Genomic DNA, 230,686 nt, shown 5'->3' with positions numbered 1-230,686 from the left:
TATTGCCGGATAACGATATAAGAAGCTGTTTTAAATTTATTGAAAAATAATATTATCATTGCAAGCAGGTATGTTCCGGCCATATTGAGCCCCTGTCTCTCATCTAGAATCCCTTGATTTTTGTCAAGAGCCTGCTATTGACTGCATATCTCGGACTCCAATCTGCTTCAACATAGGTCTCAATCTGTCTCGGAATAAATTTAAAACAGCTTCAAAAAAACGGAGCAGTAGTGCTGCTCCGTGGAATAAAATGGGATAGGGTTATGCTAAAAGTCGTCTTTGCTTGTGCCGAGTAACATATCTTTTAATCGGGACCGGTCTAAAATGATGATTTCTTTTGCATTGTAATCGATGATACCGTCTTCTTTCAATTCATCGAGGGTAGACAGGAATACCGACCGTTGCACACCGAAGAAAGCATATAAATCTTTTTGTTTGCAGATGATGCGTATGTCGACCGATTTTTGTTGCGTGAGACTCAACACCCAAAATGCCAGTCGTTCTTTGAGGTCGTTGGACGAAAGAGCCGTAAAACTTTCGAGTGCCTTTTGCGATCTGCGAGAGAGTATGTTCAACAAATTGATGAGGAAGATAGGCTCTTCTTGTAACATTTGTATGACCGAGGCTTTTTCTATTTGCATGATTCCTACGGTTCCTACGGCATAAAGATTAGCCGGGAAATAGGTGTCGCGGCCGAATAGATGGTCGGGAGCTATTACATTAGGAGCTTGTATCAGCTCTGTAATTCTCATTTTCTCGTTTTGTGTAATCAGTTCGGAGCGAATTTCTCCCGAGATGAGAAATTTCAAATGATTGCATTCTTCCCCGCTCGTGACGATTTTTTCTCCGTCGGGATATTTGAGAAAATGAAATTTCATTTTCTCGATTAATTCCGAAATTTTATTTCGGCTGACTCCTTGAAAAATAGGGAGCTGTAATAAAACATCATACATGCTGTCCATACGCTATACGATTAGATTCTTCAAAACTAACAAAATTTTTTTACTATGTTTCGTTATAAAAGCTAAAACATCTTCTTTGTTTAGAAACTATTCATTTCTTTTTTTTTCATTAACTTTGTACCGGATAAGATAGAAATCGTGTAAATGTGAGTGTATATAGACTCTTGTATTTACCTTGTCGTCGTACACCTTAAACTATGTAGAATATGGAAATAATATCGTTTCGTTTTCAGGATTTCCTGAGTGCTTTTATTATTTTGTTTGCTGTAATCGATATAACGGGGCTTACTCCTATTATTATCGATATGAAGCAGAAGGGACAAAATATTATCGCTTGGAAAGCGGCAGTCTATTCGTTGGTTACATTCCTCGCCTTTCTGTTTATGGGGAATATGATACTCAATCTGTTTCAAGTCGATATTTCTTCGTTTGCCATTGCCGGCGCGCTAGTTATCTTCGTGATGGCCATAGAGATGTTGCTCGGGGTGGAGATTTTCAGGAATGACGGGCCCGAGGGTGCGGCATCGATCGTACCGATCGTTTTCCCTTTGATTGCCGGCGCCGGCTCTTTTACGACTCTGCTGTCGTTGAGGGCTCTGTATGGGTTGGGTAGTATTCTGGCCGCTTTGTTCTTGAATATTCTTGTTATCTATGTTGTTATTCGCAATGTCCATATTTTGGAGCGTGCTTTGGGGAAAACGGGGGTTTATGTATTGCGCAAGTTCTTCGGTATTATTTTATTGGCACTTTCGGTTCGCATGTTTTTGCAGAATCTTTCCATTGCTCTCGAATCATTCTGATGCATACCGATTATATATTTGAAAAGAGGGGTGGCGATTTCGTCACCCCTCTTTTTGTGACATTTGTTTATATAATATATAGAATATTATGAAAACCAATACTTTGTTATGTTGTAATATGTTATTTTTTATTTAATTTGCAATTCAGAAAAAAGGGAAATCTGTAAAAGAGGGACTTATCGCAGGTCGGGAATGTTTTTCCTATTTTTTTCAGTTTTATAGGTTGTGAATGAGAAAGGCTTACAGGACTCAATTCGTGCATAATTTTAATATATACGATATGAAAAAATGGTTTACATTAATCGGGTTGTGTTGTCTAATGACCGGTATGATTTCGGCGACTAACCAACCTTTGAAAAGAATCTCTCCTGTGCAGGCGGCACAGATGCGATTGGGGGTATTGAACGAGGGGACTACCCGAATGGAAGGGACTGTTCGGCCGGTCGATACGAAAAACATCGGCCGGATATTATCGCGGTCAGCCGTTTCTTCGGTTACCGCGAATTCGTCGGCGTTTCGGAATGCCGTTTCTGCCAACTCTTGGCTCGCTGATGGAAATTACGATATTTCTTGGTATGACGAGACGAAAGACGAATTTTCTCTTTCCTCTCCGGCGCAGTTAGCCGGGTTGTCCTATTTGGTCCGTGCAGGTAAGAATTTCCAATATTGTACGGTACGTTTGTCCGCAGATATCGATTTGTCGAATTACAAATGGATTCCGATAGGTACAAGAGGAGTTGAGTTTAAAGGTCTGTTCGATGGTGGCGGCCATACGATCTCCGGTTTGCATACGGATATGGAGAAGTTTTCGGGATTGTTCGGGGCGGTTGCTTCTACCGATATTCGTAATGTCATGCTCTCCTCGTCTTGCGTGGTGGTCGGCTCTGTGGCCGGTTCCATAGCCGGGAGTATGAATGAAAGCGCGATTATGAACTGTCGTTCCGATGCTGCGGTGCAGGGATATACCGCAGGCGGTTTGGTCGGGAATTCCGATAACTCTTCGGTATTGGCATCTATCTTTAACGGTCGTGTGTCGAAACTCGAAGCTGCGAATGCTTGGGTGGGAAGCTATACGGTGACCGCCGGTTCTCCTTTTGAGGGAGAGGAAACTCAAAGTTTCGAGATGACCATCGAAGCCGATGATTCGTCTCCCGAAAGATTGACTATCGGTTGGAGGTCTTCGAGGTATGGTATTGTTTATACATTAACAGGTTTTATAGAAGATGATGGTTGTTTGCATATTTCCATAGGGGAACAACAACTGGGATCGTATGGAGCCTATGCCACGATGTTGGTCAGATATACCAATGATGGGATTTCGGTTGGTTGGAAGGCTATGTACCGCCGTTCACGGCTGTTAAGAACGAAGAGCAGGTAACGACGGGCGGTATTGTCGGGACGTCCTACAATACCTTTTTGGAGAAATGTTTTTATGGGGACGGTTGCGTCGGAGACGGTTACAATGATATAGGAACTGCGTTACCTTCGGACGAATTGCTTTCCGATGCGCAGGTGCGTACGATGAATTCAGCTGCGTCGGGTATCGTTTTGAGCGATCCTTTCGTATCTTCCTTGAAGATGTGGAGGCCGGGAGAAAACGGACCTGCATTGATAGAGGAGGATTATGTGCAGTCCAATTGGTGGACTTCGGACGGAAACTACGATGTCTCGTGGTATGACGGCTCTCGTACCGAGTTCACTATTTCTACTCCGGCACAGTTGGCGGGATTGGCTTATTTGGTGAATACATGCCATACGTTTAGCGGTAAAACAATTTTGTTGACAAACGATATTGATTTGGCGGAACATTTATGGGTTCCCATTGGACGTAATTCCCGAAATGCACAGTCTGTGGCAATTTTTGGCGGAACGTTCGACGGTGGGGGGCACGTGATACGTAATCTGAATATAAGTATGAAGGCGTATTCGTATGCGCAAGGGAGTACTACGTGTCTTGTCGGTTTCTTCGGCTATTCTTCCGGAGTGATCGAAAATGTGACTTTGGCGGAAGATTGCGCGGTGCGGGTTACCGCTACCGGTTCGCAATACCTTAATGTGGGAAGTATATGTGGTGTGTTGGGTGGTAATTATATTGCGAATTGTCATAATCGGGCCTATATAGAGGCTCGAAGCCTTTTCGATGATATATTCGCCGCCGGTATTTTGGGATTTGACAACCAATATAATCCGGTTTATAATTGCTCCAATGCGAATGATGTTGTCGGATTTTCGACTTGGGGCATTGTGTGTGTCTCGGGGCTGGTGGCAGCTAATGCGAAGGTAGTGAACGGGTATAATACCGGGAATATATCGGGTACGGGACCGAGTGTGGAGGTCGGGGGAATAACCCCCTCGTTTGCGCAGTTGAATAATGTGTATAATACCGGTCGACTTACGGCGACGGGACGATCGATTATTCCTGAGCCGGAGCCGGTTGCAACGGCTTCCCCAATTGTCGCTTCTTACGGTGCGAGTGTTGAAAATGGTTACTACGATATCGCTTGTGTGGAAGATACGACCGGAATGAATGTCAAGGGTACGGCGATGACGGCCGATGAAATGAAATCCTTTGCGTTTGCCGAATTGCTGACCTCCCATGCAGCCTCTCTTGTCAAGAGTGATCCCGACCTGCCCGAAATGCTTTCTTGGACGGTTCGACCGGAAGAGAACGATGGTTTCCCCGTATTCGGTGAGGCCGTAGAGGCCGGCGGTTGGTGGACTTCGGCCGGAAATTACGATATTTCGTGGTATGACGAGGCCGAGGATTCGTTCTCCATTTCCTCCCCGGCACAACTGGCGGGTGTGGCTTACTTGGTGAAGAACGGCCGGACTTTCGAGGGTAAAACAGTCACTTTGACCGGGAATATCGATTTGGACGGGCTTAAATGGGAACCGATAGGAAAAGCGAATTTACAGCAAATTTTTAAGGGTGTCTTTGACGGGGGTGGCTACGAAATACATAACCTTCGTTCGGAAGTGATATCGACCGGTGAGGCTTATTCCGGACTTTTCGGAGCTATTTATCAGGCACAGGTCACCCGTGTGGTTTTAGCGGAAGATTGTGAAATACGGACTTCCTATTATGGCGGCGGTGTTGTGGCTTATGCTCAGGAGTCGGAAATTGTTTCATGCGAAAATCGGGCTTCTGTTTCGTTTGAAGGCCCCGCCGGATATGTAGGTGGGATAGCCGGGTATGTTGTTTCGACTTCTTCGATCGATCGTTGTGAGAATCTCGGTATTGTAACCGGTACGGTTCAACCTTCCGATAATTATGCCTCTTGCCTTGTTTATGCCGGCGGTATTGCGGGAGTTAATCAAGAGTCCACGATTATAAACAGCAGCAATCATGCAGTTGTCGCGGTAGAGGCTTTGCCGGAATATGATTCTTGTGCAGGGGGGATTGTCGGGTATAACTCCGGGAGTTCGACGTTTATTGCGAACTGTTATAATGCGGCAGGAGTGCGGCTGTCGGGATCCGGTTTTGCCGGAGGAATATTATCTTATACCGATAATGCCGATATTCGTGTGGCAAATTGTTATAATATAGGAACCGTATCGGGTGTCCCCGGAAAATCGTACCCGGTCGTGCCGATTTTATCGGCCGATTCGGAGGATTGTTATTATCTGACGAATTGTGTGGAAGGGGAGGGCTCTTATGCCGGAACGGCGTTGACGGTCGACTATATGAAATCGACAGCTTTTGCCGCAAGATTGAACGATTGGTCCAAGACGAACAATTCCTCGGAAACAGGCCGGCAGACTCTATATTGGAAAGTCGAGGATGCCGAGAATGACGGGTATCCGGTATTTACCGATCAGGATCCCGGTTATACCGGTGTAGAATCTGTGGTGTCGGGCGTGCGGATATATCCGACGACTGTATCGGGAGAGCTTTTCGTGTGTGGAACCGAGAGTCCGATTTATGTCTATAACCTTGCCGGGCATATCGTTTCGATTATCGATCCGACAGAAGAAATTACAGTCGTGGATATGTCGAGATTGGTAGCCGGTGTTTATTTGGTGAGGACGGGAGATAAAGTCGTACGTTTGGTGAAACTATAAATAATTAGTCGTTATGAAAAAGGTTCCGATGAAAATCGGAACCTTTTTTGTTTTAGAACGGTTATAAGGTGTTGATATATTGTCGATTGTAACTATATGTTTAAGAACATACCATTTTCGCTGTCAAAATGTTTGCATTTTATTTTCTGTTATGTTAAATTCGTAACAATATTAATAGCTTATTTCAAATTCTTTGAAAACTTGTAGTTTGTGAATATTTACGATTATAAGTTCGTTCGGGAATTTTTAGAAAGGAATAAGAGAAATTTGATTGTAGAGATATGAGTTATCTGAAATTTGACAAGAATCTGATGATAAATCTCGAATGGTCTTTGCCGAAAGAGATGTTGCGGACCAATAAGTCGGGGGCCTATCATTGTACGACAATCGTTGATTGCAATACTCGAAAACAGCATGGGTTGTTGGTTATCCCGATACCCGAGTTGGACAAGGATAATCACGTGATGCTGTCGTCTTTGGACGAAACCGTGATACAGCATGGAGCGGCCTTTAACTTGGGGTTGCATAAATATCGAGGCGATTGTTTCAGTCCTAACGGACACAAATACATTCGGGAGTTTAATTGCGAATCTGTCCCGCAAACGATGTATCGCGTGGGCGGGGTAATTATGACCAAAGAGAAAGTGTTTATTTCACATGAAAACCGTATATTGATCAAATATACTCTTGTCGATGCTCATTCCCCTACGGTGTTACAGTTTCGTCCGTTTCTGGCGTTTCGTAATGCCAACGAGCTGTGTGTCGAGAATTACGTACTCGACCAACGTTACGAGGAGGTGGCGAACGGAATAAGTTGTTGTCTGTATCAGGGGTATCCCCGGTTGTATATGCAATTTAATAAGGCTCCTCAGTTTATATTCGATCCCCATTGGTATAAAGGTATAGAATATATCAAAGATCAAGAACGCGGCTATCCTTATCAGGAAGATTTATATGTGCCGGGGTATTTCGAGCTCCCGATAAAAAAGGGCGAGAGTATTATTTTCTCGGCCGGTACGATAGAAGCGAAACCGCGTTCGTTCGCCCGTACTTACAATGAAGAACTCGCCAACCGTCACATGTGTCGGTCCAGTTTCTTCAATTGCTTGAAAAATTCGGCTCAGCAGTTTTATTTCAAAACAAAAAGAGGTCACTATTTATTAGCCGGTTATCCGTGGTTTGGGGTAAGGGCTCGCGACCAGTTCATCGCTTTGCCGGGATGTACGTTGGCTGTCGGAGACGACAAGACTTTTGAAGATGTGATGCATTCGTCGGAAAAAGCGTTACGTCACTTTATGTCGAGCGGAGAGCTCGATGAAAATATCGGAGAAATAGATTTGCCGGATATTCCTTTGTGGGCGTTATGGACTGTGTATCATTATGCCAAAGAGAAAGGTATGGAGATTTGCCGACAGAAATATGGGAAGTTTGTTTGCGATATTTTGGATTATATCGTGAAAGGTGGGCATCCCAACCTGTTCTTGCACGATAACGGATTGCTTTATTCCAATGGAAAGGAACGGGTAATTTCATGGATGAACGCGGTTGTCGACGGACGTCCTGTGAATCCGAGAAGCGGCTATTTGGTCGAATTTAACGGACTATGGTATAACGGATTGAGGTTTGCCGCCGCACTCTTTGCCGAAGACAAAGAGATGGCATCGAAAGTCGAGCAGTGGAACGCTATCGCCGATAAGACGGCAGAGTCGTTCGTACATACCTTCTTGAACGATTATGGTTATCTGGTAGACTATGTGGACGGTGCGATGTCCGATTGGAGTGTACGTCCCAATATGTTGATAGCTCTGTCGCTCGATTATTCTCCGTTGGACAAACGGCAGAGGAAACGTGCATTGGAAGTGGTTACACGGGAATTGCTGACCCCCAAAGGTATCCGCACTCTGAGTCCTAAGAGCTATGGCTACAATCCTACTTATGTAGGGTCGCAGACCGAACGCGAATATGCTTATCATCAAGGACCTGCTCGCCCGTGGTTGATGGGAGCGTATGCCGATGCCTATTTGAAGATATTCGGTATTAGCGGGGTATCGTTTTTGGAACGTATGCTGATAGGGTTTGAAGATGAAATGTCTCAGACTTGCATTGGCTCTATCTCCGAGCTGTTCGACGGGAATCCACCTTTCGCAGGCCGGGGAGCTATCAGCTATGCCGCCAATGTCGGTGAAATATTGAGAGTATTGAATTTATTGAAAAAGTATAACATGTAAAGCCTGATTCCTATCTATGAAAGCGCTTATGTTCGGTTGGGAGTTTCCTCCTCATATCTTGGGAGGTTTGGGTACGGCCAGTTATGGGCTGACCAAAGGCATGGCAGAGTGTGGCGATATAGACATCACGTTTGTCATACCTAAACCATACGGAGACGAGGATAAAACTTTTGCCCATATTATCGGAGCTGCGAATACACCTGTCGCATGGAGAGACGTAAGTTGGGATTATGTACAGCAGCGTTATGGCTATTGTATGGATCCCCAAGAATATTTCGATCTTCGCAGCCATATTTATGCGGATTTTAATTATCTGAAAACCAATGATCTGGGGTGTATCGAATTTTCGGGACGTTACCCCGATAATCTGATGGAGGAGATAAATAATTACTCGATTGTAGCCGGGGTGATTGCCCGTACGGTTCAGTTCGATGTCATTCATTCCCATGATTGGCTCACCTATCCGGCCGGTATTCACGCCAAGCAGGTGAGCGGTAAACCGCTGGTTATTCACGTGCATGCGACCGATTTCGACCGAAGCCGGGGTAATGTAAATCCTACGGTGTATAATATCGAACGGGACGGTATGTTGCATGCCGACCATATTATTACGGTAAGTAATCTGACTCGTCAGACGGTTATCGAAAAGTATCATATCGATCCGGCGAAGGTGACGACCGTGCACAATGCCGTAGAGCCTTTGAGCGACGAGATTAAATCGATAGAAGTTCCTCACAGTCCGAAAGAAAAGGTGGTTACTTTCTTGGGACGCATTACCATGCAAAAAGGCCCTGAGTATTTTGTGGAGGCTGCGGCGCGGGTGTTGAAGAAGACCAATGGAGTGAGGTTCGTCATGGCCGGGAGCGGAGATATGATGAATAAGATGATTCTCTTGTCGGCTCAGCGTAATATATCCGACCGTTTCCATTTTACCGGATTTTTGAGAGGAAAGCAGGTTTATGAAATGTTGAAGGCCAGCGATGTGTATGTGATGCCTTCGGTTTCGGAACCATTCGGTATTTCTCCGCTCGAAGCCATGCAAGTGGGTGTGCCTTCGATTATTTCGAAGCAGTCGGGGTGTGCCGAGATTTTGACCAATGTCATTAAGACCGACTATTGGGATATCGATGCTATGGCCGATGCCATTTATTCTATAATCACTTATCCTGCTATCTATAAGCAACTGCGCGAAGAAGGAGAGCGGGAGGTGAACGAAATCAAATGGAAATATGCCGGACAGAAAGTAATCGATATTTACCACAAGGTAATGCACAATTAATAACTAATGAAAAAACTTGACCTTATATGAAAACTATTTGTTTCTATTTTCAAATTCATCAACCGTTTCGATTGAAACGATATCGTTTCTTCGATATAGGTAACGATCACTATTACTATGATGATTTTGCCAATGACGATATTATCACTCGCATAGCTCAGCGTTCTTACCTCCCGGCGAATGCGACATTACTTGAAATGATTAAAAATGCCAATGGTAAGTTCAAGGTGGCTTTTTCCATATCGGGGGTAGCCTTAGAGCAACTCGAAGTTTGTGTGCCTGAATTTATCGACAGCATGAAAGAATTGGTCAAGACCGATTGTGTGGAGTTCTTATCCGAAACTTATGCGCACTCGTTGGCATCGTTGTGCGATCCGGAGGAGTTCAAGATGCAGGTGAGACAACACGACGAGAAGATAGAGCAGCTTTTCGGCGTGAAGCCCAAAGTGTTCAGAAATACCGAGTTGATATTTTCCGACGACATAGCCTCTATGATAGCTTCGATGGGATTCAAAGGCGTTATTACAGAGGGAGCGAAGCATATTTTGGGTTGGAAGAGCCCGAATTATTTGTATAGTTCGGCAGCTGCTCCCAAGCTGAAAATGTTGTTGAAAAATTACAAAATGAGCGATGATATTTCATTCCGTTTCTCTAATTACGAATGGAGCGATTATCCTTTGACGGCAGAGAAGTTTATTTCGTGGGTGAAGAATTATCCCGAAGAAGAACCTATCGTCAATCTTTTCATGAATTACGAGACATTGGGCGAACTGCAACCTCGCGAATCGGGTATTTTCGAGTTTATGAAAGCCCTTCCTCGTTTTGCCGAACAAGAGGGTGTCGGGTTCTGCACGCCGACCGAGGCGATCAGTAAATTGAAACCGGTCGATATGCTGTCGGTTCCTTATCCGATGTCGTGGGCCGACGAAGCACGGGACACCAGTGCATGGTTGGGAAACACGTTGCAGAACGAAGCATTCCGCAAGCTCTATTCAGTTGCCGAGCGCGTCCGCTTGTGTGACGACCGTCGTTTGAAACAAGACTGGTATTATTTGCAAGCCAGCGACCACTTCTATTATATGTGTACGAAGTATTTGTCCGACGGAGCTGTACATAGCCATTACAGTCCTTACGATAGTCCGTATGAGGCTTTTACCAATTACATGAATGTGCTCAGCGATTTTATCGTACGGGTGGAAGCGCAATATCCCGAATCGATAGAAAACGAAGAGTTGAATGCTTTATTGACGACGATTCGGAATCAGTCGGCCGAAATAGAGATGTTGCAAAAGGAGCTGAAATCGGCTCGGATTGAGCGACACTCTAAACGAGCGGAAGCAAAAAAAGCGAAGGAGGCAAAGGCTGCTGAAAGTTCAAAGAAAGTCGTTTCTAAGAAAGATTGAGTGGAAATTTGTATATATCGAACTTTTTTTTGATAGAGAGTACGGGTGTTATATCTTAAAGAGATGTTTTTTATATATAATTAGAATAAACCATTTCGAATATACAGATTTATATCTGTATATTCGTTTGCTATCACGCAATGATGTGTTAGTATAAAAGAAAAAATATATGAAACATTTTCCAGAATCGGAGTTTATTATCAATGCAGACGGTAGTGTATTTCACTTGCATTTGCAGCCCGAGCAGTTGCGGGATAAAATAATATTGGTGGGAGACCCGGGACGGGTCGATTTGGTCGCATCGTTTTTCGATACACGTGAATTTGAAGTTTCGAGCAGAGAGTTTCACACGATTGGCGGTACTTACAAGGGTAAATTGGTGATGTGTTTGTCGCATGGTATCGGAACCGATAATATCGATATCGTAGTGAATGAACTCGATGCTTTGGCAAATATCGATTTTTCCACTCGATATGAGAAACCTCAATTTCGACAGTTGACTCTGGTGAGGGTAGGTACTTCGGGTGGATTACAGCCTCATGTACCAATCGGGACCCCTGTAATAGCCGAGAAATCTATCGGTTTCGATGGTGTGCTTAATTTTTATGCCGGTCGGGATAGGGTCTGTGACCTTGATTTTGAAAGAGCTTTTTGTGAGTTTGTGAAGTGGAATCCTTTATGGGCTGCTCCTTATGTAGTAGATGCCGATTCGGAATTGGTCGCTCGTATCGGCGGTGACGATATGGTGCGAGGTGTCACGATCTCTGCCAATGGTTTCTATGGGCCACAAGGCAGGGAATTGAGAATTCCTTTGGCCGACCCTGAACTGAACAAGAAAATAGAGGCTTTTAAATACGGTTCGCAGGTCGTGACTAATTATGAAATGGAAAGCTCGGCATTGGCAGGTTTGGCTAAACTTATGGGGCACAAGGCGATGACTGTGTGCAGTATCATTGCCAATAGGGTAGCACATCATGCTAATCCTAATTATAAAACAGCCGTATCGGATCTTATTCAAACGGTTTTGGAAAGAATATAGGCGGAGGGGATTTATAGCTGCGGTTTTAAAGAATATTATTCTTTAAAACCGCAGCTTTGTTATGTTTATTAGTAACTCGTTTGCGATTCGGGGAGGGGCGGTGTGTATAATTTTTTTGCATCTTCGCTCGACTGTTGTTTAACCCCCTCGCCCTACGGGCACTCCCCCTATCTCATCTGCGATGAGCAGAGGGAGAGGATTAAAATGGTGTTTCTCATTTCTGCATGAGGACAGATTTTACCCTTCTCCCCTGTGTTGTTAGCGGGATAGGAGAGAGACCGAAGAAACGATGGTTTCTGAGGAGAGGAGTTAGAGATATAAAAAGATAATCCCCTCTGATTTTCTATTGAGCCGATATCCCCACGAATGATCGGCTGAGCCGCGAATAGGGTTTACCGTCGATGTGAGGTAACAAAAAAAGCGATTCGGAAAATACGAATCGCTTTTTTGTTGCTGTGTAGCGAAAAATTACTTTCTGATACCCAACTCTTTTTGTGCAATGATGGCACGGTAGCGGTTGATGTCGACTTTGATGAGGTAGTCGAGCAAACGACGACGTTTACCAACCAACATTTTAAGAGCTCGTTCAGTGCTATGATCTTTATGATTTGACTTCAAATGTTCAGTCAAATGAGCAATACGGTAGGAAAATAATGCAATCTGAGCTTCGGGTGAGCCAGTATCAGTATTGGACTTTCCGTATTTCTCAAAGATCTCTTTCTTTTTCTCAGAATCTAAATACATTTCTTTGAGTTTTGTTGTTAATAAATTATTGAGCGCACAAAGGTAAGCATTTGTTTCGGATTTTCAAAAATAGTTTCATTCTCTTTTTTTCTTTTTTGCGGTGTTTGTAGGCCATGTTTATAAACAGGTTGTCTCTTATGTGGCAATTCGCTATCTTTGCAGGGGATAAGATGGGGTTGGGCGTAATCAAGTTGGGAATGAGACTTCCGTTTGCTTCTGCACATACTTTCCCCTGTATTTGTAAATATCGTTTTTTTTGTATCCGATCGAAGCATGCGGTGGAAACAGAAATATCGGTATTATTGTTTTATAATAATCTTAATTCTTGTATGTTGGGAAATGCGACACAGCCTGTCGGCCAGCGTTTGGCTTCATTGGATATTCTGCGAGGATTCGACTTGTTTTTACTGGTGTTTTTACAGCCTGTATTGGTCTCGTTGGGAGCATGTGTGGATAGCTCTGTGATGAATGCCGTTTTGTATCAATTCGACCATGAGGTGTGGGAGGGATTTCGTTTTTGGGATTTGGTGATGCCGCTGTTCCTTTTTATGACGGGTGTTTCGATGCCGTTTTCTTTTTCGAAGTATGAGAGGGTGGAAAGCCGGCGGTTCATTTATAAAAAGGTATTGAGACGTTTTGTCATACTTTTCTTGTTGGGCATGGTTGTTCAGGGTAATTTGCTGGGTCTCGATCTTAAATATATTCGCTTGTATTCAAACACGTTGCAGGCTATCGCTGCCGGATATTTGATCGCTGCGCTCATTCAATTGAACTTTTCTTTAAAAGGGCAGATGGGTATGACGTTTCTGTTGTTGTTGGCCTATTGGTTCCCTATGACATTTTTTGGAGATTTCACACCGGAAGGGAATTTTGCCGAGAGGGTGGATCGTTTTGTCTTGGGCCGATTCCGTGACGGTGTTTATTGGAATGCAGACGGGACATGGAGCTTCTCATCGGACTATCATTACACTTGGATATTGAGCAGTCTCACTTTTGGGGTTACCGTTATGTTGGGCGTGTTTGCGGGTCGAATGATGAAAGAGGGTACTTTTCATCGGCAGAAGGTGGCTCGCCGGTTGTTTTTGGTAGGGGTGGCCCTTATCGTTGCGGCTTGGGCATGGAGTTTTCAAATGCCGGTTATCAAACGTATATGGACTTGTAGCATGACATTGCTGTCTGGCGGATATTGTTTTTTATTGATGGCTTTGTTTTATTATTGGATAGATTGTAAAGGCCATGATTGGGGATTGAACTGGCTGAAAATATATGGTATGAATTCTATAACGGCTTATCTGTTGGGGGAGGTTGTTAATTTCCGGTGCATAGTGGCATCGGTCAGTTATGGCTTGGAGCGGTATTTGGGTGATTATTATTCGGTATGGCTGTGTTTCGCCAACTATCTCATAGTCTTTTTTATACTCCGACAGTTGTATAAGCGAAATGTCTTTCTTAGAATATAGACAGTTTCAACTGCTCGTTTTGAGCGGAAGTATATGATTTGTCAGGTAAAGATGAAGTCTGCTTTTTTAGCAGATATTCGTCTTTTTATTTTCATTAAATAGTTGCGGGAAAACGATTGTTTTCTCATTTCTAACTTATGGAATACGCTTTGAAATGAAAAATGAATTTGTTCATTTTGTCTTTCTTTTACCTTTCGCTATATTTGCAAAACTTCACGCTGAATACCCCGGTTTCGGGATAGGTCTTGTTTGTTTTCAAACCAGATGGAGGGGTGGAGTTTTTTATTAGGAAAGGCGTTTACAAGCGTTTGTCTTTGGAGTGTCGAATCTCGCAAATTTGAACTTCTATACAAAGATGAAGGCAACCGAACGTCTACGGGATATGTTATATAGTAGGGCGTGCCGATTTATCGCATGCCGTATATGCATATCGGCGTGGGCTTTCAGCGTTGCTTATCTCTATAGAAGGGCGATGCGAGAGCCTGACACCGAGATAGGCAGGAGTGTGATTCTCACGCCTTTTTTGTGTTTGTTTAGCTCGTGTAGGGGAGTCGCACGATGTCGATACGATGATACACATCGGTTCTCTCATAGAAAAAAAGTTGCGCGAACAAGGTCGTACAGTTACTTGGTTTGCCACCGCCTTACATTGCGATAGAACCAATGTGTATAAAATTTTTCAAAAATCGAGTATCGATTCATCGATGTTATATCGTATCTCTTGTATTTTAGGTTACGATTTTTTTTCGGAATATACCCAGTCTTTCGATAAGGGTGTAGCTAAAAAGTCTACAAATTCGTAGCGATCGCAGCGATATATTATTTTAAAAATATTTAATCCTGTTTTGTTCTTTTGCCCATACTAAAAATGCTTTGTTATGGGTGTGTTCTTTTCTATTATTATTCCGGTCTATAATGGGGAACAGTATATAAAAAATTGTTTGGACAGCATTTATCGGCAGGGACTGGGGGACGATGATTTTGAAGTGATTTGTGTCAATGACTGTTCAACGGATAATACGGCACAGGTTATTTCGGAATATGGGAAATTTCATCAAAATATACGATTGATTAATCATGAAACAAACCGACGACAGGGAAGCGCTCGCAATACAGGTGTAAAAGTTGCTAAGGGTGATTATATTTTGTATATTGATGCAGATGATACTTTTGAGTCGAACGCATTGCCTTTGCTGAAAAAGGAATTAGAAAAATATGAGGGGATAGATATACTGAAATTTGATTATTTTCTTGTTAAGGATAGTGCAATAAAAACGTGTATTGCGGTGTCCGATAACCAAGATGTGATGAGCGGCCGTGAATTTCTAAAAAGGAATTCTATACCGTGGGTTCCCTGGCTTTGCGTTTATCGTCGGAGGTTTCTGGTAGACAATAATTTGTTTTTTGAAGAGAATGTATTGTTTGAAGATGCCGATTATGTCATAGATTGTATAAGACGTGCAGTATCGATAAAATATGTTCCAATTATAGTATATCGATATAGGGTGTATGATACTCAAACTTCGCAAATAGGTGCAGACATAAATAAGGTGGTCGGGTTGTTTGAGTTGAATGAGCGGATAAAATCCCTTTGTTTAGACGAAAAAGAGAGAGATTATGGTGTAGCGATGGTGATAAATGCACATTATGAATTTCGGTTTAAAAGTATTATTCGCCGTTATTGGTGGCGTTTGTCATATAAAGATAGAAAAGAATTATTAGTAACCTATAAACCGATGTTACCTTGTAAAGACAAGTTGGTTTCATTTATCGGGAGATATCCCCGGCTGTTTTTTATGGTGAGTACTATTGTAAAGCCGTTGTTGCCGGGTTTGAGATATGTTTATTTAAAAATCAAAGATAGAAAGTCATCGTTGTTATAGCATGTTCCGTACGCTCGCAAAGTCTCCTAAGTACTAAATGAAGGAAAGTGATATACCATTTAAAAAAATGTAGTAACTTTGCGCGGTTAAAATAGGTTATATGCAAAAAATCAGAAACATTGCGATTATCGCTCACGTCGACCACGGTAAAACTACGTTGGTGGATAAAATGTTATTGGCCGGGCATCTCTTTCGCGAGAACCAGAATTCCGGGGAGTTGATATTGGATAATAACGATTTGGAAAGGGAGCGAGGAATTACGATTCTTTCGAAGAATGTTTCTATCCGTTATAAGGATTACAAGATCAATGTTATCGATACTCCAGGGCACGCCGATTTCGGTGGGGAGGTAGAGCGTGTACTCAACATGGCCGACGGCTGTTTGCTGTTAGTCGATGCTTTCGAGGGCCCTATGCCTCAGACTCGTTTCGTTTTGCAGAAGGCTATTGAAATGGGATTGAAACCGGTTGTGGTCATCAATAAAGTGGATAAACCCAATTGCCGCCCGGACGAAGTCCAAGAGATGGTTCTCGACCTTATGTTTAGTCTCGATGCAACCGAAGAACAACTTGATTTCCCTACGATATACGGTTCGGCCAAACAGGGTTGGTTTTCGACAGATTGGAGGAAACCGACCGACAATATAACCGCTTTGCTCGATGCGATTATCGAGTATATTCCCGAACCGCAGTATATCGAAGGTACACCCCAGATGTTGATTACTTCGCTCGATTATTCTCCTTATGTGGGACGTATTGCTGTCGGCCGTGTTCATCGCGGTGAGCTGAAAGAGGGTATGGACGTGGCCTTGTGTAAGAAAGACGGCTCGGTCGTTAAACAGCGGATTAAAGAGCTCGATGTTTTCGAGGGTATGGGACGTGCCAAAGTTCAGTCGGTAGGTTCGGGGGATATTTGTGCTCTCATCGGTATCGAGAATTTCGAAATTGGCGATACCATAGCCGATGTCGTCGAACCGGAGGCCTTACCGAGAATCGCTATCGATGAGCCTACCATGTCTATGTTGTTTACAATTAACGATTCTCCTTTTTTCGGTAAAGATGGAAAATATGTGACTTCGAGGCACATAGCCGATCGTTTGACAAGAGAGTTGGATAAAAATCTGGCTTTACGTGTGGAGCGGGGCGATACCGATGATGCGTGGACTGTTTATGGACGTGGAGTGTTACATTTGTCGGTCTTGATAGAAACTATGAGACGTGAAGGATATGAGTTGCAAGTAGGACAGCCTCAGGTAATTATTAAGGAAATTGACGGGCAGAAATGTGAGCCGGTGGAGTTGTTGACAATCAATCTTCCAGAGGAATATGCCAGCAAGATTATCGATATGGTTACACGCCGGAAAGGAGAGATGGTATCGATGACTACGCAGAACGATCGCATACACATCGAGTTCCATATTCCTTCGCGTGGTATTATCGGATTGCGAACCAACGTGCTGACCGCTTCGGCGGGAGAAGCTATTATGGCTCACCGCTTTTTGGAATATCAGCCCTGGAAAGGCGATATAGACCGCCGTACAAACGGCTCGTTAATTGCGATGGAAGCGGGTACGGCCTATGCCTATGCTATCGATAAGTTGCAAGATAGAGGTCGGTTCTTTATTTTCCCTCAGGAAGAAGTTTATGCCGGACAGGTTGTTGGGGAAAATGCTAAGGATAACGATATCGTGGTGAATGTTACCAAGTCGAAGAAACTGACGAATATGCGAGCTTCTGGTGCAGACGATAAGGCTCGTATCGTTCCTCCGGTTATATTCAGTCTGGAAGAAGCTCTCGAATATATAAAAGAAGACGAATATGTGGAGGTGACTCCTCATCATTTGCGTTTACGTAAAATTATCTTAGATGAGACGGAGCGTAAGCGAGCTAATCGATAAAATAGTTACAATATAAATAGGGTATTGAGGCGTAGAAAATACTCTACGCCTCAACTGTTTTAAATAAATTCAAGAAATGTTTTTGTTTAGTCGATATATAATGGGGAAGTAGAAAGTAGGGACAGCTCTATTTTCTGCCACATTAATTTAGCGAATTGAATGGGATTGTATTCACCCCTTCTCCCCTGTGTTGCGTTAGCGATATAGGAGAGGGGTTAGGATATACAAGGAAAATCACCATCAATTATCGACTGAATCTATATAATATATATAAAATTGTGTATTACAAATAGGATTCATATCTGTTATAACAGATTTTATTATATTTGCAGATACGAATATAGGATATGGTTCGGCATAGTCGAGTCGGAAATAAGATTTTCGTTTGTCTCTGCACTCGCCATTTCCAATATTTGTGACGCTATACAAAAATTACTTCGAAGTATAGCGATCGTGTTGTGTTGAAGTATTTAGTTTTATTTATAAAGAGGGAATAAAGTTTTTTTGACGGAGTCGAATTTACGTTTGGGTTGCGTATGATGTTGTTGTCATACTGAGTTTGTATTTCTAGTGGGTGGACAAACGATTTCTTATATTTTTAATTGTTGGGGGAATTGTTCTTTTATAGAGTTTATTGCATTTATGAAAAATTTGAAATGTGTTATGTGGTCGTTAAGGGCGTTGATCGGAAGATTAAGGCCCAGTAACAAGAGTATGGTTATTCGTGTGAATGAAGCTGGTACACTACCGTCGTTGATAGCGTCTCATTTGAAATACAGAATCGTAGAGCTTACACTGATAGGGGAATTAAATGGCACGGACCTAAGATACATTCGCGAGATGAGCGGGTGTGATGCAAACGGAAAGGAGACAGGCGGTTGTTTGTCCGTTTTGGATTTGTCGGGGGTAAATATTGTAAATGGGGGAAATACCTATTATGGAAATTATAGTGCCTCGGATAATAAGATAGGAGATTATACTTTTTATAAATGTGCCCGATTGACAAGAGTGATAATCCCCGATAATCTATTGTCTATCGGAGAAGGAGCATTCGGGTGTTGTTATAATTTGTCGTCGGTTGTTATACCGGATAAAGTTCGGGATATAGGTGAATTGGCTTTTTATAGATGTGAGTCTTTGGGGGTGGTGTCGATAGGGTGTGATGTGAACACGATAGGAGTGTACGCATTCAGGAGTTGTATTTCTTTGAAAGAGGCGATATTTGTCGATGGGAATAAACCTTTGCAGGTGGGAGATAATTTGTTTTATAATTGTCCTTTGGAAAAACTTTATGTGGGGAGGAATTTGAAATTTGAAAATTTTTCTTTCGGTAAAATCAAGACTCTTATGACTGTGGTTTTCGGTAAGGAGGTGACGTGTATCGGCGATCATCTTTTTACAGGCTGTCTCCGGTTGAAAGATATTTATATCGAGGCTCCGATACCTCCTGCGGTGGCCGATGGTTTTAATCCGTCCATTCTGTCGGAAGTGATTCTTCATGTCCCGAGCTGTTCTCGCGTGATTTATGCTGAACGATTTCCGTGGAGCGATTTTGTTTCGATTCAGATGTTTTGAGTCAATCAATAGATTCTTGTGCCAGCATACGTTCGAGGTCCTTCCCTGAGATTTTGGTCGTTATTTTTCCATTGTGAGCCAAAGAGATATTTCCCGTTTCTTCCGATACGACGACGGCAAGGGCATCGGTTACTTCGGTTATACCTAATGCCGACCGATGTCTTAGCCCCATCGATTTGGGTATTCTCGTATTGTGCGAGACCGGTAATATGCAAGCTGCCGAGGCTATTCGATCATCGGCGATAATCATGGCTCCGTCGTGTAAAGGACTATTTTTGAAAAATATATTCTCGATGAGCCTTGCATTTACATTTGCGTTGATCGTGTCGCCGGTATTTTTGTAATTATCGAGTGAAACTCCTTGCTCGATGACTATCAGGGCTCCGGTTTTTGTCTTGGACATATTCATACAGGCATGTACGATGGGCATGATATAGGGCTTTTCTCCGGTATCTTTGTGTTTAAGGAAGAAATTGAAAAAGAATCTCCATCGTTTGTGCGACCCGAGTTGTACGAGAAAGCGCTTGATTTCATCTTGAAACAAAATAACGAGTATAAGGAGACCTACACTCATAAATTTGTCCATGATAGACCCGATGAGACGCATGTCGAGAATTTGCGTTACAACGATCCATACTCCCACGAATGCTAATACGCCGGTGAATATGCTTATTGTTCCCGACTCTTTCATCATTTTGTAAAGAGTGTACAGAAGCAGGGCTACGATGAGTATGTCGATAATATCTTTTATGCCGAATGAAAACATTTTATTTTACGGATTGTATGGTTTTTGAAACTATTTTTACCGCTTCCACAGCTTCTTTTACGTCATGTACTCTCAAAATGTCGACTCCTCCTAATAAAGCCAGCGTGTTTAAGATTGTAGTTCCGTTTAGACTTTCTTCGGGAGTGTATCCAAAGTATTTATATATCATTGATTTACGAGATATTCCCACCAATAAGGGGTAGCCTATACGGGTAAATTCGTCGAGTCGGTTCATGAGCAAGTAGTTGTCGTCGACCGATTTGCTGAATCCGAATCCCGGATCGATAATGATATCGTTGACACCGAGGCTTTCGAGTCGGGCGATACGTTCTGAGAAATAGTAAAGCATTTCGGGAATGATATGCTCGTATCGGATTTGTTGCATCATGGTTTGGGGCGTCCCTTTCATGTGCATCAAAATATAGGCGACTTTCAATTCGGCTATGGTTTCGAACATTTGAGAATCGAGTTCTCCCCCCGATATGTCGTTGATCATCTGTACTCCGTATTCCCGGACACAGCGAGCGGCTATATCGGCACGAAATGTATCGACCGAAACTCGTGCATCGGGATATAGTTTGCGGATAATATCGAGTCCCTTCGAAAGTCGTTTCATCTCTTCGTCGGGTGAGATGTCATCGGCATTAGGTCGCGAGGAGTAGGCTCCTATGTCTATGATGTCGGCGCCTTCATTCACCATTTTATGCAGTCGCTCGGCGATTTGTTCTTCTTCCGTAGTACGGCTTCCGGGGTAAAAAGAGTCGGGGGTGATATTGAGTATTCCCATGATTAATGGTCTCGATAGGGAAACCAATTCTCCACCAAGATTCAAAGACAACGGTTCTTTTTGTATCCACTGGAACATAGTGCTGTACGTTTTGAAATCATATAACAAGACCTGCCGATAGAGGCATTGCATACCGGCCTGCTGTTATGTTAAGCGAAGATAATTCTTTTTGTTGAATAGTAAGGTATGGATTTAAAAAAACTTCTTTGGCACTATTCTTCCCGGGGAACTGGTTTTAAACTTTTAGGAGGACGGGAACTTTTAGATGATTGCCGTTCGGCATTTTTTGCTTTTTCGTTTTGATGGTTCAAAGAACGATTGAATTCTTCCAGTTCGGATTGAAATGATTCGTATTCCATTGTAACTTCAACCTTTTCTCGTGAATGATAGTAGTATTGCGCAATGCGAGCTCCTGTGAGGATTAACAGAATGATAATCAATAACAGAGTCGCTCTGCGTTCGCTTTTCGATAATGAGAAAAAAGAATCGTTTTTAAGTGCCATCAGATAATACCAAATCCTGATAAAAAGATTAAAATGATGATGATTGGAGCTATGTATTTGATACAGAAAAAGATTGCGTTGAATAGTGGCTCGTGCAATTTATTTCGGTTAGTCAATTCCTCCCGGGAGATATTTCGTTTCAGTATCCACCCGATGAAAATACTTATCAACAGTCCGCCTATCGGCAACAAGATGATAGCTGAGAAGTAATCGCAGGCATCGAATATGGTTTTCCCAAAAATGCGTATATGGCTCCATGAACCGATAGAAAGAGAGCAGATAGTGCTTAATATGGCAACAATGATCATCATTGTCCGGGTTGCCTTTTTCCTTGACAGATGCATGTGGTTGATAAAAAATGCAACTGCAACTTCGAAAAGAGAAACGGTGGAAGTAAGAGCTGCCACAGTGAGGAGTAAGAAAAACAATGCAGACCATAACGCAGATACCGGCATTTGATTGAATACATTGGGGAGGGTGACAAATACAAGATCGGGACCGGCGACAGGATCCACACCATAAGAGAAAACAGCCGGGAATATAATTACTCCGGCCAAAATAGCAACGGTTGTGTCGAGTATCGCTACCGTGCCGGCTGTTTTTATCAGATGAGTTTTATTATTGAAGTAGGAGGAATAGGTGATGAGGATACCCATACCTAAACTTAAAGAGAAGAATGCTTGCCCCATTGCCCGTACGATGACTTGGGGTGTGATTTTCGAAAAATCGGGGTGTAGGAAAAATTTCAGCCCTTCGTTGGCTTCGGGTAGTGTTAACGATCGTATGCAAAAAACGATGAGAATAATGAACAGTATAGGCATCAATATGTTGGACATTTTTTCGATTCCTTTCTGTACACCCTTGGATATGATGATATAGTTGATAAAGAGAAAAATGTATATCCATAGTAACGGCCGAAAATCGTTCTGGATAAATGCGTTTTGTTCAGCTTTGAATTCTGCTGCCGTTTTTCCGGTCAGATTGTTACAGGCTGCTTGAAAAAGATATTCGAGCGTCCAACCCGATATGACCATATAATATCCTAAAATAAGAATCGAGGCCAATATTCCGATATATCCGATGTAGTACCATCGACTGCCGGGGATTAATTTTTTGAATGCGTCTACCGTGTCGGATTTGGATTTCCTTCCGATAATGAATTCGGCACACATAACCGGAACACCTAATATAAGAACACATAGAATGTAAATCATTAAGAATGCTCCCCCTCCGTTCATTCCGGCTTCATAAGGGAATCTCCAAATATTTCCTAATCCTACCGCCGATCCTACCGTGGTGGCTATTACTCCTAACTTGGTCGCGAATTTTGTCCGTTCTCCCATTTTTAGTTCAAGATATAATTACAAAAGTATAAAATTTTAATTTATTTGTCCATATAATAGCGTAATAAAAAGGGAATAGAACCCTTTTTCTATGAAAGTGTAATCCTTTTTGTGAAAAATGAATGATAGATTATATAACCAAATGCAAATGGATTTGGTTTTGTCGTAAATGAAAATGAGGCCTTTGTGACAGGAGATACAGGTAGATTGATCCTTGGCAGAAATCGGGTGATTTGTTTTTATTCTTAGCTTACTTTATCTTTGTCAAAGGATTGCAAAAGCAAGTATTTCTGTAAAAAGGAGATAATTGTACCTTTTTGTTTGTTGTAAAGATTACGTGAATAGATATGAGGCCTTTTAGATTTTTGGCGTTTGTCCCTACGATTATAGTATTGGTTGTAATTACATATTTGTCTCTGGCTAAGAATCCGGTACATAGTCAGGAGTTTTATTTATTCGAAGGAGCCGATAAGCTGGTACACGGTTGTATGTATTTGGGGCTTGTTTGGATAGGCTGTTTCGATATATATCGGGTATCGAAGTTTACCGCTCCCAAGTTGATTTTGCTCGTGTGCGGGGCTATTGTGTGGGGTGGCTTGATGGAGTTGTTGCAGGGTGCTATGTCTATGGGTCGAAGTGCGGACTGGTATGATTTTCTCGCCAATAGTTGCGGGGCGATTCTGGGGCTTATTCTCGGTGTGAATAGTGTACCTTATTTGTTTAGGAAGTGTAAGAAACTTTCTTGAAATCGTCAATATCTTCCTTCTTAACAGCCAAGCTATTCCAGTTCTTCCATAATGGCAATTAGTTCGGAACGCAGTGATTTCAGTCGTTCCACTACTTGTTGGGACCGAACGGTACTTTCTCTTTTGTGTTTCAACACTTGTTTCGCTCCTTCTATTTTCAACTTTCTTTCTTTCAGCAAATAGTGAATGAGCTTTATTTCTTCGATATCTTTTTGGGAATAATAACGAGTCCCTTTGGGGGATCGTTTAGGATTGATTGTTTTAAACTCTGTTTCCCAATATCGGAGTAAGGATTGGTTTACATTGAACATGTCCGATACCTCACCGATCGTGTAATATAGTTTTTGTTTATTTGTTACAGGTTCTTTCATGCGATTTGTTTTTAATCCATTACACGCCCTTGATTTTCGGCAAGTTGAGTCATGCGGTCGTAATCTTCGGGTGAAAGGTCGAAGAAATAGTAATTGATAGGATTCTGTGCTTTCCCTTTGTATAGAACTTCGTAATGTAAATGCGGCCCTGTGGATTTCCCCGTATTGCCTACTTCGGCTATTTCTTCACCTCGTATGACTTCTTGTCCTTTACGGACTAGTATTTTACTGAGGTGAGCATATCGGGTTTTATAATCATATCCGTGATCGATGACTACCGTGTTTCCAAATCCTTGTTGCCAGCCGGTTTCAACGACACGGCCGTTTCCGGTTACGTAAACAGGGGTTCCCACATTGGCAGAAAAGTCCATTCCCTGATGGAATTTTGTGGTCTTGTAGATCGGATCTATTCGATAACCATACCCCGATGCTGTTCGTTTCAAATCTTTGTTAGAAACGGGTTGTATGGCCGGAATGTGTTTTATGCGCTCCTCTTGGCCTTGTGCCAGTTTGACGAGTTCGTTCATGGAATTACATTGTACATATACTTGCCTTGCGAGGTTGTCTACTTTTTGACTGGTGGAAACAACCAGTTCCGCATCGCTCATTTGCAACAGATTCTCGTACCGGCTGGGGTTGTATATTCCGTTATTTCTGATTTCGTCGTTTACAGGCTCGGCTTGCAGAATGACCCGATACATGTTGTCGTCTCGTTGTTGTAAATCATTCAGAACTTCCAGCGCAGCGTCGACTCGTTTGGAAAGCACTTTATATTGTGTCTGCATTTGCTCGTTTTCCATTTTCAGAAGCTCTTCTTTGGGCGAACCGAACCAAAAATAAAATGCGACGATGACCCCTATACTTAGTATGCTACCGACGAACAAATGGCGTAAAACAACGATGATGCGCTGGCGAAGTGAAGGATATACCCGTTCGTATGTCAGTGTTTTAGGATTGTATATGTAGAATATTTTTTTACTCATTGATTATTTGTCGGCTCATTCTTATTGGCAAAAGCTTTTATAGACCGTAAAAAAATATGTTTCTAAGCATTTTTTTATCTGCACATGGGTACAAAAATAATAATTTGGGCTATTTTTGCAAATTGTTTTTGGTAATATTAATATACCGTATTGGCGATTTCTATTTCGATAACGAAAAAGAAAGCCGTGGAACTTAATATAATTAAATTGTTATGCTGACAGCAAAAGAGATTCGTGAATCTTTTAAGGATTTTTTCAGAGAACGAGGCCATCAGATCGTGCCTTCGGCTCCGATGGTGATTAAAGATGACCCTACGTTGATGTTTACCAATGCGGGAATGAACCAGTTTAAAGATATTATCTTGGGAAATGTTCCGGCAAAATATAAGCGGGTCGCGGATTCACAAAAATGTTTGAGAGTGAGCGGTAAGCACAACGATTTGGAAGAGGTGGGACTGGATACCTATCATCACACCATGTTCGAGATGCTCGGTAACTGGTCGTTCGGGGACTATTTTAAGAAAGAAGCGATCGATTGGTCTTGGGAATATTTGGTCGACGTATTGAAAATAGATCCGGCCCGATTATACGCTACCGTATTCGAAGGATATGCGTCCGAAGGTTTGGAGAGAGATAACGAGGCAGCCTCGTATTGGGAAGCGCATTTGCCCAAAGATCATATAATTAACGGAAATCGACATGATAATTTTTGGGAAATGGGAGATACGGGACCTTGTGGACCCTGTTCTGAGATTCACATCGATTTGCGGAGTGATGCCGAGAGAGCCGAAGTCGACGGATTGAAATTGGTTAACCAGAGTCACCCGCAAGTGATAGAGATATGGAACCTTGTGTTTATGCAATATAACCGTAAAGCCGATGGTTCGCTCGAACCTCTTCCTGCTCGGGTAATCGATACCGGTATGGGATTCGAACGGCTTTGTATGGCGTTGCAAGGAAAGACGTCTAATTATGACACCGATGTATTCCAACCAATTATCGGGGAAATCGGGCGTCTTTGCGGTAAGAAATATGGCGACGATCCTAAGGTCGATATTGCTATGCGTGTCATTGCAGACCACATACGTACGATTGCATTTTCTATTACCGACGGGCAGTTGCCATCGAATGCGAAAGCCGGTTATGTAATTCGTCGTATTTTACGTCGGGCTGTACGTTACGGGTATACATTCTTGGGTCAGAAGCAGGCTTTCCTTTATAAATTATTGGACATTCTTATTGAAACGATGGGAGATGCCTATCCTGAATTGAAGGCTCAAAAGGTCCTTATCGGAAAAGTAATTAAAGAGGAGGAAGATGCTTTCTTGCGTACTCTCGAAACCGGTATTAAGTTGCTCGATAAAGTAACTGCCGATACAAAGGCTGCCGGTAAGAGCGAGATTAGCGGGCGGGATGCTTTCGTGTTGTACGACACTTATGGTTTCCCTCTTGATTTGACCGAGTTGATATTGAAAGAAAAAGGGTTAGGAGTGGATATCGACGAGTTCAACGCCCAAATGCAACAACAAAAGGAACGGGCTCGTAATGCGGCTGCCGTAGAAACGGGCGACTGGGTTGTATTGAAAGAGGGTGAGCCCGAATTCGTGGGATACGATATGACTGAGTGCGACGCCGAAATATTACGCTATCGTAAGGTAAAACAAAAAGCTCGCGAGTTTTATCAGATTGTTTTGGACAGAACCCCTTTCTATGCCGAAATGGGTGGTCAGGTAGGCGATACAGGAAAGTTGATTTCTGGAAATGATATCGTGGAGATATTACAGACCAAGCGGGAAAATAATTTGAGTATTCATATAGCCGAGCGATTACCCGAAGATGTGACCGCTACATTCCATGCCGTTATCGATAAAGAGGCACGTCGGGCGACTGCATGTAATCACACGGCGACTCATCTTTTGCACGAAGCTCTGCGTGAAGTTTTAGGAACTCATGTAGAACAAAAAGGTTCTTATGTCTCTCCGCAGTCGTTGCGTTTTGATTTTTCTCATTTTCAAAAAGTCACAGACGAAGAGTTGAGAAAAGTCGAGATGATAGCCAATCGAAAAGTGCGTGAAGCTATCCCGTTAGATGAACATCGTAATGTTCCCATTGCCGAGGCTAAGGCTATGGGAGCGATGGCTCTGTTTGGTGAAAAGTATGGAGAAGAAGTCCGGGTGATTCGTTTTGGATCTTCTGTCGAGTTGTGCGGTGGTACTCATGTATCCAATACCGGAAATATCGGTATGATAAAAATTATAACTGAGAGTTCGATTGCTGCGGGAATCCGTCGTATCGAGGCTATAACAGGAGCTCGGGTGGAGGAAACGATGAACGCCTTGCAAGATTCGTTGAAAGAGATAGGAATCTTGTTTAATAATGCTCCCAATTTGTTACAAGCGATTCATAAAGCCATCGATGAAAATGCCGAATTGAGGAAACAGGCCGAGGAATATGTTAAGGAGAAAATGATTGTCTTGAAAGATCGTATGGTTAAATCGGCCGAGAGTATAGACGGCGTGAAACTTATTCGTTTCATCGGTCCGATGCCGTCCGATATGGTTAAGGGAATCGCCTTTTTACTTCGAGGCGAAGTCTCCAAAGGATTGGCTTTTGTCACCGCGACCCGGGATAAAGATAAACCTCTATTGACTGTTATGCTGAGCGATGACTTGGTTGCTGATGGGAAGAATGCTTCTGCGATTGTTCGGGATGCTGCTAAGTTGATACAAGGTGGCGGAGGCGGGCAACCCTATTTCGCACAAGCCGGCGGAAAGAATGCCGACAAATTGACCGAAGCGTTGGATAAGATGGTTTCGTCTATTGTGGGATAATTCGATAGTTGAATTTGTAATATGACAAAAATAGCCCCGGCATTGCCGGGGCTATTTTTTATCTGTATGGTTTTGAAGATTTACAATAACATGCCGCTCGTGACCTCACGGGCTTTTTCTTCCCCGGCAATTTGGGTGATGATGGCTGTGGCGAACGATATGGCAGCTCCCGGACCTTTTCCTGTGGTAATGTTTCGGTCGACAGTCACGTTGTCGCCTGTTACAGTTGCGCCAGTGAGGAATTGCTCAAATCCGGGATAACAGGTAGCTTTATATCCGTTAAGCAATCCTGCCTGGCCCAGAACCGACGGAGCGGCACAAATGGCAGCGATGTTCTTGTTGGCAGCGGCTTGGCGTTGCAATAAAGAAACCAACGGTTTGCATTCTCCCAAGTGTTTTGTTCCCGGCATTCCTCCGGGTAAAATTAACCAGTCTGCATCTTCGGTCGATAGTTCCACCCATGTACAATCGGCTGTAACAGTTATTCCATGAGCTCCTTCAACTTGAAGATTTCGCGATATGGAAACAGTTGTAATATCGATTTCGGCTCGGCGTAACATATCTACGATCGTGAGAGCTTCTATTTCTTCAAATCCTGTTGCGAGAAATAAATAAACGGTTTTCATTATTCGGATCTTTTTTAGTGTCAAATTAATGTTTGGAGAAACTCATTCTGATTTTATATCGTATATACAATCGAATGACATAAATAGTTGTTGGACCCATATTTTATAAATCCACTGACAGAATATACCTGTCAGTGGATTTATGATGGCGTTATTCCTTAAAGGGTTCCGGCTTCGGCTTGTTGAATCATTTGTTGGCTTGCATACAAATAGATTTCTACACGACGATTTTCTTGTCGGCCTGCTGCCGTGGAGTTGTCGGCTATGGGATTGGCTTCGCCCATACCTTGCACAGATTTGATCTGGTTCGTGGAAACTCCGCATGCCAGCAGATAGCTTGCTACACTTTGAGCTCGCTCCTGAGATAAGTTCAGATTTTTCTGGTAACTTTGTTCTGCTGTCGAGTTTTTCCAGCCCTGATTATCTGTATATCCGTAGATAGTGACGTCCATATCACGATTTTGGTTCAGTACGTCGTTAGCGAATTTACTTAAAGACGATTTAGCCGATGAACTGAGGTTTGAACTGCTTGTCGAGAAAAGGATTCCCGAGTCGAATGTCACTTTTACAGCTTGTAATCCATTGTTGTCGGTAACTTGCTCGACTTGTGCACCTTCTACCTGTTTGGCTTGTTCGGCCGCTTTGTCCATTTTCTTTCCGATAAGGGCTCCTGCCGTTGTTCCTACGGCAGCACCCACGGCAGCACCGATAGCAGCTCCTTTGCCTTTTCCGAAAATCGCACCTAATCCGGCGCCGACAGCGGCCCCGCTACCTCCCCCGATAAGGGCTCCTTTTCCGGTATTTGACATGTTACAGCTTGTAAATAGCATGCCGGCAGCCAATATACAAGACATAATTTTAATGCTCTTCATTTTTTTAGTTTTAGAAATTGATTTACAAAAATAAAGAAAAAATCGATATGATATTTGTTTATATTATTTTTTTGAGGAAAGGAGTATATGGCTCCTTTGAAAATAAATAACAGTATTTGAGATTATTATGTTCGATGTTATGGAAAATGTACCATCGTCGAAAAATGGAGTCGTTCGCTTTTTAGTTCTCTTATCTATATTTGTAACAATAGGATTAAGGTTCTATATGGAAGATAAATATTTGTATTATAAGTTATAGAATGACCGGTATAATTCATGCGAGTATTGTTTTTGCTTTTAGTTTGTACTATCTTTGTTTAATTAACTAATACAATAATCGAGATGAACACGTTCGGAAATCTCTTTACACTTACTTCATTCGGAGAGTCTCATGGTAGGGCGATCGGTGGGGTGGTAGACGGTATGCCTGCCGGTATTCCTGTGGATATGGAGTATATACAGCGAGAGTTAAACAGGCGTCGTCCCGGGCAATCGTCGATTGTCACCTCTCGTAAAGAAAACGATCGGGTAGAATTCCTCTCCGGGATTTTCGAAGGGAAGACAACCGGTACGCCTATCGGTTTTCTTGTGTATAATGAGAATCAACACTCATCGGATTATGATAATTTGCGGGAGGTGTTCCGCCCTTCGCATGCCGATTATACATACACCCAGAAATACGGGGTACGGGATCATCGGGGAGGTGGTCGTTCTTCGGCTCGCGAGACGATAGCTCGCTGTGTCGCCGGAGCTCTTGCAAAACTTGTTTTAACTCGGCTGGGCATAGAAGTCTGGGCGTATACTTCGCAGGTGGGGGAATTGTCTTTGTCCGGCGATTATAATCGATATGACTTCGACGAGATAGAAAAAAATCCGGTACGTTGTCCCGATGCGGATATGGCAAAACGAATGGAGGAATATATCGGAAAAGTAAAGTCAGAAGGCGATACAGTGGGAGGTGTTGTTACCTGTGTCGTTCGACATGTTCCGGCAGGGTTGGGCGAGCCTGTGTTCGACAAGCTGCATGCCGCATTGGGTAGTGCGATGTTGAGCATAAACGCTGTAAAAGGCTTTGAATATGGTATGGGTTTTGGAGGGGTGAGATACAGAGGTTCTCAAATGAATGATGTATTCGAAACTCAACAGGGCAAAATCGTAGCGAGAACCAATCATTCGGGTGGGATTCAAGGTGGAATTTCCAATGGAGAAGATATTTATTTCAGAGTCGCGTTCAAGCCGGTCGCTACTTTATTGAAAGATATAGAGACAGTCGATTCGCAAGGAAACCCGACCGTGTTGAGGGCAAAAGGACGTCATGACCCTTGCGTATTGCCCCGTGCCGTACCTGTGGTGGAAGCTATGGCAGCAATGGTTATTCTCGATTATTATTTGTTGGCACAAAGTCATAAATTATAAATTAAAAAATATGGATACAAAAAAGTATATAGACAGTCATAGAGAGCGTTTTTTCAACGAGTTATTTTCGTTGCTTCGTATTCCTTCTATCAGTGCGTTGCCTGAACATAGAAAGGATATGCAGCTTTGTGCCGAACGATGGAGGGATTTGCTTTTGGAAGCCGGAGCCGATAGAGCCGAAGTGATGCCTACCTCGGCCTCGCCTGTGGTTTTCGCCGAAAAGATAGTTGATAGGAGTTTCCCTACGGTACTGGTATATGCTCATTATGATGTGATGCCTGTCGAACCGCTTGAACTGTGGCATACCGAGCCTTTCGAGCCGGTAGTAAAAGACGGGAAATTGTGGGCTCGGGGGGCCGACGATGACAAAGGGCAAGGGTTTATCCAGTTGAAAGCCTTTGAAATTGCGGTCAAAGAGGGTTTGTTACGCTGTAATGTGAAATTTTTGATAGAGGGTGGCGAGGAAATCGGTTCCCCCGGAGTAGAGGCTTTTTGTAAGGAACACCTCGATTTGTTGAAATGCGATGTGATACTGGTCTCAGACACGAGTATGGTCGGTTTGGATACTCCGTCTATCACGACCGGATTGCGAGGATTGGCCTATTGGGAGATAGAGGTCACTGGTCCTAATCGGGATTTGCATTCGGGAATTTTCGGGGGAACGGTAGCTAATCCCATTAACGAACTTTGCAAAATGCTGGCCGGTGTCGTAGATGAAAATGGTCATATAACCTTACCGCATTTTTACGACAAAGTAGAAACTGTTTCGGCGCAAGAACGAGCCATGTTGGGAGCCGTGCCTTATGATGAAGAAAAATATAAAGCGGCGATCGATGTGGAAGCTCTTTCGGGAGAGGTTGGTTATTCACCTTTGGAGCGTACCGCCATTCGTCCTACGTTCGATATTTGCGGTATTTGGGGCGGGTACACGGGCGAAGGTGCAAAAACTGTATTGCCGTCAAAAGCCTATGCCAAAGTTTCTTGCCGGTTGGTTCCCCATCAGAATCATGAGGAGATATCCAAGATGTTTATCGATTACATATACTCTGTCGCTCCTCGTAGCGTAAAGGTGAAAGTGAGCCCGATGCATGGGGGTGAAAGCTATGTATGTCCTATCGATTTGCCGGCTTATCGGGCTGCGGAAAAGGGGTATGAGCTGGCGTTCGGAAAACGTCCATTGGCAGTACGTCGTGGAGGAAGTATCCCTATTATAGCAACTTTTGAAAAAGTTTTGGGTGTGAAATCGGTCTTAATGGGATTCGGATTAGAATCGGATGCCACGCATTCGCCGAATGAAAATTTCCTGATCGAAATGTACGAAAAAGGAATTATTGCGGTAGTCGAATTTTATAATCAATTTGGGCATTGATGGTGACGGGAGAAAAACGGTATCGGGATTTTTCCGATTTTTTGAATCTCCATTTCGATTGCAAAGTCCAAAAAATATCGTTACATGCAGGGTTTACTTGCCCTAATCGGGACGGGAGTATTGGGGTCGGTGGTTGTACTTATTGCAACAATCAGACGTTCAGTCCTGATTATTGCCACACGGGGAAGAGTATCACCTCCCAGTTGGAAGAGGGGATAGCTTTTTTTGCCCGTAAATATCCTGAAATGCACTATTTGGCCTATTTTCAGGCTTATACGAATACGTATGGAGAGCTTGCTGTTTTGAAGCAGAAGTATGAGGAGGCGTTGTCTCACCCCGGTGTCGTGGGGATTATTGTCGGTACTCGCCCCGATTGTATGCCCGACGGACTGTTGGAGTATTTTGCGGATTTGTCCCGACATACATTCGTATTGGTGGAGTATGGCGTGGAGAGTACTTGCGACGAAACTTTGCGTAGGGTTAACCGGGGACATGATTTTGCCGCTTCGGTCGATGCTATTTGTCGTACGGCTGAAATGGGTATTGCAGTGGGGGCTCACATGATATTGGGATTGCCGGGAGAGAATCGGGAGATGATTTTATCTCATGCCGATAAGATGTCCCGGTTGCCGCTCGACACGATTAAGTTGCATCAGTTACAGCTTATTCTCCATACCCGTATGGCTGCCGAATATAAAAGCAATCCGAATGATTTTCATTTGTACGATGTCGATGAGTATATCGATCTGGCAATCGATTTTGCCGAGCGATTGTCTCCGCACATCGCTATCGAACGTTTTGTCTCTCAGTCCCCGGCCGAACTGCTTATCGCTCCGAATTGGGGGATAAAGAACTATGAGTTTACGGCTCGTTTGTTGAAGCGAATGAAAGAACGCGATACTTGGCAAGGAAAGTTGTTCACCGAAGTCTGAGCCGGTTTAACGGTGGTTTTGTAATCTCTGTTTCGCCATTTGCTCGTATTCTGTACCCGGTTGTCCGTAATTACAATACGGATATATGCTGATACCGCCGCGGGGCGTGAAGAAACCTGTTACTTCGATGTATTTGGGATTCATGAGCTTAACGAGGTCTTTCATGATGATGTTCACGCAATCTTCATGAAAAGCTCCGTGGTTACGGAAACTGAATAAATAAAGTTTCAGACTCTTGCTTTCTACCATATGTTCTCCGGGAATATAGTCGATTTGTATGGTAGCGAAATCGGGTTGTCCGGTAATCGGGCACAGACTGGTAAACTCCGGGCAGTTGAATCGTACCCAGTAATCGTTTTCCGGGTGTTTGTTTATAAATGTTTCCAAGACCTCGGGTGCATAATCCTGTTTATACACGGTCTTATGTCCCAGCAGGGTCAGTTGTGATGTCTCTGATTTCATAATAAGTCGTGTTGATTATTGTAGTTCTTTTATCTTGAATATGTTGTATGAAACTTTCTGGTCGTAGACATCGCTGCCGTCTATCTTTTTTACGAATCGTACGACTCTTATCGTTACCGGCAATATGACGATTTCATAGGCCGTTTTAAGGCAGGCTTGTGTTACAATGAGAATCAATAGTTCGTTTACAGGGACTACTCCACCGAATGCGATAGGAAAAAACAAGAGCGAATCGGCACTTTCGCCCACTACGGTCGATGTAATGGCTCGTAATGAAAAGTGTTTACCCTTGCTCGATATTTTCATTTTACTCATGACATAGGCGTTCAAAAAGGAGCCTACGAGGAAAGCTATGAAACTTGCTAATAAGATGCGGGGTGTTGATGAAAATACGGTTTCGAACGATTTCTGTCCGTCCCAAAATAGAGCCGATGGTAATATAATCGCTATCTGTATAAAGATGATAGCCATTAAGTTCATCAGGAATCCGAGCCAAATAATGAGTCGGGCTTTTCGATACCCCCAAACCTCTGCGATACAATCGTTGATAATGTAAGAGATGGGGAAAACGATGAGACCTGCGGTCGCAGTAATACCTCCTAACGAAATCATCTTTACTTCGAGTAAATTCGAGCAGATGAGGCAGACACAAAAGACGACGCCCATGATTAAAAAGGGCAGGGAAAAAGAACGATTCATAATTCTTGTTTTTTACGTGGTGTTCAAGCACACGGAGGATATTTATCCTCTCCTGTTTTATACTAAATCTTTTAGGGGTGCAAAGATAATACAAACGAAGGTAAAAACAAATTCATCGGGGATATACCTCGTTTCGTTTGTCTCTACCATTGGTACAGATAGTATATCTATGTCATAACAAGACAGGATTGGAAGACTTATGGGGAGCAGAAATTTTTTATGGTTCGGATAATTTATTTAAGAATTGGGCTACATGTTTCCCGTCCATGAGTCCGTGATGGGCACAGATCGATATGGGAAGAAGCATTTTCCCATTTGTGTCGATGAGTTTTCCTGTCGATATGCGAGGAACCGAGTCTCCGTTCTTGAAAGAAACAGCGTGTTTCATTTCGGAGAAGGAGAACCACGGAATAGAAGAGTATCTGATAACGTCTTCTCTTCCTGTATTTTTCGAAAAGGATAACCCTGTACTGTTTTTTACTCTTGTTATCTCTTGAATTGCTTGTTGAATGAAATCGTTGCGATCGGGGATATATTCGAAAAAAGCGAAACCGAATGTTCCGTCTTCTCTTCCTATTGTCGGAGATACGTGTATGGTATCGTATTTAACGACAGAATTCCCTTCCTCGATTCTTAATTTGAATTCGTCTGTTTCGTTGGCTTTTGTCAATATATGATGGAGCGAGTAAAGGAAAAAAGATTGAGAATCATGTTTGGCTTCGAGATATATAGTAGTAAAATCTACGTTTGTAGTTATTCCGAAAAAGGGATCGTCAAAAGCAGAAAAGAACCGGAAGTGTTCCTTCCGGTTCCAAGATTCGATATTCAGTTTGGTCTTTGTCATTGAGATCGATGTTACAAGGTTATGTTATCCGTTTCATTTTTTTGAACCAGAACTTTATCGATGCGGGCTCCGTCCATGTCGACGATTTCGAAAGTGAAGCATAGCCATTCTATCTTTTCTCCTTCGGTTGGAATGTGTTGTAATAATTCGAGAATAAGCCCGCTTAGAGTATTGTAATTGTATTCTTGATAACGATCCGTCATGTCGTAGTGGTCTAGAAAATCATAGAAAGAGCATTGTCCGTCGATGAGACAAGAGCCATCTTCCCGGATAATAATATCTGCCGAAGGCCCCGATGATACAGAACCGACCAAAGCTCCCAAAATATCGCTTATCGTCACAATTCCTTCAATACTCCCAAATTCGTCGGTTACTAATCCATAGCGTTGGTTTTCATTGCGGAGCCTTTCCATCGCAGTATATACACTCATATTTTCCGGCAGGAAATAAGGGGTTGAGGCGACGGCTCTGATATCGAAATTTTTATCATCGATCTTTCCGAATAAATCTTTTAAAGAAACTATTCCGATAATGTTATCGAGGCTGTCTTCGCATAGCGGATATACGGCATGAAGATCACTGGTAATCTTTGATTTCAGTGTAGTGTTGTTATCTTGCACATCGAGACAAATTAAGTCGCTCCGGTGGGTCATGATAGAGGATATATTGCGATCTCCCAAGTTAAAAACTCGTTCTACAATCTCTTGTTCTACCTCCTGTACACACCCACCCTCTGTACCTTCTCGAACGATAGCTTTTATTTCGTCTTCGGTGATTCCTTCTTTTTGAGATGAAAGCCCTAAGAAACGGCATACCCCGGCTGTACTTTTGGTGAGTATCCACACGAAAGGCGATGCAATATACGATAACCACGACATAGGTCTCGATACGATCTTTGCTACTCGTTCCGAGGCTATCATACCGATACGTTTGGGAACCAATTCGCCGATGATAAGGGTTAAATATGTAACTATAATAACAATGATGGCTTGTGCCAAACCTACTGCATAAGGAGCTAATAAAGAACTTTTAGCTAATAGTTTTGCAAGGCTTTGGGCTAAGGCTTCGCCAGAGTAAAGACCCGTTAAAATTCCAATGAGGGTAATACCTATCTGTACGGTTGAAAGAAATCGGTCGGGGTCTTGTGATAGTTTTAAGGCTGATAATGCCGCTTTGCTACCTTTTTTCGCACTATTTTCTAATTTGACTTTTCGTGCTGAAACCAGTGCAATTTCAGACATAGAAAGTACTCCGTTACATAAAATAAGAAGTACTATAATTATAATTTCCATGTGAGAATAGAGATTTACAAGGGCGAATATACGAAAATAAATCGGAATGTTACAAATTTGTTTATATAAGAGTCTTTTTTTAATTTTATTTGGGTAGTTTATTTTCAGATTCGTTAAGATGTAACGATCGAGTAAATGGTTTTACCGGTTGTCTTAAACCGGTGAATGGAACACTCCTATAAGAATAAAATAATATAAGTTGCTGAAAAGTAAAAAATAAGTACGATATTTGCACTCGCAAAACAGTATGGATTGAGGCTTTTAATTTGAGAAAAAAAAGTGTTTTTGCTTTTTTAGATGGGTAAAAAGCTATATATTTGCAGTCCAAAAAATTAAAAACAATATTATTCATAAATATTATAATTTATAGCAAAATGACTAAGGCTGACATTGTAAACGAAATTTCTAAAAACACAGGAATAGAAAAAGCTGTTGTTCTTGAAACCGTTGAAAAATTTATGGAGAGTGTAAAGGGCTCTTTGGCAAAAGGTGAAAATGTGTACCTGAGAGGTTTTGGTAGTTTCATCGTAAAGAAAAGAGCACAGAAAACGGCTCGCAATATTTCCAAAAATACTACGATAATAATTCCGGCCCACAACATTCCGGCATTTAAGCCTGCAAAAACTTTTATGGGTGAAGTAAAATAAGAAAATCAATAAATATAAGTATTAATCTTTAAAAGCATACCGTTATGCCGAGTGGAAAAAAAAGAAAAGGCCATAAGATGGCTACTCACAAACGCAAAAAAAGATTGAGAAAAAACAGACATAAGAAGAAATAATGTCTGTCGGCTCAATGAATGACAGAACACGAAGAACAAATTTAATGCGATTTAGTCATTAGATTTGTTCTTTCTGCTTTATCGAAACCATTTTGTATAACAAATGGTTAGTATTAAAAACTCTTTTGGCAGGATGCCTGTTCTTTTTAAGAAGGCCGACATGCTGCGTGAATATCAGTAATCTAAATAACAATTTATGTCCAGCGAACTTGTAGTAGACGTACAACCCAAAGAGATTTCTATTGCATTGCTCGAGAATAATCGATTGGTGGAGCTTCAGAAAGAGGCTCGGAACATATCGTTTTCTGTGGGCGATATCTATTTGGGACGGGTCAAAAAGCTGATGCCGGGACTTAATGCTGCATTTGTTGATGTAGGTTACGAAAAGGATGCTTTCCTGCACTATCTCGATTTAGGTACACAATATAATTCGAGTGCAAAGTTTCTTAAACAGTCGCTTGCCGATCGCAAACGAGTGTTGTCTCTTTCTAAATTTGATTTATTGCCCGATATTGAAAAAGACGGTACGATTAACGATGCTTTGAAGGTGGGTCAAGAAGTGTTGGTTCAAATTGCTAAGGAACCTATTTCGTCTAAGGGACCTCGCCTTACGGCAGAGATTTCTTTTGCCGGTCGTTTTTTAGTGTTAATCCCTTTTTCAGATAAAGTATCTGTATCGCAAAAGATTAAATCGAACGAGGAAAAATTGCGCCTTAGGCAGCTCATACAAAGTATTAAACCCCGCAATTTCGGTGTGATTGTCAGAACTGTTGCCGAAGGGAAACGGGTCGCAGAGTTGAATAACGAACTTAAAACGTTGGTAAGGTGTTGGGAAGATATGTTAGTGAAGTTGCAAAAGGCTCAGCTTCCGTCGCTCGTTTATGAGGAAACGGGTAGAACCGTAGGGATACTGCGTGATATATTTAGCCCTTCTTTCGAAAATATTTATGTAAACGATAAGGAAACATATAACCAAATATACAACTATGTGAGTCTTATTTCTCCCGATCGAAAAGATATAGTTAAACTTTACGATGGGGAGTTGCCTATTTTTGATAATTTCGCTATTACCAAGCAAATAAAATCTTCATTAGGAAAAACCGTTTCTTTTAAAAGTGGAGCGTATGTCATTATCGAACATACAGAGGCTCTGCATGTTATCGATGTAAATAGCGGAAATCGTTCGAAGGCTTCTTCCGATCAGGAGAGCAATGCCCTTGATGTAAATATGAATGCCGCCGAAGAAATAGCACGGCAACTGAGGTTGCGCGATATGGGCGGTATTATCGTGATCGATTTCATCGATATGGACGAAGCCGAGAACCGTCAGAAACTATATGACCGCATGCGTGAGCTGATGGCTAATGATAGGGCAAGGCACAATATTTTGCCGTTGAGTAAATTCGGATTGATGCAGATTACCCGCCAGCGGGTGCGGCCGGCACTCGATATTATTACCAGTGAAGATTGCCCGACTTGTCATGGTAAAGGTACTATTCCTCCTTCCTTACTTTTTACCGATCTGTTGGAGTCGAAGATTCATTATCTGGTGTATAAGTTGAAAATAAAGAAATTCACATTACACGTACATCCTTTTGTAGCTGCATATGTCAATCAAGGTGTATTTTCTTTGAAGATGAAGTGGCGCTGTAAATACACTTTTCAGCTGAAAGTAATTCCTAATCAGTCTCTCGCTTATCTCGAATATAAATTTTATGATGCCGAGAGAAATGAAATTGACCTGAAAGAAGAAATTGAAATTAAAAAATGAGAGAGTATTATCTCAGTTTATAGAGGCCCCGAAGGGCCTCTATTTTTTTGAATCGGCAAAAGAAAAATTGTTTTTTTGAACGATTGGAATTTTGTAAAAAAGGAATGTATAATAATTTCCTAAGACGCCTGTATTTATTCTCTGTAATAGATTCGCTTCACCCGGGTAGAAACCGAAGTGAGAATTTCATAAGGGATTGTATCGAGTTTTTCTGCGATTTCGGTGACGGGCAGTTGTTCTCCGAATATTTCAACTCGGTCACCCGGTTTACAATCTATATCGGTTACATCGATCATGCATACGTCCATACAAATATTACCTACGATGGCAGCTCGTTTTCCGTTTACAACGACACCCCCTTTTCCATTTCCCAGATGGCGGTCGAGTCCGTCGGCATATCCTATGGGAATTGCCGCTATGCGGGAATCGCGAGATAATACACCTTTTCTTCCGTACCCTATGGTTTCTCCGGCAGACAGTGTCTTGATTTGAAGGATAGTTGTTTTCAATGTGCTGACTGTTTCCAGCCCGCAAGGTGTGTCGATAGGGGAGACTCCGTATAATCCTATACCCAGCCTTACCATATCCATTTGGTATTCGGGGAAGCGTAATATTCCCGCCGTATTTAGTATGTGTCGCAGTATTTTATGCTTGGAGTGTTGTTGTAGGTAGTCGGCACAACGGGAGAATGTTTCGATTTGACGATGAGAATAATCGTCGAATCTTTTTTCGTCGCTTCCTGCGAAATGAGAAAAGACCGAACGGGCGATGACGACGGTTTGGTCGTTGAGAATTTCCACGACTTGTTCCATATCCTTTTCTTCGAATCCGAGCCGATGCATGCCTGAATCTATTTTTATGTGCACAGGATAGCCCGCTAAACCTAATTTTTCCCCTTCTGCGATAATCGCTCTCAGCAGTTCGAAACTATATATTTCGGGTTCGAGATAATAGCTGAACAGTGTTCTGAAACTGCTCATTTCGGGATTCATCACCAAGATGGGCATGGTTATTCCCGCTTTCCGCAATTCGGCTCCTTCGTCGGCAACGGCTACTGCAAGGAAATCGGCTCCTCTGTCCTGTAAGGTCTTTGCTAATTCATAAGAACCGGCTCCGTAGCCGAAAGCCTTTACCATACAGATGATTTTTGTTTCGGGACGTAATTTCGATTTGAATAGGTTGTAATTGTGGACGATGGCGTCGAGATTTATTTCCAGTATGGTTTCATGCTGTTTCAGTTCTAAGGTTTCGGAGATGAGCTCGAAATGAAATTCTCGCGCACCTTTGATTAGAATCAGTTCATTATGAAAGTCGGCCGGGTCAAGTTGTGCAAGGAAACTTTCGGTCGTCGGATAAAATTCTTTTTCGAGATTGAAAAGGTAAGCGTTATCCGAGATTACCGGGCCTATCCCGATGAGGCGTTCTATTCCTTTGTGCAATATGATATCGGCGACTTTCCGGTATAGGCTGGCCGGGGGTAGCCCCGTCTGGTAAATGTCCGACAGTATAAGCGTGCGGCGCATACCTTTGGCTGCCGCCCTTCGATTTTGAAAGTCGAGGGCTATGGTGAGTGAATTGATATCCGAGTTATAGCTGTCGTTTATAATTAGGCAGTTGTTTATCCCTTCTTTGACTTCCATACGCATGGCTACCGGAGTCAAACGCTTCATGCGGTCGGTTATCGCTTCGGGCGGTCGGTTGTAGTAAAGCATGACTGCCAGACAATGAATCGCATTTTCGATGGAAGCATCTTCTACGAATGGGATAGTAATATAACTGTGGTATTGCAAGTAAGTATATTCTATTTTTGTAGAATCGTTGCCTTTGATTATTTTGGAGATGTACAGCGGTTTGTCCCGGTCTTTTCTGGACCAAGCAATTTCTCGACACCCGAAGCAGAGTTTCTCCACGCATTCGCAGATAAGTTCGTTGTCTCCATCGTAAATAATGCAATCACAGGCTTTCAATAAAGTGAGTTTTTCGATGCATTTCTGCTGTATGGTTTGGAATCCCTCTTGGTGGGCTTCTCCGATATTGGTTATCAAACCGAGCGTCGGTTTGATGATTTCTTCCAAATGAATCATTTCATCGGGTTGAGAAATTCCGGCTTCAAAAATAGCCATCTCGGTTTTCGACCCTATTTGCCATACCGATAACGGGACTCCTATTTGAGAGTTGTAACTGCGGGGAGAGCGCACCGTATTGTAGTCTGGTTGGAGAAGTTGATAAAGCCACTCTTTGACTGTGGTCTTTCCGTTGCTTCCCGTAACACCGATTACCGGTATATCGAATTTTTTTCGATGTGTCGCAGCTAATTGTTGCAAGGCATCTAATGTGTTTTTTACGATGATGAAATTTGCTTCGGGCATAAGCTCTTCATCGGCTATCCGATGTTCTACCACGAAGTTTCGTACTCCTTTTCGGTAGAGATCTTTGATGTAACGGTGACCGTCGTTTCGTTCGGTAACCAAGGCGAAAAACAAAGTCTCCTCGGGAAACGTGAGAGAACGGCTGTCGGTTAATAGAGCCGTGATAGTATAGTCTTTGTAGGCTCTTTTCTGTGCCTTGACGATAGTTGCTATTTCGGTAATCGTGTAATTCATATTTGACTGATTCTTGTGTTTAATTCTGTAATTTCGTTCGATACATTTATGTAAGGATACATTTGTTGAAATCTCATGACCTTGTCGAGCGTATGTTGTAAAAAAATAGTGTACTCGTCTTTATCGGGCATCAGGGGGCGATGCTCCAAAGCTCTTTGTATCTTGTACCATTGAGAGGCTATTTCTTTGCTTTCGGGAGAAAGGTATGCTTCCTCCAATATTTCGGTTATATAAGCGATCGCCGATTTCGAGGGGTGCGTCATGTCGGTATCGTAGAAACGATAATCCCTCAGATCGTCCATCATGATTTCATAAGAAGGAAAGTAATCGCAAATCCCGAACTCTTGTTGTAATCGGTTTATCGCCAGTAGCAGCGTCGATTTGCTTATTTGGTTGCCGTGTGCTCCGTCGCTAAGGTGACGTATGGGGCTCACGGTGAACAATATACGACATTGAGGTAGATTGTCTTCGATATATTTTATGATGTCTCTCCATCGGGAAACTATTTCATCGACCGATAACAGCATTCGGTCGAATATCGAGGCCGGTTGTTTGTGGCAGTTGGCGACAACTTTACCCGTCTCTTTTAATCGGAATACATAAGCGGTTCCCCATGTGATGATTATTCGGTCGATATTCGGTACTTGGCGGTGGCTTTTTTCGATTCGGCGGTTCATGAGCGATAACGTGGCCTTCTTGTCGCACCCCGAGAATCGGGAATGGTGATCGTAACTGTGCCATAGATTATTGAAAGCGAAAAGTTCGTTTTCAATAATCGCTTTTCCCTCGACGATTCGTTCCCAGCTTTGGGCAATGGAAAGGGGATTGTATAATGTGCCGAATGGATTTATATCGACATTGAATTTACGCTGTTGCAGCCATAAGCCTATGTTTTCGGCAAAGCACGACCCCAGCAACAAAATTTGTTGCCGATGGTCGATATATCCGGGATTACCGGGAAAATTTATGGCCGTTCTGAAATTCATTTTATTATTTGGTTTATCACCTCAAAAATACATATTTTCTACTCCATCTCGTCTCTAAATTAACATCTGAAAAAATAAAAAAATATAATATTGTGGTAAAATAACCATAAATATTTGTATTTATACCAATTTGGATATATATTTGTGTTACCCGTTTCGTAAAGGCTTTTGAGAAAGCTATGTTTTTGTATCTCTTCTTGTAATAAGAATTATATGGAACTATATTACAAGGAAGAAAGAGACCGAGATTTGTTTAGGGCATACAACGAAGCCCTCAAATCATTGGGAAAAATGGCCGTGAATGTTCCCCGGGAGCAGATTGTCAGGCATGTGGTTTATTCCATAGCTCCTCGTTTCTATATCAGTTATGAGGAAGCGAGGCGGAATGTGAAACGAATTTTTAAAGGCTATTCACCTCGATGTGTGTCGTCGACAAGAACAGAGATGTACAACGATTTGGCCAATATGTTGGCGAGCTATTTGAGGCGACGTCCCCAAGTCCCGTTTAACGATGCGCTTTGTACGATATTGGCAGAAAAACGAGCTCCTCGTTTTTATTTGTCCGAGCGGTCGGCTCTGTTGACAATTTATCGTATGCAAAAAGGAGGTGTATCGTGAAAAGGTTTCCTTATATTTTGTGTATTGTTTTTCCAGTTTTTGTTTGGGCATGTCATACGTCTCGGCAGACAGTCGGTGAGGCTCGGGAAAATCGTGTGCATTCTATTGATCGCGATTTACATGTCGTCATTGATTCGCTGTGTCGGAATGAATGGTCGGGGCTTACCGAATGGGAATGGACACATGTCGATGTGTTCGATTCCGTACGGGACGAAACTGTCAATCCTTCCATTTCGATTACTCGTTTGAAACAATCGAAAAAAGTTGTCGCTCGGAACGAGACTGCCGTTTCTGATTCATTAAACGAGGCCGCTGCCTTACAATCTCGTTCGGAGAAGGAACAAAACCATCGTAGTTCAAAGGAAATGGACACTCATAGAGTGTCGGGGTGTGTCCTAATGATTTTTATTGTCATATTGTTTTTTTATATCATAAGAAGGAAATGAAAAAGATAAGAAATGTAGAAAATCCGTTTGAGTTTGAGACAGTCGTATTTTCATTCTCAGAAGAACAGATATTGCGTGAGTTGATTGCCGAAAGTTCCTATGTGGCAAAAAGTTTAGTGGGACAGTCTGATTTGAAGTTGGGGTGGAGCCGTTCTATAATTTTTTCCGAAGACGATAAACCATTTCTTTCCCGTTGGCTTGCCGATGCCCGGGACGAAATGATGCGGGCTTTGTCTGCCTATTTATCCGATGAGTCTGTTTCCTCCGAAACAGCACTTGTTTTTGCCGTTTTTTTGTCTCGGCAACGCCCGTTGGCGCTCGATGAATCAATTTGTCATCAGCTTGAACGGGCGATAGTACATCATGTTTTGAATCAATGGTTCGCTACGAAACAACCCGAGGAGAGCGTTCGCCGTCAGTTGCAATACAAGGGGGCGATGTCGGCCGTGAAGAGCGATATCCGGTTGGCCTGTAACCGCCGGCCACACCGCCCGACGAACTATTTTTGAAAATTCGGGCTGTTGTTTGTTGGCGAGAAGTGTGTGACGATGTATCTTTGTCTCCCGATTTTTAATGACGAGAAGGAGATGATTTGCAAAAATTGCGGAACCGAATTTGAAGGTAACTTTTGTAACCATTGCGGTCAAAAATCCACGGTGGAGCGATTGACTTGGAAGAGTGTGTGGGACAATATTCTGCATGGTATTTTTCATGTCGACAATACCTTTGTTAAGACAACGCGTACGTTGGTCGTCCACCCCGACCGGCTAATAAGTGATTACTTCGCCGGACGTCGCAAAGGTTATATGGCTCCTATCCCGTTACTGGCGGTATGGTGTGTAATCCTTCTTTTCTTCGGACATATCGAGGGTGGGGCCGGGACTATTTCGACTATCGAGGGATCGGCTACTCACAATTGGATTGTCGAGCACTATACTTTACTCACTATCGTCACGGTTCCGTTCATGGTGTTGGCTGTCAAGATTGCCTTCCGCAAGGCCGGTGCTGCGCGGTACAATTGGGTAGAGTATCTGCTGGGTTGTTGTTACCTGTCGGTGTTGTATATTTTGCTTTCGTTGGTGTTAATGCCTATCGGGTGGGTGTTGGACGCCTCGTATTATACGGTGTATGAGTGGACTTCGATGGTTCTTTGCTTGCTCCCCACTTATTGGGCGGCGTATTCGTTTTTCCCCGATAAGTTTTGGAAAACGTTGGGGCGCACACTGTGGGCTTCGGTTCTTTATCTCCTGTTTTCTGTGATAATCGCTGTCGGGGTTATGTTGATAATCGGATATTAGCTTATTAGTAGGAAACGATGAGGGCGGGTCGCAGCCATGCACCCGCCCTCGCTCTTATGTGTCTGTTAATGACAACCGTCGCAGCAATCTCCACAGCCGTCACCGCAACTGCCATGATCGTGACCGCAACCACAACCGCAACTATGGCGGGGGTGAAGTTCCTCTTCCGTGGCATCGCGTACGAGCTTGACCATACCTACGTAATGCAGATTTTCACCGGCTAACGGGTGATTGAAATCCATCAAAACTTTGTCGTCTGTAACTTTTAGTACGGAGCCGTTTATACGGTAGCCCTCCGATGTCATCATCGGCACGGTATTTCCTTCGAATACGGTTTGGTCGTCAAATTTTCCGTCTACCATGAAAATCTCCTTGTCTAACTCCATGACGTGTTCTTCGTTGCGTTCTCCGAAGGCCTCTTCACAAGAAAGTACAAAATCGAATTTGTCGCCTTGTTTTAATCCTTCGAGCCGTTTTAACATGGAAGGAAGAATATTTTGGTCCACTCCGAACACGAATTGGTCGGGCATTTCGTCGGTAGCGCGCATCATTAATGTTTCTTCCGGTTCGCCTGCGCCTGCGTACAGGTCGTAGGTCAGAACTACAAATTTACCGGGTTTTATTTCCATAATGGTTTTATATGATTAAATGATTAGTATAATTCGAATAGGGTTAGATTAACGCTCGTAGAATTTACGGTTGTATTCTTTGAGCAGTTTTTTTACATTGAAATAGAACCCTTCGATTTTAAGAGGGTTCTTCTCTATCGATATGTAATCGAAATAAGGCTCGACGAATGTAAATTCCGTAGCGGTAAATCCTTGTCGATTTACGATATTATATTCGTCGGCAGGATAAATGACAAACCAAGCTGTTTCGGGCGCTTTTCCGTCGCCGGTCGAAAGTATGGCTTGTATGATACCTTTCAGCCGGTATTCCCATAGGTTGGCTTCTTCTGTCTCTCCTTTTTGTCGAAGTCCGTAAATCAAGAAATTTATTTGTCGTAAATCGAAAGGTATATCGGATAAGGCGATTCGCGCGTATTTGATAAGCGAATCACATTCCGATTCGGTATGAACGGTCTGAGCATAAAGTTTTTCTATCCTTTCGGGAATCTCGACTGTGCGATAGGGATTGTAATCTTCTTGGCTGGCATATCCCAAGTATAAATGTCTGAAATCCTGCAACGTCATTGTCGTGTCGTTGCCGAGGTATTTTTTCATCAGGTCGGGATAATAATAGGGCGAGCGGCTATCTCGGACGGCATTTTCTATTTTCTCCATATCGGGAATTTCTACTGTGGCTGTCTCAGCAGAATAGATATGCATGGAGGAGATACCGAAGAAAAGTATGATAGCTATGATAAAATGTTTCATCTTTTTAATTATGTACTCGAAGTTTCTTGTGGCTTCTGGTAAAAGAAACGGCTGTCATTACCTTGTCGGCTAACAAAAAAAAATTACGTCTCTGTTTTTACCTAAACAAAGATATTATTTTCTTCTGACAGTAACCCGCTTTTTTACTGTAAAAGATGATAAAAACATTTTATTTTGTCAGACCTTTCTCCTTCCCGTAATGTGATTAAGAACGTTTTCCGGCGTGCTTCAATATTTTTGCGTCCAAGTAAAATACGATTTCTTCGGCTATATTGTTGCAGTGGTCGCCAATGCGTTCGAGTCGTCGGATAATGCTGATGAGATTAAGGCACTCTATGGCTCTTTCGGGGAACTGTTGTAAATATTCGGCGATGATGGGGACTGCGGCGTGATTCAGTTCGTCCACCCGGTTGTCTTTGTTGAAGACGGCTATCGCTTCGGACGATTTTTCTTCGATAAGAGCATTTTCGGCTTGCAACATCATGGCTTTGACAATGTCGAGCATTTCTTTAATACCCGTTTTTTCGAACAATTCCGATTCAATGTTTACTTCGGGATAGTCGATAACGAATCGGGCTATTCCATCGCAAAAGTCGGCTATGCGTTCGAGGTTATTGCTTGTCTTCATCATGGACAATGTAAAGCGCAAATCCAAAGCTACGGGGTTGTATAATCCGATGATGTCTTCGCAATCGCTGTCTATTTTCAGCTCGAATGCGTTCACTCTTTTTTCCCGGTAGGTTACCTCGTGCGCCAGCTCTTTGTCCATAGACAAAAGGGCTTCTCCTGCACGGTTCAGCTGAGAATTAACCAAGTCCCACATTTCGAGGACTTCTTTTTTCAGATCGTCGAGTTCTTTTTCGATGTATATCATTTTCGTAGATTTTTAAAAGTATGAAGATTCCTATTTATTGAAACAAAGAAACGTCATTCATGTTTCCTTTGTGTTACATTTGCTTTACAAAAATAGTGCAATTCGAGAAAAGAAATTCTGGCGATGTGCAGCTTATTTTCATATTTACATACAAATATAGCGAAAGGTGAGTGCAAAGGCAAGCGAAATTTACATTTCCGGCTTGGCTCTACCGAACTGCTCCTATGTTCTACAAATATACGAATAAGCGAGAGCGGAGCAAAACAAAGCTCGCTTTAATTTTATTCAGCCGAGCGAAAGTATCTTCGAGCTTCAACTCAAATATAGTGAAAGGTGAGTGCAATGGCAAGCGGAATTTACATTTCCGACTTGACTCTGCCGAACCGTATCCTATATTCTACAAAGATAGTGAAAAGAGAGCAGAGGAAAAGTGGCCTCGATTTTTTATCTTGAACCATATTGTAAAATGAGACGGCTGTTTTTTTAACAGCCGTCTCATTTATAATAATAGGAAAGAGAATGCTTTTATTCGGTCACCGGTTTATCTAACCCGGGAATATCGACTAATTTCATGTCGAATACCAAAGTCGTGTAGGGAAGGATCAGAGACGACATATATTGAGCTCCGTATCCTAATGTTTGAGGAATAATCACACGGCAACTGTCTCCCACCTTCATTTGTTCGAGAGCTATGATCCAACCTTTGATGTTTTGTTTTACCTGTGTACGATAAATACTGTCGGTTCTCAGATAAGAAGAATCGAAAGGAGTTCCGTCATATAACATACCCTTGTATATCACATCTACCGTACTGGTTTGGTAAGGCGATTGGGCATCTCGGTTGAGACTCGTATCGTTGTAGTATTTCATCAATACATAAATACTGTGGTCCCAGCTTGGAACTACTTTGGTGTAAATGGGATTTCCTTTTTCATCTTTGGCTCCAAGTTGTTCGATGAACCATGATTCGTTGGTCTCTCGCCATTGCTCGTACTGCGTCCAATAGTCTTCTGTCTCCTTACAGGCGACAATGCCTATCAAAAGGCAGATAAGTAAGAAAATAGGTAACTTTTTCATTGTATATTGCTATTCATTAAAATTCCACGGTGGGAGCTTGCGCAGCACTCGCTTCGGCTTTGAATTGAGGTTTTGCGTCGAATCCGAAAATCTTTGCCGTAATCAAAGCGGGGAATTTACGGATTTTTTTGTTATAGGCATTCACTGCGTCCGTGTAGCGAGAGCGTTCTGTCGCAATGCGGTTTTCAGTTCCTTCGAGCTGAGCTTGTAATTCCAAGAAATTTTGGTTGGCCTTCAAATCGGGATAGTTCTCGGTGATTGCCAACAATTTTCCCAAAGCACTCGACAATTCACCCTGTGCTTCTTGGTATTTTTGTAAATTTTCTTCTGTCAAGTTCGCCGGATCTACGGTAATTTGGGTCGCTTTCGATCGGGCTGCGATTACAGCTTCGAGCGTTTCGCTTTCGTGCGCTGCATATCCTTTAACCGTATTGACCAAATTGGGAACCAAATCGGCGCGACGTTGATATTGATTCTCTACTTTTGCCCATTGGGCGTTTATGTTCTCATCGGCTTCGACCATGCTGTTGTAACTGCACGAAGAAAGTAGTGCCGCTATGATCGTTGCTAAAATGGCTCGAACGAAGTATTTCATATTTGGATAGGAATAATTTATTCTACAATTTTCTTTAATAATGTTTTCAGGCTAACCTGTTCTCCAATTATATTTTGGAGCTGGTCTATGGCCACCCGTTGCTGTTCCATCGAGTCTCGGAAACGTATGGTGACCGTATTGTCTTCGAGAGTCTGATGGTCTACCGTTACACAGAACGGTGTGCCGATGGCATCTTGACGGCGATAACGTTTCCCGATAGAATCCTTTTCGTCGTATTGACATTTGAAATCGAAACGCAAATTGTCGATAATTTCACGTGCCTTTTCGGGTAGGCCGTCTTTGCGAACCAAAGGCATTACTGCAACTTTTACAGGGGCGAGCGCTGCCGGTAATCGCAACACTACGCGACTATCTCCTCCTTCCAGTGTCTCTTCACAATAAGCGGCAGCCATAATACTCAGGAACATGCGATCTACACCGATAGAGGTTTCTATAACGTACGGTGTATAGGATTCTCCTAACTCCGGATCGAAGTATTGTATTTTTTTTCCGGAGAATTTTTCGTGATTGCCTAAGTCGAAATTTGTTCTTGAATGGATACCTTCCACTTCCTTGAACCCGAAAGGCATTTCAAATTCTATATCGGTAGCGGCATTGGCATAGTGCGCTAATTTTTCATGATCGTGGAATCTGTATTTTTGGTCTCCCAATCCCAAAGCCTTATGCCATTTCAGACGGGTTTCTTTCCATTTGGCGAACCATTTTAATTCCTCTCCCGGACGTACGAAAAATTGCATTTCCATTTGTTCGAATTCCCGCATGCGGAAAATAAACTGACGAGCTACGATTTCGTTACGGAACGCTTTCCCGATTTGGGCGATTCCGAACGGAATACGCATGCGACCGGTCTTTTGAACATTCAGGAAGTTCACGAAGATTCCTTGTGCTGTTTCGGGACGTAAATAGACTTTCATCGAACCATCTGCGGTAGAGCCCATTTCGGTCGAGAACATCAGATTGAATTGACGTACATCGGTCCAGTTTTTGGTCCCGCTAATGGGGCAAACTATTTCGTAATCGAGTATGATTTGACGCAATTCGTTCAAATCTACATCGTTCATTGCTTGGGCATAACGAGCGTGCAGCTCATCTCGTTTGGCTTTGTGTTCCAAAACTCTTGGATTGGTCTCTCTGAAAAGTTTTTCATCGAAAGAATCTCCGAATCGTTTTGCGGCTTTCTCGACCTCCTTCTCGATTTTTTCGTCCATTTTGGCGATACAATCTTCGATAAGCACGTCTGCTCGGTAACGTTTTTTAGAATCTTTGTTGTCGATTAACGGATCGTTGAATGCATCTACGTGCCCGGATGCTTTCCAAATAGTCGGATGCATAAAGATGGCGGAGTCGATACCCACGATGTTTTCGTGCAGTAGGACCATACTGTCCCACCAATATTTTTTTATGTTGTTTTTCAATTCGACACCCATTTGTCCATAGTCATATACGGCAGCCAATCCATCGTATATTTCACTTGAAGGGAATACAAATCCATATTCTTTGCAATGGGATACCAATTTCTTAAAAACGTCTTCCTGTGCCATTTCTTTTGTATGTTATGTTGCTATCTTGTTTTTACCTTTATTATTTTCGAGCCGATTACTTTCTTAAATCAGACGATTTTAGAGCACAAAGTAAATGATTTTTTTCGATTAAATTTGTATTTTTGCAGGGGAATGTAGTTACACGAGTATTTAAAAATTAAAAAGAGTCACACTTTTGTGTGTGCTTTTCCCGTTTATAAATCCAAATACACTCTATGAGCGACGAAATAACGACACCGCAAGAAGATATGCCCCAAGATCGTTCCGCTGAATCCGGAGTTTCAGCGGAGTCTCATTCGGCTTACAAAGTACCCGTATCGGATAAGCCGGATATTAAATTCCAACTTTCGGGAATGTTTCAGAACTGGTTTCTCGATTATGCTTCTTATGTGATACTTGAACGGGCGGTTCCTCATTTGGCCGATGGTCTGAAACCGGTACAAAGGCGTATTCTTCATGCGATGAAATTGCTCGATGACGGGCGTTTCAACAAGGTCGCCAATGTCGTGGGACATACTATGCAGTTCCACCCTCATGGCGATGCTTCCATAGGTGATGCATTGGTGCAGTTAGGCCAAAAGGATTTGTTGATAGAGTGTCAGGGAAATTGGGGAAATATACTTACGGGCGATTCTGCCGCTGCTCCTCGTTATATAGAAGCTCGCTTATCCAAGTTTGCCTTAGATGTCGTATTTAATCCGAAGACTACCGAATGGAAGTTGTCTTATGACGGTCGTAAGAAAGAGCCGGTGACTCTTCCTGTCAAATTCCCTTTGTTGTTGGCACAGGGCGTCGAGGGTATCGCTGTGGGGTTGGCTTCGAAGATATTACCTCATAATTTTAATGAGATATTACAAGCGGCTGTGGCTTATCTGCGGGGCGAGGAGTTTCATTTGTACCCCGATTTTCAGACAGGTGGATTTATAGATGTTTCTAAATATAACGATGGGGAACGAGGCGGCAGCGTGAAAGTACGTGCTAAAATCGAGAAGATCGATAATCGTACGCTTTCTATCGTAGAAATTCCTTATGGCAAGACAACATCGACACTGATAGAATCTATTCTTAAAGCCCAGGACAAGGGAAAGATAAAAATACGAAAGGTCGATGATAATACAGCCCAGCATGCCGAGATATTGGTTCATCTCATACCGGGCACTTCTTCCGATAAGGCTATTGATGCTTTGTATGCCTTTACCGATTGTGAAGTGAGCATTTCACCCAACTGTTGTGTCATCAATGAGGACAAACCTCACTTCATGACTGTGAGCGATTTGTTGCGTATCAGTGTCGAAAACACGAAAGAATTGCTGCATAAGGAACTACTTATACAGAAGGGTGAAGCGCAAGAGATTTTGCATTTTGCATCATTAGAAAAAATATTTATAGAGAAACGCATTTATAAGGATAAGGAATTTGAGGAAAGCCGTTCTATGGACGAGGCTATCGCGCATGTAGACAAGCGTTTGGAACCGTTCAAGCCTTCTTTTATCCGGGAGGTGACTTCCGACGATATATTGAAGTTGATGGAAATAAAGATGGCTCGTATCCTTAAATTTAATTCAGAGAAGGCCGATGAGTTGATCGCTGCTAAAAAAGAGCAAATCGCTCAAATCGATTATGATATAGACCATTTGGTCGATTATACAATCAAGTGGTACGACTCTTTGAAAGAAAAATACGGCAGTCGTTATCCCCGATTGACAGAAGTTCGTAGTTTCGATACCATCGAGGCTACCAAAGTGGTCGAGGCGAATGAAAGACTCTATATCAATAAAGAAGAGGGGTTCATCGGTACATCGTTGAAGAAAGACGAGTTCGTTTGTAACTGCTCCGATATAGACGACATTATTCTTTTCTACCGAGATGGAAAATATAAGGTAGTGAAGGTGAGTGAGAAAATGTTCGTAGGGAAAAATCTTTTACATATTGCCGTATTTAAGAAGAATGATAAACGTACGATATACAATGCGGTTTATCGGGACGGAAAGGCAGGATTGCATTATATGAAACGTTTTGCTGTGACCGGTGTGACTCGGGATAAGGAATATGATCTTACGCAGGGTAAACCGGGGTCGAGGGTCGTTTGGTTTACAGCGAATCCCAATGGAGAAGCCGAGGTTTTGCGGGTGACTTTTGTCCCGAAGCCTCGCATGAAAACTCTGTTTGTCGACCGCGATTTCAGTGAAATAGCCATTAAGGGCCGTCAATCTATGGGAAATATTCTTACTAAAAATGAGATTCATCGTATTTCTTTGAAGGAACGGGGCGGATCTACATTGGGTGGACGCAAGGTTTGGTTCGATCGAGATGTTCTCCGCTTGAATTATGATGGACGAGGAGAATATTTGGGCGAATTTCATGGAGACGATCAAGTGCTTGTCGTTTTGGAGAATGGCGAGTTTTGCACGACGACATCGGATGCCACGAATCATTATGACCCCAATATTTTACGGATAGAGAAATTTGATCCCGATAAAGTTTGGACAGTAGCTTTGTATGATGCGGCGCAAGGTTATCCCTATTTGAAACGATTTGTTTTTGAAGCGGGTAGCCGTAAACAAAGTTTCTTGGGAGATAATCCGGATTCCCGTTTGTTGTTGATTACCGATACGTCTTATCCTCGTATTGAAGTCGCATTCGGAGAGGGGGACTCTTTCCGGGAACCTATGGTTGTGAATGCAGCCGAATTTATCGCAGTGAAAGGCTTTAAAGCGAAGGGGAAACGGCTTACGACTTATTCTGTCGCGACCATTAACGAATTGGAACCGTTGAGGCAAGAAGACGATTCTGTCGTCGAAGATGACAGTAGTGTCGAAACGGATACTTTTATGGATAGTAATGTCGATAAACCGGAAGATAGTGCTTCGGGACAAATGACTTTGTTTTAATTATGACGAAATGTAAGGCGATTTTACGTGCCATTTTAATGGGTATTACTTTTTCGATATTTTCTCCTTTATGCGTATCGGCACAGGAAAAAGAATCGGAGAAACCGTTACGCCCGGTCACGTCTGTATTTACGGTCGAACTCGGAAGGCAAAGTGCTTTGGATACCTATTTGACACCTATCCGTTATTGGGGATTAGATGTGGCTTTGGGGTACGAACGTCTTCGGGCGGTTAGTTTTGCCCCGGAAAAGTGGTTTACCCGCCACAATGTTTCCGGTTCATTCGCCTCGAAGACTAATCAATCGGGGAGCGGCTCTATGTTATCGTTTTATTTGGACTATTCGTTTGCGATGTTAAGGAGATGGCAGTTGCTCGATGGACTGTATGTGTCTGGGGGAGGAGAGGCCGCACTTACGTTGGGGGGATTGTATAATTTGCGTAATTCCAATAATCCGGCAACGGCGAAAGCTGCCATCGACTTGGGTGCTACCGCTATGGCTTCATATCATTTTTATATATCACGATTGCCGGTAACTCTTCGCTATCAGGTTTCATTACCGGTAATCGGTACTTTTTTCTCTCCTGAATTCGGGCAGTCCTATTATGAGATGTTCGGTATAGGGAATTGTAGCGGGATTGTCCATTTCGGAGCATGGCATAACCGGGTCGATGTGCGGAATTATATTTCGGTCGATCTTCATGTAGGAAAGCGGGCATTACGTCTGGGGTATCGTCAAGTAATGCGTACGACGCATATCAATAGTATAGATACACAAGTATTGACTCATACATTTGTGTTGGGAATTTCCGGTGAGATATTTCGTGCGGCTCCTTCGGATCGTCGGATAGTTTCGGTTTATTATTAATGGGAGATAGGATATGATGCATAGGTTTTCAAAAATAGGACTGTTGGTTTCGATTTTATCGGTTTTCATGTTTCCGTCTTGCCATAAAGTGGAAGTGTTCGAAGATGATCCTTATGGTAATTTCGATGCTTTGTGGACTATTCTCGATGAACGATACTGTTTTTTTGAGTATAAGAATATAGATTGGACGCAAATACGAACCAAATATCGGAAGAAGCTGACATCGAGAATGACATCGGAGGAGTTATTCAGTGTCTGTAACGATATGCTCATGGAGTTGAAAGACGGCCATGTGAATCTTATCGCCGCACATGATACCTCGCGGTATTGGGATTGGTTGTATGGTTCTCCCACGAATTACGACGAACGTATTATAGATGAGTATTATCTTAATTTCGACTATCGGTATACCAGTGGTATAAAATATAAGATATTGCCTCAAAATGTAGGATATATGTACTACGGCAGTTTTTCTAGTACCATAGGCGATGGCAACCTCGACCAGATATTGGCCTATTTATCGACTTCTACGGGATTGATTATCGATGTGCGCAGCAATGGCGGCGGGTCTTTGTCGAATGTCGAGACTTTGGTGTCTCGGTTTATTAACCGAAAGACGGTCGTCGGTTATATTTCCCATAAAACGGGATTCGGGCATCAGGACTTCTCTGAGCTTTATCCAATAGAATATTCTCCGTCGAGCCGGATTCGTTATCAAAAGCCGGTCGTTGTATTGGCCAATCGAGGTACATTTAGTGCGGGGAATAATTTTGTATCGGTGATGAAAGCTCTGCCAAATGTTATTGTCATAGGCGATTGTACGGGGGGCGGTAGTGGATTGCCTTTTTCGTCGGAACTTCCTAATGGTTGGAGCATTCGGTTTTCGGCTTCCCCGATATATGATATAGAACGGCAACATACAGAGTTCGGTGTTGAGCCGACCGAGGGGTTTAAGATGGATATGGATTCCGAACAGGCTTCGAAAGGTCACGATACCATACTCGATCGGGCAATCTCTTACATAACAGGTTCTTGATGAAAGATTTGTTTTTCACCCGATAAACTTTGTGTCTTAATAATTGTATAGTTTGTAAACTTCTCGTATATTTGCACCGTCGTTTGCGGACGTGGCGTAATTGGTAGCCGCGCTAGACTTAGGATCTAGTGTCTTGCGACGTGTGGGTTCGAGTCCCGTCGTCCGCACAAAGCCTGTAAGAATTCTTACAGGCTTTTTTTGTTTTGTCGGGGATAAATTTAAAGACTCTGTATCTTTCCGGTATGATGGCGGTAGGCTATCTATGAATAAAAAATAGAGAACGTTTCTAAATATTTTGGTTTGAGGTGGGTAAAGATTTTTTCTTTTATCGTCTTTATGTATATAGTAATATCATGAAAATTGGTTTAGTTATGAATGTGAAACTCTTGAAGAATTTAGCTTTTTTAGGCTTGTTATCGTTTTCGGTTTTCCCTTCTTTTGCTTTGTCGAAAATTATTCCCGATGGAACAATTCCTTATAATATGGGAGTTCAGTTAAAAGGCGATACCGATGGTCCGGAGGATTTAGATCGTGTACAGGAATTAGGTATGAAGTGGGTAAGACGAGGGTTTATTTGGGAATCTATCGAACGAGAAAAAGGTGTTTATGATTTTAGTCAGTATGATCGTTTTGTAAACGATTGTGAGAAGAGAGGTTTGAAAATTATTGGCTGTATGGCTTTTAGTAATAAACTGTACGGGCATGTGAAAGACGAACCGGCTCGTTCGGCTTATGCCGATTTTGCAGCTGAGTTGGTAAAACACTATAAAGGGCGAAATATTATATGGGAGATATGGAACGAACCGAATACGATGACATTTTGGGGACGTCATGGGAAAGTCGGCAACTCCCCTCAGTATGCCCGGGAATATACAGATTTGGTACGGGCTGCCGTGCCGGCCATGAAAAAGGCCAATCCCGATTGTGTGATTTTGGCGGGTTCGGTTTCGAACATGTGGTCTGAGTCTTATAAATGGATGTCCTATTGTTTTGCAGATGGTATGTTGGATATCCATTGGGATATATGGTCGGTGCATCCTTATGGCGTGAAAGCCCCGGAGGATTACATGGAGGCGTATTCTCATACTCGCAATTTAATGAAGAAAGCCGGTGGAGATACCGGACGTCTTTGGATAAATTCGGAGCGGGGTTTCCCTTTGGGAAAGGCCGAGGGATATGCAGGGGGCGATCCTTCTCTTGCGTATGAATATCAAGCGTGGCACGTGATTCGGCAATACCTTGTTGATTTATTAGAGGGGTTGCTTGTAACCATTTGGTATGAATGGGGTGGAAAAGAGGGATTTGCTTTATACCGTGCAGGAAATATGACTCCCGCCTATAATGCTTGTAAAACCTTTGTGAAAGAGTTAAGCGGATACAAGTTGGATTGCCGAATGAAGACAGAGAACAAGAGGGATTTCGTACTCCGTTTTATCGACAAGAACGGCAATGAAAAGTTGGTCGCTTGGACGGCTCCGGGAGTAATGGAAAGTCCTGATAAGATAGTGCCTCATTCAATAAAGATAGCGGTGGGAGATGTTTCTCCCCGATTGGTCACAACCGATTTATATGGTCGGACCGATATTGTAGAGGTGTCGAATGGAGTTATAGAGCCGTGCCTGACAGGGGCTCCGGTATATATTACTCTTCGATAAATAAGATGGAAATGATTTCTTGTTACGGTCGTCGGGGCATCTTTTGATTATATCGATGATTTTACTATGAGAGTAAAAATAAAAAAAATTGATTGTCTCCCGACAACCAATCTTCTTAACCTTAAATCTAATACCATGAAAAACACAGTGCAAATATACTGCTTTTATATGTTTTACAACATGTTTTCTGAAAAATCATTCTTATTTTATGCTATTTTAATATTTGAGCTGCTGTTTTAAAGAAAAGAAATAAAAATACCCCTGTAATTACAGGGGCATTTTTATTTCTTTTGCGTTTTATTTTTATTGAATGTCGATGCTATTCAATAAGTCTACTTTCCCTTCATTTACCAGTTTCAGAATTAATTCGCCGAAAAGTGTATTTTGCCAAGCGAACCAAGCCCGAGTGAAATTTTTAGGATCGTTTTTATGGAACGATTCGTGCATAAATCCTGTTCCGGCATCTGTTTTCATCAACATTTCTATGCACTCTTTTATTTCTTGATCGTTTTGACTGGTAAATGCCTTCATCATAATACTCATAGGCCATACCATATCATAACCGATGTGGGGGCCTCCTATGCCTTCGCCGGCGCTACCTTTGAAGAAATAGGGGTTGTCTTCGCTCCATACGAATTTGCGGGTGTTTTGATAAATAGGATCGTTTATGTCCACATCTCCCAAATAGGGCATTGCCAGCAGGCTGGGAACATTGGCATCGTCCATCAGCAGTTGGTTCCCGAATCCATCGACTTCGAAGGCATATATTTTACCGTATTTCGGGTGATTATAAACCGCATACTTTTGCAGGGCGGTTTCTACCTCTTGGGCCAGATCGGAACATTCTTTCGCTAGTTTCTCGTTGTGATTTACCTTCCGCAGGATTTCAGCAGATTTTCTCAATGAAGTTACGGCAAAGAAATTTGAAGGAACGAGAAATTGGAATGTCGTGGCATCGTCGGAGGGACGGAACGCAGAGATTATCAGTCCGACGGGTTTTACCGGATTTCCTAATCCGTTGTTGGTCATTGTATCAAGAGCTCTCTCTGTTTTACGTTGGAATTTGTAGGGGCCATTTCCTTCTTTCCGTTGTTGTTCTTTGAAAGTCCGCAGTACATTCGTAATGGCTTGTATCCATTCTTCGCCAAATACACTGGTATCACCGGTAACTTTCCAATATTGATAGGCTAACCTAATGGGATAACACAGCGAGTCTATTTCCCATTTGCGCTCGTGCAGTTCGGGTTTCATATCTGTCATGTCGGACATCCATTCCCCTCCGGTAGGACCCATGTTAAATGCGTTTGCGTATGGATCGATATTGATACATTTGAATTGGCGGTTGATGACCCCTGCCAACATTTTCTTTAATCGAGGGTCTTGGTTAGCCAATTGCACGTAGGGCCATACTTGAGCTCCTGAGTCGCGCAACCACATGGCGTGTATATCACCGGTATATACGAAAGTATCGTCGTCCCCATCGAAATGTACGGTCGTATCGAGTGTGTTCGGGAAACAGTTCTCAAACATCCAAGCCAGCCGAGCATTTGTCAATAAAGATTTTACTCGTTTGATTTGTTTTTCTACGGCGTTGGATACGAACAAGCGTTCTTGCGGACGGTTGCTTGTGTATTGTACCCGGGTGTTGTCTTGCTGTGCTGTCGCTACACGAGCTGTGGCTGCATGGGTATAGGAGAATCCATATCCGAGAGCCAGACATAAGCAACTTACTTTTGCAATAGATTTCATAAAAATATACTGTATGTATGGTTAATAAATAAAAAATGTGTATCAGTTATAATTGGGGAATCGACGTATATCGTTTTAGTTTTTATCGCATACTTCCAACTTGACCATTACAGGGAAATGGTCGGACGGTATGCGAGATTCGTAACTTCTGATTGAGATTTCTTCGGGACAATCTTTTACCGAGGCTTTTTGATTGCCTTCTTTCATACGACGATAGCTGTCGGTGAGAACGCCGTATTTCAGAATATGGAATGTAGGCGTTACAAACACATGGTCGATTCGGCTTTCGGTGTAGTTGTCAGAGTCGAAACCGTTGAATGTGCCGTTGGTCGCATAACGCAAGTCGGCCACTTCGAATGCGTCTCGGAGTATTCCACTTTCTGTTAAAGCGAGGTAGGAGCGATGAGTCTGGTCTACATTGAAATCTCCGGTGAGTATAGCTGGTAGATTTTCGCCGATTTCTTTCATTTTTTGTTGTACGAGCAAAGCGCTTTCTACCCGGGCTTGTTTCCCTATATGGTCCATGTGGAGATTGAAAAAGAGAAATTCAAATCCGGTATCTTTGTATTTGAAATGTCCCCAAGTGCAGATTCTCGGTAAAACCGCATCCCAGCCGACGCTCGGTTTTTCAGGCGTCTCCGATAGCCAAAAGTCTCCGTGTTCCAATAATTCGAATTTATCGATTCGGTAAAAAATGGCTGCATGTTCGCCTTCCTTTTTTCCATCATTACGCCCCACGCCTATGTAATCATATTTCGGGAGGCTCGTTTTCAGGGAGTCTAATTGATGTCTGAGCCCTTCTTGTGTCCCAAAAATATCGAATTCATGAAACTGTACTAGCCTGGCTATGATAGGGCATCTATTTCCCCAACCGTCTCCTTGCAACGAATCGGCGCTGTTTGCGTTCCTCAGGTTATAGGAGGCTGCGGTAAATATGGTTTTTTTATCGGGTTGACAACCACATAACAGTATGATTATTACGGATAGGATACCTATGCTATTCTTATAGTTCATATATGATATTGATTTGTCTTTCCAAAAGTACTACATTTTATTCATTCGCCAAAGAGAAAGAATAAGGCACAGTTTCTTTGGTTGAGCCTCGTTTCAAATTGGGTTCGTTGTCCATGAGGAATTGTATTTCCCCGCCTTCTACCAAGACGTTGTGCTTGAAATAATTGAGTGTGTGGTTCTTTCCGTTGAGTTTTATCGAACGAATATATTTGTTTGTTGCGCTATTGTTTTTGGCCTCGATGGTCAGGCACTTCCCGTTTTCCAGATGCAGCTTTGCCTCCTTGAATAATGGTGTCCCGATAATATATTGGTCGGTTCCGGGACAGACAGGATAGAATCCGAGAGCCGAGAATATGTACCAAGCCGAGGTTTGTCCGTTGTCTTCGTCACCGCAATATCCGTCGGGAGTGGCGGAATAGAGCTTTTCCATGATATCCCTCACCCGATATTGCGCTTTCCACGGTTCTCCCGAGTAGTTATACAGATATACCATGTGTTGTATGGGCTGATTGCCGTGGGCATATTGTCCCATATTCATCACTTGCATTTCCCTCATTTCATGTATGACTCCCCGGCTTTTGATTCCTAAGTAGCTGGGTATGACGAAAACCGAGTCCATCATCTGGTTGAATGCTTCGTTGCCCCCCATCAAGTCTATGAGCCCTTGCGGGTCGTGGAACACGCAGAAACTCCAATGCCAACTGTTCCCTTCGCAAAAATCGCCGCTCCAATCCGTGGCGCTGAAACGAGGATTGAATTTTCCCCGATCGTCTTTCCCGACCATGAGTTTTTCCGACGGGTTGTACACATTTTTATAGTTTAGGCTTCGCTGTTTATAAATCTCTATTTCGCTATCGGGTTTTCCCAATTTCTTACCGAGGGTATAAATGCACCAGTCATTATAGGCATATTCCAATGTGCGAGCGACATTTTGTCCCACACCGATATTATTGGGTACATATCCCAACCGGTTGTACGCTTCGAAAGCGACTCTTCCCGATGCCGTACCTTTCAGGTGGTTGTTCGCTCCGTGTTTCAAAGCCTCCCATAACAGTTCTATGTCATAGCCTTGCAAGCCTTTGATATAGGCATCGGCGACAACCGAGGCCGAGTTGTTTCCAACCATACAATCCCGATGTCCTGGACTGGCCCATTCGGGTAAAAATCCACTTTCTTTGTAAGCGTTGACCAATCCCTCTTGCATTTTTTCGTTCATCGAGGGATATATTAGATTTAACAGCGGGAATAGAGAGCGGAAGGTATCCCAGAATCCGGTGTCGGTAAATAGGTAACCGGGTAATACTTGTCCATTGTAAGGGCTGTAATGAATGGTTTCACCCTCGGCATTTATTTCGTAAAATGCCCGTGGGAAAAGAACCGACCGGTATAAACAGGAATAAAACGTACGCAAATTGTCGATGTCGTTGTCTTCAATTTCAATTTTGGATAATATTTCGTTCCAACGGTTCTTTCCTTCTTCTGTTAAACGGTCGAAATCTCCATCGCCGAGTTCCTGCAAATTCAATTCCGCCTGCTCGAAACTGATGAAAGACGAGGCTACTCGTGCGTGTATTTGTTCTCCTTTGTGTGTGGAGAAACCGATAATACTGCCTGCATGGTTCCCTTCGATTTCGGTTTGATTGGTCTTGATGGCATTATCGAGGGCCACGGCAGTGAATTGAAACGGTTTGTCGAAAACAATGATAAAATAGTTCTTGAAATTTTCGGGAACACCCCCCGAATTCCGGGTGGAATATCCGATGATTTTATTCTCTTCGGGTATGATTTTTATATAAGAGCCCTTGTCGAAAGCGTCGACGATAACATACGAATTTTGCTCCTCGGGAAATGTGAAACGGAATAAAGAGGCTCGTTCCGTTACCGTCATTTCTGTGGTGACATCATGGTCGGCCAAATATACTTTATAATAGTAAGGTTTAGCTATCTCGGCTTTATGGGAGAACCAACTGGCTCGTTGGTTCTGTTCGAACACGACTCCTCCGGTTACCGGCATAAGGGCGAATTGCCCGTAATCGTTCATCCAGGGACTGGGTTGGTGGGTCTGTTTGAACCCTTTTATTTTGTCGGCATTGTATGTATATGTCCAACCGTCGCCCATATCTCCGGTTTGCGGAGTCCAGAAGTTCATACCCCACGGCATTGCAATAGCTGGATAGGTATTTCCGGTGGATAGTTCGAATTTCGATTGGGTCCCTACGAGAGTGTTTACGTAATCTACGGGAGAATTGTTTGCGAGAACGGGTAGATAAAAAAAGATAGTGTTGATGAAGGATAATTTGAAAATGACAGAAAATTTGTTCATCTTATCAGGTGTTATGTTAATATGATCGGTTCGACGCACATTCATTCGTAAGGAATCGTAACGAATCCTTATTTTTTTTGTTATTGGTGGTGTGGAATAAAATATGGTTCAAATATACGCATAAGTGAGTGCATAGCCAAATTTATTTGACCTCTGCACTCACCTTTTGCTATCTTTGAGTTGAAACTCGAAGATACTTCCGCTCGGCCGAATAAAATTAAAACGAGCTTTGTTTTGCTCTGCTCCCGCTTATACGTATCTTTGTACTCTAATATGGCAAGGATTCTTTCAATAGATTACGGAAGAAAGCGTACGGGCATAGCGGTGACTGATCCGTTGCAAATTATAGCAAACGGATTGACAACCGTGGCATCGTCGCAGTTGATCGATTTTCTCACGCAGTATATGCAGCGAGAGTCGGTCGAACGGGTCGTCGTGGGGCTGCCACGGCAGATGAATAACCAGCCGTCCGAGAGTATGCGCTATATAACCCCTTTTGTCAACCGGTTCAAAAAACTTTTTCCCAATGTGCCGATAGAGTTTTTTGACGAGCGGTTCACTTCGGTTTTGGCTCATCGGGCGATGATCGACGGTGGCTTGTCCAAAATGGCTCGGCGAAATAAGGAGCTGGTCGATGAGATAAGCGCGACGATAATTCTGAGGGATTATTTGGAAAGTAAAAAACAATAAGATATGGTACTACCTGTTTATCTTTACGGGCATCCCGTAATTCGTAAGGAGACCGAAGAGATCGATGCTTCTTACCCTCAGCTGAAAGAGCTGATTGAAAATATGTATGAGACGATGTATGCTACCGAAGGTATCGGGCTGGCAGCTCCGCAGATAGGACTTTCTATCCGGTTGATCGTTATCGACGTAAATCCTATGGCCGAGTATTTCCCCGAATGTGCCGATGTGAAGCTGACCTTGATAAATCCGGTTCTCGAAGCATTGGAGGACGGGTCGAAGGAGACCCGGGAGGAGGGCTGTCTCAGTCTGCCCGGTATTCACGAACCGGTTCCCCGTATCGAGAAGATTCGGTTGAAATGGCTCGATGAGAATTTTCAACCTCATGATGAGGTTATTGAGGGATATCTCGCACGAGTGGTTCAACACGAATACGACCATTTGGAAGGGAAGGTCTTTATCGACCGAATCTCGCCCATTCGCAAGCAATTGATAAAATCGAAGTTGACCAATATCATTAAAGGGAAAGTACGCTGCGATTATCGCGTGAAAGCGACTCCCTTGAAAAAATAAGTTTTACTCTTTAATTCTATCTTTTTTTATATGGCAGACGATAAAAAAATCATATTCTCGATGGTGGGGGTGAGCAAGATGTTCCCTCCGCATAAACAAGTGCTCAAAGATATTTATCTTTCGTTTTTTTACGGGGCGAAAATTGGTATTATCGGTCTCAACGGTTCGGGTAAGTCTACGTTGTTGAAGATTATTGCCGGAGTGGAGAAATCGTATCAGGGCGAAGTGGTATTCTCGCCGGGGTATTCGGTGGGGTATCTCGAACAAGAGCCCAAACTCGACCCTGAAAAAACAGTAAAAGAGATCGTACAAGAAGGGGTGCAACCTATTCTCGACTTACTGGCAGAATATGAAAAGGTAAACGAGTCGTTCGGTGATCCCGACGTACTCGAAGACCCGGACAAGATGGAGGCTTTAATCGCTCGTCAAGCCGAATTGCAAGACCACATTGATGCCTCCGATGCGTGGAACATAGACAACAAATTGGAACGGGCGATGGATGCGCTTCGCTGTCCGCCTGAGGATCAACTCGTAAAATTCCTTTCGGGAGGAGAGCGTCGTCGGGTGGCATTGTGCCGTCTGCTGTTGCAACAGCCTGATATTTTGTTACTCGACGAACCTACCAACCACCTCGATGCCGAGTCGATCGATTGGTTGGAACAGCATTTGCAGCAATATCCCGGTACGGTTATTGCCATTACCCATGACCGTTATTTCCTCGACCACGTGGCCGGGTGGATTCTCGAACTCGATCGGGGCGAAGGTATTCCCTGGCAGGGAAATTATACCTCGTGGCTGGAACAGAAGACCAAACGTATGGAGATGGAGGAGAAACAGGCGAGCAAGCGGCGTAAGACTCTCGAACGGGAGTTGGAATGGGTTCGTATGGCTCCCAAAGCCCGACAGTCGAAAGGTAAAGCTCGCTTGAACTCGTACGATAAGCTATTGAATGAAGACCAAAAGGAACGAGAGGAAAAACTCGAAATCTTTATTCCCAACGGGCCTCGTCTAGGTAACAAGGTTATCGAGGCTCACGGAGTCGCTAAGGCTTTCGGTGACAAATTGCTTTTCGATAATCTCGATTTCGTATTGCCTCCCAATGGCATCGTGGGTGTGATAGGACCGAATGGAGCCGGAAAAACCACGCTGTTCAAACTGATTATGGGACAGGAGGCTTGCGACAAAGGAACTTTCGAAGTGGGCGAGACCGTGAAGATCGCTTATGTGGACCAGACCCACAAAGATATAGACCCTGCCAAGACAGTCTATCAAGTCGTTTCGGGTGGACTCGAAACGTTCCGCATGGGTGGTCGGGATATGAACGCTCGTGCCTACCTCTCCCGCTTCAATTTTACGGGAGCCGATCAGGAGAAACTCATCGGGGTGCTTTCCGGTGGAGAACGTAATCGTCTGCATTTGGCTATGGCTTTGAAAGAGGAGGGTAATGTACTCTTGCTCGACGAACCTACCAACGACATCGATGTAAACACTTTGCGGGCATTGGAAGAAGGTCTTGAAAATTTTGCCGGTTGTGCCGTAGTCATCTCGCACGACCGCTGGTTTCTCGACCGTATCTGTACCCATATACTTGCTTTCGAAGGCGATTCGAAAGTGTTCTATTTCGAAGGTTCTTATTCGGAATACGAGGAAAATAAGAAAAAGCGTATGGGCGATGTGGAACCACACCGGGTGCGTTATCGCAAACTTATGGAATGATCAATTTGTTTTTTATAGAAGAAGTGGCGGGTCGGGAGGTTCGCCGCTTTTGTTTTATGGGGGTAGTGGCTTTTGTCTCTTTTCGAGGTTGTAAATGGATTATTTACCCCCCTCTCTATATATCGCTAACACAGCTCCCCGCAATGCTACGGGGTGTTTCCGAAGAAATATAGGGAGGAAGTGCCCATAGGGCGAGGAGGTAAACTCTTCAAGTAAACATATTATCTTTTTCAGCTTTTCTATTTCTTCGCTGTTTTTCTCTATACCGCTTACACAGAACCTCGTAATACTACGGGACATGGCAAGAGAGAATAATCAATTACTTGTGTATCAGTTAGCTTTGTGGCTGTCTCTTTATGGTTGTTTTGCGCCCATTTTCCCACCTTTCAGCCCTTTGCCGAGGTTGAAAATGTTTTGGTCGTAGCTAACGGTCTTCATGGAAGACTCGCGTTTGCGTTTCAAGGCGAGGTCTACCAATTTGTCCATAAGCTGGTCGAAGCGTATGCCGGAGGCTTCCCACAGGTAGAACGAGAGGGAACCGGGAATGGTGTTGATTTCGTTGACGTAGATGTCGCCGCTTTTACCGTCGATCATAAAATCGACACGGGCGACTCCGTGGCAAGACAATACCCGAAACGTTTCGCCGGCAAGGAATTGTACCCGTGCGGTATCTTCGGGAGAGAGGTCGGCGGGAATACGTTTTTGTGTGGCTTGCATGCCTTTGTTGGATTTGCCTCCACCCATGTATTTGTCTTCGTAAGTGAGAATATCGCCGCTTTTGATAGGCTCCTCGCATACCGAGGTACGGTAGTCGTCGCAGTCGCCCAATACCGAGCAGTTGATTTCTTTCAGTTCTTCGACCATATCTTCGATAACGATACGGGTAGAGTATTTTTCGGCGACATCTACTTTGGCGATGAGTTCTTCACGATTATCGGCATGCGAGATACCTACGCTCGAACCTAAATTGGCAGGTTTCACGATGACGGGATATCCCAATCGGGTCTCGATTTCCTCGATGAGCTTATCGCGTTGGGCGAACCATTGTTTGTCGGTGAACCATACGTAATCGACGATGGGGATACCGCTCTTTTCCATAATCATCTTCATGGTTATCTTGTCCATGCCGTTGGCCGAGGAGAGTGTGTTGCAACCGGCATAGGGTATACCGATGGATTCGAGTATGCCCTCGAATATGCCGTCCTCGCCGTTACTGCCGTGCAGTACGGGAATGACTACGTCGAGTTTTGCCCATATATTGTTCCCGAAAAGGGCTCTTTTCTTGCGGTAGAGGTTGTAGTCGCCGTATTCGGGAATCATGTAAACCTCGGCGCACATGTTTTGCAGGGCAGCCATGTCGCGATAGTTTTTTACTTCGAGCAGGGCGTCGCCGCTGAACCAACGTCCTTGTTTGGTGATGTATATGGGTATGATTTCGTATTTCTCTTTATTAAAAGCATTGATGGCTTGGAGAGCCGAGATAACGGAGATTTCGTGCTCGGTGGAGCGGCCTCCGAAAAAAACACCTACGGTAGTTTTCATAATTTTTTGTGATAAACTGTATATCTGGTTTGTGATAATAATCGAAATTTATTTGAACGTATCGGGCAGGTCGTTTTCATAAAGGACGGTGTCGCCCGGTTGTGCGATTTGTGCGAGCCGGGCTTGTGCGTCGGTAAAAGTGTCGGCAACGAAAACTTTGTCTTCCGGATAATTCTTTTCTTGCAATCCTTTCAGAATAGCCTCTCTATTGTATCTGCCTACTATCATGACGTAATCACATACTTCGGCTATCTGCTTGCCCAAAATGTAGTTATACTCAACTTGTTTTTCACCCAACTCGATCATACCCGGTGTGATGATGATGCGTTTCCCCTGTGTCATGCGCCGGAGTACGTCGAGAGCCATGCGAGCGCCATCGGGATTGGAGTTGAAGGCATCGTCGATAATGGAGATTCCGCCCGGTGTCCGCTTCATGTTCAAGCGATGTTCCACCTGTTCGATTCGGCCCACTCCATATTGTATCGAGGGAACAGGCACTTGCAGATGGCGAGCCGTGATAACTGCCGCCATGAGGTTGGAGAGGTTGCACTCGCCGATGAGTTTCGTGCTCAGTTCTATGCGTTCTCCACCGCCTACCACAGTAAAGCGGGTGGCATCTGTATCGTAGCGAATATCCTCGATATGGTAGTCTGCACCGGTATCGGCTATCGTATAGCGTTTCACGGGGACGTTTTCGACCGGCCGATTGGCTATATAGGGGAAGTCGTTGTTGATAACGGCCAATCCCGAACTGGGCAAAGCGTCGACCAGCTCGAATTTGGTACGTTGTACATTCCCGATCGTTTTGAACGATTCGAGATGCTGTTCACCCACGGCGGTGATAATGCCTATTTGAGGTGCGACGAGATCGCATATTTCTTTGATATCACCGATCTGTTTAGCCCCCATTTCACAGATGAAAATGTTGTGGTAGGGCTTCATTTGTTCCCGTATGGTGCGGATTACTCCCATAGGCGTATTAAAACTGCCGGGAGTCATTAACACGTTGTATCGCTCGCAAAGTATGCGGTAAAGGTAGTGCTTGGTACTGGTTTTTCCATAGCTCCCGGTAATGCCTATGACAGTTAAGTCTTGCATTTGGGAGAGAATTTGTTTCGCTTCGTCGTAATATTTTCGGTTGATTCGCTTCTCGACAGGTTGCATGATGATGTTGGCAGCCATCATGAAATAGGGGGCTAAGATAGCTATCGCCAATAAGGCTCTGCTACCGTTGGAAAGAGTCGTTAAGCCGGCTGCGAGACCTGCGACAAGAAGCGAGAGCGACAATGCGGCGATGTATAAGCGGGTAGCTCGTTTGGTGAAAACCAAAGTTTTTTTATATTTGGTTTGTAACCCTTTTACGCTTTTTGCCAAGACCACTGTAATCGTGACGATTTGTACGAATGTCGGCAGGAAGTTGGTTGACAACAGCAGCAATAGAAACAAATCGGTCAAACGGGATATGGTGGCGAAAGACTCTCCTTTTAACCAACGGTTGTATCGGTCGTTTCGGTAGGAATTTTGTTGCAACATTTGCAACTGGAATTTCATCTCTATTCCTGTATAAAAGAGCAGTGCAAGGAATGTTACGAGAGTGAGTATTTCGTTCATGATTTTCTTTTTATGTCGTCTTGTAAAAAGTTTTGTAAGACGGTGTTAAATTCGTAAGGCTTGTCGAGGAAGCTGTAATGCCCGGCATCGTCGAATGCTACCAGCCCGGCATCGGGAATCAGTTTCTCCATGATGCGGGCATCTCGTAATGGGGTGGCGGTGTCGTTTTTTCCCCATAGAAGAAGAACGGGACACTGGATTTTCGGCAAAACCGCTTTAAGGTCTTCGTTGACAACTTTTACCATTATGTTACGCATGATACCTGTCAACGCGTTATAGTCTGCCGAACCCGATTTGCGGCGATAATTCTCGATCGTTTTTTCGGCTTGTTTTTTCCCTATTACAAGTGGTAAGACTTTTTTCCACAGTTTGAACGAGTAGACTTTCAGGTAGTATTTTAATGGGCGTTTGGGCTTAATCCCGGCAGCATCAACCAAAATAACTTTATGGGTTTTGTTTCGTGAGGCGTATAAGATAGATACCCGTCCCCCGAAAGAGTGCCCGATAAGAATTGGGGCTTCTATATTTTCGTCTTTTATGAACGCTTCGAGCATTTGCGTATATTCTTCCACGCCCCATATCGAGGGCGGAGTGCTACTTCCGCCGAATCCGGGAAAGTCGAGATTGTATACCTTGAAATGAGGTGATAGCAGTCGTTCTATCGACTGCACGGTCGTGTGGTTGCACCCCCAGCCGTGCATGAGGATAACCGGATAACCGTCTCCTTCGATGTTATACTGTAAAGTGACTCCACACAATGATTTCGACTGTAACATTTTCCCTCTTTTGCATTCTAATGCAAAGATACAAATAAGCGAGAGCCGAGCAAAATAAAGCTTGCTTTAATTTCGTCTTACCGAGCGGAAGTATCTTCGAATACTTGCCTCTGCGCTCGCCTTTCACTATATTTGTGATAGGATTCGTTTCAGCATAGCCAAGTTGGAAATATGATTTCCTCTTGTCTCTGCACTCAACTTTCACTATATTTGCCCAAAAACAAAACCTAATGTCCCTATGGAATCTCCCCAAGAAAAGATAGAGCGTTTACGTCGGGAACTCGATGAGCATAATTATAATTATTATGTGTTGAACGCTCCCACGATCGATGATCGTACATTCGATGAAATGATGCATGAATTGCAAGGGTTGGAAGAGACTTTTCCACAGTATTTCGATCCCAATTCACCGACGCAGCGTGTCGGGAACGATATAAATCGATCTTTTTCCCAAGTGGAACATCGTTACCCGATGTTGTCGTTGAGCAATACCTATTCGATAGAAGAAGTATCGGCATTTTACGAACGGGTTCGTTCGGGATTGATGGGAGAGGATTTTGAATTGGTGGGTGAACTGAAATATGACGGAACTTCCATATCGTTGATTTATGAAGGAGGTAGATTGGTGCGGGCGGTTACTCGTGGAGACGGTACGCGAGGCGATGACGTTACCGAGAATGTGAAAACAATCCGCAGTATCCCTTTGCAGTTGCGAGGCAACGACTATCCCGATTCGTTCGAGATAAGGGGTGAGATATTGATGCCTTGGGCTGTTTTCGATACTTTGAACAAAGAGCGAGAGGAACAGGAGGAGCCTTTGTTTGCCAATCCTCGCAATGCGGCGGCGGGAACGTTGAAATCACAAAACTCGGCTGTGGTAGCGGCGCGGGGACTCGATGCTTATCTGTATTATCTGTTGGGCGAAAATTTACCGGCCGATACGCATTATGAAAATTTACAATATGCTCGGTCGTGGGGATTTAAAGTTTCGGATGCCGTTCGCAAACTTCACTCCGTAGAAGAGGTGAAAGAGTATATCAATTATTGGGACATGGAGCGGAAGAATCTTCCCGTCGCTACCGATGGAATGGTATTTAAAGTAAATTCATTGCGGCAACAGAAGAATTTGGGATATACGGCAAAATCTCCGCGTTGGGCGATAGCCTATAAGTTCCAAGCAGAAAAAGCCCTTACGCGATTGAATTCTGTGTCTTACCAAGTGGGACGTACCGGAACCGTCACTCCTGTCGCCAATCTCGATCCGGTATTGTTATCGGGTACTATTGTCAAGAGGGCGACTTTGCACAATGAAGATATTATAAACGCTCTCGATTTGCACATCGGAGATATGGTTTTTGTGGAGAAAGGAGGCGAAATTATTCCTAAAATTACAGCGGTAGATACCTCTGCTCGTTTACTGATAGGAGAAAAAGTACGTTTCATTCGTACATGTCCCGAATGTGGAACTCCGCTGAAACGTATCGAGGGAGAGGCTGCATGGTTTTGCCCGAACGAAAAAGGTTGTCCTCCGCAGATTAAAGGGCGGATAGAGCACTTTATCAGTCGCAAGGCAATGAATATCGAAGGTCTCGGAAGTGAAACGATAGGTCAGTTTTATAGTTTGGGCTTGGTGAGAGACGCTTCGGACTTGTATACTTTACAGCCCGATGTGATAGCCGGTTTGGAACGTATGGGAGAGCGATCGGCACAAAATATCGTCGATGCGGTGAAACAGTCTTGTTCCGTTCCGTTCGAGAGGGTATTATTCGCATTGGGCATTCGTTACGTGGGCGAAACGGTCGCCAAGAAGTTGGCATTGGCACTTCATTCGATAGACCGTATTATCGAGGCGACTACCGAGGACTTGATTCGGATAGGAGACATAGGGGTGCGTATCGCTCAAAGTGTCGTAGCTTATTTCTCTGATGAGGATAATCTCCGTTTTGTAGAACGGTTGAGACAATATGGAGTGCAGATGCAAATTACCGAAGAGCGACTTTCAGAGAGAACCGACAAGTTGTCCGGTGCGACAATCGTTATCAGTGGTACGTTTACCCATCATTCCCGTGATGAATATAAAGCTCTTATCGAACAGCATGGAGGTATAAATACGGGTTCCGTATCGGGTAAAACGACATATATTCTGGCAGGCGAGAATATGGGCCCGGCTAAACTTGAAAAGGCGAGAAAATTAGGAGTTCGGATTTTATCCGAAGAAGAGTTTTTGGAGATGATTCAATAAATAGATAATCCATGTTATTTTCGTTTATTACTAAATGGGCGATCAAGCGTCAGCTAAAAAGAAGACAGAGCGATGGGTTTTGTCCTTTCGGAGGGGCTAAGCGTTTGGTATTGATGGCTCAGGGCAAAGATGTTCAATCTCTTCTTCCCGGTATTCAGGAGATGGTTCGGGCGGGTATTGATGTCACGTTGGTTATAGATACACATCGCAAAGACAAGGTATCGGTAGAGGTTCCCGGATGCAGTCCGATACTTGTTTTGCAGACTTGTTGGTTGTTAAAAAGACCGACTCGGACTTTCCTGAGAAATTTTGACGATAACGATGGAGATGTGTTGATCGATGTGTCGATTTCTAAATCCTTGCCTTTATTATATTTGGCCGTACGTTCCCGGTCTATTTTTAAAATAGGAGTACCCAAAGGAGAAAGCAATCCGTTCAATTTGCAAATTCTTTTGCCGGAGTCGTCTCCCCGGGGAGGAGTAGCCGAAGATGGTGATACCGGAGTAGGTAGGTCGAAACCGAATGCCGGCGAGTTGTTACAGAGTGCTCTTTTTTATTGGAAGAAAATTGGTGTAAAAGAGAATAATCTGTAATTTTGGAATCGATATTTAAGAGGATATAAAACTATGGCGAGAATCAATTTAAGCGGAATGGGAGTGGCACTTATCACGCCTTTCAAAGAAGACGAAGGTATCGACTTCGAAGCCCTTTCGCGACTTATTGAATATTTGATACAAAATGGAACCGATTATCTTGTCGTGTTGGGAACTACTGCCGAAACTCCTACATTGACCGAAGAAGAAAAAACGGAGATAAAAAGATTTGTAGTAGAACGTACGAAGGGCCGTATTCCTCTCGTCCTCGGGTTAGGTGGAAATAATACGAGGGGTATTATAGACCATTTGAAAAAAGACGATTTTTCGGGCTATGATGCCATTTTATCGGTGGTTCCTTATTATAATAAGCCCTCCCAAGAGGGAATATATCAGCATTATAGTGCAATCGCTCAGGCGTCTAAATTGCCGGTTATTTTATATAATGTTCCGGGGCGTACCGGCGTGAACATGAATGCCGAAACGACATTGCGCCTTGCCAAAGAATATCCTAATATAATCGCCATCAAGGAAGCGTCTGGAAATATTACTCAGATGGACGATATTATTAAAAATAAGCCTGCCGATTTTATGGTCATTTCGGGAGACGATGGTATTACTTTCCCGTTGTTGACTTTGGGGGCCGTAGGAGTGATTTCTGTTATCGGGAATGCTTTCCCGAAAGAGTTCAGCAAGATGGTGAGATTAGCGTTGAACGGAGATTTTCACAATGCTTTGTCTATTCATCATCGCTTCACAGAATTATTCAGCCTATTGTTTGTCGATGGAAATCCGGCCGGAGTTAAATGCTTGTTGAATGCTATGGGATATATCGAGAATAAATTACGATTGCCACTTGTCCCTACCCGTATTACGACTTATGAGAAGATCAGGGCTGTCTTGCAAAGTCTACACTATATTCCGTAAAATTTTTATAAGAAACAGAATGCGAGCCTTGTTCGGTAATAAGTGAAAGATTGATATATTTTCCCAAGAAATGAGATTTCTGTAAAAATAATTGGGAAAATAGATGATATATCCGAAAATTATACTTTAATTTGCTCCCGTATCGAAGCTATATGTGCTTACACAGAGATTCTCTTCTGTGAAAAAACGGGAGATTATTTATTTTAAGTTCATAAGAGTATCCGATGCGGAAGTTTTAATTTTATTCATTTATTTTTTTCTTATGAACATTTATCTTGGAAACCTCAATTATGGGGTTAAAGAACAAGACCTTCAAACCTTATTGGAAGGTTTTGGTGCAATCGATTCGGTAAAAATTATCGTGGATCGTGAATCTGGTCGCTCAAAAGGTTTCGGCTTTGCCGAGATGTCTGATGACGAAGCTGCCAAACGGGCGATCGAAGAATTGTCTGGTAAAGAATTTGCCGGTCGTGCATTGGTCATTAAAGAAGCTCGTCCGAGAGTTTAAATTTCACAAGACTCTTTGTATTTAGATTTACAATAGATTCTTTGGTGCGCAATCTGAAAAGATTGCGCTTTTTTTGTAAAATCAGAATTTATTCCTTCCCCCTGTGTCGCATAGCGATGGAATATACAAAGACAATCCCCGCTAATTATAGACTAAGCCTATTTTTTCGCAAAAGAATTCACGATAAAATAGATCGTATTTATTTGGGCTGGTGGGGTCGAATGGGTATTTTTGTACTGAAATAAAAATCGGTAATATTATATAGAAGAATAAAGGAGGAGATGCACAGCTCGGAAGTAAAGGAGGATACACACGATTCGTTTCGTCGTATTACCGCAGAGGTAATCTGTGCGGGAGAAAATGAATTGCGGGTTCGTGTTGCGGCTCCCTCTTTACTCGGGGAAATGCCGGTGTGGATTCATCGGGACAGGGTGAATAGTGAATTCGACGAAACCTTGTGCTTGTTGGAACCCGGTTCTAAATTGAATTTGGTAGACGTTATTATAGTCGATGGCGGATTGCTCCCTCGTTTTCTTATATTGGAACCCGATTATTTGGTCGATGCCAGTGCGTTAGCCGAGTGTGTGCAGGAATATGGATCGTGTTGGCAACGTTATTTTTGGAATCGTATACGTCCCAAGACGATAACGGATTCTATTTTGTTGGGTAATGCCGTTAATTTGATTTTTGATGAACTGATAACGTCGAAAGATTTTCGGAGTGTAACTTTCGATTCCTTAATGCCGAAAATTTTTGCTCGTTACCCGATAGAATTTGTCTCGGCAAAGTCGGTAGATAGAAGATTTTTTCAGAATCTCCACAGTCAATTCGAGACATTGAAACGTATTCTGAGTACGGATTTTTCTGCTTTGGGAATAGACCGCCGAAAAGCGATGGTCGAACCTTCTTTTATCTGTGAGGCTTTGGGATTGCAGGGCCGTCTCGATTTTTTACAAGTGGAAAACGGCCTCTGTGGTATTGAGTTGAAAGCCGGCCGCCCACCTTATCCCGAAAACGATTTGTCGAAAGTGTCGTTTCCACATCGGGCTCAGTGTGCTTTGTATCAGTCGATGATACAAGGTGTACTTGGTATAAAATTGGAAAACCAGCATTTCTATTTGTTATATTCTCGAAATTTGAACCCGGAAGGTTGCTTGCGTCCGGTGAAAACATCGACGAGGGAATTGCAGAAACTTTTGAATTTGAGGAATAAAATTGTGTCTGTCGAACGGGATATATCTCGATATGGATATGTCCAGGCTGAATGGTTGGTAAGTCGGCTGACCGCCGATAACCTCATTCCCCGACCCAGTCTGTTTACCGAGCGGTATATTCGTCCTGAGATAGACTGCGGCCGCAGGAGATTGGAGCGACGAGACGATAACGATTTGGCTCTGCGATATTTCTATCGGTTTTATGCGTTTGTTTCGCGAGAACATTATTTGTCGAAAATCGGCTATCCTTCGGGTAGCGGAATATCCGGCGTTGCTTCTTTGTGGCGAATGACTCGGGACGAAAAAGAGAGGGAAGGCTATATGTTCTCAGGACTACGGTTGGTTCGAAACCGTGCGGCGGAAGATATTCCCGAAGTCGAATTTATTTTGCCGGGAAATACGCCGTCTCCCGATTTCAGACTGGGTGATATTGTTTTGTTCTATGTGTGCGATACCGATGCCGATAGAGTATCTACCCGACAAGTTTTCAAGGCGACGATCGCCTCTATGACAGCCGACCGTGTCGTGTTGAGATTACGGGATAACCAATCGTATGCCGAGGCATTGCCGATAGCTTCTTGCTATGCGGTAGAACACGATTATGTAGATTCTTCGTTTTTGTTACAGTACAAAGGTTTATATACGATGTTGGATGCCTCTCCGCATCGCAGAGGTTTGTTGGTTGGTGAGGCGGGAGAGTCGCCAGTCCGAAATATGTCTCGTCGATTGTCCTATGAATATGACAGTCCCGATTTGTCCCGTATTTTATTAAAAGCTCTGCAAGCCGAGGATTATTTTCTGTTGGTCGGGCCTCCGGGAACAGGAAAAACTTCGGTGGCGTTGCGGAATATGGTGAGGGAGTTTTTGGCTATTCCGGATTACCAGATTTTATTGGTGGCTTTTACCAACCGTGCGGTAGATGAAATCTGCGATAAGTTGGAAACGATAGGTGAGGTCGATGATTATATTCGGGTAGGACAGACTCTTTCATGTGATGTCGCATACCGTTCTCACTTGCTGTCCGAGCGCATGAAGCAATGTCGGAATAGGGAGGAGGCGAACCGTTCGATACACTCTTGCCGCGTGTTTGTGGCTACCTTGTCTTCTTTGTCGGGGAAGATGGAGCTTTTTAATCTGAAACGATTCGATGTGGCTATTGTCGATGAGGCTTCACAGATATTGGAACCTCAACTCGTAGGGCTGTTATCTGCCAAGACACCTACGGGACGGGATGCCATAGGTAAATTTATTTTGATAGGAGACCATAAACAGTTGCCCGCCGTTGTCGTGCAGTCTGCGGAAGAGTCTGTTATCACCGATGAACGGTTGCGTTCGGCCGGGTTTGTCGATTGTCGTATTTCGTTATTCGAGCGGCTGTACCGGCGATTGCCCGAAGGTTCTCCTTTTGCCGATATGCTCGATTGCCAATGGCGAATGCATCCCGATATTGCATCGTTTGCCAATACTTATTTTTATAAAGGGGCGTTGCGCGATGGAAATGCCCCCCATCAAATATCTTTACTGCCTTTTACGAATATGGGCGATGATAAGTGGGAAAGAGTAATCGCGACGAAGAGGACGGCTTTTTTCCCGACGAAGACTCTTTGTGCCGGGAAAAAATATAATAATGAGGAGGCTTGCAAAACCGCAGCCATTGTAAATGCTTTGTATAGATTGTACGAACGTAACGGGTTGGAGTTCGACGAACGGTCGGTGGGAATCATTACTCCATACAGGCATCAAATAGCTCGAATCCGTCAGGAACTCGATAAATTCGGTATTTCTGCATTCGATGCTATTCGTGTCGATACGGTGGAGCGGTTTCAAGGTTCTCAAAACGATTGCATCATCTACTCGTTCTGTGTGAACGACGAGTCGCAATTGGAGTGGTTGCCGAGTTATACGGAAGAGTCGGGACAACTGATAGACCGGAAATTAAACGTTGCGTTGACTCGTGCTCGGCGTCAGCTTTTCGTTTTGGGAAATTCGCGACTGTTGTCTCGGAATCCGATTTACCGGATTTTGATAACGCATTTGGAAAATATATCGAGTGAATAGTATGAGAGGGGAAGAACGGAAACGTGCCGGTAGAAACAGAACATTGTCTGTTACGGGCGAGGAGGTGGAACAGTTGAGGGATCTGGTCTCGACTTTATCGGATATCGAGCGGGGAGAAAATGTACTCAATAAAATAATACATGCCGATTTGTTGGCGATTATCGATCGAATCCCGAACGGTTTCGCCGACTTGGCGATTATCGATCCACCGTATAATCTGACGAAAGATTTTCATGGCATGAAGTTCGAGGCTATGGATAACGGGGCTTATATCGGTTATCTCGAAACTTGGTTTTATAAAGTTTGCGAAAAGTTGAAGCCGGACGGTTCTCTCTATCTTTGTGGCGATTGGAAATCCACATCGGCTTTGCAAACTGTGCTTGAAAGAGCCGGTCTCTCTATCCTTAACCGAATAACTTGGCAAAGAGAGAAAGGTCGGGGAGCAAGGAATAATTGGAAGAACGGAATGGAGGATATTTGGTTTGCCGTGAAGGATCGTAAGAATTATTATTTCGATGTCGAGGCTGTGAAAATGAGACGCCGGGTAATCGCTCCTTATCGGGAGAACGGACAACCGAAAGACTGGGAGTGTACGGAACAGGGGAATTTTCGTTCTACTTATCCTTCGAACTTTTGGGACGATATAAGCATACCTTTTTGGTCTATGCCCGAGAATACCGACCATCCTACACAAAAGCCGGAGAAGTTGTATGCCAAATTAATTTTGGCTTCGTCGGAGGTGGGCGATGTTGTTTTCGACCCTTTTATGGGGAGCGGGACGGCAGCCGTCGTAGCGAAAAAGTTGAACCGGAACTTTTGCGGCATAGAGCTTAACGAAGAGTATTGCCTATGGGCGGCGAAGCGTCTGCTTCTTGCCGATGGGAACAAGACGATTCAGGGCTACCGGGACGGTGTGTTTTGGGAGAGAAATAGCGGGGCGATGGGGTGACCTTTTCGTGATGGTCGTTCGTTCATGGAATAGAAATAGCAAAAGTCCGATTGAGGTATTTTCAATCGGACTTTTTATCGCATGCTTCGAGAGCGATCGAGAGCGTTTCTCTTTCTCTATTGGATAGGTTCTGCACTTAAACTAAGAGCCAACGTGCCTCCTCCGTACGAGATACTGACTGCCAATTTGTATTCTGTGGTTGTCTTTTTATAAATTCCATAACCGTCTTCGTCTACGAATCCGGCAGCTGTCAGTTTGGCGCAATATTTGGTTTTAAGCGATTCTTCACATTTGTAATCCATTATGATATATTGTAATATTCCATAGGTATCGTCGTAGCGGTGGTTTTCCAATTCACCGTCGTACTCCGGGAAATTGGTGAGGAACGGATACTTTTTTACTTCTGCTGCCCATGTGGTTTCTGATAATTGACCACCCAGACTTTCGTCATCGTCTTTTTCTTTGTCGTCGCAGCCGATGAATGCCATCATCAGCAACATTAGCGGACATAGCCATAAAATCTTTTTCATATTGTATGTGTTTTGGATAAAGTGATTCGTTAAAAACTTATTCCTATCGAGAACGCCAATCCTGAAAGAGTTTTCGATTTGAGGCGAAATTCCTCGTCGTCGAAGGGCTTCATGCGTTTGCCTATATAACCTATGTTGGCGAATACATAATTTTGATAACCGAACTTGTAGGCTATTTCCACACCGGTTCCGAATCCGTAATCGATACCGGTTAAATCGGATCCGAAGTAAAGCCCGCCCAAAATTTTGGCATACGGGACGAGATAGATAGGGCCGCATTTGACGGGTAATTGTCCGCCGATATTAAGGTCGAGGTCGAAGACATTGTGCGAATGGGGCTTTACGATTTCATTAGCTCCTTCCCATTCTGTCTTTTCGGTTTTGACTTTTAGAAGAGAGGCGGTGACTTCGTAGGTCATGAATGTGAGTATGGTGCGTTTGAACGCTATGTTGTACGACATGTCGAACGCATCATTATTGAAAGGATAAACGAGCCCTATATAGATCGATGTGCCGAATCCGTAACTTTTTGAGATACCGTTAGGCTCGATTCGACTGGCTTTGATATTTTCCGCAGCGCTCAACCGCCAGCGTCCTTGCTCCATGATCCATCGGGTGGAGATGTTTTTGTTGCCTGTGGTATATATAGCCTCGGCGGTCCTGCCGATGGAATCGAGAGCGGCCACGGTCGAAAAAGTATAGTTTCTCCCGGAGAACTGGCGACAGATAATATCGGACAATCCTATACGGATACCCTCCAACGGTTGCCCTTGCTCGAAGCACGATTTCATGGCATCTGTGGCAGCATCGGAGGCTGCATTGACCAAATCATAAAACGTGTTGGCCGAGATGTTCGATACATACCGATATGAAACGAATGGCATGACTGCCTGATAGGACGATTGGGCTGCTTTGAGCATGGCCGATGCTCTATTCGTGACTTCTGTTCGGGTAAGCAGGGATTGCGGATCGGTGGAATAATTTTTCAGGAAATCGTCGATGGCGTGTACCGGAATAGCAAAATTGGTATTTTCCCGGTCGGATGCTTTCCACGTATTGATTCCTACCACGGCAAATCCTGCGGCTGCATTTTCATCTCTTATAAGTAAGGGCCCGCCGGAACTGCCGGCATCGACTTGTGCCGTGTGTTGCACCAAAGGCAGTTCTTTTCCGTTGGTCAGAGATTTGATTTGGGCACTGGCATTCGATACGATTCCTTGCCCCAGCTGCCAAGAGGGTTTGTCTCCCAATGCGGGGAATCCGGCGCTGAATACGGGTGTGCCGTCGGTTATGCTCTTGTCTGTTATATCGAGCGTGGGAATATTGACCTCTTCCGGCAGAGCGATGAAAGCGACATCGAAGTCATCGTGCACACCCACTACGGGGCATGTCGCGAATGTTTTGGAACTGTTGTCCGGTAAAGAAAATTCGACATCGACGGTTTCGGCTTGTTCTACCACATGACGGTTGGTGATGATGTATAACCGACCGTCTCGTTTATCCCGGTAGGCAAATCCGGTCCCGAACGACCCTTTCCCGTAATTTTGCAAAATGTCGGCTGCCGCATAGAATCCGTCTTTACGTAACGATTTGCTGAAATCGGTAAGGAATGTTTGGGTACTTTCACTGAAATTGGGTCGAACGATCGCTATGGATTCGCGTAGGTTCTCTGCTGTCGAAGTAAAGGAGATTGTCGCAAGAATCGATAGGAATAGCAAAGTTCTCTTTTTCATGTTTTGCAGTATTAAATATTCTGCAAAAAAAGAACGTATTTAGAAGAAAATTCTTGAATGAATTCAAGAATTACCCCCCCTTTTTTAATTAACTATTTTTAACTATTTTCTTTCGGATATGGCTGATGGTTTCGGGGGTGACGTTTAAGAAAGAGGCTATTTTACACAGCGGTATTTCTTGTTCTATTTTGGGATAACGGGTTGTCAGTCTCCGATATCGCTCTTCGGGAGTTTTGCAGTAACTTTCCAATAGGCGGGAATAAACCATTTCGTAAAGGTTTTCAGCCATGAGGCAGTTATAGCGTAGGGTTTCCATATCGGTGTTGTAGAAATCGTGCAATGCTTGTCGGTTTACAGAAAATATCGTGGAGGGTTTCAATGCGACGATGTTCACCTGTGAAGCCGAGTGTCGCATGAAAGAGGTATAATCGGCCACGAATTCGTCGGGGAAGACAAACCCCACGTAATGTTCCTTTCCTTCATTGTCGATGTGAGTATAGGCGAATGTGCCATCTTTGATTAGAGCGGCTTGGGACGAATACTCTCCTTGTCTTGCAAAAAAATTACCTTTTCGATAATGTTGTAGCTCCCCGTGTTCTTCGAAGAATCGCTTTAATCGGTCGAAATCATTACTTTCGAGATAGGTGTTGAATTTTGTCATGTATCGAAATGATAAGGTTTTGCAAATATAGCCACTTTTTTGAACGATGTATAGGACTGAGCTATAAAATGTCTTTTTTGTACAAGGTCATTTCACATGCCGTACAGTCGAAATGCAGTTGAAGCTTTTGTCCTTTATACAATAGGGTGAGGGGGTCGGGAAATTTGTTGCCGGCGGGTGTCTTTTTGCATATTCCCAGCATATAACGAATACAGTGACGGGTGAACATGAGGGGAACTCCCCTCGAAGGTTTTATTTCGAAGGCCGGGTCTATACGGGTAACCCCGTGTTCGCGATAGAATTGTTCGGCAAGTCGGTTAGATACGTTGCCGAGGTAAGATAGCTCTGTCTGGGGATAACATACGGTTTTGTCTTCCTCTTGTCGTTTCTCGGTTCGGTAGGCAATGCGTCTAACACGGTCGAGAGATTCGACCGCTTTTTGCCTGAGTTTTGAAAGTACGGAGGCCGGTATGAAGAAATTGTCGGGCAGGTCGATGTCTATTTTCAGGGCCGAGTAGGCGGTCGTTCCCAATTTGCCGAGCTGTTTCTTTTGAGTTTCTTGCTGAGGGGTTCGGGCGGTTTCGTGGGGTGCGTCTTCCCGTATGGTCGTGTGATTGCCGCATTCGTCTTTCATGTAAAGGGCATATCCTCCGGGAACGGCATAGAGGGTTATCTCTACATCGATTCTTCTGTCGGCGGAAGGGCGGGAGAGTCGTTTGTCAAACTCGAAGTCGAAGTTCCGATACAGAACCGTGTGAGGGGTTATCTCGATTCGGGAGGCCGGGAAGATTCGGTTCCCTTCCGCCCGATTTACCCGTACACCCTCGAATTCCCCTTTGTTATTGGCGAAGCATAGTCCGTCTCCGTTGTGTATGGAAGTGAGTCCGGCGATCGTAAATGTGTTTTTATCGGATTGTTTGACTTTTCCTACGTATTCACCCAAAGATTTCGGGGTGTCGGGCGAGGCGATAGGTTCGGGCGTTCTTCCGTCCAAAAAATAGTGGGTGAATCCTCGGTTGAAACTTTTTTCGAGCCGGGGTGTAAATTCTATCGAAGAGTGTCCGGTCGAGGCTGTACGGTATTCGGGACGGCGTTTGAAAATCTTGTCGAGTTCCTGCCTGTAATAGGCCGTACAGTTTTTTACGTAGGCCATGTCTTTGAGTCGTCCCTCTATCTTGAAAGACGATACGCCTGCATCGAGAAGCTCCTCCAATCTGTCGCTTTGATTGAGGTCCCGAAGCGAGAGCAGATGCTTGTCTTTGGCGATGACATTGCCTTTCCCATCTATGAGGGTATAGGGAAGCCGGCAGTATTGGGCGCATTCGCCCCGGTTGGCACTGCGTCCGCACATCGCTTCGCTAAGATAGCATTGTCCGCTGTAACTGACGCACAGGGCTCCATGCACGAAAACTTCGAGCGGGACTTGTACCGATCGGGCTATCTCGTTGATTTGCCCCAGCGAAAGTTCGCGGGCCAGTACGACTTGTGAAAATCCGCATTGTTCGAGGAATTTTACTTTCTCGGGTGTGCGATTGTCGGCTTGTGTGCTGGCATGCAGAGCTATGGGGGGAATGTCGAGCCGGGTGATACCCATGTCTTGGACAATGAGTGCATCGGACTCTATTTTGTATAATTCGTGAATGAGTCGTTCGGCGTCGCGCAGTTCGTCGTCCCGTAAAATGGTATTCAATGTGATGTACACCCGGGCATCGAATCGATGGGCGAAGTCGATGAGTCGGGTTAAATCGGCGATGCTGTTACCTGCGGTGGAGCGTGCCCCGAAGCGAGGCGCGCCGATATACACGGCATCGGCGCCGTGGAGAATCGCTTGCTGCCCGATTTCGATGTTTTTCGCCGGGGCTAATAGTTCTATGCGACGTACGGTTTTCATTGTATATCGTTCAGGTTATAGGGCGTTTGTTGATATACGAAATAGTTCAGCCAATTCGTGAAAAGCAGGTTGGCATGTCCCCGCCAGTTGACGATCGGATTGTTATCGGGATTGTTGTCGGGATAGTAATTTCGGGGGAGGGCAATGTCGAGGCCTTTCGCCAAATCGCGGCGATACTCGATGTCGAGCGTGAGAGCCGAATATTCGGAGTGCCCCGTGATGAAAAACTCTCTGCCGCAACGAGCCATGACCATATAAACTCCCGCATCCTCCGATTCGGAAAGGATTGTCAGGGATTTATCCTTTTCGATATCGGCTCGGCGTACCTCGGAATATCGGCTGTGAGGAACGTAAAACAAGTCGTCGAATCCTCTGAAAATAGGATTTCGCTCGTCGTATTTATGATGGGCGAATACTCCGAAAAGTTTTTTATCCAACGGGTATTTGGGGATTCCGTAAAAATGGTACAGTCCGGCCAAAGCAGCCCAACAAATATAGAGAGTAGAGGTAACGTGTTTGTGCGCCCAGTCGAAAATCTCGACTAACTCGTTCCAGTAATCGACCTCCTCGAATTGTAATTTTTCGACAGGAGCGCCTGTGATAATCATGCCGTCGTAATTTTGACCCCGTATTTCGTCGAAGTCTTTATAAAATGTATCGATATGTTCGAGTGGAGTATTACGGGAGATGTGTCCCGAAACGCTCATGAAATCGAGTTCGATTTGTAAAGGCGTGTTGGAGATGAGGCGTAATAGGTCGGTTTCGGTAACTATTTTTAAAGGCATGAGGTTCAATATGAGTAACTTCAATGGACGAATGTCTTGTGTCGAAGCACGCAAATCGTCCATGACAAATATATTTTCGGCCTTTAATATTTCGACTGCCGGTAATGACGAAGGTATTTTTACGGGCATATTTTGTTATTATTTTAATCGAACAAAATTATAAAAAAATGAACGGTTTGGAAAATCTTTCTTGAAATAGTAATAAATTTTTGATAGTTAGATATTTATGATTTGTTTTTAATATTGAAATAAGCGAATGGAAATATATAATTCATAAAAAAGCAATATATTTTTTATGTTATAAAACATATTTATTGCGAATTTGTTATTATATTTGTAGCGTAAAAAGAGTAAAAAGAATCCGTTTTTCACAAAGGGTGGAAAACAAAAAAAGCTGAATTATGATGAAAGAACAAATGACAGTAGAGATGCTTCGGTATCAGATAGCGAAGTATCGAGTAATGGGAAATGGCGCCATGTGCCAAGAGTTAACAGCCTTATTACAAAAAAAATTGGCAGCTGCGGTTGCCTGATTTTAGAAGAAAGTACAAGCCGTGATAAATGAATACGGCTTGGTAAAATACATCAAGAGCGAAAATCTTAAACGGTCTTCGCTCTTGTTTTTTATAGTAATCTCCTTCTCCCTTGCCGTGTCCCGTAGCCTTACGGGGAGTCGCGTTAACGATATAGAGAAAACACCTAAGAAACTACTGTTTCTTAGGAGAGGGGTTAAGAAGAATAGCTTAGAAATTTATCAGTATGTGTAATCCACGCATGCCCTGTCGGCTTTATGCCCGGCGAGGAGTGCGGCAGCGGCTACATGTGCCGGGTGTTTTGCGTAGGTTTCTACATCTTCCATTTTTTCTACGACCGCAGTAAGTACGATATCCCAATTTTCGGACGGGTTTTCATTGATGCCCACTTCTATACTTTTAAGTACGTCGATAGTTAGGGGCAGAGCCATCAAAGCATCTTTGAATTTATTCGCTATCTCTTTGCGTTCTGCCGGAGTGCCGGTCAGTTTGAAAGTTACAATATGTTTTATCATACCGAAAATATGTTTTTATAAATTGTAGAGTCGTTCGCGGGCGGCTTGCACCTTTTCATCGGTGATGTAATCGTCGTAGTCCATCATTTTGTCGATGATACCGCCGGGAGTCAGTTCAATGATACGATTGCAGACGGTCTGTATAAATTCGTGGTCGTGCGAGGAAAGTAGCACATTACCCTTGAATCCTTGCAGTGTATTGTTGAAAGCCTGTATCGATTCGAGGTCGAGGTGGTTGGTGGGGGAATCGAGTATCATGGTGTTGGCGTTTTTCAACATCATACGGGCGATCATACAACGCATTTTCTCGCCTCCGGACAATACGGATGCCTGTTTGAGCAACTCTTCTCCCGAGAAGAGCATACGACCGAGAAAGCCTTTGAGATACAGCTCGCTGGTGTCCTCTGAGAATTGTGCCAGCCAATCGATCAGATTCATGTCCGTATTGAAAAACGAACTGTTATCGAGCGGCAGATAGGCCGTGGTGATGGTTTGTCCCCATTCGTAGGTTCCCGCATCGGCTTTCGCTTCGCCGTTGATGATTTCGAAAAGAGCTGTCATAGCACGAGGATCGTGAGAGATGAAAGCCACTTTGTCGTCTTTTTCGATGGAGAAGTTCACGTCTTTGAAAAGCAGAGTCCCTTCGATCGATTTTGCGAGTCCTTTGACTTCGAGAATTTTGTTACCCGGCTCCCGTGACGGAGTGAAAATGATACCCGGGTATCGGCGGGAAGAAGGTTGTATCTCTTCGATATTGAGCTTTTCGAGCATCTTTTTACGGCTGGTCGTCTGTTTCGATTTGGCGACATTGGCACTGAACCTCTGGATAAATTCGAGCAATTCTTTTCGCTTTTCTTCGGCTTTCTTGTTTTGTTGCTGTTGTTGACGCAGAGCCAACTGGCTGGATTCGTACCAGAAACTGTAATTCCCGGCGAAAAGTTGTACTTTGCCGAAGTCGATATCTACGGTGTGCGTACATACCGAATCGAGGAAGTGTCGGTCGTGCGAAACGACCAATACGGTATTTTCGAAGTTGGCGAGGTAGTTTTCGAGCCACATCACCGTTTCGAGGTCGAGGTCATTGGTCGGCTCGTCGAGCAGCAAGTTGTCCGGGTGACCGAACAATGCTTTTGCCAACAATACCCGTACTTTTTCCTTACCGCTCAAATCTTTCATGAGCATGTAGTGTTTGTTTTCCTTGATACCCAGTCCGCTGAGCAGGGAAGCTGCATCGCTTTCGGCATTCCAACCTTCGAGCTCGGCGAACTTCTCTTCGAGTTCGGCTGCGCGGATACCGTCCGCATCGCTGAAATCGGGTTTGGCGTACAAGGCATCTTTTTCCTGCATGATGTCCCATAGAACGGTATGCCCCATCAGCACGGTATTGATGACGGTAAATTCATCGAACGCAAAGTGATCCTGACTCAATACAGAAAGGCGTTCACCCGGTCCCAGAGTCACAGTACCGTGAGAGGGTTCGAGTTGATTGCTCAAAATACGCATGAGGGTCGATTTGCCGGCTCCGTTAGCTCCGATAATGCCATAGCAGTTTCCCGGAGTAAACTTTAAATTAACCTCTTGAAAAAGAACTCTTTTACCAAATTGAATACCTAAATTGTTAACCGTTATCATCTTTTACCTTTTCGTGTTTACCGGGTGGAACGGGGAGAGAGACGAATATCGCTCGATAGTGCCGAGGCCCGGTTCTTATTTTTTTCGATTGGCAAAGGTAGCTCTTTTTTTCGAGATATGAAAAGTCCTGTTTTTTATGAGGTTTATTCCGGGACAGGATAGTTTTTCTATATCATATCGGGGAGGAAGGGCTTTTGGCGATAATTTTACGGTTGACTTTTTTCCCGGTAGAGGTCAATCCGTTTATGATGTAGATACCGGGTTGCAGTTCGGTGAATATCTCCCGATGGTTTTCGGTAAATCGGCCGATGATTTGTCCTTGCAGGTTAAAGATAGTTCCCGATTCGATAAATTCGTCCTGTTCGATTTTCTCGATACCCATGTGGTCGTTCATACGGAAATATAGAGTTTGGGTCATTAAAATTTTGGAACCGTTAAATCCCCATACCGTTATTTCGTAGTTGGTATCGATATATATTTTGTCGAAGGTGTACGTGGTATAACTATTGTTGATGTTGTCTTCGAGGTTGTCTTCCCAAGTCTTATCTCTGTTTGTGTCGACGATTTTTATCGTATAGGTTTTTGCATCCCAAGCATGAAATCCCACAGTCAGTGTGCAAGATTGTGCATCCTGTACCTTTACATCGAGAATATCGATCTTCGGCTGGTCGGGGTATGTGCGGATAAAGAAAGGATAGTTGATTTCATAGGTTATTCCTCCATATTGGGTTTTGCAGTAAATATTGCAAATGACATCACCGTCATCGTTCCGTTTGTCCATATATTCCACAGTGGGTATTTCGATTGGGAATTGGGGACTTTCGCCGGTCGCGATGATTTTTGGACCTCCCTCTTTTTGGGCGATTTCGAAGCTCCATTGGAAGTTTTCTGCCGGGAAATCGGTGATGCATTCGAACTGGTATTTACGATTGAGTTCGTAATAGACGATGCCCGATCGGGGAATCTCGTTGTTGTTAACTTGGATTTTACTTAAAAAATCGTGGGAGTTGAAAGTCAATATTTCCGACTTTGCTGCAAATTCTCCGTAACTTGTTATTACAAACTCATAGTCAGTGTCGGTAAATAGCGAAGTTATGGTATATGTTATGTAGCTTTTATCTTCGTAGTCTTTCGGGTTGATATTTTCGTTGGTGATGTAGGGCAAATCGGGGGACCTTATATCCAAAGAATAGAACGGATCGCCCCATGACTTAAACCCGATGGTGAGATTACAGCGGTAGGGTGAGATGAGTTCTATACCAATAATATCTATGGTATGTTTTTCGGTTGCGTCGACGGTGAAAATCTTCCCTCCGAGTAGAATCAAAACGACGAATATAAATGCCTTTACTCTCATGGTTTCTATATATTTGTAGAATAGGTATAGCCAATTCGGAAATAAAATCTCCGTTTGCCTCTGCGCTCACCTTTCACTATATTTGTAGAATATAGGATGCGGCTCGGCATAGCCAAATAGGAAATGAGATTTCGGTTTGCCTCTGCACTCACCTTGCACTATATTTGTGAGTTTTCAAATATAAAAATTAGATTTAATAGATACAAATTTTATACTGTGAAATGCACAATAATTGAGTCCCTTTGTTCATAAAGAGTGATTCAAAAAAGTGTACCTAATATCCCTGTGGAGGTTTTCTTCGGTTGTAGAGAGCGCATAATGTTGTTTTCATACCATGTTTTGGGAGGCTCATTGTTTTGGTGAGCGCACTCGAATATTGGGTATAATTGGTCGTAAGTCATCGAATTTGCGATGATGTTTTTTAATTCGGCGGTATTCAAAGGAATGATTTTCATTCCGTTAATGCACTGCTCTCCATCGCTTGAATAGTAGAGCATTTGTTTTCGCCCCCGGAAATCCGAAATAACGTTTAGATGCAGGAAAGGGGTGACAAACAAGGCGTAGGCTTCCTGCCGATTGTTGCGTAAGAGAAAGTCTCCCAAATGCCGGGAGACCGGTTCCATCTCCATGCGGCGTTGTGCGTTGGCCTCGGCAAGGGTCGCTTCGATAAGCAGTGTGTGATCCGGGTAATCGGGAGTGGCATTGTATCGATAGGTAATGTCTTCCATACCACCGGCGGCGTGTGTTTTCGGAAGCAAATCGGCATCTAACGACAGGTTGAAGTAATCCAGAATGCGTCCTTTGCGATTGCTTATCTTGTACCAGACGATACCGACGATGTATTCGAAAATAGTGGGCACATCGGCGTTGTCGGTGACGAGCCTGCGGATATTGATGTCGTTGCGGGTTTCGAAGTCGGACAACAGTTCCAACAGAACGTGGTCGGGAAAACGGGCATCGATGAGCCGGTTGAGACGCTCGTGGCGCTCGTCGTCGAGAAAGGCGCGAATGTCGCTGAGCGATTGCGGGGCAAGGCCATACTTGTCTGCCAGTTTACGATGCAGGTCGGATTCTTCGATATCATAGCGAGGTATGATTTTTTCGAGGTCGCAATCGAGGGGCAGGAGCGGTGAGGTCGTGAAAGCGATTTCTTCGAGATTTTCGGCGCAAAGGTCGAAAAAACATTTCGGTACGGGGGAGAGTTCTACCCTGTTGTCTTTGAAAAGAACGGTATCGGTCGTCCCGAAATATCGGCGGTTCAGATCGAAATAATCAGACAAATTGGCTTTTACCTTGAAGAGATGCATCAATCGGAAGAATCTGTCTTTCAATTCAAATTCGTTTCGGCAATTCAAGATGGGAACATCGTTGAGCGAGGCGGATAGTAATTTCTTTATTTTTCCCCTGTTCGTCGTTTTGAAAAGGTGGTTGCACCACAACGCACCGATGCGAATGTTCCGGCAGGCTTGTAACAAATCGAGAATGGATTGAGCGTTGTTTCTATCCAATGACTCGATAGTGCGGTAGAGCGGGTAGTATGTGCTGTCGTATTGACGACTTTTGCGGTTGATTCCCGCTTGGCAAATCACATGTTCGGATACCGGTCTCTCCAAAAGATATAGCCTCGCTTCCCGGTAATTCTCCATCGTCAAGAGTGTATCGACGATGATTTCGTCGATTGTGATATCTCCTTTTCGCAATCGTTTTATGCAATCGACGATTGTTCTGAATTTTCGGGAAGTGGTAATGAGTGGCAGCAGGTAGGTGAACTCTTCTTGTGTGAGATATTCCAGCTGTTTCAAAGCGAGAACCAGTACGACGAACGGTCGTACGATTTCACCGTCTACGTCGTTGCTCGTTTTGAGCATCTGTTTGAAATAAATGTAGCTATCGGCCGGAATTTGCAGCAGATTATTCGGTCGGAAATCTCCGTTGGAGGTGATTTGTCGTAATGATTCTCCGGCGGCAGTCGGTCTTCGTTCGTTATCGATCAATCCCAAATCAATCAACCCCGATGTTTTTTCCCGGGCATCTTTGGGTTTGTTGGGTGCATCGCCGGTAAGAAAATCGTTGTCTTTCATGAAGTCGTAGTACAAAGATTGTATCTCGTCGTTCCCCGACCAAACGACATCGGTATGAACCTCCCAAAACTTGGAAAGAAGAGTCAATTGTCTTTCGATTTTTTGATTGAAATCGGCAGTCCTGAAACTCGTGGTTCCCATCGACCAACAATAGCTTTTATATGTACACATACTTCATTCGAAATTAGTGATTAGTACTTCGGTGGAATGTTTGCTCCTGTCCTTTTTGTGATAACTCGAATTGCTATAATTGTAATTCAAATCGTGACGGATATACATGGGATTCCGTTCTAACCATTCGGTCAATATCGTGTTTTCTTTGTCTCCGTTTTTCAGAACGTTCGACAAGGCGAATTTTATTCCTCTGTCGTTCGCCCGGTCGAGGTAAGCGAGCAGTTGTTTTTCGAGCCGGGCGTTCCAGCCGTTATTTTCGTTGTAGGTGGCGCAGGTTATCAAATAAGGGGGATCAGCATAAATGAGACTGTGTTCGGACAGCCCATCGAATGGAATTCTCCGAAAATCGTTGGACGACAGTTCGATATGGGGATTTTTGATGGCTTCGGCAAAATGCCTCACTTTGTTCCTCATGTTGTTATTGAAGTCGCGTTTCCCCACCGGAAGATTGAATTCTCTTTTTTCGTTGAACCGTATTTGATTGTTGAAGGCAAACACGATGAGGGTGAACAGCATGAAGAAATAACGGTCGTTCCTCCTTTTCATATTATTCAGCTCGCTACGCAGCCGGTTATATCCTTCCTTGTTATATGTACCCAAACCTCTCGCGCTTTCGCATTGGTAAAACGCATATCCGTTCGTGCGACTGTCCGACAGGCCGTACCGGTCAATGATGCCGTCGATTATCTCTAAAATCTGTTCGGTGGGGTATTGCCGGAATAATCTGAAAATGCGTATGACGTTCTTGTCCGAATCATTCAAGACGATTCTCTCTGCCGATGTGTTGATTCCTACGTTACCGCCACCGCAGAACAGGTCTACCAACACATCGATGTTTGCGGGAAACAAGGGCAGGATTTGCGGTAATAGCCTGAATTTTCCACCTGTATAATTGAGAGGTGATTGTATCCGGTTCGGAAAGTCTAGTGATTGTCGCATACACATATAAATAGGCGTTCTTGATGGTTTTTAATATTCGACTTTCCCGTGGTAAATGGTCTGTGGTCATGGGAAAAAACTTGTACTCGGCCTTTGGCTTCGAGTATACGCATGATGTCGGTATCGTCCATTTTTGCATTGGATCGCCCATTCCCTTTTTTTGCCATATTGTTGTATGACAGTACAATGTATCTCGTGTGTAGATTGTCGACGAGGTCGGCGAAAGCATCGACCGCCTTCATGGTACAAAAGTCGCTTTTCTTGTCTTTTTGGTTGAATTTTCCGGCTACTCCTTTTACCTCCGGTTTTTCCCAACGGACCAGATTTTCATAGAGATGGTAGGCATCGCAATACTGGCGGGAATTATAGGGCGGATCCATGTAGACGATGTCGGCATGCAGTGTTCGAGCCAGCGTGTTGCTGTTTTCTTGGTAAATTGCTACATTGTCATAGCTTCGAGCGTCTATTAACCGGAGGGTGAGGGATTTTTTTTCTATCTCCTTTCCTTGTATGTAGGCATCGAAATGTCCTACGGTGTTGGCTATCCGATCCATATTGTAAATGAGGGTGGAGAGTAGAATGTTATATTCTTTGTCTGTGAGTTCTCCTCGACGGTCTTCTATGTTCTGGCGAACATATCCTATGAGTTTCGAAACTCCATAATCGAAATATTTACCGCCGAAGTTTATTGAAAAATAATTGTCCTCCAAAGAGTTGCAATCGGTGTGATTATACTCGTCGAGGATTGTACATAATTTATCCCTGTTCCATTCTCCTTTTTCGAAGAAACCTTGATAGATGACTCGGTTGGCACAAAGCAAATCGTTGAATATCACTTGGTCGTAATAGGGTATTGCTTTCCCGGCCACAGCGCCGGTCCCGGCAAAAATATCGCAGAACGAATGCGCATCGGGGCATTCCCGCCGAATAGTTTCCATGATCCAATCGGTCAGTTTGGTTTTGTTTCCAATGTAACGGCGGCTTTCCAGCCCGATGGGGCGAGATATGAACGAGTTCATGAAGAACGAGATGTATCGCTCTCCGAGTCGGGCTTTTTCCTGAGCGACTTTCAGGGCTTCGATGGTATGGTCGGGATACTGCTCGCTTATTTCTAAAATTTTATCGCTTACTAATTGCAGGACTAGCAGGTTACTGTCGAGCCCGTAAGTTTCCGCTAATTTGATGAGTAAGCTCTCGGAAGGCATTCGTTTCCCATTTTCGACACGGCTCAACAGAGTCAAATCGATATTCGATTCGATAGCGACCTGTCGAAGTTGTAGCCCACGTTCTTCCCGTATAGTTTTCAATATTTTACCTATGGTATGCATGTTATCTGCGTTTGACAACGTATGGCAAAATTACAAAACAAATTCGAGCAGCACTTAACTTCTGGGATAAAAATTTTCTCTATTTGTGAAACCCGTTAGAAAAGGCTACTTTTGTCAGCAAATTGAGAGCTATGATGCGCATTGATATTATTACCGTATTGCCAGAGTTATTGCAAAGCCCGCTGAATTATTCTATTCTGAAAAGAGCCCAAGATAAAAAGTTGGTCGAGATCGTGGTTCACAATCTGAGGGATTACTCGTTGGATAAACATCGGCGAGTCGACGACTATCCATTCGGGGGAGAGGCCGGTATGGTCATGCAGATAGAGCCTGTGGATCGGGCTATCACTCAATTGAAAAGCGAGCGGAATTACGATGAGGTGATTTTTACAACTCCCGACGGAGAGCGATTCGACCAGCCTATGGCTAACCGTTTGTCGATGGCGGGTAATCTCATTATTCTGTGCGGTCATTATAAAGGTATCGATTACCGCATACGGGAACATTTCGTGACGAAGGAGGTGACGATAGGAGATTATGTCCTCACCGGGGGAGAGCTGGCCGCTGCGATCATGTGCGATGCTATCGTGCGTCTTATACCGGGAGCTATCGGTGACGAGCAGTCGGCTTTATCCGATTCCTTTCAGGACAATTTATTGGCTCCGCCCGTTTATACGCGCCCGGCGGAATATAAAGGTTGGAGAGTTCCCGATGTGTTGCTTTCGGGACATCAACGTAAAATCGACGAATGGAAACACGAGCAGTCACTCGAACGTACCCGACGCTTACGCCCGGATTTATTGGAATGACAACTCTTTGCTATTGAGTTCTATCTCGGTGAATATAGTTGCTCGTGAAGTGTGTGAAAGTATGTATGTAGCAGGGGTAATCGTTTGATCTTTTCTGGCTACTAACCGATGGAGCAGTTCTTTTTTTCGTTCTCCCACCAGAGCGATAAGGATTTCACGGGATGCTAAAATGACTTCTCCGGTTTGAGTAATTCGTCTTTGTCCGGTTGCCGGGTGTCGTGACACGGCGTAAAGGTCGTCCGATTTTAATAAATCGGTATCGTTATTGAATATGGATGCGATGTGCTCGTCTTCGCCGATGCCGAGCAGGGTACAGTCGAATTGTGGTACTCCGTTACTGTCGGGCAGCATTTCTGCGACCAATCGGGAGTATCTTTCGGCTTCTCGGTAGGGAATATCTTCTCCTTGTATTCTGTAAATGTGGTTCGGATTTATACCTACGGGTTTGAAAAACAGTTTTTCAGCCCAATGATAATTGCTTTCTTCGTTTTCAGACGATACGCATCGTTCATCTACCCAAAAGAAATGTACGTTTTTCCACCGTTTGGGATCATTATATTGATTTTTCCATATTTCGAAAAGTGAGCGAGCTGTCTCTCCTCCCGATAGGGCCAAGTAAAAAGGTTTCTTTGTACGTGCGGCAGCCGATATGAGTAAGGCGTTGGTGAGGGCTATCAGCGATTTAGTTGCGTCTGGATAGAATTGTACGATGGTTTGATTCATGATGTTGTTTATTATGTTATGGGTTGGGGGTGCAAACAGGTGCTTCGAGCACATACGGGTGAGAATATATATGGGTAATCTCGCGAGGTATCGGGCTACCGGCCGGATAAAATACGAGATTCTCTTCTTTTTCTTTTTCCCAGTGGTCGATGAGAGGGGCCAGATAGTGCCAGCTCAGTTCCAGAGCATCGCTTCGCGAATATAGTAGAGCGTCGCCTCGCATGGCATCGAGAAGAAGCCGTTCATAAGCATCCGGTAATTTATTCGGGATAAGTGAGTTGTAGAAAAAATCCATGCTCACTTGCTGTACCTCGAAGTTGGTTCCGGGCTGTTTTAAACCGAAACGTAACCGAATGCTTTCGTCGGGTTGTAGAGTAATGATGAGTTGATTGCAAGAGTCTCCGCAACATTGTCCCGGAAATAATGCCTGTGGCGTGGAACGGAAATGTATGATGATTTCAGACCTCTTTTCGGATAATCGTTTCCCCGTATAAATATAAAATGGGACATGAGCCCACCGCCAATTATCTATGTATAATTTTAGGGCGACAAAGGTTTCTGTCGTCGATTGCTTATTTACGTTCGGTTCTTCTCGGTATCCGGGAAGTTTTGTCCCGTTTAATTTCCCTTCGGAGTATTGTGCACGCAGTATGTTATGCGCTATATCGTCGGGAGAGAGTGGACGTAATGACCGGAATACTTTACTGATTTCATTGCGAATTGCTTCGGTTTCGAAAGAGGAGGGTGGTTCCATAGCTATAAATGCCATGATTTGCATGAGATGACTTTGTACCATGTCTCGCAGAGCACCGGCCGAATCGTAGTAATTACCTCGTTGTTCCACTCCTAAGGTTTCGGTGGCCGTTATTTCTATATGGTCTATGTAATTCCGATTCCAAAGAGGTTCCCAAATGCTGTTGGCGAAGCGCAGAACTAAAATATTTTGAACAGTTTCTTTTCCCAAAAAATGATCTATACGGTAGATTTCTCGTTCGGGGAATATTCCGCATAATAATTTGTCAAGTTGTTTCGCTTCATCTTCGTTGCTTCCATACGGCTTTTCTATAATGATTCTCCGCCAACCGTTTTTAGAGATGTTTTGTTGTTGGGCTTGTATGCAGATGGGGATAGTTGCATACATCTGAGGCGGCGTAGCAAGATAAAACAACATGTTATCTTCTATGCCGGCGGCATTGCGCAATTGTTCTATTTCTCTGAATAAAGCGACGTATGCATTGCAGTCGGTAGTATCGCAAGAGATATAGTATATTTCTCTAAGAAAGTTTTTTAGATAAGGATTATCCGTGGCATAGGTCTTTCCGTTCCCAATGATAGATGAATGCAAGGATTGTCGGAATTCTTCTGTACTTTGTTTTGTCCGGGAAACACCTACGATTAAAAATTTGTCGGGAAGAAGTTTCCTTTCGAATAGTTCGAATAACGAGGGTATGAGTTTCCGATGGGTTAAATCACCTGATGCTCCGAAGATAATCAGAATTTGGCTTTCGGGTATTTTATTCATATCGAAATTTTTTGTTTGTTTTTATAGAGAATAGTTGCCGGAGGTCGTTCCGTCTCCGTGTCGGTTCCAGTCGGTGTGAAAAAACGTACCTGCCGGAGCATCGATTCTTTCATACAAATGAGCACCGAAATAGTCTCGTTGCGCTTGTATCAGGTTGGCCGATGATTTTTTACATCTAAAACCGTCGAACCATGCTAATGCCGAGGCTGTCCCGGGTATGGCTATCCCTGCTGTTATGGCTGTTTGAACGACTTTCCGCCAAGACGGGAGACATAAAATTATTTTTTCCCTGAAATAAGGTGTGAATAGTAAGTTTTCGTATTCGTTCGTCAGTTTGTAAGCCTGAGCTATTTCGTAGAGAAATCGAGATTGTATGATGCAACCCTTTCTCCATATAGTCGCTATATCGGCGAGGTTGAGCTGCCAGTTATGTTTTTCGGACATGTTGTACAATAAATCGAACCCTTGTGTATATGCGATGATTTTGGAGGCGTAAAGAGCATGATGTATGTCGTCTACGCTAAGCTCGAATATCGGAGCCGGATCGGTTTCGGGGTATAAACGATGTGCTTTGTTTCGCTCTGTTGTGCGATTCGATAAGAGTCGGGCAAAAACCGACTCGGCAGTAACAGATAGCGTGGTTCCGCTGTCGATGGCAGCCTCTATGCTCCATTTTCCTGTTCCCTTTTGTCCCGCACGGTCTGCTATTTTGTCGATTAGGGATTTACCGTCGGTATCTTTATATCGTAATATGGGTGCTGTTATTCCTATCAAATAACTGTCCAGAACACCTTTGTTCCATGATTCGAAAGTTTGGGCAGTGGCTTCATGGTCTCCTTTTTGCAAAATATTCAATAGGGAATACGCCTCGGCTATCAGTTGCATATCTCCGTATTCTATACCGTTGTGAACTGTTTTTACGAAGTGTCCCGAACCGTCGGGCCCGATCCATGAGCAGCAGGGAGTCCCGTCGTCGAGATGCGCAGCTATGTTTTGTAAAACGGGTAATATTTCTTTTTTGATTTCGTCTGATCCTCCCGGCATAATCGATGGCCCGTGGAGAGCTCCTTCTTCTCCGCCCGAAATACCGCAGCCTACAAAAAATATTCCTTTTTCCCGCAATTCGTTTTCACGACGTTGAGTATCTCGATAATCCGAATTTCCGCCGTCTATGATTGTATCGCCTTTTTTGAGAAAGGGAAGTAATGTTATAATCATTTCGTCTACGGGGTGTCCGGCTCGTATCATAAGTAAAATTTTTCGAGGGGATTTCAATGATTCGATAAATTCTTTGGGCGAGTGTGTACCGATGAAATGTTTGTTTTTCCCTTTATTGGCGAGAAATGAATCTACCGCTTGCGGACTGTTTTCCCGCAATCGATTATATAATGATACCCGATAACCTTTTTGTTCGAGGTTGAGGGCTAAATTTTCACCCATAACAGCCAGTCCTACGAGGCCTATGTCCGATTTTATCATGTTTAGGAAGATTTTGTTTATTAAAGCTATTATTGATTAAACACTTTTCTCTTTTTTTTGTTCATGAAAAATGATGGTTTCTGTTTACTTGTCGAATTGTGAAGAATTGGTAAAATCACATTTTTTATGTATATTTACCTCGTTTTTGAAATATTAGAAGCTGTTTTAAATTTATTTCGAGACAGATTGAGACCTATGTTGAAGCAGATTGGAGTCCGAGATATGCAGTCAATAGCGGGCTATTGACAAAAATCAAGGGATTCAAGATGCGAGACAGGGGCTCAATATGGCCGGAACATACCTGCTTGCAATGATAATATTATTTCTCAATAAATTTAAAACAGCTTCTTAGTAAATAAACTCTATGGTTATCAGTCCTGAAAATATATTGTTGGTAGGAGCCATTTTATTGTTCCTGAGTGTCCTTGTCGGAAAAACAGGAGCGAAATTTGGTGTACCGGCGTTGCTATTGTTCCTCGGTGTGGGAATGCTTGCCGGTTCAGACGGTTTCGGTATTTATTTCGATAGTCCGCAAATAGCCCAGTTTATAGGTACGGTTGCACTTTGTATCATTTTGTTTTCGGGTGGAATGGATACACACTATCGGGAAATAAAACCAATTTTAGCTCCGGGTGTGACTTTGGCTACGTTGGGAGTTTTAATGACAACGATTATAACAGGATTATTCATTTATTCGTTGTCCGATCTTTTGCCGGGTAATTTTCAGTTAGGATTGCTTGAATCCATGCTGTTGGCTGCTGTTATGTCATCGACAGATTCGGCATCCGTTTTTTCTATTTTGCGTTCGAAGGGGATTTCTTTGAAAGAGCGTTTGCGGCCGACTCTCGAATTGGAGAGCGGTAGTAACGATCCTATGGCCTATATGCTTACGATACTTTTGATTCAGGTTATTGAGATTGGAGTTATCGATTGGCCTCATTCCATCGTTTTGCTTTTTATGCAACTGTCGATAGGTGCGGCTGCTGGATTTGCGTTGGGGTATGCTATTGTTTGGATTATAAATCGTATCAATGTCCCTAATGAATCGCTTTATCCGGTATTGTTGTTCTCTTGTGTTTTTTTCGTATTCGCTTTTACCAATCTTTTGCAAGGGAACGGATATTTGGCTGTCTATATAGCAGGGTTAGTCGTTGGAAATCGGAAGTTGATGCACAAGCGTAGTTTGACTACATTTTTCGATGGTTTTACTTGGCTTTTCCAGATAGTCATGTTTTTAACACTCGGATTGTTGGTGAATCCTTCGGAGTTGCCTGCTGTTGCCGGAGTGGGATTGTTGGTTGCCATATTCATGATTGTTGTCTCGCGTCCGATATCTGTATTTACATGTTTATTGCCTTTCCGTAGGTTTACGACTCGGGCTCGTGTTTATATTTCATGGGTAGGGTTGAGGGGTGCTGTTCCTATTATTTTTGCGACCTATCCGCTTATGTCGGCAGAAATTCCTAATGCTCGTATGATTTTCAATATCGTGTTTTTCGTGACCATTGTCTCTTTGTTGGTACAAGGAACTACGGTAAGTGCGATGGCCAGATGGCTGGGATTGGTGGGGAAGAGCGAGGAAAAAGAAATCTTTAATGTCGCTCTACCCGATGAAATAAAATCGGCGATGAGCGAGATAGAGTTGACGGACGAGGCTTTATCGGGAGGTAATAAACTGATGAATCTTTCATTGCCGGATAATACGTTGGTCGTTATGGTCAAGCGTGGAGAACAATATTTTGTTCCCAAAGGACATACTCATTTACAGAGTAGAGACCGTCTTCTGGTGATTTCAGATAACGATGAGGAGCTACGTAAAAGCTATGAAAGTTTGGGAATCAGCCGTTATACCATGCGAAAGAATCGTTAGCAGTTATCCTATTGTCGGGATAATTTGAACGAGTATGAAGATGCTCTCCCTTGCCCTTTTACAAGTAGGTGATCTTGGGAAATTTCGACGATAGCATAGGCATTTTGGTTTTCTGTTTCAACCATTCCTTCCAGTGTAATCAAAGGGATATTTTTGTAATATCCGAATGCCCCGGCGTGGTGATGGCCCGAGAAAGCTGCCTTTACACAAGAATACTTGGATAGGGTGTCGACTATTTCATTGCCGTTCAATGCCGAAAAATCGCTTTGTGGATATAGCGGGTGATGAGAAAAAATTAAGACAGAAAGACCCTTTTTCTCACATTTCTTTAATAGTCGATCGAGCCATTGCATTTGCTTTTCGCTTATTCCTCCGTTCCATTCATAAGCATATTTACCTTTGATTTGTTTTATCTGTTCTTGCATCCTGTTCCATTCATTCTCTTTGGGTGTTCCCGCTATATTGGCGTATGAAGCGATTTCGTTGGTATTTAACATGATAAATACCCAGTCCCCTTTTTTGAACGAATAATATTCAGATGGCATATCCAGCTGCTTGTAAAGGACAGAGTTGTTTGTAATGTCTTTGTAGTCGTGATTTCCTGTGAGGTGATAAATTTTATGATTAAGTTGGGACAGATGTTGCTTTATTACTTCTAAATCGGAGTTCTTCCTGTCGGTAATATCACCTAAATTAATAGTGAATTGAACTTCTTGTCGGTTGAAATACTCGATGCATGTATCTAATTTTTGTAGAGCTTCCCGATAATAACGGGTATTTTGGGACGGACAATCAGCATACTGGGTGTCGGCGAATAATCCGAATTTAATGATTGATGATGCATCTTTATTTTGAGCTACCGCCAAGTTTGTGGAGAAACATAAGCAGGTAAGTAATCCAATCAGTTTGTTCATAATCGAGCGTTTTTCCGAATATAATTGCATGTTATGCCCTACTTTTTAAAAGTCGTAATATTTGGAGCAAATGTATAATTAATTTTATGGGCAGGCAACTATTTATATCACAATTATTGAGGCGGGTATCGATACCCGCCTCAATAATATATTTAAGATAAGAGGGTGATTACTGTGTTACAATATATTCCGATTGTAGAAGCTCTACCCAATGATTGAGCCTGTTTTCTGTTTTTTCGGGTTCGTTTACATCGTCGATAAGTAATCCTATGAATTTGCCGTTGATAAAGGCCGTCGATTTGTCGAATGTATAGTCTCCTGCTTCGAAAGCTCCGTAAAATGTTGCTCCTGTTTTTTGTAGTCGATGGTAAATTGTGCCGATGGCATTGCAGAAGGTGTCGCTCATAGATTGGTCTCCGCAACCGAATAAAGCAATGGTTTTATCTTTGAGATCGAGGGTTTCGATTCCGTCGAGGAAGTCATACCAGTCGTCTTGAAGATCTCCGCTTCCCCATGTCGAAGAACCCAATAATAATAGGTCGTATTGTCCTATTTCCGAAGGTTTGCTTCGTGCGACATCGTGTATGTCTTCTTTTTTTACATGCATTAGTTCGGCTAATCGGTAGGCTACACTTTCTGTAATTCCGGTAGTTGAGCCGTAAAATATTCCTATTTTTTCCATAAGCATTTTGAATAATTTATATTTGAGTTTATGTTTTTGATTCGTCGTATATAGGCAGAATAGTTAAGACATCATTTTTTTAGACCTATGCGGTGTAGGAAAACGAAACGAATAAGAACACTGTTTTGTTCATAAAAGGAAGGATAACACCGTTAGAAAGAGCCGAATAGAAAAGATTTATTTTTCCATGAAAACTTTCATGAATTATACAAGGCTAAACCTATATATTTTTGTATTTTTGTAACCGAATTATATAGTGCGATGCTTTATGCTTGAAAATAAGAAAATTAAAACAGCTCTTGTCTCCGTTTTTCATAAAGATGGTTTAGACGAAATTTTGAAACTTTTACATGCCGAAGGAGTTAATTTTATCTCGACCGGTGGTACGCAATCTTTTATTGAGTCGTTGGGGATTCCTTGTGGTTCAGTAGAGAATCTGACCGGTTATCCGTCTATTTTGGGAGGACGGGTTAAGACTCTTCACCCCAAAGTGTTCGGTGGTATATTGAACCGTCGGGAAAATGAAGTCGATCAGCAACAAATCACTCAATATGAAATCCCTTCTATCGATTTGGTTATCGTGGATTTATATCCGTTCGAGGAAACCGTGGCTTCGAGTGCAGATGAGAGTGCTATTATCGAGAAGATAGATATAGGCGGTATCTCTTTGATAAGAGCGGCTGCTAAAAATTATAAAGATGTCGTTATCGTCGCATCGAAAGCTCAGTATGCTCCGTTGTTGGCTATGTTAAAGGAGAAGGGAGCCAGCTCTTCGTTGGAAGATCGTCGTTGGTTCGCCAAAGAGGCTTTTGCCGTATCTTCGGGATATGACAGTGCGATATTTAACTATTTCGACGGAGACGAGGCTTCGGCATTCCGCTATGCGGGAAATCATGCCAAGACTCTTCGATATGGTGAAAATCCTCATCAGAAAGGAGTCTTCTACGGTAATTTCGAGGAAATGTTCGATCAACTTCATGGAAAGGAAATTTCCTATAACAATTTATTGGACATAGATGCGGCGGTATCGTTGATTTCGGAGTTCGACGATACGACATTCGCTATATTGAAACATAATAATGCCTGCGGTTTGGCATCTCGGGAAACTTTGGTGGAAGCCTGGAAAGCTGCTTTGGCAGGAGATCCGGTTTCGGCATTCGGAGGGGTATTGATAACGAACCGCCCGATCGATAAAGAAACTGCCGAAGAGATGCATAAAATCTTTTTCGAAGTTTGTATCGCACCGGGCTATACGGCTGATGCGCTCGAAGTTCTTGAACAGAAAAAGAATCGTATCATTCTCGTGCAGAAACCGTTCAAAGCGTCGAATCGCCAATTCCGTTCGTTGCTGAACGGGGTGTTGGTACAAGATCGCGATTTGTATCGAGAAAAGCCCGAAGAGTTGAAGCAGGTTACCGAGAAAGCTGTTACTCCGGCTGAGGTGGAAGATTTGTTGTTTGCCAATAAAATTGTAAAACACAGTAAATCGAATGCAATCGTGTTGGCTAAAAACCGTCAGCTTTGTGCGAGCGGTATCGGTCAGACTTCGCGGGTAGATGCTTTGCGTCAAGCCATAGAGAAAGCTCGTTCGTTCGATTTCGATTTACAAGGGGCTGTAATGGCTTCGGATGCATTTTTCCCCTTTGCCGATTGCGTGGAAATAGCTCATGAGGCCGGGGTGACTGCTGTAATTCAACCGGGTGGATCGGTTCGTGACAACGATTCGGTAGAATATTGCGATAAAAACGGCATGGCTATGGTAATGACCGGTATACGGCATTTTAAGCACTAATATAAATTATTTAATCAATAACCGATATGGGATTATTTTCTTTCACACAAGAGATTGCCATAGACTTGGGCACAGCCAATACGGTGATTATCCACAACGATAAAATCGTGGTGGACGAACCTTCGGTGGTTGCGCTGGATAAACGTACGGACAAGTTGCTGGCGGTCGGTGAAAAAGCTCGTTTGATGCATGGTAAAACCCATGAAAATATACGCACGATCAGACCTTTGAGAGACGGTGTGATAGCCGACTTCTATGCTGCCGAGCAGATGATTAGAGGTATGGTAAAGATGGTTAGCTCCAAAAGTCATTGGTTCTCGCCTTCTTTGCGTATGGTAATAGGTATTCCGTCGGGAAGTACCGAGGTTGAAATTCGTGCGGTGCGCGACTCTTCGGAGCATGCCGGAGGACGAGATGTATATATGATTTATGAGCCTATGGCTGCCGCGATAGGTATAGGACTTGACGTTCAGGCTCCCGAGGGAAATATGATTGTGGATATCGGTGGTGGTACGACCGAAATTGCCGTTATTTCGTTGGGTGGTATCGTGTCGAACAATTCGATACGGGTAGCCGGTGACGATTTGACGAACGACATACAAGAGTATATGGGGCGTCAGCATAATGTGAAAGTGGGAGAACGTACGGCCGAATTGATCAAAATCAATGTGGGTTCGGCTTTGACCGAATTGGATAATCCTCCCGAAGATTATGTCGTACATGGTCCGAATCGTATGACGGCGTTGCCTATGGAAGTCCCCATTTCTTACCAAGAGATAGCTCATTGTATCGAGAAGTCTATCTCGAAAATCGAGGCTGCCGTGTTGAATGCTTTGGAACATACACCTCCTGAATTGTATGCCGATATTGTGCGTAACGGTATTTGGTTGGCCGGTGGAGGTGCTTTATTGAGAGGATTGGATAAACGGTTGACCGATAAGATAGGAATACCGTTCCACATCGCCGAAGATCCGTTACATGCTGTTGCGAAAGGTACAGGCGTTGCATTGAAAAATATCGACCAGTTCTCTTTCCTCATTCGGTAACAGAAAAGATACATCGACAGGCTTTGTCGTTTTTTAGAATAGACGAGTTACAAAAGTGAAAAAAAACTTTTGTAACTCGTTGTGATAGAATTAATAAGAAAATGCGCAACTTAATCAATTTTTTATTGAGGCATAGCTCATGGATAGTTCTTGCTATTTATGTAGCGATAAGTTGCGTGTTGTTGTTTGGGCGAAACCCTTACCAGCGCAGTATTTATCTTTCGTCGGCCAATCAAGTGGCAGCGGCCGTTTATGATTTGCAATCGGAAGTAACTTCATATTTTGGATTGAGAGAAGTAAACAGGGATTTGCAATTACGAAACGGAGAGTTGGAGATGGAGGTAATAAATCTGAAAGAACAGTTGAATCGTTATAGGTCTTCTGTGGGAAAAGATACGATTCCTTTCGATTCCGTACTTCATGATTATGATTTTGCAGTGGCTCGTGTCGTGAATAACAGTATAGCGCAAATAAACAATTATATAACGATTGACAAGGGGCGAGCCGAAGGCATAGAGCCGGAGATGGGAGTGGTCGATCAGAACGGTGTCGTGGGCATCATCAATGTTGTGGGCGAACATCATTCCGTGGCCATATCGGTTCTTAACCCTAAGTTGCGTCTCAGTTGCAAGGTAAAAGGCAGCGACTATTTCGGGTCTTTGGTTTGGGATGCGGTGAGTCCTCGTTACGCCGTATTAGAGGAGATGCCTCGGCATGTGGAGTTTGCTCCGGGAGATACGATTGTCACGAGCGGCTATTCGTCTGTGTTTCCAGAAGGAATTATGGTGGGTATAATCAGCGATTATAAAAAGCAGCGTGACGATAATTTCTATACATTGCGTGTGGAGCTAAGTTCCGATTTTAGTGGCTTAGGGTATGTGCGCATTATATCGAACCGACAAAAAGAAGAACAGAATAAACTTGAAAAGGAGGCTCGATATGAATAGTTGGGTACGATATTTTTTCTTGTTTATTGTAGTCGTATTCTTGCAGGTTACGATAGGAAATAGTATACATTTATTGGGAGTTGCCATTCCTTTTCTTTATATTTATTTTATAATCAGGTTACCTCTATCGCTCTCGGTTAATTGGACTTTAACGCTTGCTTTTATTCTTGGGTTGGTAATCGACATATTCAGCAATACGCCGGGTATGAATGCTTTGGCTTGTACCGTCGTTGCCTTTTTGAGAAAACCGATATTGAATCTTTATACGCCGAGAGGTGAAGATTATAGCGAATCGGAACCCTCTATACGTAATTTCGGAATGTCTTTGTTCGTGCGCTACGTGCTTACATTTTCACTTTGTTTCTGTACCCTCCTTTTCGTAATAGAGTCTTTTAGCTTTTTCGATATAGGAAGATTGGTTTTGCGTGTTTTAGCCAGTACTATATTGACATTTCTTGTGATATTGGGAATGGACAGTTTAACGAAATCGGGACGTGAGAAAAGACTATAAATTAGAGAGGCGTAAATATGTGATAGGCGGCATCGTGTTGGTGATTGCTTGCATATATGTCGTGCGATTGTTTTCTTTACAAGTGTTGAACGACGACTATAAGCAACACGCCGATGGAAACGCTTTCTTGAAAAAAACACAATATCCTTCTCGTGGTCTTATTTATGACCGCAATGGAAAGTTATTGGTTTTTAATCAACCGGCATACGATGTAATGATGATTGTACGAGAGGTTCGCCCTTTCGATACACTTGATTTTTGCCGGACTGTGGGGATTACGAAGGAACAATTCGATAAGCGCATGGCGGATATGAAAAATCGGAGGTTGAATCCCGGTTATTCGTCATATACGCCTCAGACATTTATGACCCAGTTGTCTGCGCAAGATTATGGACGGTTACAAGAGAAACTATATCGTTTCCCTGGTTTTTTCATTCAAAACCGTATGCTCAGGGAGTATGCTTACCCTGTGGCTGCGAATGTATTGGGGAATATTCGGGAAGTGTCTCCCGGAGATATAGAGAAAGACAGTTATTATACTCGGGGAGATTACACCGGAGATTTGGGGATAGAGCGCTCTTACGAAAATATTTTACGTGGAGAAAAGGGGGTGGAGATTTTACTGCGTGATGCTCATGGCCGTGTTAAAGGAAGATATGAAGACGGGCGTTATGATGTAGCACCTGTTTCGGGGAAAAATCTGAATTTGTCGTTGGATATCGAGTTGCAGGCCTATGGTGAGAAATTAATGCAGAACAAGATTGGGGCTATCGTTGCTATCGAGCCGTCTACGGGAGAGATATTGGCGATGGTTTCGAGTCCCACTTACGATCCCTCCATGCTGGTTGGCAGGGAGAGAGGTAGAAATTATTTGAAACTGAATAGAGACCGGTACAAACCTTTGTTCGATAGAGCTTTGATGGCCGCATACCCGCCGGGATCGACATTTAAGCCTACACAGGGACTTATTTTCCTGAACGAAGGGATCATCACCGAGCATACTCTTTATCCCTGTTATCATGGGTTTGTGTCGGGACGGTTGAAAGTCGGCTGTCATGGGCATGCATCACCTTTATCGTTACTTCCGGCTTTGCAAACTTCGTGTAATGCGTTTTTCTGTTACGGATTGCGTTCGATGGTCGATAATCGGAAAAAATATCAATCGCCGGCAAAGGCGTTCAATGTTTGGAAAGATTATTTGGTATCGATGGGGTATGGATATCGTTTAGGGGTGGATTTACCGGGTGAGAGTCGAGGCTTTATTCCCAACAGTAATTATTACAGCAAGGTATATGGCGAGAATCGATGGAGCGCATTGACGATTATATCTGTTGCGATTGGACAAGGAGAGGTCTTGGCGACCCCGTTGCAGATAGCCAATTTGTCGGCGACGATTGCCAATAGGGGGTATTTTTACACTCCGCATTTGGTTCGGGAGATACAGGATACGGTTATCTCCCCGGAGTTTACCGTTCCTAAACATACTATGGTCGATTCTCATTATTACGATTATGTCGTAGAGGGTATGCGCATGGCTGTAACCGGCGGGACTTGCCGTATAGGTGCTATACCGGGTATAGAGGTGTGCGGAAAGACGGGAACGGCACAGAATCCTCATGGAAAAGACCACTCGGCTTTTATGGGATTCGCTCCGATGGACAACCCCAAAATAGCTATTGCCGTTTATGTGGAGAATGCAGGATTCGGAGCTACGTATGGTGTACCTATCGGAAGTCTGATGATGGAGATGTATCTGAACCGGAAGATTGCACCGGAGCGGAAATACTTGGAAGAACGTATGTTGCAATCTAACACAATCATATACAGTGGGGTCAAAAAGCATTAATATATGGCGGTCTATCGACTGGATGACGGTAATCCTTTATCTGATTCTCGTTCTTTGCGGTTGGATAAGCATTTATGCCGCCAGTTACGATTTCGATAATGCCAGTATATTCGACTTTGCCGAGCGGTCGGGAAAACAGTTGATATGGATAGGTTTGTCGCTCGTATTGGCTTTTATGATTTTAATGGTGGATTTCCGGGTTTATGAAACTTATGCTTATCTATTCTACGGGATTATCATACTTTTGCTTATCGCCACCATATTTTTAGCCCCCGATATAAAAGGATCCCGTTCGTGGTTGGTGTTGGGGCCTGTCAGTTTACAACCGGCCGAGTTCGCTAAGTTTGCCACGGCTCTTGCTTTGGCTCGGTCTTTCGGGACGTATGGGTTTTCTTTGAAAAACAGACGGGATTTATTCCGTGCGGTTTTTATCATATTGTTGCCTATTGTTTTGATTATCGCTCAAAAGGAGACCGGTTCGGCGTTGGTTTTCGCATCGTTGATATTTGTTCTGTATCGGGAAGGATTATCGGGATTGTTCCTTTTCTATGGTCTTTGCGCCGTGGTCTATTTTGTGGTTGCCGTCAAATATTCGAGTGTATTATGGGGGGAGATTCCTGCCGGAGAAGTGTTGGTTTTCGTACTTATTCTTTTGGTGGTGGTCGGAATGTTGTTATTCTATCAGAGAAACAGTCGTGCGGCTCGTTATTTGATGCTTGGTTATTTGGCGGTAGGAGCGGTATGTGGCATTTTGATGTATTTCGATGTACCGGTTAATCTCTTGTATGTTTGTATGGGGACTACGGCCGCCGTCGTCGTTTATCTGGTGCTTCTTTACTTTTCGACTCGTTCGTTGAGGATTCTTACTATCTTGGCAACGGCCATCGTATCGGTCGTTTTTCTGTTTTCTGTGGATTATGCCTTTAATGAAGTGTTGGAGTCTCATCAGCAGAAACGGATTAAAGTGACACTGGGTATGGAGGAGGACTTGCGCGGTGCGGGATATAATGTGAACCAGTCGAAAATTGCCATCGGTTCGGGGGGCTTTTGGGGGAAAGGTTTTCTGAATGGGACTCAAACGAAGTTGAAATATGTGCCGGAGCAAGATACCGACTTTATCTTTTGTACCATTGGAGAGGAGGAGGGCTTTTGGGGAGCCGTGGGTGTGATTGTCCTTTTCGTTACGCTCATATTCAGACTTATAGCTATCGGAGAACGGCAGCATTCTGCTTTTGGAAGGGTATATGCTTATTGTGTGGTCTCGATATTGTTTTTTCATTTGGCTGTGAATATCGGTATGGTCATAGGATTGTGCCCTGTTATCGGTATACCTTTGCCTTTTTTCAGTTATGGGGGGTCGTCGCTGTGGGGATTTACCATTTTGTTGTTCGTTTTGTTGCGGATAGATGCTTCGCGAGCCGAAAGGCATTAAACCTGCTCCCTCTATATCGCAGTGTGATACCCCGCCATGCTACGGGACAGGTAGGGGGAGAGGGTGATACTTGATTTTGTTACTGTCACTGTCGATATTTTTCTAACCCCTCCGTCCTTCGGACACCTCCCCTATATTTTGCAGTGCAAAACACAGAGGAGGAGTTTAAGAGTAACCCTCCGTTCATTGCAGATTCAATAATCTCGTTCTACTGTTTCTGTTTTAACCCCCTCGCCCTACGGGCACTCCCCCTATATTCCCTTACGGAAATACAGGGGGAGAGGTTGAGATGTATTCCGCTTTCGCCCTTGCTCCGATTTTATGAGCCTTGCTCCACCATGCTACGGGGCACGGCAGGGGGAGAGGGTGATACTTGATTTTGTTGCTGCCACTGTCGATATTTTTCTAACCCCTCCGTCCTTCGGACACCTCCCCTATATTTTGCTGTGCAAAACACAGAGGAGGAGTTTTAGAATATCTTCGATAGTGAAAACAAAGATAATCCGCCATGCTACGGGGCTCGGTAAGGGAGGAGTTTAAAAGTTGTTCTCTATTCATTGCAGATTCAATAATCTCGTTCTACTGTTTCTGTTTTGTTCTTGTGCCGTGCATTTGAATTTCTATATTGAATGAAAAAAACAGGCTGTTTTCCGCAACCTTACAGGTCAGATGATTTGATTACGAATGTATAGGACGCAAGTGACTATTTCACCGTTTCTTTTCTTTATCGTGTATTCTGTCTTGCCGTTGAGGCCTAACCCTTTTCGCTGTTCTTCCCAAGTTATTTCTTTAACGGGCCGGTCGTTTATCGCTATGATTATGTCTCCGATTTCAATACCGGCCTGTTCTGCGATTCCACCTTTATAAAGTCCGTTGATAATCCAACCGTCGCAAATGTCCGTACGGTCGATAACGGCCATATGCGTGATGGAAGATCGGGAATAGGAGCCTTCATTATTGTTTCGTTTTACCCATACGGAGGAATGAACGGGATCCAAAATAATGTCGTAGAGCGACCAGATTTCATTGCCGATGATGCCCACATAGGGCCTGCCCGATGATAATGCTCCTTTCTTATTGAGGGAGCAGTCTATTACAAGATTTTCGAGCGTATCGACCATACAGAATTTTTCGGCTCTTAATTCAAATTCCTCGGAACTTCCTCCTATTCCCCCGGCCTGTGTTTCGAAGTAGGCTTTGCGTACGCCGGCAAGGTTTAACGCAGATGTCGTTTCATTTGAAAGAGTGATGGTGGAGCCACTCCCTAAATCCATTCTAAACCAGCCTTCTACCGTATTTGCGGAATCGATTTGCAGATTGGCTTTCACATCGATGCGGTTTTCTTTGAATCGAGCTTCAAGTTTGTGGTAACGGTCAAGCGAGTCGGCCGGGAGCGGTTCTTTTAATTGCTTGATGTAGCTTTCACTGAAATTAATCTCCAAAGGCATATTTAACAGGTGGGTATTGCCCAGCAAGCCATCGGTGTGCTTTCCAAGAATATCACGCAATTTAATGACAGGGGTTATCTTGTTTTGATAATCTAATTCTCCACAGTGGATTTTAACAGGTTCGATGAAGATGTCGACGGATTGGGGCTCGTTGTTACCTGCACCTCCCATTCTTGCTATTCCTTTTTTCCCGAAAGCATTTTGCAGATTATTCAGTTTCAAATAATCTTCATCGAGGTATAGAAAGTCGGCGCCCGTATCGTAGATAACAGTGACGGGAATGGTGTCGTTCAGCCTTACTTGAAGATATAAATGACTGTCAAAGATAAATGGTATGGTTCCGCCGGGAATACCGGCATGACTTTTCAAGGCGAATAGAGCCAGAAAAAGACCGATAAAGCAAAGTAATTTTTTCATAAGCGGAAAGGGGGTATATTGTGCAAAAGTTATGTACGGTTCGAGGGGAAAACTCGAACGAACGGGGTTTTCCCCTCGAACCGTATCGTATTTTCAGAGATAAATCTATTGTATCGGCATTCTCGTTATTTCAACTTAAAGACTACGGGCAGTGTGTATTTCACATTTACTTTTTGTCCGTCTTGTTCGCCCGGTTTCCAGTCGGGGAGTGCCGAGACGATGTCCAACGCAGCTTGGTCAAGTTCCGAGGTTACGCCTCTAATGACTTCGGGGCTCGATACTTTCCCGGTTTTATCGATAACGAATTGTACGATTACCCGCCCTTCGGTTTGTTCGTCGATAGCTTTTTGCGGGTATTTGAGATTTTCGGCGATAAAAGAGAGTAACGCTTTGGTTCCGCCGGGAAATTCGGGCATGACTTCGGCTGCATCGTATGTTTTGCCAAGTGTGTCGGGGACTTCGATTGCGACCGGGGTTGCCGTTTCGTTTTCCGATGCAGATTGTTCCGGCAGACTCGCTTTGTCCGAGGTATTGGAGCTACAAGCTCCGAGCAAACCCATTAAGATGATAATCATCGAGGATAATAATGTCTTTTTCATGTGTCTAAATTTTTTAAGTGAATATATCAGGTTAATTTGAAAACGATGGGAAGGGTGAACCGTACACTTACGGGTTGTCCGTCTTGCTGTCCCGGTTTCCAACGGGGTAGTTTGTTAATAACATCTATGGCGGCTTGGTCGAGATTTTTGTTTATGCCTTTGAGAATTGTGGGATCGGATATTTCTCCATTGCTGTTTACGACAAATCGTATGATTACCCGTCCTTCGGTTTGTCCGTCGATAGCTTTTTGCGGGTATTCGAGATTGTCTTTGATAAAAGAGAGCAACGCTTCGGTTCCGCCGGGAAATTCGGGCATGATTTCCGCGACTTCGAGGGGAGTTTCCGATGTTTCGGAAGCGGTTGTCGAGCTATCTTTCGTTTGAACTTCCGAGGGTTTGGGGAATACTTTTTCAATTTCGGATTGAAGCGGTTGTTGGTCTGTACAGCATTGGTTGGCAGTTACGATAGCCAAGAAAAGGGGTAGTATCAGCAGATATTTGAATACAGATGTCGTTTGTGATCGCTTCCGGTTAATCATGCGAATGCGGGTTTTCAAAAAAGAGTAATTGAACGGTATTGCGGAAGGGAGTTCGTTATTCGATTGTGAAATGTCGAGTAACAGGTATTGGTATGTCTTTTTTTCTTGTTCGTCGGGAATCGCAGCCTTGTCGGCCATATATTCGAGATTCAGTCTGATTTCTTTCAGCAATAACCAGCTTAACGGATTTATCCAACATAATGCTGCCATACTTTCGCCTAATAGGACATCTATGGTATGTAATTGTCGTATGTGTGTATTTTCGTGTCGGAGTATTCTTGTGAGCGTGTTTTTATTTTGCAAAATAGAATGAGGAAGAAATATCCATCGGAAGAAGGAACAGGGTTGTATGTTTTCGTCGCAGACGACTATATGGCTCTTCCCGATGATACGGAGCTTTCCATTTGCCCGCAGTTTTATTATCGAAGCTATTCTCAAAAACATGCGTAACAAGAATAGCGAGCATATTCCTCCGTATAGATAAGCTATCAACGGGTATATGTCAAAGGCTTTCTGGGGGACTGTTTCTCCCATGCTGTAAAGTACTTCGGGAAGTGTAATTTGCAGATGGGCCGGAATAATAGGGTCGATGTCGGGAATGTCGTACCACGGGTAGGTCGTGGAGAATAACACGATACTGATGAGTATGAGCCTTCTTAACCCGAAAAATGTATTTTGCGAGAATAGAACTTTATAGCATAAATATAATAGACTTAGTGCTATGTTTATTTGTAGTAGATATAGTAAGAAGGCCATGTTTTCAGTTTTTTATGGGTTAGCTTTTACCTCGTTCGATCATTTCGATGATTTGTCGCAAATCTTCTTCCGAGAGTTTTTGTTCGTGGGCGAAGAATGTGACCATTTCTTTATAGGAATTTGAAAAATAGCTTTTTACGATTCCCGATAAGAATTTTTTCTTATACTCGGTTTGGGTTATTCGTGGAATATATAAATAGGTATTGCCTATTTTCTCGCTCGACAGAAATCCTTTTTTCTCCAAATTTTTGACAATCGAAGCGACTGTCGTGTAGGGCGGTTGCGGTTCGGGCAGCTGTTCTAGGAAATCTTTGATAATGCCTCTTTTCTTTTTCCAGATGACGAGCATTATTTCTTCTTCTTGATGTGTCAGTTTTTCCATGTGTTATTACTACGATTGTTTCGCAAATCTACGAAATTTTCGTAGATTTGAAATAGAGTGTGTCGAATATTTGAAAGTATGTTTTATTTTTTTAACTTATTAGGCTGGTGAGAGAGCCGATCGGATTTTATTGAAGGGGTTTATAAAACTTTTCTCTCCTATTTACATCGGATCGGTGGCGGAAGGTAGTTCTCATTGTTTTACTCATCGGAACGGATTGTGTGGGTTCACCGTCCACCTGTCGGATTTATTCTCTTCTGTTGCAATCGAAAGAGGATCGATGGAATCCGGGTGCAGGTTCTCCAATGGGATTACCGGCAGGAGCGCCGCACCAGATGCTCCCGGATAGGGGCGATAAGGGCTGCGGGGTGTGTGCCGGGATTCCGGACCCGGCTGTCGTGCAGTCTTCTTGCAGGTCCTTATCGGCTTCGTGAGCGATGGCCGGTTGCACGGATTCTTTTTCTTCGGCCCCGTGCGTTTCGGTTTTCCTTCTGAGAGCTTCCCGACGGCAGGCTTCGAAACGTTCGCGCTCTTCCCGTTCCTCGTGTGTGTCGAAGATTTCTTCGTGGTCGACGAGGTACTGTGTGGACTCGATGTCGTATAGTCCGGCTTTTCGGAAGAGTTGGTTGCGTTTCTGATAGTGCCAAGCGAGAGTTCCTTCGGCCAGCATTTTCTTCTTGTCGTTTCGTGGCCGTTTTCGTTCTTGGGAATGTCTTTCGAGCTTGTCGATACAACGAATGACGGCGAGCATGGTCAGCCTGTCCCGACGGGGGTCGAGTTCGAGGAGAATCTTGTAGTATTTGATGAGCGCCACTTGTCGGTAGTTCTCGATTTCCCCTCTCAGGTCTATGGTTGTTTCGAATCTTGTATCTATCATCGCTCGTTTGATTTTTTTTGCGAAGGTAGGATAGGGGGATAGTGGAATTATGGCATGATTATACTTTCTATTCGTTTATTCTTCTTAGCAGCGAGAAGAATGAACCCGGAAGGGCTGTCTTAGTTATCCATGTACTTTTTTTATTAACCCCTCCGTCCTTTGGACACCTCCCCCATATTTTGCGTTGCAAAACACAGGGGAGGAGGGTGATAGTAACCCTCCGCTCATTGAAGATTCAATAAATTCGTTCTACTGTTTCTGTTTTAACCCCCTTGCCCTTTGGGCACTCCCCCTATATTCCTTGTAGGAACACAGGGGGAGAGGAGGACTAATTCTATTACTTTCGCTTCGGGTATTTTTAACCCCTCCGTCCTTACGGACCCCTCCCCTATATTTTACGATGCAAAACACAGGGGAGGAGGGTGAGAGTAACCCTCCGCTCATCGCAGTGCGATACCCCGCATACGGGGCACGGCAAGGGAGGATTGTGATACAAAGAATTTTCTTTCCCAGCCAAAGAAAGCCCTTGTTACACTAATTCGCTTTATTTGTTCATTCTTCTCAACAGCGAGAAGAACGAACCAAGAAGCGCCGCCGCGGTTATCGGACTTTTGGGTTCGTCGCTACGGTCGCCGTCGGGGTCTGAGGAACTCGCTTCGCTCAAACAGTCCTCGCCCTTTTCCCTCCGTCTTCCTTGCGACTTCACCGCCCGATAAAGGCGGAATCGGGGGTTCTTCCTTGTATTCTAACCCCCTTGCCCTTTGGGCACTCTCCCTATATTTTGCGGTGTAAAACACCCCGTAAGACTACGGGGCACGGTAAGGGAAGTGGTTGGGAGTAGCTTATTTTTCTTCTTTCTTTGATACTCGCGGAATGAGAATCGATGTATATAATTGTAGGACAGCGGCGACAGTAAGCAACATAATCCAATCGGGGTCTTCTTTGAACATGAAATATGAAGAGGCTACCAAAAAGAGAGAGGAGAATGTTTCGATGTGGTAGAGTCTTTTTAACCGGAAATTTTTCCCTTTGTAACGGAATGTGAGTCTGCAAACGGCCATACCTGCGGCTCCGAAAGCATAAATGTATGGAACCCACGGCATTTTGAGCATGAACAAGGGCATAGCCGCCCCTATAATGACGGCAATGGAGGATACCATGAATAGTATATTGCGTGTTTGCTGGTTCATATTTATCGTATGTGTTATAGTGTTATTTTTTATTTTCGATGAGATAGATGTCTTCGTTGGGTTTACTCATAAGATATTGTTCGCGCGCGACTTGTTCAATGATATTTTTGTCGGTTTTCAGTTCTTCTATTCTATGGTTGTAGTATTCGGTCGTATCGTTTTGTGCCGCTATTTGTTTACGCAGGTCGTTGATTTCGGCATCGTATTTTATGCGTTGTATACAGCTGTTTTCATCGATGAAGATGATGAAAATAATGAATATGGCAAGAAATAATTTCCCGACGGAGATCCGGTTACGAATGAATGAGAATACTTTGTTTTTGTCCAGTTTCATCGGAACGAGATTGAAGTCACAGATTTTCGGGTAAAAGTACGAAAAATTTTTCTTCGGACAAATGGAGCGTCGTGTTTAGTGTTTGATTCGTTCCGTAAATTTCGGAAGTCTGTCTTAAAGTGTTTGTACAATTTATTATGCTGTGTTTCATGTCTATGATGTGGAATGCCCGGTGAATTACATCACCGGGGTTTGAAACAGAAAATCGAAAGGTTTGCTGTCTCGTAAATCTTTTATAGCATCGTCTGCATAAATTTCTCCGTTCGATAGCGGGAGTTTTTTCACTTTTGCCGACGGACTGAAATCTATTTTCTTCAAGTCGAGCCAAAATAAATTGGGGGTGAGTGTCGATTCGAAGTAATATACTTTGTTCTTTTGATCGGAGATTGACCTCCAACGGGTAGAGGAGATGTGCGGTTTGTCGGGTGTATTTATACCTAAGGGAACCGATACATTGCGCATGACACTCAATACACTGGGTACTGCGATTTTGGCATCGGAGGTTTGGGGGATTGCTTTTATGTAGAAAGAAGCTCGTACAAAACGGTCGCTCGCCCGGTTTGTTCCCGGTAACATTACCAGTCCTCCGATTTCTTCCCAATAGCGGTTAATGGCTAATTGTTCTTCATACCGAGGTGAGTTTGTCATCACTCTATATTCTTTTCCTTCGTGGATATTCAGTTTCCCGTCGAGATATTCCAAGATTGCCGTATTCCCGGTTTCGTCGGTAATTGCTAAGTGCAGGGTAGATTCGGGTCCATTGTTCGGCATGCGTGGAGCGTCTATGCGGAAGGTTTCTTTTTTCAATTCTTCGACAGCTTCGTGCACAGTTGCAAAATTGTCGAGTACATATTGGGTCCATATGCTGATTCCCATTACCGGACGGGTATCGCCCGGCAGTGAATAGACGGACTCGGGTAAAAATAGCAGGCTTGCCACCAATCCTTTTTCGTTTATTCCGTCACAGGTTCCTATATCGTATCCTGTCGCAATTACACTTCCGTATTTAGAGGTCCAATTCACGGTTTCGCCCTTGTTGTATCCGGCTCGTTTCATTCCACGAGGAAAGACGTAGATGTTCGACATAATGTCTTCTTTCCAGTCCATCGTACGGCCTGTTATTACCATTTGTTCGGGGCCGATATACACGGCGCGTGTACAGGCTTCCATAGGCTCTATGTTCCCGGTTGAAACGGCTGCCAACGCTAAAAATGCTCCTGTCATACTTTTTTTCATTATGTTCATATTTACTTTCATTATAGAGGTTGTTTTTTTAAGAACAATCGATGGGCGATTATTATCGGTTTAAAAGGAACATTAAACGGGTTCTTAGGTTTATTTAAGAAGCTGTTTTAAATTTATAGAGAAATAATATTATCATTTCAAGCAGGTATGTTCCGGCCATATTGCGCCCCTGTCTCGCATCTAGAATCCCTTGATTTTTATCAATAGCCCGCTATTGACTGCCTATCTCGGACTCCAATCTGCTTCAACATAGATCTCAATCTGTCTCGGAATAAATTTAAAACAGCTTCTAAGAATAGCGAGTGGAGTTGGCGGGTGCGTTATGGCTAAAAAGCGAGGGTCTCGAAATGCCATTCGAGACCCTCACTTTTTAAGATTTTATTTTCTCTGATCGTTGGCTTATCAGAAGCTATCGGAGAATAGTTTTGACTCGGAAACTTTGACTACTTTTCCGTATTTTTCAAGAGCCTTAGTATCGAAATCTTTCGGATTTCCTACGATGGCGATAACAACCGGTTTTCCCTTGATGTTCTCGTTGTAGAAATCGATGATGTCCTCGAATTTGAGCGTTTCGATCTTTTTCATTTTGTCGATGGCCGGATCTTGTGTATAGCCCATTCGTTTCCATGCCTCATATACGGCACTTGCAGAACGGAATCCCGGTTTCGCACTGAGGATAGATTCTTTGATATTGGTTTTTACTACGTCGAAACGTTCGGGTGTGGACGGCATATCTTTCAACAAATTCATGTAAATTTCGATAGCGTCGAGCGTTTTGTCTCCCTGAGTGCCGACAAATCCTTGAAATAGCGTGTTTCGACCGGCAACGGAGGGAGTTCCCACGATACCGTAGGAGGTATATGCCATGGCTCGTTTTTCGCGAATTTCATCTACGACGAGGCTTCCGAATCCGGCTCCAAAGTAGCTTGAAAAGGCTTCGATGAATATATCGTCTTTTACATCGAATGGTTTTCCTTCTATAAAGAAGTATATTTTACTTTGAGTCGCTTTGCTGTTGGGCAGGAAGAAAATCGTATTTTCGGTATATTGTTGTCGAGGACGTAATTCGGGAGAGGTAGAGGGCATTTCTTGCGCTTTCAACGGCAAGTTTTGGCTCAATACTTGATATACGTCGTCGAATGGCGCCGTACCTACGTAATAGATTTCACATTCGTAATTCGTGGCGGCTTGGAATTGAGTCGTCAGATCTGTAATAGAAAGGTCTATTAAATCACGAGTGGGGATGCGTTGCAGGTAGTCTGAACTATCCTTGTATAATACATATGACGTGAGGGCACTTTCCAATGTCCCGATACTGCTTTTTTCCATCTGGCGAGAGCCGAACGCGCTACCGATGAGGCTTTGCAACTGCTTGTCGTCGAGTTTGGGGAAAAGGATTTGTTTGGAAAGAAGCTGGCAGGCTTTTACCAAATCTTTTTCGTATCCGCTCATCATGACATACATGTAGTTGTCGTCCACAGCGTATGTGCAATTTGCATTTAATTCGCCCATAGCCCGTTTGAATGCCAACGGTTCGATATCGGGCAGCATACCTGCGTTGTTCATCAGGGCGACGGCATATTCGAGTTTAGGCATCTTTTTCGTTCCGATGCCGTATTTCAAAGTCATCGTGAATACGTCGTTCTCGGGGTTGAGATTGTAGAACAGTTTGCTGCGTGTGTTGATTTGCTTTTGTTGGATAGAGTTGAAGTCGCAGTATTTTACTTCGGGCATGTTGACCGGTATACTTTCTACCCATTTAGCATATTCCGATTTGGCTCCTTTTTTCGTCTCGATGGGTTTGTAATCGGGCTTTTTTAGTTTTTGTCCTTTGCTGTCGAGGTTTTTCGCTTCTTGAATATTCAAAGCGAGGTAATTGTCGTTAAAGTATTTTTTTGCTACGGCTTTCACCTCGTCGATGGTGACGGCTTTGACTTTTTCTTTGAAGTTGACGATGTCCGACGGATCGGCTCCCGTATTGAAAAGAGAGGCTAAGATATAAGCCTTCATTTCGTTCGATTCCATTTGCAGGTCGTATTCGCGTATCAGGTTTTGTTTGATAGCTTCGAGGGTCGCTTCGTCGAACTCCCCGTTTTGCAGTTGGCGCAAAGAGGATAATACGATTTTTTCTACCGATTTGTGACTGTCCCAACGATTTTGGTTCGCATCGAAAGAGGGAATGGCATTGATCATGAGAATCCCTGCATCTCGCATGGCATTTTGAGATGCGCCTACGCTCATGATGTCGCCGTCGAGTTGCAGTTTGTCGAGGATACCGGTTTTTTGTGAATTGGAGAGAAGTTGGCAACAGATTTCCAATGCGATTTCTTCTTTGTCGTTCGAAGGAACTCCGTTATAAATGAGGGCCAGCATAGGATAATAGAAAATTTTCGCGCTCTTTTCCGTGCGACCTTTGAATTGGCGGACGGGTTTCTTTTCCCGATGTATCTCGGCTCGGCGGGGAACTCTTTCGAATTTATCGCGAATCATCGGTATTGCCTCTTTGGCGTCGATGTTACCTACCAGAATGATAGACATATTCTGAGGACCATACCATGTATTATAGAAATCGATCAGTTTACTCAACTGGGGATTTTTCAAGTGTTCGGGGAGACCGATAATGGGACGGGCGTACGGGTGATCTCCGAATGCTTGTTCATAGATGAACTCTCTCATTCTCGATCCGCGGTCGTCGTTATACATGTTGTACTCTTCGTATACGGCTTCCAATTCGGTCTGGAAGCCCCGGAATACGGGGTCTATAAGACGTTCGGAATAGATTTCGAGCCATTTTTCGAGTTGCGAAGGCGGGAAAGAATTGTGGTATTCCGTTTGGTCGTAGCCTGTGCTGGCGTTTAGTCCTTGTCCTCCCATGTGGTCTACCAAAAGGGAAAATTCATTTCCTGCGGCATATTGGGCTGCTTCACGGGTCAGGTCGTTAATTTCCTTGTCTACGGCTTCGCGGGCAGCGGGGTCGCTTAATGCTGCTCGTTCGTCATACTTGGCGATAATTTTTTCATAGATGGGTTTCTCTTTTTCCCAATCCAGTGCATCGATGGTTTGGGTCCCTTTGAACATGACATGCTCCAAGTAATGAGCCAGTCCGGTGTATTGTTCGGGATCGTCGACCGAGCCTACTTTGAAAGCGATCATACCGAATACATCGGGTTTACTTTTGTCTTCCCAAATGTAAACCGTTGCTCCATTACGTAGAGTCATTACGCTAAGTTGTTGGGCTTTACCCGGAGTAAAAAACAGACATAGCGCGATAAAGCACAATAGATGTTTGATTTTCATATTGTTAAGTATTTGTGTGATTGTGTTTGCAAAATATTCCTATTCTTAGGAGCAAAAATAACATAAAATTACTAACTTGTAGTCGTTTTTGACAAATTTAATTTTGAATGTTTATAAATTTATTCTTATGAAAAGATTGTTATTTGCCGGATTACTGGGGGTGATTACCTCTCTTGGGCTTCGGGCGGGAGAGCCTACAACTATGTGGCCGTATTTATTCGATGATTTTATGGAGGCTTCTATTTATTCCAAATCGGGGAATAAAGGGGAGGCGAAAGTAAACATTCATTTATTGCGTAACGATTTGCACTATTTGAATGGTTCGCAGATATACTGTCCCGATAATCAAAACGATATCGGTCGGGTTGTTTTTGCCGACAGTACCGAATTCGTACGTTGCGAGAATTTTTTTATCGAGGTATTGGGCGAGACACCGCAAGCGATTCTCGGTCGTAGGACGACGGGCGATTTCGACCGTTTGCTGCAAGGGACGGGGGCTTACGGTACATCGTCGTCTACTTCGGCGGTCGATAATTTGTCGAGTTTACAGCTCGGCGGCATTGCCAATCTCAATTACGATATGATTCGCGTGGAGCGTGAAAACGGACAGACATTACCGGTGTCTACTCGGTTGTGTTTCATTATCGGTGGTGAAATTGTCAATGCCAATAAAAAATCTGTTTCGAAGCTCTTGCCCGAATCGAATAGAAAAGAGTTTGATGTATTTCTTAAAGCGAATAAGATCAAGTGGAGTAAGGTCGATCATTTGCAAAAGGTTCTTGAATATATTTCTCCTCTTTTAGGGAAATAGTTGTAAGATTCCATAAGAGTTTTTGATTGTGGGGTTTAACCCCCTCGCCCTTTGGGCACTCCCCCTATATTCCCTAACGGAAACACCCCGTAATGCCACGGGACACGGCAGGGGAGAGGGTGATACCTGATTTGTTACTGCCGATGTTTTCTAACCCCTCCGTCACTGCGTGCCACCTCCCCTATATTTTGCTGTGCAAAACACAGAGGAGGAGGGTGAGATGTATTTTCCTTTCGCTTCTGCTCCGATTTTATACGTGACACCCCGCAATGCCACGGGACACGGCAAGGGAGAGGGTGATACCTGATTTGTTACTGTTACTGTTACTGCCGATGTTTTCTAACCCCTCCGTCCTTCGGACACCTCCCCTATATTTTGCTGTGCAAAACACAGGGGAGGAGTTTTAAAATATCTTTCCGATAGTGAAACGTGAATCCTTGCTGTTTTAAGAGCCGACTTTCTTATTTTTCAGAATATAGGGAGGAGGGGATTCTTTTTCTTTTGTGGTCTAGTATTTTTATGTGGTGAGCAGGAGCTATTTAACCTTCTCCCCTGTGTTTCCGTAGGGAAATATAGGGGAGAGACCGAAGGAACGGCAGTTTCTGAGGAGAGGGGTTGAAAAAGATCGTTTATTTGTTCATTTTTCTCAACAGCGAGAAGAACGAACCAAGAAGCGCCGCCGCAGTTATCGGGCCTTTTGGCTTGTCGCTACGGTCGCCGTCGGGGGGGCTGCGGAACTCGCTCCGCTCAAACAGTCCTCGTCCTTTTCCCTCCGTCTCCCTTGCGTCTTCGCCGCCCGATAAAGGCGGAATCGGGGATTGTTACTGTCGCTGTTTTTTTTAACCCCTCCGTCACTGCGTGCCACCTCCCCTATATTTTGCGATGCAAAACACAGGGGAGGAGTTTTAAAATATCTCCGATAAAATGATAACTGAGATGCTCCGAAATGCTACGGGACACGGCAGGGGAGGTGGGGTAATGTTGGTAGCGGAAACGAAATTGGGTATAGATCTTTTTTCCTTATATTGTTTCGCAACGCAGGGGGAGAGATTAGATGAAAATTCGGGCAGCCTAAAAAGGTAAGAAGGAGGTAAAAACAATTTTACGAAGGAAGAGCCGTATCATTGCTCGAAACAGAGTTTTGATACGGCTCTTTGGGGTTTAGCGGTTACAATCTGTGACTTTTCAGAAGGGTCATTTAGAAGCTGTTTTAAATTTATTGAGAAATAATATTATCATTGCAAGCAGGTATGTTCCGGCCATGTTGAGCCCCTGTCTCGCATCTTGAATCCCTTGATTTTTGTCAATAGCCCGCTATTGACTGCATATCTCGGACTCCAATCCGCTTCAACATAGGGCTCAATCTGTCTCGGAATAAATTTAAAACAGCTTCTTAGTTTTGACGCAATCGCTTCGTCGTTTTTATGGGTAATAGAATTTTATTCGAACTTGCGTTGCCAGAACCACATCTCGTTAAAAGTGAGGCTTACCGATATTCTGAAATGGTCTTCGGTAATGAGTTTAACGGGGGTGCATTGGCGATTGATGTACTCGAACGATACGTTGACTACCGATTTGTCTGTGGCAAGGGGAAAACCGAAACCGCAAGTGGCTCCGATTTCGTCCATATCGTTCCCGTTTATTTTCAGATAAGAGCGATTGTAGAAGATACCTGCCCGGTAGTTGACGTGTTCGAAATAGTTTCCTCCCATGTTTTTCGGACGGAATTCGGCTCCCAATGCTATTTTTAATCGGTTATTGAATTGTCCTTTGGAAGATTGTAATTGTCCGGCGGTGAGATTCGTAAATTTGGCATCGGCCCAATTCTGGTAGGTTACGTCGGCCGCTATGGTAAGGCGTTTGTCGTAGTTGTAACTGATACCGCCGCCGTATGTCGAGGCCAATGAATAATTATTTTTCATTTTCAGGGTATCGGCATCGATCGTCGTGTTGGAGCTTACATCGTAGGTACTGGTGTATGCCCGGCCCAATAGGGTTTTCCCGGGGGAGTAAACCGCACCGAGCGTGATCGTGTGCTTTTTGTTCCATTCTATGGCGTATTGGGCTCCGAACGATAAATGGTAGTCGCGTACTTTGAGCATGGTTTCGAAAATGCCGCTGCTGCCGCTCTCCGGTACTACGGTGTTGGTGTTGGTGAGGTTGCCGAAGAGGTAGCTGATGTTGGCTCCTATCGAGAATCCTTTGAAGGGTCTACCGCTTACTCCCACATAGGCTTGTGAGATGTTGCCATCGCCCGACCGGCTATCCGAGCCGTTGTCTATGCTGTTTATGAAAGAGTAGCCTACATTGGAATAGGGCAGGAGCCCCACGCTACCGGCCATGTACCGTCCCAATGGAAACTGCATGACGATGTAGTCGAGCGACCCGCTTTGGCTGTTTTCTTTTAGCGAGCCTTCTCTGGTGATTGTATTTTGATAGGTGAGTCCTATATCGAAAAGAAAAGTGAGCGAATCCATGCTTGCATAGGAAGCCGGGTTCATCACATTGATTTGCCGATTGTTGTGCAAGGCATATCCTACGCCACCCATAGCTCGTTGAGCGCCTATGGCGTTGTCACCCAAAATACCATATCCGAATCTGGAATAGGGCGAGCTTGTCCCGTTTTGGGCAAAGGCGACGAGCCCTATCGACAAGCAGATAAAGAGAATTTTATATTTTAGCATTTTCTTGTAAGATTCTGTTTAAGCCGGTTAGTACCAAGTTTTCGTCCACAAAGATGCGACTTTTTATTTTTGCAGCCAATTTTAAGGCATCTCCCCCTGTTAAAAAAACGAAAAGGTCGGGATAAACCTTGTTTAACCGGGCTATATATCCTTCTATTTCATAAGCGACGCCGAGCACAGCTCCTGCCCGCATGGCGGTTTCGGTGCTGAATCCTATTTCGGGTGTCTCTCCTGCATCGTCGATGAGGGGGAGTTTTCCCGTGTGTTCGTGCATGGCCCGTAATCTCAATCGGATGCCCGGTGCTATGTTTCCGCCGGCAAACGTACCGTCGGCGGTGAGTAGATCGTAGGTGACGCATGTGCCTGCATCGACGATGAGCACTGCTTTGTCGGGGCATTGCATGGCGGCTCCCACTACTGCGGCGATTCTGTCCAGACCTAATGTTTCGGGGGTGGCATATCCTATTTTAATGGGGAGTTCCGATGAATGGTCGAATTTTAAAAAGTAGGGTAGTCGCTGTTGCAGTATCGCTATGGCTTGGGGATCGTACTCGGTCACTGTCGAGAATATGGCGGCATCGACTTCGTGAGCATCCAAGAAGTCGATAACGGTCGTTGAGTCCCATTTCGGGTAGAAATAGACATTTTGCAATCGTCCTGCCCGAAAGAGTGCCATTTTGGTTATCGAGTTTCCTTGATCGATGATAAGATTCACAGCTTAAAATTTTAGACAAAAGTACAAAAGAGAATGTGTATGCATGCATGAACGGTTCTTTTTTTTCTCAGATTTATACTAATGGGGCGATTTTGTCTATTTTCTTTTATTTTTCAACTCCCTTTTTATACGCTTGTGTTTTCGGAATGGGGCTGTTTTTTTCTGCTCGGTGAGGTTGGGTAGGGGGGATACAAAGGACTTTCTTTGACAGGGAAAGAAAGTCCTTGTTATACTAATTCGCTTTCTTTGTTCGTTCTTCTCAGCAGCGAGAAGAACGAACAAAGAAGCGCTGCCGCGGTTATCGGGCTTTTGGCTCGTCGCTACGGTCGCCGTCGGGGTCTGCGGAACTCGCTCCGCTCAAACAGTCCTCGCCCTTTTCCCTCCGTCTCCCTTGTGACTTCACCGCCCGATAAAGGCGGAATCGGGGATTGTGCTCTTGCTTGTATTCTAACCCCATCTGTTTTATTAACCCCTCCGTCACTGCGTGCCACCTCCCCTATATTTTGCTGTGCAAAACACCCCGCAATGCTGCGTGACACGGCAGGGGGAGAGTGTGATACCCGGTTTGTTGCTGCTGATGTTTTTTCAACCCCCTCCGTTTCTTTAACCCCTCCGTCCTTCGGCCACCTCCCCTATATTTTGCTGTGCAAAACACCCCGTAATGCTACGGGGCACGGCAAGGGGAGAGTGTGAGATTTGATTTTGTTGCTGCCGATGTTTTTTCAACCCCTTCTGTTTCTTTAACCCCTCCGTCCTTTGGACACCTCCCCTATATTTTGCTGCGCAAAACACAGAGGAGGAGGGAGAAACACCCTGTAATGCTACGGGGCACGGCAGAGGAGGAGGGGGAGAAGTGTCGAATGTTAATTGAATAAACGAATTGAGTTAAAATTTTGATAAGATTAGCGCTATTTGGCGATAATACGATTATAGTAGGTTCTGTTTTATATTTTATTAACATAGAATACTTCTTGTTTCTCGTATTATTTTATAATTAAATTAAGAATTATCTATTATATTGTTTCTTAATAAGTTAGTCTTGTTGTGAAAAATGTATATTTATGAATCTCCGAAAAAAGAGAATGGGTTTTATCAAAAAGAAAGCCCGAAAGGTATGTTTTCTTTCAATTTGATTTTTATATTGTGGTTTTTTTGTTATCTTTGCATGCTGAATACTTCTATGAGAAGTTGATTTGAGCATAGAGATTCGCTATTTTTATTAAGTTTTATATATATAATAAGGTTAAAAAAGGAAAGAAAAGTTTTAGTGTTAGTAGTGTGTAATGAAAAAAAACTTGACAAAGATTGTCGAGTGTGTGTAATGTGAAAAAAGAAGAAGGAATAATCGTTTATTTAAATTTAATTTCAGTCGTATGAGAAAATTAACATTGTTATTGTGCGCTCTGTTGGCTGGCATTTCGTTAGCGGTGGCTCAAACGAGTATCTCCGGTACGGTGTTGTCGGCAGAGAATGACGAGCCGGTTATCGGTGCGTCTATCTTGGTGAAGGGCGCGAATGCTTCTACTATTACCGACACGGACGGTAAGTTTACAATCAAGATCCCTGCCGGGGCATCGAGAACTTTGGTTATTTCCTACATCGGTATGGAAAAACAGGAGGTTTTTGCGCGTAATGGTATGGTCGTTAAATTGAATTCTGCCGATCATACTCTCGACGATGTCGTGGTGGTAGGTTACCAGACGATACGGAAGGAGGCCAAAACCGGTTCTATCGCGACGGTCGATGGTGATGATCTGGCTTCTATCCCCGAGACTTCGGTGGACAAGATGCTTTCCGGTAAAATGGCCGGTGTGTCGGTTTCGTCGAGCAACGGGCAACCGGGATCTGTGGCTACGATTCGGGTGCGCGGAACCAGTTCTATCGGCGCCGGTAACAACCCTTTGTATGTGGTCGACGGTATTCCCGTGGAAAGCGGTGATGTAGGCGGACTTTCCAATAGTATGAACGCGATTGCCTTGATCAACCCCAGCGATATAGCTTCGGTGACGGTGTTGAAGGATGCCGCTGCCGCTTCTATCTATGGTTCGCGTGCTGCCAACGGTGTGATTTTGATTACCACCAAATCGGGAGAATCGGGGAAATCCAAGATTACCGCCCGTGCCCGCTACGGTGTGTCCACGCTTGCCAATGACAATGACTTCGGCATGGCCAACCTCGAAGAGTATGTGCAATATCAACGCGATGCCCGTATCAATGCCGGGTATAATCCCGATGATCCCTCGTCGGAGTATTATTTTCCGCAGGCTATGGCCGGCAGACGCGCGACCAACTGGATGAAAGAGTTGACGCGTAACGGCAGCTTGCAAGAGTATGAGCTGATCGCTTCGGGCGGTGCGGGCAAGACTACTTACTATACTTCATTGTCTTATAATAAAACGAACGGTATCGTGCCGACCGTAGGTTTCGAGAAGATGCAGATTCGCGCGAACCTCGATACCGAGTTGAACAAATGGTTGAAAATGGGAACTCGTCTGCATGGCGGTTATATGAAGGTTTCCGATGTGCAAAATAGTTTGTTGGGCGATAGCGGTTTGGCTCCTACGAACCCCTTCTATTCGGGTATGGCTTTGGCTCCGACCATGAACGCTTACAACGAGGACGGAAGCTACAACTTCGATTTGCCTTTCGTGTTCAACGTGAACCCGATCGCCGCTATTCGCGAACAAGACAAATACGACAAGCAGTATAAATTCAACGGAACCGTTTATTTGGAATGGAAACCGATCAAGCAACTGACGTTCCGTACCAACAACTCTATCGAGTATGCCACGACTACCAGCCGCGCTTACAGTCCGGCTTTCGTGAACACTGCCTCTTACGGAGCTTCTTTGAACACGGCCGAGAGCCAATATCGCATATTGACTACTTCGAATACGATCGCTTATGACGACCTGTTCAACGACGACCATTCGGTGAATGTGTTGATCGGTCAGGAAGCCAATGCATATGAGTCTTCTTTCTTGCAAGGTATATCTTATCATGTGAACCAGCAACGTCCCTACCACTCTGTGGGTGTCTCGGTAGAAGACCAACGAGTGGGTGACGGTCTTACCGAAGCGGCGATGGTTTCTTTCTTCGGTGTAGCCGAATACAATTACAAAGGCCGTTATTATGTAAAAGGTTCTATTCGTACGGACGGTAGCTCTAAGTTCGGTCCCGACAGATGTTGGGGTACTTTCTGGGCTGCCAGCGCTTCGTGGAATATTCACAACGAAGATTTCATGCAGGATATCAAATCGGTACTTAATCAATTGAAATTGCGTTACAGCTATGGTGTGAACGGTAACGACAATATTGCATCCTACGCTCACTACGGTCTGTACTCCGATGTCGTGTACAACGGTATTACCGGTCAGTTGCCTTCTCAGTTGCAGAACCGCAAATTGACTTGGGAGACCAACAAGACTCACAATATCGGTATCGACTTCCGTCTGTTCGACCGTTTGAACGGTTCTATCGACTGGTATACCCGTCGTACCGAGGATATGTTGATCGCGTCTCCTCTGCCCTATACGACCGGTTTTGCTTCGCAGGCCCAGAACGTGGGTAAGATTCGCAACAGCGGTGTGGAGGTTCAGTTGGATGCCGAGATTTTCAATACCAACGACTTCAAATGGACGGCCGGCGTGAACTTTGCGGCCAACCGTTCGAAAGTGCTCGAACTTGCTCCGGGTCAGGATTTTATAGGAACGACTTTGCGTTATGTCAAGGGCGAACAGCTTTATACCTATTGGTTGTATGACTATGCGGGGGTGAATCCTCAGAACGGTAACGCGTTGTGGCGTAACGAAGAGGGGCTGTTGACCGAGAATTACGGAGAGGCTCGTCGTATCAATGCCGGTTCTCCCGAACCTCTGTGGACGGGCGGTTTCAATACCGAGCTTTCTTGGAGAGGCATATCGCTGGGCATTCAGCTCGAAGCCCGCTATGGTAACAAGGTGTTGAACCAAGACCGTTCGTTGTTCGAAGCAGACGGCTCTTACGGCGATTCGAACATTTGGAAAGGCGCCATGAATTATTGGAAGAAACCGGGCGACACCAATGTATTGCCGAAACCGGTTTACAACAATTCGAGCAACAGCTCTGCTATTTCTACCCGTTATCTCGAAGATGGCAGCTACTTGCGTATCAAGGATATTACGCTGGCATACAGCTTGCCTTCGAAATGGACCAAAAAGGCATTGATGAGCGGTGTTCGCATCTATGCCAGCGCATTGAACCTCTATACGTTCCACAACATGAACTACTGGGATCCCGAACACGGAACCTCGGGTGCTACCATCATCAGTTACCCGATGACCCGTTCGATGATCGTGGGTGTGGATATTACTTTCTAATCAATTAAAAAAGAATTGTTACAATGAAAAAAATAATTTTATCGATAGCAGTTTTAGCGTTGGCTCTTTCTTCCTGCGAGGACTTCCTGACGAAGGAGCCGCCTATGGATCAGTCAGACGAATTGGCTCTGTCGACCTTTGAAGGGATCGACGGAGCGACGGCGGGTAACTATCGGGCAGTCATCTCGTGGTATGGGGCATCGTTCCCGTTGACATTCGATGTGATGTGCGGCAACGGTATGGTAGGCCCGGTCAATACAGGACGTATGCGTATGGAACCGGCATGGAACTATACTTCGACCAGCACGATGGGCCTTTGGTCGAGCGCATATAGCGCGATACTGGGCTGTAATAAAGCACTCACGGCGATTAACGAAGGAAAATTCTCGCGCGACGGGGTAAGCGACGAGCAAATCAACAACATCAAAGCCGAGAATTTGTTCTTGCGTGCTTTGGCTTACTTCGATTTGGTACGAGTTTACGCCCAACCCTACGGTTATATCAAGGCAAACGGTATTACCGGAGTAGAAGCGATGGGTGTGCCCATCGTGTTGAAGGACGACCTCTCGGCCCGTCCCTCCCGTAACACGGTAGCGGAAGTGTATGAAAACCTCATTATACCCGACTTGGTGGAAGCCGAACGCCTGATGAGCGACAGCTATGTGCGCGCCGGGGTGAAAGATGTCGTGGCCACGGTGACGAAACCGGTTATCCAAGCCTTGATGGCACGGGTGTATCTGCACCACGAAGATTGGCAGTTGGCCGCCGATTATGCGACGAAAGTGATCAAGAACGGGCGTTTTCGTCTGCTTTCGGGCGACCGCTTCGTATCGATGTGGGACGGCTCGGTAGACGTAGCCCCCCAATCGGGCAGCGAAATCATATTTGAAGTTTACGTATCCCAGAGCGACGGCAGCCGCAGTGACCTCGGAGACTATTTGACAGCACCCGAAGTTGCAGGCGGAGCCGGTTACGGCGACGTTCGTGTGTCGAACGACCTTATCGATTTGTATGACGCAACCGATGTGCGCCTGACCGGATTGACGAAAACCAACAGCAGATATCCGGGCTACCGCTGGTCGACCAAGTATCCCGGCAAAGGCGGCCTGCTGGCCTACAATAACGTGCCGGTGTTGCGTATCTCGGAAATGTATCTGATACGTTCGGAGGCTATTTCCCGTGGAGCCACGGTATCGGGCGTAACCGCTATCGACGATTTGAACCGCGTAGCCACGAACCGTAATGCCGAGGCTTACGCCACGGTGACGCTCGATAACCTGTTCGAGGAAAGCCGCAAGGAGTTCTTGTTCGAGGGCCATATATTCTTCGATATGAAACGATTGCAGAAGTCGTTGGTTCGGACCGATTACGACTTGGATCCGCTCACGAAAAATATCGATTTCCCGAGCTATCGTTGGGCATTGCCAATTCCCGAGAACGATATTTTGAATAACAAAAACATGGATCAGAATCCCGGTTATCAAAGCAAATAAATTTTAATAGAAGACAATTATGAAAATAAGTAAATTTATATATGCGGCTGTTGTAGGAGGGGTGTTAGCTTCGTGCCAATCGGTGGATACTCCTATGTTCAGCGACAAAGATGCATTCGTGGCTTTTGACAGCAAGACCACTTCCATAGCCGAGAATGCAGCTAGAGAGGTTAAAATCCCCATTTCATTGGTGGCTTCCAAAGGGCTCGATGTGTCGGTGGGTTTTGAAATCGATACGACTGCCTATGCCGGTAAAAACGCTGCGAAAGAGGGCGTGAATTACCGTTTGAAAAATACGTCGAATACTTTGTCGTTTACCGCTGACGGCGAGATGGTCGCTTACATATCGATCGAACCTATCGATAACGACGATTATAATGGCGATGTGTGTTTCGATATCAAACTTTCTGCTCCCGAAGGCTGTAATTTAGGTGCGAACTACACGACTACCGTCACGATCAGCGATGACGACCACCCGCTGGCCGCTGCCGGAATCTTGGGAACTTATACGGCTTCGGGTGTATCGCCGTTCGAAGACGACAATGGTGCAACATTCACTTGGACTTGTGAAGTCGTGAAAGATGCAGACTATATAGATCGAGTTTGGTTTACGCAGATCGTTCCGACAGAGAGTGGAGCTGTTTACAAATCGGTAATGGGTACGGTAAGTGCCGATTTCAAGTCGATAACGATTAACGCCGGTCAGGATTTGGGTACTTATGGTAGCACTTATACTTTGTCCCTCGATTTCAATGGCGCAAGTTCGGCGACGGCTTACGTGTCGAATAACACGATTGCCATAAATACATTCGTGTTGGCTTCGGCTGCGTCCGGGGGTGAGACTGTTGGTTATCTCACGGGCGTAAGGACTCTTACATTGACAAAAGTTGAAGAATAATTAAAATCATAGAGCAATGAAAAAATATATTATAGGATTATTCTCTGCAATCTGCCTCATGGGGGCAGGTTGCACCGAATTCGAAGACTTTACGCCGGTGGATATGGGCGAAGGTCCTGCCGTAACGGTGACGGCTGAAAAAACAGCCGTGGATGCTTTCAAGGTAACCATTACTCCGGCAGAGGGAACCGTATATTATTCTTATATTGTGACCGACGAGGCGATGACTGTCGATCCCGACCAGTTGTTGCAAGCGAAATACGAAGGTTCTACATTGGTGAAAGCTGCCGAAAAACCCAGCGTGAGCGGTACGCTTTCTAACCAGAATTTAGGGGCTACGTACTATGTATATGCCGTGGCATCCAATGAAAAAGGCGTTTGCGGGGCTGTGGCTTCGGCATCTGTCGAATTGCCCGACGAAGAGGCTCCTTATTTGGTGAACGTTCCCGACGGTAATAAATATAAAGCTACGAACGGCGGACGCAGTGTCGTTTTGACTTTCAACGAGACCGTTGTTCGAGGAAGCGGTGCTATCACCTACGATGTGACGAAGGGTAACCTTACCTCTTATGCCAACGGTACGATCGAGAGTGTCGCTATCAATAATGAGTCTGTTACGATTACTTTGCCTGAAAGTGTAGTGTTCGACGAGAACGAAGCCGTATCGTATGTATTCCTCGATTTTGCCGAGGGTGCTTTCGCTGATGCCGGTGGAAATCAGTCTGCTGCATTGGTTGGTGGCGTCGATGAAGAAACTCAAACCGTTGCGGCTCCTTATTGGGAGTATACCGCTGCACAAGAAAGTGATTTTACAGGTACATTCGGATTCTTGTTCTATCAATATGATCTTCAAACACAACAACCCGGAAGTACACCTATGGGATTCGATACTGAGTTTTCATTAAAACATGCAAATAATCCTGATACTCTTGTAATAGACCATTTCTATTTTAAGGATGGGTATCCCAATCAACTGGAAGCCGAAGTGACCGATAATGGTTTTAGAATTGCTGATTTACAAATTATGGGAGTTATGCAGGTAGAAACTAATGTCGGAATGGTTAACGCTATTTTCACTTTCGCAGGACTTCCAGAGAGTGAAACCGATAATTTTGAATATGTAAACTTCGCTGAAAAAGCACAAGGCGACGAGGTTGTGTATGCGCAAGATCGTTGGTGTGGACTTTATTGCTTTAATGCCGATGCCGACCCCAGTGACAGCAATTTTAGCTTAGGGTGGTATGATTTGTGGAATGCATCTCTCTTCTTTAAAGGATCTGTTCAAGCCGCAGCCGCAAATACTAATATCCCGTCGTCGATAAAGTTGTTGAAAAACGAGATGAAATTGTCGGAAATGAAACCGTTGTCTGCAACAGAAAAACTTCATATGCAGTCCCTTATCAGACAAAATCTTAAAATGAAAAGTATTCGTTGATCCTTTTAAGGATAGAGTTATTGAGCAGCCGGTCTTTTAGAGATCGGCTGCTTTGTTATTGTCAGTACCGAGTCTGTCGTTGTAGAGTAAATCTGCGGAAGCTGGATTTAGTCGAAATCTTGTGCCTTCTCGTGACGAGAAACTTTTCGTATTTTCTTGTGAAATTTGTATATCCTTTCGTAAATAAAGGACTCTGAATAGCCGAGACATCGGGAGATGTTTCTTATAGAATCTCCGTGTATGTATTTTTTAACAATAGACCGATCGATTTCGCCGAGTGAATAGAATATTTTTGTAAAATGTTCTATATCAATCATGTTCGCTGAACAAATCCACTCCCGGATTGTTCTTAATAATCTAAGCCGTAAGAAAGAATATTTTGTCATCGCTTTTTATATAAAAAAGCCTCCGACCCTGATGAGTGAGTAATTGATACTGTAAATGGACTCCTAATGCAAATCGCTATTTGCATCATCATGGACCGGAGGCTATATAAAACCTCCTCTCGTGGTATATCTGTTCGATACCACCGCGAGTCCATTTACGGTATCAACACAAATATAAGCATATTTTTAATTAGTTTATAGTGATTTCTTAATTATTTATCGATTTTGTAATAAATAATTTTTATCTATCTTGTATTCAGATTGATAGATATTATAAAGATGCAACATAAATTTATCCTTATTTACTTATTCCTCTTTTAGACATCGACTCTTTTTTTATTCTTTTCTAACCCCTCCGTCCTTCGGCCACCTCCCCTATATTTTGCTGCGCAAAACATAGAGGAGGAGGGTGAGATGTATTCCCCTTTCGCTTCTGCTTCGATTTTATACGTGACACCCCGTAATGCTACGGGACACGGCAGGGGAGAGTTTGATACTTGATTTTGTTGCTGTCGCTGTTTTTTAACCCCTCCGTCCTCCGGACACCTCCCCTATATTTTGCTGCGCAAAACACAGAGGAGGAGGGTGAGATGTATTCCCCTTTCGCTTCTGCTTCGATTTTATATACGACACCTCGTAAGGCTGCTGGGCACGGCAGGGGAGGAGTTTTAAAATATCCTTTCGATAGTGGAACGTGAATCCTTATTTTAAGAGTTGACTTTCCTATTTTTTTTCAGAATATAGGAGGAAGGGAGATTCTTTTTCTTTCATGGTCTAGCATTTTTTATGTGGTGAGCGGGAACTATTCAACCTTCTCCCCTGTGTCGCGTAGCGGTATAGGGGAGAGACCGAAGGAACGAAGTTCCGGAGAAGAGGGGTTGAAAAGATAGCATAAGAATTTTTTGATTGTCTGGTTTAACCCCTCCGTCACTGCGTGCCACCTCCCCTATATTTTGCGTTGCAAAACACCCTGTAATGCTACGGGACACGGCAGGGGAGAGTTTGATACTTGATTTTGTTGCTGTCTCTGTTTATTAACCCCCTCGCCCTTCGGGCACTCCCCCTATCGCTGTGCGACACCCCGCAATGCTGCGGGACACGGCAGGGGAGAGGATTGGTACTTGATTTTGTTGCTGTCGCTGTATTTTAACCCCTCCGTCACTGCGTGCCACCTCCCCTATATTTTGCTGCGCAAAACACAGGGGAGGAGGGTTGAGAAGTAGCCTTTTCTTCCTATTGTTTTGTAGCGTCCCGCAATGCTGCTAGGCACGGCAGGGGGAGAGGATTGGTACTTGATTTTGTTGCTGTCGCTGTATTTTAACCCCCTCGCCCTATGGGCACTCCCCCTATATTCCTTGTAGGAACACAGGGGGAGAGGATTGATACTTGATTTTGTTGCTGTCGCTGTTTTTTAACCCCTCCGTCCTCCGGACACCTCCCCTATCGCTGTGCGACACCCCGCAATGCTGCGGGGCACGGCAAGGGGAGAGGATTGAAAGTGGTATTTCTCTGTTTTAACCCTCTTGCCCTGTTGGGCGTTTCCCTATATATTGTTACGGAAATATTGGGGGAGTGGGGGTAATTCTGTTTTTGTTACGAGGGTATTGCCGTGTAAAGAAAATAAATACTTCATTTTGTCGGATAAAAAACATAGAAAATGTTAAATTGTTGCAGAATATATTCGGATTGCCTATTTTTGTCAGTCAATATAAAAATATATTTGTAAAACGAAACCCAAAACCGATTATGAAATATAGATTATTGTTATTAGTGGCAGTGCTTTTCTCATGGATAGGTGGGAATTATGCGGCGGTAGTGCCCGAAAGCACGGCGGTAGAGACGGCCAATATGCTGTTGAGTCAACGGGGCGGCGTTCTGTTTAAAAGCGGTAAAGCCCAAGTGGAAACCATATTTCAAGGAAATGAGCCGATGTATTATATCATTCGGTTTGAAAAAGGTGGGTGGGCTTTGATTTCGGCCGAAGATACCGTAGATCCCTTATTGGGATATTCGTTCGATAGCGAGTATGTTTCGGAAGGCCAACCGGAATGGATAAAAGGTTGGTTGAAAGAATATACCGACCAAATAAAAATAGCTCGTCAAACCCCGGCTCTCCAACGTCATTATCGTTGGGCGGGCGATCTCGTAAGCCGTGCGACAGAGGATAGAATCGATCCGCTGATAACAGTAGCATGGAATCAAGATTCACCTTACAATAGTCTTTGTCCTCAAATGTCCGGCGGTCCGGGCGGTCGAGCCTACGTCGGTTGCGTGGCCGTAGCTATGGGGCAGGCTCTGACCGTAGTGCGGTATCCGTTGCGGGGACAGGGAACGAAATCCTATACATCGACGAATGCCGGCTTTTTGTCGGTCAATTTCGACAACGAACCCGATTATGATTGGGATGCGATTTTATCGGGAGCCAATAATTATAGCGAGGTAGCCAGATTGTTGTACCATTGCGGGGTGTTGATCGATATGGAATACGGTGCAGACGGTTCAGGAGCCATAACACAAAATATCCCGGGGTATTTCAGACACTATTACGGTTTCCCGGAGACATGTACGACCTATTCTCGCGACATAGATTATGCCGGAAAGGACAATGAATGGCACGAGCTTATTCAAAGCGAGTTGAAACGAGGTCGTGCGGTCATCTATGCCGGTAACGAAGGGAACCAAGTGGGACACTGTTTTAACCTCGACGGCTGGGACGGATTTACCAGTTACCATGTAAATTGGGGCTGGGGAGGTGTAAATAATGGATTTTACACGTTAGATAACTTAGGAGACCATGTACAAGGATCCTATCCCGATAATCATAGAGTGGTCGTAGGGGTGGCTCCGAAATCGGAAACCCCGTATGACATACGCCTGAGTACGACTCGCGTGAAAATAGGAACTCCGGCGGGAGTCGCAGTCGCCGATGTCACGGTATTGAGCGACATGCCTGATGCCGAATATGAATTCGAACTGAAAGGAATGATGCAATTCGGCGGTACTTATGCCGAACCGAGTTACGAAGTCCGTGACGGTAAGCTCTATACGACAAAGTTGATCGAGGACAAAGCCGTTCACAAAACTGTTTATATCAAGGCGATTCATAAAGAAAGCCGTAATTCTTATGAAAAGAAATTCGATTTGCAGCTTTCGACTTCGGGTATCGACGAAGTGCTTGCCGAAGATGTTAAAATTTATCCGGTTCCTGCCACCGATGTACTTACGATAGAAGTACCTTATGCCGAAGGCAAATATGCTATCTATAACGTGGCGGGTATGGCGTTGCAAAGCGGTGAGATTGACGATAACGTGACGACTGTCGATGTCTCGAATCTTTCGAAAGGCAGCTATATGTTGCAATACTCTACGTCGCAGGGAGTTGTGGTAAAATCGTTTATCGTGAAATAATTTGTATGATTAGCCATAGTGTGGAAACGCCTCGGGGAACCGGGGCGTTTTTTTAATCCCTTGTGTCTTTACCGCCCGATAAAGGCGGGTATTTTCCCCGTGCTTTTGATTTCTTTCTCAACCCCCTCCCTTTTTAACCCCCTCGCCCTATGGGCACTCCCCCTATATTCCTTGTAGGAACACAGGGGGAGAGGATTGAAAAGTAGTCTTTCTCCCTATGTTGTTTTGTAGCTCCTCGTAAGGCTGCGGGACACGGCAGGGGAGGAGTGTGATACCCGGTTTGTTGTTGTCGCTGTTTTTCAACCCCTCCGTCCTTCGGACACCTCCCCTATATTTTGCTGTGCAAAACACAGAGGAGGAGGGGATACTTGATTCTGTTGCTGTCGCTGTTTTTTAACCCCTCCGTCTTTTTAACCCCCTCGCCCTACGGGCACTCCCCCTATATTCCTTGTAGGAACACAGGGGGAGAGGATTGAAAAGTGGTCTTTCTCCCTATGTTGTTTTGTAGCTCCTCGTAAGGCTGCGGGGCACGGCAGGGGGGAGGTTAAAATATCTTTCCGATAGTGGAATGTGAATCCTCTGCTGTTTTAAGGATTGGCTTTGCCAAGAGGATAATTTCGTGGGATTATTTGGAGAGCCGTGTAACTATTTATAATTTTGTGACATAGTTTATCTGGAATGGCAAAAAAAGAAAATACCGATAGGTGGTTTATCAGTATCTCCCGTTTGTGGGTGGTGGCGTTTGTCGCTTTTCCTTTGTTGTGGAGTGCGTGTTCGGGGCCTAAGAACGAAGTGGTGAAGGGATTCGAAGATGCCGCGGAAGTTCCTACGTTGCGTACGCTCGATGTCATGACTCTTATTTCAGATTCGGGTGTGACGAGGTATCGTATCAATGCTCCCGAATGGTTGATGTATGAGAACGCCCAAGAGCCATACTGGTATTTCCCTCGGGGATTGCATGTGGAGAAGTTCGATTCTGTTTTCGCTACCGAGGCCCTTATTCAGGGCGATACGGCTATTTATTTTAAGAACAAACAGTTGTGGCGGCTCGACCGGAATGTGCGTATAGAGAATACGAAAGAAGAGGTTTTTCTTACGTCTCAAATCTTTTGGGATCAGCGTAAACGGGAGATTTACTCCGATTCGTTCATTCATATAGAAACTCCGGACGAAGTCATCGAGGGGTATGGGTTTACGTCTAACGAACAGATGACCCGGTATAAAATCCGTCGTACCAGCGGTATATTCCCTATCAAGCGGGATTCTGTCCCTCCCGATTCGGCGAAGGTCGATAGTGTCGCCGTTCCTAAACAAGCGATAAAGCCATGAATTGGATTTTGATTATTATCATAGCGTTGCTTTTCTCGGCCTTTTTTTCGGGTATGGAGATTGCTTTCGTGTCGTCGAATAAAGTGCGGGTTGAACTGGATATGAAACAGCAGGGCATGATGTCGAAGATATTGGGGCTGTTTTATGGAAACGAGGAGCAGTTTATCTCGACCATGCTGGTGGGCAATAATATAGCTTTGGTTATTTACGGTATGGGCATGGCGGCTCTTTTGGAGCCGGTCATAGCTTTGGTGTGGAATCAGGAGGCTTTTGTCGTTTTGATGCAGACGTTGCTGTCCACTTTGTTAATTTTGTTCGTGGGTGAATTTTTGCCCAAGACGATTTTCCGTGTTAACCCGAATGCGACGATGCGTTTTTTCTCTCCTTTCGTGTGGTTGCTTTATGTCGTTTTATATCCGATTTCGAAGTTTACGTCTGTCGTTTCCAAATGCGTGATGAGACTGGGGGGAGTGAAGATCGCACATCAACCTTATGGAGCCCTGATGAGCAAGATAGAACTTGACTCGTTTATCCAGAAAAGTATAGAAGAATCTGATTCGGGCGAACCGGTGGAGCCGGAGATGAAAATATTCCAAAATGCTCTCGACTTTTCGAATATTCATTTACGGGATTGCATGATACCCCGTACCGAACTCGTGGCTGTGGATATCGACGAGGTTACGGTGGAGGAGTTGTTGCAAACGTTCATCAGTACCGGCATATCCAAAGTGGTGGTTTATCGCGAGAATATCGATAATATTCTGGGATATATCCATGCATCGGAGATGTTTCGTCGGCACGAGGATTGGAAAAAGAGTATTCGCCCGGCTGTTTTCGCTCCCGAGAGCATGTTGGCCAATAAGTTGATGCGCACTTTGATGCAACAGAAGAAAAGTTTGGCTATTGTGGTCGATGAGTTCGGGGGAACTGCCGGACTGGTAACTCTTGAAGATTTGGTCGAGGAAATATTCGGAGACATCGAGGACGAACATGATACTCAAAATCTTGTCGCCCGTAAAGTGAGCGACGACGAATTCGAGTTTTCGGGACGTATGGAAATCGAGCGAATCAATGAGGATTTCGGATTGGATATTCCCGAATCGGACGATTATCTCACGATCGCCGGGTATATCTTGTATCATTATCAGACATTGCCGAGGCTCGGAGAGACCGTGGAAATAGGGAATTACCGGTTTACTATTTTACAACGAAAAGCTACGAAAATAGAACTTGTACGCATGAAAATAGAGAAATAAGAGATTTTTTTGTACTTTCGCTGCCGATATAAATCCAAATTTTTGTATCTTCGTGCCCTTAGTAAAAGAGGATAAAAAAATAATAAAATATAAAACTAAAATTCATTCAAAGTAACAAATGGCTACGTTAAACAAAATCAGAAGTAAAGCCGGCCTGCTCGTGGTAATTATAGGGGTCGCCTTGCTCGCTTTTATCGTAGGGGACTTCCTGAATTCGGGACATACCTTCTACGCCATGAATCAAAACAAAGTCGCTGTCGTGAACGGGACGAATATCGGAGTCGAAGAATTTCAAGAACGTGTAAAGGTACGTACAGATGAATTACAACAAATGTATGGACAACGCGGAATGACTTTGCCCGAAGGGTATGTTTCCCGTATCAATCAAGAGGTTTATGACCAGATGGTGAATGAAATATTGTTGAGCGAGGAACTTGAAGAACTGGGAATCATTGTCAGCAAAGAAGAACTTGCCGACTTGCTAAGCGGTGACAATATATCTCCGCAAGTGCGCCAGTATTTTACGAATCCTCAAACCGGAGAGTTCGACCGTCAAGGCTTGCTTAATTTTATGCAGGTGGTTCTCGATCCGGAATCTCATGGATACAATACACCGGAGTTGCTCGCACAAATAGAGCCTCAACGCCAAATGTGGCTCAGACTCGAACAGGAGGTTAAACAAAATCGTGCCGTTCAGAAATTTGCCAATTTATTGAATCGTGCGATTATGCCGAATAAGCTGGATCTTGAAAATTCGTTCGAGGATAATAAAACTTCGGCCAATATAGCTTATGCTTTACAACCGTATACATCGATTGCCGATTCGACGATCGCTGTAAGCGACGGTGAGCTTAAAGCCGAATACAACAAGATGAAGTCGTTTTATAAAACGCCCGAACGTCGTTCGATCAAATACATCACGGTAAATATCGTACCCAGTGAGGCCGATTATGCCAAAGCTAAGGAAAAGGCAGAAATGAACGAATCGGTATTCGCTACGACGGACGATGTGGTGGCTTTTATCGCCAATAATTCCGATGAGTCTTATGACGATTCTTTCGTGGCTATTTCGTCGATGCCCGAAAAAATGAAAAAATTTGCACAAACGGCCAGTGTAAATGAATCGTCTCCGATGGAATTCGAAAACGATACTTATACGATGTATCGTTTGATGGATACGAAGGTCGCCCCGGATTCGATCAAAGTTCGTTTGCTTTCGTTTCAACCCCGTTCGACAGAGATCGATAGCGTTTTGAATGTGTTGAATCATGGAGGAAGTTTCGCCGAACTTGCTCCGAAATACAACGGGAATGATGAAATTTGGTTAATGGAAAATATGGCTTCCAGCGTGGGAAGACCTTTCATCAACAAAGTATTTAGCGAGAATGGAAACGGTTATTTCAAGGCCGAGAGCTTGGGCGGGGAACACATTGTACAAATATTGTCGCGTACGGCTCCGGTGAAAAAAGCCAAAGTAGCGGCTTATGTTTTGGCTGTCAATCCCAGTACAGAAACTCATACCGCTCTTTATAACCAGTTGTCTTCTTATAGTGCAGCCAATAATAATGCAGAGAAATTCAATACGGGGGCAAAAGAGGCCGGATATACGGTTAACAGCTATGAATGCAGTGCCGAAGATTATTCATTACCCGGAATCAATGATGCCCGTCAAGCCATTCGTTGGGCGTTTAATGCCGACAAAGGCGAGGTTTCGGAAATCTTTACTCTCGATAACTCGTTCGTGGTTGCTGCTCTTGACAACATTACGAAAGAAGGATATGCTCCTCTGGAACAAGTGAAAGATATATTGGCTATGCAGATTCGTAACGATAAGAAAGCCGAGAAGATTATCGGTGACTTGAAATCGAAGAATCTCAATTCTTTGGCCGGATATGCCGAGGTTATGAAGGCACAAGTGGATAGCGCCAAGTTCGTGTCTTTCTCTTCCCCGTCTATCGCAGGTGTCGGTTACGAACCGGTGTTGAGCGGTTTGGCTCCCGTTTCGGAGAATGGAAAGCTCGTAGGTCCAGTGAAGGGATCGAGAGGGGTGTATGTGTTTACGGTTACGGACAAAACCGTTTCGGAACAACCGTTCGATGCCCAGACAGAAACTCAGAAGATTCAGCAGAATTACGGCTATCTCATCAATAGTCGCTTGATGGAAGTTCTTCGGGATAAAGCGGAAATAGAAAATACGATGATTCGTTTCTTCTAATAAACGGATTTTTTGATAAACACAGAGTGCGTATATCGTGGCTATCGGCTCGATACACGCACTTTGCATTTGTGTTGTAGAATCTCTCGATAGTTATGGAAAAGGAACATTTGTTGGGAAAAACGTTAGAGGAGTTACAGACGGTAGCCGAGGTGAACGGACTGCCTCGTTTCGCGGCGAAACAGATAGCTTCGTGGCTTTATGAAAAGCGTATAGATCATATTGCGGGCATGTCGAACCTTTCGTTGAAGCATCGGGAGTTATTGTCGCAGCGCTATGATATAGGCCGGGAGGCTCCGGTTCAGTCTCTTCGTTCTACCGATGGAACGATAAAATATCTTTTTCGGGTAGGAGGCGATGATTTTGTGGAAACGGTTTATATTCCCGATCGCGACAGGGCTACTTTGTGTGTGTCGTCGCAGGTGGGCTGCAAGATGAATTGCAGTTTTTGCATGACCGGAAAACAGGGTTTTAAGCGTAGCTTGTCTTCTGCCGAAATAATTAATCAGATTCTTTCGGTGGAGTATAGCGATAAACTGACGAATCTGGTATTTATGGGTATGGGGGAACCGTTTGATAATCTCGACGAGGTGATGAGGGCTCTGTCTGTTCTTACATCGGAATGGGGTTTTGCATGGAGCCCGAAGCGAATCACCGTGTCTACGATAGGCCATTTGAACGGCATACGTCGTTTTCTCGATGAGAGCCGATGCCATTTGGCCGTGAGTCTTCACTCTCCTTTCCCGGAGGAGCGTTTGCGAATTATGCCTGTGGAGAAAGCATTCCCGATGACCGATGTTTTGGATTTATTGCGTCGGCGCGACTTTTCTCACCAACGTAGGCTTTCTTTCGAATATATTTTGTTTAACGGGTACAATGATAGTTTGGATCATGCCGATGCATTGGCTTGTTTGTTGAAAGGTATGGATTGCCGGGTGAACCTGATACGGTTTCATGCTATTCCGGGAGTAACTCTTAAAAGTACCGATATGCAATCGATGGAGGCTTTTCGGGATCGATTGAATAACCGTGGGGTAGTGGCGACTATACGGGCTTCGAGAGGAGAAGATATATTTGCGGCTTGCGGTATGTTGTCTACGGCCGAGAAAAACAAGAAATAGAATCGGGGTTTTAAATAGTTCTTATATCCGGCAGGGTATATCGTGGATTTTTGTTACCTTAGTGAGCTCAAATTAGGTCGGCGATCGTATGCCGAGAAAATTAAGTTATAAAGATTTGGAGTTATGAAATGTAAAATAAAAGTGGGAATTACCCAGGGTGACATCAATGGAGTAGGGTATGAGGTTATCCTCAAAACATTGTCCGACCCACATATCGTGGAGCTTTGTACACCTGTCGTCTATGGTTCGGCTAAGGTTGCCGCCTATCACCGGAAGGCTCTCGATATTCCGGCTGTTAATTTTAATATTATTAGCGATGCATCGGCAGCCGATGAAAATAAAGTGAATTTGATTACTTGTGTCGACGACGATGTGAAAGTGGAAATAGGAAAGGCTACGGCAATAGGAGGGGAGGCTGCTTATGCCGCTCTTGAACGAGCTGCTGCCGATATGGAAGCTGGTTCGATAGACGTATTGTTGACGGCTCCCATAAACAAACATGCCATACAGTCCGATAAGTTTGATTTTCCCGGACATACCGAGTATCTTGAACGTCGCTTGGGGAACGGACAAAAGGCGTTGATGATATTGTTGAACGATACTTTACGGGTCGCTTTGGTTTCGGGGCATGTGCCTGTTTCGAAAGTCTCGTCTGTTGTTACGAAGGAAACCATTCTTGAAAAGTTGCAAATTTTTGAACAGTCGTTGAGGCAGGATTTTTGTGTGGTAAAGCCTCGGATTGCCGTGTTGGCGTTAAACCCTCATGCCGGAGACGACGGACTTTTGGGAACAGAAGAGATTGAAATCATAAAGCCAGCCATTCAAGAGGCCAATGCCAAAGGAATGCTTTGTTTTGGCCCTTATCCGGCCGATGGCTTTTTCGGAACCGGACATTATCGTCAATTCGACGGTGTGTTGGCTATGTATCACGATCAAGGATTGGCGCCTTTCAAGGCGATAGCGATGGAAGACGGGGTGAATTATACGGCCGGATTACCGGTAGTTCGTACTTCTCCCGATCATGGTACGGCATACGACATAGCCGGACAGAACCGAGCCGACGAGCAGTCGTTCCGTCACGCTCTTTATTTGGCGATAGATGTATTCCGTAATCGTTCTTTTTATAAAGAAATAACAGCGTCTCCGTTAAGGAAACAGTATTTCGATAAAAGCGGGGATAAGGAGGTGCTCGACCTGACGTCCGATACCGATAAAGGTGAATGAGTCGTTTTCTTGGAAGAAGAAAAAAGGGTTTGTGTCGAACATCGTTTTTGAGTGTGGAAATGAATAACGAATAAAAAAAACAGAGATATAAAATGGGAAAAGTACTTATTATCGGAGCCGGAGGAGTAGGAACGGTGGTGGCGCATAAAATAGCGCAGAATCCCGATGTGTTTACCGAAATCGTTTTGGCAAGTCGCACGCAGTCCAAGTGCGATGCCATAGCCGATGCTATTGGCGGCAATCGTATCGTGACCGACCGTGTCGATGCCGACAAGGTTGAGGATTTAGTGTCATTGTTCAAAAAGCATAAGCCCGATATCGTTGTCAATGTGGCTTTGCCTTATCAGGACTTGACGATTATGGATGCCTGTTTGCATTGCGGTGTCAATTATCTCGATACGGCCAACTATGAGCCTCTCGACGAAGCTAAATACGAATATAAATGGCAGTGGGCTTATCGGGAACGTTTTGAGCAAGCCGGGTTGACGGCTATTCTCGGTTGCGGATTCGATCCGGGTGTGAGCGGGGTTTATACGGCCTATGCAGCGAAACATTATTTCAAAGAGATGCAATATCTCGATATTGTCGATTGCAATGCCGGTAATCATGGTATGGCATTCGCTACCAATTTTAATCCCGAAATCAATATCCGGGAAGTAACCCAAAAAGGTAAGTATTACGAGAACGGAAAATGGATCGAGACAGAGCCGCACGAGATTCATCGTCCTCTCACTTATCCTAATATAGGCCCCAAAGAATCCTATTTGATTTATCACGAGGAGTTGGAATCGCTGGTTAAAAATTATCCTACTATTAAGCGTGCTCGTTTTTGGATGACTTTCGGACAAGAGTATCTCACTCATTTGCGTGTGATTCAAAATATCGGTATGGCACGTATCGATCCTATTATGTACAACGGGGTAGAGATCGTACCTATCCAGTTCCTTAAAGCCGTTTTGCCCAACCCGGGAGACCTCGGTAAGAATTACACGGGAGAGACCTCTATCGGTTGTCGCATTCGGGGTATTGGAAAAGATGGAAAGGAACTTACTTATTATGTGTATAATAATTGTAGCCATCATGCTGCCTATCTCGAAACCGGAGCACAGGGTGTGAGCTATACCACGGGCGTTCCTGCTATGATCGGAGCCATGATGTTTCTCACCGGCAAGTGGAAAAAACCGGGCGTTTATAACGTAGAGGAATTCGATCCCGATCCTTTCATGGAACAGCTCAACAAACAAGGTCTGCCGTGGCACGAAGTGTTCAATGGGGATATAGAGTTGTAATTATAGTAAATAAAGACTTTTTTGGATAGGGCTGTCTGTACAACGGATAGTCCTATTTTTTGAGAAAAAGGTTTGTGTTTTGTTTAGGCATACCAACCTTTGCTCTTTTTATCTAAGTCGGTTGCGTATTATCTACGATTCAGTCGATAATTCGAGGGGATTGTCCTTGTATATTCCAGCCCCTCACCGAAGAAACGGTAGTTTCTTCGGGTTCGCCCCTGTTTCGATTTTTAATCGAAACAGGGGCGAAGGGCAAAAGACGGCCGAAAGTATTAACCTCCTCCTCTGCGCACGAATGTGCGATAGGGGAGGTGGCACGAAGTGACGGAGGGGTTGAAAGGCTGTTCAAAATGTCTCCTTTAATCTTTTTCCTCTACTCATCGCAGATTCAATCTTTTCGTTTTTCTGTTTTAACCCCCTCGCCCTGAGGGCACTCCCCCTATATCGTTGCGCCACACCCCGCAATGCTGCGGGATACGGCAGGGGGAGAGGTTGCGATTTGATTTTATTGCTGTTGCTGTCGCAGTTTTTTAACCCCTCCGTTCTTCGGACACCTCCCCTATATTTTGCTGTGCACAACACAGGGGAGGAGGATTGCAACGCAGTCTTTTTCCCTATATTGTTTTGTAGCGCCCCGCAATGCTACGGGACGCGGCAGGGGAGAGGTTGCGATTTGATTTTATTGCTGTTGCTGTCGCAGTTTTTTAACCCCTCCGTTCTTCGGACACCTCCCCTATATTTTGCTGTGCACAACACAGGGGAGGAGGATTGCAACGCAGTCTTTTTCCCTATATTGTTTTGTAGCGCCCCGCAATGCTGCGGGACACGGCAGGGGGAGAGATTGCGATTTGATTTTGTTGCTGTTACTGTCGCTGTTTTTTAACCCCTCCGTTCTTCGGACACCTCCCCTATATTTTACGTTGCAAAACACAGGGGAGGAGGATTGAAAAGCAGCCTTTTTCCCTATATTGTTTTGTAGCGCCCCGTAATGCTACGGGGCACAGCAGGGGAGAGGGTAAATGCTAAATATTTCATTTTATCTAACGTTATCCTCAAAAATTTCTAAGCTATTAATCTTAACCCCTCTCCTCAGAAATGGGTGTTTCTTCGGGGGCTCCCCTGTGTTGCGTCAGCAATATAAGGGAGACGTGTAATCGCTAAAATTCAAGTCTGTCCCCACGAATTTTCTACTGAATCTTATTTACTTCCAGATGCTTCGTGGAAATTAATCGCTCTATTCTTGGGATTGCCTGTCGTTATTTCGGTTACAGGGGATTGCCTATGTTGTTGATAAACCCGCTATTTCTTTCGTTTTTCCTATTGGATTAGCGGACGATAGTGTTAAATAAATACAAAAAGGAAGAAGAGTGATGTTATTCTGAAATGATATCTTATATATTTGTATTAACAAAATTGTTAGACTAAATTATTAAACTATATTGTTAATACAAAATATGAAAACGAAAGATACCGAATCGGAGATTTTGAAAGCGGCCGAGCAAGAGTTTATGTTGAAGGGATTCGATGGGGCAAAGACTACTTCGATCGCGCATGCAGCTGGCGTGACACACGCCATGTTGCATTATTATTTCAGAACGAAGGAACAGTTGTTCGAGCGTATTCTTACAGAAAAAGTACAATTGATGAGCGAGTCGGTTCTGGCTGCTTTCGGTCAACCGGGATTGCCTCTCTTGGAGCGGCTGAAAGACGGAGTTACCTGTCATTTTGATTTCATTGCCGCTAATCCGCAATTACCTCGTTTTATCGTAAACGAGGTTTTTAGCCGTCCTGAACGATATAAACTTATGAGCGATAAAATCGTGAAAGTGGCAGATTGTTTGATGAAGGGTATTCAGCAGGAGTTGGACGAGTTGCATGCGCAGGGAAAGGTAGAATGGGTCGATGTCCGAATGTTATTGTTGGATATTATTTCTCTTAATGTTTTTCCGTTTATTGCCTATCCGATTATAGAGCCTATATTGGGAGATATTGCTGCCGATCGGAATCGCTTTTTTGAATTGCGTAAGGCTGAGAATATTGAAATGATTATGCGTCGTATAAAAAATAATGAATTATGAAGCGAGTTGTTATTTTGTGTGTATGGCTGTTCTCGGTAGTTGCCGGGCATGCTCAACTTTCGCTCGACGAATGCCGGCGACTTGCCCGGGAAAATTATCCAGAAATTCGTCAGTACGATTTGGTTCACCAAACCGAACAGTATAACCTTTCTAATGCTGCGAGGGCATGGATACCGCAGCTTGCTTTTTCCGCTCAGGCTACTTGGCAGACCGATGCGCCTAACTTCCCGAAGGAACTGACCGGTATGTTGGCTCAGCAAGGTCTGGAAATTCCGGGATTGAGAAAAGACCAATATAAAGTGGCATTGGAATTGAACCAAACGATTTGGGACGGGGGCAAGTCTGTTGCCGACAAGCGTATAGCCAGAGCAGAGGCCGCCGAACAGAAAACGATGACAGATGTCGATCTTTACGAACTGGAAGGCCGGGTGGACGATCTCTATTTCGGAATCCTTTTGCTCGACGAGCGCATAGCTCAAACGAATTTGACACTGAATCTTCTACGGAGTAATTTGGAAAAAGTCCGGGCGTTGCAGAGGAACGGGGTGGCGATGCAGTCCGATGCCGATGTTTTGGAGGCCGAGTTGCTTTCGGTAGGACAGCAGCTCATTCAGTTCGAGTCTTCTTGCGATAGTTATCGTCGTATGTTAGGCATATTCATCGGACAAAAGGTGGGCGATCGAAAGTTGCTGCGTCCCAGTGCCGTACAGCCCTTGTCGGGAGAATCGGCACGTCCCGAGTTGGCTATGTTCGCAGCGAAGATAGACAGGCTTATGGCGCAAGAAAAGATGGTAAAATCGTCGTCTATGCCTCGCTTGGGATTTTTTGCTCAGGGATATTATGGTTATCCGGGATTGGACTATATGCAGAGTATGATGAATAGCGATTGGAGTTGGAATGCTATGCTCGGCGTGAAATTGTCTTGGAATTTCGGGGCTTATTATACACAGAAAAATAATTTAAATAAATTGCGTACTTCTCGGCAGCAGGTCGAAGTTCAGCGAGATGTATTCCTTTTTAATATGAATTTGCAGGCGGCTCAGGAGAATGGGGATATCGCGCGTTTACGCAAGGCGATTGCCGATGACGACCGTATCGTGGCTCTTCGTCGGTCGGTACGCGAGGCGGCCGAGTCTAAATTGCGGAACGGAATTATAGATACCCATGACTTGTTGTCGAAAATTACCGACGAATCCACGGCCTCTATGGCTCGTAGCATGCGTGAAATAGAATTGCTGAAAGCAATTTATGAATATAAACATACCATTAATCGATAAATACAGCGTAAAATGAAAAGGATAGCAGTTTATAGCGCCATGACTGTCGTGCTGGCAGCTTGTGGCAACGGTGGAGATTTTGATGCGACAGGAACGTTCGAGGCAACTGAGGTCCTCGTGTCGGCCGAAGCAGCAGGCCGTATTCTCAGCTTCGATGTCGAGGAAGGCGATACTCTTTCGGCAGGGAAACAGGTAGGAGCGATAGATACCGTGCAACTCTATTTACAGAAGTTGCAATTGGAGCGTCAGCGGGCTTCGGTGCATAGCAACCGTCCCGATATTTCCAAGCAAGCAGCGGCTTTGAGGGGACAAATCGCCCAACAGGAGACAGAACGTCGCCGAGTGGAAAATTTGTTGAAAGACGGGGCGGCTACAACGAAGCAGTTGGACGATATTAATGCGTCTCTTCGGGTTTTGAACGGGCAGTTGGATGCTTTGCTCTCGACCTTGAAAAACAATACGTCGTCGATCGATGAAAATGCATCGGCTATTGATTTGCAAATAGCTCAGGTCGAAGACCGTCTTTCCAAATGTCGTATCGTTTCTCCTATCGACGGTTCGGTATTGGTGAAGTATAGCGAGGCTGGGGAGTTGGCTGCGACCGGTAAGCCTTTGATGAAGGTCGCCGATATGGACCGATTGTATTTGCGGGCTTATTTCACATCGGATCAGTTGTCCGATTTGAGCGTGGGACAGGAGGTAACCGTCGTGGCCGATTTCGGGGGAGATAAGCAGAGAGAATATCCGGGTCGCATTACATGGATTGCATCGGAGAGCGAGTTCACACCCAAGTCGATTCAGACCCGTGACACCCGAGCCAACCTCGTTTATGCGGTGAAAATCGCGGTCGAGAACGATGGCCTGTTAAAAATAGGTCTTTACGGAGAGGTGCGTCTTCATCAATAACAACTTAAAACAAATAGAGAGATGGCTGTACGGAATGCCATAGAAATACGAGGATTGACCAAGCGGTACGGTTCGCTCACGGCAATCGAAAATATAACGTTCGAGGTGAGGCGGGGAGAGTTGTTCGGTTTGATAGGTCCCGATGGAGCCGGCAAGACCACGCTTTTCCGTCTGCTTGCAACGTTACTGAATCCCGATGATGGAGTGGCGACAGTAGATGGATTCGATATTGTCGGGCAATATAAAGAAATCCGAAAACGGGTGGGATATATGCCGGGGCGTTTTTCGCTTTATCCCGATTTGTCGGTCGAGGAAAATCTTGAATTTTTCGCAGCTCTATTCGGGGTAGGCGTGAAAGATAATTATGATTTGATCGCTCCTATTTACACTCAAATAGAACCATTTCGAAAACGGCGTGCGGGAAAATTGTCGGGTGGCATGAAGCAAAAATTGGCTTTGTGCTGTGCTTTGATTCACCGTCCGTCGGTGTTATTTCTCGATGAGCCTACGACCGGGGTCGATGCTGTTTCCCGAAGTGAATTTTGGGATATGTTGTCGGAGTTGAAAAGCAAAGGTATTTCGATTCTTGTTTCTACGCCTTATATGGACGAGGCTTGTCGTTGCGACCGTATAGCCTTGTGCAATAATGGAAAAATTCTGGGGATAGATACTCCTGCCGGTATTACGGCGCGGTTCGATGAACCTTTGTATGCGTTATCGGGAGACAATATGTACGGATTACTCGTCGAGGCTCGTAGGATAAAAGGCGTGAAGGAATGTTACCCGTTCGGTGAGTCTCATCATTTAGTTGCCGATAGTATGTTCGATTCCGATGAGTTTACGGCTCATTTGAACGGACAAGGTTTTCATAATGTTTCGATTCGTCCGGTCGAACCCGGAATCGAAGATGTTTTTATAAAATTGATGCAGCATGAATGATATAATTATATCGGTTAGGGATTTGTGTAAATGTTTCGGCGATTTTGTCGCGGTCGACCATATAACGTTCGATGTGAAACGAGGGGAGATATTCGGTTTTTTAGGCGCTAATGGAGCCGGTAAGACCACAGCCATGCGTATGCTTTGCGGGTTGAGTTATCCGACATCGGGGCGTGGAATGGTTGCCGGGTACGATGTGATGACGCAGGGAGAGGAGATAAAGAAGCATATCGGTTATATGAGTCAGAAATTTTCGTTATACGATGACTTGACCGTTCGCGAGAATATCCGTCTGTATGCCGGAATTTATGGGCTGAGCCGTTACCAAATGCTTCGCCGGACGGTGGAGATGTTGAATCGATTGCATTTCCGATCGGAAATTGATACGCTGGTAGGTTCTCTTCCCTTAGGCTGGAAACAGAAGTTGGCTTTTTCCATTGCGACTTTGCATCGCCCGGAGGTGGTTTTTCTCGACGAACCTACGGGAGGAGTGGACCCGGTTACCCGTCGTCAATTTTGGGAGATGATTTATGAAGCCGCTTCCGGGGGGACGACTGTTTTTGTAACTACGCACTATATGGATGAAGCGGAATATTGTTCGAGGGTATCTATCATGGTCGATGGAAAAGTAAAGGCTTTGGGTTCTCCGGCCGAATTGAAGAAACAATATGCTGTCGGGTCGATGGACGAAGTTTTCAGGACTTTGGCTCGCGGCGCTAAACGGGGAGAATAGATATGGGAGGATTTTTGTCATTTGTCAAAAAGGAGGCTTTGCATATTTTACGGGATAAACGCACGATGCTGATCGTGCTGTTGCTCCCTATCGTGCAGATTCTTTTGTTCGGTTTCGCTATATCGACCGAAATGAATAATATCGATTTTGCCGTAGTGGCTCCCAATCGTACGGAAACTATTCGACAGCAAATCGAGCGTATGGAAGCCAATCCGTATTTTACATTCAAAGGATATATTTCTCAGGCCGAGATCGACGGTGTTTTGCGGAAAGGCGATGTTACCGCGGTGGTGGTTTTTTCTGAGGATTATGATCGGTTGGTGACGAATGCCGGGATTGAGGGAGTCTCAGAGGCGGCGGTGCAGTTTATTCTCGATGCGTCGAACCCCAATAATGCAGGTACAGGTTTAGGATATTTGCAAAGTTCTTTTCAGTCGGAAATTTCCGTCGCATCGGTCGCTCCGGCGACACGGGTGTTGTACAACCCGCAGATGAAGAGTTCTTACAATTTCGTGCCGGGAATCATGGGATTGATTTTTATTTTGATTTGTGCCATGATGACTTCTGTATCTATCGTGAGGGAAAAAGAGACCGGTACGATGGAGGTATTGTTGGTGTCGCCGGTGCGACCGATATGGATCATCTTTGCCAAGATGATTCCTTATTTTTTGCTTTCGTGCGTGAATCTTGTCGTTATTCTGGTATTGGCGCGATATGTCCTCGGAGTACCGATGTCGGGTTCGATGGTTGGTTTAGTAGGGCTTTCTTTACTCTATTTGGTGCTTTCGCTGGCATTAGGATTGTTTATTTCTACAATGGCTAATACGCAGGTTACGGCAATGCTCATTTCGGGTATGGTACTGATGTTGCCTATTATAATGTTGTCGGGAATGTTGTTTCCGGTGGAGAATATGCCCGGTATTTTACAGGCATTGTCGTGTATCGTGCCGGCTCGTTGGTATATCGATGCCGTGCGAAAACTGATGATAGGGGGCATGCCGTTCGCCGAAGTATGGCAGCAAGCCTGTATTCTCTTTGCCATGACGGCTGTTCTGGTGGGTGTCGCTCTTAAAAAGTTTAACGATAAACTCGAATAACGATGAAAACATTGTTTGTTTTATTAGATAAAGAGATACGACAATTTTTTCGGAATGCGTTCTTGCCGAAGTTGGTGATTGTTTTCCCTGTGATGGTGATATTGATTATTCCATGGGTAACGACGATGGATGTGCGGCATATAGGCGTTTCGGTGGTCGATAATGACCATTCGGAGACTTCCCGGCGGATTATCCAGAAAATAGAGGCTTCGGACTATTTTAATTTGAGAGGCGTTACCGAAAGTTATGACGACTCGTTCGCTTTGTTGGAAGGGGGTGAGGCCGATGTGATACTGACTATCCCGAACGATTTCGAACTTTCGTTAATTGGTGATTCGCCCAAGCGGATAGGAATAGACGTGAATGGTATAAACGCTATGAAAGGGGGACTTGGCTCACAGTATATGGTACAGCTCGTCATGCAGACTTTCGGCGAATTACAGCGAGAGAAATCGGTCGTTGTATCTCCCGATTTGTTTACGGTACAGAATCGGTATAATCCTACTCTCGATTATAAACATTTCATGATACCGGCATTGATGATTATGTTGCTGGTAATGATTTGCGGTTTTTTACCGGCTTTGAATCTCGTAAGCGAAAAAGAAATAGGTACTATCGAGCAAATCAATGTTACTCCGGTTAGTCGTTTATCGTTTACATTGGCTAAATTGATACCCTATTGGATTATCGGTTTTCTTGTATTGACCGTCGCCATGGTGTTGGCATGGTTGGTTTATGGGCTTTCACCCGAAGGTTCTCCCGGCTCCATTTATCTGGCGGCTTTGCTTTTTGTGTTTACGATGTCGGGTATGGGGGTGACAATCGCTAATAACTCGTCGACCATGCAGCAGACCATGTTTGTCATGTTCTTTTTCGTGATGATTTTTATTTTGATGAGCGGATTGTTCACTCCGATAGAATCTATGCCGACATGGGCGCAATGGATTACATACATTTTGCCTCCTCGTTATTTTGTCGAGGTGATGCGTTCGGTTTATCTGAAAGGAACGATGTTTATCGAATTATGGCCTAATTACGTAGCATTAGCCGTCTTTGCCGTTTTGTTCAATAGTATGGCGGCATTGACGTATAAAAAGCAGGCTTGATGCATTGGTGTGAGAATCGTGATTAAAAGATTGAATGATGTACGAGTTGTTGACTTTTGATAATTTATTCGACCATGAGGATAGAGAGGAGACTTATAATAGAGGTTTCTATTTTTTGTCGTGGCGGAAGGAGAACGCGATACAAAATGTAGGTAGGCATCTGCAATCCGAAGTTTTTTGCATTTTGTTATGCGATAGAGGCGAGATGAGTCTAAGCATGGGAACGGAGCGTTTCGACCTCTCTTGTAATTCGTTAGTAATTATTCGTCCGGGGATTCGACTAGTTATTCACGATTGTCATGAATTTGAGGCAAAGTGTATAGTTTTTAATCCTTTAATCGGGGCTTTTAATGCCATTCCGGTGCGATATATTACGGCTTTGTATACGAGTGTATTGAAAAGTCCCGTTATCGTTTTGTCCCACTCCGAACGAAAGCAGTTTGATGAATTGATCGGAAATTTTAGAAAAATATCCCAATACAGAGGAGCGACGGAATTTTATGATTATGCTATACAGAGTGGAATCGCAATGTTATTGTGTGTGATTTGTGATTTGATGCATGGGCGTAAAGTCGTATGTACTTATGGTGGTGGTAGGTACAATGAGTACTTCGGTCGTTTTTTACAATTATTGTCTGAAAACTTTAAGAAGGAAAGACAGGTGAAGTTTTATGCCGACAAGTTGTGTATAACACCTAAATATTTGACGACCATAGTTAGGGAACTTTCGGGGAAAAGCGTGTCGAAATGGATTCATGGAATCGTGATTCGAGAAGCTTGTTATAAACTGATTCATGGAGTAGAAAGTGTTCAGCAAATTTCCTATGATTTAAATTTCCCCAATCAATCGTTCTTCGGAAAATATTTTAAGAGTTATGTGGGGTGTTCTCCGAGTGAGTATCGTTTGCAGAACTTAAATAGTATTTGCGATTGATATTTTTGTCTCCATTTTATTTATATGTGTATTAAGATTTATTAATAATAATGAGCATATAGTATGCTCATATCCGACTCTATATTTGTATCGCTTAAAGATAGAGCGGAAAGAGAATGGAAATGAGTTTACCGGATTATACCGGGACACGGCCGATTTTCATGTCTTCGTCAGAGAAAAAATAGGTAATTGTCTATTCGGTTTTGATGGAAGGAGAGAGAAAAAGTGGTATATTTGTGTAATGAACAAAGGCAAGTGTGTGCGGTATAGATAGGACGGTTTTGTCGCTGTTTTCTTGTACACTATTTTTGTAAACTAATAGAATATAGTATGGCATTGAAACGAGGAGATAAAGCGCCCGAGATATTGGGTGTAGATCAGGCAGGTAAGGAGATTCGGCTAAGTGATTTTGCCGGAAGTAAATTGATACTTTATTTTTATCCGAAAGACAATACGCCCGGGTGTACTGCCGAAGCATGCAGCTTGCGGGATCATTACGCCGAATTACAAGCATCGGGCTATGCCGTGATAGGCGTGAGCAAGGACGGCGAGGCATCTCATCGCAAGTTTATCGAGAAGCAGTCTTTGCCGTTTTCTCTTATAGCCGATACCGAGTGTAAATTGAACGAGGCTTTCGGCGTGTGGAGGGAGAAAAAGATGGCCGGTCGTACTTATATGGGAACGGTGCGGACTACTTTTATAATAGATGAGAACGGTGTGATCACCGATATTATAGAAAAGGTGGATACAAAGAATCATGCTTCACAAATTTTGAAAAATAAATAAAAATATATCGTTATGGAAGAACAACAAGAAACTGCCGGCAAACGAGTGCCGGTTTCGTCTGAGAAATTGAAGGCTTTACAAGCGGCCATGGACAAGATAGAAAAGAGTTATGGCCGAGGTGCTATTATGAAACTGGGAGACGACTCGGTAGAGGAAGTCGCTGTGATACCCACCGGTTCCATCGCTTTGAATGCAGCGTTGGGAGTAGGAGGTTATCCGAGAGGCCGTGTCATCGAGATTTACGGACCGGAGTCGTCCGGTAAAACGACTTTGGCCATACATGCCATTGCAGAGGCTCAAAAAGCGGGTGGTATTGCGGCTATTATCGATGCCGAGCATGCGTTCGATCGCTTTTATGCCGAAAAGTTGGGTGTCGATGTGGAGAATCTGTGGATTTCGCAGCCCGACAGTGGAGAGCAGGCGTTGGAGATTGCAGACCAGTTGATTCGTTCATCGGCTGTCGATATAGTCGTTATCGACTCGGTTGCCGCTTTAACTCCTAAGGCTGAGTTGGAAGGAGATATGGGTGACTCGAAAATGGGTTTGCAAGCCCGGTTGATGTCACAGGCGTTGCGTAAACTCACGGCGACGATCAGCAAGACAAACACGACCTGTATTTTTATCAACCAATTGCGCGATAAAATCGGGGTCATGTTTGGAAATCCCGAAACAACGACGGGAGGTAATGCATTGAAATTCTATGCTTCCGTGCGTCTCGATATTCGTCGGGTCAGTCAGTTAAAAGATGGTGATGAGGTTATCGGTAATCAGACTCGTGTGAAAGTGGTGAAGAATAAAGTCGCACCTCCTTTCCGCAAAGCCGAGTTTGATATCATGTTTGGCGAAGGGATTTCCCGTGCAGGAGAGATTATCGATTTGGGTGTCGATAAAGGCATTATCAAGAAGAGCGGCTCTTGGTTCAGTTACGGGGATACTAAACTTGGGCAAGGTCGTGATGCCGCCAAGAAATGTATAGAGGATAACCCCGAATTGGCCGATGAATTGGAAGCTGCTATAATGGAGGCCTTGAAACCTGTAAAATAAATATATTGGGTAGCCTAAAAGAAAAGAGCCGAATTTTTTCGGCTCTTTTCTTTTTATAAATGTCGGGTTAATATAGATTGGAATTTTCGGCACAGTAGGAAATCAGAGGTATACAATCTAACCCCTTTCCTCAGAAACTATTGTTTCTTCGGTGTCTCCCCTATATTGCTGGCGCAACACAGGGGAGAAGTTTAAAATCTATCCTTATGCAGAAATGAGAAATATCATTTTTAATCTTCTCCCTATGTGGCGAAGCCAGGTAGGGGGAATGGTTGAGATTTGATTTTGTTGCTGTTACTGTCGCTGTTTTTTAACCCCTCCGTCACTACGTGCCACCTCCCCTATATTTTGCTGCGCAAAACACAGAGGAGGAGGGTGAGATGTATTTCTCTTTCGCTTCTATTCCGATTTTATACGTGCCACCCTGTAATGTTACGGGGCACGGCAATGGAGGAGCTTAAAAATGTTCGAAGTGGATTTCACCCTCCTCCTTGCTGAGCCTCATAGCCTTACAGGGTGTTTGTTGTCAAGTAAGATATAGGGCGGGTGTCGAGTAGTAAAGGAGGGGTTGATTTTTGTCAAAAATCTATTCGGCTGCTTGTTTAACCACTCGCCGAGGGAACCGGAATGTGCTTGTCGGCACGACATCGCTAAAATTCATGTCTATCCCACCGATTTTCTACTGAGCCGAATTTTCTAATAACATTGCAGCTCGAATTGAATTTGACTGAAATCTCGCCTTTCCAAGTCTTGTTGCCGGATATAAAAGTAAAGGCTTCCGCAGTCCCCGAACGGTATATCTACCTCTTCTTCCTCGATACAGTTGAGTTGCAGAAGTAAAATCCATTCGCGGGCAGACTTTTTGCTATATGTCTGTTGTTTCTCCTCTTGCGCTCTCGATTCGCATGCTTCGGCTATACCGTTTTGAATGAGTGAGGCGTATCCCAAGATACGTCCGGCCGATTCCATGTGGGGATATCCCCATTTCCCTAATTTTCGTTCTATGATATCCCAATCGGTATATGCGGTGTTGTCATCGCCTGTCATACCGACATAATCTTCCCAATCGGGAGCACAAGTATGTGCTGTGAATTTGAGCGCCATTTCGGGAAGCCTGTGTTCTTCCGGGAGATTGTCGGGGAAATCGGCCGGTACTAATTCGGAAATGGGAGTAGGGGTGTATAATAGTTTTGCTCCCTTACTATTTCTCCACGGTTGATTCGTGAGATCATAAAAGAGATAGAACATGCCTTCGTGTGGAAGGAGATTGTCTGTGTCGTAAACCGATAGTTCTTCGCAAGATAGTTGCAGGAAAAACGGGAGAACGATGTGTTCGCCGTATTCATCGGTGTAGTGAGGCCATTCGAATTTTTTCGGTAGGGCCGGTTTTCCCCCGAATTTAGATTGTACGGGGGCTGCTTTTCTTTTTTCAAAGTCGAAAAAGATTCCGTTACGAACAAGTGCCTGTATTTGCTCTTTGAGCTTTGCTTCGATTTCTATTTCCGAAGGCTTTTCATCGTTTCGGTTATGTCGGAAAAGATGCCAGAATGGTTTTGTGTCGTCCATGGTAAAAGTAAAATTTCGATATGTAAAAAAATGCCCGAACACATTACGTTCGGGCTTGATATATGAAAATTTATAAAAGTCTTTTCATATTTTAGTTTGCAGGAGCTTCTTGAACAGGAGCCTCTTGTGCCGGTGTTGCATTATTTCCGGTAGCAGGCGTTTCAAATCCGGGAAGAGCTGCCGGTGCTTCGGTATTTACAATGTCTTTAATTTCCGATACGGAAGATTGCTGCCCGTTGTGAGAAACGAATACGGTAGCTATGCTCAGAACCATGATAACAATAGCAAGAGTCCATGTCGCTTTTTCCACAAAGTCGGTTGTTTTCCGAACTCCCATGATTTGATTCGATGATGCGAAGTTAGAAGCAAGACCTCCTCCTTTTGATTTCTGAACCAATACAATACCTATCATCAGCAATGATGCCAAGATGATAAAAACGGTTAATACTACTGACATTTTTTATTATTCTGTTTTTATGTTAATAATCAATTTTTCCAAAAATCTTATTTGGTCTGCAAAGTAAATATTTTTTTCTGGATATTTCAAACTTAATTTTTTAATTATTTGCAATGCTTTCTCATATCGTCTTTGTTTGATATAGATTTTTGCTAAACTTTCCGTGAAGAAAGTGTCGTCGTTGCTGCTTTCGGAGGAGGCGGATTGTTCTGTATTCTCTTGATTGCGACCGGTTGTTTTCGGTAGAACGGCAGGATATGGATTTGTCTCGTGCTCGTGAACCGGCGTTGCGACTAAATCGGTCTGTTCTTCTTTTTGCAGGTTGCTTATATAGTCCGATTGAGCGAGTATATTGCCTGAAATAATTCGGTCGAGGCTTTCTTCTTCATTACCTCGTTTTTGCTCTTTACGATATGTCCCCAAAAACAGATCGATCGCTTGCATGGTGCTGTCGGTTCGGGGAGCTTTCGGATAGAGGTCGGCGAAAGATTCTCCTTCGACTCCGAGAATGGTTTCTAAGTGCGCATGAGGACTGGCGTAAATCAGAGCCTGTTGTATGCGCTTCTCGTCGGGCATGGCTCCCGGTGTGAATTTCAGATAGAGAAGTTGCGGGATACTGAAATAGGGATAATCCGCGGCCATTTGGTCGGCATCGGATTTCGAGATTGTTTCATCGCCAATCCCGTTTAGAAGGTTTCGTATTTGTTCCCGGGTTATCATAGTGTTACCAGTTGGCTACCGTCGCGTTGAAAATTTGATCTACCAGCTCGTCTGTGATTTGTTGGATAAGTTCATCTTGCACATCGGTTAACATTCGGTCGCTGGAAAAGTCCTTATACCCGGAGAATGTTTGGTCTATGTCATACTGAGGGTCTTTGGTGTTGGTGAATCTTACCCTTACAGAAATAGTCAGGCGCGTTTGCGATGCGTATGCGTTTTCTGTTACGGCTTGCGGGGTGAGGTCATAGTTCGTGATTTCTCCTTCCAATTGTAGGTCTCCTCCGCTGCTAACCATTTGTAATCGCGTTTGCCGGGTATAAGCGTTTTTCAATGAATTGGTGAACAACTCTTCCAATGGAGGGTAAACCAATGCCGCTTTAATGGGAAAGTTCGCTACTGATATGGTCTTGGTCGTTTCGTAATTGATCGAAGCTCCGTTGAATTTATAAGAGATACTGCATGACGACAGTATGACGAGTAATATAGTTGTTAAACGTTTCATTGTCGTGCGGCTCTATTCTAAGTTATATTCTTTAATTTTACGATAAAGAGTCCTTTCGGATATTTTTAATTCTTCGGCTGTCTTTTTCCGTTTTCCGTGATTCCGTAATAATGCCTTTTTGATGGTCTCTTTTTCCGTATCTTCGAGTGTCGTAGGTTGTTCCTCGATATATTCGGGTTCGTTGGGTATTATTTCTCCTACGGTGTCTTCTATGGCCGTTCGTTTGGCGGACGGGACATGTACCGGAACAGATGGTACGATGGGAGTAAGAGCCATCGATTGTGCGACAGGAACCGGTTGGGGCGTTTGAGTGTAAGAAGTTTGTCCTTGAATTTTCTCCCTCGTCAGTTCTTCTACTTTCGCATGTAGGTCTGCCAGCTCTTTTTGCATTTCGAACAGTGTCTTATAGAGCATTTTTCTTTCTTTCTCGAAGAAGGAGTGCTCTTGTTCGTTCGAGGTGGCGCGAGCCGGTAATTTTTCGATATTATATTGAGGCAGATAGTTTTGCAACGTTGCTCCGTCTACGTCTCGGTTCGTTTCGAAAATAGAGATTTGTTCGGTGATATTTTTTAGCTGCCTTACATTTCCCGGCCAACGGTAGTTGAGCAGTACGGTGCGTGCATCTTCCGTCAGCTGGATTACGGGCATTCGGTAACGCTCCGCAAAGTCCGTAGAAAATTTACGGAATAGTAGGAGAATATCCTCAGACCGTTCTCTCAATGGGGGAATTTCGATGTGTATCGTGCTGAGCCTGTAATACAAATCTTCCCTGAATTTTCCTTCCGAAACGGCTTTTACCATGTCCAAGTTGGTCGCAGCGACGATTCTTACATTGGTTTTCAAAACAGTGGAAGAACCGACTTTTAGAAATTCTCCGCTTTCGAGTACGCGCAATAATCGAGCCTGAGTCGTGAGGGGTAATTCGCCGACTTCGTCCAAGAAAATTGTTCCTCCGTCGGCTTCTTCGAAATAACCTTTTCGTGCAGATAATGCGCCAGTAAAAGCTCCTTTTTCATGCCCGAACAATTCGGAATCTATGGTTCCTTCGGGTATCGCTCCGCAGTTTACGGCAATATATTTTCCATGCTTTCGGGAACTGTTGGCATGTATAATCTGTGGAAAGAACTCTTTTCCCGCACCGCTTTCTCCGGTAATAAGCACAGCCAAATCGATAGGTGCGATTTGTAGAGCTCTTGTAATGGCTCGAATCAGACCCGGAGCATTTCCTATAATGCCGAATCGTTGTTTGGTTTGCTGTATTTCTGCCGGAATCATCTGTTTTCTAATAAAAATGTATTTACAAATATAGCGAAAAGTAAATGCAGAACGAAATGAATAGATTCGTTTTCCAAACTGAACCGATGCTATTTTCGCATTTTATGCAAAGATAGTGCAAACAAGAGCAGAAACCAATTTATTTGTTTGTGCCGAGTGTAGCCTATTTTCGCATTTTATGCAAAGATACATATTTTTCTATTTGTCGGGCAAAGCGATAATGTGATTTATCGGCGAGATTTTATCGGTATCGAGACTTATTTGAACTTTTTAAGAGAATTGTAATTCTTTTATTACTTTGGGAATAGGATAGAATTTCTGTTTGCTTTAAAATTCATTATTCCGAATGTGGTATGGAAATTCTCGTGAAAATATATCGAAAGACATCAAGATTTTCATAATTTTGTTTTTGATTGATATCATTCTATGAAATCGTTTTTGAAATTTAGAGAGAGAGGAATATATTTGTATATGGCTAGTTATGTAGATTACAGAGGTTAATCTAACCGACACCGGGAAGAGATATTCAGGATATCGGAATCGGGGTGATAAAACCATTGAGGAAACTCGCGGTCGCCGTATTTTATTTTTGAATTTTTGTTTTGTATGAGAAGACGCTTGCTTTATATTTATCTCTTATTAATCGCAGGTATTATAGCGTGTGAGACAGTTATTGTCGAAGCGGCTCCCAATTTTTATTTCAAACAATTATCCCAACAAGATGGGCTTTCTCAAAATTTTGTGCGTTCTATCATGCTCGACCACGATGGTTTTCTGTGGGTTGGGACGAAGTCGGGGATAAGTCGTTTCGATTATCACGAGTTTAAGAATTATTCGTCTGTTCCCGATTCAGCCGCTTCTTTACCGGGCAATTTAGTTCATTTCATTGTTGAGGATGCCCGTCATAATATTTGGATTTCGACCGATAAGGGTGTATGTGTTTATCAGCGGGAAAGCGACGATTTCAAGACTGTTCTTTGGAGGCAGAAGGCTTTGCAGGCTCATTCTTATTTGTTGACTGACGATGCTCTTTTTTTGGGAGGAAGGGGAGTAATATACCGATGGGATTATCACCGGGCTGTCATGGATACGGTTCCTGTTCGGTGGAAAGATAAGTCATACGCGTTTTTCAATCACATGATACCGTGGTCGGAGTATTATTGGGTACTATCGTCGAGATGGAACGGATTGTGGCTATTGGACTGCCGTACAGGGGAAATAGAACGACCGACGTTCTGTAAGGAGAAAGAGATTATGTCGGTCAAAGTCGATACCCAGGGAGATTTGTGGATTTCTCCCTATGGCAAGGGGCTCGACCGGTATATCGACGGCGGTAGAAAACAAAAGCATTACGATGTGTCGAACTCAGATCTAACCAATAATGTGATTCTCGATATAGAAGAGCGGGACGGTTCTTTATGGCTGGCTACCGATGGCGGTGGAATCAGTATCCTGAACTTGAAAGACGAGACTTTTTCCAATATTCGATATACGCCCGGCAATATCTATTCATTTCCGTATAGTTCGGTATTTTGTTTATATAAGGACAGGGACGACAATATGTGGGCCGGAACGATACGAGGTGGATTATTCGGCATCAAAGAGGTACATATGAGAACGTATCGCGATGTTTCTCCGGGCAATCATTACGGCATGAGCGATAAAACGGCGTTGTGCTTATATGAAGATGAGGACGGAATTATCTGGGTCGGGACCGATGGCGGGGGACTGAACCGTTTGGAGCCGAAGAGCAATAGATTTACCCACTATCCCAATACTTACGGATATAAAGTTGCCTCGATAACCCGTTATAACGAGCGAGAATTATTGATGTATTTTTTTTCCAAAGGGTTATATTTGTTCGATAAACGTACGGGTAATTTAAGGCCTTTTACTTTATTGAACGATAGGCGTAACGAGGAGATTATACATTCGGGCATATCGGTCAATGTCGATTATTTCGATACCGATAAAATCCATTTATTTGCGGACAAGATATATACTTATGATAAATCGACAGGCTCTTTTACCATTGCGCATGTTGCCGATTCGTCTCGGTATTACGGTACGGTTCAGCGGTTTTATTCCGATAAGGATATTACCTATCTTTTTGGCCGCAATTATATCTTGCGGCTCGACCATGCGGAGAATGCTGCGGTGTGTCTTCTTGCTTTCGGTTCAAAAGCGGTCATCAATGCGGCTTGTAGGGACGACGAAGGAAACTTTTGGATAGGGACCGACAAAGGGCTGTTCCACTACGATGTGAATACCCAAGCGTTGAACGAAATAAAAACGAATATGTTTAGGGAGGTGACTTCGGTTGCCTATGCCAATCAATATCTGTGGTTAGGCGCCGACGGTCTGCTTTTCAGATATTCCATAGGCGAGGATAAATTTTTTATTTACGGCGAATCCGACGGCGCTATACCTAACGAATATTTGCATAAATCTACTTTGGTAACTCGGGACGGAGCTCACATTTATATGGGCGGTGTAACCGGACTTTTACATATCGATCGGGAAATATACAAGGAGTACAATTCCCTCTCTCCTTCGTCGGTCGAGTTGTCTGATGTTGTTCTCGATGGAAAATCGGTGATGAACAAAATGGGCGATACAGACCGGAGCTTGCGTGTTGCATGGAATTATACTTCGCTCACTTTGAAGACGATGGTACGGGAGAAGGATATTTTCAGGAAGAAGATGTTCCGGTTCAACATCGAAGGCCTCGGTCGATCGGAAATAGAAACTTACGACCATACTCTGACTTTATATACTTTGCCGGCAGGTACATATAGGGTAATGGCTTCGTGTAGTACGGAAGACGGCGGTTGGAGCCAATCCCGGTGCATATTACAGATAGAGGTTGTTCCACCGTGGTGGAAATCGTTTTGGTTTATCGCTCTCGTGGTGATTGTAGCGGCCGGTTTGTGCTATTTGATGATAAGTTACACTGTAAAAAGAAAAAATTCCCGGTTGCAGCTCGAAATGAAAGAGAGGGAACGTAAAGTGTATGAAGATAAGGTAAGGTTCTTGATCAACGTTAGTCATGAACTTCGAACACCTTTAACTTTGATTTATGCTCCGTTAAAGCGACTTTTAAAGAGCGGCACTGTCGATGATACGCTGAAAACACAGTTAATGCAGATTTTCAAACAGGCCCGTCGTATGCGCAATATCATCAATATGGTACTTGATATGCGGCGTATGGAGGTGGGATATGAAGCATTGCATTTGGCTCCTTATTCATTGAATGAGTGGGTAAGGGCTGTCATCGGGGATTTTTCGGAAGAGTTCGAGTCCAAGAAAATAATGCTTCTTTTCAATCCCGATGAGACGATAGATAAAATCTCTTTCGATAGAGAGAAATGCGAGATCGTATTGTCCAACCTGTTGATGAATGCATTTAAATTCAGTGAGGAAGGAACTGTGGTAACGGTCATCACCGAACGTAGAGAAAGTTGTGTGCGCATTTCTGTCAAGGATCACGGAATAGGATTGAACGAGAATGACCTATCCCATTTATTCACTCGGTTCTATCAGGGAGATCATCGGTTGAGCGGCAGCGGTATAGGTCTGTCTTATTCTAAGACTCTGCTGGTATTGCATGGCGGGGAAATAGGTGCATACAATAACGAGGACAAAGGGGCCACGTTTTGGTTTGAGTTACCGTTGGCATATAACGACGAAGATGTCGCATGTGCTCCGGGTATGTATTTGAACGATATAGGATATGCAACCGATATGCCGGAGACGACAGTTCCCGAAAAAGATTTTCCTCTCCAAGATTATTCTATTCTCATTATCGATGACGAGATGGATATACGTTCTTTTATTAAAACTTCATTTTCCGGTGTTTTTAAACAAATTTATACGGCCGATGACGGAGTGAACGGTTTGCATGTCGTTCATCAGTACCAACCCGATTTGGTGATTTGCGATATTATGATGCCCCACATGGACGGATTCGAATTTTGTCGTTTGTTGAAGAGCGATATTCAAATCAGTCATATTCCGGTTATCTTGCTCACTGCAAGGGATAACCCCGATAGCCTCGCAGCCGGATATAAATTGGGTGCGGACTTTTATCTTGCCAAGCCATTCGATGACGATGTGCTCTTGACTGTTATACGCAATTTGTTATGGAATAGGGAACAAATAAAAAACTATTATCGCGATGCCGTACAGGTTTCTATCATGCCTAAAAACCAGACATTCAGTAATGCTGACGAACAATTTTTGTTGAAATTGAATAAGCTGGTGTTGGATAATATAGATAACTCCGATTTAGATGTGAAGTATTTAACGGTCGAAATGGGCATGAGCAGAGCTTCTTTGTATAACAAAGTGAAGGCATTGACTGGTTTAGGCGTGAACGATTTAATCAATCGCATAAGAATCGAGCAAGCCATGAGATTGCTTACCGATACCGATATCCCGATCGCAGAGGTATCGGAGCGTATCGGGTTTTCCAATGCTCGTTATTTCAGCACCTGCTTCAAGCAATTTACATCGATGACTCCTCGGGAGTACCGAGAGCAGAAAAGGAACGAGCCATCGGCTTAATTTCAAACGTTTTGTTTTTTCTCAATAGCCTGTTATACTTGTTTTAGACGATTTCGAAAATGATTTAGACAATTTCGAACATGCCTTTGTTGGGGGCGATTTTATATTTGCATTCGTGAAAGCAAATTATTTTATTGTTTAATTTCTTAATTCTTGTATGTATGAAAACGAAAGCATTACTTATTTCGACTTTATGTTTGCTGGGTGCTAATTATTCATGGGCTGCCGATGAAGATGTTACTCCCGGTCATTTGAAATTTGCCGATCAAGCGGTCGGTTCGTATGAATTTGTTCATTATTCTTCGCAGGGAGCCAATCCTGTTTCACCTTATCCTACCGAGAAGTTGAAAGAGGAGGGTACTGTCGTGTTGACCGGAGGTCAAGTTAAAAATGAAGATGCCAGTGTGGCCGGCTTTAATAAAGGGTGTCACATCGTTGCTTCGGATTATGGAAATATGTTGTTGATAAAAGGGGACGGTAGTGCCGAAGAACCCACATTGTCAGCCGCTGATGCTTTGGCCGGGTATATAAACGTCAGTATGTTTACACAAACAGATTTCCCGGTTAATACTCCGGTACGTTTCCATTTCGTGTCGAAAGTAGTAGGAGATCCTATAACTGCGGATTATAAGATTTCTGTTTGGAATTTCGGAGGGGCAACGACCAATGTACCACTCCCCGAAACTACTACTTACAGTTCGATCGATACGAAATGGTGGCCGATATATGCCGATTTGAATATTGCCGGAATTACAGGCGACGATAGGATTCCTTTGCGGATACGGTACAATATTCCCGGAGGACACTTGGGCAATCGAGCCATTTATATCGCAACGATACAATTTACGGCTAATCCGAGCGGAGAATGTCCTGAGTTCGATCCTGTGAATTTCGATGGTTGGGATACCCCGAATGGATCACCTGCTACTGGTATTGACGCGATAGGTGAGACCAACGGATTCGTGGCATGGGATAGTCAGTATATCTATTTGAACGATATAGACTTCGGGACCGAGGTATTTATCTATTCGTTGAACGGTGCATTGGTGAAAACCGTGAAGGTAACCGATTCGTTCGTGGAAGTTCCGATGTCTCGCGGTGCTTATGTGGTGAAATATGGAAACAAAGCATCGAAAGTCGTGCTTTAATGACTTATAAATGAGACCTATAAAACCGAGGATAAATTTCCTCGGCTTTATTTTTCTTTGTTTTGTTATACTCTTAAATAAAATATGCATGAAAACGAGGATTCTTTTGCTTATTCTTTTCAGTTCGTTTTTTTATGGTTCGCTGTTTTCACAGACTACAAATTTTGCGTTACGCTTCAATGGTGACGGAAAAGTCGATTGCGGAACTATATCGGACTTAAATAATTTGGATCTTTATTCGGTTCAGTGTTTGGTGAATCCGTCCGAATGGGTGGAAAATGCTTATGTTTTTAAACGAGGAAACGGAGACGAAGAATATTCTTTACGGTTCGGAACCTCGGGGCAGTTGATTTATAAAACAGCGACACAAGAATTTATCGTAGCGAACGATTTGCCGATAGGTTCGTGGACGCAACTTACCATTTCGGCATTTGCCAATGGAATCGATGTGTGGACTAATGGTGAGAAAAAGTGGATTGCCAATACCGGTGGAGCAGTTATTCCTGAGACATCGGAGCCATTTGTCATAGGAGAAAACTTTAAAGGACGTATCGACGAATTCCGTTTCTGGAAAACGGAGATGCCGGGAGCTGAACCCGAGAACCTGATGTTCCGTAATACGGTGAACAAATTCCACCCGAAATATGACGATCTTCTGTTCTATTACAAGTTTGACCAAGACCAGTGCGAAGATATTGTGGATTATAAATTGGCACATCATGGCGAGCCTACGAATGTGACGCGTGAAGCCGTTATCGATAACGATTACTTTAAATATAGAGTGGTAACGGGTTATTCTTCTTTCGTGCGTCATTGTGACCGTTTGCAGATAGATAGGGATATGCATTTGATGACTAATGATTTGATATTTCTCGATGCGCAAGTGTCGGGCTATACCGGAGCAGTGACGATGACTTACCCCGATAATCAAGGTGTGCTGTCCAATGCTTCGTATGTGGCCGAATATGAAGGGCGAAACGGAGTTCTTCATTTGAATGGCGAAGGCGCCGGCATGAATGTGAGCGAAGAAGTTTTGCAGAATACCGGCGGGCTTCCAGCAATGAATTACGCTACTATCGAGGCTTGGATTTCTATTGAAGAATGGCGAATGGGGGCAGCGATTTTTAATAAGAGCGATGAATCCAATCAGTTTTCCATAAAATTGGGCGATGAGTCGAAGAAGGAATTGTTGGTAGGAATCAACGGTTATACGTATAATTTTGAGAATGCGCTCACTGCCGCAGGTTGGGAACATATTGCCGTGTCTATCGTTTCGACGACCGGTCGGGCTATATCCCGTATTCGGCTGTTTACCGATAGCGGAGCAAGTCAAACTTATGCCGATAACATTACAACGATACCCGACGAAGACGATTTTACATTTATGAATACTTCGGCCGATGCCGTTATCGGGGAGAATTTCAAAGGATACATCGATGAGGTAGCGGTTTGGGGAAATGCCCGGACAAGTGCCCAGATAGCACAGGATGCCGCCGGAACGTCTGGCGACCTCACTTTTCCCAGCGGTGGCGACGGAGCTATTTATTTGTTGTCGTATTGGCAATTCAATGATGCGGATAGCCCCGGGAAAAACACTCGGAGCTGGAAAGAACTGTTGTCGCAGATTAGGAAAATGTATGATGGTTACAGGGGCTTCAAGATACGTTTGGGTTTGATCTCTTCCGACAGTGAGAACGGGAACAAGGTGTGGCCTTCGCATATTTCGGATGCTGCATGGCGCGAACGATTGGCTGCGGACGTCGCCGAGTTGCTGCCTTATTGCGACGGTATAGATGTCGATTTCGAGTGGTTGTATAGCGGCGATTCGAGGTGGACTTCGGGATATGGCCCGATGGTAGAGGCTTTGCGTGCTGCTATTCCCGAGGATAAAGTGTTCAGTGTTTCGTTGCATCCGGTAGCTTATTTTCTGCCTACGAAGTGGATCGATATGCCCGATTATTATACCTTCCAGATTTATGGGCCTCAGGTGACTTGGTTTGCGTATGACAATTATGTTTCGGCGTATAATAAGTTTGTGTCGTGGGGATTTCCGAAAGAAAAAATAGGTATGTCTTATCCTACTACGGCGACGACAGGAAGCAACGTTACAGGATATAAAAATATTGTAGCTGCCAATCCCGATTTGTCTACCGATGCGAATACGGCGACTATGTCGGGGTCCTCTTATACTTTTAATGGTGTCGATTGCGTAAAGGACAAGATGAACTTCATTCTCGAACAGAATAGCGGTACGGTCATGTATTTTGACATGGGGAACGATGTGGCAGTTTCCGACCCGTTGAGTTTGATTCGTGCTGCGAACTCGGTTATTTCGGCCAATGTAGATACACTAATCACTCGGACAGACGGGGTGTCTTCACTGCCGGTTTTATCGAAAGAGGGAAAAAAAAAGACCAATCTCATTTGTAATGACCGGTCGGGGGAAATAGTAGTGCTTTCGACATCGGATGCCGATTTATCGCAGATCGCTTTTTTCTCGGCTTCGGGTGTCCTTTTTCGGGACGAAAGAATTTCGGGAAAGCAATATACCATATCGACCGATCGTTTTTCTCCGGGTGTGTATATCGCTCGGGTGAGGTCGTCGGAAGGAGTAGATGTTTTTAAGTTCAGGATTAAATAAGTATCTTAAAATATAATTACATGAAAATAAAGGATATGATTAGACAGGCTTTGTCTGTTGTAATTGTCATGCTGTCGGGCATGCAAATTACATACGCACAAAGTATAACCGTTCGGGGTAATGTCCGTGACGATGTTGAACCATTGATGGGCGTTACTGTACAGGCGAAAGGTACGACAAAAGCTGTGGCAACCGATTTGGACGGAAATTATACGATTTCAGTACCGGATAAGAATGCTGTACTCGTGTTTTCTTACGTGGGTTATCAGAAACAAGAAGTTAAGGTAGGTGATAAGACCGTTGTCAATGTGGTTCTACAAGGCGATGCCCAGTTGCTGGACGAGGTGGTCGTTGTGGGTTACGGCAGTGTCAAGAAAAGCGATGTGACGGGAGCTATCGCGTCGATACGTCCCGATGAGATGGACGCTTCGAAGAGCGTGACTCTCGATAACTTGTTACAAGGTAAAGTTGCCGGTTTGGTGGTAGGGTCTACCAACACGACTCCGGGAGCCGCTACCTCTATAACGATTCGTGGAGCCAGTTCGTTACGTGGCGATAACCAACCGTTATATGTAATCGATAATATTCCTCAGGCCTCTACGGGTGAGTTCGCCGCTTCTGCATTCGGCGATGACGATTATCAAACTGCGGCCGATCCGTTGAGCAGTTTGAATCCTGCGGATATAGAGAGTATTGAAATTTTGAAAGATGCCTCGGCCACGGCGATATATGGTTCGAGGGGTGCTAATGGTGTCATATTGATTACGACTAAAAAAGGAAAGAGCGGTAAACCTCGCATAAACGTGAATGCTAACTTTACTGTTGCGAATGCCACTCGATTGTACGATATGTTGAATTTGAGCGATTATGCCGATTACCGGAATGCTCAGTCTGGTCCCGACGATCGCCAGTTCTTCAAATCGGGGAACGAGGTGCGTTATATTTTCTCGGGTGGAAAATACGACGAGACCGACCCTACTTCGTATCGCATATTGCAGGAACGGGATTGGCAGCGTGAGATTTATCGTACGGCTTTCTCACAGAATTATTCGGTCTCGGTGAACGGTGGTTCCGACAAGGTACGTTATTTTGTGTCGGCTTCTTTCAAAGATATCAACGGTATTGTAAAACAGACTGGTTTACAACAGGGGGACTTACGTGCGAATTTGTCGATGGACTTGTCGAAGACCGTATCGGTGGATTTGTCGTTAAGCGGGTCGTTGAAAAAGAACGATATGATGTCGGGTAGCAATGCCAACGGTGGAGCACAAGGATCGGTATCGGTAACCGCTATTACTTCCCAACCGTTTGAGTATCCCGCCGACGACCCTTCGTTGAGTGGTACGAACGGTATGGAGAAGAGGATCACTGTATTCAGTTGGTTGAATGATTATGACGACCAAACGACTGAGAACGCATTTCGTGCTTCGATGGACTTGAAGTGGAAAATATGGAAAGGCCTCACATATAATCTTCGTGCAGGTGGCAATTTGAGGGACGAATATCGTGCCCGTTGGTTCGGCACGGAGACTTTCCGGGGGAATAACGATAAAGGTTCTTTGGGTATCACCGATTTGAGCCAAAACAATATCACTGTCGAGAATATGTTGAATTATCATCATACGTTCGACCGTATTCTCGATTTAGATGTAACCGGGGCTGTTACTTATGACGATTACAATTATCTGAATAAGAGAACACAGGGCCGTCAGTTCTCCAATATGAGTTTCGGTATAGACGGATTGCACATGGCCGAACGCATATCTTACCTCGAACCCGTACAAAGAGACTATCAGTTACTCTCTTATCTGGGACGCGTGAACATGTCGTTCCTCGAAGGTCGTTATCTGGCGACGGCATCGTTCCGTGCCGATGGTTCGAGTCGTTTCGCCCGTGGACATCGTTGGGCATATTTCCCTTCTTTTTCATTGGCATGGCGTATGGAACAGGAAGATTTTATAAAGGATAATGTGCATTGGCTCGACCAGTTTAAGGTGAGAGTGGGATATGGACAGACCGGAAACTCGGCTATCGATCCGTATAGTAGTTTCTCGAATTATAGCCAAATTATAGACTATGCTAATGCTGTGGGTGACAAGGTTCTCGCTATGGCTGTCGATAAATTACAGAACGAGGGTTTGACTTGGGAAACGACCGAGTCGTGGAATGTCGGTGTGGATTTCGGGGTATTGAAAAACAGATTGAGAGGTTCGTTCGACTTTTATAATAAAGAGACGAGAGACCTACTCATTTCCAGAGTATTGCCGCCTTCGGCCGGTTTCCCGAGCATTTATTATAATTCGGGGAATTTGTTGAACCGAGGTATCGAGTTCAGTCTCGAAGCCGATATTATCCAAACGAAAGACTTTACATGGACGTTCGGGGGAAATATCGGAAAAAATAACCCGAAGATCAATAGTCTGGGTGTTTCGAGAGGTAATTTCGGTGTGTATGAGAATATATTGGCTTATGAAGGAAACTCGTTGGGTAACCACTTCGGGAATGCACACTTGTTCTGGGTAGGACATGAGCCGGGGCTATTCTTGGGTTATCAAACCGATGGAATCGTTCAGGAAGAAGATTTGCCGGCAAATGGCGGTTCGTATAATGTAACGCAAGATTTAAGTACGGGTGGAGCGCCTCAGGCTGGTGATATTAAAATCATAGACCAGAACGGAGACGGTGTGATCAATACCGATGACCGTGTGATTATCGGTAACCCGAATCCCGATTTTACTTACGGTTTTCAAACTCGTTTTACTTGGCGCGGTCTGAGTCTTTCGGCTCAATTTAATGGAGTGCACGGGAAGGATATGATCAATACCAATATTCGTTATCAAGCAATCCCGAACCGTACGGGTGGCAACTTGCGAACCGAGGCTTGGGTAGGCGCGTGGACTGCCGAAAACCGTTCGAACGCTTATCCGAGAGTAAATTATACATTGCCTACACCGGCTGTATTGGATCGCTATGTAGAGGATGCCAGTTTCTTGCGTTGTACCGATATTACCCTTTCGTATAATTTACCGAAGGCGGTAATGAAAAAGATCGGGTTTAATTCGATCAATATTTTCGGATCGGTTAAAAATGCTTTTATTATAACCGATTACAGTGGTTACGATCCTGAGGTTAACTCTTTTGCATTCGATGGTTTACGTCCGGGAGTGGATATGAGTTCGTTCCCTCATGCTCGGTCGTTTATATTTGGTTTGAATGTTTCATTTTAATATATAGTAATTTATGAAATCGCTAAAATATATAATTGTCTTGGGAATAGTGACGGGTGTCACTTTCTCTTCTTGTGAAGACTGGCTCGACGAGAATCCCAAGTACTCTGTGGATAATACCGTTATATTCGATTCGGAAGAGACTGCTAAGCAGGCTTTGGACGCTTGTTATGGCTATTTGACGACACAAGACTGTTTCGGACAGGGTGTTTATGAAATGTCAGTGGGGTCATCGGGGCTCTCGTGGTCGCAGACAAATGGTTCGGAACCGGACCGTTACGCTTCGTTGAATGCCACTACGGCCGGCGATGCCGTGCTGTGGGCTTGGCGAGGATTGTACAAAGCTATCCAAGAATGTAATACTTTCATCGTGAATATGAATAACGGTTCGTTGAGTGAAGATCTGAAAGAAAACTACACGGCGCAGGCTTCGTTTATTCGCGGGTTGTGTTATTACTATCTTTCTATGATGTGGGGTGATGTTCCTTTGCGGATCGAACCGTCGGCCCATGATGCGATTTCGGAACCGAAATCGTCTTTTATCGACGTTGTCGGCCAGATTTTCATCGATTGGAAGTATGCGTATGACAATTTGCCGGAGAATGGCGAACACGTTGACGGATATATCGATAAGTTGGGAGTTGCCGCTTATTTGGCCAAACTGAATTGGATGCTTTCGTGTAATCCCGATTTGGCCGACCGCAAAGCCGATTATTTAAAAGATGCTAAATTCTGGTGCGATTTGGTTTATGGAAAGTATTCATTGCAGAGCCGTTATTCCGATCTTTTTGTAAACCATGTGCAGAATTCGCCGGAATCTATCTTCCAGTTGAATTTTACTACTTCGTCGGATTATTCTTGGAATAGATTGAATTGGATTTTTGCTGCCGACAATGCATCGCCGGGTACGGCTTATCAGCGTATCCGTTCGACCAAAGCATTTCACGATCTGTTCCGTGGAACTTATCCGGGAGATCCTCGGTATGATGCTACGTTTTTGACTCGGTGGTACGATGTGAAAAACGGCAGTTCTTATCACTTGATAAGTGATTCGGTATATACTTATCCATATAAGACGTATAAGACCAAATCGACGAGCCGTGTAGCGGATGCAGTTGCTTATATCCCGTATGACCAGATGGACGATCCTACTAACCCTACCGTAGAGGAATTGACGGTTTTGCAGGAACAGTTTTACACCGAGAATACGACGACAGGCGAAAAGAATGTCGTTAATTTGGTGGGACAGTTTGCGACGTCGGTGGGTGATCATGCAGGGTGGCCTTTGTGGAAAAAACAGATCGATTTTAATTGTCAAGCGCAACAGAGCAACAACAATATCATATTGTACCGTTATGCCGATTTTTTGTTGCTAATGGCCGATGTGTATAACGAATTAGATGAAACGGATAGAGCGGCCAATCTGGTAAATGAGGTTTTGAGAAGGGCGCGTACTTCGGTTTCGCCAGAAGCCTCGCAACCGGTTGATTTCCCCCGTGGATTGTCCAAAGACCAAATGCGTAAGAAAATATTTTATGAACGGTTGTTTGAGTTGGCTGCCGAGCCCGAGATGTATTTCGATATACGTCGAGGGGGAACGGAGACTTTGAAAATGGCATTGGAAATCGTGAACCGTCATGATATAACTTACGAGCATTGTGAAGGAGAGGCTCAACACAACAACCCGGATCAAAGGTTTAGAGATCGTTATTTCGGGGAGGATGCGACGTTCTATGGAAAAGTGAGCGACGAGAGTTTCTTGAAAAAGAATCTGCATTTACCGATTCCTCATTCCGAATTAAGTGCTAACGACGGATTGTCGGCCGCAGACCAAAACTTCGGATATTGATATACCGTATAAATAATGAATGACTCGGTTTTTCCGGGCATTCATTATTTTACAAAGTGTTTTGTGGAATACTTTCGTACACGATTCGATGTGTCGTAAATTGTATTCCGGTGCTATATTGTGTCATATAAAATTATATAATATTATACCGTTGCTTATGAAATCGATCAGTCCTAATTTCTTTTACACGGCGGCCTCTTTTGCTGTATTGGGTGGTCTCGTTTCTTGTCAAAGTAGACAGAAACCATTGAATATCGTTTATATTATGACCGACGATCATACGTCTCAGATGATGAGCTGTTATGATACACGGTATATAGAGACTCCTAATCTCGACCGCATAGCGAAAGATGGAGTGAGGTTTACCAACAGTTTTGTTTCTAACTCGCTCAGCGGGCCGAGCCGGGCTTGTATGTTGACCGGGAAGTTCAGTCATAAAAACGGGTTTACCGATAATACGACCTGTAAATTTGATGGAACTCAGCAGACCATGCCGAAACTGTTGCAGCAGGCTGGTTATCAAACCGCTATTGTCGGGAAATGGCATTTGGAAACATTGCCTACGGGATTCGACTTTTGGGAAATTCTGCCGGGTCAAGGCGATTATTATAATCCCGATTTTATTACGCAGACAAATGATACCGTGAATAAAAGGGGATATGTGACCAATATCATCACAGACGAGAGTCTCGATTGGTTACAAAACAAGAGGGATAGAAGTAAACCTTTCTGTCTTTTTATCCATCATAAAGCAATACACCGCAATTGGATGGCCGATACTTGCGATTTGAATTTATATGAAGATAAGGAGTTTACTTATCCCGAAAATTTCTTCGATACTTATGATGGTCGTTTGGCTGCCGCTTCGCAAGAAATGAGTATTGCAAAGGATATGGATTTGATTTACGATTTGAAAATGCAGCGATCTGATAAAGAAACTCCTTTAAAATCGTTATACGAACAATTTTATGGGCGTATGGATTCGGCCCAGAAAGCTGTATGGGATAAATTTTATACTCCTATTATCGATAAATTTTATAAAGATGATTTGAAGGGGGAAGACTTGGTACGTTGGAAATACCAACGTTATATGCGGGATTATGCTAAGACGGTGAAGTCATTGGACGACAATGTGGGAAAGGTACTTGACTACTTGGAAAAGGAAGGATTGCTTGATAATACGCTTGTCGTATATACTTCGGATCAAGGGTTCTATATGGGAGAACATGGGTGGTTCGATAAACGCTTCATGTATGAAGAGTCAATGCGTACCCCTTTGATTATGCGTCTTCCAGAAGGTTTTGATAAGCGAGGAGACATTCCTCAATTGGTGCAGAATATAGATTATGCTCCGACATTCCTCGAACTGGCGGGTGTTTCTGTTCCTTCCGATATACAGGGTGTGTCGTTGCTCCCGTTGCTAAAAGGAGAGTCGCCTGCCGATTGGAGAACTTCTCTGTATTATCATTTCTATGAATATCCGGCAGAGCATGCGGTAAAACGTCATTACGGCGTTAGGACCGATAGGTATAAATTGATACATTTCTATAACGATATAGATGTGTGGGAGTTGTATGATTTGCAAAACGACCCGATGGAGATGCACAATATTTTCGGACAAGAGGGAACCGAGCAGGTTACAGCCGATTTGATGAAAGAGTTGAAGCGACTGCAAGTCCAGTATGACGACCCTATTTTGAAAGAATTTCCTATTGGTGAATGAATAAAACGGTGAATGGTTGATATGAAGATAAGAAAAGCGTTAGTCTTAGGCTCTTTTTGGTTTTGTGCATCTTTTTGTATAGGAGCTCCGGTCGCAAATACCTTTTTACCTGTGGTTCCGGTTCCAGCAGAGTATTCGGTAGGTGAGGGATATTTCTATTTCAATGCCGATATGAAGTTCGGGGTTGAAAATGAATCTCAGTTACGTATGGTATCCGACTTTGTAACTCTATTGGGGCGGCAGACCGGTTTTATACCTAGCATTATGATCGGTTCTGAAACGGCCGATGTACGATTGAAAACAGTTACGTCTTTGCCCGATGAGGCATATAATTTGATCGTTACCTCGGAAAAAATTCTAATAGAATCTGCGGGCGATGCCGGATTCTTTTATGCTTTACAATCGCTACGCCAACTATTGCCGGCAGGTGTGGTAGAGGGCAAGAAGCAGAATAGAACGATGGAGTATAAGATCCCTGTGATGACTGTTAACGATCGTCCTCGGTTCGGTTATCGGGGGCTTATGATAGATGTATCGCGGTATTTCATGCCTAAGCACAATTTATTGAAGATTATAGATGCAGCTTCGTTTTTGAAAATAAATAAGATACATTTGCATTTGGTCGATGATAACGGTTGGCGATTGGAGATAAAAAAATATCCGCGATTGACGCAAGTGGGAGCTTGGCGGGTGAAACGCGATGAGCCTTTTCCGAATCGTAGGAATCAAGAGGAAGGAGAACCTGTCTCTGTCGGAGGGTATTATACTCAGGACGATATGAGAGAGATTATTCGATTTGCCGCATTACGGCAAATCGAGATTATTCCCGAAATAGAGATGCCGGCTCATACGAACTCTTCATTGGCTGCTTATCCTGAATTGGCATGCCCGGTCGTAGATCGTTTTGTCGGTGTGTTGCCCGGTATCGGTGGTAAAAATTCAGAGATCGTTTATTGTGCCGGTAATGACAGTGTCTTTTCGTTTCTGGAAGATGTAATTGACGAAGTGTCGGAACTGTTCCCTTCTAAGTATATTCATTTGGGGGGAGACGAAGCCTCGAAGGTAAATTGGGCGAAGTGTCCGAAATGTCGGGCTCGCATGGAGGCCGAGCATATAGAACATACCGAGGAGTTGCAGAGCTATTTCATGACTCGTATGAGCAATTATGTAAGGAGCAAGGGTAAAGAAGTGATGGGTTGGGACGAATTAACGAACAGCACATTGCCCGAAGGTGCGATTATTTATGGTTGGCAAGGTTTTGGAAAAGCGGCGTTGAAAGCTGCCGCACAAGGGCATCGGTTTATTATGACGCCTGCTAGGAGTCTTTACTTTATCCGCTATCAGGGGCCTCAGTGGTTTGAGCCTTTGACCTATTTCGGAAATAATACATTAAAAGACGTATATACTTATGAGCCCGTTCAAGAGGAATGGAACCCTGTTTATGAGGATTTGTTGATGGGGGTACAGGCATCTATGTGGACAGAATTTTGTAATTCTCCCGATGATGTGGAATATCAGTTATTCCCTCGGTTATTGGCGTTGTCTGACATCGCTTGGGCAAAAAAAGGGACAAAAGACTGGCCCGATTTTTTGAAAAGGATCGATAAGGTTTTGCCTCATATCGAGGCAATGGATATTACTTGTGCCCGCTCGATGTACAATATAGATCATAAGGTTACCCCAAAGGGGAAAAAGTTGTTGGTGGAGCTTTCGTGTATTAGGCCTGATGTAGAAATCCGATATACCGAAGATGGAACGGAACCTGTCGCATCGTCGAGTCTTTACGCTTCTCCCTTGACGGTAAAGAGTACGACCTGTATGAAAGCCGCGACTTTCATGAACGGAGAGAAAATGGGGGAGACTTTGCTCCTGGATTTACAGTGGAACAAGGCTACGGGAAAAGAGGTATTGGCTTCGAATGAAAAACGATATGTGTTGACCAATGGTATTAGAGGCAGTTTGCGTCATACCGATTTCGAATGGGCCGGGTGGTATGACGAAGATGCATCGTTTGTTCTGGATATGGGAAAAAGGACTCCGGTGAAAGAAGTTCGTATAGGGTGTATCACTAACTCTGGAATGGCCGTTCATAAACCTTCGCTAATTCGGTTATCTGTATCGAACAATAAAAAAACATTCGTTCCGGTAGGAGAGATTACTTTTTTTCAGGAGGATATTTTTAAGAATCGTACAGCCGTGGAAGATGCCGTTTTCAGTGGGTTGGATTTGAATGCCCGATATTTGAAGCTCGAAATGGAAAATCCCGGACTTTGTCCCATCGGAGATATACGTGAAGATCAGAAGATATGGATGTATTTCGATGAGTTGATTGTAAATTAAAATAATTAATACTTTTTTCTCCGGTTGTAAATAAATGGCCTGTTCGAGGGAAAGTGTAAAAAAATATGTTTATTTTAGTAGAAAAATAGATATGAAATCGATACCGTTGATATTACCGTTAATGGCACTCCCAATTTCGGGACAAGCCGAAAAGAGAGGGAACGTGGAGATGCCGCAATGTCCGAATGTCGTGTTCATCTATGCCGATGATATAGGCTATGGCGATTTAAGTTGTAATGGATCTAAGACGATAAATACTCCGAACGTGCAACGCATGGCTACCGAGGGAGTGAGATTTACTAATGCTCATAGTGCTGCGGCTACCAGCACACCTTCCCGTTATGCGATGTTGACCGGCGAATATGCATGGCGTAGGGAAGGTACGGGTATTGCCGATGGGGATGCGGGAATGATTATCCGTCCCGAACGATACACGTTGGCCGATATGTTCCGAGATGCCGGATATGCTACCGGGGTTGTCGGTAAGTGGCATTTGGGGCTCGGAGATGAAAAAGGGACACAAGACTGGAATCAACGGTTGTCGCCGAATCCTGCCGATATAGGATTTGATTATTCTTATATTATGGCCGCTACGGGCGATCGAGTCCCTTGTGTATTCGTAGAGAATGGGGCGGTTGTAAATCTTGATCCGGAAGATCCTATTTATGTCAGTTATAAGCAGAATTTTCCGGGAGAACCTACGGGGAAAAAGAATCCTGATTTATTGGTTATGCATCCTTCGCATGGTCATAACCAGAGTATCGTCAATGGCATTTCTCGTATTGGATATATGAAGGGCGGAAAATCTGCGTTGTGGAAAGACGACCAAATTGCCGATGAGCTTACAAACAAAGCTGTTTCGTTTATCGAGAATCATAAGGACGAACCTTTCTTTCTCTATTTTGCCACGCAGGATGCACATGTTCCCCGTGTACCTAATGAACGCTTTGCCGGGAAATCGGGTATGGGGCCGAGAGGAGATGTCTTGTTGCAGTTCGATTGGAGTGTGGGTGAGATTTTATCGGCTTTGAAGAAAAACGGATTAGATAAAAATACAATTATTATCTTGTCGAGCGATAACGGCCCGGTTGTAGACGACGGATATAAAGACCAGGCTGTGGAGCTATTGGGAGAACATAAACCCGGAGGGCCTTTCAGGGGTGGTAAATATAGTTCTTATGAGGCGGGGACCAGAGTCCCTTGTATTCTTCGCTGGGTAGACACAGTGAAGCCGACCGTTTCGGATGCGTTGGTATGCCAAATTGATTGGTTCGCTTCGTTTGCCTCGTTGTTGGGAACCGATTTACCCGAGGGGGCTGCTCCTGATAGTGAGAATTATTTAGATACGTGGTTGGGAAAAGAAGCCGAGGGGCGTCCTTATTTGGTTGAACAGAATGCACAAAATAATTTATCGATTACTTCCGGCGAATGGAAGTATATAGAACCCGGAAAAGGAGAGCCATTCAATAAAAATGTCGGTATTGAAACAGGTAATAGTTCTCTTCCCCAGTTGTACAATTTGCATAAGGACTTGGGAGAGCGGAAAAATGTAGCCGAACAATATCCCGATGTCGTCGAAGAATTAGCAGCGAGATTATTGGAAATAAAAGACGGGCGAGTTGCTCTTCCGCTTAAATGATAACGGAAAAAATTTGTTGAAATATATCCATTTTAAGAATAAGATGATGAAAAATAATATCCTGTTTTTGATTTGTATGTTGTTGTGCCCGTTGGGAAAGACTTTCGCTAAGGTAGAGACACCGGAGTGGCAGAGCCAATATGCCATAGGCTTGAATAAATTGGCTCCTCATGCTTATGTTTGGCCGTATAAAGAGGGGGATATAAACAGCGTGCGGGCACAAGACTATGAACAGTCTCCTTATTATATGAGCTTGAACGGCACGTGGAAATTCAATTGGGTACGGAATCCCGATAAGCGTCCGGTGAATTTTTACCGTCCCGACTTTTATACCGGTGGCTGGAATGATATACAGGTTCCGGGGAACTGGGAATGCCAGAATTATGGTATCCCTATATATGTGAATGAGACATACGAGTTTGACGATCCGATGTTTCATTTTAAGAAAAATCCTCCTTTTGTTCCCTATGAGGATAATGAGGTCGGTTCTTATCGCCGTACATTCGTTTTGCCTGAATCTTGGATAGGACGTCGTATCGTCTTGTGTTTCGAGGGTGTTACTTCTTTTTATTATGTGTGGCTCAATGGGGAGCTTTTGGGATATAATCAGGATTCCAAAACCCCGGCTGAGTGGGATATTACTAATAAGGTGAAACAGGGTGAGAATACACTCGCTGTCGAAGTTTATCGTTGGAGTGCGGGGGCGTATCTCGAATGTCAGGATATGTGGAGATTGAGTGGAATCGAACGCGATGTTTATCTGTATAGCACTCCCGAAGAGTATATTGCCGATTATAAAGTAGTTTCTCCATTGGATAAAAATTTGTATAAAGATGGGGAGTTCTCTTTGGACGTGCATATAGGTGGTTTGAAAGGCCGACACGGCATAACGGTTCATTATGGATTATTCGATGCCGATCATCGAATGGTCGCACAGGACGGCGGTTCTCCGGTGCGAGACAGTATCGTATCGTTTGATGCGATTATTCCTGATGTTAAACCGTGGAATGCCGAGCAGCCTTATCTCTATACGTTGGTTGTCGATTTGAAAGACGAGCAGGGGCAAGTAATAGAAACGACGGGGTGTCCCGTGGGTTTTAAAACCTCTGAGATTAAGAATGGTCGTTTTTGTATCAATGGAGTCCCTGTGTTGGTAAAAGGAGTGAATCGACACGAGTTCTCAGAACAGGGCCGTACGGTTAGTAAAGAGTTGATGTTGAAAGATATACAACTGATGAAGCAAAATAATATCAATACAGTGCGTTGTGCCCATTATCCTAATCATTCCTATTGGTATCAGTTGTGCGATCGGTATGGTCTTTATGTTATAGACGAGGCGAATATCGAATCTCATGGAATGGGGTACGGTCCGGCGACTTTGGCTAAGGATACATCGTGGTTGAGTGCACACATGGACCGCACCCGCCGTATGTATGAGCGGACAAAGAATAATCCTTCGGTTACGATTTGGTCGTTGGGTAATGAAGCCGGCAACGGAATTAATTTTGAGAAAACTTACGAGTGGCTGAAATCGGTGGAGACTAACCGTCCGGTACAATATGAACGGGCAGAACAAAATTTCAATACCGATATTTATTGCCGTATGTATCGTAGTATAGACGAGATAAAGGCTTATCTTGCACAACCGGATATTTATCGCCCCTTCATTCTTTGTGAATATGCTCACGCTATGGGTAACAGCGTGGGGGGATTGAAAGATTATTGGGACGTTTTCGAGTCAGAACCGATGGCTCAGGGCGGTTGTATTTGGGATTGGGTGGATCAATCTTTCCGAGAGGTAGATTCCGACGGTCGGTGGTATTGGAGCTACGGAGGGGATTATGGTCCCGAGGGTGTCCCTTCTTTTGGTAGTTTTTGTTGTAATGGGTTGGTAAATGCTGTCCGGGAACCACATCCTCATTTGTTTGCTGTGAAAAAAGTATATCAATATATCAAATCTCGTTTGATAGATAACGAGAATTTGACGGTTACGGTCAAGAATTGGTATGACTTTACCGATTTGAAAAATTATACTTTGCATTGGAATGTGACCGCCGATAACGGGAACATATTGGCTCAGGGAGAGGTGATAACGGCTTGTGCCCCGCACGAGACGGTAGAGATTGTTCTTGGGAAAGTGAAACTGCCTCGTGATGTGAAGGAGGCCTATCTGAATCTTAGTTGGACTCCTAATCAAGCCTCGGCTTTTGTGGACACGAATTGTGAAGTGGCATATGACCAGTTTGTACTTCTTGCCAATTCCAAATATGAAGCAAAAATAGATTTACCGTCAGGTACAAAATTAGAAAGAGACGGATATACGTGGTTTAACGATAAAGTATCAGCTACGGTTTCTCCTGAGACAGGTGCATTGATTTCATATAAATATCGAGGTGAAGAATGGCTTTCACAACCGGTGGAACTATCGCTATATCGACCTTTGACCGAGAATGACAAAAAAGACAAACATGGAGGCATGCTTTGGAAGAAAGCGGGGTTGGATAAAATTTCCCAGAAAGTGACATCGATAAAGCCCTCTAAGAATGGTTTTACGGTCGATGTTTCTGTTCTCAACGCAAAAGACAATGAGATAGGAACCGGGAGCTTTGTCTATACATTGGATCGGAAGGGTATGTTAAAGATAAATACTGTCTTTACTCCCGATACAGCTATCGTGAAGTCATTGCCTCGGGTGGGATTGACATTCCGTATGCCTGTGGCGAATTGTTGCGATGTGACTTATTTAGGTCGGGGTGATTTTGAGAACTATGTAGATAGGGCTGCCGGGAAGATAGGAATTTATGAGACTTCGCCTTTCGCTATGTTTCATTATTATGTGATGCCCCAGTCTACCGGTAATCGCATAGATACCCGTTGGCTGGCGTTAACCGGAGAAAAGGGTAGTGGCTGGAAAATAATTTCCGACAAACCGTTCCAGTTCAGTGTATTACCTTACTCGGATATAAACATCGAAGCTGCTACACATATCAATGACCTGAATTTTGACGGTGAAGTGACAGTCCATGTGGATGCTGCACAAACTGGGGTAGGAACTGCGACTTGCGGACCGGGTGTGCTGCCTGTCTATTGGCTGCCGTTAGAATCCTATGAGTTTGATTTTACTTTTATCCCGGTAAAGGAATAAATTCGGATAGGTTTTGAACGGGGCGAAATCGGGAGCCGTATGATTATGGCTCCTTTTTATAGGTAGAGATTTTGCCACGACAGAAGAAAAGGAATCCGTTTTAGTGATTGTTACACTAAAACGGATTCCTTTGTAAATTTATAGTTATTATCGTTTTTTCAATTTATAGGTTTCTTGCTTTAAGAATTTCTCCAATTCTTTAATGGTGGGATATTGAGCCAACGTTTCGGGAGAAATGGCGTCTCCCACAGAGATGCGTATAGTTTTGTGTTCTTTTTTGAATACTTCGGCAGGTAATCGCATGGCGCACATTTTCCAACTGAATATCCTTAATATCGTATAAAATAGCGAGTTATGTCCATGAAAGAAAATGGGGACGACGGGTTTCTTTAATTGCTGAATCAATCTGATTATACTGGATTGCCATTCTCTATCTTCAATGCGAAGGTCCCATCTTAGTTTAGAGACAGCCCCGGCGGGGAAAAAGCCGAGAGGATGTCCGTTTTTAGCTTGAAGTAGAGCCTCTTTTATTCCATTGAGGGAGACTTTTCGTCTGTCTGGATTGGAGTAGGGGTCTACGGCAATGAAATTGTCGGACATGGCTTCGACATGGTTCAATATCCAATTGACCATGACTTTGTAGTCGGGGCGGCGATTGGCAAGTAGTTTGATGAGAATAACGCCATCGAGTGCTCCGAACGGGTGATTCGAGACTGTGATGAAAGCACCTTCGGGTAAGTTATCGAGTTTCTCTTCGTGGTCGATTTGGCAAGTGATGTCCAAATCGTCTATAATAGAATTGCAAAATGCTGCTCCCCGATAATCGCAGGAGCGATCGTACAAAGCATTGATCTCGTTGATTTTGCAAAGGTTGAAAAGGTATTTGAGAATCTTGGTTCCACTTTCGCTTTTGAACTGGGGTGCAATGTCTTGTAAATCGGATATATTTAATACGTATCTTTTCATTTTTGAGCTTGTGTCGGTTAAATCGAAAAGTGCAAAAATACAAATAACTGGCAGAATTTTACGGTTGATAGCGATATTTTATTCAAATAGGGGTTTATATAGAGAGCGCATAGCTGATACTCATGTAAATGAGCATACCTATAATGTCATTGGTGATGGTGATAAAAGGCCCTGTGGCTATGGCTGGGTCTATTTTGAATCGTTCGAGGGTTAAAGGGACGAGAGTCCCGAAAATGGAGGCAAAAATCACTACGGCAAACAAGGAAAGCGATACGGATACCGTAGTCGCTATATTGTCGAGGAAAAACCAGTTGTAAACGAATACGAGTAGGGATATCATGCAGGCGTTGATCAGGGCTACGCCTAATTCTTTGAATAATTGTTTTCCCGCCGTTTTTAAATCTAATTTACCGTTCGCTAAACCTTGTACTACGATGGCCGATGATTGTATTCCCACATTTCCTCCCGTACCGCCGATTAGTGGTATGAAGAGTGCTGTGGCCGGATTTTTAGCGATGTTCGATTCAAAATTTCCTAAGATTACCGAGTTTGCCAACCCTCCGACCATACCGATGAGCAGCCACGGTAGCCGGGCTGCCGTTTGAGTGAAAACAGTGTCGTTCGATTCCACGTCTTGGGACAAACCCGATGCCAATTGATATTCTCGTTCCGATTGTTCACGAACTTCGTCCATGATGTCGTCGACCGTAATCTGCCCTACCAAACGTCCGATACTGTCTATCACCGGTACGGCTACCAAGTCGTATTTTTCGAAAGTCATAGCTACGTCATTGATAGGAGTATCGGTCTTTACCGATACAGGGTCTTTACGCATGACGTGCTTTATCTTTGAGGCAGAGGGATTGGTAATCATTTTTTTTAGGGGGAAAACTCCTTTCAATCTGTCGTCATCGTCCACTACATAGACATAATAAAGCTGCCCTAGCTCTTCTGCTTGTATCCGCATTTGTTTGACGCATTCGGGCATACTCCAATTTTCGTTTACGACAACCATTTCTGTTCCCATGAGACCACCGGCGGTGTCTTCATCGTATTTCAACAAGTCAACGATGTCTCCGGCTTGTTCTACGTCGTCGATGTGGGAGAGGATCTCTTCCTGAGCGTCTTCGTCCATTTCCCGAATGAGGTCCACGGCATCGTCGGAATCCATGTAGTCGATAAACTGTTTGGCGATGACTTCGCTTGGCAGTTGTTTCAACATTTTTTCCCGATCGTCTTCATCTAGTTCGAGAAGTACATCTGCCGCTTTTTCCCCGTCCAAAAGCATGTAGATATACTCTGCTTCGTCGAGGTTCAACTGTTGATATAGTTCCGCTATATCGGCCGGGTGCAAATCTTTCAGTAATTCACGGGCTTTGTCTTTTTCGTCGTTTTTAATGATTTGCTGAACATTTTGGATATATTCGGGTGTAAATTTATCCATGTTTTTCCCTCCTTATACTTTGAGACCGGAATGTCGTTTTCGTAAATATTCCGGTAGATTATTCATTTTATAATGTAACTTTCCAATAGATTTGTCAAATCTATGAATTGTTTGACCGATAGCCGTTCGGGGCGTTCGTTGAAAATCGGTTCTGCCAATATTTTACAATCTTGTCCGACCATACTTTTTAATGAGTTCCGCATGGTTTTTCGCCTTTGATTGAATGCGGTTTTTACGATTCGTTTGAATAGAGGTTCATTACAACCTAATTGCCGGACTTGGTTTCGTGTCATTTTGATGACTGCCGATTTGACTTTCGGTGGGGGATTGAATACGTGTTCGGGGACTGTGAATAAATATTCTATTTCATACCAAGCTTGCAGCAATACACTCAAAATACCGTAAGTTTTACTGCCCGGAGGGGCAGCCATTCGTTCGGCGACTTCTTTTTGAATCATGCCGCTGCAACAAGGTATATGATCTTTGTATTCGAGTACTTTGAAAAATATTTGACTGGATATATTGTAGGGATAGTTTCCTATAACGCAGAAATTTCCAGAGAACAACTTCGATAAATCGAGTTTTAGAAAATCTTCTTCTAAAATGTGTCCTTTCAATTCGGGAAAATTTTCTTGTAAATATTCGATCGATTCATGGTCGAGTTCGACGACTGTCAAATCGTGTCCTTTGGATAGGAGATACTGAGTTAAGACTCCCATGCCGGGGCCTACTTCAAGTATGGGAGTATTTTTGTAATTGTCGAGCGTATCGGCAATGGCTTGTGCGATATTCAAATCGATGAGAAAGTGTTGCCCTAACGATTTTTTAGGTCTAACTATGTAGCTCATGAAGGGTTCGTTTCAGTTGTCAGTCAATAAATTTTTTCTCACAGAGATTTTTCATACCTCTGCCAGCTACAAAGTTGAAGATAAACCTTTATCTTTGCAACCTACAAAAGTATAACAAATTTTTAAAACGGGAAAATTGAAAAGGATAATACGGGATATTGTAAAATATCTGCTTCCTCTGCTTTGTGGTGTGTGGTTGTTTTGGTATGTCTACCAGAAATTGGATATGAATACCATTTTTCAAATCCTCAAATCAGATGTGAATTATTTTTGGATTATCCTATCTATGGTTATTGCAGCATTCAGCCATATTGCCCGTGCGTTTCGCTGGCGTTTGCAGTTGCGAGCGTTGAATATAAACCCGTCGATGCGGGTTTTGATAAACGCTATTTTCGGCACGTATGCCATGAATCTGTTGTTTCCCCGGTTGGGAGAGGTTTGGCGTTGCGGTTATGTGGCTCAGCGAGAGAAAGCATCATTTACGAAAGTATTGGGATCTATGGTTTCCGATCGTCTCTCCGATACGGTAATGCTCGCGATGCTTACGTTTGCGGTATTCATGGTTCAAATGAAGCCGTTCCGTCAATTTTTGAATGAGAATCCTTCTATCGAAACAGGGGTGATGAATGTATTGACTTCGGTGTGGCTCTATGTTGGAATCTTTATATGTATTGTCGCTGTCGTTTGGTTTTTCTGTACGAACAGTCGGAGCAAGATTGTATTGAAGATAAAGAATTTTATGGCCAACATCTGGGACGGTTTTGCCTCGATTATTACGATGAGAGGGAAATTTTGGTTCGTATTCTATACCCTGTTTATTTGGTTCTGTTATTTTATGCAACTGTATGTCTGCATATTCGCTTTCCCCGGTATGGAAAATTTGACGGTCTCGGCGGTCTTGTTGCTTTATGTATTGGGTAGTTTGGGTATGTTACTTCCCGTGCAGGGCGGAATCGGACCGTGGCATTTTGCTGTAATTGCCGGGTTGTCCTATTATGGCATAACCGGTAACGAGGCGGGGGCATTTGCTTTTGTGGCACATGGCTCTCAAATGGTGCTAATCGTTCTGATAGGTATATATGCCTTTATTTCGATGGCGTGTGACAAAAAGAAACCAAAGGGTGAAAGGATTATGGCAGAGGTCATGACAGAACTTCCAAAGTCGAATCGCCCTTAAAAATATTATTGGTAAATAAAATTTTCACTATGGACAACAAAATCACATCTCTTCAACCACAGGCAGTATGGAAATATTTCAATGCGATTTGTCAAGTGCCTCGTCCGTCGGGTCATCTCGATAAAATCACCGAGTATATAATGGGTGTAGGTCGTTCTTTGGGATTGGAGACCATTTTGGATAAGGCCGGGAATGTCATTATTCGCAAACCTGCCACACCCGGTATGGAAAACCGCAAGCCGGTTATTCTTCAAGGACACATGGATATGGTTCCTCAGGCGAATAAATCGGTGAACCATAATTTCGAGACCGACCCGATCCTTCCTCGTATCGACGGTGAGTGGGTGAGCGCTACCGAAACGACATTGGGAGCTGATAATGGTATCGGTATTTCTTCGATTTTGGCGATTCTCGAATCGAAAGAGATACAGCATGGGCCTATCGAAGCTTTGTTTACTAACGACGAGGAGACCGGTATGTATGGAGCCATAGGGCTTGAACCGGGTGAGTTGCAAGGTGAAATATTATTGAATACCGACTCGGAGCAAGATGGCGAATTGTATATGAGCTGTGCCGGAGGGGTAGATGTAAATGTCGAATTTAAATACAAAGAGGAGGCTTATACTCCGGTTGCCGGTGAAATAGCTTTGAGATTGACTTTGGGCGGATTGCATGGCGGTCATTCGGGTGTGGATATTCATTTGGGGAGAATGAATGCTAACAAGGAGATGTTCAGGTTCTTGAAAGAGGCTGTATCGGAGTATGGAGCTCGTTTGGCTCATTATAACGGAGGAACGTTGCGAAACGCCATACCGCGTGAAGCAGAGGCTGTGGTGACTATTTTATCAGAAGATAAAACCGATTTCATGGCCGCTGTCGATGAGTTTTTCTCCACTTTGAGACGGGAATATGGTTTTATTGAAGATAGGTTGGTTTTTAAAGCCGAGGAGGTTTCACTCCCGAAAACTCTTTTGCCGGAAGAAATACAAGACGATCTTATCAATGCCGTTGTCGCTTGTCATAATGGCGTGTATCGTATGATTCCTGATGCCCCAGAGGTGGTAGAAACATCGTCCAACCTTTCTATTGTGCGTACTTCGGAGGGGCTTGTCGAAATACAGATTTTGGTGCGGAGTTCGAGTGAAACCATGAAAATGGCATTGGCATCGGAATTGGAAAGTACTTTTGCTTTGGCAGGAGCCAGAGTGGAGTTTGATGGTGCATATCCCGGCTGGGAACCTAATTTTAAATCGGATATATTGAACCTGATGAAAAAAATATATCCGAGAGTTACCGGGAAAGAGGCCGACGTAAAAATGATGCATGCCGGGTTGGAGTGTGGTATTATCGGAGCTAATTATCCGGGATTGGATATGATTTCCTTTGGTCCTACTATTAAGCACCCTCACTCACCGAATGAAAAAGTTGAGATTTCTACGGTCGAGACTTTCTGGAAGTTGTTGGTGGCAGTCCTTGAAAATATTCCGGAAAAAGATTAAATACAATATTCGTTAAAAGCCGTCGATATGGAAAGCGGTATCGACGGCTTTTTTGTTTGTTGTATATGTCGTATATAAAAATGTTATCTTTGTATGGAAAATGAGAGCCTTCCAGTAAGTTTTCCGCTGGTGTGAAAACAGGGCGTGCATTCGTTGTTCGACAAAGTGTTTTTGTAATTGGATAAGAAGATACTTTTTGAAAAGTGGGATAATTTGAGTAAATTTTGAAAAATATAAATGAGATGGATAGTCATGTAAATCAAAATGAATCGAGTAACCAACTCTCTGGCAAGGTGCGTCGATCATTCCGTCGTTTCATTCGGGTTGCCATTGTATTGCTCCTATTGGTTGGGGGAGCTTTTTTTTATGTGCGTTATTATTTTGTCTTTGGTTCGGGGGTAAAAGCCGGTACTTTGAATTATGTCGTAAAAAAAGGATATGTATTCAAAACCTATGAGGGAATTCTCATTATGGAAGGTTTTCGCACCGAGAGCCGGGGAACGTTACAGTCCAATCAATTTGTCTTTTCTGTGGATAATGCCAATTTGGCAGACTCTCTCATGCGATTGAGCGGCCGTCATGTGGAGCTGAAATATAATGAATATCTTGGAGCTTTGCCCTGGCGTGGATATAGCAATTTTATAGTAGAAGAGATTTTATCTGTGAAGTAGAAAATAGATAATCTATTTCTCTTTTATATCTTCGAAATCTATATATTCTCCTTCGTCGTCTTGGATAACCTTTTTGTTCTTTTTCGTATGGGTGTACCATGTGGTACGCCCTTTGTTGTTTTGTCCCTGTTGTCCTTGTTGAAAGGGATTCCTAACGCTGTTTTTCTTTCCGAAGAAGAACCGGAGGATAAGTTGAAATATACCTATAATGGGTACTATGAAGATAATAAAAGCTATGATGAGGAGCAGTCCAAGAGCATGCATAATTGATACTTGTTAAGTTTATGTATGTTAGAACAAAAACCGTTCCGTTTTTGTTGTTAATGCTTCTTGGCTGTCAACAGCGATAATATTATATACAAGCCTATTGTTGCGGCGAGGCCTGCCAGTCCGAAAAAGATAAGGAAAATTGCGGCAGCGATTAAAATCAAGTAACGAAGATAATTTTCTTTTAACTTCAAGTTCTTGAATTTTAGAGAAAACATGGGAATCTCCGAAATCAATAGGAAAGAGAAGAGAATGACTAAGCAGACGATAGCGTATCCACAGGCTTTGTCCTCTATTTGTAAGCCGGCTTGACATATTCCTATCCAAAAAAGAGCGTTGGCAGGAACGGGCAACCCGATGAACGAGGTTGTCTGACGAGCATCGATATTGAATTTTGCTAAACGAAGTGCGGAGAAAACAGGAATAAGCAACGCACTTAATGCCCACCAGATCTGATAGGAATCATTTATTCCATGAAAGACGCTGTCGTATAGCATGAAATGCATGGCCATGAATCCCGGTGCAAGCCCGAAGCTGATAAGATCGGCGAGTGAATCCAATTCTTTTCCCATCGGAGAGTAAGCATGGAGCAAACGTGCCGCCATGCCGTCTAAAAAGTCGAATAATGCGGATAACCCTATGCATAAAGCAACTATGTCGTACTCTCCTTTGTATGCGAAAAGACAGGCAAAACACCCTGAAAGGAGATTGAGACAAGTAATACTATTAGGGATATTTTTTGTAATGGCATTCATGAGAGCTTTATTTTAGACGGGCTATTTCGGTGAGGTCGCCTATTGTTTTATCGTGTAGAGCTACTTTAATATCGCAATCGAGCGGAAGGTACAAATCTACGCGTGAACCGAATTTTATAAAGCCCATGTGTTCGTCGATGTCACAGGTATCACCGACTTCGGCGTAAGTTACAATGCGACGCGCCACTGCACCGGCAATTTGTCTGACTAAGATTTCCTCACCATTTTCAGCCTTAATGACTACTGTGGATCTTTCGTTGTCTGTGCTTGATTTAGGTAAATAGGCTGCCATAAAACGGCCTTGTTGATGACTTACATGGATTACTTTTCCGGCAACGGGAAACCAGTTGGCATGTACGTTGAATATATTCATAAAGATAGAAACTTGCATACGTTTGTCATGAAAGTATTCATCTTCGAGAACTTCTTCAAGAACGACTACGACACCGTCTGCCGGTGCGACTATGGCATTTTTGGGATTACCTTTGAAATGCCGTTTGGGAGACCGGAAAAAATTAACTACCAGAAAGAAAAATATAATGGAGGCGGCGTGGATTAGATAAGCCAGCCATGTTATTTTTATCCATAGATAAACCGGCAAATTCAAAAGAGCCAGAATGATAAAAAGAATAAGTAATATGTTTTTCCCTTCTCGGTGTATTTTCATTTTCATCTTTTAACTCGATTTAGAAGTAGCGAACAAAGGTAATAGTTATTTACGGAAAGACAAAAACAAGGACTCTTTTTTGTATGATTGGGAAAGTGAATGAGAATTATAGACCAGTTCATAATTAATTTTATAGTTATAAGTTTGTAAATGTCGATATTTTTTATTTATATTGCGTAATCATGAAAAACAAGAGATTATGGATATCGGGCGAATAGCTCATGGGGGCGTATATATTTATCGGGGGGAATTAGATTTCATGGCGAGGACAATATTGGATTCTCCTCACATGGAAACCGGAGGTAATTTGTTGGGCTATTGGACGCCGAACGGAGATGCCGTAATCATGTATGTATTGGGTCCCGGTAGAAGGTCGGTCTGTCGTTTTACCAGTTTTATACAAGATGCTGATTATTTGCAGTTGCATGCCGATAGATTATTCGAAGAGTACCATCTCTCCCATATCGGTGTGTGGCATTCGCATCATGGTTTGGGATTGTCGTATCCGAGCGGAGGCGATGTGCAATCGATACAAGAGGGTATGCTGGCAGACGGGCTGTCGCGGTGTATATTGGCTATTGGAATTTGCGATAGGGCAGGGGCCTCTGTCAATGCTTTTTCTTTTGTATGCACAGGTGAAGGGGTAAAGATGAACTTAGTGCCGTGGAATGTGGTGCAAGGAGACGGTTCGGTAAGGAGTCGTTATGATACGGCTTATCGGGATTCTGTGATAATGCCGCAGGTCAAAGAGGCTGTGTATCATGAGTTGAATATGATTCCGGTACAACAGATGCCGCCGGAGAATGGCGTGAAGTTCGATACCGGTTTTTGGTTGAATAATAAAGAAAACCGTTTGCAGTTGAAGCGTATCGTCTCTTATATACAGTCGAAATATTCTGATGTGAAACTGTTGAAAGTAGATGACATGACTATTGAAATCAGATTCGATATACCTCGCCGGTCTTCTTGGAGGATTGTTTTCGATAAAGATTTTCCGAATCGGGCGCCTTACGTTGTCCGGTATGAAGCGGGAGAAACTACTTCTTGGAGCTTAGGGGCATTGGGAAAAAACGGTACACCTCACTGGCTTTCGTCGTTTTCAGAGATGGGACAATCGGTTATTAACAGTTTAAAATATTTATCGATATGACTTATGACAGATATCAAATAGAATTAGGTGTATTGCAAAATTCGACGATAAAATCGAAACAGTACAAATTTATGGATATGGACACGCCGTATCCGTATTTGGCGGTCGCCATTCAGACTAATTCTCTACGATGTTACGTGGTGAAAATAGACCTTTCGGACAATTATCCCTATAATATACCGAAGGTTTTTATTACGAGTCCTAAACCCTTGTTGACGCGTTCCGGCGGTAGTATGCTGCAAGCCAGTCACAGTATGCATACGCTTACCGGAGAAAACGGCTGTGTGAGGGTTTGCCATTACGGTTATGAGGATTGGGCTCCGAATCGAATAACTTTGTATCAGATTATTATTAAGGTTCGCATTTGGCTCGAAATGTATGAATGTCATCTGAAAACGGGAAAGACGCTCGATGAATTTTTGAAAGGGGCAAATTATTAATCTATTAAAGAATATAACTAACTATGGGACTATTTGGAAAAAAACAAACTGACGATTGTGAAGATTTGGGTGAAGCTCTGGCTCAAACCAACAGTGGACGTAGAGAAGTAGAATTGGTTATCGGAGACGATGGAGAACTGGAAGCGATGACTCCCGATGAAGCGGAAAAAAGCGGAAAGGAAAAAGTGGGCACGACAATAGGAACCAAACCTTATTATAATGATAAAGAATAAGGTGCTATGGAACCGATAGTGTACATTTATCAGGATCATTTGCAGGATTTTTGGAATAGCGGGCAATCACAATGTTTCGGCGCTGCTTTTGAGTGGAAAGGCGAACAGGTTTACCATGTCTACATCAAGTATCCGCAGGTGGCTCCGACAGGATATTCCATGCCTTGTCTCTTTCGGGTAGTCGATACTGACGATTATGAAAAGGCCGAAGATGTGGCTTTGTCTGTTTATGCATCGATGCCGGAAGAGGCAAAACGAGTTCCGGTCGTTATTGTTTGCATTCATGTCGAAGACACGAACGTCAGCTCTCGTGCTTTTATTGTCGATGACGGAAGAATCATCGAGGCGGTTGTGAAATATGTGCCTCGCAAGAGTGAGCTTTATACTCGCAGTAAAGGGCTACTCGAAGTGGGAGCGTTGGAGGCGAAAAAGGTCCTTATCGTAGGGTTAGGCAGCGGTGGCGCACCTATTGCCGTCGAGTTGGCGAAAGCCGGTGTAGGGCATTTTATACTGATGGATTTCGATCGTATAGAATTGCACAATATCGCTCGTCATATCTGTGGGGTGAACGAATTGGGACGGCTCAAAGTAAATGCCGTGAAAGATGCCATATTATTGAAAAATCCGTATGCGCAAGTAGAGACCTACGATATCGATATGAATAAGCATCTCGATATTCTTGAAAAATGTGTGGCAGAATCGGATCTTACCATAGCTGCGACGGACGAGTATGCGAGCAGATATAACATCAATGCCCGTTTGGTGAAATTGGGTAAAGTGGGATTGTTTGGCCGGGCTGTCACTCGCGCCGAGGGTGGCGATATATTACGCGTAAGACCGGGTGGACCGTGTTATGCCTGCTTGACGGGGAATCCTATTTATCATCAGAATGACGAGATTACCGATGTGCGTCGGGCCAGAGAGTTGGGAGTTATACCGGCATATGTGTCGGACGAGGATGCTCATGCGATGGTTCAGGTGGGATTATCGACCGATATCGCACCGATTAACAATATGATGGTAAAATTGGCATTGAACGAGCTATCTCGTGGAATCGAGTGTGGCATATCTTCGCTGATAGAAGAGTTGACCTATGATTATTATATTTGGGCCAATCGTCGGGATTTCCAATTTGCCAACTGGGCTCCATTCAATCGGAATCCGAATAGACATTTGACGATACTCCGTTGGTATGGAGTAAAATTGAAAAAAGATTCCGAGTGCTTGGAGTGTAGATAGTTTTTGGGGCTATGGGCGATCGTATCATTACGTTGCGTAACGGGACTCGTGTGAATATGTCGACCGGTGAAATCATTTCACAGGGAAGGCCGCAATATCCTCACCGGCCGAGGCGTTCGTTTTGGCGAAGGGTAGGCGATGGTTTTTCTCGATTTTTCGGTTTTGTTTGGTCTGTGTTGGCTTTTATTTTATCGGCTGTGGTTTTCATATGGAAGGCTATGGGGTATATCATTTTGTATGGAGGATTGTTGAGTATTATCGTTACGGTGATCTCTGTTTGGATTAGCGATGGTTTTTTCTCTGCGTTAATTGCCGGTGTCGTCAGTTTCTTTGTGTGGGGACTTGTCGTGGGTGTCGCCGATAAATTGGGAATGTTGCCCGATTAGAAAATGGGCATGGTTTATACTAATATTTACACCTTTTCGAAGCATATAAAAAAGAGAGAAGTGGAGTTGTCTTTGCGATTGAATTAAACCTCCTCCTCTGTGTTTTGCACAGCAAAATAAAGGGGGCCGCAGGACGGAGGGGTTAACCCTTACAGCCAAAAAGTCTATAAAATCTTTTCAACCCCTCTCCTCAGAAACTGCCGTTTCTTCGGTGTCTCTCCTATATTGCTAATGCAGCACCCCGTAATGTTACGGGACACGGCAGGGGAGAAGGAGAAATGCAATCCATCGCATTCGCCAAAATTTATGTCTATCCCCACTGTTTTTTATAGGACCGTGTTAATGCGAAAATAGGTTATACTTCGGCATTTCCAAATAAATTTGTTTCTGCTCTTGGTTTACACTATCTTTGCACAAAAAATAAATAATATGCGCCAACCTTCCGATAAACGGCCTTTACGTCGGTTTTCCGAAAAAGATATCAAGCGTTTCAAAGTAGAGCACGACGATACATTGCTGAATTATCTATTGACTTTGTTTGGAGACAAAAGCCGCACGACAGTCAAATCTTATCTGTCTCACCGGCAAGTCGCTGTCAATGATATGCCGGTTACCCAATTCGACACGATGTTGCATGTTGGGGACGAATTGAAAATTAATTTTAAGCGAGGTTTCAGTGTGTTTAAACACAATCGTTTGAAGATGGTTTATGAAGATGAGTATATCATTGTCATAGATAAGGGGTATGGATTGCTTTCGATGTCGACAGAACGTATAAAGACCGGAACGGCATATAGTATACTCAGCGATTATGTGAAATCCCAGAACCCGGAGAACAAGCTGTTCATCGTGCATCGTCTCGACAGGGATACGTCGGGTTTGATGATGTTTGCCAAAAGCAAAGGAATACAGGAACAGTTGCAGCATAATTGGCACAATATCGTATTGGAACGTAAATATGTAGCAGTAGTAGAGGGCGTGATGGAGCAACCCGAGGGAATGGTTCGTTCCTATTTGACCGAAAATGCGGCTTTCCAAGTTTATTCGACCGATAATCCCGATGAGGGGCAGTTGGCGATTACTCGTTATAAGGTATTGGGAGGTAACAGCCGTTTTTCGTTGGTAGAACTCGATTTGGAGACGGGACGTAAAAATCAGATACGGGTTCACATGCACGATCTCGGTCATAGTATTATCGGAGATCGCAAATACGGTGCGCATGGCAGTCCTTTGGGACGTGTGGCTCTACATGCGGTTAAATTACGCTTTGCTCACCCGGTAACACGGCGTGAGATGAATTTCGAGACTCCCATACCGGCTCGATTCTTGTCGATAACATCGGGGACAAATAGAATAAATACTGCTGAGAAATAGCTTTTAGAACCTTTTAAATTAGTCGATAGCTTGGCTTTTTAAACAGTTTCTTATTAACTTTGGCAAAATTTTCGGAAGAGCTTTTTCAAGGCTTTTTCGGCGTTTTTTAGAAAGAAGATAAAATTAGTTCGTTATGAATATTTCGTATAATTGGTTGAAAGATTACGTGAATTTTGACCTTTCTCCCGAGGAACTTTCGGCAGCTCTCACCTCTATCGGTTTGGAGACCGGTGGAATTGAAGAGGTGCAAACCATCAAGGGCGGCCTTAACGGGCTGGTTATCGGTAAGGTTCTCACTTGTGAGGAACACCCCAACTCAGATCATTTGCACATTACGACCGTGGATTTGGGGGAATCCGAGCCTGTTCAAATCGTGTGTGGAGCTGCGAATGTCGCGGCGGGACAATACGTGGTAGTGGCTACGTTGGGTACTGTTTTGTATAGTGGTGAAGAAAGTTTTACGATTAAAAAATCGAAGATTCGCGGAGTGGAATCTTTCGGTATGATTTGTGCCGAAGACGAAATAGGTATAGGAACTTCGCACGATGGCATTATCGTGTTGCCGGGAGAGGTAAAGCCCGGCACACTGGCCAAAGACTATTATAATATAAAGAGCGATTATGTCCTCGAAGTGGATATTACCCCGAATCGTATCGATGCAGCTTCGCATTATGGCGTTGCCCGTGATTTGGCTGCTTATTTGACACAAAGGGGTAAAGATGCCGGATTGCACAGACCGTCGGTAAATGATTTCGCTATCGATAGAAAAGAGGGCGGGATCGATGTCGATGTAGCGAACCATGAAGCATGTATCCGGTACAGCGGAGTGACGATGCGGAATGTGAAAGTGGCAGAAAGTCCCGATTGGTTGAAGCAACGTTTGTCTGCTATCGGATTGCGTCCGATCAATAATGTGGTGGATATTACTAATTATATACTCCATGCTACCGGACAACCGCTGCATTGTTTTGATTTGAATCGAATTGCCGGAGGGAAAGTCATCGTGAAACCTGCCGTAGAGGGTGAGAAATTCGTCACACTCGATGAGGTAGAGCGTACGTTGACCTCCAACGACTTAATGATATGTAATGAGAAGGAATCGATGTGTATCGCCGGTGTGTTCGGCGGTTTGAAATCGGGTGTAACCAACGATACGACCGATATTTTCTTGGAGTCGGCTTGCTTTAATCCCACATGGGTGCGTAAGACAGCTCGCCGTCAAGGATTGAATACCGATTCGTCTTTCCGCTTCGAGCGTGGTGTCGATCCTAATGATACTCTATATGCTTTGAAACGGGCGGCTCTATTGGTGAAAGAATTGGCCGGAGGTGAGATTTGCGGTGAAGTTGTGGATATATATCCCAATCCGGTAGCTCCGTTCCCTGTAACCCTTACGTATGAAAAAATCGATACTCTCATCGGGAAACATATTCCGGCCGATACGGTCAAGAGCATATTGAACAGTCTTGAAATAAAGATCGTTTCTGAAACAGAAAAGGAACTTTCGTTGCAAGTTCCTACATATAGGGTCGATGTACAGCGAGATGTCGATGTTATAGAAGATTTACTTCGTATCTATGGATATAATCATGTCGAAATATCCGATCGGGTACATTCCAGCCTTTCTTATAAGACTGTTACCGACCAAAGTCACCAGTTCCAAAATTTAGTTTCGGAACAGCTCACGGGGTGCGGGTTTAATGAAATCATGAACAACTCATTAACCTGTGGCGCTTATTACGACGATTTGCAAGTTTGGCCTCGTGCGCATTGTGTAGCTTTGCTTAATCCGTTGAGCAATGACTTGAATGTAATGCGCCAAACCCTTTTATTCGGTGGATTGGAAAGTATTTCACACAATATAAATCGTCGTCGGGCCAACTTGCGTTTTTACGAATGTGGTAATTGTTATTACTTTGATCCGGAGGCTCATAATGAAGAGAAAGTTTTGTCGGGCTATTCCGAAGAAAAACATTTCGCTTTGTGGCAGACCGGTAATCGGGTGGAAGGAAGCTGGGCGCATGCCGATGAGAAATCTTCGGTTTACGAAATGAAGGCTTATGTGGAGAATATTTTTGCCCGTCTTGGAATCGCCGGTGATATTATTGCGACACAGACAAGCGACGAGATTTACTCGGTAGCCTTGACTTATAGCAACCGGGGAGGAAAGATACTTGGAAAGATAGGGCTTGTCTCGCATAAGATACTCAAACGTTTCGATATCGATGTCGAGGTTTCTTTTGCCGAGTTGAATTGGGATTCGCTAATGAAAATGGCTGCGAAACATACGGTATTGTACAGTGAATTGCCTAAATTTCAAGCGGTGAAACGGGATTTGGCTTTGTTGGTCGATCAGGCGGTTTCTTTTACCGATATCGAGAAAGTGGCTCGGGAAAGCGAGCGTAAATTGCTCAAAGAGGTCTATCTCTTCGATGTTTATGAAGGGAAGAACCTCCCCGAAGGTAAGAAGTCCTATGCCGTTTCGTTTATTCTTCAAGACGAGAATAAGACGCTTAACGATAAGCAGATAGATGCTATCATGAATAAAATTATAGCCAATCTTCAACAGAAATTGGAGGCACAGCTAAGATAATTCGATTTAATAAAATATAAGTAAAGATATCCTATGGGAAGAGCTTTTGAATATCGTAAAGCCAGAAAATTGAAACGGTGGGGCAATATGGCCCGTACATTTACGAAAATTGGGAAAGAAATTTCTATTGCCGTTAAAGCCGGTGGCCCCGATCCCGATGCCAATCCGCGTCTGCGTGTATTGATGCAGAATGCCAAAGCGGCGAATATGCCGAAAGAAAATGTAGAACGGGCTATTAAAAAAGCTTCGTCGAAAGATGCTGGCGATTATAAGGAGGTGGTTTATGAAGGATACGGTCCTTTCGGTATCGCTATCGTCGTAGAAACAGCTACCGATAACACGACCCGTACTGTCGCCAATGTGCGCAGTTATTTCAATAAAGCCGGAGGATCGTTGGGAACGACCGGTAGTCTTTCTTTCTTGTTCGACCACAAATGTGTGTTTCATATCAAACCCAAAGAGGGTGTCTCGGTGGAGGATCTCGAACTTGAAATGATTGACTATGGAGTCGATGAAGTGGAGGCCGATGAGGAAGAAATCGTACTTTATGGCGAGTTTTCGGAGAATAATAATATCCAACACCATCTCGAAGAGGCCGGTTATGAAATCGTCAGTGCCGAATTCGAACGTATTCCTAACGATGTGAAAGATGTAACACCCGAACAACGCGCTTCTATCGAAAAGTTGATCGAACGTTTTGAGGAAGACGAAGATGTACAAAATGTTTTCCACAATATGAAAGAAGAGGAAGACGAAGAATAAAAATAGAAGTACAACTGTCTTGTGGAATAAATAAAAAGAGATGTTTTACCGAACATCTCTTTTTATTTATAGTGCCATTTTTCCTTTATAGGTTCTCAGTAGGAAATCAGAGGGGATTGTACTTTTATATAATCTAACGATATATAGGAAGGTATTATTCTCCTCTCCTGTGTTTTGCATAGCAAAATATAGGGGAGGTGTCCGTCGGACAGAGAGGTTAATCTTTATAGCCCAAAAAACTCATGAAATCTTTTCAACCCCTCTCCTCAGAAACTGCCGTTTCTTCGGTCTCTTTCCTATACTGTTGACGTAGCACCCCGTAAGGCTACGGGACACGGCAGGGGAGAAGGAGAAATGTAAATCCATCGCATTCGCTAAAATTCATGTTTACTCTCACCGATTTTCTACTGAGCCTATTTGATTATAATATTATTTTTACGGTTCTCCCAGCATATTTGATTAGATAAATACCGCTGGGGAGGGGTATTTCGCTGTCTCCGTCCATTGCAAATGTTTTTATACATTTCCCGGTTGTGTCGTAGATACTTATATCTGTACCCGGTTCGATATTTCGAAATGCAATGCTATTCTTATTTCCGAAAATTTTTGCTTTGTTCGGTGTGGATCGTTCTATCCCTGTGAAATCATTCTCCACGATGTTTTTGAAATTTTTCCATACTTCTGCATTTTTGTAGGCTTGTAAACTACCGGCAGGTACGTGCAGAGTGCATTGAATGAAAAAGGAGTTAAATGAATCAAATGCTCCGGTATGTGCTGCGGGAGGAATTGGATTCATAGAATAAATGGTTTTTAGTCGGTCGTTAATACGAAACGCAGCTACTTCAATAGAGTCTACACTATTGCCCAATATGACCGTGTCTAAATCTGTGCATGAGGCGAATGCGAAAAGTTCGATAGTTTTCACACTATTGGGTATATGAATGTATGTTATTGGATAACAGGCGAAAAAAGAATGTGTCCCTATTTTCGTGATTCCATCGGGTATGATATAACGCTTCCCTTTTCCTGCGGGATATGCAACGATTGTAGTTCTGTTTTTGTCTGTTAATACTCCGTCTAATGAAGAAAAATAAGGGTTTGCCTCATCTACGTTGATTTCGGTTAATTGGGTACATGCAGAGAAAGGAGAGAGGCCGATTTGAGATACATTACGGGTGATGGTAATAGATGTTAATCCTGAGCTTCTAAAAATATCGTTGCCCATGTAGGTGATTCCCTCTCCGAGCGAGACTTGTGTGAGTAGGGGACAGGCACAAAAGGCATAATCTCCGATAGAATCTATACTATTCGATATGTGTACAGAAGTTAGTTGTTCTTTCCCTTTGAAGGCATTAGCTTCGATAGTCGTGACTTGATAAGTCTTCCCATTATGCGTAGCTTGATTGGGTATGGAAATATCGCCCTTATAAAAATCTCCGTGGTCATGGGTGACACTTACTGTCGAATCGGAGGTAATGTCGTAATAGAATCCGTCATATTCAAAGTCATAAGCGTGGATACTGGGATAAATGCAAAGAGCGACGAAGATAACGACTGTTCGAAGTAATGTATTTTTCATGGCTTTATCGTTTAGGATTTTACAAGAATATAAATAGTGTATGTTCTGTTGGTTGATGGAGCAGATTGTTTTTTATATTTAGTGCAAATATAATGAAAAAATTATAAATTAAAATCTTGATTTGATAAAAATACGTTTTTTAGTATTATAATTTCTGTTCATTATAATTGATTCGAATAAAGAACAGTAGGCATCATTCTATATAAATGGTAAATTCATTCCAATAGAGGGCTGTACTATAACTTTTCTTCGCTCGTTTCGACGGGACGAATATTTTACAGCCGATGCGGTTTACGTCTCGGAATGTATTTTCTCCGATTAAAGGCGGGTTGCTGTTTTTACAATGTATTTCAGTAAGGCTTTTGCATCCGGCGAAAGCATAGTTGTTGATAGCGGTGAGCTTGCTGTGTAGAGTAAGAGTAGTGAGACTGGTACAGCCTGAGAATGTGTAGTAATTGATTTCGGTAAGAGTCGTTGGCAAGGATATATCCTTTAATTCGGTACAATTTTCAAAGGCTCCGATGCCTACTGTTTTGACAGTCGAGGGGATGCTAATTTCTCGGAGTCCGCTGCAACCCGAAAATGATTTATACCCTATTTCCCGGATATTTCCCGGTATTTTTATTTCGGTAAGGCTGATACATTTGGAAAAAGTATAGTCGGATATACGTTGTAATTTCGATGGTATTTTCAAGGTATATAAACTTTTACAACCGGAAAAGGCATATTTTTCGAGATATAGCAAAGAGTTGGGTAATTCTATATCGTACAGATTGATACAGCCGGCGAATGCATACGCTCCGATGGATTTAAGTTTTTTGGGCAGGCGGACGGCTTGCAACCTTTCGCACCATCGAAATGCCGATGCTCCGATAGAATTGAGCGATACAGGGAGAATCACGGCCTCTAATTTTTCATGGCTGGAAATGGCATTATCTGGGAAGTAGTTGTTGGGCAGTACGACGTTTCCTACATCTAAGTAAAGTAATTCCGGCATTTGGCGGATATAGGAAATATCGCTATAATTTAGAGATCCTTTTACGGCTAATTTAGTAATACTGCCTCGTTGGCTCGGCGCGATGATTTCAGATAGGGAGCCCGGTTTATTGACAGAGATAGTAGTAATATCTTCCGGTTCGTCTTCTCCATGTGAGCATGCCATTTGAGCCGAAAACAGAATGAATATGCCTATATGTAAGAGCGCTTTTTTCATTGTGCGAATGGACGTTCAATGCCGTATCGCTTTCATTCATCGAGATCTTCATCGTCATTATCCTGATCTTGAAGCTCGCACATTTCCCGATATTCGTTCCATTCGGGGTCTTTCTCGGTATAGATGGTGAGAGGTAACGTTTCGAACGGAGCGAGAGTTTCGTTGAGCATACGTCCGAATGCCGGTATATTGCGGGTATAAAATACCCATGTGCGTTCGCCGTCTCCGGTATAGATTCCTGTGAAAATGGCCAGTTTATCTTTTTCCATAGCCTGTTTCAATACGGTCTGCACTTCTTCCATCAGTTTCCCGGTAGTCTCATTGGGCATACCTTTACTATCGGCCTCGTATTTCCATGTGATTTCAACACGTTCTTTGAACTTGCCCGATTGAATGAACGGTTCTATCTCGGTACGTCCCGAAACGACAATCATGCGGTCACTGTTTTCGGCTTCGGCAATGGCCGAGAACCATACATCTCCTAATTTCATGCGTTGGAATTTTGTCGGTTACTTGTACAAAAGTAATTATAAAAGTGTGAATAGTGAAATTTATCGTCTGTTTGTAGAGGTGTGATGCAGAATATTTATGCGGGAATGATTTTTTCGTTTGCCTCTGTTCGTGTTATTTAATATCTTTGTTGTCACATTGTTCAAATACAATTGTTTGTATAGGCTTATGAAATATTTCTCTTCTTACTTATGCCTTATCATTTTGTCGATAACGATGGTCTCGTGCGACAAATTTTTTGGAGAGGAACTAACCGACTTGATTTTCGATCATGGAAAATTTGAAATGCCTGATAAGGCCCTGTTTATCGGGAATTCTTTGCTATTGGGTAATGGCGCTTTCGGAATGAATGCGACCGACTCGACGAGCGATTATCATGCCGTTATCCAAAGAAAGTTTTTAAAAGCCAATCCAGCCTATACCGATACGAAATTATCGGGAGTCGATTTTGAGGCTTGTGAAAACCGGGCTCAACAGATGAATTGGTTGGATAATAGATTGTGCCCCGTGTTGAGGGACGATTTGGATTTGGTCGTTATACAGATTGGCGATAATGTAAATACATCGAGAAAAAGAGAGGCCTTCGAGCAAGGGGCAAAAGAGCTGATAGCAACCATAAAAGCCTATGCGCCTCGGGCTCGTATCGTGTGGATTTATGGCTGGTATGTATCGAATAGTGTCATCAAGTCTGTAAAAAATGCGTGTAAACAATATGCCGTGACCCTCGTAGCGATAGACGGCATTAACAAAGCCGGTAATCGCAGTTTGATAGGTACGGTTATCACCCGTGTGGACCCGACCTCTCAGTCCTTGAATTATACTCGTTATACCGTGTTGTCGGATAATCGGTTACAAATAGATTTTAATGTCGGTGGAAAGAAATACAAAGCCATTGTGCAAACGGAAAGTTATAGCGATAATGCCGAGGCTAAAACATTGACTTGGCAAGGATATGAAACGATAACTACCGATAAGGATATCGCTTCTCATCCGGGTAATAACGGGTTCGAGCAGATTGCACAACGATTTTTTGAGGTGTTGAATATAGATTAGATCATTATGATAGCAGTAGGGGTTGGTATATTGGTGGCTTTGGTTGCTACCGTGGTATTTTTTGTCGTGTATAATTCGAGTCGTAAAGGGTGGCAGCAGTCGCTGGCGGTACGCGAAAGCGAGGCGGCTGACTTGAAGGTACGCAACGGTGTGTTGGAGGCGCAGGTGAAAAGCTGTACGGCGCGGTTGGCCGAGGTACAGGCACAACTCGATTTTGCTAATCGGGAGCGAGAGAAACTCAATCGTGAGAAAGGCGATTTACAAGCTCGTAATCAAATGCTTTCCGAAAATATGGAAGTTCAAAAGCAGGAAGTCCAACGTATCCGGCAAGAGATGAACAACGAGTTCAAGGTACTGGCTAACGAGATATTGCAGGAGAAATCGAAGAGTTTTTCCGAGATGAACCACGAACGTCTCGCCGAAATACTCAATCCCTTGAAAGAGCGTTTGGAGGGATTTAAAAAGACCGTGGAAGAAACTTATAATAATGAGGCTCGCGAACGGTTTTCGTTGAAAGAACAGATTAAAGAACTGGTAGAGAGAAGCGAATCCATAGGTGAGGAGGCAAAACAGCTGACTCATGCTCTGCGTGGAGATTCCAAAATACAGGGTGACTGGGGGGAGATGATATTGGAAAGTATTCTCGAAAAATCGGGACTTGAAAAAGATCGGGAATATTTCAGACAGGAAACTTTGCGAGACGAAGAGGGGCATACCATACAGGGCTCCGATGGGCGGAAGATGCGTCCTGATGTCATTATCCGTTATCCCGGTGGAGAAAATCATCAAATGGTGATCGACTCGAAAGTATCTCTCACGGCTTATGTCAATTACGTCAATGCGGAAGATGCCGACGAAGCTCGATTGGCATTGAAGCAGCATTTGGTATCGGTGAGGAAACATATAGACGAGCTGGCCGGGAAGAGCTATCAAGATTATGTCGGGAAAGGCGATCATGTAATGATGTTTATTCCCAACGAGGCTGCCTATCTGGCTGCAATGCAGGCCGATCACGCTTTGTGGCAATATGCCTATGAAAAGAAGGTGCTTTTGTTGAGCCCGACAAATTTGATTGCCGCACTGAAACTCGTAGCCGATTTGTGGCAACGGGACAAGCAGACCCGCAATGCAATCGATATAGCCGAGGAGGGCGGAAAATTGTACGATAAGTTCGCCGGTTTTGTCGATGATATGGAGAAGATTGGTAAATCGTTGAATACGACGGCTATGGCTTATACCGATGCCATGAAGAAACTGAAAACCGGCAACGGAAATCTGATAGGACGTGTAGAGAAACTTAAAGTCATGGGGGTGAAAGCGAAAAAGAATCTTCCGGCGGTGAATGAGGAGGAAGAGGAAAATTAGCTTTTTATGTTTGAATTTGGAATAGTTTTGAGGTCGTTCGACCGGAAAAGATTCGATTTGAAAAAATGAAAACAGTTTCTAAGAGCCTTTCATTGTCTGCTTTTCTTTCAAGTAAAGTTGATAGCTATTGATGCTGTTCTGCCAGATGATATATGATGCCGGGCCTATCGATGTGATAGGCGACAAATAAGTGAGTGCCAGCCAAATGGCAAGCACGGTGTTTTTCTGTCCCAATCCTTGCGCTCCTGAAATTTTATCGCCGTATCGTCCACCTAATTTTCGCCCTATATAAAATTGTCCTATACAAACGATCAAAGAGAGGAGGGCGATAGCGATTTCGAGAGGTATAGCTTCCCTCCCTTGTCCGATGATGAATGTGACCGCTTTGCCCACTACAAGAAAAAGCGAAACTGCCCACATGTAAAACGATAGAGATTGCCGCTTATTCAGTACCGTGTGGATTTTGGGTAGGCATTGTCGTAAGAGGATTGCCACTCCTAAGGGTAGGATAAGCAGTGGTAACACTTTACTGCATATAGTCAGGAAAGCGTCGAAGAAAGAGATGTCGGCATGTATTCCCATGAACGAAAAAATAATCGGCGATAAAATGGCCACAGCCATATTGCTGATTAGACTGTATGAAATTAGTGTCGGGACATTTCCTCCGAGCATTCCGGTAATGACGGGAGCGGCTGTCGCTGTGGGACAGAAAAGGCAGATGAAAGTTCCTTCCGCTATGATAGGATCCCAAAAATAAAGCGCACCGAATATGGTTAATCCACCGATAATCTGAACAGCGAGAAGCCAGCCGTGTAGAGGTTTTATATGTAGATCGTTTGGGGAAATTTTACAGTAGGTAACCAACAGCATAGCAAAAATAAGGATAGGGGCCAGAAGTGTAGCCCATCGGGCTGTAAGGTCGGGGAGTAAATATCCCGCCAAACTTCCGGTAGCCATTGCGACGGGTAGCATATAAGTTTTCGCTTTCTGAGTCATGGGGCAATCCCTTTTGAAAATTCGATGCAAAGATAGTGCAAATGAGGGCAAAAGCAAGCTCGCTTGACTTTGCCGAATGTAGCCTATTTTCGCATCCTGCGCAAAGATGGTGCAAATGAGAGCAGAAACCAATTTATTTGGTTGCGTAGGGTTACAGTCTATTTTCATGTTTTTGTAGAAATCGCAATCTCGGTAAAAAGATTGAATAAAAATAGATTCATTCAATGATATATATTATTTTTACAAATAAATTATTTCATTACCTTAAAGAAAAAGTGATAATTATGAGAAAAATTACGTTGTTAGTTCTTTTGTTCGCTGTGGTCGGGAATATAAAAGCTGCGCATTATGAATATATCCCTTTGGTGCGAGACGGTGTCGAGTGGGGATATTCCCAGCAATTATTCGGAAAGAGTTATTATCGAAATCTGATACAAGCCGATACCATTGTCAATAACATTGCGTATAAAAAGTTTTACACTTTTAAGTCTTGTTCGGAGACGGCCGATGAAAATTTGGCTTTTATCCGAGAATCCGGGAAACAGGTTTATATAACTTTTAATAAACTCCTTATGCCTGTCGAGAGTTTGTGTGATAGGGAATATCTTATTTATGATTTCGGAGTAAAGGAGGGTGAGACCATCACTCGTTTCGATTGGATTACTCAGAAATCCGTATCTTCGACAATTAGTAAAATTGATACGGTAGAGATCGCCAATACACTTCGGCAGCGATTTTGGACGGGAGATAAGGTCTTGTGGATAGAAGGGATAGGAGTAGAAGACGGTGATTTGCTGCGCCCGGGTTGTTCTACCGATGTGAGTGGGTTGGATACTCAGGATAAATTGGTTTATGTCAAAGGTCCTGACGGTAACATCGAATATGAAACGTCGGATGCGGTGAATGATCCTTGTTATAGCGGAATTGAAGAGGTGGATAGAGATGATGATATAGTTATCATTCGAAATGGCAGAAATTTAGAGATTGCTGTGAATGATACAAAATTTCGAATGATCGAATTAGTCGATATTTCTGGTCGTATGGTTTGGTGTGAATACTTAGATGGTCGGGGGAAGATTGTTTTGTCGACAGCCGATTATCCCAGAGGAATTTATGTTATCGTATTGTCATCGAATGAAGATAGGATAACTCGTCGTGTTATATTTTAATTCCGGAGAAAATGAAAAGAGGGGTGATAGAAAACAATATCACCCCTCTTTTTGTGTTTCGAGCTTTATTTATTTTATCTCTTTGGCTAAATAGATGAGAGTGGGGAAGTGGTCGCTGTAACCATTTAGATAAACTCCCGCAGCATGGGTTCGCAAAGGATAACCCTTGTACTTGCCTTCTTTTTGTTTTAGAAAATCCCGGTTGAATACTTCCGACCGGATATATTTCAAGGTGGAGCGATCTTTACCTAACAGGTTCCCCGAAATAATAATTTGGTCGAATAAGTTCCAAGAACCGTTATAAGCCAACGTGCCTATGCCTTTGTCGAACATTTCCCACATGGTATTGAAATATCCGCCAGCCTGAACTTCTTGTTGTTTCTTTTTGGCCCCTAATACGGTTTTGCAACTGCGGTTCGACGGGTCGTCGTTGAGGTCGCCCATAATGATGACTTTCGAGTCGGGGTCGGCCGCTAAAAGAGAGTCAGCCAAATGTTTGGTCAGTGCGGCAGCGGCTTCCCGTTTTGGGCTCGATTGTTTTTCTCCGCCGAGTCTTGAAGGCCAGTGGTTGACAATAAAGTGTACCCGTTCGCCGGCCAATATTCCCGAAACAACTAATTGGTCGCGAGTACGTAGGTCGGGGAATTGAGGGGTATGAAGTCGTGCGCTACGGCTCGATTCGAGTGTAAATTGGTCTTTGTCGTATATAAGACCCACATCGATTCCTCTAAAATCGGGAGAGTCGTAATGTACGATTCCATAGTTTCGTTTGGATAATTCGCCGGTATGAATCAAATCTTCCAATACTTGTTCGTTTTCTATTTCCGATACGCCGATAACGGCAGGTCCGTTTTTTAATTTGAACGGGCTGCTGTTGTCTGTGGCAAAATTGCTAATCGCATAAGCTAGGTTGTTGAGTTTATTCCGATATTTTAATCCGCCCCAACGGTACGACCCCGAAGGCGTAAATTCTTCGTCGTTCGTATTCGGCTGATTAATCGTGTCGAACAGGTTTTCAAGATTGTAGAATGCTACCGCATATATAGCGTATTGTTTCTTTTGTGCTTGTGTAACAGTCACTCCTGTCAAGAATACGGCTAATAGCAAGAATCCTATTTTTTTCATAGTTCGTGTGGAATTTTGTTTTTGAAATTTTCGACTTAAATTAAAATGTGGCGCAAGATAACTCTAATTTGACAAATAAGCGAAATTTTTTTAGGAATAAATCTCTATCGGTAGGAAGAAATGCGTTTAAAGACATCTTTCCGTGTGCGACGTTCGTAAGAATCATATATCATCATTAGCTTTAATGTTTGTGATGGCGATAATGTATTAGGACGATGGGTGAGATATGATTTAGCAGTTGTCGTTTAGAAAGGTATTTTTAACATAGTGATAGGTTTAATAACTTGAAAGTTAGCTTATTTCCCAAAATTTCTTGCATTTTGTCCGATAATTAACATTTTATATAGGGTTACAATTTAACACGATTGTAATAAATATTCCCAACGTAGAAGTTTGTATAATGGAAAATAATCTTTTAATTTGCAAATTCCTTTTCTGCCCCTTGATAAAAGGGGGAATAGGGTTGTAAACATAAACACAGTTATAATTAAACCTTTTGATGTAATGAATCGTAAACTATGGTTATTAATGACATGGCTTCTTGTCGTACCGGCTTTTGTTCAGGCCGCATCAGTAAGAGGTGTTGTCGTTGACTATGAAACAAACAAACCTATTGCGAATGTAAAAGTTGCGATACGGAACGTGTCGGCTGTTACGGATTTTGACGGAAATTTCGAGTTGAAGAAAGTTAGGGCAGGGTCTGTGGTTGTTGTATTTACGGCGGCTGATTATAAGGCTTATTCTGTCGACTTTGTGGTAAATGACGGCGTAAATACCTTGAATGCTTCTTTGCAACCTAAGAAAGTAGACAATACACTCAATCAACAGGCTCTCGAAGATAATATTTTCGAGCTCGACGAGTCGGCGATAGACGACGAGGGCAGTGCCGCATCTCAATCGGCATCCTATCTGTCCGGCGCTGCCGACGATGTTTATTTGCAGGCAGCCAGTTATTCATATAGCCCTATGCGTTTTAATGTGCGGGGATATGAACAACGGGAATCTTCTACCTATATAAACGGACTTAACTTTAATGATTTGGAACGCGGCCGTTTCAACTATTCGAGTCTCGGAGGATTGAACAATGCCATGAGAAATAAAGATGCCGTGAATGGTCTTGAAATGCCGGGGTATGCTTACGGTTCTTTGGGAGGAACGACGAATATCAACACGCGGGCAACCAACTATGCAGCAGGTACGAATGTAAATGCCGCTTACACGAATCGTGCTTATAAATTGCGCGGACAGGCTATCTACTCGACCGGCATTATGGACAACGGTTGGGCTTTTACCGGGTCGGTCGTTTATCGTTGGGCCGACGAGGGACGCACGGAAGGAACCTTTTACAACTCTTTCGGCTATTTCCTTGCTGCCGAGAAAGTATTGGGCGACCATCGATTTGCCTTGACGACGTTCGGTGCACCGACCAAACGGGCACAGTCAGCTGCCGTTTCACAGGAGGTTTACGATTATCGGGGAATTTATTACAATCCTTATTGGGGATACCAAGACGGAGAAAAGCGTAATTCCCGTATTGTCCACAGCTATGACCCTACGGCAATTTTTAATTGGGACTGGAAAATCGACGATGAGAGCAAATTGTCTGCCGGCGTAGGATTCCATTACAGCCAATACAGTAATTCGGCGATAGCTTTTTATAACGCTCCCGATCCCCGTCCCGATTATTACCGTAATTTGCCCAGTTGGCAATATTATCAGTTGGCGGTAGATGGTCCCGACGATATTTATAATGCCTATTACAAAGAGGTGAATAAGGGATTGGCCAATCAGATTGCCGATTTATGGAGAGCCGGCGATCCTAACGTTACCCAGATTAATTGGAATGCGATGTATAGCGCGAACTATACCAACAATGCCATTAATCCCAACGGAAGTGCCAAGTATATTTTGGAGCGTCGTCACAACAACTTGATGGAAATACCTTTGAACTTTTTGTACACCAATCAGTTGAATAGCGAACTCAAATTGACGGCCGGTATCGAAGCCAAATATGCGAAAGGAATGCACTACAAAACCGTCGATGACTTGTTAGGGGCTAATCAGTGGATCGATATAGACCAGTTTGCCGAACGTGACTTTACCGACAATCAGGACATTATCCAGAATGATTTGGACGACCCGAACCGAGCTGTTTATAAAGGTGATAAGTTCGGATATAATTACAATATGCATGTTATCAATGCTTCGGCATTTATACAGAACGATTGGAAATTACCCTTGTTCGATATCTATTATGCCGCACGGTTATCCTATACCTCTTTCCAACGTGAAGGTTTGATGAGAAACGGTCGTGCCGAGGTTATTGGAGCCCGGTCTAAGGGCTTCGGTAAACAGATGTATTTTATAGATCCCAGTATCAAGGCCGGTATCGTATATAAGATAGACGGACATAATCGTTTGTCGTTAAATGCTTTGGCAGAATCTCGGGCTCCGTTGGCCGGTTATGCCTATGTAGCGCCTCGTATTAAAGATACTCGTATCAGGGGTTTGAAATCGGAGAAAGTATTCTCGGCCGATTTGACCTATCAATTGAATACATCGATTGTAAAAGGTCGGGTAACAGGATTCTTCACGGAATTCCGCGATGGCGTAGAAAGTACGGGATATTATCACGATGAGTTCCGCACGTATGTAAATCATACATTGTCGGGTGTGAATAAACGTCACTTTGGTGTCGAGGCCGGTGTGAGCGTGAAGTTGAACAGCAGCTTCACCATATCGGCGGCAGGAACGTATGGCAGCTACAAATATACCAACGATTGTATGGGAACGATGAGCGCCGAGAACGGTATGAATCTCTTTACCGAACAATTGCCGGTTATAGTCGACGGGCGGGCTGCTTCGACCGATTATACCGAAAAAGTTTACACCGAAGGTCTTCATGTGAGCAACGGTCCTCAGTTGGCCGCAAGCATTACGCTGGATTATTTTCACCCGAAGATGTGGTTTGCCGACATAACGCTTTCTTACTTCGATAACAATTACCTCGATTTCTCACCGTCGCGTTTCACGCACATGAATATGTATGGCGGAAAATATCCCAATGAAGTAGGATTGGAGCAGAACTACAACGGTTATCGCATTATCGGTATCGATAAGAATGGTCAAACTTCTATGGTTTGGAGTTTTGATCAAAAGACCGGTAAACCGGTTCTTGTTAGAGACTATACCGGGAATAAAGGTTCCGATATCGTTAAGTACTACAATCAGAAGGAGATGATCGGTTCGCAGGAGAAACTTAAAGGCGGGTTCTTGCTCGATGCTTCGGTAGGTAAATTGATTTATCTCAACAATCGTAAGCAACAGTTGAATATCAACCTTAGCTTCAATAATATTCTCAATAATACCAGCATGATTACCGGCGGTTATCAACAAGGTCGTGTCAGCCGGGATAACAAGAGTGTAACCAAGGATATACAATCGGTGGACAAATTCCCCAATAAATATTATTATGCTTGGGGCTTCAATATGTTTATCAATGTCGGTTTCAAATTTTAATAAATCGTTTAGAGTATGAGACAATTAAAATATATCGGTGTCGTATTTGCAGCTCTTATGCTGTTTACGGCGTGTGAAAAAGAATTCGATGCCATTCCCGAAGATTTTGCTACGGTTCCCGAAGGCAGCGATGAGGCTTGGCCCCAGACGGTAACTATTAAAGACCTTATCGAAAATTTCGATACGAAAGAGGGCCTGTTTACAATCGATACGATCGATTCTCCCAACGATATCATCGTTAGAGGTCGGATTATTACCGATGACCGTGCGGGCAACGTATATAAATATTTCGTTATACAAAGTCTGGACGATGACCATACTTGTTTGAAAGTTTCGGTCGATGCCGGAAGTCTTTCGGGTATGTTGCCGTTGGGACAAGTGGTAGCTATTCGCTGTAACGGATTGGTTTTGGGACGTTATGCGGCAGCACCCCAGTTGGGAGTACGCGGATATCGCAACGACAATAAGATTCGTGAAGAGCCCGGGCGTATCCCTTATACGCTGGCGATGAAACATATCCAGAAGATAGGAACTCCCGATCCTTCTAAAATAGTTGTGGAAGAAAAGACTTTGAAAGAGATCACCGAAATGGACAAGTATGGTTATTTCAAAATCGTGAAGATTAAAGATGTCTATTTTACAGGATACGATTCCGATGGAAAGAAATTGAACGATGAGATTTTCCCGTTCCCGTCGGACGGAAAGAATGTGACGGCCGCTTTGGCGAAGTACGCTTTGAACCCTACGTTTGCTCCTGCGACTTACGATAACAATAAAAAATATAATATCGGGTTCCCTCGCTCCCGAGAGATTGCCGATGATAGTGGCAATACGGTAGATGTATATATATCAACCAGTGAGTATGCTCGGTTTGCCGATCGTCGCATTCCTACCCCCGATAGCGGCAACAAAGGAGAAATTACTGCGATTGTAGGGTGGTTCCAAGATAACGAGGCCTATGACGGAACTTGGCAGTTGACCGTACGGTCGCTGGATAAGCCGTTTGCCGATCTCAAAGGATTCGATTTCCCTCAATAGGGTGAGTCGGGCGCGAAATCAAATGAAATTGGTTATGCTGAGGAGCGATCTATTTTTGCATGAATCGTAATAATATTTTTAACCCCAAATAAATTTTAATATGAAAAAGATGAGAAAATTTGCATGGATTTTTATGGCAGCTATGACAGTTGCAGGATTCTCCGCTTGTTCGAACAGTGAAGACGAGGATCTGCCCGGTACGGGTGGCGATGGAGGTGAGGGAGGAAACCCTAGTACTCCGTCGGTTGTTGTGAAAGATACGATTTATCAGTTCAACAATATCGAGGCTGAGTATACGCCTATCAATGAGTTGTGCCCGGGTTGGACTCACGAGATTATTTCCCCGTCTGACGATGACCGTACATGGCAAAGCAAGATTTTTACAAGTAAGACAGATGGCTCGGTAGATAAATATATTCAGGCTACCGCTCACGACAGCAGCGATAAAAATGCGGGTTTGGCTTATGACTGGTGGATGATTTCTCCGGCTTTGAATGTAAAAGAGGCGGATAAAAAAATCTTCTCTTTTTATAGTCAAGGTGCTTATTGGCAAAACTCTACCAAACTCGAAGTGTATGTGATGAATGAACCCAAATCGACCGCTTCTTCCAAAGTGAAGTTAGAAGTTAATTTGGCAACGGAGGCGAATGCTAATCCTGTTGGTAGTAGCCCGTTCGGTGGTTGGGTGGCTTCGGGCAATATCAGCTTGGAGGGCAAAGGCGATATCGTTTATATCGGTTTCCACTATACGGCAGAAGGCGGTAAAGGCAAATCTACAACATATTGTATTGACGACTTTGCTTTTGGCCGTAATCAGGTAGCTCATTTCATCGAGGAAGGTGTAGAACCTGAACCTACACCCGAGGTGGATTGGACAAAAGCTAAGACTGTTGCCGAGGCTTTGGAAATTGCAAATGGCGAAACTTTTGCGGTTAAAGGGTATGTTGTAGGTTGTATTAAAAATAACCCTTCAAAGACTTCTTATAAATCGTTCGATGAAGCTAAACAAGCCGGAGATATAGAATGGGTCGGTGCTGCTGAATTTACTGGTTATAGCCAAGTATTTATTGCAGATAATGCAGAAGAGACAGATGGTTCGAAATGTCTTTTGGTAAAATTAAATGATACTGATGCCGCTAAGAGTTTGAGAGATGCTGCTAAACTTGAAGGCCATCCGGAGAGAATTGGTATGACTGTTTATGTTAACGGTCTTAAAAAAGCTAACTATGGTCTTCCCGGTATCCGTGAGATCGATGCTTTCAAAGTTGAGGAATAAATAAGTAAGAATTTAGATTCGTGGTGGAACGGAGAGTCGAATTCGGCTCTCCGTTCTTTTATTTATGAGATGATAGGGCATATCTAAAAAATAACTTTCTGTTTTGTGCGATGATATAGCGAGTAGATGTGTAGGATTACGGTTGGTTTCTGTCTGTTTGTAATCATAAAGGTGGTCGGTAATGAATTTGTCGATAAAAATATTAATAAATATATTTATTTAATTTCTCTGTTTTGAACAAATTTATTATTTTTACGGAAAGATAGCGCAAGCAGGAATAAAGATAAGTTTGACGGGAGTATTTCGATCGGGTTTGTTTTTTATTCCTATTTTATCAATGTAAGTCGAAAAAAGTAATCTCGTTATGCCTCATTTATTGTTGAAAGAGTTTGAGAAAGGGTCGAAAAATTCTCTTATAAAGAAGAGAATTATTACTCATTATATTCAGAATGGTTGTTCTACGATTACAGAGCTGTCCAAAGAATTGGATTTGAGTGTGCCTACTGTTACGAAATTTATCGATGAGATGTGCGGTAATGGCTACTTGAATGTCTATGGGAAGTTGGAAACGAATGGGGGAAGGCATCCCAATTTATATGGGTTGAATCCAGAGTCGGGGTATTTTATCGGTGTAGATATTAAGCATTCCAGCTTGCATATCGGCGTTGTGAATTTCAGAGGCGACTTGATCGATAAGAAATTAGATGTGCCGTTTAAGAATGCCAATACCAAAGAGAGCTTGGATGCATTAGCTGGTATCATACAGAAGTTTATTAAAACTCTCTCGATTAATAGCGAGAAAATTTTGAATATAAATATCAATATATCGGGGCGGGTAAATCCTGCTTCGGGATATAGTTATAGTATTTTTAATTTCGAAGAGAGGCCTTTGGCGGAGGTTCTTCGGGAAAAGCTGGGGTATAATGTGACTATCGAGAACGATACTCGTGCCATGACCTATGGAGAGTACTTGCAAGGAAATGTGCATGGCGAGAAAAACATTATATTCGTGAATGTGAGCTGGGGACTGGGGATAGGCATTATTGTCGATGGCAGAATATATACGGGGAAATCGGGTTTCGCCGGTGAGTTCGGTCATGTCGTTAGTTACGATAATGAAGTATTGTGCCATTGTGGAAAAAAGGGCTGTCTCGAAACCGAGGCTTCCGGTTCGGCTTTAATTAGGAAATTGATGGAGCGGGAGGCGAACGGAGAAATATCTTTGTTGTCTTCCCGAATAAGAGAGAAGAATGCCCTTACATTAAAAGATGTGATTGCCGCAACGGAAAAAGACGATGTGATGTGCATCGATTTGATTGAAGACATAGGTAATAATTTGGGAAAACATATTGCCGGTTTGATTAATATCCTTAACCCGGAGTTAGTAATTATAGGAGGGGCTTTGTCTCTTACCGGGGATTATATTTTGCAACCGATTAAGACGGCGGTGCGAAAATATTCCCTCAATTTGGTCAATCGGGATACGACGATTGTGATTTCTAAACTTGGCGATAATGCCGGTTTGATAGGTTCTTGTCTAATATCGAGAAGTCGAATGTTCGAAGAATAAGTATATATAATAAAATTTTTTATTTATTCTGTGGTATATAAATAAAAATATACTATATTTGTAGGTGTGATAGTTAAGTAATTAACATTTTAGCTTAACTATTGCATAAAACACAGTATATTTTTAGATATATCATGAATAACAGGAGAGATTTTCTTAAAAAAGTCGCACTTGCTGGAACCTCGGCGGTAATAGGTTCTCAAATAGAAGCATTGGGTAGTAATGGTGTGTCTTCGTCGTTTTCTGGAACCTCGGAGGGCGGTGGACTTATTGTCCCTAAATCTAATGGGTTGAAAATCACAGGGACGTTTCTCGACGAAATATCTCACGATATTCCACATCAGAATTGGGGTGAGAAAGAATGGGATCGGGACTTCCGGTATATGAAAGCCATCGGAATCGATACGGTCATACTTATTCGTTCGGGATATAAAAAATTTATTACTTATCCGTCTAAGTATTTGTTGAGCAAAGGTTGTTATATGCCGTCGGTCGATTTGGTCGATATGTTTCTTCGGCTGGCCGAGAAATATGGTATGAAATTTTGGTTCGGTTTGTACGATTCCGGTAAGTTTTGGGAAACCCGGGATATGACTTACGAGATCGAACATAATAAATATGTGATTGATGAGGTTTGGAAGAATTACGGGAAGTACAAAAGTTTCGGAGGCTGGTATATAAGCGGGGAAATCAGTCGCCAGACCAAAGGGGCAATCGATGCTTTCCGTGCTATGGGGAAACAATGCAAAGACGTTTCGGGAGGGTTGCCTACGTTCATATCGCCGTGGATCGACGGTAAAAAGGCGGTTCAGGCTTCGAGCGGGCGATTGACAAAGGCCGAATCTATTTCGGTGGAAACGCATGAACGGGAATGGAACGAGATTTTCGATGGAATACACGATGTGGTCGATGCTTGTGCATTTCAAGACGGGCATATCGATTATGACGAACTCGATGCGTTTTTTTCGGTCAATAAGAAACTCGCCGATAAATACGGCATGCAATGTTGGACGAATGCGGAGTCGTTCGATCGGGATATGCCTATTAAGTTTTTCCCGATTAAGTTCGATAAATTACGTTTGAAACTGGAAGCTGCGAAACGTGCCGGCTACGACAAAGCTATTACGTTTGAGTTTTCTCATTTTATGAGCCCTCAATCGGCCTATTTACAGGCTGGGCATCTTTATGATCGTTACCGGGAATATTTCGAAATAAAATGACCATGAAAAAATCATCGTATAATATCGGTTATATCTTGTTTCTGGCCGTTGTGGCTGCATGTGGAGGTTTCCTGTTCGGGTATGATACGGCGGTGATTTCCGGTACGATTAAACAGGTTACGACCTTGTTCGGGCTAAATGATATAGAACAAGGTTGGTATGTGGGGTGTGCTCTTGTAGGTTCTATCGCCGGGGTTGCTGTGGCTGGGACGATGAGCGATTGGATAGGTCGTCGGTTGACGATGATTTTCGCGTCGATTATGTTTTCGGTTTCGGCCATTGGCTGTGCATTGTGTGGAAGTTATCAATGGCTTGTTTTTTATCGTATTGTCGGTGGAATAGGAATCGGTATCGTTTCGATTGTTTCGCCGATGTATATCTCTGAAATCGCGGTAACCGAGTATCGGGGCCGGTTGGTTTCGCTGTATCAGCTGGCTATTACCGTAGGTTTTTTGGGAGCATACCTTATTAATTATTGGCTGTTGAGTGTCTCGGAGAGCATGAGATTCAATAGCGAGTTGATGAATTGGATATTTGTCGATGAAGTTTGGAGAGGGATGCTGGGTATGGAAACTTTGCCTGCACTCTTGTTTTTCATCATTTTGTTTATTATACCGGAGAGTCCGCGTTGGTTGTTGTTGCGAGGAAAGGTCGCCCGATCGGAGTCTATTTTCGGGAAGATTTATTCTCGGAAAGAACGGGCGAAGAAGCAGGTCGAGGAGTTGCAGGCACATATAGCCAACGAGACGAAATCGGAATTCAAGTATTTGTTTCAACCCGGAATTCTTACAGCTGTCGTTGCCGGATTATGTATTGCCATTTTGGGACAGTTTATGGGTGTAAATGCTGTTTTGTATTACGGGCCTACGATATTTGAAAATGTCGGACTGTCGGGAGGCGATTCCCTTTTCTATCAGGTTTTGATCGGTGCCGTGAATATGGGGACGACAGTATTGGCATTACTCATCATCGATAAAATAGGGCGTAAGAAATTGGTGTACTATGGCGTCAGCGGAATGATTGTTTCGTTATTACTTATCGCTTTCTATTTCTCGTTCGGGGAATCGTTAGGCCTTTCGAGCATATTGATGCTGATTTTTTTCTTGTTGTATGTATTTTGTACGGCGGTTTCGATCAGTGCTGTTGTGTGGGTATTGTTGTCCGAAATGTATCCGACGAAAGTGCGTGGTATAGCTATGTCCATTGCCGGATTTGCATTATGGGTAGGAACGTATTTGGTTAGCCAGCTTACTCCGTGGTTATTGGGTACGATAACTCCGGCCGGGACATTCTTGTTGTTTGCAGTCATGTGTGTGCCTTATATGCTGATTATGTGGCGCTATATACCCGAAACGGCGGGGAAATCTCTCGAAGAGATAGAAAAGTATTGGTTGTCGAGGAAATAGTTAAAATTTAGATATTATGGACTTTAAAGTGTTGGCAGAGCAATATAGATCGGAGCTTTTCGATTCTGTATTACCATTTTGGTTAAAGAACTCTCAAGATAAGGAGTATGGAGGTTATTTTTCCTGCCTCGATAGAGATGGTAGCGTTTACGATACAGATAAGTTCGTTTGGCTACAAGGGAGGGAAATATGGCTGTTTTCTATGCTTTACAATAAAGTAGAGAAGCGTCGCGAGTGGCTCGATTGTGCGATTCAAGGTGCAGAATTCTTGAAAAAGTATGGGCATGACGGGAATTACAATTGGTATTTTTCTCTCGATCGTCAGGGAAATCCTCTTGTAGAACCGTATAATATTTTCTCGTATACCTTTGCGGTCATGGCGTTCGGACAGTTGTATATCGCGACGGGTAACGAGGAGTATGCTGAAATAGCCAAGAAGACATTCGATATTATCTTGTCGAAAGCAGATAACCCCAAAGGTAAATGGAACAAGATTCATAAAGGGACTCGTGATTTGAAGAACTTCGCACTCCCGATGATTTTATGTAATCTGGCTCTTGAAATAGAACCCTTGCTTAGTACGGAGTGTCTGAGCAGAACGTTTGAAAATTGTATTCATGAGGTTATGGAGGTTTTCCTCCGTCCAGAATTGGGAGGTTTGGTCGTGGAAAATGTTCTTGAAAACGGTGAGCTTTCCGATTGTTTCGAAGGGCGTCATATGAATCCCGGCCATTCGCTCGAAGCGATGTGGTTTATTATGGATTTAGGAAAAAGGCTGGATAGGCCGGAGCTTATTATGAAAGCGAAAGATACGGCGTTGAAGATGGTAAACTACGGCTGGGATAAAGAGTATGGAGGCTTGTTCTATTTTATGGATATGAAAGGATATCCTCCGCAGGAGCTCGAATGGGACCAAAAACTGTGGTGGGTCCATATCGAAACGCTCATCGCTATGTTGAAGGGATATCAAATGACCGGCGATAGGGGCTGTTGGGAATGGTTCGAAAAAATCCATGGTTATACATGGTCTCATTTTAAGGACAAGGAATATCCCGAATGGTTTGGTTATTTGAATCGCCGGGGAGAAGTGTTGCTCCCGTTGAAAGGGGGAAAGTGGAAAGGTTGCTTCCATGTACCGAGGGGGCTTTATCAGTGTTGGCAGATATTAGAGAGTATATAATAATTAACACATTTTTTATGAAAGCGTCTTATTCGAGTAAAAAAGGAGTTGCGAGAAATTTATTGTTTTTCTTGCTACTCTTCTTCATGCTGCCATCGATGGCGATAGCACAATCGACGGTGAGAGGAATTGTTACCGATGATAACGGAGAACCGTTGCCGGGTGTAGCAGTTGTAAAGGACGGGACATCGCTTGCTGTTAGTACCGATATCGATGGCCGTTTTGCCATTAAAGCGAGCGAGGGTGATGTGCTGAAATTCTCGTATGTGGGAATGGAATCGAAGACTGTAAAGGTCGGTAAGGAAAATGAGCTTAATGTAAAGTTATCTTCTTCTCTGACGGAACTTGATGAAGTTGTCGTAGTGGGGTATGGTACACAGAAAAAAGTGAATTTGACCGGTGCGGTGCAAAGCGTATCGGGGCAGGAATTGATTCGAAAGAGTACCTCTAATTTATCGACTGCTTTGCAGGGAATTGTGCCGGGATTGTCGGCTGTACAATCGTCGGGTCAGCCGGGAGCCGATAACGCTTCTATCGAGATTAGAGGTATCGGTTCGCTCAATTCATCGACTTCGCCGTTGGTGCTAATCGATGGAGCAGAAGGCGATATGAATCGTATCGATATGAATACGGTAGAGTCTATTTCGATTTTGAAAGATGCGGCATCGGCTTCGATTTATGGTTCACGGGCGTCGAATGGTGTCATTTTGATTACGACCAAACGTGGAGCCGAGGGTAAAGTAAAAGTAAATTACAATGGTTATGCCGGGTTTTCGACACCGACCTACTTGCCCGAACCTGTAAGTGCAATCGAATATATGACTCAGATGGACAAGGCTTATGTCAATAATGGTCAGGATCCTGTGTATAAAGATATTATTGAGATATATAAAACTCAGGGAGCCGATAATTATAACTATTACGATACCGATTGGAAAGATTTGGTGTTGAAAGATTCGGGTTTCCAGCAAAGTCATTCGGTGAGTGTGAGCGGTGGAACGAAGCTGTTGAATGTATTTGCCAATGCGGGGTATTATTATCAAAACGGTATAATTCCTAATAATAGTTTTTCGCGTGCTACATTACGTTTGAATACCGATATGCAGGTTCGGAAATGGTTGAAGGTCGGAGTCGATGCCCATATACGGCAAGCTACTGCTATACGTCCTTCTCAGGATTCTGCCGCAGGTATTATCGGGAGTATTCTTACCATGACTCCGATTACATCGGCATTGAACGACGATGGTACTTATGGTTACGGAAGAACCGGATATAATCCTTTGGCCATAGTGAACGACGGAGGTACTCGTAAAGATGTGGCTCCCGAAGTGACTTTCAGGGCTTTTGCCGAGCTTACTCCGTTGGAAGGCCTTTATTTGAAAGCCGACTATACTCGCCGTCAGGTGAATTCCGAGGGGGCTGTATTTATACGGCCTTACGATACTTATGAGGGAGGCCGTTTCATGATGACCTATCCTTCGACGAGCAATAATGGTACTCGACAAGAAGAACGTACGAAAACAGTGAATCAGCAGTTCATTGCTCAGGCTTCGTATGAGAAAACGATAGAACGTAATTATTTTAAGGTAATGGGCGTTTTCCAGGCAGAGAAACTCGATTATAATTATCTATTAGCCAGTCGTCAAAATTTCCAATACGATGGCTATGAGGATTTAATGCATGGCGATGCAACTACTGCCGGTAATTCCAGTAACCGATATGAACTAGCGCAGTTGTCTTACGTTTATCGGGTAAATTATTCTTACGATAACCGGTATTTGATAGAATTAAACGGGCGTTATGACGGAACTTCCCGTTTCCGCCCGGAGAGTAGGTGGGGATTCTTTCCTTCGGCTTCGGCCGGTTGGAGAATTTCGGAAGAGTCGTTTTTCGAGCCTGCAAAGACTGTGGTGGACGATATGAAACTGAGGGTTTCGTATGGTACAATGGGTAACCAGTCTATCGGTAGCTATTATCCCTACGTGGCAGCAGTAAATAGTTTGTCGGGTACGGTCAATTATTGGTTTGATAAAAACCTGACGACCGGAATCGCTCAGGCTCAATTGGCTAATGAGTTGATTACGTGGGAAAAGTCTAAACAGTTTGACGTGGGCTTGGACCTTACTTTGTTCAAATCTCGTTTGTCTTTGACTGCCGATTATTATATTCGTAACATTAGTGGAATGCTTCAGCAATTCGATCTGCCTGATTTCGTAGGTATGAGCGCTCCGTGGCAGAATGCCGGTTCTATGCGCAATAACGGTTGGGAAGTTTCGATCGGTTGGCAAGACAAGATAGGCGATTTATCGTATTATGTGAAAGCGAATCTGTCTGATGTAAAGAATACGGTTACCAATCTTTACGGGAAAGAATATGATTCGTCGCCGACGATTACGCGAGAGGGAGAAGCACTTGGATCGTACTACGGTTATGTCGCCGACGGTTATTTCCAAAGTCAGGAAGAAATTGATATGGCCGATTGCGTGTATGGAGGGAACAAAGCGAATATCAAACCGGGTTATATACGTTATGTCGATGTAAATCACGATGGTGAGATTAACTCCAAAGACCGAGTTATCTTGGGTAATTCCACGCCTCGTTATGAGTATAGCTTTACGCTTGGCGGCCAATGGAAGGGAATCGATTTGTCTCTGTTTTTTCAGGGAGTCGGTAAACGTGATTTGTATTATTCCGGAGCTGGGGCAAGACCTTTGGTTCAAAACAGTACGATTTTCAAGAGCCAGCTCGATACGTGGAGCCCCGAAAACCCGGATGCGGAATATCCTCTTTTGTTAGTCGATGCAGGTTCTACAAATATGAATAATATTGTATCTTCATTTTGGATCAAGAGCGGAGCCTATTTGCGATTGAAAAATTTGACTGTGGGTTATACCTTGCCCAAGAAGTGGACGAACAGAGTGTCCATTGATAATTTGCGGCTCTATTTCACGGCTTCTAATTTGTTTACGATTAATAGTGGTTATAAAGGTTATGATCCCGAAACCGGTGTAACCAGCGGAGCTATGTATCCGGTGATGAAAACATTTAATTTCGGTATAAATCTTGATTTCTAAAAAATATGATTATGAAGACGATAAATAAGATAATAATCGCTCTGGCGGGGATTGCCTTCGTGGCATGTTCCGATTTTCTGGATACTCAATCTCCCTCTTACGACAGCGGTGGAATTTATGAGAGCGAAGCCGGATTGAAGGAAGGGGTCGTAGGTATTTACAATCTATTGTATATGGAGGGGACGTTTACGAACTCGTTGCATCGTCCTGCTGTCGTCACTATCGATAATTTTACGGGATTGAGTATGGAGAGAGCTCAGAATACGACCATTGGCGCAGGTTCGGGGTGTACTCCCGACAATAGTAGTATATTGGCATATTGGTCTGGTTTGTATAAATTGGTTGCACGAGCTAATGCTGTAATTTATGGAGCCTCGGGGAATATTGAAAATATGAGCGATGAGGCTAAACGTTACTATGCCGAGGCGCGTGTATTGAGGGCTTATGCTTACTATAATTTGGTCGTTGCTTTCGGTGATGTTCCGTTTTTTACGAAACCGGCTACCACTGAGGATTATAATGCATCTCGCACTTCGAGACAAACAGTTATGGATTTTGTTATCGAAGAACTTGGGTTGATTGCCGAAGAAATGCCCTGGACGGCAACAGAACGCGGCCGCGTGGATAGAGCTGTAGCTTATGGATTGCAAGCGAGAGCAGCTCTGTTTGCCGGCAGCCTTAATTTCGGTGGTAAAGCGGTGGATTATTTTCGTACAGCTGCTAATGCCGCTAATCAAGTGATTGGGCAACGTGATTTGGCTAAGAACTTTGCCGATTTGTTTACCAAAGAAGGACAGACAAAATCCGATGTGCGTAATGAAATGTTATGGGAGTTGATGTATTCCGACCAAATGGTAAATAATACGAATAAATATCATTGGGTTGCATTGGGCAATGGTCCTCGTATGTTCGCTCAGACCGGACAGCATCCGGGTAGTCTATTGGCCGATACGTATGAGTGTATCGACGGGCTCCGTATCGACGAGTCTCCATTGTATGACCCGAAAGCTCCGAATAAGAACCGAGATCCTCGTTTCGGTGCTACTTTGAAAATGCATGGCGATACGATCGACTATTATACGGCTTCGGGCACGAATAAATTTATAGTGGAAGCTTTTGCCAATCAGACTCAAATGTACAACGCGGCTTTAAAAAGATGGATGAAAACGAATAATCCCGATGTAAATGGAACGGCAGCATGGACGAGTTTTGTGTCCAATGGTTGCGGTTATTTGTGGTACAAATATGTAGGTGGACTTACCGAAGATTATTCGACGGTTACTTGTAACATTGCTATTATGCGATATGCCGAAGTTCTACTCACTTATGCCGAAGCAAAAATAGAATTGGGAGAACTCGATGATACGGTTTACGATGCGATTAATAAAGTGCGTCTTCGTGCCGGCATGCCAGAGGTTTCGTCCGATCGTAAAGGTAATATAGATAAAATGCGTCAGTTGGTACGTCGGGAAAGAAAGGTAGAATTGGCGATGGAAGGATTACATTTTGCTGATATGAGACGCTGGCAAATTGGTGATTTGGAAAATTCCAAACCGAGTTATGGTGCACCTTTGTCGACTGTGACCTATGTAGGTATGGAGGCAACCGATATTCCCAATTTCAAAACTAGCGACCGTCACGATTTGAACGATATCGCTTCGTATGATGCCTATTCGGATAAATTACACGTGAGGGATCAAAGTCGTTATTGGGACGATAAATTCTACTTGTGGCCAATCCCGCAATCAGAGAGAAATAAAGACCCGAATTTAACACAAAATCCAGGTTATAATGAATGATAAATGGTTCTTAGGAGCGAGAAGGGTATTTTTTGCCCTTTTCGCTTGTTGGGTAACTTTGCCGGCTTTTGCAACGCATAGAGCTTTGGTAGAGGAGACTGCTGATGCCGTGAAAGTTGGTAATGGCAGCGTGGAGTTGATAGTCCCGAAAGGAAAGGCTTTCAATATTCAATCGATGAAATTGAACGATGGAGAGGAAATGGTCGTTCCGTCGACGAATGCCATACCGTGGGTACTCACTTATAAAGGTATTCAAGGAGAAAATCCCATGTTGTTTCCCGAACATGGAGTCTATAAAGGTTATGAGGTGATACAAAACGATACCTCTGCTTCTGTCGTGTTCGTATGGGATATGCGTTTATCGTATGAGAAACGTATGTATCCTATTCGTATGAAAGTGACGGCTACCGATCATTCCGAACTGTTGTATTGGGATTTGACCGCCGATCTTCCTAAGGGTTGGGTTATTTCCAAAGCTCAATTCCCGCGTATAGCAGTAGTTCGCCCAAAAGACGGGAAGATGATTACTTCTGCCGGCTGGGGGAATGAATTTGATATGGCGACAGGAGGCGCCTATAAAGTAACTTATCCATCATGTACCGGCTCCATGCAACTGTTGTTGATGCATAACGGGGAGGGTTCTTTCTATTATGCGACCGAAGATCGTAATGCTTGCGGAAAGGAATTGCGGGCCGTGTGTGGAAGCAAGAGTGTTACTTTTGTGACGGAGGTGGTAACTTCCGAGGGGTGGACCGATGCCACGACCGGGCGTTTCGATTTGCCGTGGACTACTGTTGTCGGCTATAATCCAGACGGCTGGCAAGCTGCTGCACTGCAATGGTACAGGCCGTTTACATTTACATGTGAGTGGGGAAATAAATCATTGCAGTCTCGCAATATACCGCAGTGGTTGTTGGATAAAGATTTGTGGATACGTTCGAAAGGTGTTACCGATACCGTTATGGCGGCTATCAATAAGACGATCGACTTTTTCGGTGAAGGTATCGGTGTACATACTTACTATTGGCATAACTATCCTTATGATACACATTATCCCGATTATTTCCCGGCTAAACCGGAGTTTGAAGGAATGATTTCTACCATTCAAAAGCGGAAATGTCATGCCGTCCCTTATATAAATGGTCGATTGTGGGATCCCGCAGCCGATAGTTATACCGCTTTGAATGGAGCTTCTGCATCGTGCCGTAAGGCCGACGGTACGCTTTATACCGAAATTTATCCTACGTCGAAAGTTTTGAATACGGTCACTTGTCCGGCTTCAAGTCTGTGGCACGAGATTATTATCGGGTTGGCCGATAAAATTCAAAACGAATTGCATACGAACGGGGTGTATATCGATCAGATTGCGGCTGCGGCTCCTCAGCCTTGTTTTGCGAAGAATCACGGACATGCCGCAGGAGGCGGAGATTTTTGGTATAAATCGTATAAAGCTTTAATCGATTCGATTCGGGGCAATCATTTGAGAAAGGATAATATTGTGTTCTCCGAAGAAAATTCGGAATGCTATATTCCTTTGTTCGATATGTTGTTGACAGTGAATACTCCCCATGCCAATTGTCGTATCGTGCCGTTGTTTCCTACGGTCTATTCCGATCGGGTGATAACTTGCGCCTACACTTATACTCCTACTGCCGACGTGACAAAAGGCGAGTTCCGTTATCAGAACATGCAATGTTTTCTGTACGGTTCTCAACTCGGTTGGGTAGACCCGACTCTATTGATGCGTGACGAGGCGAAGACAGAGGCTACCTTCCTGCGCACTTTGATGGAATTACGAAAGAAACAGCACGATATCTTTATCGAGGGACGATATATCAGAGAGTTTGTTCCCGGTGGTGACAATCCGCAGATCGATGTTCCCACTTTCGGAAAGAACCATGTAGTGATGGGTTCTGAGTGGCAGTCGAAGGACGGACAACGTGTCTGGTATGTCGTAAATATGGATACACAGGTTCATGAAGTTATTTTACCATCTGGAAAATCCTTGAAAATGAAACCTTTATCGGGGAAAAGGATAAATCTCTGATAAAAAATACTATATAACCAAATTTTTTACACAAAAAATTTGGTTATATAAATATTAGTCTATATATTTGAACTGTTAATAAATTTATTTATTAAATAAGTGATATATATCAAATAAATTAAATAAGTGAAAAACATATTATTAACTTAAATTGATCTAGAAATGAAGAAACAATTACTTTTAAGTGCAGTTGCATTATTTTCTGTTGTGGGAGTCTCTGCACAGTTAGCAACAATTACACAAGAATGGAAAACGCCAGTGGGTGATGCTACAAACATGCGTCAAGGAACGTATGCGAACGGTAAGTTTTATATTCAGAATAAAAATGATGGTACTGTCGATGTATGGACTAAAGACGGAAAAGAATCTACATTGACTTCCACGCAAGGTAGTATGGGTATTTGTGTCGATGATGCCGGTAATATCATCGTGCAGAATGAGAGTGGAACTTTCGGGACTCAGACGGGAGATTCTCGTCCTATCCGTATTTATCCTGCGGCAGGAGGAGAGGCTGTCGATATAACCTTGATATTGCCTTCTATGGGTGTAACCTGCGGACGTAGCGATTTTTTCGGAAAAGCTTCGGGTAACGTATTGAGCGAAGAAGGAGGTACATTCTATCTGTTGTGTGCGAATAGTCCGTATGTTTATATTCTGCCGATCAAGAACGGTGCACAAGATGTGGACAATATGAATGCAGTCGATGTGTCGGTCGCTTTTGAGAATAGCAATGACGGAACGTTAAAGGGTACAGCCTCTACTCAGACGATTGCTTATGAATATGATGGTGATATCATTATTCATGAACGTAAGTGTGGTGTGAAAAGAATGCATATCGGAGAAGACGGAAATGCTACCAAAGTGAAAGATTATACGATTGTTCCTTTGAAAGAAGAAACGGAAAGTATGACATGTTTTCCTACCGATATGGTTGGAAGCTGTTTCTTTACGATAGGAGATGAAGATTATCTGGTATATAGTCAGCGTTATTATTCGACAGAGGTTGCTTATGAGTCGGGCTTTGCTGTTTTACGTTTGAGCGACGAAGAGAAAGTGGCCGAAATGAAAAGTCAAGGAACGAATATTTTGGCCAATCCAGCGTTCGGACAGTGGTTTGCCGCAGTACCTGTTTCCGATACACAAGCCGAGATTTATCATTATTTCCCGGCAGCAGGAGCCAATAATGCGTTTATTTCGAAATATATATTCGATTTAGCTTCTTCGTCAGTAGAAGGTGTAGAGACTACCACGGCTAAGGTCGTTGCCAACCACGGAGAGATCAATGTAATCGGTAATGCCAATAGCGTGGAAGTTTACAACGTGGGTGGTATATTGATTAGCAAAGATGAAATGAATGTCAAATGTAATGCGGGTATCTATCTTGTAAAGGTAGATGGAAAAGTCTCCAAAGTGATTGTTCGTTAATTTAACAATCGATAAGTCAAAAAGGAGACACTTCATGAAGCGTCTCCTTTTTAATTCCGTTTCATAAACCAATAAATAAAAAACGATGAAAAGGCTGATTTCCTGTGTCCTTGCACTATTATATGTCATGGCTGGTTTTGCATCCGGCACGTGGATATTACATGGAAAAGAGTATCGAGTAGATACATTGTATCATGCCTATATCGGTCCGGGTACGACTCAGACTTCTATAAAATTGGCTGGTCCTGTCAATCTGCGTGTATTTTATACAACGACCGATTTGAAAAATGAAAATGTCGATGTGCGGGCTATCAAACATAAGGACACGCTCACGGGGCTTGGTACGGTATCGAATGCAGCGGAATCGCACAGTACGAGCAACCGTTCTTATTTTGCCGGTATCAACGCCGACTTTTTTTCGAGTTCTATGCCGTGCGGAATCACCGTAGTCGACGGTGAAGTGTATTGTAGTGACCAAGCCAGTGGTTGGTCTTTGTTCGGGATAGATGCCAACAAAATTCCTTACTCGGGAGGAGGCGATTTTTATGTAAAACTTACAGCTCCCGATTATAGTACGGCGGAGCTTAGTGCTATGAATTTGGAACGAGAGACGAATGGTTTGGTTTTGTATTCTTCGAGAAAAGGAGCGAATACAGGAACCGATGGTAATGGTTCGGAGGTCGTTTTGATTCCCGATGGTGAAGGAAATTTTTTGACACCGGGTGCAACTGTGAGAATGAGAGTTCAGGGGAACCCGAACCATGCGGGTTCTATGCCTATTCCCGATAATGGTTATATTCTTTCGGGTAGTGGTACGAAAGAATCTTTTGTAAGTAATTTAAGTGAGGGCGATGAGGTCGAAGTTCGTTGTGCGATTCGTTTTAATGGATTTACCGGAGGTAAAATACAACAGGCATTAGGTGGTTGCCCTATGCTTGTTTCGGGAGGTAAGGTTCTCGATACGGAAAATGCACTCGATCATTTGACTTCGGCTCAACCTCGTACTGCCGTAGGGTATAATACTGAAAAGAATAAGCTGGTGATGCTCGTAGCCGATGGCCGAAGCTCTATATCGGTGGGACCTATTTCAAAAGTTTTGGCCGATATTATGATTTATGCGGGCTGTTCCGAGGCTATGAATTTCGATGGGGGTGGTTCGTCGACATTCTATGTAAAAGGCGAGGGAGTCATTAACCAACCTAGTGACGGTTCGGAACGTTCGGTGACCGATGGATTATATTTGTCTACCGATGCTCCTCAGAATGATGTGACGATAACGACTATCCGCTTTATGGATTACGCCAAGACTTTGAATCAGGGAGATGCATATACTCCGGTTATTTATGGTTATAATCAGTATGGAGTATTGGTCGATAGAAATGTAGAGGGTGTTACTTTGTCGTGTGGTTCGAGTTTGGGTACAATAACGAATGATGGAACGACATTGAATGCTTCGGGTAGCGGTACTCACATGTTGACTGCTGGTTATGGAAATTTAACTACCACATTGTCTGTGACGGTGATTGGGGAAAGTGGAATTTCTTCGGTCGATAACTCGCAAGTATTGATGATTTATCCCAATCCGGTAGAGCAGGGTACGGCGGTTTCGGTAGATTTGCAGGAGGTTTCCGACGCTTTGTTGTCTGTGTGTCGGAGTGACGGCGTATTGGTAAGTCGTATTGCGGTAAATGCAGGAGAAAAAAGTGTGAGCTTTGATACTTCCAAATGGGATAGAGGTATGTATATCTTGAATATTGTCCAAAATAAAAATGTGAAGTCTCTGAAATTGATAGTAAAATAACGAATAGTTTTTGTGTATGAAGTGTGTAGATAGAGTTTGGATTGTTTTAGGCTTTTTGTTTTGCTCCTTAGGAAGTGCGGGAGGAAGTTTGCGTTTGGCAGAGGATAATATAGATGAGATTGTCAGACAAATGTCGCCTCGTGAAAAAGCAATGTTATTGGTCGGATGCGAGTCGTTGGTTTCAAAAGATTCATTAACAGTTTATGTGCCGGGTGCGGCTGGGTATACAAAGGCCTTTCCGCAATACGGCATACCTTCGACTGTCATGGCCGACGGTCCGGTGGGAGTACGTATTTTTCCTATTAAGGTCGATGGAAAACGTCATTATTGTACTTGTTTCCCGTCTTCGACTTTGCTGGCTTCTACATGGGATACTCAGCTTGTGGAGACACAAGCCGGAGCAATGGGCGAAGAGGCTGCTGTTTATGATGTCGATGTCATATTGACACCCGGAATCAATATTATGAGAAATCCGTTGTGTGGGCGTAATTTCGAGTATTTTTCAGAAGATCCCGTTTTATCGGGGCTAATGGGAGCCGCTATGGTGAATGGAGTACAGAGCCGGGGTATCGGTACAAGTTTAAAGCATTTTGTCGCCAACAATCAACAGGTGAATAAACTGAATAACGATTCTCGTATCCCAGTTAAGGCTTTGCGTGAAATTTACCTGAAAGGGTTTGAAATCTGTTTGCAGCACTCGAACCCGTGGACGGTGATGTCGTCCTATAATAAGATCGGTGGAATATTGACTCAATCGAATGCCGAATTATTACGAACTGTTCTTCGGGAAGAGTGGGGGTATGACGGTTTGGTCGTATCGGATTGGTACGGGAAAAGGAATAGTCCAGAGCAATTAGAGGGTGGTACTAATTTGTTGATGCCCGGAGAAAAAGCTCAACTTGAAGAAATAGAGGCCGGAATAAAGAGCGGAGCTCTTTCGATGGAGGTTATCGATGATGCCGTGAAGCATGTCCTCGACTATGTGGTAAAGACCAATGCTTTTCGAAAGGACATTCATGCCGCATTGCCTGATTTGGAACAGCATGCTACATTATCCCGTTCGGTTGCCGGACAGGGTATGGTACTTTTGAAAAACGACAGTTGCGTATTGCCGTTGAAAGGGATAAAAAATATTTCTCTTTTTGGTGCAACCGCTTATCACTCGATTGCCGGTGGAGGGGGCTCTTCTAATGTAAATAAATCTCATATTGTCGATATTTCGACAGGCCTCGAACAGGTAGGTTTTGTCTTGGATCGTTCTTTGAAAGATCTTTATACCAAGTATAATGCTTACCAAGAAGCGTTGTTGGTCGACCCGAAGGCAACCGATTGGGAACGTCTTTCGTATCGTCGGTATGTTTATCCAGAAATGGATTTGATGCCCAATAAGACACTGGTTGGGGAGCAAGCTAAATCGAATGATATGGCTGTTGTCGTGATAGGAAGAGGTTCGACCGAGGAGTCGGATAGAAAAGTGCATGATGATTTTAATCTTTCCGATTCGGAAATTTATATGATCGACAAGGTCTGCGAGGAGTTTCATGCTCGAAATAAAAAGGTCGTTGTATTACTTAATATCGGAGGTGTGGTGGAAACAGCTTCGTGGAAGAATAAACCCGACGCGATTCTTTCTGTTTGGTTTCCGGGACAGGAGTGTGGGCATGCTGTGGCAGATGTATTGACAGGAACTGTGAATCCGTCGGGGAAACTTCCGATGACATTCCCTGTAAGATATTCGGATATTCCTTCTTCTAAAAACTATCCGACTGTGGGAGAAACTCTAAGCGGGGAAAATTTTGATTATACCTCTTACGAAGAGGGGGTATGGGTAGGCTACCGATATTTTACAACTGCGGATAAAGCGGTTTCTTATCCTTTCGGGTATGGTTTATCTTATACCGAATTTTTGTATAGCGAACCCTCTGTAAAAAAAGAGAAGGGCAGGTGGGTGGCTAAAATAAAGGTTACGAATGTAGGAGCGGCAGAAGGTCATGAGTCTGTTCAGGTTTATGTGGGGGCAGAAAATAGAGCTTCGGAAAATCCTCTTCGTGAGTTGAAAGCTTTCGGGAAAACAAAATTGCTGAAACCGGGAGAAAGTGAGATACTTACAATGAATTTTACAGATTATGATTTGGCTCATTTCGATGAACCCTCTTCGTCGTGGGTATTGGAGAAGGGTCTGTACAAAGTAAGTTTCGGGGCTTCATGTGAAGATATAAGGTCGGTTCGGGATATAAAAGTGAAAAAACAACAAAGATGGGGTGTTAATCGTGTACTTAATCCTGTTGTCCCTGTCCAGACGATGACGATAGATTAGATAATTAATAATGGGAGATGAAGATAAAGTCTTTTTTGTGGATATTGTTGTTCGGGGTATTTTGCTCGAACAGTATGGCCGAGCTTCCTAAGGTGATAGCCCATCAGGGATATTGGAAGACACCTTCTTCGGCTCAAAATTCTTTACGGGCACTTGAACTGGCCGATTCGATAGGTGTGTACGGATCGGAATTCGATGTTTGGCTGACGAAAGATGACGTATTGATTGTAAATCATGATGCTGTTATAAACGGTATGGATATAGAGTCGTCTTCGTCGAAAATGTTGTTGAAGCAAAAATTGAAGAATGGAGAGACTGTTCCTACGCTTGATGCGTTTTTGAATAGGGCTAAAAAGTTGAGTGTGCGTTTGATTTGTGAATTGAAGCCTCATAAAGATAAACAGAGAGAGGCCGAAGCCGTGAAACGAATTGTAGAGATGGTCAGAAAAAAAGGTCTCGAAAAACGGGTAGAATATATTACGTTTTCGGCCGAGGGTTTGTTGGAACTTATTGAGCAAGCCCCCAAAGGTACACCGGTGTATTATTTGAACGGTTCTCGGCTACCGAAAGATTTAAAGTCTATCGATGCGGCGGGACAGGACTATCATATCAATGTGTTTAGAAAGCACATCGGGTGGATAAGGGAATGTCATGATTTAGGATTGAAGGTAAATGTATGGACGGTCAATTCTTTGGAAGATATGCAGTGGTGTATCGATAGGGATGTCGATTATATTACGACTGACGAGCCTGAACGGTTGCAAGAATTGCTCCGTTCACAGCGGTCGTTTCATGATGTAGCAGGCTTTCTTCCTGTATATGGAAAAATAAGAGATTGTAAGAATCCATTGTACTCTCGGCTTTCTTCCGATATGCAGCCGGCAGTGCGTAAAGCTTTGTGGAATTTGAGCCAGAATACGGCCGGATTGTATGTTCGTTTTAGAACTAATTCTACGAGTGTGGGAGCTAGATGGACAGTTAAATATAATAATCAGTTCAATCACATTACAGCGACGGCGGTCAAAGGGTTGGACTTGTATTGTCTGCAAGACGGAAAGTGGCAGTTTGTGAATAGTGCTATTCCTACCGGGAAAGAAAACCATGCGACGATCGTTGAGAACATGTTACCCCAAGAAAGAGAATTTATGCTCTATTTGCCGCTTTATGACGGTGTCGATAAGCTCGAAATAGGTATCGACCCGGGGGCGGAGATTGTTGCGTCGGAGTTGAACAGTCCCAATCGAGAGAATCCCATTGTGATGTATGGGACGAGCATTCTTCAAGGAGCCAGTGCATCACGTCCGGG

General features: G+C 43.7%; 174 protein-coding genes, 1 tRNA gene and 3 pseudogenes (1 of these 178 cut by a window edge). 105 read left to right on the top strand and 73 right to left on the bottom strand.

Annotated elements, in window-relative coordinates:
- Positions 1–266 precede the first annotated feature (266 nt).
- Positions 267–962, bottom strand: coding sequence for a Crp/Fnr family transcriptional regulator (locus tag HMPREF9448_RS03085; RefSeq protein WP_008861130.1), 696 nt, complete (start codon positions 960–962; stop codon positions 267–269).
- Positions 963–1,168: 206 nt separating this feature from the next.
- On the opposite strand from HMPREF9448_RS03085, the gene HMPREF9448_RS03080 reads away from it, so the two are divergent.
- From HMPREF9448_RS03080 to HMPREF9448_RS03050, 7 genes are all read left to right on the top strand, one after another.
- Positions 1,169–1,762, top strand: coding sequence for a MarC family protein (locus HMPREF9448_RS03080; RefSeq protein ID WP_008861129.1), 594 nt, complete (start codon positions 1,169–1,171; stop codon positions 1,760–1,762).
- A gap of 280 nt (positions 1,763–2,042) precedes the next feature.
- A complete protein-coding gene (locus tag HMPREF9448_RS03075) occupies positions 2,043–3,140 on the top strand; it encodes a hypothetical protein (protein ID WP_008861128.1) in 1,098 nt (365 codons plus the stop codon).
- Positions 3,089–5,824 carry a T9SS type A sorting domain-containing protein gene (locus tag HMPREF9448_RS03070; RefSeq protein ID WP_008861127.1) on the top strand — a complete coding sequence of 912 codons (2,736 nt, stop codon included), beginning with the start codon at positions 3,089–3,091 and terminating at the stop codon, positions 5,822–5,824. Before HMPREF9448_RS03075 ends, HMPREF9448_RS03070 begins: the two co-directional genes overlap by 52 nt.
- A 281-nt stretch (positions 5,825–6,105) precedes the next feature.
- Positions 6,106–8,052 (top strand): glycogen debranching enzyme N-terminal domain-containing protein, encoded by a 1,947-nt coding sequence (locus HMPREF9448_RS03065; RefSeq protein WP_008861126.1) that lies wholly within the window; start codon positions 6,106–6,108, stop codon positions 8,050–8,052.
- A 16-nt stretch (positions 8,053–8,068) separates the two neighbouring features.
- Entirely contained in the window at positions 8,069–9,331 is a 1,263-nt protein-coding gene (locus tag HMPREF9448_RS03060; RefSeq protein ID WP_008861125.1) for a glycosyltransferase family 4 protein, read from the top strand.
- A 26-nt stretch (positions 9,332–9,357) separates the two neighbouring features.
- Positions 9,358–10,734 carry a glycoside hydrolase family 57 protein gene (locus HMPREF9448_RS03055; protein WP_008861124.1) on the top strand — a complete coding sequence of 459 codons (1,377 nt, stop codon included), beginning with the start codon at positions 9,358–9,360 and terminating at the stop codon, positions 10,732–10,734.
- 169 nt (positions 10,735–10,903) lie between these two features.
- A complete protein-coding gene (locus tag HMPREF9448_RS03050) occupies positions 10,904–11,773 on the top strand; it encodes a nucleoside phosphorylase (RefSeq protein ID WP_008861123.1) in 870 nt (289 codons plus the stop codon).
- A gap of 468 nt (positions 11,774–12,241) precedes the next feature.
- Here the strand turns inward: HMPREF9448_RS03050 and rpsO are convergent, their stop codons facing one another.
- Positions 12,242–12,517, bottom strand: coding sequence for a 30S ribosomal protein S15 (gene rpsO / locus HMPREF9448_RS03045; protein WP_008861122.1), 276 nt, complete (start codon positions 12,515–12,517; stop codon positions 12,242–12,244).
- A gap of 329 nt (positions 12,518–12,846) precedes the next feature.
- Between rpsO and HMPREF9448_RS03040 the strand changes: the two genes are divergently transcribed.
- The 5 genes from HMPREF9448_RS03040 (at position 12,847) to HMPREF9448_RS03020 (ending at position 19,332) form a co-directional block, all read left to right on the top strand.
- Entirely contained in the window at positions 12,847–13,977 is a 1,131-nt protein-coding gene (locus HMPREF9448_RS03040) for an acyltransferase family protein (protein ID WP_040295938.1), read from the top strand.
- A gap of 569 nt (positions 13,978–14,546) precedes the next feature.
- Complete coding sequence (locus tag HMPREF9448_RS14790; RefSeq protein WP_040295836.1) at positions 14,547–14,780, top strand: hypothetical protein; 234 nt, start codon at positions 14,547–14,549, stop codon at positions 14,778–14,780.
- A gap of 75 nt (positions 14,781–14,855) precedes the next feature.
- Positions 14,856–15,860, top strand: a complete 1,005-nt coding sequence (locus HMPREF9448_RS14100; RefSeq protein ID WP_008861120.1) for a glycosyltransferase family 2 protein — start codon at positions 14,856–14,858, stop codon at positions 15,858–15,860.
- A 100-nt stretch (positions 15,861–15,960) separates the two neighbouring features.
- Positions 15,961–17,757: a translational GTPase TypA gene (gene typA / locus HMPREF9448_RS03025; RefSeq protein ID WP_008861119.1), complete on the top strand. Its 1,797-nt coding sequence runs from the start codon at positions 15,961–15,963 to the stop codon at positions 17,755–17,757.
- Positions 17,758–18,399: 642 nt separating this feature from the next.
- Positions 18,400–19,332 carry a leucine-rich repeat domain-containing protein gene (locus HMPREF9448_RS03020; protein WP_083855833.1) on the top strand — a complete coding sequence of 311 codons (933 nt, stop codon included), beginning with the start codon at positions 18,400–18,402 and terminating at the stop codon, positions 19,330–19,332.
- Between the two features lies 1 nt (position 19,333).
- On the opposite strand, the gene cdaA is transcribed toward HMPREF9448_RS03020, so the two are convergent.
- The 4 genes from cdaA to HMPREF9448_RS03000 all read right to left on the bottom strand — a co-directional run bounded on the left by cdaA (position 19,334) and on the right by HMPREF9448_RS03000 (position 22,731).
- Positions 19,334–20,098, bottom strand: a complete 765-nt coding sequence (gene cdaA, locus HMPREF9448_RS03015) for a diadenylate cyclase CdaA (protein ID WP_008861117.1) — start codon at positions 20,096–20,098, stop codon at positions 19,334–19,336.
- Between the two features lies 1 nt (position 20,099).
- A complete protein-coding gene (gene folP / locus HMPREF9448_RS03010) occupies positions 20,100–20,963 on the bottom strand; it encodes a dihydropteroate synthase (RefSeq protein ID WP_040295936.1) in 864 nt (287 codons plus the stop codon).
- A 134-nt stretch (positions 20,964–21,097) separates the two neighbouring features.
- A complete protein-coding gene (locus tag HMPREF9448_RS03005) occupies positions 21,098–21,388 on the bottom strand; it encodes a hypothetical protein (RefSeq protein WP_008861115.1) in 291 nt (96 codons plus the stop codon).
- On the bottom strand, positions 21,388–22,731 hold the full coding sequence (locus HMPREF9448_RS03000; protein WP_008861114.1) for a sodium-dependent transporter: 1,344 nt from the start codon (positions 22,729–22,731) through the stop codon (positions 21,388–21,390). Before HMPREF9448_RS03000 ends, HMPREF9448_RS03005 begins: the two co-directional genes overlap by 1 nt.
- Before the next feature lie 347 nt (positions 22,732–23,078).
- On the opposite strand from HMPREF9448_RS03000, the gene HMPREF9448_RS02995 reads away from it, so the two are divergent.
- A complete protein-coding gene (locus tag HMPREF9448_RS02995; RefSeq protein ID WP_008861113.1) occupies positions 23,079–23,477 on the top strand; it encodes a VanZ family protein in 399 nt (132 codons plus the stop codon).
- 32 nt (positions 23,478–23,509) lie between these two features.
- Here HMPREF9448_RS02995 and HMPREF9448_RS02990 read toward each other — a convergent pair whose 3' ends face one another.
- Together HMPREF9448_RS02990 and HMPREF9448_RS02985 are read right to left on the bottom strand one after the other, a co-directional pair.
- Positions 23,510–23,848: a MerR family transcriptional regulator gene (locus HMPREF9448_RS02990; protein ID WP_008861112.1), complete on the bottom strand. Its 339-nt coding sequence runs from the start codon at positions 23,846–23,848 to the stop codon at positions 23,510–23,512.
- An 11-nt stretch (positions 23,849–23,859) separates the two neighbouring features.
- Positions 23,860–24,831, bottom strand: coding sequence for a M23 family metallopeptidase (locus tag HMPREF9448_RS02985; protein ID WP_008861111.1), 972 nt, complete (start codon positions 24,829–24,831; stop codon positions 23,860–23,862).
- Positions 24,832–25,043: 212 nt separating this feature from the next.
- Between HMPREF9448_RS02985 and alaS the strand changes: the two genes are divergently transcribed.
- Complete coding sequence (gene alaS / locus HMPREF9448_RS02980; protein WP_008861109.1) at positions 25,044–27,662, top strand: alanine--tRNA ligase; 2,619 nt, start codon at positions 25,044–25,046, stop codon at positions 27,660–27,662.
- Positions 27,663–27,742: 80 nt separating this feature from the next.
- On the opposite strand, the gene HMPREF9448_RS02975 is transcribed toward alaS, so the two are convergent.
- A complete protein-coding gene (locus tag HMPREF9448_RS02975; protein WP_008861108.1) occupies positions 27,743–28,288 on the bottom strand; it encodes a DJ-1 family glyoxalase III in 546 nt (181 codons plus the stop codon).
- Positions 28,289–28,446: 158 nt separating this feature from the next.
- Positions 28,447–29,160, bottom strand: coding sequence for an OmpA family protein (locus HMPREF9448_RS02970; RefSeq protein ID WP_008861107.1), 714 nt, complete (start codon positions 29,158–29,160; stop codon positions 28,447–28,449).
- Between the two features lie 342 nt (positions 29,161–29,502).
- Between HMPREF9448_RS02970 and aroC the strand changes: the two genes are divergently transcribed.
- The 3 genes from aroC to HMPREF9448_RS02955 are packed head-to-tail and all read left to right on the top strand — an operon-like array spanning position 29,503 to position 32,877.
- Entirely contained in the window at positions 29,503–30,576 is a 1,074-nt protein-coding gene (gene aroC, locus HMPREF9448_RS02965; RefSeq protein WP_008861106.1) for a chorismate synthase, read from the top strand.
- Positions 30,577–30,586: 10 nt separating this feature from the next.
- Positions 30,587–31,945, top strand: a complete 1,359-nt coding sequence (locus tag HMPREF9448_RS02960) for a dipeptidase (RefSeq protein WP_008861105.1) — start codon at positions 30,587–30,589, stop codon at positions 31,943–31,945.
- On the top strand, positions 31,945–32,877 hold the full coding sequence (locus tag HMPREF9448_RS02955) for a TIGR01212 family radical SAM protein (RefSeq protein WP_008861104.1): 933 nt from the start codon (positions 31,945–31,947) through the stop codon (positions 32,875–32,877). Before HMPREF9448_RS02960 ends, HMPREF9448_RS02955 begins: the two co-directional genes overlap by 1 nt.
- 6 nt (positions 32,878–32,883) lie before the next feature.
- Here the strand turns inward: HMPREF9448_RS02955 and queF are convergent, their stop codons facing one another.
- From queF to HMPREF9448_RS02935, 4 genes are all read right to left on the bottom strand, one after another.
- Positions 32,884–33,339, bottom strand: coding sequence for a preQ(1) synthase (gene queF / locus HMPREF9448_RS02950; protein WP_008861103.1), 456 nt, complete (start codon positions 33,337–33,339; stop codon positions 32,884–32,886).
- A gap of 15 nt (positions 33,340–33,354) precedes the next feature.
- On the bottom strand, positions 33,355–34,038 hold the full coding sequence (locus HMPREF9448_RS02945) for a queuosine precursor transporter (protein ID WP_008861102.1): 684 nt from the start codon (positions 34,036–34,038) through the stop codon (positions 33,355–33,357).
- Between the two features lie 217 nt (positions 34,039–34,255).
- Complete coding sequence (locus tag HMPREF9448_RS02940) at positions 34,256–34,882, bottom strand: chloramphenicol acetyltransferase (protein ID WP_008861101.1); 627 nt, start codon at positions 34,880–34,882, stop codon at positions 34,256–34,258.
- 11 nt (positions 34,883–34,893) lie between these two features.
- Entirely contained in the window at positions 34,894–36,174 is a 1,281-nt protein-coding gene (locus tag HMPREF9448_RS02935; RefSeq protein WP_008861100.1) for a hemolysin family protein, read from the bottom strand.
- A gap of 350 nt (positions 36,175–36,524) precedes the next feature.
- Here HMPREF9448_RS02935 and HMPREF9448_RS02930 point away from each other — a divergent pair, with 350 nt between their 5' ends.
- Together HMPREF9448_RS02930 and HMPREF9448_RS02925 are read left to right on the top strand one after the other, a co-directional pair.
- A complete protein-coding gene (locus tag HMPREF9448_RS02930) occupies positions 36,525–36,821 on the top strand; it encodes an HU family DNA-binding protein (protein WP_262483650.1) in 297 nt (98 codons plus the stop codon).
- Between the two features lie 330 nt (positions 36,822–37,151).
- A complete protein-coding gene (locus tag HMPREF9448_RS02925; protein WP_008861097.1) occupies positions 37,152–38,726 on the top strand; it encodes an Rne/Rng family ribonuclease in 1,575 nt (524 codons plus the stop codon).
- 134 nt (positions 38,727–38,860) lie between these two features.
- On the opposite strand, the gene HMPREF9448_RS02920 is transcribed toward HMPREF9448_RS02925, so the two are convergent.
- Together HMPREF9448_RS02920 and HMPREF9448_RS02915 are read right to left on the bottom strand one after the other, a co-directional pair.
- The gene (locus tag HMPREF9448_RS02920) at positions 38,861–41,329 is read right to left on the bottom strand and encodes a bifunctional UDP-N-acetylmuramoyl-tripeptide:D-alanyl-D-alanine ligase/alanine racemase (protein ID WP_008861096.1); all 2,469 of its coding nucleotides are present in this window, start codon (positions 41,327–41,329) and stop codon (positions 38,861–38,863) included.
- Positions 41,326–42,315: a GSCFA domain-containing protein gene (locus HMPREF9448_RS02915; protein WP_008861095.1), complete on the bottom strand. Its 990-nt coding sequence runs from the start codon at positions 42,313–42,315 to the stop codon at positions 41,326–41,328. Before HMPREF9448_RS02915 ends, HMPREF9448_RS02920 begins: the two co-directional genes overlap by 4 nt.
- Positions 42,316–42,528: 213 nt before the next feature.
- On the opposite strand from HMPREF9448_RS02915, the gene HMPREF9448_RS02910 reads away from it, so the two are divergent.
- The 4 genes from HMPREF9448_RS02910 (at position 42,529) to HMPREF9448_RS02895 (ending at position 44,677) form a co-directional block, all read left to right on the top strand.
- Positions 42,529–42,933: a hypothetical protein gene (locus tag HMPREF9448_RS02910; protein ID WP_008861094.1), complete on the top strand. Its 405-nt coding sequence runs from the start codon at positions 42,529–42,531 to the stop codon at positions 42,931–42,933.
- 95 nt (positions 42,934–43,028) lie between these two features.
- Positions 43,029–43,379: a hypothetical protein gene (locus tag HMPREF9448_RS02905; RefSeq protein WP_157260321.1), complete on the top strand. Its 351-nt coding sequence runs from the start codon at positions 43,029–43,031 to the stop codon at positions 43,377–43,379.
- Positions 43,376–43,888 carry a hypothetical protein gene (locus tag HMPREF9448_RS02900; protein WP_008861092.1) on the top strand — a complete coding sequence of 171 codons (513 nt, stop codon included), beginning with the start codon at positions 43,376–43,378 and terminating at the stop codon, positions 43,886–43,888. Before HMPREF9448_RS02905 ends, HMPREF9448_RS02900 begins: the two co-directional genes overlap by 4 nt.
- 78 nt (positions 43,889–43,966) lie before the next feature.
- Positions 43,967–44,677 (top strand): DUF3667 domain-containing protein, encoded by a 711-nt coding sequence (locus HMPREF9448_RS02895; protein WP_008861091.1) that lies wholly within the window; start codon positions 43,967–43,969, stop codon positions 44,675–44,677.
- A 65-nt stretch (positions 44,678–44,742) separates the two neighbouring features.
- On the opposite strand, the gene HMPREF9448_RS02890 is transcribed toward HMPREF9448_RS02895, so the two are convergent.
- From HMPREF9448_RS02890 to HMPREF9448_RS02860, 6 genes are all read right to left on the bottom strand, one after another.
- The gene (locus HMPREF9448_RS02890) at positions 44,743–45,306 is read right to left on the bottom strand and encodes an FKBP-type peptidyl-prolyl cis-trans isomerase (RefSeq protein ID WP_008861090.1); all 564 of its coding nucleotides are present in this window, start codon (positions 45,304–45,306) and stop codon (positions 44,743–44,745) included.
- A gap of 48 nt (positions 45,307–45,354) precedes the next feature.
- Entirely contained in the window at positions 45,355–46,053 is a 699-nt protein-coding gene (locus tag HMPREF9448_RS02885; protein WP_008861089.1) for a DUF4919 domain-containing protein, read from the bottom strand.
- A 205-nt stretch (positions 46,054–46,258) separates the two neighbouring features.
- Positions 46,259–46,927 carry a phosphate signaling complex protein PhoU gene (phoU, locus tag HMPREF9448_RS02880; RefSeq protein ID WP_008861088.1) on the bottom strand — a complete coding sequence of 223 codons (669 nt, stop codon included), beginning with the start codon at positions 46,925–46,927 and terminating at the stop codon, positions 46,259–46,261.
- Between the two features lie 525 nt (positions 46,928–47,452).
- Positions 47,453–48,004: an FKBP-type peptidyl-prolyl cis-trans isomerase gene (locus tag HMPREF9448_RS14095; RefSeq protein ID WP_008861087.1), complete on the bottom strand. Its 552-nt coding sequence runs from the start codon at positions 48,002–48,004 to the stop codon at positions 47,453–47,455.
- A 16-nt stretch (positions 48,005–48,020) separates the two neighbouring features.
- Positions 48,021–48,599 carry a LemA family protein gene (locus tag HMPREF9448_RS02865; protein ID WP_008861086.1) on the bottom strand — a complete coding sequence of 193 codons (579 nt, stop codon included), beginning with the start codon at positions 48,597–48,599 and terminating at the stop codon, positions 48,021–48,023.
- Positions 48,600–48,616: 17 nt separating this feature from the next.
- The gene (locus HMPREF9448_RS02860) at positions 48,617–50,161 is read right to left on the bottom strand and encodes a glycine--tRNA ligase (RefSeq protein ID WP_008861085.1); all 1,545 of its coding nucleotides are present in this window, start codon (positions 50,159–50,161) and stop codon (positions 48,617–48,619) included.
- A gap of 248 nt (positions 50,162–50,409) precedes the next feature.
- On the opposite strand from HMPREF9448_RS02860, the gene HMPREF9448_RS02855 reads away from it, so the two are divergent.
- The 5 genes from HMPREF9448_RS02855 to HMPREF9448_RS02835 all read left to right on the top strand — a co-directional run bounded on the left by HMPREF9448_RS02855 (position 50,410) and on the right by HMPREF9448_RS02835 (position 56,609).
- Complete coding sequence (locus tag HMPREF9448_RS02855) at positions 50,410–53,052, top strand: DNA gyrase/topoisomerase IV subunit A (RefSeq protein ID WP_394330237.1); 2,643 nt, start codon at positions 50,410–50,412, stop codon at positions 53,050–53,052.
- A 2-nt stretch (positions 53,053–53,054) separates the two neighbouring features.
- Positions 53,055–53,918 carry a DUF3316 domain-containing protein gene (locus tag HMPREF9448_RS02850; protein WP_008861083.1) on the top strand — a complete coding sequence of 288 codons (864 nt, stop codon included), beginning with the start codon at positions 53,055–53,057 and terminating at the stop codon, positions 53,916–53,918.
- 13 nt (positions 53,919–53,931) lie between these two features.
- Positions 53,932–54,954: a S41 family peptidase gene (locus HMPREF9448_RS02845; protein ID WP_008861082.1), complete on the top strand. Its 1,023-nt coding sequence runs from the start codon at positions 53,932–53,934 to the stop codon at positions 54,952–54,954.
- 85 nt (positions 54,955–55,039) lie between these two features.
- Positions 55,040–55,121 (top strand) — tRNA-Leu (locus HMPREF9448_RS02840).
- A 204-nt stretch (positions 55,122–55,325) separates the two neighbouring features.
- The gene (locus tag HMPREF9448_RS02835; RefSeq protein WP_008861081.1) at positions 55,326–56,609 is read left to right on the top strand and encodes a cellulase family glycosylhydrolase; all 1,284 of its coding nucleotides are present in this window, start codon (positions 55,326–55,328) and stop codon (positions 56,607–56,609) included.
- A gap of 303 nt (positions 56,610–56,912) precedes the next feature.
- On the opposite strand, the gene HMPREF9448_RS02830 is transcribed toward HMPREF9448_RS02835, so the two are convergent.
- The 3 genes from HMPREF9448_RS02830 to HMPREF9448_RS02820 form a co-directional block, all read right to left on the bottom strand.
- Entirely contained in the window at positions 56,913–58,358 is a 1,446-nt protein-coding gene (locus HMPREF9448_RS02830) for a glycoside hydrolase family 125 protein (protein WP_008861080.1), read from the bottom strand.
- A gap of 75 nt (positions 58,359–58,433) precedes the next feature.
- Positions 58,434–59,372, bottom strand: a complete 939-nt coding sequence (locus HMPREF9448_RS02825) for an endonuclease/exonuclease/phosphatase family protein (RefSeq protein ID WP_008861079.1) — start codon at positions 59,370–59,372, stop codon at positions 58,434–58,436.
- A gap of 37 nt (positions 59,373–59,409) precedes the next feature.
- On the bottom strand, positions 59,410–61,695 hold the full coding sequence (locus tag HMPREF9448_RS02820; protein WP_008861078.1) for a GH92 family glycosyl hydrolase: 2,286 nt from the start codon (positions 61,693–61,695) through the stop codon (positions 59,410–59,412).
- Between the two features lie 273 nt (positions 61,696–61,968).
- Here HMPREF9448_RS02820 and ruvX point away from each other — a divergent pair, with 273 nt between their 5' ends.
- Genes ruvX through ettA form a run of 3 tightly spaced genes read left to right on the top strand, consistent with a single transcriptional unit; the run spans position 61,969 to position 64,671 of the window.
- Positions 61,969–62,385, top strand: a complete 417-nt coding sequence (gene ruvX, locus HMPREF9448_RS02815; RefSeq protein WP_008861077.1) for a Holliday junction resolvase RuvX — start codon at positions 61,969–61,971, stop codon at positions 62,383–62,385.
- A 3-nt stretch (positions 62,386–62,388) separates the two neighbouring features.
- Positions 62,389–62,955 (top strand): peptide deformylase, encoded by a 567-nt coding sequence (def, locus tag HMPREF9448_RS02810; RefSeq protein WP_008861076.1) that lies wholly within the window; start codon positions 62,389–62,391, stop codon positions 62,953–62,955.
- A 30-nt stretch (positions 62,956–62,985) separates the two neighbouring features.
- Positions 62,986–64,671: an energy-dependent translational throttle protein EttA gene (ettA, locus tag HMPREF9448_RS02805; RefSeq protein WP_040295831.1), complete on the top strand. Its 1,686-nt coding sequence runs from the start codon at positions 62,986–62,988 to the stop codon at positions 64,669–64,671.
- 354 nt (positions 64,672–65,025) lie between these two features.
- Here ettA and HMPREF9448_RS02800 read toward each other — a convergent pair whose 3' ends face one another.
- The 3 genes from HMPREF9448_RS02800 to HMPREF9448_RS02790 are packed head-to-tail and all read right to left on the bottom strand — an operon-like array spanning position 65,026 to position 68,600.
- Complete coding sequence (locus HMPREF9448_RS02800; RefSeq protein ID WP_008861073.1) at positions 65,026–66,213, bottom strand: D-alanine--D-alanine ligase family protein; 1,188 nt, start codon at positions 66,211–66,213, stop codon at positions 65,026–65,028.
- A gap of 48 nt (positions 66,214–66,261) precedes the next feature.
- Positions 66,262–67,824 (bottom strand): UDP-N-acetylmuramoyl-tripeptide--D-alanyl-D-alanine ligase, encoded by a 1,563-nt coding sequence (locus tag HMPREF9448_RS02795; protein WP_008861072.1) that lies wholly within the window; start codon positions 67,822–67,824, stop codon positions 66,262–66,264.
- Entirely contained in the window at positions 67,821–68,600 is a 780-nt protein-coding gene (locus HMPREF9448_RS02790) for an alpha/beta fold hydrolase (RefSeq protein WP_008861071.1), read from the bottom strand. The genes HMPREF9448_RS02795 and HMPREF9448_RS02790 overlap by 4 nt, the downstream gene beginning before the upstream one ends.
- A gap of 238 nt (positions 68,601–68,838) precedes the next feature.
- On the opposite strand from HMPREF9448_RS02790, the gene ligA reads away from it, so the two are divergent.
- The 6 genes from ligA to HMPREF9448_RS02760 all read left to right on the top strand — a co-directional run bounded on the left by ligA (position 68,839) and on the right by HMPREF9448_RS02760 (position 77,091).
- Positions 68,839–70,842: an NAD-dependent DNA ligase LigA gene (gene ligA, locus HMPREF9448_RS02785; RefSeq protein WP_008861070.1), complete on the top strand. Its 2,004-nt coding sequence runs from the start codon at positions 68,839–68,841 to the stop codon at positions 70,840–70,842.
- 11 nt (positions 70,843–70,853) lie between these two features.
- Positions 70,854–71,435 (top strand): DUF6913 domain-containing protein, encoded by a 582-nt coding sequence (locus HMPREF9448_RS02780; protein ID WP_008861069.1) that lies wholly within the window; start codon positions 70,854–70,856, stop codon positions 71,433–71,435.
- 33 nt (positions 71,436–71,468) lie between these two features.
- Positions 71,469–72,362 carry a 4-hydroxy-tetrahydrodipicolinate synthase gene (gene dapA, locus HMPREF9448_RS02775; RefSeq protein ID WP_008861068.1) on the top strand — a complete coding sequence of 298 codons (894 nt, stop codon included), beginning with the start codon at positions 71,469–71,471 and terminating at the stop codon, positions 72,360–72,362.
- A 262-nt stretch (positions 72,363–72,624) separates the two neighbouring features.
- Complete coding sequence (locus HMPREF9448_RS02770; protein ID WP_008861067.1) at positions 72,625–72,870, top strand: RNA recognition motif domain-containing protein; 246 nt, start codon at positions 72,625–72,627, stop codon at positions 72,868–72,870.
- Positions 72,871–73,151: 281 nt separating this feature from the next.
- Positions 73,152–76,142, top strand: a complete 2,991-nt coding sequence (locus tag HMPREF9448_RS02765) for an AAA domain-containing protein (RefSeq protein ID WP_008861066.1) — start codon at positions 73,152–73,154, stop codon at positions 76,140–76,142.
- A 1-nt stretch (position 76,143) separates the two neighbouring features.
- Positions 76,144–77,091, top strand: a complete 948-nt coding sequence (locus HMPREF9448_RS02760) for a DNA-methyltransferase (protein ID WP_008861065.1) — start codon at positions 76,144–76,146, stop codon at positions 77,089–77,091.
- 116 nt (positions 77,092–77,207) lie between these two features.
- Here the strand turns inward: HMPREF9448_RS02760 and HMPREF9448_RS02755 are convergent, their stop codons facing one another.
- From HMPREF9448_RS02755 to metA, 5 genes are all read right to left on the bottom strand, one after another.
- Positions 77,208–77,621: a hypothetical protein gene (locus tag HMPREF9448_RS02755; protein WP_008861064.1), complete on the bottom strand. Its 414-nt coding sequence runs from the start codon at positions 77,619–77,621 to the stop codon at positions 77,208–77,210.
- A gap of 29 nt (positions 77,622–77,650) precedes the next feature.
- Positions 77,651–79,354, bottom strand: a complete 1,704-nt coding sequence (locus HMPREF9448_RS02750; protein WP_008861063.1) for a S1 family peptidase — start codon at positions 79,352–79,354, stop codon at positions 77,651–77,653.
- 88 nt (positions 79,355–79,442) lie between these two features.
- Positions 79,443–80,015 (bottom strand): Crp/Fnr family transcriptional regulator, encoded by a 573-nt coding sequence (locus tag HMPREF9448_RS02745; protein ID WP_008861062.1) that lies wholly within the window; start codon positions 80,013–80,015, stop codon positions 79,443–79,445.
- Between the two features lie 61 nt (positions 80,016–80,076).
- The gene (locus HMPREF9448_RS02740; RefSeq protein ID WP_008861061.1) at positions 80,077–81,906 is read right to left on the bottom strand and encodes a peptidase U32 family protein; all 1,830 of its coding nucleotides are present in this window, start codon (positions 81,904–81,906) and stop codon (positions 80,077–80,079) included.
- Positions 81,903–82,820 carry a homoserine O-acetyltransferase MetA gene (gene metA, locus HMPREF9448_RS02735; protein ID WP_008861060.1) on the bottom strand — a complete coding sequence of 306 codons (918 nt, stop codon included), beginning with the start codon at positions 82,818–82,820 and terminating at the stop codon, positions 81,903–81,905. Before metA ends, HMPREF9448_RS02740 begins: the two co-directional genes overlap by 4 nt.
- A gap of 272 nt (positions 82,821–83,092) precedes the next feature.
- Here metA and HMPREF9448_RS14890 point away from each other — a divergent pair, with 272 nt between their 5' ends.
- A complete protein-coding gene (locus HMPREF9448_RS14890; protein WP_262483652.1) occupies positions 83,093–83,224 on the top strand; it encodes a hypothetical protein in 132 nt (43 codons plus the stop codon).
- A gap of 221 nt (positions 83,225–83,445) precedes the next feature.
- Here HMPREF9448_RS14890 and HMPREF9448_RS02730 read toward each other — a convergent pair whose 3' ends face one another.
- The 6 genes from HMPREF9448_RS02730 to HMPREF9448_RS02705 form a co-directional block, all read right to left on the bottom strand.
- A complete protein-coding gene (locus HMPREF9448_RS02730) occupies positions 83,446–83,739 on the bottom strand; it encodes a Dabb family protein (protein WP_008861058.1) in 294 nt (97 codons plus the stop codon).
- Between the two features lie 15 nt (positions 83,740–83,754).
- The gene (locus HMPREF9448_RS02725) at positions 83,755–85,371 is read right to left on the bottom strand and encodes an ABC-F family ATP-binding cassette domain-containing protein (protein WP_008861057.1); all 1,617 of its coding nucleotides are present in this window, start codon (positions 85,369–85,371) and stop codon (positions 83,755–83,757) included.
- Between the two features lie 172 nt (positions 85,372–85,543).
- Complete coding sequence (locus tag HMPREF9448_RS02720; protein ID WP_008861056.1) at positions 85,544–86,728, bottom strand: hypothetical protein; 1,185 nt, start codon at positions 86,726–86,728, stop codon at positions 85,544–85,546.
- A gap of 260 nt (positions 86,729–86,988) precedes the next feature.
- Positions 86,989–88,980, bottom strand: a complete 1,992-nt coding sequence (locus tag HMPREF9448_RS02715) for an AlwI family type II restriction endonuclease (protein WP_040295829.1) — start codon at positions 88,978–88,980, stop codon at positions 86,989–86,991.
- A gap of 3 nt (positions 88,981–88,983) precedes the next feature.
- The gene (locus HMPREF9448_RS02710; RefSeq protein ID WP_040295828.1) at positions 88,984–89,922 is read right to left on the bottom strand and encodes a DNA adenine methylase; all 939 of its coding nucleotides are present in this window, start codon (positions 89,920–89,922) and stop codon (positions 88,984–88,986) included.
- Positions 89,907–91,250 carry a DNA adenine methylase gene (locus tag HMPREF9448_RS02705; protein ID WP_008861053.1) on the bottom strand — a complete coding sequence of 448 codons (1,344 nt, stop codon included), beginning with the start codon at positions 91,248–91,250 and terminating at the stop codon, positions 89,907–89,909. Before HMPREF9448_RS02705 ends, HMPREF9448_RS02710 begins: the two co-directional genes overlap by 16 nt.
- A 134-nt stretch (positions 91,251–91,384) precedes the next feature.
- Here HMPREF9448_RS02705 and trmD point away from each other — a divergent pair, with 134 nt between their 5' ends.
- Positions 91,385–92,059: a tRNA (guanosine(37)-N1)-methyltransferase TrmD gene (trmD, locus tag HMPREF9448_RS02700; RefSeq protein ID WP_008861052.1), complete on the top strand. Its 675-nt coding sequence runs from the start codon at positions 91,385–91,387 to the stop codon at positions 92,057–92,059.
- Here the strand turns inward: trmD and pgl are convergent.
- The 3 genes from pgl to gnd are packed head-to-tail and all read right to left on the bottom strand — an operon-like array spanning position 92,048 to position 95,783.
- Positions 92,048–92,782 (bottom strand): 6-phosphogluconolactonase, encoded by a 735-nt coding sequence (pgl, locus tag HMPREF9448_RS02695; protein WP_008861051.1) that lies wholly within the window; start codon positions 92,780–92,782, stop codon positions 92,048–92,050. The two genes, trmD and pgl, sit on opposite strands and share 12 nt — an antisense overlap.
- 16 nt (positions 92,783–92,798) lie before the next feature.
- Positions 92,799–94,304: a glucose-6-phosphate dehydrogenase gene (gene zwf / locus HMPREF9448_RS02690; protein ID WP_008861050.1), complete on the bottom strand. Its 1,506-nt coding sequence runs from the start codon at positions 94,302–94,304 to the stop codon at positions 92,799–92,801.
- A gap of 21 nt (positions 94,305–94,325) precedes the next feature.
- Positions 94,326–95,783: a decarboxylating NADP(+)-dependent phosphogluconate dehydrogenase gene (gnd, locus tag HMPREF9448_RS02685; RefSeq protein ID WP_008861049.1), complete on the bottom strand. Its 1,458-nt coding sequence runs from the start codon at positions 95,781–95,783 to the stop codon at positions 94,326–94,328.
- 364 nt (positions 95,784–96,147) lie between these two features.
- On the opposite strand from gnd, the gene HMPREF9448_RS02680 reads away from it, so the two are divergent.
- On the top strand, positions 96,148–97,653 hold the full coding sequence (locus tag HMPREF9448_RS02680; RefSeq protein WP_008861047.1) for a potassium/proton antiporter: 1,506 nt from the start codon (positions 96,148–96,150) through the stop codon (positions 97,651–97,653).
- A gap of 8 nt (positions 97,654–97,661) precedes the next feature.
- Here the strand turns inward: HMPREF9448_RS02680 and HMPREF9448_RS02675 are convergent, their stop codons facing one another.
- Both HMPREF9448_RS02675 and fldA read right to left on the bottom strand, forming a co-directional pair.
- Positions 97,662–98,567, bottom strand: a complete 906-nt coding sequence (locus HMPREF9448_RS02675) for a metallophosphoesterase (RefSeq protein WP_040295930.1) — start codon at positions 98,565–98,567, stop codon at positions 97,662–97,664.
- Positions 98,568–98,736: 169 nt separating this feature from the next.
- Complete coding sequence (gene fldA / locus HMPREF9448_RS02670) at positions 98,737–99,249, bottom strand: flavodoxin FldA (RefSeq protein WP_008861045.1); 513 nt, start codon at positions 99,247–99,249, stop codon at positions 98,737–98,739.
- A 268-nt stretch (positions 99,250–99,517) separates the two neighbouring features.
- Between fldA and purH the strand changes: the two genes are divergently transcribed.
- The 6 genes from purH (at position 99,518) to rodA (ending at position 106,823) form a co-directional block, all read left to right on the top strand.
- Positions 99,518–101,041 (top strand): bifunctional phosphoribosylaminoimidazolecarboxamide formyltransferase/IMP cyclohydrolase, encoded by a 1,524-nt coding sequence (gene purH, locus HMPREF9448_RS02665; RefSeq protein WP_040295827.1) that lies wholly within the window; start codon positions 99,518–99,520, stop codon positions 101,039–101,041.
- Between the two features lie 26 nt (positions 101,042–101,067).
- Complete coding sequence (locus HMPREF9448_RS02660; protein ID WP_008861043.1) at positions 101,068–102,087, top strand: rod shape-determining protein; 1,020 nt, start codon at positions 101,068–101,070, stop codon at positions 102,085–102,087.
- Between the two features lie 101 nt (positions 102,088–102,188).
- A complete protein-coding gene (gene mreC, locus HMPREF9448_RS02655; protein WP_008861042.1) occupies positions 102,189–103,034 on the top strand; it encodes a rod shape-determining protein MreC in 846 nt (281 codons plus the stop codon).
- Positions 103,027–103,545 carry a rod shape-determining protein MreD gene (gene mreD, locus HMPREF9448_RS02650; RefSeq protein WP_008861041.1) on the top strand — a complete coding sequence of 173 codons (519 nt, stop codon included), beginning with the start codon at positions 103,027–103,029 and terminating at the stop codon, positions 103,543–103,545. Before mreC ends, mreD begins: the two co-directional genes overlap by 8 nt.
- Positions 103,529–105,391, top strand: coding sequence for a penicillin-binding protein 2 (gene mrdA / locus HMPREF9448_RS02645; protein WP_008861040.1), 1,863 nt, complete (start codon positions 103,529–103,531; stop codon positions 105,389–105,391). The genes mreD and mrdA overlap by 17 nt, the downstream gene beginning before the upstream one ends.
- Positions 105,372–106,823, top strand: coding sequence for a rod shape-determining protein RodA (gene rodA / locus HMPREF9448_RS02640; protein WP_008861039.1), 1,452 nt, complete (start codon positions 105,372–105,374; stop codon positions 106,821–106,823). Before mrdA ends, rodA begins: the two co-directional genes overlap by 20 nt.
- 665 nt (positions 106,824–107,488) lie before the next feature.
- On the opposite strand, the gene HMPREF9448_RS02635 is transcribed toward rodA, so the two are convergent.
- The 9 genes from HMPREF9448_RS02635 to HMPREF9448_RS02595 form a co-directional block, all read right to left on the bottom strand.
- Positions 107,489–108,688 (bottom strand): PDZ domain-containing protein, encoded by a 1,200-nt coding sequence (locus HMPREF9448_RS02635; RefSeq protein WP_008861038.1) that lies wholly within the window; start codon positions 108,686–108,688, stop codon positions 107,489–107,491.
- A 125-nt stretch (positions 108,689–108,813) separates the two neighbouring features.
- Entirely contained in the window at positions 108,814–109,287 is a 474-nt protein-coding gene (locus HMPREF9448_RS02630) for an energy transducer TonB (protein WP_008861037.1), read from the bottom strand.
- Between the two features lie 26 nt (positions 109,288–109,313).
- Complete coding sequence (locus HMPREF9448_RS02625) at positions 109,314–110,582, bottom strand: M56 family metallopeptidase (protein WP_008861036.1); 1,269 nt, start codon at positions 110,580–110,582, stop codon at positions 109,314–109,316.
- Positions 110,583–110,601: 19 nt separating this feature from the next.
- Entirely contained in the window at positions 110,602–110,964 is a 363-nt protein-coding gene (locus tag HMPREF9448_RS02620) for a BlaI/MecI/CopY family transcriptional regulator (RefSeq protein ID WP_008861035.1), read from the bottom strand.
- 247 nt (positions 110,965–111,211) lie between these two features.
- Positions 111,212–111,841 carry a hypothetical protein gene (locus HMPREF9448_RS02615; protein ID WP_008861034.1) on the bottom strand — a complete coding sequence of 210 codons (630 nt, stop codon included), beginning with the start codon at positions 111,839–111,841 and terminating at the stop codon, positions 111,212–111,214.
- A gap of 842 nt (positions 111,842–112,683) precedes the next feature.
- Entirely contained in the window at positions 112,684–113,031 is a 348-nt protein-coding gene (locus HMPREF9448_RS02610; RefSeq protein ID WP_008861033.1) for a hypothetical protein, read from the bottom strand.
- Between the two features lie 22 nt (positions 113,032–113,053).
- Positions 113,054–113,365, bottom strand: coding sequence for an FtsB family cell division protein (locus HMPREF9448_RS02605; protein WP_008861032.1), 312 nt, complete (start codon positions 113,363–113,365; stop codon positions 113,054–113,056).
- A 177-nt stretch (positions 113,366–113,542) separates the two neighbouring features.
- Positions 113,543–114,601 (bottom strand): linear amide C-N hydrolase, encoded by a 1,059-nt coding sequence (locus HMPREF9448_RS02600; RefSeq protein ID WP_087879921.1) that lies wholly within the window; start codon positions 114,599–114,601, stop codon positions 113,543–113,545.
- Positions 114,602–115,012: 411 nt separating this feature from the next.
- Positions 115,013–117,907 carry a M16 family metallopeptidase gene (locus HMPREF9448_RS02595; RefSeq protein WP_008861030.1) on the bottom strand — a complete coding sequence of 965 codons (2,895 nt, stop codon included), beginning with the start codon at positions 117,905–117,907 and terminating at the stop codon, positions 115,013–115,015.
- Between the two features lie 127 nt (positions 117,908–118,034).
- On the opposite strand from HMPREF9448_RS02595, the gene HMPREF9448_RS02590 reads away from it, so the two are divergent.
- The gene (locus HMPREF9448_RS02590; protein ID WP_008861029.1) at positions 118,035–118,718 is read left to right on the top strand and encodes a hypothetical protein; all 684 of its coding nucleotides are present in this window, start codon (positions 118,035–118,037) and stop codon (positions 118,716–118,718) included.
- Positions 118,719–119,403: 685 nt separating this feature from the next.
- Here the strand turns inward: HMPREF9448_RS02590 and HMPREF9448_RS14585 are convergent.
- From HMPREF9448_RS14585 to HMPREF9448_RS14580, 4 genes are all read right to left on the bottom strand, one after another.
- Positions 119,404–119,583, bottom strand: a complete 180-nt coding sequence (locus HMPREF9448_RS14585; RefSeq protein ID WP_157260320.1) for a hypothetical protein — start codon at positions 119,581–119,583, stop codon at positions 119,404–119,406.
- A gap of 574 nt (positions 119,584–120,157) precedes the next feature.
- Positions 120,158–121,402 carry a hypothetical protein gene (locus tag HMPREF9448_RS02585; protein ID WP_008861027.1) on the bottom strand — a complete coding sequence of 415 codons (1,245 nt, stop codon included), beginning with the start codon at positions 121,400–121,402 and terminating at the stop codon, positions 120,158–120,160.
- Complete coding sequence (locus tag HMPREF9448_RS02580) at positions 121,389–122,117, bottom strand: type III pantothenate kinase (protein WP_008861026.1); 729 nt, start codon at positions 122,115–122,117, stop codon at positions 121,389–121,391. Before HMPREF9448_RS02580 ends, HMPREF9448_RS02585 begins: the two co-directional genes overlap by 14 nt.
- 298 nt (positions 122,118–122,415) lie before the next feature.
- On the bottom strand, positions 122,416–122,574 hold the full coding sequence (locus tag HMPREF9448_RS14580) for a hypothetical protein (RefSeq protein WP_157260319.1): 159 nt from the start codon (positions 122,572–122,574) through the stop codon (positions 122,416–122,418).
- 916 nt (positions 122,575–123,490) lie between these two features.
- Here HMPREF9448_RS14580 and HMPREF9448_RS02575 point away from each other — a divergent pair.
- The 20 genes and pseudogenes from HMPREF9448_RS02575 (at position 123,491) to recA (ending at position 153,429) form a co-directional block, all read left to right on the top strand.
- The gene (locus HMPREF9448_RS02575; RefSeq protein ID WP_008861024.1) at positions 123,491–126,475 is read left to right on the top strand and encodes a SusC/RagA family TonB-linked outer membrane protein; all 2,985 of its coding nucleotides are present in this window, start codon (positions 123,491–123,493) and stop codon (positions 126,473–126,475) included.
- A 23-nt stretch (positions 126,476–126,498) separates the two neighbouring features.
- Positions 126,499–127,968 carry a RagB/SusD family nutrient uptake outer membrane protein gene (locus tag HMPREF9448_RS02570; RefSeq protein WP_008861023.1) on the top strand — a complete coding sequence of 490 codons (1,470 nt, stop codon included), beginning with the start codon at positions 126,499–126,501 and terminating at the stop codon, positions 127,966–127,968.
- 19 nt (positions 127,969–127,987) lie between these two features.
- The gene (locus HMPREF9448_RS02565; protein WP_008861022.1) at positions 127,988–128,866 is read left to right on the top strand and encodes a hypothetical protein; all 879 of its coding nucleotides are present in this window, start codon (positions 127,988–127,990) and stop codon (positions 128,864–128,866) included.
- Between the two features lie 16 nt (positions 128,867–128,882).
- Positions 128,883–130,301: a hypothetical protein gene (locus HMPREF9448_RS02560; RefSeq protein WP_008861021.1), complete on the top strand. Its 1,419-nt coding sequence runs from the start codon at positions 128,883–128,885 to the stop codon at positions 130,299–130,301.
- Between the two features lie 2,132 nt (positions 130,302–132,433).
- On the top strand, positions 132,434–134,095 hold the full coding sequence (locus HMPREF9448_RS02550; RefSeq protein WP_008861019.1) for a thiol protease/hemagglutinin PrtT: 1,662 nt from the start codon (positions 132,434–132,436) through the stop codon (positions 134,093–134,095).
- Between the two features lie 678 nt (positions 134,096–134,773).
- On the top strand, positions 134,774–135,424 hold the full coding sequence (gene lptC / locus HMPREF9448_RS02545) for an LPS export ABC transporter periplasmic protein LptC (protein WP_008861018.1): 651 nt from the start codon (positions 134,774–134,776) through the stop codon (positions 135,422–135,424).
- The gene (locus tag HMPREF9448_RS02540) at positions 135,421–136,680 is read left to right on the top strand and encodes a hemolysin family protein (protein WP_008861017.1); all 1,260 of its coding nucleotides are present in this window, start codon (positions 135,421–135,423) and stop codon (positions 136,678–136,680) included. The genes lptC and HMPREF9448_RS02540 overlap by 4 nt, the downstream gene beginning before the upstream one ends.
- 118 nt (positions 136,681–136,798) lie before the next feature.
- Positions 136,799–138,895 (top strand): SurA N-terminal domain-containing protein, encoded by a 2,097-nt coding sequence (locus HMPREF9448_RS02535; RefSeq protein ID WP_008861016.1) that lies wholly within the window; start codon positions 136,799–136,801, stop codon positions 138,893–138,895.
- Between the two features lie 95 nt (positions 138,896–138,990).
- Positions 138,991–140,016, top strand: coding sequence for a 23S rRNA (adenine(2503)-C(2))-methyltransferase RlmN (gene rlmN, locus HMPREF9448_RS02530; protein WP_008861015.1), 1,026 nt, complete (start codon positions 138,991–138,993; stop codon positions 140,014–140,016).
- Between the two features lie 123 nt (positions 140,017–140,139).
- Positions 140,140–141,240, top strand: a complete 1,101-nt coding sequence (gene pdxA / locus HMPREF9448_RS02525) for a 4-hydroxythreonine-4-phosphate dehydrogenase PdxA (protein ID WP_008861014.1) — start codon at positions 140,140–140,142, stop codon at positions 141,238–141,240.
- Between the two features lie 92 nt (positions 141,241–141,332).
- Positions 141,333–142,529, top strand: coding sequence for a saccharopine dehydrogenase family protein (locus HMPREF9448_RS02520; RefSeq protein ID WP_008861013.1), 1,197 nt, complete (start codon positions 141,333–141,335; stop codon positions 142,527–142,529).
- Positions 142,530–143,983: 1,454 nt separating this feature from the next.
- On the top strand, positions 143,984–144,607 hold the full coding sequence (locus tag HMPREF9448_RS02515) for a TetR/AcrR family transcriptional regulator (protein ID WP_008861012.1): 624 nt from the start codon (positions 143,984–143,986) through the stop codon (positions 144,605–144,607).
- Positions 144,604–145,884, top strand: coding sequence for a TolC family protein (locus tag HMPREF9448_RS02510; protein WP_008861011.1), 1,281 nt, complete (start codon positions 144,604–144,606; stop codon positions 145,882–145,884). Before HMPREF9448_RS02515 ends, HMPREF9448_RS02510 begins: the two co-directional genes overlap by 4 nt.
- A 12-nt stretch (positions 145,885–145,896) precedes the next feature.
- Positions 145,897–146,790, top strand: coding sequence for an HlyD family secretion protein (locus tag HMPREF9448_RS02505; protein ID WP_008861010.1), 894 nt, complete (start codon positions 145,897–145,899; stop codon positions 146,788–146,790).
- Between the two features lie 21 nt (positions 146,791–146,811).
- Positions 146,812–148,462 (top strand): annotated as a pseudogene (locus HMPREF9448_RS14980) (ATP-binding cassette domain-containing protein).
- A gap of 2 nt (positions 148,463–148,464) precedes the next feature.
- On the top strand, positions 148,465–149,559 hold the full coding sequence (locus HMPREF9448_RS02490) for an ABC transporter permease (RefSeq protein WP_008861007.1): 1,095 nt from the start codon (positions 148,465–148,467) through the stop codon (positions 149,557–149,559).
- Positions 149,560–149,561: 2 nt separating this feature from the next.
- The gene (locus tag HMPREF9448_RS02485; RefSeq protein WP_008861006.1) at positions 149,562–150,665 is read left to right on the top strand and encodes an ABC transporter permease; all 1,104 of its coding nucleotides are present in this window, start codon (positions 149,562–149,564) and stop codon (positions 150,663–150,665) included.
- Positions 150,666–150,699: 34 nt separating this feature from the next.
- Entirely contained in the window at positions 150,700–151,599 is a 900-nt protein-coding gene (locus HMPREF9448_RS14090; RefSeq protein ID WP_083855831.1) for a helix-turn-helix domain-containing protein, read from the top strand.
- A 330-nt stretch (positions 151,600–151,929) separates the two neighbouring features.
- Positions 151,930–152,385, top strand: a complete 456-nt coding sequence (gene bcp, locus HMPREF9448_RS02475; protein WP_008861004.1) for a thioredoxin-dependent thiol peroxidase — start codon at positions 151,930–151,932, stop codon at positions 152,383–152,385.
- Between the two features lie 12 nt (positions 152,386–152,397).
- Entirely contained in the window at positions 152,398–153,429 is a 1,032-nt protein-coding gene (gene recA, locus HMPREF9448_RS02470; protein ID WP_008861003.1) for a recombinase RecA, read from the top strand.
- A 696-nt stretch (positions 153,430–154,125) separates the two neighbouring features.
- Here the strand turns inward: recA and HMPREF9448_RS02465 are convergent.
- The 5 genes from HMPREF9448_RS02465 to HMPREF9448_RS02445 form a co-directional block, all read right to left on the bottom strand.
- Positions 154,126–154,995 (bottom strand): YwqG family protein, encoded by an 870-nt coding sequence (locus HMPREF9448_RS02465; protein WP_008861002.1) that lies wholly within the window; start codon positions 154,993–154,995, stop codon positions 154,126–154,128.
- A gap of 91 nt (positions 154,996–155,086) precedes the next feature.
- Complete coding sequence (secG, locus tag HMPREF9448_RS02460) at positions 155,087–155,452, bottom strand: preprotein translocase subunit SecG (RefSeq protein ID WP_008861001.1); 366 nt, start codon at positions 155,450–155,452, stop codon at positions 155,087–155,089.
- 6 nt (positions 155,453–155,458) lie between these two features.
- Positions 155,459–156,172, bottom strand: coding sequence for a hypothetical protein (locus tag HMPREF9448_RS02455; RefSeq protein ID WP_008861000.1), 714 nt, complete (start codon positions 156,170–156,172; stop codon positions 155,459–155,461).
- Between the two features lie 4 nt (positions 156,173–156,176).
- Entirely contained in the window at positions 156,177–156,674 is a 498-nt protein-coding gene (locus tag HMPREF9448_RS02450; protein ID WP_008860999.1) for an LptE family protein, read from the bottom strand.
- 12 nt (positions 156,675–156,686) lie between these two features.
- Positions 156,687–157,949, bottom strand: coding sequence for a sigma-54 interaction domain-containing protein (locus tag HMPREF9448_RS02445; protein WP_008860998.1), 1,263 nt, complete (start codon positions 157,947–157,949; stop codon positions 156,687–156,689).
- A 606-nt stretch (positions 157,950–158,555) separates the two neighbouring features.
- Here HMPREF9448_RS02445 and HMPREF9448_RS02440 point away from each other — a divergent pair.
- The 9 genes from HMPREF9448_RS02440 to HMPREF9448_RS02400 all read left to right on the top strand — a co-directional run bounded on the left by HMPREF9448_RS02440 (position 158,556) and on the right by HMPREF9448_RS02400 (position 180,227).
- A complete protein-coding gene (locus tag HMPREF9448_RS02440) occupies positions 158,556–162,515 on the top strand; it encodes a hybrid sensor histidine kinase/response regulator transcription factor (protein WP_008860997.1) in 3,960 nt (1,319 codons plus the stop codon).
- Between the two features lie 161 nt (positions 162,516–162,676).
- A complete protein-coding gene (locus HMPREF9448_RS02435) occupies positions 162,677–163,663 on the top strand; it encodes a hypothetical protein (RefSeq protein WP_008860996.1) in 987 nt (328 codons plus the stop codon).
- Between the two features lie 88 nt (positions 163,664–163,751).
- Complete coding sequence (locus HMPREF9448_RS02430; RefSeq protein ID WP_008860995.1) at positions 163,752–166,304, top strand: LamG-like jellyroll fold domain-containing protein; 2,553 nt, start codon at positions 163,752–163,754, stop codon at positions 166,302–166,304.
- 20 nt (positions 166,305–166,324) lie between these two features.
- On the top strand, positions 166,325–169,531 hold the full coding sequence (locus tag HMPREF9448_RS02425) for a SusC/RagA family TonB-linked outer membrane protein (protein WP_008860994.1): 3,207 nt from the start codon (positions 166,325–166,327) through the stop codon (positions 169,529–169,531).
- Positions 169,532–169,544: 13 nt separating this feature from the next.
- Entirely contained in the window at positions 169,545–171,380 is a 1,836-nt protein-coding gene (locus HMPREF9448_RS02420) for a RagB/SusD family nutrient uptake outer membrane protein (RefSeq protein ID WP_008860993.1), read from the top strand.
- Between the two features lie 157 nt (positions 171,381–171,537).
- Complete coding sequence (locus HMPREF9448_RS02415; RefSeq protein ID WP_040295924.1) at positions 171,538–173,103, top strand: sulfatase family protein; 1,566 nt, start codon at positions 171,538–171,540, stop codon at positions 173,101–173,103.
- A gap of 21 nt (positions 173,104–173,124) precedes the next feature.
- Positions 173,125–175,443 carry a beta-N-acetylhexosaminidase gene (locus tag HMPREF9448_RS02410; RefSeq protein WP_157260318.1) on the top strand — a complete coding sequence of 773 codons (2,319 nt, stop codon included), beginning with the start codon at positions 173,125–173,127 and terminating at the stop codon, positions 175,441–175,443.
- Positions 175,444–175,564: 121 nt separating this feature from the next.
- A complete protein-coding gene (locus HMPREF9448_RS02405; RefSeq protein WP_371417642.1) occupies positions 175,565–177,082 on the top strand; it encodes a sulfatase family protein in 1,518 nt (505 codons plus the stop codon).
- A gap of 43 nt (positions 177,083–177,125) precedes the next feature.
- Entirely contained in the window at positions 177,126–180,227 is a 3,102-nt protein-coding gene (locus HMPREF9448_RS02400; RefSeq protein ID WP_040295822.1) for a glycoside hydrolase family 2 TIM barrel-domain containing protein, read from the top strand.
- A 147-nt stretch (positions 180,228–180,374) separates the two neighbouring features.
- Here the strand turns inward: HMPREF9448_RS02400 and HMPREF9448_RS02395 are convergent, their stop codons facing one another.
- The 3 genes from HMPREF9448_RS02395 to rsmA form a co-directional block, all read right to left on the bottom strand.
- Positions 180,375–181,193 (bottom strand): lysophospholipid acyltransferase family protein, encoded by an 819-nt coding sequence (locus HMPREF9448_RS02395; RefSeq protein WP_008860988.1) that lies wholly within the window; start codon positions 181,191–181,193, stop codon positions 180,375–180,377.
- A 94-nt stretch (positions 181,194–181,287) separates the two neighbouring features.
- A complete protein-coding gene (mgtE, locus tag HMPREF9448_RS02390; protein WP_008860987.1) occupies positions 181,288–182,637 on the bottom strand; it encodes a magnesium transporter in 1,350 nt (449 codons plus the stop codon).
- A 62-nt stretch (positions 182,638–182,699) separates the two neighbouring features.
- The gene (gene rsmA / locus HMPREF9448_RS02385) at positions 182,700–183,485 is read right to left on the bottom strand and encodes a 16S rRNA (adenine(1518)-N(6)/adenine(1519)-N(6))-dimethyltransferase RsmA (protein WP_008860986.1); all 786 of its coding nucleotides are present in this window, start codon (positions 183,483–183,485) and stop codon (positions 182,700–182,702) included.
- 136 nt (positions 183,486–183,621) lie between these two features.
- On the opposite strand from rsmA, the gene HMPREF9448_RS02380 reads away from it, so the two are divergent.
- The 3 genes from HMPREF9448_RS02380 to HMPREF9448_RS02370 all read left to right on the top strand — a co-directional run bounded on the left by HMPREF9448_RS02380 (position 183,622) and on the right by HMPREF9448_RS02370 (position 186,832).
- Complete coding sequence (locus HMPREF9448_RS02380) at positions 183,622–184,662, top strand: lysylphosphatidylglycerol synthase transmembrane domain-containing protein (RefSeq protein ID WP_008860985.1); 1,041 nt, start codon at positions 183,622–183,624, stop codon at positions 184,660–184,662.
- Between the two features lie 29 nt (positions 184,663–184,691).
- Entirely contained in the window at positions 184,692–186,161 is a 1,470-nt protein-coding gene (locus tag HMPREF9448_RS02375; protein WP_008860984.1) for an aminoacyl-histidine dipeptidase, read from the top strand.
- A 242-nt stretch (positions 186,162–186,403) separates the two neighbouring features.
- Positions 186,404–186,832 carry a hypothetical protein gene (locus tag HMPREF9448_RS02370; RefSeq protein WP_229042395.1) on the top strand — a complete coding sequence of 143 codons (429 nt, stop codon included), beginning with the start codon at positions 186,404–186,406 and terminating at the stop codon, positions 186,830–186,832.
- 12 nt (positions 186,833–186,844) lie between these two features.
- On the opposite strand, the gene HMPREF9448_RS02365 is transcribed toward HMPREF9448_RS02370, so the two are convergent.
- Genes HMPREF9448_RS02365 through HMPREF9448_RS02355 form a run of 3 tightly spaced genes read right to left on the bottom strand, consistent with a single transcriptional unit; the run spans position 186,845 to position 188,521 of the window.
- Positions 186,845–187,096 carry a DUF4834 family protein gene (locus HMPREF9448_RS02365; RefSeq protein WP_008860982.1) on the bottom strand — a complete coding sequence of 84 codons (252 nt, stop codon included), beginning with the start codon at positions 187,094–187,096 and terminating at the stop codon, positions 186,845–186,847.
- A 56-nt stretch (positions 187,097–187,152) separates the two neighbouring features.
- On the bottom strand, positions 187,153–187,854 hold the full coding sequence (gene pssA, locus HMPREF9448_RS02360; protein ID WP_008860981.1) for a CDP-diacylglycerol--serine O-phosphatidyltransferase: 702 nt from the start codon (positions 187,852–187,854) through the stop codon (positions 187,153–187,155).
- A 7-nt stretch (positions 187,855–187,861) separates the two neighbouring features.
- Positions 187,862–188,521, bottom strand: coding sequence for a phosphatidylserine decarboxylase family protein (locus tag HMPREF9448_RS02355; protein ID WP_040295821.1), 660 nt, complete (start codon positions 188,519–188,521; stop codon positions 187,862–187,864).
- A gap of 199 nt (positions 188,522–188,720) precedes the next feature.
- Here HMPREF9448_RS02355 and HMPREF9448_RS02350 point away from each other — a divergent pair, with 199 nt between their 5' ends.
- The 8 genes from HMPREF9448_RS02350 to HMPREF9448_RS02315 all read left to right on the top strand — a co-directional run bounded on the left by HMPREF9448_RS02350 (position 188,721) and on the right by HMPREF9448_RS02315 (position 196,698).
- Positions 188,721–189,671, top strand: a complete 951-nt coding sequence (locus HMPREF9448_RS02350) for an MPN domain-containing protein (protein WP_008860979.1) — start codon at positions 188,721–188,723, stop codon at positions 189,669–189,671.
- Positions 189,668–190,111 (top strand): hypothetical protein, encoded by a 444-nt coding sequence (locus HMPREF9448_RS02345; protein ID WP_008860978.1) that lies wholly within the window; start codon positions 189,668–189,670, stop codon positions 190,109–190,111. The genes HMPREF9448_RS02350 and HMPREF9448_RS02345 overlap by 4 nt, the downstream gene beginning before the upstream one ends.
- Before the next feature lie 23 nt (positions 190,112–190,134).
- Positions 190,135–190,344, top strand: a complete 210-nt coding sequence (locus HMPREF9448_RS02340; protein WP_008860977.1) for a hypothetical protein — start codon at positions 190,135–190,137, stop codon at positions 190,342–190,344.
- 6 nt (positions 190,345–190,350) lie between these two features.
- Positions 190,351–191,583, top strand: coding sequence for a HesA/MoeB/ThiF family protein (locus HMPREF9448_RS14085; protein WP_008860976.1), 1,233 nt, complete (start codon positions 190,351–190,353; stop codon positions 191,581–191,583).
- An 11-nt stretch (positions 191,584–191,594) separates the two neighbouring features.
- The gene (locus HMPREF9448_RS02330; RefSeq protein ID WP_008860975.1) at positions 191,595–191,969 is read left to right on the top strand and encodes a hypothetical protein; all 375 of its coding nucleotides are present in this window, start codon (positions 191,595–191,597) and stop codon (positions 191,967–191,969) included.
- A 429-nt stretch (positions 191,970–192,398) separates the two neighbouring features.
- The gene (locus HMPREF9448_RS02325) at positions 192,399–193,343 is read left to right on the top strand and encodes an RluA family pseudouridine synthase (RefSeq protein ID WP_008860974.1); all 945 of its coding nucleotides are present in this window, start codon (positions 192,399–192,401) and stop codon (positions 193,341–193,343) included.
- A gap of 133 nt (positions 193,344–193,476) precedes the next feature.
- The gene (gene pheT / locus HMPREF9448_RS02320) at positions 193,477–195,936 is read left to right on the top strand and encodes a phenylalanine--tRNA ligase subunit beta (RefSeq protein WP_008860973.1); all 2,460 of its coding nucleotides are present in this window, start codon (positions 193,477–193,479) and stop codon (positions 195,934–195,936) included.
- Between the two features lie 33 nt (positions 195,937–195,969).
- Complete coding sequence (locus HMPREF9448_RS02315) at positions 195,970–196,698, top strand: YebC/PmpR family DNA-binding transcriptional regulator (RefSeq protein ID WP_008860972.1); 729 nt, start codon at positions 195,970–195,972, stop codon at positions 196,696–196,698.
- Between the two features lie 421 nt (positions 196,699–197,119).
- Here the strand turns inward: HMPREF9448_RS02315 and HMPREF9448_RS02310 are convergent, their stop codons facing one another.
- The 3 genes from HMPREF9448_RS02310 to HMPREF9448_RS02300 form a co-directional block, all read right to left on the bottom strand.
- On the bottom strand, positions 197,120–198,277 hold the full coding sequence (locus HMPREF9448_RS02310; protein ID WP_008860971.1) for a leucine-rich repeat domain-containing protein: 1,158 nt from the start codon (positions 198,275–198,277) through the stop codon (positions 197,120–197,122).
- 193 nt (positions 198,278–198,470) lie between these two features.
- Positions 198,471–199,490 (bottom strand): leucine-rich repeat domain-containing protein, encoded by a 1,020-nt coding sequence (locus tag HMPREF9448_RS14080; protein WP_008860970.1) that lies wholly within the window; start codon positions 199,488–199,490, stop codon positions 198,471–198,473.
- 32 nt (positions 199,491–199,522) lie between these two features.
- Positions 199,523–199,981, bottom strand: coding sequence for a DUF695 domain-containing protein (locus HMPREF9448_RS02300; RefSeq protein WP_008860969.1), 459 nt, complete (start codon positions 199,979–199,981; stop codon positions 199,523–199,525).
- Between the two features lie 187 nt (positions 199,982–200,168).
- Between HMPREF9448_RS02300 and HMPREF9448_RS02295 the strand changes: the two genes are divergently transcribed.
- Together HMPREF9448_RS02295 and HMPREF9448_RS02290 are read left to right on the top strand one after the other, a co-directional pair.
- Complete coding sequence (locus HMPREF9448_RS02295; protein WP_008860968.1) at positions 200,169–201,053, top strand: SGNH/GDSL hydrolase family protein; 885 nt, start codon at positions 200,169–200,171, stop codon at positions 201,051–201,053.
- Between the two features lie 6 nt (positions 201,054–201,059).
- Entirely contained in the window at positions 201,060–202,418 is a 1,359-nt protein-coding gene (locus HMPREF9448_RS02290) for a DNA recombination protein RmuC (RefSeq protein WP_008860967.1), read from the top strand.
- 78 nt (positions 202,419–202,496) lie between these two features.
- Here HMPREF9448_RS02290 and HMPREF9448_RS02285 read toward each other — a convergent pair whose 3' ends face one another.
- Entirely contained in the window at positions 202,497–203,414 is a 918-nt protein-coding gene (locus tag HMPREF9448_RS02285; RefSeq protein WP_008860966.1) for a bile acid:sodium symporter family protein, read from the bottom strand.
- 284 nt (positions 203,415–203,698) lie between these two features.
- Between HMPREF9448_RS02285 and HMPREF9448_RS02280 the strand changes: the two genes are divergently transcribed.
- Entirely contained in the window at positions 203,699–204,583 is an 885-nt protein-coding gene (locus HMPREF9448_RS02280) for a T9SS type A sorting domain-containing protein (RefSeq protein ID WP_157260317.1), read from the top strand.
- Positions 204,584–204,652: 69 nt separating this feature from the next.
- Here the strand turns inward: HMPREF9448_RS02280 and HMPREF9448_RS02275 are convergent, their stop codons facing one another.
- On the bottom strand, positions 204,653–205,708 hold the full coding sequence (locus tag HMPREF9448_RS02275) for an endonuclease/exonuclease/phosphatase family protein (protein ID WP_008860964.1): 1,056 nt from the start codon (positions 205,706–205,708) through the stop codon (positions 204,653–204,655).
- Between the two features lie 504 nt (positions 205,709–206,212).
- On the opposite strand from HMPREF9448_RS02275, the gene HMPREF9448_RS02270 reads away from it, so the two are divergent.
- From HMPREF9448_RS02270 to HMPREF9448_RS14970, 15 genes and pseudogenes are all read left to right on the top strand, one after another.
- A complete protein-coding gene (locus tag HMPREF9448_RS02270) occupies positions 206,213–209,227 on the top strand; it encodes a carboxypeptidase-like regulatory domain-containing protein (protein WP_008860962.1) in 3,015 nt (1,004 codons plus the stop codon).
- A 15-nt stretch (positions 209,228–209,242) separates the two neighbouring features.
- On the top strand, positions 209,243–210,265 hold the full coding sequence (locus tag HMPREF9448_RS02265; protein WP_008860961.1) for a DUF5689 domain-containing protein: 1,023 nt from the start codon (positions 209,243–209,245) through the stop codon (positions 210,263–210,265).
- A gap of 100 nt (positions 210,266–210,365) precedes the next feature.
- On the top strand, positions 210,366–211,541 hold the full coding sequence (locus tag HMPREF9448_RS02260) for a DUF6359 domain-containing protein (RefSeq protein ID WP_008860960.1): 1,176 nt from the start codon (positions 210,366–210,368) through the stop codon (positions 211,539–211,541).
- Between the two features lie 364 nt (positions 211,542–211,905).
- Complete coding sequence (locus HMPREF9448_RS02255) at positions 211,906–213,111, top strand: ROK family transcriptional regulator (protein WP_008860959.1); 1,206 nt, start codon at positions 211,906–211,908, stop codon at positions 213,109–213,111.
- Positions 213,112–213,245: 134 nt separating this feature from the next.
- On the top strand, positions 213,246–214,331 hold the full coding sequence (locus tag HMPREF9448_RS02250; protein ID WP_040295819.1) for a DUF4434 domain-containing protein: 1,086 nt from the start codon (positions 213,246–213,248) through the stop codon (positions 214,329–214,331).
- Between the two features lie 2 nt (positions 214,332–214,333).
- On the top strand, positions 214,334–215,737 hold the full coding sequence (locus HMPREF9448_RS02245; RefSeq protein WP_008860957.1) for a sugar porter family MFS transporter: 1,404 nt from the start codon (positions 214,334–214,336) through the stop codon (positions 215,735–215,737).
- A gap of 16 nt (positions 215,738–215,753) precedes the next feature.
- On the top strand, positions 215,754–216,917 hold the full coding sequence (locus HMPREF9448_RS02240) for a n-acyl-d-glucosamine 2-epimerase (RefSeq protein ID WP_008860956.1): 1,164 nt from the start codon (positions 215,754–215,756) through the stop codon (positions 216,915–216,917).
- 17 nt (positions 216,918–216,934) lie between these two features.
- Positions 216,935–219,991: a SusC/RagA family TonB-linked outer membrane protein gene (locus HMPREF9448_RS02235; protein WP_008860955.1), complete on the top strand. Its 3,057-nt coding sequence runs from the start codon at positions 216,935–216,937 to the stop codon at positions 219,989–219,991.
- 11 nt (positions 219,992–220,002) lie between these two features.
- Positions 220,003–221,790, top strand: a complete 1,788-nt coding sequence (locus tag HMPREF9448_RS02230) for a RagB/SusD family nutrient uptake outer membrane protein (protein ID WP_008860954.1) — start codon at positions 220,003–220,005, stop codon at positions 221,788–221,790.
- Positions 221,783–223,837, top strand: a complete 2,055-nt coding sequence (locus tag HMPREF9448_RS02225; protein ID WP_008860953.1) for a DUF6259 domain-containing protein — start codon at positions 221,783–221,785, stop codon at positions 223,835–223,837. The genes HMPREF9448_RS02230 and HMPREF9448_RS02225 overlap by 8 nt, the downstream gene beginning before the upstream one ends.
- A 162-nt stretch (positions 223,838–223,999) precedes the next feature.
- Entirely contained in the window at positions 224,000–225,262 is a 1,263-nt protein-coding gene (locus HMPREF9448_RS02220; RefSeq protein ID WP_008860952.1) for a hypothetical protein, read from the top strand.
- An 85-nt stretch (positions 225,263–225,347) separates the two neighbouring features.
- Positions 225,348–227,063: a phosphodiester glycosidase family protein gene (locus HMPREF9448_RS02215; protein WP_008860951.1), complete on the top strand. Its 1,716-nt coding sequence runs from the start codon at positions 225,348–225,350 to the stop codon at positions 227,061–227,063.
- Between the two features lie 16 nt (positions 227,064–227,079).
- A complete protein-coding gene (locus tag HMPREF9448_RS02210) occupies positions 227,080–229,380 on the top strand; it encodes a beta-glucosidase family protein (protein WP_008860950.1) in 2,301 nt (766 codons plus the stop codon).
- A gap of 17 nt (positions 229,381–229,397) precedes the next feature.
- Positions 229,398–230,156 (top strand): annotated as a pseudogene (locus HMPREF9448_RS14975) (glycerophosphodiester phosphodiesterase family protein); the annotation flags it as partial.
- Positions 230,139–230,686, top strand: a pseudogene (locus HMPREF9448_RS14970) (SGNH/GDSL hydrolase family protein) (its annotated part continues 484 nt past the right edge of the window); the annotation flags it as partial. The pseudogenes HMPREF9448_RS14975 and HMPREF9448_RS14970, both read left to right, overlap by 18 nt.

Source organism: Barnesiella intestinihominis YIT 11860 (genome assembly GCF_000296465.1).
In the GTDB taxonomy this organism is placed as follows: domain Bacteria; phylum Bacteroidota; class Bacteroidia; order Bacteroidales; family Barnesiellaceae; genus Barnesiella; species Barnesiella intestinihominis.
Note: the sequence above shows the minus strand (reverse complement) of the source record. Positions and strands in the feature narration are given on the sequence as shown.

What these genes read in the sequence shown, in the direction of transcription:
- HMPREF9448_RS02715 (WP_040295829.1), bottom strand. Translation starts at nt 88,980, where the DNA reads ATGTGTACATATAAAAGCTATTGTTGGTCGATGGGAACCACGAGTTTC.
- HMPREF9448_RS02900 (WP_008861092.1), top strand. Translation starts at nt 43,376, where the DNA reads ATGAAAAAGATAAGAAATGTAGAAAATCCGTTTGAGTTTGAGACAGTC.
- HMPREF9448_RS02235 (WP_008860955.1), top strand. Translation starts at nt 216,935, where the DNA reads ATGAAAGCGTCTTATTCGAGTAAAAAAGGAGTTGCGAGAAATTTATTG.
- HMPREF9448_RS02625 (WP_008861036.1), bottom strand. Translation starts at nt 110,582, where the DNA reads ATGGCCTTCTTACTATATCTACTACAAATAAACATAGCACTAAGTCTA.
- ettA (WP_040295831.1), top strand. Translation starts at nt 62,986, where the DNA reads ATGGCAGACGATAAAAAAATCATATTCTCGATGGTGGGGGTGAGCAAG.
- HMPREF9448_RS02395 (WP_008860988.1), bottom strand. Translation starts at nt 181,193, where the DNA reads ATGAAAAGATACGTATTAAATATATCCGATTTACAAGACATTGCACCC.
- HMPREF9448_RS02505 (WP_008861010.1), top strand. Translation starts at nt 145,897, where the DNA reads ATGAAAAGGATAGCAGTTTATAGCGCCATGACTGTCGTGCTGGCAGCT.
- HMPREF9448_RS02680 (WP_008861047.1), top strand. Translation starts at nt 96,148, where the DNA reads ATGGTTATCAGTCCTGAAAATATATTGTTGGTAGGAGCCATTTTATTG.
- metA (WP_008861060.1), bottom strand. Translation starts at nt 82,820, where the DNA reads ATGCCCGTAAAAATACCTTCGTCATTACCGGCAGTCGAAATATTAAAG.
- HMPREF9448_RS02750 (WP_008861063.1), bottom strand. Translation starts at nt 79,354, where the DNA reads ATGAAAAAGAGAACTTTGCTATTCCTATCGATTCTTGCGACAATCTCC.
- HMPREF9448_RS02620 (WP_008861035.1), bottom strand. Translation starts at nt 110,964, where the DNA reads ATGGAAAAACTGACACATCAAGAAGAAGAAATAATGCTCGTCATCTGG.
- HMPREF9448_RS02225 (WP_008860953.1), top strand. Translation starts at nt 221,783, where the DNA reads ATGAATGATAAATGGTTCTTAGGAGCGAGAAGGGTATTTTTTGCCCTT.
- HMPREF9448_RS02215 (WP_008860951.1), top strand. Translation starts at nt 225,348, where the DNA reads ATGAAAAGGCTGATTTCCTGTGTCCTTGCACTATTATATGTCATGGCT.
- HMPREF9448_RS02610 (WP_008861033.1), bottom strand. Translation starts at nt 113,031, where the DNA reads ATGAACCAGCAAACACGCAATATACTATTCATGGTATCCTCCATTGCC.
- HMPREF9448_RS02330 (WP_008860975.1), top strand. Translation starts at nt 191,595, where the DNA reads ATGGGCGATCGTATCATTACGTTGCGTAACGGGACTCGTGTGAATATG.
- HMPREF9448_RS02565 (WP_008861022.1), top strand. Translation starts at nt 127,988, where the DNA reads ATGAAAATAAGTAAATTTATATATGCGGCTGTTGTAGGAGGGGTGTTA.
- rsmA (WP_008860986.1), bottom strand. Translation starts at nt 183,485, where the DNA reads ATGAGCTACATAGTTAGACCTAAAAAATCGTTAGGGCAACACTTTCTC.
- HMPREF9448_RS02850 (WP_008861083.1), top strand. Translation starts at nt 53,055, where the DNA reads ATGACGAAATGTAAGGCGATTTTACGTGCCATTTTAATGGGTATTACT.
- HMPREF9448_RS02755 (WP_008861064.1), bottom strand. Translation starts at nt 77,621, where the DNA reads ATGAAAAAGATTTTATGGCTATGTCCGCTAATGTTGCTGATGATGGCA.
- HMPREF9448_RS02730 (WP_008861058.1), bottom strand. Translation starts at nt 83,739, where the DNA reads ATGATAAAACATATTGTAACTTTCAAACTGACCGGCACTCCGGCAGAA.
- HMPREF9448_RS02295 (WP_008860968.1), top strand. Translation starts at nt 200,169, where the DNA reads ATGAAATATTTCTCTTCTTACTTATGCCTTATCATTTTGTCGATAACG.
- HMPREF9448_RS02210 (WP_008860950.1), top strand. Translation starts at nt 227,080, where the DNA reads ATGAAGTGTGTAGATAGAGTTTGGATTGTTTTAGGCTTTTTGTTTTGC.
- zwf (WP_008861050.1), bottom strand. Translation starts at nt 94,304, where the DNA reads ATGAATAAAATACCCGAAAGCCAAATTCTGATTATCTTCGGAGCATCA.
- HMPREF9448_RS02960 (WP_008861105.1), top strand. Translation starts at nt 30,587, where the DNA reads ATGGATACAAAAAAGTATATAGACAGTCATAGAGAGCGTTTTTTCAAC.
- HMPREF9448_RS02340 (WP_008860977.1), top strand. Translation starts at nt 190,135, where the DNA reads ATGGGACTATTTGGAAAAAAACAAACTGACGATTGTGAAGATTTGGGT.
- HMPREF9448_RS02915 (WP_008861095.1), bottom strand. Translation starts at nt 42,315, where the DNA reads ATGAATTTCAGAACGGCCATAAATTTTCCCGGTAATCCCGGATATATC.
- HMPREF9448_RS14790 (WP_040295836.1), top strand. Translation starts at nt 14,547, where the DNA reads ATGATACACATCGGTTCTCTCATAGAAAAAAAGTTGCGCGAACAAGGT.
- HMPREF9448_RS02760 (WP_008861065.1), top strand. Translation starts at nt 76,144, where the DNA reads ATGAGAGGGGAAGAACGGAAACGTGCCGGTAGAAACAGAACATTGTCT.
- HMPREF9448_RS02350 (WP_008860979.1), top strand. Translation starts at nt 188,721, where the DNA reads ATGGATATCGGGCGAATAGCTCATGGGGGCGTATATATTTATCGGGGG.
- folP (WP_040295936.1), bottom strand. Translation starts at nt 20,963, where the DNA reads ATGTTCCAGTGGATACAAAAAGAACCGTTGTCTTTGAATCTTGGTGGA.
- pgl (WP_008861051.1), bottom strand. Translation starts at nt 92,782, where the DNA reads ATGAATCAAACCATCGTACAATTCTATCCAGACGCAACTAAATCGCTG.
- HMPREF9448_RS03050 (WP_008861123.1), top strand. Translation starts at nt 10,904, where the DNA reads ATGAAACATTTTCCAGAATCGGAGTTTATTATCAATGCAGACGGTAGT.
- HMPREF9448_RS02790 (WP_008861071.1), bottom strand. Translation starts at nt 68,600, where the DNA reads ATGTTACAGTCGAAATCATTGTGTGGAGTCACTTTACAGTATAACATC.
- purH (WP_040295827.1), top strand. Translation starts at nt 99,518, where the DNA reads ATGCTTGAAAATAAGAAAATTAAAACAGCTCTTGTCTCCGTTTTTCAT.
- HMPREF9448_RS02275 (WP_008860964.1), bottom strand. Translation starts at nt 205,708, where the DNA reads ATGAAAAAAATAGGATTCTTGCTATTAGCCGTATTCTTGACAGGAGTG.
- HMPREF9448_RS02270 (WP_008860962.1), top strand. Translation starts at nt 206,213, where the DNA reads ATGAATCGTAAACTATGGTTATTAATGACATGGCTTCTTGTCGTACCG.
- HMPREF9448_RS02865 (WP_008861086.1), bottom strand. Translation starts at nt 48,599, where the DNA reads ATGAAATACTTCGTTCGAGCCATTTTAGCAACGATCATAGCGGCACTA.
- HMPREF9448_RS02585 (WP_008861027.1), bottom strand. Translation starts at nt 121,402, where the DNA reads ATGCTAAAATATAAAATTCTCTTTATCTGCTTGTCGATAGGGCTCGTC.
- HMPREF9448_RS02370 (WP_229042395.1), top strand. Translation starts at nt 186,404, where the DNA reads ATGGATAGTCATGTAAATCAAAATGAATCGAGTAACCAACTCTCTGGC.
- HMPREF9448_RS02820 (WP_008861078.1), bottom strand. Translation starts at nt 61,695, where the DNA reads ATGAACAAATTTTCTGTCATTTTCAAATTATCCTTCATCAACACTATC.
- HMPREF9448_RS02435 (WP_008860996.1), top strand. Translation starts at nt 162,677, where the DNA reads ATGAAAACGAAAGCATTACTTATTTCGACTTTATGTTTGCTGGGTGCT.
- HMPREF9448_RS02825 (WP_008861079.1), bottom strand. Translation starts at nt 59,372, where the DNA reads ATGAACTATAAGAATAGCATAGGTATCCTATCCGTAATAATCATACTG.
- HMPREF9448_RS02560 (WP_008861021.1), top strand. Translation starts at nt 128,883, where the DNA reads ATGAAAAAATATATTATAGGATTATTCTCTGCAATCTGCCTCATGGGG.
- HMPREF9448_RS02745 (WP_008861062.1), bottom strand. Translation starts at nt 80,015, where the DNA reads ATGACAAAATTCAACACCTATCTCGAAAGTAATGATTTCGACCGATTA.
- HMPREF9448_RS02935 (WP_008861100.1), bottom strand. Translation starts at nt 36,174, where the DNA reads ATGGAAATTATAATTATAGTACTTCTTATTTTATGTAACGGAGTACTT.
- HMPREF9448_RS02430 (WP_008860995.1), top strand. Translation starts at nt 163,752, where the DNA reads ATGAAAACGAGGATTCTTTTGCTTATTCTTTTCAGTTCGTTTTTTTAT.
- HMPREF9448_RS02515 (WP_008861012.1), top strand. Translation starts at nt 143,984, where the DNA reads ATGAAAACGAAAGATACCGAATCGGAGATTTTGAAAGCGGCCGAGCAA.
- rpsO (WP_008861122.1), bottom strand. Translation starts at nt 12,517, where the DNA reads ATGTATTTAGATTCTGAGAAAAAGAAAGAGATCTTTGAGAAATACGGA.
- HMPREF9448_RS02310 (WP_008860971.1), bottom strand. Translation starts at nt 198,277, where the DNA reads ATGAAAAATACATTACTTCGAACAGTCGTTATCTTCGTCGCTCTTTGC.
- HMPREF9448_RS02630 (WP_008861037.1), bottom strand. Translation starts at nt 109,287, where the DNA reads ATGAAAAAGACATTATTATCCTCGATGATTATCATCTTAATGGGTTTG.
- HMPREF9448_RS03065 (WP_008861126.1), top strand. Translation starts at nt 6,106, where the DNA reads ATGAGTTATCTGAAATTTGACAAGAATCTGATGATAAATCTCGAATGG.
- trmD (WP_008861052.1), top strand. Translation starts at nt 91,385, where the DNA reads ATGCGCATTGATATTATTACCGTATTGCCAGAGTTATTGCAAAGCCCG.
- HMPREF9448_RS02770 (WP_008861067.1), top strand. Translation starts at nt 72,625, where the DNA reads ATGAACATTTATCTTGGAAACCTCAATTATGGGGTTAAAGAACAAGAC.
- HMPREF9448_RS02830 (WP_008861080.1), bottom strand. Translation starts at nt 58,358, where the DNA reads ATGAAATCTATTGCAAAAGTAAGTTGCTTATGTCTGGCTCTCGGATAT.
- typA (WP_008861119.1), top strand. Translation starts at nt 15,961, where the DNA reads ATGCAAAAAATCAGAAACATTGCGATTATCGCTCACGTCGACCACGGT.
- pssA (WP_008860981.1), bottom strand. Translation starts at nt 187,854, where the DNA reads ATGAATGCCATTACAAAAAATATCCCTAATAGTATTACTTGTCTCAAT.
- rlmN (WP_008861015.1), top strand. Translation starts at nt 138,991, where the DNA reads ATGGAAAAGGAACATTTGTTGGGAAAAACGTTAGAGGAGTTACAGACG.
- HMPREF9448_RS02405 (WP_371417642.1), top strand. Translation starts at nt 175,565, where the DNA reads ATGGCACTCCCAATTTCGGGACAAGCCGAAAAGAGAGGGAACGTGGAG.
- HMPREF9448_RS02425 (WP_008860994.1), top strand. Translation starts at nt 166,325, where the DNA reads ATGAAAATAAAGGATATGATTAGACAGGCTTTGTCTGTTGTAATTGTC.
- HMPREF9448_RS02220 (WP_008860952.1), top strand. Translation starts at nt 224,000, where the DNA reads ATGAAGAAACAATTACTTTTAAGTGCAGTTGCATTATTTTCTGTTGTG.
- HMPREF9448_RS02450 (WP_008860999.1), bottom strand. Translation starts at nt 156,674, where the DNA reads ATGAAACGTTTAACAACTATATTACTCGTCATACTGTCGTCATGCAGT.
- HMPREF9448_RS03020 (WP_083855833.1), top strand. Translation starts at nt 18,400, where the DNA reads ATGAAAAATTTGAAATGTGTTATGTGGTCGTTAAGGGCGTTGATCGGA.
- HMPREF9448_RS02465 (WP_008861002.1), bottom strand. Translation starts at nt 154,995, where the DNA reads ATGGACGACACAAAACCATTCTGGCATCTTTTCCGACATAACCGAAAC.
- HMPREF9448_RS02710 (WP_040295828.1), bottom strand. Translation starts at nt 89,922, where the DNA reads ATGCGACAATCACTAGACTTTCCGAACCGGATACAATCACCTCTCAAT.
- HMPREF9448_RS14080 (WP_008860970.1), bottom strand. Translation starts at nt 199,490, where the DNA reads ATGAAAAAAGCGCTCTTACATATAGGCATATTCATTCTGTTTTCGGCT.
- HMPREF9448_RS02440 (WP_008860997.1), top strand. Translation starts at nt 158,556, where the DNA reads ATGAGAAGACGCTTGCTTTATATTTATCTCTTATTAATCGCAGGTATT.
- HMPREF9448_RS02400 (WP_040295822.1), top strand. Translation starts at nt 177,126, where the DNA reads ATGATGAAAAATAATATCCTGTTTTTGATTTGTATGTTGTTGTGCCCG.
- HMPREF9448_RS02970 (WP_008861107.1), bottom strand. Translation starts at nt 29,160, where the DNA reads ATGAAGAGCATTAAAATTATGTCTTGTATATTGGCTGCCGGCATGCTA.
- HMPREF9448_RS02835 (WP_008861081.1), top strand. Translation starts at nt 55,326, where the DNA reads ATGAATGTGAAACTCTTGAAGAATTTAGCTTTTTTAGGCTTGTTATCG.
- HMPREF9448_RS02860 (WP_008861085.1), bottom strand. Translation starts at nt 50,161, where the DNA reads ATGGCACAGGAAGACGTTTTTAAGAAATTGGTATCCCATTGCAAAGAA.
- HMPREF9448_RS02940 (WP_008861101.1), bottom strand. Translation starts at nt 34,882, where the DNA reads ATGACAAAGACCAAACTGAATATCGAATCTTGGAACCGGAAGGAACAC.
- HMPREF9448_RS02925 (WP_008861097.1), top strand. Translation starts at nt 37,152, where the DNA reads ATGTCCAGCGAACTTGTAGTAGACGTACAACCCAAAGAGATTTCTATT.
- HMPREF9448_RS02635 (WP_008861038.1), bottom strand. Translation starts at nt 108,688, where the DNA reads ATGAAAAAATTACTTTGCTTTATCGGTCTTTTTCTGGCTCTATTCGCC.
- HMPREF9448_RS02995 (WP_008861113.1), top strand. Translation starts at nt 23,079, where the DNA reads ATGAGGCCTTTTAGATTTTTGGCGTTTGTCCCTACGATTATAGTATTG.
- mreC (WP_008861042.1), top strand. Translation starts at nt 102,189, where the DNA reads ATGCGCAACTTAATCAATTTTTTATTGAGGCATAGCTCATGGATAGTT.
- HMPREF9448_RS03085 (WP_008861130.1), bottom strand. Translation starts at nt 962, where the DNA reads ATGGACAGCATGTATGATGTTTTATTACAGCTCCCTATTTTTCAAGGA.
- HMPREF9448_RS02955 (WP_008861104.1), top strand. Translation starts at nt 31,945, where the DNA reads ATGGTGACGGGAGAAAAACGGTATCGGGATTTTTCCGATTTTTTGAAT.
- phoU (WP_008861088.1), bottom strand. Translation starts at nt 46,927, where the DNA reads ATGATATACATCGAAAAAGAACTCGACGATCTGAAAAAAGAAGTCCTC.
- gnd (WP_008861049.1), bottom strand. Translation starts at nt 95,783, where the DNA reads ATGATAAAATCGGACATAGGCCTCGTAGGACTGGCTGTTATGGGTGAA.
- pdxA (WP_008861014.1), top strand. Translation starts at nt 140,140, where the DNA reads ATGAAATGTAAAATAAAAGTGGGAATTACCCAGGGTGACATCAATGGA.
- HMPREF9448_RS02600 (WP_087879921.1), bottom strand. Translation starts at nt 114,601, where the DNA reads ATGAAAAAAAGTATGACAGGAGCATTTTTAGCGTTGGCAGCCGTTTCA.
- HMPREF9448_RS02890 (WP_008861090.1), bottom strand. Translation starts at nt 45,306, where the DNA reads ATGGAAATAAAACCCGGTAAATTTGTAGTTCTGACCTACGACCTGTAC.
- HMPREF9448_RS14085 (WP_008860976.1), top strand. Translation starts at nt 190,351, where the DNA reads ATGGAACCGATAGTGTACATTTATCAGGATCATTTGCAGGATTTTTGG.
- HMPREF9448_RS02910 (WP_008861094.1), top strand. Translation starts at nt 42,529, where the DNA reads ATGGAACTATATTACAAGGAAGAAAGAGACCGAGATTTGTTTAGGGCA.
- HMPREF9448_RS03060 (WP_008861125.1), top strand. Translation starts at nt 8,069, where the DNA reads ATGAAAGCGCTTATGTTCGGTTGGGAGTTTCCTCCTCATATCTTGGGA.
- mgtE (WP_008860987.1), bottom strand. Translation starts at nt 182,637, where the DNA reads ATGGATAAATTTACACCCGAATATATCCAAAATGTTCAGCAAATCATT.
- HMPREF9448_RS02420 (WP_008860993.1), top strand. Translation starts at nt 169,545, where the DNA reads ATGAAATCGCTAAAATATATAATTGTCTTGGGAATAGTGACGGGTGTC.
- HMPREF9448_RS02345 (WP_008860978.1), top strand. Translation starts at nt 189,668, where the DNA reads ATGACTTATGACAGATATCAAATAGAATTAGGTGTATTGCAAAATTCG.
- HMPREF9448_RS02675 (WP_040295930.1), bottom strand. Translation starts at nt 98,567, where the DNA reads ATGAACAAACTGATTGGATTACTTACCTGCTTATGTTTCTCCACAAAC.
- secG (WP_008861001.1), bottom strand. Translation starts at nt 155,452, where the DNA reads ATGTCAGTAGTATTAACCGTTTTTATCATCTTGGCATCATTGCTGATG.
- HMPREF9448_RS02575 (WP_008861024.1), top strand. Translation starts at nt 123,491, where the DNA reads ATGAGAAAATTAACATTGTTATTGTGCGCTCTGTTGGCTGGCATTTCG.
- HMPREF9448_RS02415 (WP_040295924.1), top strand. Translation starts at nt 171,538, where the DNA reads ATGAAATCGATCAGTCCTAATTTCTTTTACACGGCGGCCTCTTTTGCT.
- HMPREF9448_RS14100 (WP_008861120.1), top strand. Translation starts at nt 14,856, where the DNA reads ATGGGTGTGTTCTTTTCTATTATTATTCCGGTCTATAATGGGGAACAG.
- lptC (WP_008861018.1), top strand. Translation starts at nt 134,774, where the DNA reads ATGGCAAAAAAAGAAAATACCGATAGGTGGTTTATCAGTATCTCCCGT.
- HMPREF9448_RS03080 (WP_008861129.1), top strand. Translation starts at nt 1,169, where the DNA reads ATGGAAATAATATCGTTTCGTTTTCAGGATTTCCTGAGTGCTTTTATT.
- HMPREF9448_RS02845 (WP_008861082.1), top strand. Translation starts at nt 53,932, where the DNA reads ATGATGCATAGGTTTTCAAAAATAGGACTGTTGGTTTCGATTTTATCG.
- aroC (WP_008861106.1), top strand. Translation starts at nt 29,503, where the DNA reads ATGAACACGTTCGGAAATCTCTTTACACTTACTTCATTCGGAGAGTCT.
- HMPREF9448_RS02725 (WP_008861057.1), bottom strand. Translation starts at nt 85,371, where the DNA reads ATGATAACGGTTAACAATTTAGGTATTCAATTTGGTAAAAGAGTTCTT.
- HMPREF9448_RS14095 (WP_008861087.1), bottom strand. Translation starts at nt 48,004, where the DNA reads ATGAAAAAGTTACCTATTTTCTTACTTATCTGCCTTTTGATAGGCATT.
- HMPREF9448_RS02615 (WP_008861034.1), bottom strand. Translation starts at nt 111,841, where the DNA reads ATGATAGATACAAGATTCGAAACAACCATAGACCTGAGAGGGGAAATC.
- HMPREF9448_RS02445 (WP_008860998.1), bottom strand. Translation starts at nt 157,949, where the DNA reads ATGATTCCGGCAGAAATACAGCAAACCAAACAACGATTCGGCATTATA.
- HMPREF9448_RS02540 (WP_008861017.1), top strand. Translation starts at nt 135,421, where the DNA reads ATGAATTGGATTTTGATTATTATCATAGCGTTGCTTTTCTCGGCCTTT.
- HMPREF9448_RS03005 (WP_008861115.1), bottom strand. Translation starts at nt 21,388, where the DNA reads ATGGCACTTAAAAACGATTCTTTTTTCTCATTATCGAAAAGCGAACGC.
- HMPREF9448_RS02660 (WP_008861043.1), top strand. Translation starts at nt 101,068, where the DNA reads ATGGGATTATTTTCTTTCACACAAGAGATTGCCATAGACTTGGGCACA.
- HMPREF9448_RS02895 (WP_008861091.1), top strand. Translation starts at nt 43,967, where the DNA reads ATGATTTGCAAAAATTGCGGAACCGAATTTGAAGGTAACTTTTGTAAC.
- recA (WP_008861003.1), top strand. Translation starts at nt 152,398, where the DNA reads ATGGAAGAACAACAAGAAACTGCCGGCAAACGAGTGCCGGTTTCGTCT.
- HMPREF9448_RS02570 (WP_008861023.1), top strand. Translation starts at nt 126,499, where the DNA reads ATGAAAAAAATAATTTTATCGATAGCAGTTTTAGCGTTGGCTCTTTCT.
- HMPREF9448_RS02490 (WP_008861007.1), top strand. Translation starts at nt 148,465, where the DNA reads ATGGGAGGATTTTTGTCATTTGTCAAAAAGGAGGCTTTGCATATTTTA.
- HMPREF9448_RS02975 (WP_008861108.1), bottom strand. Translation starts at nt 28,288, where the DNA reads ATGAAAACCGTTTATTTATTTCTCGCAACAGGATTTGAAGAAATAGAA.
- ligA (WP_008861070.1), top strand. Translation starts at nt 68,839, where the DNA reads ATGGAATCTCCCCAAGAAAAGATAGAGCGTTTACGTCGGGAACTCGAT.
- HMPREF9448_RS02590 (WP_008861029.1), top strand. Translation starts at nt 118,035, where the DNA reads ATGAAAAGATTGTTATTTGCCGGATTACTGGGGGTGATTACCTCTCTT.
- HMPREF9448_RS02855 (WP_394330237.1), top strand. Translation starts at nt 50,410, where the DNA reads ATGCCCCAAGATCGTTCCGCTGAATCCGGAGTTTCAGCGGAGTCTCAT.
- HMPREF9448_RS03000 (WP_008861114.1), bottom strand. Translation starts at nt 22,731, where the DNA reads ATGGGAGAACGGACAAAATTCGCGACCAAGTTAGGAGTAATAGCCACC.
- mreD (WP_008861041.1), top strand. Translation starts at nt 103,027, where the DNA reads ATGAATAGTTGGGTACGATATTTTTTCTTGTTTATTGTAGTCGTATTC.
- HMPREF9448_RS02920 (WP_008861096.1), bottom strand. Translation starts at nt 41,329, where the DNA reads ATGAATTACACGATTACCGAAATAGCAACTATCGTCAAGGCACAGAAA.
- HMPREF9448_RS02520 (WP_008861013.1), top strand. Translation starts at nt 141,333, where the DNA reads ATGGGAAAAGTACTTATTATCGGAGCCGGAGGAGTAGGAACGGTGGTG.
- def (WP_008861076.1), top strand. Translation starts at nt 62,389, where the DNA reads ATGGTACTACCTGTTTATCTTTACGGGCATCCCGTAATTCGTAAGGAG.
- dapA (WP_008861068.1), top strand. Translation starts at nt 71,469, where the DNA reads ATGGCGAGAATCAATTTAAGCGGAATGGGAGTGGCACTTATCACGCCT.
- HMPREF9448_RS02990 (WP_008861112.1), bottom strand. Translation starts at nt 23,848, where the DNA reads ATGAAAGAACCTGTAACAAATAAACAAAAACTATATTACACGATCGGT.
- HMPREF9448_RS02885 (WP_008861089.1), bottom strand. Translation starts at nt 46,053, where the DNA reads ATGAAACATTTTATCATAGCTATCATACTTTTCTTCGGTATCTCCTCC.
- HMPREF9448_RS02300 (WP_008860969.1), bottom strand. Translation starts at nt 199,981, where the DNA reads ATGAAATTAGGAGATGTATGGTTCTCGGCCATTGCCGAAGCCGAAAAC.
- HMPREF9448_RS02230 (WP_008860954.1), top strand. Translation starts at nt 220,003, where the DNA reads ATGAAGACGATAAATAAGATAATAATCGCTCTGGCGGGGATTGCCTTC.
- cdaA (WP_008861117.1), bottom strand. Translation starts at nt 20,098, where the DNA reads ATGTTTTCATTCGGCATAAAAGATATTATCGACATACTCATCGTAGCC.
- HMPREF9448_RS02315 (WP_008860972.1), top strand. Translation starts at nt 195,970, where the DNA reads ATGGGAAGAGCTTTTGAATATCGTAAAGCCAGAAAATTGAAACGGTGG.
- HMPREF9448_RS02250 (WP_040295819.1), top strand. Translation starts at nt 213,246, where the DNA reads ATGAATAACAGGAGAGATTTTCTTAAAAAAGTCGCACTTGCTGGAACC.
- HMPREF9448_RS02705 (WP_008861053.1), bottom strand. Translation starts at nt 91,250, where the DNA reads ATGCATACCATAGGTAAAATATTGAAAACTATACGGGAAGAACGTGGG.
- queF (WP_008861103.1), bottom strand. Translation starts at nt 33,339, where the DNA reads ATGAAATCAGAGACATCACAACTGACCCTGCTGGGACATAAGACCGTG.
- HMPREF9448_RS02280 (WP_157260317.1), top strand. Translation starts at nt 203,699, where the DNA reads ATGAGAAAAATTACGTTGTTAGTTCTTTTGTTCGCTGTGGTCGGGAAT.
- HMPREF9448_RS02550 (WP_008861019.1), top strand. Translation starts at nt 132,434, where the DNA reads ATGAAATATAGATTATTGTTATTAGTGGCAGTGCTTTTCTCATGGATA.
- HMPREF9448_RS02240 (WP_008860956.1), top strand. Translation starts at nt 215,754, where the DNA reads ATGGACTTTAAAGTGTTGGCAGAGCAATATAGATCGGAGCTTTTCGAT.
- HMPREF9448_RS02795 (WP_008861072.1), bottom strand. Translation starts at nt 67,824, where the DNA reads ATGAACGAAATACTCACTCTCGTAACATTCCTTGCACTGCTCTTTTAT.
- HMPREF9448_RS02260 (WP_008860960.1), top strand. Translation starts at nt 210,366, where the DNA reads ATGAAAAAGATGAGAAAATTTGCATGGATTTTTATGGCAGCTATGACA.
- HMPREF9448_RS03040 (WP_040295938.1), top strand. Translation starts at nt 12,847, where the DNA reads ATGTTGGGAAATGCGACACAGCCTGTCGGCCAGCGTTTGGCTTCATTG.
- HMPREF9448_RS14890 (WP_262483652.1), top strand. Translation starts at nt 83,093, where the DNA reads ATGATGAAAGAACAAATGACAGTAGAGATGCTTCGGTATCAGATAGCG.
- HMPREF9448_RS02365 (WP_008860982.1), bottom strand. Translation starts at nt 187,096, where the DNA reads ATGCATGCTCTTGGACTGCTCCTCATCATAGCTTTTATTATCTTCATA.
- HMPREF9448_RS02355 (WP_040295821.1), bottom strand. Translation starts at nt 188,521, where the DNA reads ATGAAAATACACCGAGAAGGGAAAAACATATTACTTATTCTTTTTATC.
- HMPREF9448_RS02325 (WP_008860974.1), top strand. Translation starts at nt 192,399, where the DNA reads ATGCGCCAACCTTCCGATAAACGGCCTTTACGTCGGTTTTCCGAAAAA.
- HMPREF9448_RS02740 (WP_008861061.1), bottom strand. Translation starts at nt 81,906, where the DNA reads ATGAAAACCGTACGTCGCATAGAACTATTAGCCCCGGCGAAAAACATC.
- bcp (WP_008861004.1), top strand. Translation starts at nt 151,930, where the DNA reads ATGGCATTGAAACGAGGAGATAAAGCGCCCGAGATATTGGGTGTAGAT.
- HMPREF9448_RS02945 (WP_008861102.1), bottom strand. Translation starts at nt 34,038, where the DNA reads ATGAATCGTTCTTTTTCCCTGCCCTTTTTAATCATGGGCGTCGTCTTT.
- HMPREF9448_RS02245 (WP_008860957.1), top strand. Translation starts at nt 214,334, where the DNA reads ATGAAAAAATCATCGTATAATATCGGTTATATCTTGTTTCTGGCCGTT.
- HMPREF9448_RS02780 (WP_008861069.1), top strand. Translation starts at nt 70,854, where the DNA reads ATGTTATTTTCGTTTATTACTAAATGGGCGATCAAGCGTCAGCTAAAA.
- HMPREF9448_RS03075 (WP_008861128.1), top strand. Translation starts at nt 2,043, where the DNA reads ATGAAAAAATGGTTTACATTAATCGGGTTGTGTTGTCTAATGACCGGT.
- alaS (WP_008861109.1), top strand. Translation starts at nt 25,044, where the DNA reads ATGCTGACAGCAAAAGAGATTCGTGAATCTTTTAAGGATTTTTTCAGA.
- HMPREF9448_RS02605 (WP_008861032.1), bottom strand. Translation starts at nt 113,365, where the DNA reads ATGAAACTGGACAAAAACAAAGTATTCTCATTCATTCGTAACCGGATC.
- fldA (WP_008861045.1), bottom strand. Translation starts at nt 99,249, where the DNA reads ATGGAAAAAATAGGAATATTTTACGGCTCAACTACCGGAATTACAGAA.
- HMPREF9448_RS02535 (WP_008861016.1), top strand. Translation starts at nt 136,799, where the DNA reads ATGGCTACGTTAAACAAAATCAGAAGTAAAGCCGGCCTGCTCGTGGTA.
- HMPREF9448_RS02290 (WP_008860967.1), top strand. Translation starts at nt 201,060, where the DNA reads ATGATAGCAGTAGGGGTTGGTATATTGGTGGCTTTGGTTGCTACCGTG.
- HMPREF9448_RS02720 (WP_008861056.1), bottom strand. Translation starts at nt 86,728, where the DNA reads ATGAGAGTAAAGGCATTTATATTCGTCGTTTTGATTCTACTCGGAGGG.
- HMPREF9448_RS02985 (WP_008861111.1), bottom strand. Translation starts at nt 24,831, where the DNA reads ATGAGTAAAAAAATATTCTACATATACAATCCTAAAACACTGACATAC.
- HMPREF9448_RS02375 (WP_008860984.1), top strand. Translation starts at nt 184,692, where the DNA reads ATGGACAACAAAATCACATCTCTTCAACCACAGGCAGTATGGAAATAT.
- HMPREF9448_RS02765 (WP_008861066.1), top strand. Translation starts at nt 73,152, where the DNA reads ATGCACAGCTCGGAAGTAAAGGAGGATACACACGATTCGTTTCGTCGT.
- HMPREF9448_RS02410 (WP_157260318.1), top strand. Translation starts at nt 173,125, where the DNA reads ATGAAGATAAGAAAAGCGTTAGTCTTAGGCTCTTTTTGGTTTTGTGCA.
- pheT (WP_008860973.1), top strand. Translation starts at nt 193,477, where the DNA reads ATGAATATTTCGTATAATTGGTTGAAAGATTACGTGAATTTTGACCTT.
- HMPREF9448_RS02455 (WP_008861000.1), bottom strand. Translation starts at nt 156,172, where the DNA reads ATGATAACCCGGGAACAAATACGAAACCTTCTAAACGGGATTGGCGAT.
- HMPREF9448_RS14580 (WP_157260319.1), bottom strand. Translation starts at nt 122,574, where the DNA reads ATGGGGTTAGAATACAAGCAAGAGCACAATCCCCGATTCCGCCTTTAT.
- HMPREF9448_RS03055 (WP_008861124.1), top strand. Translation starts at nt 9,358, where the DNA reads ATGAAAACTATTTGTTTCTATTTTCAAATTCATCAACCGTTTCGATTG.
- HMPREF9448_RS02510 (WP_008861011.1), top strand. Translation starts at nt 144,604, where the DNA reads ATGAAGCGAGTTGTTATTTTGTGTGTATGGCTGTTCTCGGTAGTTGCC.
- HMPREF9448_RS02485 (WP_008861006.1), top strand. Translation starts at nt 149,562, where the DNA reads ATGAAAACATTGTTTGTTTTATTAGATAAAGAGATACGACAATTTTTT.
- HMPREF9448_RS02285 (WP_008860966.1), bottom strand. Translation starts at nt 203,414, where the DNA reads ATGACTCAGAAAGCGAAAACTTATATGCTACCCGTCGCAATGGCTACC.
- HMPREF9448_RS02265 (WP_008860961.1), top strand. Translation starts at nt 209,243, where the DNA reads ATGAGACAATTAAAATATATCGGTGTCGTATTTGCAGCTCTTATGCTG.
- HMPREF9448_RS02800 (WP_008861073.1), bottom strand. Translation starts at nt 66,213, where the DNA reads ATGAAAACTACCGTAGGTGTTTTTTTCGGAGGCCGCTCCACCGAGCAC.
- ruvX (WP_008861077.1), top strand. Translation starts at nt 61,969, where the DNA reads ATGGCAAGGATTCTTTCAATAGATTACGGAAGAAAGCGTACGGGCATA.
- HMPREF9448_RS02255 (WP_008860959.1), top strand. Translation starts at nt 211,906, where the DNA reads ATGCCTCATTTATTGTTGAAAGAGTTTGAGAAAGGGTCGAAAAATTCT.
- HMPREF9448_RS02595 (WP_008861030.1), bottom strand. Translation starts at nt 117,907, where the DNA reads ATGAAAATCAAACATCTATTGTGCTTTATCGCGCTATGTCTGTTTTTT.
- HMPREF9448_RS14090 (WP_083855831.1), top strand. Translation starts at nt 150,700, where the DNA reads ATGATGTACGAGTTGTTGACTTTTGATAATTTATTCGACCATGAGGAT.